Annotated in this window: 170 protein-coding genes (1 of these 170 running past the window's edge); 89 read left to right on the top strand and 81 right to left on the bottom strand. The window is 41.5% G+C overall.

Translation table 11 applies throughout. The annotated features are described in order from the left end of the window. Together ABWV72_RS01885 and ABWV72_RS01880 are read left to right on the top strand one after the other, a co-directional pair. Nucleotides 1–210 (top strand): DUF4282 domain-containing protein (locus tag ABWV72_RS01885; RefSeq protein WP_353368437.1); only part of this gene is annotated, 210 nt, incomplete at its 5' end. Nucleotides 211–447: 237 nt separating this feature from the next. Beyond that, nucleotides 448–1,317, top strand: coding sequence for an alpha/beta hydrolase family protein (locus tag ABWV72_RS01880; protein WP_353368436.1), 870 nt, complete (start codon nucleotides 448–450; stop codon nucleotides 1,315–1,317). A gap of 66 nt (nucleotides 1,318–1,383) precedes the next feature. On the opposite strand, the gene ABWV72_RS01875 is transcribed toward ABWV72_RS01880, so the two are convergent. From ABWV72_RS01875 to ABWV72_RS01865, 3 genes are all read right to left on the bottom strand, one after another. Then, complete coding sequence (locus tag ABWV72_RS01875) at nucleotides 1,384–2,064, bottom strand: transglutaminase-like domain-containing protein (protein ID WP_353368435.1); 681 nt, start codon at nucleotides 2,062–2,064, stop codon at nucleotides 1,384–1,386. Nucleotides 2,065–2,352: 288 nt separating this feature from the next. Further along, nucleotides 2,353–4,614 (bottom strand): ribonuclease R, encoded by a 2,262-nt coding sequence (gene rnr, locus ABWV72_RS01870; protein ID WP_353368434.1) that lies wholly within the window; start codon nucleotides 4,612–4,614, stop codon nucleotides 2,353–2,355. Between the two features lie 244 nt (nucleotides 4,615–4,858). Then, nucleotides 4,859–5,068: a cold-shock protein gene (locus ABWV72_RS01865; protein WP_216048631.1), complete on the bottom strand. Its 210-nt coding sequence runs from the start codon at nucleotides 5,066–5,068 to the stop codon at nucleotides 4,859–4,861. Nucleotides 5,069–5,406: 338 nt separating this feature from the next. On the opposite strand from ABWV72_RS01865, the gene ABWV72_RS01860 reads away from it, so the two are divergent. The 6 genes from ABWV72_RS01860 to ABWV72_RS01835 all read left to right on the top strand — a co-directional run bounded on the left by ABWV72_RS01860 (nucleotide 5,407) and on the right by ABWV72_RS01835 (nucleotide 11,846). Continuing rightward, on the top strand, nucleotides 5,407–5,673 hold the full coding sequence (locus ABWV72_RS01860) for a hypothetical protein (protein ID WP_342805607.1): 267 nt from the start codon (nucleotides 5,407–5,409) through the stop codon (nucleotides 5,671–5,673). A 346-nt stretch (nucleotides 5,674–6,019) separates the two neighbouring features. Next, complete coding sequence (locus tag ABWV72_RS01855; RefSeq protein WP_353368433.1) at nucleotides 6,020–7,360, top strand: hypothetical protein; 1,341 nt, start codon at nucleotides 6,020–6,022, stop codon at nucleotides 7,358–7,360. A 436-nt stretch (nucleotides 7,361–7,796) separates the two neighbouring features. After that, the gene (locus ABWV72_RS01850; protein ID WP_342805603.1) at nucleotides 7,797–9,065 is read left to right on the top strand and encodes an alpha/beta hydrolase; all 1,269 of its coding nucleotides are present in this window, start codon (nucleotides 7,797–7,799) and stop codon (nucleotides 9,063–9,065) included. Nucleotides 9,066–9,197: 132 nt separating this feature from the next. Beyond that, the gene (locus ABWV72_RS01845) at nucleotides 9,198–10,490 is read left to right on the top strand and encodes a Xaa-Pro dipeptidase (RefSeq protein ID WP_353368432.1); all 1,293 of its coding nucleotides are present in this window, start codon (nucleotides 9,198–9,200) and stop codon (nucleotides 10,488–10,490) included. A 596-nt stretch (nucleotides 10,491–11,086) separates the two neighbouring features. Beyond that, entirely contained in the window at nucleotides 11,087–11,338 is a 252-nt protein-coding gene (locus ABWV72_RS01840; RefSeq protein WP_216048637.1) for an HP1242/YdcH family protein, read from the top strand. 40 nt (nucleotides 11,339–11,378) lie between these two features. Continuing rightward, nucleotides 11,379–11,846, top strand: a complete 468-nt coding sequence (locus ABWV72_RS01835) for a hypothetical protein (protein WP_216048638.1) — start codon at nucleotides 11,379–11,381, stop codon at nucleotides 11,844–11,846. A 90-nt stretch (nucleotides 11,847–11,936) separates the two neighbouring features. Here the strand turns inward: ABWV72_RS01835 and ABWV72_RS01830 are convergent, their stop codons facing one another. The 3 genes from ABWV72_RS01830 to ABWV72_RS01820 are packed head-to-tail and all read right to left on the bottom strand — an operon-like array spanning nucleotide 11,937 to nucleotide 14,047. Continuing rightward, on the bottom strand, nucleotides 11,937–12,608 hold the full coding sequence (locus ABWV72_RS01830; protein WP_216048639.1) for an SCO family protein: 672 nt from the start codon (nucleotides 12,606–12,608) through the stop codon (nucleotides 11,937–11,939). After that, complete coding sequence (locus tag ABWV72_RS01825; protein ID WP_342805599.1) at nucleotides 12,556–13,194, bottom strand: toxin-antitoxin system YwqK family antitoxin; 639 nt, start codon at nucleotides 13,192–13,194, stop codon at nucleotides 12,556–12,558. Before ABWV72_RS01825 ends, ABWV72_RS01830 begins: the two co-directional genes overlap by 53 nt. Continuing rightward, nucleotides 13,181–14,047 carry a YHYH protein gene (locus tag ABWV72_RS01820; RefSeq protein ID WP_216048640.1) on the bottom strand — a complete coding sequence of 289 codons (867 nt, stop codon included), beginning with the start codon at nucleotides 14,045–14,047 and terminating at the stop codon, nucleotides 13,181–13,183. The genes ABWV72_RS01825 and ABWV72_RS01820 overlap by 14 nt, the downstream gene beginning before the upstream one ends. A 288-nt stretch (nucleotides 14,048–14,335) precedes the next feature. Here ABWV72_RS01820 and ABWV72_RS01815 point away from each other — a divergent pair, with 288 nt between their 5' ends. From ABWV72_RS01815 to ABWV72_RS01805, 3 genes are all read left to right on the top strand, one after another. Then, nucleotides 14,336–14,938, top strand: coding sequence for a LysE family translocator (locus ABWV72_RS01815; protein WP_342805597.1), 603 nt, complete (start codon nucleotides 14,336–14,338; stop codon nucleotides 14,936–14,938). 251 nt (nucleotides 14,939–15,189) lie between these two features. Further along, on the top strand, nucleotides 15,190–15,777 hold the full coding sequence (gene msrA / locus ABWV72_RS01810) for a peptide-methionine (S)-S-oxide reductase MsrA (RefSeq protein WP_342805595.1): 588 nt from the start codon (nucleotides 15,190–15,192) through the stop codon (nucleotides 15,775–15,777). 200 nt (nucleotides 15,778–15,977) lie between these two features. Continuing rightward, nucleotides 15,978–17,324, top strand: a complete 1,347-nt coding sequence (locus ABWV72_RS01805) for a hypothetical protein (protein ID WP_353368431.1) — start codon at nucleotides 15,978–15,980, stop codon at nucleotides 17,322–17,324. Nucleotides 17,325–17,516: 192 nt separating this feature from the next. Here the strand turns inward: ABWV72_RS01805 and ABWV72_RS01800 are convergent, their stop codons facing one another. After that, nucleotides 17,517–18,110 (bottom strand): glutathione S-transferase family protein, encoded by a 594-nt coding sequence (locus ABWV72_RS01800; RefSeq protein ID WP_342805583.1) that lies wholly within the window; start codon nucleotides 18,108–18,110, stop codon nucleotides 17,517–17,519. Next, nucleotides 18,097–18,543 (bottom strand): VOC family protein, encoded by a 447-nt coding sequence (locus ABWV72_RS01795; RefSeq protein WP_353368430.1) that lies wholly within the window; start codon nucleotides 18,541–18,543, stop codon nucleotides 18,097–18,099. Before ABWV72_RS01795 ends, ABWV72_RS01800 begins: the two co-directional genes overlap by 14 nt. A gap of 103 nt (nucleotides 18,544–18,646) precedes the next feature. On the opposite strand from ABWV72_RS01795, the gene ABWV72_RS01790 reads away from it, so the two are divergent. After that, on the top strand, nucleotides 18,647–19,558 hold the full coding sequence (locus tag ABWV72_RS01790) for a LysR family transcriptional regulator (RefSeq protein WP_353368429.1): 912 nt from the start codon (nucleotides 18,647–18,649) through the stop codon (nucleotides 19,556–19,558). Between the two features lie 67 nt (nucleotides 19,559–19,625). On the opposite strand, the gene ABWV72_RS01785 is transcribed toward ABWV72_RS01790, so the two are convergent. The 3 genes from ABWV72_RS01785 to ABWV72_RS01775 form a co-directional block, all read right to left on the bottom strand. After that, nucleotides 19,626–20,348 carry a tetratricopeptide repeat protein gene (locus ABWV72_RS01785; RefSeq protein WP_353368428.1) on the bottom strand — a complete coding sequence of 241 codons (723 nt, stop codon included), beginning with the start codon at nucleotides 20,346–20,348 and terminating at the stop codon, nucleotides 19,626–19,628. 280 nt (nucleotides 20,349–20,628) lie between these two features. Continuing rightward, nucleotides 20,629–22,719, bottom strand: a complete 2,091-nt coding sequence (locus ABWV72_RS01780; RefSeq protein ID WP_216048655.1) for a TonB-dependent receptor — start codon at nucleotides 22,717–22,719, stop codon at nucleotides 20,629–20,631. 389 nt (nucleotides 22,720–23,108) lie between these two features. Further along, a complete protein-coding gene (locus ABWV72_RS01775; protein WP_216048656.1) occupies nucleotides 23,109–23,282 on the bottom strand; it encodes a hypothetical protein in 174 nt (57 codons plus the stop codon). Between the two features lie 273 nt (nucleotides 23,283–23,555). On the opposite strand from ABWV72_RS01775, the gene ABWV72_RS01770 reads away from it, so the two are divergent. Next, nucleotides 23,556–24,494, top strand: a complete 939-nt coding sequence (locus ABWV72_RS01770; RefSeq protein WP_216048657.1) for a hypothetical protein — start codon at nucleotides 23,556–23,558, stop codon at nucleotides 24,492–24,494. A 78-nt stretch (nucleotides 24,495–24,572) separates the two neighbouring features. On the opposite strand, the gene ABWV72_RS01765 is transcribed toward ABWV72_RS01770, so the two are convergent. Next, on the bottom strand, nucleotides 24,573–26,222 hold the full coding sequence (locus tag ABWV72_RS01765; protein WP_342805575.1) for a methyl-accepting chemotaxis protein: 1,650 nt from the start codon (nucleotides 26,220–26,222) through the stop codon (nucleotides 24,573–24,575). A 27-nt stretch (nucleotides 26,223–26,249) separates the two neighbouring features. After that, nucleotides 26,250–26,474, bottom strand: coding sequence for a nitrate/nitrite transporter NrtS (nrtS, locus tag ABWV72_RS01760; protein WP_216048659.1), 225 nt, complete (start codon nucleotides 26,472–26,474; stop codon nucleotides 26,250–26,252). Nucleotides 26,475–26,920: 446 nt separating this feature from the next. On the opposite strand from nrtS, the gene ABWV72_RS01755 reads away from it, so the two are divergent. Next, a complete protein-coding gene (locus ABWV72_RS01755) occupies nucleotides 26,921–27,409 on the top strand; it encodes a hypothetical protein (protein WP_353368427.1) in 489 nt (162 codons plus the stop codon). A 143-nt stretch (nucleotides 27,410–27,552) separates the two neighbouring features. After that, on the top strand, nucleotides 27,553–27,936 hold the full coding sequence (locus ABWV72_RS01750) for a hypothetical protein (protein WP_353368426.1): 384 nt from the start codon (nucleotides 27,553–27,555) through the stop codon (nucleotides 27,934–27,936). 20 nt (nucleotides 27,937–27,956) lie between these two features. Here ABWV72_RS01750 and ABWV72_RS01745 read toward each other — a convergent pair whose 3' ends face one another. Together ABWV72_RS01745 and ABWV72_RS01740 are read right to left on the bottom strand one after the other, a co-directional pair. Beyond that, entirely contained in the window at nucleotides 27,957–30,008 is a 2,052-nt protein-coding gene (locus tag ABWV72_RS01745; RefSeq protein ID WP_353368425.1) for a GAF domain-containing hybrid sensor histidine kinase/response regulator, read from the bottom strand. Nucleotides 30,009–30,433: 425 nt separating this feature from the next. Then, the gene (locus ABWV72_RS01740) at nucleotides 30,434–30,895 is read right to left on the bottom strand and encodes a hypothetical protein (protein ID WP_216048662.1); all 462 of its coding nucleotides are present in this window, start codon (nucleotides 30,893–30,895) and stop codon (nucleotides 30,434–30,436) included. Between the two features lie 603 nt (nucleotides 30,896–31,498). Here ABWV72_RS01740 and ABWV72_RS01735 point away from each other — a divergent pair. Both ABWV72_RS01735 and ABWV72_RS01730 read left to right on the top strand, forming a co-directional pair. Further along, the gene (locus ABWV72_RS01735; protein WP_353368424.1) at nucleotides 31,499–31,954 is read left to right on the top strand and encodes a DUF3299 domain-containing protein; all 456 of its coding nucleotides are present in this window, start codon (nucleotides 31,499–31,501) and stop codon (nucleotides 31,952–31,954) included. A 78-nt stretch (nucleotides 31,955–32,032) separates the two neighbouring features. Beyond that, the gene (locus ABWV72_RS01730; RefSeq protein ID WP_353368423.1) at nucleotides 32,033–32,707 is read left to right on the top strand and encodes a DUF3299 domain-containing protein; all 675 of its coding nucleotides are present in this window, start codon (nucleotides 32,033–32,035) and stop codon (nucleotides 32,705–32,707) included. 14 nt (nucleotides 32,708–32,721) lie between these two features. Here the strand turns inward: ABWV72_RS01730 and ABWV72_RS01725 are convergent, their stop codons facing one another. From ABWV72_RS01725 to ABWV72_RS01715, 3 genes are all read right to left on the bottom strand, one after another. After that, nucleotides 32,722–33,396: a DUF1826 domain-containing protein gene (locus tag ABWV72_RS01725; RefSeq protein WP_252729195.1), complete on the bottom strand. Its 675-nt coding sequence runs from the start codon at nucleotides 33,394–33,396 to the stop codon at nucleotides 32,722–32,724. Nucleotides 33,397–33,449: 53 nt separating this feature from the next. Further along, entirely contained in the window at nucleotides 33,450–33,863 is a 414-nt protein-coding gene (locus ABWV72_RS01720; protein WP_353368422.1) for a MerC domain-containing protein, read from the bottom strand. A gap of 105 nt (nucleotides 33,864–33,968) precedes the next feature. Further along, nucleotides 33,969–34,469: a ZrgA family zinc uptake protein gene (locus ABWV72_RS01715; RefSeq protein WP_353368421.1), complete on the bottom strand. Its 501-nt coding sequence runs from the start codon at nucleotides 34,467–34,469 to the stop codon at nucleotides 33,969–33,971. A 307-nt stretch (nucleotides 34,470–34,776) separates the two neighbouring features. On the opposite strand from ABWV72_RS01715, the gene ABWV72_RS01710 reads away from it, so the two are divergent. Together ABWV72_RS01710 and ABWV72_RS01705 are read left to right on the top strand one after the other, a co-directional pair. Then, nucleotides 34,777–36,135, top strand: a complete 1,359-nt coding sequence (locus ABWV72_RS01710) for an alkaline phosphatase PhoX (RefSeq protein WP_353368420.1) — start codon at nucleotides 34,777–34,779, stop codon at nucleotides 36,133–36,135. Further along, on the top strand, nucleotides 36,128–37,147 hold the full coding sequence (locus tag ABWV72_RS01705) for a CobW family GTP-binding protein (RefSeq protein WP_353368419.1): 1,020 nt from the start codon (nucleotides 36,128–36,130) through the stop codon (nucleotides 37,145–37,147). Before ABWV72_RS01710 ends, ABWV72_RS01705 begins: the two co-directional genes overlap by 8 nt. Before the next feature lie 38 nt (nucleotides 37,148–37,185). Here ABWV72_RS01705 and ABWV72_RS01700 read toward each other — a convergent pair whose 3' ends face one another. Both ABWV72_RS01700 and ABWV72_RS01695 read right to left on the bottom strand, forming a co-directional pair. Next, complete coding sequence (locus tag ABWV72_RS01700; protein WP_216048668.1) at nucleotides 37,186–37,608, bottom strand: MerC domain-containing protein; 423 nt, start codon at nucleotides 37,606–37,608, stop codon at nucleotides 37,186–37,188. Further along, nucleotides 37,605–38,102, bottom strand: a complete 498-nt coding sequence (locus tag ABWV72_RS01695; protein ID WP_216048669.1) for a Fur family transcriptional regulator — start codon at nucleotides 38,100–38,102, stop codon at nucleotides 37,605–37,607. The genes ABWV72_RS01700 and ABWV72_RS01695 overlap by 4 nt, the downstream gene beginning before the upstream one ends. A gap of 211 nt (nucleotides 38,103–38,313) precedes the next feature. Here ABWV72_RS01695 and ABWV72_RS01690 point away from each other — a divergent pair, with 211 nt between their 5' ends. Beyond that, nucleotides 38,314–40,707, top strand: a complete 2,394-nt coding sequence (locus ABWV72_RS01690; RefSeq protein WP_353368418.1) for a TonB-dependent receptor — start codon at nucleotides 38,314–38,316, stop codon at nucleotides 40,705–40,707. Nucleotides 40,708–40,743: 36 nt separating this feature from the next. Then, on the top strand, nucleotides 40,744–42,123 hold the full coding sequence (locus tag ABWV72_RS01685; RefSeq protein WP_216048671.1) for a 5-methyltetrahydrofolate--homocysteine methyltransferase: 1,380 nt from the start codon (nucleotides 40,744–40,746) through the stop codon (nucleotides 42,121–42,123). Nucleotides 42,124–42,228: 105 nt separating this feature from the next. Here the strand turns inward: ABWV72_RS01685 and ABWV72_RS01680 are convergent, their stop codons facing one another. Continuing rightward, a complete protein-coding gene (locus tag ABWV72_RS01680; protein ID WP_216048672.1) occupies nucleotides 42,229–42,921 on the bottom strand; it encodes a phosphatase PAP2 family protein in 693 nt (230 codons plus the stop codon). Nucleotides 42,922–43,263: 342 nt separating this feature from the next. Between ABWV72_RS01680 and scpC the strand changes: the two genes are divergently transcribed. Then, on the top strand, nucleotides 43,264–44,778 hold the full coding sequence (scpC, locus tag ABWV72_RS01675; protein ID WP_353368417.1) for a succinyl-CoA:acetate CoA-transferase ScpC: 1,515 nt from the start codon (nucleotides 43,264–43,266) through the stop codon (nucleotides 44,776–44,778). 46 nt (nucleotides 44,779–44,824) lie between these two features. Here scpC and ABWV72_RS01670 read toward each other — a convergent pair whose 3' ends face one another. From ABWV72_RS01670 to ABWV72_RS01650, 5 genes are all read right to left on the bottom strand, one after another. Next, nucleotides 44,825–45,718 (bottom strand): CPBP family intramembrane glutamic endopeptidase, encoded by an 894-nt coding sequence (locus ABWV72_RS01670; protein WP_353368416.1) that lies wholly within the window; start codon nucleotides 45,716–45,718, stop codon nucleotides 44,825–44,827. A 144-nt stretch (nucleotides 45,719–45,862) separates the two neighbouring features. Beyond that, the gene (locus ABWV72_RS01665) at nucleotides 45,863–47,326 is read right to left on the bottom strand and encodes a carbon starvation CstA family protein (protein WP_216048675.1); all 1,464 of its coding nucleotides are present in this window, start codon (nucleotides 47,324–47,326) and stop codon (nucleotides 45,863–45,865) included. 209 nt (nucleotides 47,327–47,535) lie between these two features. After that, nucleotides 47,536–49,719: a TonB-dependent receptor family protein gene (locus ABWV72_RS01660; RefSeq protein ID WP_353368415.1), complete on the bottom strand. Its 2,184-nt coding sequence runs from the start codon at nucleotides 49,717–49,719 to the stop codon at nucleotides 47,536–47,538. Nucleotides 49,720–49,977: 258 nt separating this feature from the next. Further along, a complete protein-coding gene (locus ABWV72_RS01655) occupies nucleotides 49,978–50,898 on the bottom strand; it encodes a glutaminase (protein ID WP_216048677.1) in 921 nt (306 codons plus the stop codon). A gap of 41 nt (nucleotides 50,899–50,939) precedes the next feature. Continuing rightward, entirely contained in the window at nucleotides 50,940–51,917 is a 978-nt protein-coding gene (locus ABWV72_RS01650; protein ID WP_353368414.1) for an LLM class flavin-dependent oxidoreductase, read from the bottom strand. A gap of 305 nt (nucleotides 51,918–52,222) precedes the next feature. Here ABWV72_RS01650 and ABWV72_RS01645 point away from each other — a divergent pair, with 305 nt between their 5' ends. Together ABWV72_RS01645 and ABWV72_RS01640 are read left to right on the top strand one after the other, a co-directional pair. Further along, a complete protein-coding gene (locus ABWV72_RS01645) occupies nucleotides 52,223–52,999 on the top strand; it encodes an AsmA family protein (protein ID WP_216048679.1) in 777 nt (258 codons plus the stop codon). Between the two features lie 370 nt (nucleotides 53,000–53,369). Then, nucleotides 53,370–54,305: a 3-hydroxyacyl-CoA dehydrogenase NAD-binding domain-containing protein gene (locus ABWV72_RS01640; RefSeq protein ID WP_353368413.1), complete on the top strand. Its 936-nt coding sequence runs from the start codon at nucleotides 53,370–53,372 to the stop codon at nucleotides 54,303–54,305. 86 nt (nucleotides 54,306–54,391) lie between these two features. Here ABWV72_RS01640 and ABWV72_RS01635 read toward each other — a convergent pair whose 3' ends face one another. The 3 genes from ABWV72_RS01635 to leuC all read right to left on the bottom strand — a co-directional run bounded on the left by ABWV72_RS01635 (nucleotide 54,392) and on the right by leuC (nucleotide 57,207). Further along, nucleotides 54,392–55,051, bottom strand: a complete 660-nt coding sequence (locus ABWV72_RS01635) for a dienelactone hydrolase family protein (protein WP_353368412.1) — start codon at nucleotides 55,049–55,051, stop codon at nucleotides 54,392–54,394. Nucleotides 55,052–55,162: 111 nt separating this feature from the next. Further along, on the bottom strand, nucleotides 55,163–55,771 hold the full coding sequence (gene leuD, locus ABWV72_RS01630) for a 3-isopropylmalate dehydratase small subunit (RefSeq protein WP_353368411.1): 609 nt from the start codon (nucleotides 55,769–55,771) through the stop codon (nucleotides 55,163–55,165). 20 nt (nucleotides 55,772–55,791) lie between these two features. Next, nucleotides 55,792–57,207, bottom strand: coding sequence for a 3-isopropylmalate dehydratase large subunit (gene leuC, locus ABWV72_RS01625; RefSeq protein WP_342805549.1), 1,416 nt, complete (start codon nucleotides 57,205–57,207; stop codon nucleotides 55,792–55,794). A 570-nt stretch (nucleotides 57,208–57,777) separates the two neighbouring features. Here leuC and glpK point away from each other — a divergent pair. Then, nucleotides 57,778–59,262, top strand: coding sequence for a glycerol kinase GlpK (glpK, locus tag ABWV72_RS01620; RefSeq protein ID WP_353368410.1), 1,485 nt, complete (start codon nucleotides 57,778–57,780; stop codon nucleotides 59,260–59,262). 133 nt (nucleotides 59,263–59,395) lie between these two features. On the opposite strand, the gene ABWV72_RS01615 is transcribed toward glpK, so the two are convergent. Further along, nucleotides 59,396–60,175: an immunoglobulin domain-containing protein gene (locus ABWV72_RS01615; RefSeq protein WP_353368409.1), complete on the bottom strand. Its 780-nt coding sequence runs from the start codon at nucleotides 60,173–60,175 to the stop codon at nucleotides 59,396–59,398. A gap of 272 nt (nucleotides 60,176–60,447) precedes the next feature. Between ABWV72_RS01615 and ABWV72_RS01610 the strand changes: the two genes are divergently transcribed. From ABWV72_RS01610 to ABWV72_RS01600, 3 genes are all read left to right on the top strand, one after another. Continuing rightward, nucleotides 60,448–61,191, top strand: a complete 744-nt coding sequence (locus tag ABWV72_RS01610; RefSeq protein WP_216048685.1) for a flagellar basal body L-ring protein FlgH — start codon at nucleotides 60,448–60,450, stop codon at nucleotides 61,189–61,191. A gap of 19 nt (nucleotides 61,192–61,210) precedes the next feature. Next, a complete protein-coding gene (locus ABWV72_RS01605) occupies nucleotides 61,211–62,380 on the top strand; it encodes a flagella assembly protein FlgT middle domain-containing protein (protein ID WP_216048686.1) in 1,170 nt (389 codons plus the stop codon). A gap of 424 nt (nucleotides 62,381–62,804) precedes the next feature. Next, complete coding sequence (locus ABWV72_RS01600) at nucleotides 62,805–64,163, top strand: uracil-xanthine permease family protein (protein ID WP_216048687.1); 1,359 nt, start codon at nucleotides 62,805–62,807, stop codon at nucleotides 64,161–64,163. A gap of 30 nt (nucleotides 64,164–64,193) precedes the next feature. On the opposite strand, the gene ggt is transcribed toward ABWV72_RS01600, so the two are convergent. The 3 genes from ggt to ABWV72_RS01585 form a co-directional block, all read right to left on the bottom strand. Beyond that, nucleotides 64,194–65,867: a gamma-glutamyltransferase gene (gene ggt / locus ABWV72_RS01595; protein WP_353368408.1), complete on the bottom strand. Its 1,674-nt coding sequence runs from the start codon at nucleotides 65,865–65,867 to the stop codon at nucleotides 64,194–64,196. Nucleotides 65,868–65,873: 6 nt separating this feature from the next. Next, nucleotides 65,874–67,250 carry a Na+/H+ antiporter NhaC family protein gene (locus ABWV72_RS01590; RefSeq protein ID WP_353368407.1) on the bottom strand — a complete coding sequence of 459 codons (1,377 nt, stop codon included), beginning with the start codon at nucleotides 67,248–67,250 and terminating at the stop codon, nucleotides 65,874–65,876. Nucleotides 67,251–67,616: 366 nt separating this feature from the next. Continuing rightward, the gene (locus ABWV72_RS01585; protein WP_353368406.1) at nucleotides 67,617–68,126 is read right to left on the bottom strand and encodes an EF-hand domain-containing protein; all 510 of its coding nucleotides are present in this window, start codon (nucleotides 68,124–68,126) and stop codon (nucleotides 67,617–67,619) included. Nucleotides 68,127–68,620: 494 nt separating this feature from the next. Between ABWV72_RS01585 and ABWV72_RS01580 the strand changes: the two genes are divergently transcribed. Further along, nucleotides 68,621–70,954, top strand: coding sequence for a TonB-dependent receptor (locus tag ABWV72_RS01580; protein ID WP_353368405.1), 2,334 nt, complete (start codon nucleotides 68,621–68,623; stop codon nucleotides 70,952–70,954). Nucleotides 70,955–71,147: 193 nt separating this feature from the next. Next, on the top strand, nucleotides 71,148–73,241 hold the full coding sequence (locus ABWV72_RS01575) for a TonB-dependent receptor plug domain-containing protein (RefSeq protein WP_353368404.1): 2,094 nt from the start codon (nucleotides 71,148–71,150) through the stop codon (nucleotides 73,239–73,241). 86 nt (nucleotides 73,242–73,327) lie between these two features. On the opposite strand, the gene ABWV72_RS01570 is transcribed toward ABWV72_RS01575, so the two are convergent. Beyond that, complete coding sequence (locus ABWV72_RS01570) at nucleotides 73,328–73,774, bottom strand: hypothetical protein (protein ID WP_353368403.1); 447 nt, start codon at nucleotides 73,772–73,774, stop codon at nucleotides 73,328–73,330. 10 nt (nucleotides 73,775–73,784) lie between these two features. On the opposite strand from ABWV72_RS01570, the gene ABWV72_RS01565 reads away from it, so the two are divergent. Continuing rightward, nucleotides 73,785–74,135: a hypothetical protein gene (locus tag ABWV72_RS01565; RefSeq protein WP_353368402.1), complete on the top strand. Its 351-nt coding sequence runs from the start codon at nucleotides 73,785–73,787 to the stop codon at nucleotides 74,133–74,135. 93 nt (nucleotides 74,136–74,228) lie between these two features. Here the strand turns inward: ABWV72_RS01565 and ABWV72_RS01560 are convergent, their stop codons facing one another. Both ABWV72_RS01560 and ABWV72_RS01555 read right to left on the bottom strand, forming a co-directional pair. Continuing rightward, nucleotides 74,229–75,521: an NAD(P)/FAD-dependent oxidoreductase gene (locus ABWV72_RS01560; protein WP_342805537.1), complete on the bottom strand. Its 1,293-nt coding sequence runs from the start codon at nucleotides 75,519–75,521 to the stop codon at nucleotides 74,229–74,231. A gap of 156 nt (nucleotides 75,522–75,677) precedes the next feature. Continuing rightward, a complete protein-coding gene (locus ABWV72_RS01555) occupies nucleotides 75,678–77,798 on the bottom strand; it encodes a TonB-dependent receptor (protein WP_216048694.1) in 2,121 nt (706 codons plus the stop codon). Between the two features lie 407 nt (nucleotides 77,799–78,205). Between ABWV72_RS01555 and ABWV72_RS01550 the strand changes: the two genes are divergently transcribed. From ABWV72_RS01550 to ABWV72_RS01520, 7 genes are all read left to right on the top strand, one after another. Beyond that, nucleotides 78,206–79,372 (top strand): porin, encoded by a 1,167-nt coding sequence (locus tag ABWV72_RS01550; RefSeq protein WP_342805535.1) that lies wholly within the window; start codon nucleotides 78,206–78,208, stop codon nucleotides 79,370–79,372. A 153-nt stretch (nucleotides 79,373–79,525) separates the two neighbouring features. Beyond that, nucleotides 79,526–81,043: an acetaldehyde dehydrogenase ExaC gene (gene exaC / locus ABWV72_RS01545; RefSeq protein ID WP_216048696.1), complete on the top strand. Its 1,518-nt coding sequence runs from the start codon at nucleotides 79,526–79,528 to the stop codon at nucleotides 81,041–81,043. Between the two features lie 126 nt (nucleotides 81,044–81,169). After that, a complete protein-coding gene (locus tag ABWV72_RS01540) occupies nucleotides 81,170–82,147 on the top strand; it encodes an ABC transporter substrate-binding protein (protein WP_216048697.1) in 978 nt (325 codons plus the stop codon). After that, nucleotides 82,113–82,928 (top strand): ABC transporter permease, encoded by an 816-nt coding sequence (locus tag ABWV72_RS01535; protein WP_252729210.1) that lies wholly within the window; start codon nucleotides 82,113–82,115, stop codon nucleotides 82,926–82,928. The genes ABWV72_RS01540 and ABWV72_RS01535 overlap by 35 nt, the downstream gene beginning before the upstream one ends. After that, nucleotides 82,922–83,671: an ABC transporter ATP-binding protein gene (locus tag ABWV72_RS01530; RefSeq protein WP_353368401.1), complete on the top strand. Its 750-nt coding sequence runs from the start codon at nucleotides 82,922–82,924 to the stop codon at nucleotides 83,669–83,671. The genes ABWV72_RS01535 and ABWV72_RS01530 overlap by 7 nt, the downstream gene beginning before the upstream one ends. A 68-nt stretch (nucleotides 83,672–83,739) precedes the next feature. Then, nucleotides 83,740–84,951 (top strand): nitric oxide-sensing protein NosP, encoded by a 1,212-nt coding sequence (nosP, locus tag ABWV72_RS01525; protein ID WP_216048699.1) that lies wholly within the window; start codon nucleotides 83,740–83,742, stop codon nucleotides 84,949–84,951. Continuing rightward, nucleotides 84,917–87,601: a NahK/ErcS family hybrid sensor histidine kinase/response regulator gene (locus ABWV72_RS01520; protein WP_216048700.1), complete on the top strand. Its 2,685-nt coding sequence runs from the start codon at nucleotides 84,917–84,919 to the stop codon at nucleotides 87,599–87,601. Before nosP ends, ABWV72_RS01520 begins: the two co-directional genes overlap by 35 nt. Before the next feature lie 66 nt (nucleotides 87,602–87,667). Here ABWV72_RS01520 and ABWV72_RS01515 read toward each other — a convergent pair whose 3' ends face one another. The 5 genes from ABWV72_RS01515 to ABWV72_RS01495 form a co-directional block, all read right to left on the bottom strand. Next, entirely contained in the window at nucleotides 87,668–88,333 is a 666-nt protein-coding gene (locus ABWV72_RS01515; RefSeq protein ID WP_216048701.1) for a response regulator, read from the bottom strand. A 61-nt stretch (nucleotides 88,334–88,394) separates the two neighbouring features. Continuing rightward, on the bottom strand, nucleotides 88,395–89,192 hold the full coding sequence (locus ABWV72_RS01510; RefSeq protein WP_216048702.1) for a lanthanide ABC transporter permease protein PedC: 798 nt from the start codon (nucleotides 89,190–89,192) through the stop codon (nucleotides 88,395–88,397). Further along, nucleotides 89,189–89,953 carry a lanthanide ABC transporter ATP-binding protein PedB/LutE gene (locus tag ABWV72_RS01505; protein WP_342805524.1) on the bottom strand — a complete coding sequence of 255 codons (765 nt, stop codon included), beginning with the start codon at nucleotides 89,951–89,953 and terminating at the stop codon, nucleotides 89,189–89,191. Before ABWV72_RS01505 ends, ABWV72_RS01510 begins: the two co-directional genes overlap by 4 nt. Beyond that, nucleotides 89,950–90,909, bottom strand: coding sequence for a YVTN family beta-propeller repeat protein (locus ABWV72_RS01500; RefSeq protein ID WP_216048703.1), 960 nt, complete (start codon nucleotides 90,907–90,909; stop codon nucleotides 89,950–89,952). The genes ABWV72_RS01505 and ABWV72_RS01500 overlap by 4 nt, the downstream gene beginning before the upstream one ends. 3 nt (nucleotides 90,910–90,912) lie before the next feature. Then, a complete protein-coding gene (locus ABWV72_RS01495; RefSeq protein WP_342805522.1) occupies nucleotides 90,913–92,184 on the bottom strand; it encodes a lanthanide ABC transporter ABC transporter substrate-binding protein PedA1 in 1,272 nt (423 codons plus the stop codon). 247 nt (nucleotides 92,185–92,431) lie between these two features. On the opposite strand from ABWV72_RS01495, the gene pedF reads away from it, so the two are divergent. The 13 genes from pedF (at nucleotide 92,432) to ABWV72_RS01430 (ending at nucleotide 106,973) form a co-directional block, all read left to right on the top strand. After that, nucleotides 92,432–92,878 carry a cytochrome c-550 PedF gene (gene pedF, locus ABWV72_RS01490; protein ID WP_216048705.1) on the top strand — a complete coding sequence of 149 codons (447 nt, stop codon included), beginning with the start codon at nucleotides 92,432–92,434 and terminating at the stop codon, nucleotides 92,876–92,878. A 3-nt stretch (nucleotides 92,879–92,881) separates the two neighbouring features. After that, nucleotides 92,882–93,775 (top strand): transporter substrate-binding domain-containing protein, encoded by an 894-nt coding sequence (locus tag ABWV72_RS01485; RefSeq protein WP_353368400.1) that lies wholly within the window; start codon nucleotides 92,882–92,884, stop codon nucleotides 93,773–93,775. A 427-nt stretch (nucleotides 93,776–94,202) separates the two neighbouring features. Further along, nucleotides 94,203–95,966, top strand: coding sequence for a PQQ-dependent methanol/ethanol family dehydrogenase (locus tag ABWV72_RS01480; RefSeq protein ID WP_353368399.1), 1,764 nt, complete (start codon nucleotides 94,203–94,205; stop codon nucleotides 95,964–95,966). 143 nt (nucleotides 95,967–96,109) lie between these two features. Continuing rightward, nucleotides 96,110–98,200, top strand: coding sequence for a 4Fe-4S binding protein (locus tag ABWV72_RS01475; protein ID WP_353368398.1), 2,091 nt, complete (start codon nucleotides 96,110–96,112; stop codon nucleotides 98,198–98,200). Nucleotides 98,201–98,423: 223 nt separating this feature from the next. After that, complete coding sequence (locus ABWV72_RS01470; protein WP_216048709.1) at nucleotides 98,424–98,906, top strand: copper chaperone PCu(A)C; 483 nt, start codon at nucleotides 98,424–98,426, stop codon at nucleotides 98,904–98,906. Between the two features lie 37 nt (nucleotides 98,907–98,943). Further along, nucleotides 98,944–99,903 (top strand): MbnP family copper-binding protein, encoded by a 960-nt coding sequence (locus tag ABWV72_RS01465; RefSeq protein WP_353368397.1) that lies wholly within the window; start codon nucleotides 98,944–98,946, stop codon nucleotides 99,901–99,903. Nucleotides 99,904–99,974: 71 nt separating this feature from the next. Further along, complete coding sequence (locus tag ABWV72_RS01460; protein WP_342805512.1) at nucleotides 99,975–101,141, top strand: MbnH family di-heme enzyme; 1,167 nt, start codon at nucleotides 99,975–99,977, stop codon at nucleotides 101,139–101,141. Further along, nucleotides 101,141–102,319: a hypothetical protein gene (locus tag ABWV72_RS01455; RefSeq protein ID WP_353368396.1), complete on the top strand. Its 1,179-nt coding sequence runs from the start codon at nucleotides 101,141–101,143 to the stop codon at nucleotides 102,317–102,319. Before ABWV72_RS01460 ends, ABWV72_RS01455 begins: the two co-directional genes overlap by 1 nt. Nucleotides 102,320–102,353: 34 nt before the next feature. Then, entirely contained in the window at nucleotides 102,354–103,598 is a 1,245-nt protein-coding gene (locus ABWV72_RS01450) for an ATP-binding protein (RefSeq protein ID WP_216048713.1), read from the top strand. Beyond that, entirely contained in the window at nucleotides 103,595–104,116 is a 522-nt protein-coding gene (locus tag ABWV72_RS01445; RefSeq protein WP_353368395.1) for a response regulator transcription factor, read from the top strand. Before ABWV72_RS01450 ends, ABWV72_RS01445 begins: the two co-directional genes overlap by 4 nt. Nucleotides 104,117–104,297: 181 nt before the next feature. Next, nucleotides 104,298–105,191 (top strand): glucosamine kinase nucleotide-binding domain-containing protein, encoded by an 894-nt coding sequence (locus ABWV72_RS01440; RefSeq protein WP_353368394.1) that lies wholly within the window; start codon nucleotides 104,298–104,300, stop codon nucleotides 105,189–105,191. A 94-nt stretch (nucleotides 105,192–105,285) separates the two neighbouring features. After that, complete coding sequence (gene nagA / locus ABWV72_RS01435; RefSeq protein ID WP_353368393.1) at nucleotides 105,286–106,422, top strand: N-acetylglucosamine-6-phosphate deacetylase; 1,137 nt, start codon at nucleotides 105,286–105,288, stop codon at nucleotides 106,420–106,422. 5 nt (nucleotides 106,423–106,427) lie between these two features. Continuing rightward, nucleotides 106,428–106,973 carry a hypothetical protein gene (locus ABWV72_RS01430; protein ID WP_353368392.1) on the top strand — a complete coding sequence of 182 codons (546 nt, stop codon included), beginning with the start codon at nucleotides 106,428–106,430 and terminating at the stop codon, nucleotides 106,971–106,973. A 57-nt stretch (nucleotides 106,974–107,030) separates the two neighbouring features. On the opposite strand, the gene ABWV72_RS01425 is transcribed toward ABWV72_RS01430, so the two are convergent. Both ABWV72_RS01425 and ABWV72_RS01420 read right to left on the bottom strand, forming a co-directional pair. Continuing rightward, complete coding sequence (locus tag ABWV72_RS01425) at nucleotides 107,031–108,230, bottom strand: YcbX family protein (protein ID WP_353368391.1); 1,200 nt, start codon at nucleotides 108,228–108,230, stop codon at nucleotides 107,031–107,033. 116 nt (nucleotides 108,231–108,346) lie between these two features. Next, nucleotides 108,347–109,654, bottom strand: coding sequence for an amidohydrolase (locus ABWV72_RS01420; protein ID WP_342805502.1), 1,308 nt, complete (start codon nucleotides 109,652–109,654; stop codon nucleotides 108,347–108,349). Between the two features lie 384 nt (nucleotides 109,655–110,038). Here ABWV72_RS01420 and ABWV72_RS01415 point away from each other — a divergent pair, with 384 nt between their 5' ends. Further along, nucleotides 110,039–110,881, top strand: coding sequence for a sugar phosphate isomerase/epimerase family protein (locus ABWV72_RS01415; RefSeq protein WP_216048719.1), 843 nt, complete (start codon nucleotides 110,039–110,041; stop codon nucleotides 110,879–110,881). A 58-nt stretch (nucleotides 110,882–110,939) separates the two neighbouring features. Here the strand turns inward: ABWV72_RS01415 and ABWV72_RS01410 are convergent, their stop codons facing one another. Next, on the bottom strand, nucleotides 110,940–111,731 hold the full coding sequence (locus ABWV72_RS01410) for an AraC family transcriptional regulator (RefSeq protein WP_342805500.1): 792 nt from the start codon (nucleotides 111,729–111,731) through the stop codon (nucleotides 110,940–110,942). Between the two features lie 151 nt (nucleotides 111,732–111,882). On the opposite strand from ABWV72_RS01410, the gene ABWV72_RS01405 reads away from it, so the two are divergent. From ABWV72_RS01405 to ABWV72_RS01375, 7 genes are all read left to right on the top strand, one after another. Beyond that, nucleotides 111,883–113,064 (top strand): Gfo/Idh/MocA family protein, encoded by a 1,182-nt coding sequence (locus ABWV72_RS01405; RefSeq protein ID WP_353368390.1) that lies wholly within the window; start codon nucleotides 111,883–111,885, stop codon nucleotides 113,062–113,064. Between the two features lie 11 nt (nucleotides 113,065–113,075). Next, nucleotides 113,076–114,128 (top strand): sugar phosphate isomerase/epimerase family protein, encoded by a 1,053-nt coding sequence (locus tag ABWV72_RS01400; RefSeq protein ID WP_353368389.1) that lies wholly within the window; start codon nucleotides 113,076–113,078, stop codon nucleotides 114,126–114,128. A 62-nt stretch (nucleotides 114,129–114,190) separates the two neighbouring features. Continuing rightward, complete coding sequence (locus ABWV72_RS01395) at nucleotides 114,191–115,438, top strand: nucleoside permease (protein ID WP_216048721.1); 1,248 nt, start codon at nucleotides 114,191–114,193, stop codon at nucleotides 115,436–115,438. Beyond that, on the top strand, nucleotides 115,425–116,033 hold the full coding sequence (locus tag ABWV72_RS01390; RefSeq protein WP_353368388.1) for a gluconate 2-dehydrogenase subunit 3 family protein: 609 nt from the start codon (nucleotides 115,425–115,427) through the stop codon (nucleotides 116,031–116,033). The genes ABWV72_RS01395 and ABWV72_RS01390 overlap by 14 nt, the downstream gene beginning before the upstream one ends. 57 nt (nucleotides 116,034–116,090) lie before the next feature. Beyond that, entirely contained in the window at nucleotides 116,091–117,830 is a 1,740-nt protein-coding gene (locus tag ABWV72_RS01385; protein WP_353368387.1) for a GMC oxidoreductase, read from the top strand. Nucleotides 117,831–117,871: 41 nt separating this feature from the next. After that, on the top strand, nucleotides 117,872–118,543 hold the full coding sequence (locus ABWV72_RS01380) for a cation efflux transmembrane domain-containing protein (RefSeq protein ID WP_353368386.1): 672 nt from the start codon (nucleotides 117,872–117,874) through the stop codon (nucleotides 118,541–118,543). A 1,006-nt stretch (nucleotides 118,544–119,549) separates the two neighbouring features. Beyond that, nucleotides 119,550–121,409 (top strand): TonB-dependent receptor plug domain-containing protein, encoded by a 1,860-nt coding sequence (locus ABWV72_RS01375; protein ID WP_216048725.1) that lies wholly within the window; start codon nucleotides 119,550–119,552, stop codon nucleotides 121,407–121,409. 70 nt (nucleotides 121,410–121,479) lie between these two features. Here the strand turns inward: ABWV72_RS01375 and ABWV72_RS01370 are convergent, their stop codons facing one another. The 3 genes from ABWV72_RS01370 to ABWV72_RS01360 are packed head-to-tail and all read right to left on the bottom strand — an operon-like array spanning nucleotide 121,480 to nucleotide 124,908. Next, the gene (locus tag ABWV72_RS01370; protein ID WP_303501825.1) at nucleotides 121,480–122,265 is read right to left on the bottom strand and encodes an RMD1 family protein; all 786 of its coding nucleotides are present in this window, start codon (nucleotides 122,263–122,265) and stop codon (nucleotides 121,480–121,482) included. Nucleotides 122,266–122,274: 9 nt separating this feature from the next. Beyond that, on the bottom strand, nucleotides 122,275–123,438 hold the full coding sequence (locus ABWV72_RS01365) for a peptidase C39 family protein (protein WP_353368385.1): 1,164 nt from the start codon (nucleotides 123,436–123,438) through the stop codon (nucleotides 122,275–122,277). A gap of 9 nt (nucleotides 123,439–123,447) precedes the next feature. Then, nucleotides 123,448–124,908, bottom strand: a complete 1,461-nt coding sequence (locus ABWV72_RS01360; RefSeq protein WP_216048728.1) for a RimK family ATP-grasp domain-containing protein — start codon at nucleotides 124,906–124,908, stop codon at nucleotides 123,448–123,450. A 241-nt stretch (nucleotides 124,909–125,149) separates the two neighbouring features. Between ABWV72_RS01360 and ABWV72_RS01355 the strand changes: the two genes are divergently transcribed. Next, entirely contained in the window at nucleotides 125,150–125,383 is a 234-nt protein-coding gene (locus tag ABWV72_RS01355; protein WP_342805490.1) for a hypothetical protein, read from the top strand. A gap of 490 nt (nucleotides 125,384–125,873) precedes the next feature. Here the strand turns inward: ABWV72_RS01355 and ABWV72_RS01350 are convergent, their stop codons facing one another. The 6 genes from ABWV72_RS01350 to rtcR form a co-directional block, all read right to left on the bottom strand. Next, the gene (locus ABWV72_RS01350; RefSeq protein ID WP_342805488.1) at nucleotides 125,874–126,698 is read right to left on the bottom strand and encodes a LysR family transcriptional regulator; all 825 of its coding nucleotides are present in this window, start codon (nucleotides 126,696–126,698) and stop codon (nucleotides 125,874–125,876) included. A gap of 89 nt (nucleotides 126,699–126,787) precedes the next feature. Then, a complete protein-coding gene (locus tag ABWV72_RS01345) occupies nucleotides 126,788–126,955 on the bottom strand; it encodes a hypothetical protein (RefSeq protein WP_216048731.1) in 168 nt (55 codons plus the stop codon). 491 nt (nucleotides 126,956–127,446) lie between these two features. After that, nucleotides 127,447–127,824, bottom strand: coding sequence for a VOC family protein (locus tag ABWV72_RS01340; RefSeq protein ID WP_342805486.1), 378 nt, complete (start codon nucleotides 127,822–127,824; stop codon nucleotides 127,447–127,449). A gap of 71 nt (nucleotides 127,825–127,895) precedes the next feature. Beyond that, the gene (locus tag ABWV72_RS01335) at nucleotides 127,896–128,681 is read right to left on the bottom strand and encodes an SDR family NAD(P)-dependent oxidoreductase (RefSeq protein WP_353368384.1); all 786 of its coding nucleotides are present in this window, start codon (nucleotides 128,679–128,681) and stop codon (nucleotides 127,896–127,898) included. Nucleotides 128,682–129,028: 347 nt separating this feature from the next. Further along, complete coding sequence (locus ABWV72_RS01330; protein ID WP_353368383.1) at nucleotides 129,029–129,508, bottom strand: thioredoxin family protein; 480 nt, start codon at nucleotides 129,506–129,508, stop codon at nucleotides 129,029–129,031. 64 nt (nucleotides 129,509–129,572) lie between these two features. Then, nucleotides 129,573–131,189, bottom strand: a complete 1,617-nt coding sequence (rtcR, locus tag ABWV72_RS01325) for an RNA repair transcriptional activator RtcR (RefSeq protein ID WP_353368382.1) — start codon at nucleotides 131,187–131,189, stop codon at nucleotides 129,573–129,575. A gap of 569 nt (nucleotides 131,190–131,758) precedes the next feature. Here rtcR and ABWV72_RS01320 point away from each other — a divergent pair. From ABWV72_RS01320 to ABWV72_RS01305, 4 genes are all read left to right on the top strand, one after another. After that, complete coding sequence (locus tag ABWV72_RS01320; protein ID WP_353368381.1) at nucleotides 131,759–132,928, top strand: slipin family protein; 1,170 nt, start codon at nucleotides 131,759–131,761, stop codon at nucleotides 132,926–132,928. Between the two features lie 425 nt (nucleotides 132,929–133,353). Beyond that, a complete protein-coding gene (locus tag ABWV72_RS01315) occupies nucleotides 133,354–133,803 on the top strand; it encodes a DoxX family protein (RefSeq protein ID WP_353368380.1) in 450 nt (149 codons plus the stop codon). A gap of 9 nt (nucleotides 133,804–133,812) precedes the next feature. Continuing rightward, nucleotides 133,813–134,511, top strand: coding sequence for a pirin family protein (locus ABWV72_RS01310; protein ID WP_353368379.1), 699 nt, complete (start codon nucleotides 133,813–133,815; stop codon nucleotides 134,509–134,511). 68 nt (nucleotides 134,512–134,579) lie between these two features. Beyond that, entirely contained in the window at nucleotides 134,580–135,470 is an 891-nt protein-coding gene (locus ABWV72_RS01305; RefSeq protein WP_353368378.1) for a LysR family transcriptional regulator, read from the top strand. 37 nt (nucleotides 135,471–135,507) lie between these two features. Here ABWV72_RS01305 and pdsS read toward each other — a convergent pair whose 3' ends face one another. Together pdsS and pdsR are read right to left on the bottom strand one after the other, a co-directional pair. Continuing rightward, nucleotides 135,508–137,667: a proteobacterial dedicated sortase system histidine kinase gene (gene pdsS / locus ABWV72_RS01300; protein ID WP_303501864.1), complete on the bottom strand. Its 2,160-nt coding sequence runs from the start codon at nucleotides 137,665–137,667 to the stop codon at nucleotides 135,508–135,510. A gap of 3 nt (nucleotides 137,668–137,670) precedes the next feature. Beyond that, nucleotides 137,671–138,363 carry a proteobacterial dedicated sortase system response regulator gene (gene pdsR, locus ABWV72_RS01295; RefSeq protein ID WP_216049178.1) on the bottom strand — a complete coding sequence of 231 codons (693 nt, stop codon included), beginning with the start codon at nucleotides 138,361–138,363 and terminating at the stop codon, nucleotides 137,671–137,673. A gap of 226 nt (nucleotides 138,364–138,589) precedes the next feature. On the opposite strand from pdsR, the gene pdsO reads away from it, so the two are divergent. The 3 genes from pdsO to ABWV72_RS01280 are packed head-to-tail and all read left to right on the top strand — an operon-like array spanning nucleotide 138,590 to nucleotide 142,087. Continuing rightward, nucleotides 138,590–139,360: a sortase-associated OmpA-like protein PdsO gene (pdsO, locus tag ABWV72_RS01290; RefSeq protein ID WP_216049177.1), complete on the top strand. Its 771-nt coding sequence runs from the start codon at nucleotides 138,590–138,592 to the stop codon at nucleotides 139,358–139,360. 10 nt (nucleotides 139,361–139,370) lie between these two features. Beyond that, complete coding sequence (locus tag ABWV72_RS01285) at nucleotides 139,371–141,509, top strand: marine proteobacterial sortase target protein (protein ID WP_353368377.1); 2,139 nt, start codon at nucleotides 139,371–139,373, stop codon at nucleotides 141,507–141,509. Continuing rightward, nucleotides 141,479–142,087, top strand: coding sequence for a class GN sortase (locus tag ABWV72_RS01280; RefSeq protein ID WP_303501868.1), 609 nt, complete (start codon nucleotides 141,479–141,481; stop codon nucleotides 142,085–142,087). Before ABWV72_RS01285 ends, ABWV72_RS01280 begins: the two co-directional genes overlap by 31 nt. 7 nt (nucleotides 142,088–142,094) lie before the next feature. Here the strand turns inward: ABWV72_RS01280 and ABWV72_RS01275 are convergent, their stop codons facing one another. After that, nucleotides 142,095–143,012 (bottom strand): M14 family metallopeptidase, encoded by a 918-nt coding sequence (locus ABWV72_RS01275; RefSeq protein WP_342805454.1) that lies wholly within the window; start codon nucleotides 143,010–143,012, stop codon nucleotides 142,095–142,097. Between the two features lie 282 nt (nucleotides 143,013–143,294). On the opposite strand from ABWV72_RS01275, the gene ABWV72_RS01270 reads away from it, so the two are divergent. From ABWV72_RS01270 to trmB, 3 genes are read left to right on the top strand one after another with little or no spacing between them, the layout of a single operon-like run. After that, nucleotides 143,295–144,227 carry an ABC transporter ATP-binding protein gene (locus tag ABWV72_RS01270; RefSeq protein ID WP_342805452.1) on the top strand — a complete coding sequence of 311 codons (933 nt, stop codon included), beginning with the start codon at nucleotides 143,295–143,297 and terminating at the stop codon, nucleotides 144,225–144,227. After that, entirely contained in the window at nucleotides 144,227–144,997 is a 771-nt protein-coding gene (locus ABWV72_RS01265) for an ABC transporter permease (protein WP_216049172.1), read from the top strand. The genes ABWV72_RS01270 and ABWV72_RS01265 overlap by 1 nt, the downstream gene beginning before the upstream one ends. A gap of 30 nt (nucleotides 144,998–145,027) precedes the next feature. After that, entirely contained in the window at nucleotides 145,028–145,699 is a 672-nt protein-coding gene (gene trmB, locus ABWV72_RS01260; RefSeq protein WP_216049171.1) for a tRNA (guanine(46)-N(7))-methyltransferase TrmB, read from the top strand. A 67-nt stretch (nucleotides 145,700–145,766) separates the two neighbouring features. On the opposite strand, the gene ABWV72_RS01255 is transcribed toward trmB, so the two are convergent. Then, the gene (locus ABWV72_RS01255; RefSeq protein ID WP_216049170.1) at nucleotides 145,767–146,477 is read right to left on the bottom strand and encodes an EAL domain-containing protein; all 711 of its coding nucleotides are present in this window, start codon (nucleotides 146,475–146,477) and stop codon (nucleotides 145,767–145,769) included. A gap of 217 nt (nucleotides 146,478–146,694) precedes the next feature. Here ABWV72_RS01255 and panP point away from each other — a divergent pair, with 217 nt between their 5' ends. Next, complete coding sequence (gene panP, locus ABWV72_RS01250; protein WP_216049169.1) at nucleotides 146,695–148,323, top strand: pyridoxal-dependent aspartate 1-decarboxylase PanP; 1,629 nt, start codon at nucleotides 146,695–146,697, stop codon at nucleotides 148,321–148,323. Between the two features lie 7 nt (nucleotides 148,324–148,330). On the opposite strand, the gene panC is transcribed toward panP, so the two are convergent. From panC to ABWV72_RS01225, 5 genes are all read right to left on the bottom strand, one after another. Further along, the gene (panC, locus tag ABWV72_RS01245; RefSeq protein WP_216049168.1) at nucleotides 148,331–149,182 is read right to left on the bottom strand and encodes a pantoate--beta-alanine ligase; all 852 of its coding nucleotides are present in this window, start codon (nucleotides 149,180–149,182) and stop codon (nucleotides 148,331–148,333) included. 25 nt (nucleotides 149,183–149,207) lie between these two features. Continuing rightward, a complete protein-coding gene (gene panB / locus ABWV72_RS01240; protein ID WP_216049167.1) occupies nucleotides 149,208–150,005 on the bottom strand; it encodes a 3-methyl-2-oxobutanoate hydroxymethyltransferase in 798 nt (265 codons plus the stop codon). A gap of 58 nt (nucleotides 150,006–150,063) precedes the next feature. Next, complete coding sequence (gene folK / locus ABWV72_RS01235) at nucleotides 150,064–150,570, bottom strand: 2-amino-4-hydroxy-6-hydroxymethyldihydropteridine diphosphokinase (RefSeq protein WP_342805444.1); 507 nt, start codon at nucleotides 150,568–150,570, stop codon at nucleotides 150,064–150,066. Further along, nucleotides 150,570–151,883 (bottom strand): polynucleotide adenylyltransferase PcnB, encoded by a 1,314-nt coding sequence (gene pcnB, locus ABWV72_RS01230; protein WP_342808321.1) that lies wholly within the window; start codon nucleotides 151,881–151,883, stop codon nucleotides 150,570–150,572. Before pcnB ends, folK begins: the two co-directional genes overlap by 1 nt. Nucleotides 151,884–152,104: 221 nt before the next feature. Then, a complete protein-coding gene (locus tag ABWV72_RS01225) occupies nucleotides 152,105–153,121 on the bottom strand; it encodes a LacI family DNA-binding transcriptional regulator (RefSeq protein ID WP_216049165.1) in 1,017 nt (338 codons plus the stop codon). 447 nt (nucleotides 153,122–153,568) lie between these two features. On the opposite strand from ABWV72_RS01225, the gene ABWV72_RS01220 reads away from it, so the two are divergent. Beyond that, nucleotides 153,569–154,840 (top strand): MFS transporter, encoded by a 1,272-nt coding sequence (locus ABWV72_RS01220; RefSeq protein WP_342805440.1) that lies wholly within the window; start codon nucleotides 153,569–153,571, stop codon nucleotides 154,838–154,840. After that, complete coding sequence (gene treF / locus ABWV72_RS01215; RefSeq protein ID WP_353368376.1) at nucleotides 154,837–156,417, top strand: alpha,alpha-trehalase TreF; 1,581 nt, start codon at nucleotides 154,837–154,839, stop codon at nucleotides 156,415–156,417. The genes ABWV72_RS01220 and treF overlap by 4 nt, the downstream gene beginning before the upstream one ends. Here the strand turns inward: treF and gluQRS are convergent. From gluQRS to sfsA, 3 genes are all read right to left on the bottom strand, one after another. After that, on the bottom strand, nucleotides 156,371–157,219 hold the full coding sequence (gene gluQRS / locus ABWV72_RS01210; RefSeq protein WP_353368375.1) for a tRNA glutamyl-Q(34) synthetase GluQRS: 849 nt from the start codon (nucleotides 157,217–157,219) through the stop codon (nucleotides 156,371–156,373). The genes treF and gluQRS overlap by 47 nt on opposite strands. Before the next feature lie 80 nt (nucleotides 157,220–157,299). After that, nucleotides 157,300–157,746 carry an RNA polymerase-binding protein DksA gene (dksA, locus tag ABWV72_RS01205; RefSeq protein WP_216049161.1) on the bottom strand — a complete coding sequence of 149 codons (447 nt, stop codon included), beginning with the start codon at nucleotides 157,744–157,746 and terminating at the stop codon, nucleotides 157,300–157,302. A 225-nt stretch (nucleotides 157,747–157,971) separates the two neighbouring features. Continuing rightward, nucleotides 157,972–158,676 (bottom strand): DNA/RNA nuclease SfsA, encoded by a 705-nt coding sequence (gene sfsA / locus ABWV72_RS01200; RefSeq protein ID WP_353368440.1) that lies wholly within the window; start codon nucleotides 158,674–158,676, stop codon nucleotides 157,972–157,974. A gap of 91 nt (nucleotides 158,677–158,767) precedes the next feature. Between sfsA and pepB the strand changes: the two genes are divergently transcribed. Then, nucleotides 158,768–160,060: an aminopeptidase PepB gene (gene pepB / locus ABWV72_RS01195; protein WP_216049160.1), complete on the top strand. Its 1,293-nt coding sequence runs from the start codon at nucleotides 158,768–158,770 to the stop codon at nucleotides 160,058–160,060. Between the two features lie 94 nt (nucleotides 160,061–160,154). Here the strand turns inward: pepB and ABWV72_RS01190 are convergent, their stop codons facing one another. Further along, a complete protein-coding gene (locus tag ABWV72_RS01190; protein ID WP_353368374.1) occupies nucleotides 160,155–160,337 on the bottom strand; it encodes a helix-turn-helix domain-containing protein in 183 nt (60 codons plus the stop codon). Nucleotides 160,338–160,519: 182 nt separating this feature from the next. On the opposite strand from ABWV72_RS01190, the gene ABWV72_RS01185 reads away from it, so the two are divergent. Continuing rightward, entirely contained in the window at nucleotides 160,520–161,119 is a 600-nt protein-coding gene (locus ABWV72_RS01185; RefSeq protein WP_216049158.1) for a YhgN family NAAT transporter, read from the top strand. After that, nucleotides 161,116–161,706 carry a YjaG family protein gene (locus ABWV72_RS01180; protein ID WP_216049157.1) on the top strand — a complete coding sequence of 197 codons (591 nt, stop codon included), beginning with the start codon at nucleotides 161,116–161,118 and terminating at the stop codon, nucleotides 161,704–161,706. The genes ABWV72_RS01185 and ABWV72_RS01180 overlap by 4 nt, the downstream gene beginning before the upstream one ends. On the opposite strand, the gene rsmD is transcribed toward ABWV72_RS01180, so the two are convergent. Further along, a complete protein-coding gene (gene rsmD / locus ABWV72_RS01175) occupies nucleotides 161,693–162,280 on the bottom strand; it encodes a 16S rRNA (guanine(966)-N(2))-methyltransferase RsmD (RefSeq protein ID WP_216049156.1) in 588 nt (195 codons plus the stop codon). The two genes, ABWV72_RS01180 and rsmD, sit on opposite strands and share 14 nt — an antisense overlap. Before the next feature lie 179 nt (nucleotides 162,281–162,459). On the opposite strand from rsmD, the gene ftsY reads away from it, so the two are divergent. Genes ftsY through ftsX form a run of 3 tightly spaced genes read left to right on the top strand, consistent with a single transcriptional unit; the run spans nucleotide 162,460 to nucleotide 165,454 of the window. After that, complete coding sequence (gene ftsY, locus ABWV72_RS01170) at nucleotides 162,460–163,755, top strand: signal recognition particle-docking protein FtsY (RefSeq protein WP_353368373.1); 1,296 nt, start codon at nucleotides 162,460–162,462, stop codon at nucleotides 163,753–163,755. Between the two features lie 14 nt (nucleotides 163,756–163,769). Further along, nucleotides 163,770–164,474, top strand: coding sequence for a cell division ATP-binding protein FtsE (gene ftsE / locus ABWV72_RS01165; protein ID WP_216049155.1), 705 nt, complete (start codon nucleotides 163,770–163,772; stop codon nucleotides 164,472–164,474). Then, complete coding sequence (ftsX, locus tag ABWV72_RS01160) at nucleotides 164,474–165,454, top strand: permease-like cell division protein FtsX (RefSeq protein ID WP_353368372.1); 981 nt, start codon at nucleotides 164,474–164,476, stop codon at nucleotides 165,452–165,454. Before ftsE ends, ftsX begins: the two co-directional genes overlap by 1 nt. A 37-nt stretch (nucleotides 165,455–165,491) precedes the next feature. Here the strand turns inward: ftsX and ABWV72_RS01155 are convergent, their stop codons facing one another. Together ABWV72_RS01155 and ABWV72_RS01150 are read right to left on the bottom strand one after the other, a co-directional pair. Further along, nucleotides 165,492–166,730, bottom strand: coding sequence for an EAL and HDOD domain-containing protein (locus ABWV72_RS01155; protein WP_216049153.1), 1,239 nt, complete (start codon nucleotides 166,728–166,730; stop codon nucleotides 165,492–165,494). Nucleotides 166,731–166,789: 59 nt separating this feature from the next. Then, nucleotides 166,790–168,007, bottom strand: a complete 1,218-nt coding sequence (locus ABWV72_RS01150; protein WP_342805429.1) for an EAL and HDOD domain-containing protein — start codon at nucleotides 168,005–168,007, stop codon at nucleotides 166,790–166,792. A gap of 248 nt (nucleotides 168,008–168,255) precedes the next feature. Here ABWV72_RS01150 and rpoH point away from each other — a divergent pair, with 248 nt between their 5' ends. Then, nucleotides 168,256–169,110, top strand: coding sequence for an RNA polymerase sigma factor RpoH (gene rpoH, locus ABWV72_RS01145; protein WP_216049151.1), 855 nt, complete (start codon nucleotides 168,256–168,258; stop codon nucleotides 169,108–169,110). Between the two features lie 90 nt (nucleotides 169,111–169,200). Here rpoH and ABWV72_RS01140 read toward each other — a convergent pair whose 3' ends face one another. The 3 genes from ABWV72_RS01140 to pip all read right to left on the bottom strand — a co-directional run bounded on the left by ABWV72_RS01140 (nucleotide 169,201) and on the right by pip (nucleotide 171,669). Continuing rightward, on the bottom strand, nucleotides 169,201–170,115 hold the full coding sequence (locus tag ABWV72_RS01140; RefSeq protein ID WP_216049150.1) for a bifunctional GNAT family N-acetyltransferase/hotdog fold thioesterase: 915 nt from the start codon (nucleotides 170,113–170,115) through the stop codon (nucleotides 169,201–169,203). 145 nt (nucleotides 170,116–170,260) lie between these two features. Next, nucleotides 170,261–170,701 (bottom strand): D-aminoacyl-tRNA deacylase, encoded by a 441-nt coding sequence (dtd, locus tag ABWV72_RS01135; protein WP_216049149.1) that lies wholly within the window; start codon nucleotides 170,699–170,701, stop codon nucleotides 170,261–170,263. Further along, complete coding sequence (pip, locus tag ABWV72_RS01130; protein ID WP_216049148.1) at nucleotides 170,698–171,669, bottom strand: prolyl aminopeptidase; 972 nt, start codon at nucleotides 171,667–171,669, stop codon at nucleotides 170,698–170,700. Before pip ends, dtd begins: the two co-directional genes overlap by 4 nt. A 105-nt stretch (nucleotides 171,670–171,774) precedes the next feature. Between pip and ABWV72_RS01125 the strand changes: the two genes are divergently transcribed. Both ABWV72_RS01125 and ABWV72_RS01120 read left to right on the top strand, forming a co-directional pair. Next, nucleotides 171,775–171,996, top strand: a complete 222-nt coding sequence (locus ABWV72_RS01125; protein ID WP_216049147.1) for a hypothetical protein — start codon at nucleotides 171,775–171,777, stop codon at nucleotides 171,994–171,996. Nucleotides 171,997–171,998: 2 nt separating this feature from the next. Beyond that, nucleotides 171,999–172,634, top strand: a complete 636-nt coding sequence (locus tag ABWV72_RS01120) for a DUF2959 domain-containing protein (protein ID WP_216049146.1) — start codon at nucleotides 171,999–172,001, stop codon at nucleotides 172,632–172,634. 52 nt (nucleotides 172,635–172,686) lie between these two features. Here ABWV72_RS01120 and ABWV72_RS01115 read toward each other — a convergent pair whose 3' ends face one another. Continuing rightward, nucleotides 172,687–173,628: a virulence factor BrkB family protein gene (locus ABWV72_RS01115; protein WP_303502274.1), complete on the bottom strand. Its 942-nt coding sequence runs from the start codon at nucleotides 173,626–173,628 to the stop codon at nucleotides 172,687–172,689. 34 nt (nucleotides 173,629–173,662) lie between these two features. After that, nucleotides 173,663–174,553 carry a methylenetetrahydrofolate reductase gene (gene metF / locus ABWV72_RS01110; RefSeq protein ID WP_342805423.1) on the bottom strand — a complete coding sequence of 297 codons (891 nt, stop codon included), beginning with the start codon at nucleotides 174,551–174,553 and terminating at the stop codon, nucleotides 173,663–173,665. A gap of 188 nt (nucleotides 174,554–174,741) precedes the next feature. Here metF and metJ point away from each other — a divergent pair, with 188 nt between their 5' ends. Together metJ and ABWV72_RS01100 are read left to right on the top strand one after the other, a co-directional pair. Then, nucleotides 174,742–175,059 (top strand): met regulon transcriptional regulator MetJ, encoded by a 318-nt coding sequence (metJ, locus tag ABWV72_RS01105; RefSeq protein ID WP_216049143.1) that lies wholly within the window; start codon nucleotides 174,742–174,744, stop codon nucleotides 175,057–175,059. A 239-nt stretch (nucleotides 175,060–175,298) separates the two neighbouring features. Continuing rightward, entirely contained in the window at nucleotides 175,299–176,474 is a 1,176-nt protein-coding gene (locus ABWV72_RS01100; RefSeq protein WP_353368371.1) for a hydroxymethylglutaryl-CoA reductase, read from the top strand. A gap of 53 nt (nucleotides 176,475–176,527) precedes the next feature. Here ABWV72_RS01100 and ABWV72_RS01095 read toward each other — a convergent pair whose 3' ends face one another. Next, nucleotides 176,528–177,016, bottom strand: a complete 489-nt coding sequence (locus tag ABWV72_RS01095) for a GNAT family N-acetyltransferase (protein ID WP_216049141.1) — start codon at nucleotides 177,014–177,016, stop codon at nucleotides 176,528–176,530. Between the two features lie 52 nt (nucleotides 177,017–177,068). Beyond that, nucleotides 177,069–178,316 carry a malic enzyme-like NAD(P)-binding protein gene (locus ABWV72_RS01090; RefSeq protein WP_353368370.1) on the bottom strand — a complete coding sequence of 416 codons (1,248 nt, stop codon included), beginning with the start codon at nucleotides 178,314–178,316 and terminating at the stop codon, nucleotides 177,069–177,071. Between the two features lie 418 nt (nucleotides 178,317–178,734). Between ABWV72_RS01090 and ABWV72_RS01085 the strand changes: the two genes are divergently transcribed. Next, nucleotides 178,735–179,850, top strand: a complete 1,116-nt coding sequence (locus ABWV72_RS01085; protein ID WP_353368369.1) for a hypothetical protein — start codon at nucleotides 178,735–178,737, stop codon at nucleotides 179,848–179,850. A 77-nt stretch (nucleotides 179,851–179,927) separates the two neighbouring features. Here ABWV72_RS01085 and rpmE read toward each other — a convergent pair whose 3' ends face one another. Beyond that, nucleotides 179,928–180,140 carry a 50S ribosomal protein L31 gene (rpmE, locus tag ABWV72_RS01080; protein ID WP_216049138.1) on the bottom strand — a complete coding sequence of 71 codons (213 nt, stop codon included), beginning with the start codon at nucleotides 180,138–180,140 and terminating at the stop codon, nucleotides 179,928–179,930. Nucleotides 180,141–180,343: 203 nt separating this feature from the next. Between rpmE and priA the strand changes: the two genes are divergently transcribed. The 4 genes from priA (at nucleotide 180,344) to hslU (ending at nucleotide 185,741) form a co-directional block, all read left to right on the top strand. Next, nucleotides 180,344–182,518 carry a primosomal protein N' gene (gene priA / locus ABWV72_RS01075; protein ID WP_353368368.1) on the top strand — a complete coding sequence of 725 codons (2,175 nt, stop codon included), beginning with the start codon at nucleotides 180,344–180,346 and terminating at the stop codon, nucleotides 182,516–182,518. Between the two features lie 162 nt (nucleotides 182,519–182,680). Further along, a complete protein-coding gene (locus ABWV72_RS01070) occupies nucleotides 182,681–183,256 on the top strand; it encodes an SPOR domain-containing protein (RefSeq protein WP_353368367.1) in 576 nt (191 codons plus the stop codon). Between the two features lie 579 nt (nucleotides 183,257–183,835). Then, the gene (gene hslV / locus ABWV72_RS01065; RefSeq protein ID WP_216049135.1) at nucleotides 183,836–184,360 is read left to right on the top strand and encodes an ATP-dependent protease subunit HslV; all 525 of its coding nucleotides are present in this window, start codon (nucleotides 183,836–183,838) and stop codon (nucleotides 184,358–184,360) included. A gap of 52 nt (nucleotides 184,361–184,412) precedes the next feature. Further along, nucleotides 184,413–185,741 carry an ATP-dependent protease ATPase subunit HslU gene (gene hslU, locus ABWV72_RS01060; protein ID WP_216049134.1) on the top strand — a complete coding sequence of 443 codons (1,329 nt, stop codon included), beginning with the start codon at nucleotides 184,413–184,415 and terminating at the stop codon, nucleotides 185,739–185,741. 80 nt (nucleotides 185,742–185,821) lie between these two features. On the opposite strand, the gene ABWV72_RS01055 is transcribed toward hslU, so the two are convergent. The 4 genes from ABWV72_RS01055 to ABWV72_RS01040 all read right to left on the bottom strand — a co-directional run. Next, nucleotides 185,822–187,357 (bottom strand): DUF3369 domain-containing protein, encoded by a 1,536-nt coding sequence (locus ABWV72_RS01055; protein WP_353368366.1) that lies wholly within the window; start codon nucleotides 187,355–187,357, stop codon nucleotides 185,822–185,824. 103 nt (nucleotides 187,358–187,460) lie between these two features. Continuing rightward, complete coding sequence (locus tag ABWV72_RS01050) at nucleotides 187,461–190,751, bottom strand: CHAT domain-containing protein (RefSeq protein ID WP_353368365.1); 3,291 nt, start codon at nucleotides 190,749–190,751, stop codon at nucleotides 187,461–187,463. Between the two features lie 86 nt (nucleotides 190,752–190,837). Continuing rightward, a complete protein-coding gene (locus ABWV72_RS01045; RefSeq protein WP_353368364.1) occupies nucleotides 190,838–191,317 on the bottom strand; it encodes a hypothetical protein in 480 nt (159 codons plus the stop codon). 9 nt (nucleotides 191,318–191,326) lie between these two features. Continuing rightward, nucleotides 191,327–191,449 carry the end of a peroxidase family protein gene (locus ABWV72_RS01040; RefSeq protein WP_216049130.1) on the bottom strand. Its footprint extends 1,143 nt past the window's final position, so 123 of the gene's 1,266 nt are visible here — the last part of the coding sequence; its start codon lies off the right edge, out of view; it ends in the stop codon at nucleotides 191,327–191,329.

Below are 191,449 nucleotides of genomic sequence, written 5' to 3'. Positions count from 1 at the left end.
CCTAAAATCATCACTTTCGTGTATTGGTTGATGCTACTAGGTTCTTTAATGTCTGGGATTGGTGCGATGTTCGGTTACGGTGGCAGTATTTTAGTCGGTTTAGGTATTATTGTTGCAGGTGCTATTGGCGCAAGAATATGGTGTGAGTTACTTATTGTTCTATTTAAAATCCACGAAAACTTACAAAAAATCGCTAACAAATCAGAATAAGTTTTTCGTGTCATAAACAACCAATTTTACAGTTGGCTAGGATGTTGATTATGCTAGCCAAACTGTAAATACTGTCTAAAATCATATCTAGATATATATACCTTCCATTCACACGTTCTCTTTTTTAGTGGAACCTAACAAATCACCTTCATTATCTTTCTTATCTTTTCCTAATCCTTGCTCACTCTGGTAAGACCAGATAGTATGTTTGAATTGAATTATCGTAGAAACATTTTTATGAATACAGCAAACTCTCAGCCCGTGACGATTATTTGTAATGACAAGCAGACGATAAATGCTAATGTGTTTGCACCTGCGGGCCCAATAAAATCAGCCGTCATGATTGCTCCTGCCACGGGTATTAAGCAGCAGTTTTACAGAAACTTTGCGAGCTACTTACAAGCTCAAGGCTATGGCGTTATCACCTATGATAATCGCGGTATCGGCGCATCTCTTAATGGCAATATCAAAAAAAATAAGGCGACCTTACAGTGCTGGGGTGAGCAAGATATGCCAGCGGTACTTGAACACTTACAGGCGACTTTTTCGAATACTCGTTATCACTTAGTGGGTCACAGTGCTGGTGGACAATTAATTGGTTTGATGCATAACGCTGAGCAATTAAGTTCTATGTTTAATTTTGCTTGCTCATCGGGAAAGCTCACTAATATGCCGTTGGCCTATCAGTTTAAAGCCCACTTTTTTATGAATTTCTTTATTCCCGCAAGCAACCTGTTATTTGGTCATGCCAAATCTCAATGGGTGGGAATGGGGCAACCTCTACCAAAAGGTGTCGCCAAGCAGTGGCGAGCTTGGTGTAACGGCCAAGGCTATGTAAAAACCGCATTTGGTAAAACGGTGTTTCAACATCAGTATAACGATTTAACATTACCCTCTTTTTGGCTAAATGCCGCTGACGATGATATTGCAAATGACATAAATGTGGCTGATATGATCTCGGTCTTCCCCAAGTTACCAGCACAAACTTTGAATGTTCAACCAAAGGAGTATGGTCTAAAAGAAATCGGTCATATGAAATTCTTTAGTAAACGGTCAGAGATCTTATGGCCGATTGCATTAGAGTGGCTAGATAAACATAGCAACTAATTAACCACCAATACCTTTTCTCATCAGCTTAAAAGTGATATTTGTGTGTAACAGGTTTTTCACACCCTACTCGGTTTCCATTGCTGGTGCTATGTCAGCGCTGAGCTCGGTATTCGACACTTTTCCCATCAAATGCGGATAATGTTTATTAAAATTATCCATAATAAACTCTACAGGTAGTTCAGCGAACGTTCCCCAGTCGGTGATATATTCCATATGTTTATGGCCTTTCTCGGTAAAGGGTTGAAATATAGAGTCATCTTCACCATTGAATTCTAAGGGAAGGCTATGCATTTTTTCGCACAATGAACGATTAAAGGCTGGGGTGGCTTTAACCCACTTTCCCTCAATGAACACTTCAACATATCCATGCATAGAAAAAATATTCGTTCCGAGCATATCTAATAATTTAGGTGTAGCTAGGTGATTCATAACATCAGCTAAACCAAGGCGTGCGGGTATGCCTTCGTTACGACATAAAGCAATCATTAATGCGGCTTTGGGAATACAATATCCTTCGTTCCTTTTACAACAGTAACTGGCTTTAAAGCTATTCTTACCATCCACAAAACAGTAAGGGTTATATAAGTATTTATCTCTAACCAGATAATATATATCAATCGCCTTTGCTTTAGCGCTACCCACTTTTATTTGCTCAGATAGACTTATAATGTGCGGGTCATTGAAGTCAAAATACTCGGTAGCCTGCAGATATTGCTGCATATTTTCATCTGATATTGGGTTCATATACCTTGTCTTTTCAGTTATCTAAGGGCCTGTAATTAAATCATCCTAAAATAATCATCATTACATGTAAATGTTAATAGTTTGTTGTGTTAATCATCTGTCACAAATTTAAAATTTATATGGACAGCCACAAACAAAATTTACATGGAATTTAATATGGACAGCCACAAACTTGATTCTTAAGAAAAGCGAAGCAACTATGTTTGTGTCATCTTTTCAAAGTGTGAATCTGGCCGCTTGAGGCTATCGAGTTCAATCAGGTTTAAACTCATCGTAAATCTTATGCATTTAAACGACTGCAGAGGAATCTAAAGGGAGTTCGAAATTCATTTTACGGTTAAGTGAGTCAACGTCCTTTAACACAACGGTGACTTCATTCCCTATTTCAAATTCATGATGGTTGTTGGTTAATTTTTGCTTATTTGCGTCAAAGTTAAATCCTTGACCGGGCAAACTTGCAATGTGCACTAGGCCTTCGGCACCAGATTGCGCTAACGTAACAAATAAACCTGAGCTGCTCATTCCCGATATACATGCTTCAAAAGAATTGCCGATAAAAGGTTGCATATACTTGCACATCATTGCGTTTTCAACTTCTCGGCTAACGATGTCTGCTAAGCGCGACTGGTTAGAGCAATGCACTGATAAAAGCTCAATCTCTTCGGGGTTATAGGGATATGCCGTTTTAGGCAGTGTCTTATTTTGCAATTTATCCAACTTCAATTGGCGTAATACCCATTGCAACCCCGTTCTTTTTTGTTGTTTTCGAATCTTTGCGCGAATTGCACGGTGAGTTAATAAATCAGGGTAGCGCCTAATTGGCGAAGTGAAATGGGCATAGGCGTCGTAAGCTAAACCAAAGTGTCCTTGATTATTTGGCGAATATTCCGCCTGACTTTGTGAGCGAAGTAACAAGGTTTGAATCACCTTTGCATCCGCTCTTTTACTCACCTTTTTTAATAAATTATTATAGTGATGAGGTGTTGGCTTATCTCCGCCGCCGAGGTTTAAACCTTTGTCTGACAAAAATGCGCGAAGTGCCGTTAACTTTTTCTGTTGCGGACCGGCATGTACTCTAAATAAACTCGGAATTTTGTTACGTTCTAAAAACTGCGCAGTGGCGACATTGGCGCAAAGCATGAATTCTTCTATCATACGGTGTGCGTCGTTGCGCTTCAGCGGTGATATGTTGGCGATGTTTTTATTTTTGTAGAGTTTAAGCGCGAGTTCTTGGGTTTCGAATTCAATTGCACCTCGTTGTTTGCGTTGTTTGCCTAAAACTCTAAACAAAGAGTGTAAGTTTGCAACATGTGGCACTATTTCTGGATTGGAATCGGAAATTGTCTTACCCAGCTTACTACCAGGTTTAGTAACAAGTGCGTTGGCTTGATTGTATGTTAATCGAGCATGAGACTTAATCAAGCCCTCAGAAAACTGAGCGTTGCTAACTAGCCCTTTTTGATTAATTGTCATTTCGCAAACCATCGCTAAGCGATCTTCATCTGGGTTTAGCGAGCAAAGTCCGTTGGACAAGGCTTCAGGTAACATTGGAACAACCTGATCTGGAAGATAAATTGATGTCGCTCGTTGTTGCGCCTCAATATCTAAACCATCGTTTGGCAGAACGTAGTGAGAAACATCCGCTATTGCAACCAATAGACGCCATTCGCCAGTTTCTAACTTTTCACAATAAACCGCATCATCAAAGTCTTTCGCATCGGCACCATCAATGGTCACAAATGGCAGAGAGCGATAATCAACGCGCTGGGTTTTATCTTTTTCAGACACTTGCGTACCCATAGCGCTTGCTGCTTCAAGTAGGGTGTTATCCCATTGAGCTGAAATACCGTGTCGATAAAGGGCAAGTTTGCTGTCTATTCCGGCATCGCTAACGCTACCAAGTACGTCAGTAATTTCAACTTGTGTGTGTTGGCGAAAATTAGGGTAATTTAGGATTTTTGCATTCACATACTGACCAACGCGTGCTTGATTGAGCTTACTCTTATCAACCTGGATAATGTGTGTAGTCTTGCTGTTATCTGACTGCAAGACGTAACCTTGACTCTCTCGTTGGAGCAAACCAACAATGTGAGTGGTGTTGCGTTCGAGCACTTTAATCAGCGTATTAAAAGCACGTTTTGCGTTTTTTGTGGGTTCAATAAGTACCTGAACAATATCACCGTCAAATACGTGATTTAATTGGTTTTTGGGTAGAAATAAGTCTTTTTCAGACTCGCTATAAGTGACGAATCCGAAGCCATCCGGGTGAATATTGATGACGCCACTTACCAGTGATTCTGGATCGATGAGTTGATAGCCCTTGCGCTGAAATGATAGTTGACCATCACGTTCCATGGCGCGCAAACGTCTTCTTAGTGCCTCTTTATCTTGTGAGGAGTGCAATGCCAATGCATCGGCGATTTGTTCGCGGTTTAGGTGTTTTTTGACGTTGCTAAACAGGCTTAATATAAATTCACGACCGGGAATAGGGTTGTCATAGGTTCTAACATTTGCAGGGTGAGTTGCTGAAATTGATGCAGTTTGATTCAAATTAATAAAATTCTCTTTGTGCCGCCTTGCGTTTTACGTATTTTTTCAAAAATGGGGATGTAAATCAGTATGTTGGAAATAGAACTTATGAAAAACAGGGCGGTGTGACTCTGAAAATGAGTCGAAATAATAAAACGAGTAAAAGTATTGATAACTCGTTGGACTTAATTGTATGTCAGTCTTCTGCTCACATTTACATATGAGCAAAATCTGACATTAGCTTTATCTGTTTAGTTAAAGCGGTTTAGATACAAACAATGTTTTCTGCTTGTGGGCCTTTTTGACCTTGAGTAACAGAGAATTGTACGCGCTGTCCTTCAGCTAACGTTTTAAAGCCATCGCTAACGATTGCGCTGAAGTGAGCGAAAACGTCAGGGCCAGATTCTTGTTCGATAAAACCAAAACCTTTACCTTCGTTAAACCATTTTACTGAACCAGTAGTTGTATTAGACATAATAGATATCCTAGAAATAATTAAAATTGTGCCAAAAAATTTGGCAATTGAGCGTGAAAAATGGAGATTGTACTGAGGATAACGCGAAGTATTACAAATAAACTATTATGACTAGATTACTACAAATGGAAAACAACGAGGGATTCACAAAAACAGGCCTTTTCTCAAACCTTGGGACTAAAGTACTCTCAATATGCAGGGTAGTCAAGGTGTATTTTTATACCGAATACCAACGAAAATCCTAAGGTCGAATAAATCTGTTATATTTTGCTCCCGTGGTTATTACCTTTGTATTGGCCTTGTAAATTCCCGAACAAGCGAAAAAAGGAACAAATAAGGTGTTTCACCTTAGAGGCCAATTTGCCGTTTTTATTTCGCTGTTAGTGCTTTTGTTATCTGCTTGTTCTTCGAGTCCCAAATTAATGCCGACACCGAATGGTTTTATCAATACGCCTTTTTTAGAAAGCGATATTCCCGAAGCTCTGCGTGAAACCAGTATGGAACTGATATATGTGACAGACCGAGGTAGCTCTGAGCAAAAAGGGGTTATATACGATGCGAGTCGTTTGCCATCAATTGCTTATGGTTTACTCATTGTCATTTGAAGCGTGATCCGTAAGCGGCTAGACCAATCAGGGATTTTCTGCTATTCCTTAAATACCAATTGAAGTCTTTATTCTTCATGGAGGCTAACCCATGACAAGGTCACAAAAAAGTCTACAAAAGTATGCTCTGGGAAGACATAGCGTTTTCAGGAATCTAAAGTTCATTATGGCCTCGGTCATTTCACTTTTTTTGCTGTCATCTCCTTCATTCGTTGCCGCCCAGAGCAAAGCTATTGAACACATTCTGCTTCAGACTGATAAATTAAAACTTATGCCTTACGATAATGGTTCGTTGTCCGGTTGGTGTAAGTTGGAAAATAAAGGAAGTTTTCCCAAAACGATCCCTTTGCGGGTAGAGCATAAGCTCAGCCCCAAACAACGAGCTCAGTTGTTCAAACCGAATCTCGAACAATTTGTACTTCAACAGGTTATTCCTGCTATCGAAAAAACGTGCTCTGGAGCTGCAGGCTTTCGGACAAACTATAACATTCGTCTGTCTATGCAAGATTGGTCAGATTCTTATGGTTATTACGACTTTGATAACTTTGTATTTCGCTATCGTGATGGCATCGTCACTCGAACTCAGTATAACCCGTCAAGTGCAGCTCGTACCGCGCTCGGGGAGGACGGTATAGACGCATTAACACCCCCAAAACAGCTAGACCGGGTAGATAAAGTCCTTGGCCAAATCGGTCCTTTCTCGCTTTATCCTCGCAATGATCCTTTTTGTTACGGCTCTATAGCTCACGTCGATGCAGAGTTCGATAGCACCATAGATGAGCGTGATGAATGGGTTAAGGCCAATTATAAAGGGAATGATAAAATCGGATTTGAAGGATTTGTTAGTGAAGAGGTGTTGCCAAGAGTGCGGGAGCACTGCAAACGTTTTATGGCTATAGAGCTACATTTTTATGAACGAGGTTCAGTTAACCGGTGGGAGTCCATGAGGTTTAATCTTAGTTATCAAGGTTCAGTATCCATCGCCCAACATAATATGAGCGAGAAAGCCAAGTCATATGCACGTTTGAAGATTAATCAGCGAGTATTTGGCACCTGTGATTCCTCCCCTTATTGTTCAATGCTCGGAGGTGTGTATCTAGATGCTATCTACCGCTATGACATTCAAACGATTGCCAAAATAAACCAGCAACTGGAAGCTGAATATGCCAAGAAAGCGGGAACAGCCGAACTTAAACGGTTTTTTGACCTAGCCGCTGAGGCAGGGCTCAAAGGTGCCAAAAATACTGATGTATCGTTGCAGTTCCCATCGCTTTTGATCAGCAAATACATTTACGACTTCAGTCGCTTCGCGGTAAGTAAGGCAAAACTCACCGGCAATCGTCAGGATGCTTGTTTTCGTGAAGGAACCAAAGTAGTGGATACCCGCACCACCACTCGAGTGATTGACTATCAAGACCAGATGGGCAACTACGCAGGTAGTGCTGGCGGCATACGAATAGGCAAGGTCTATCGTGTAAACCCCGAATTTCAAACCTTATGTGAGAGATTCTGCGGCCCCGCGAGCGGCGAATTTGCTGATTTTTTAGATAGCTTCCTCACACTGGAAAAAAGCGGGCATATCCTTGCTGGTCTTGAGCACGGAATTAGAACCTTGGATTGCCAAAGCCCGGAAGTTCTGCAGTTCGAAAAGAACTTAATAAAGCTGACAAATAGCGTCATTCAGTAATGTATTACTTTATTAATCGGTCAATTCGAGTCCACAGTATAAGAAGGCGGGAAAAGTAAGATAGGCATCTTTATGAGCTCTTTTGCCGACGTTTTTGTCTTTGCTTTTTCCGCAATTCGCGTTTTTTCTGTTGTTTTATTTTGTCTCGCCATACCGAGATAATAATTGCAGCGATTATGCTGATAAATAAAACGGCGATGCCCACGCCTTACAAGAAACATAGCTGTTCATACGCGCAAGGTAAACCAATGCTAATTTCCATATTGTTTACGCTGCCTCTTTATCTTTTAGTGATATATAAGACCTGATTCTCAGGCAAAGCATTTCCGACAAATCTGTTGGGCCACAGATTTGAAATCTGTTATATTTTGCTCCCTTGGTTATTACTTTTTGTATTGGCCTTGTAAATTCCCGAACAAGCGAAAAAGGAATAACTATGTTTCACCACAGAGCTCAACGCTCAGTTTTTATCTCCTTTTTAGTTCTGCTGATATCTGCGTGTGCTTCCGCTCCAAAATTAATGCCGACACCTAATGTATTTATCAATACGCCTTATGCAGAAAGTGAGGTGCCCGAAGCTCTGCGTGAAACCAGTATGGAACTGATATATGTGACAGACCGAGGTAGCTCTGAGCAAAAAGGAGTTATATACGATGCGAGTCGTTCGCCATCAATTGCTTATGGTGTTGCCAAAGTGAATTTTGCAGATAAGTTATTGCCGTGGAATACATTATTAGCGCAAAGTAACCTGCAAAATCGTTCAGCTGATTTAACCTATGTACTAGAAAACGTCGACGAGCAGGGACGCTTTCCTTTATCGCCGTATAAATTTAGACGGGTAGGAGATCGACTTCAAATTGACGAAGAAATTCTCGCGCAAAAGTCTTTTCATGAAAATCAACTCAACAACAATATTAGCCAACGTTTAAAACAAAGTGAAAATAAAGACGTAATTTTATTTGTTCACGGTTTCAATAATACTTTTAATGAATCCGTATTTACTCTTGCTGGTATTTGGCATTTTCTAAAACGCCAAGGTGTGCCTATCGTATATTCTTGGCCTGCGGCGGCAAAAGGCTTGAATGCCTATTTTGCAGATAGAGAGTCGGGACAATTTACGATTTTCCATTTAAAAGAAACCTTACGATTACTGTTTAAAAATCCTGAAATCGAAAACATTCATATTATTGCCCACAGTCGAGGTACTGATGTCGTCACCACAACGCTACGGGAGCTGATCATTGAGAATAGAGCCAGTGGCGGAAACCCAAGGAAAGACTTACGTATCGAAAACCTCATTCTGGCGGCGCCAGATCTCGATTTTGGGATTATTAAACAGCGATTAATGGCCGAACAATTTGGGCCAGCCTTTGGAAAAATTACTATTTATACGTCTCAAGAAGATAGCGCCTTGGGTATCTCCCAATGGTTAACAAACAGCTTGAGTTTTGGTCGATTAAATACCAAAGATGTTAATCTCAATGAGCGCAATATCTTTAATTCAGTAGGAAATGTGAGCTTAATCAAAGTACCAAAGTCGGGCAGTTTTATTGGACATGATTATTTTCATAGTAATCCAGCCGTCAGTTCTGACCTTATCAACCTGATCTTATTCAATGCCGAACCTGGTTCTAAAGAACGGCCATTGAAAAGACTCGAAAATAACTTTTGGTCACTGGATTCTGATTATTTAATTGAGAAATAAGCACTTTGCATTAAAAAGAAAGTAAGCAGAACCTCTCAGGCTATTTGGCGTGTCGTAATTATCCATTAGTATTGTTTTCATAAAAAATTGTATAGTAAAAATACAATCACACTCATAAAAGGTATCTAAGGTATGAAAGGATTTCAGCTCATTCGCAGTATGTTATTTTCTGTTTTTGGCGTATTTGCGGTAAATACTCTGGCCATTGCAGACACTCAGTTTGTTTATGCAGACGCCTTTGTGAATGTTAAAACCGGTAAATTGGTCACGCGTCCGTTATTAGAAATTCAAGACGGTAAAATTGTCAAAATTACCGCCAATAAGCGTGCCCCAATGCCGCAAAACACCGTCGATTTGAGCGGTCATACACTTTTACCCGGTCTGACCGATATGCACGTTCATCTTACTGCCGATTCACAACAACATGGTTATAGTGGCTTAGCTGACTCTTTACCTAGAGTGACATTAACGGGCGCAAAACATGCGAAAGTAACTTTAATGGCTGGCTTTACTACCGTGCGGGATGTAGGCGCTCCAGGTTTTTCCGATGTGGCACTGCGTGATGCGATTAATGATGGCGACATTGAAGGGCCACGGATGTTTGTCGCAGGAAGCTCTTTAGGTGTTACCGGTGGGCACTGTGATAACAATCTGTTGCCTGCTGAATATAAAGTGACAGCCGATGGTGTGGCAGATGGTCCTTGGGGAGTGCGTAAAAAAGTTCGGGAGAATATTAAGTACGGCGCAACTGTGATTAAGTTTTGCGCCACAGGTGGGGTGTTATCTAAAGGCACTAAAGTAGGCGTTCAGCAATATACGCTAGAAGAAATGCAAGCCATTGTTGACGAAGCTCATATGCGAGGATTAATAGTGGCGGCTCACGCACACGGAACCGACGGCATTGTCAGTGCGATAAAGGCGGGTGTAGATTCAATAGAACATGCTTCATTTCTTAATGACGAGGCGATTTCTTTAGCTAAGAAAAACGGAACTTACTTTTCTATGGATATCTACGTTACTGAATTTATTCTAAGTGAAGGCAAAAACGCAGGCATATTAGAGGAGAGTTTAGCGAAGGAACGTACGGTAGGTAAAAAGCAGCGTGAAAACTTCAGAAAAGCAGTAAAGGCGGGCGTCAATATGGTATTTGGCAGCGACGCAGGGGTTTACCCCCATGGTGACAACGCCAAACAGTTTTCGCGAATGGTAGAGTTTGGTATGACACCACTGCAAGCCCTACAAGCAGCTACTATCAACTCGGCGAAGCTTCTCCAGCAAGAACAGCTATTTGACAGCATTGAAGAAGGGAAAATGGCCGACATAGTCGCGATCAAAGGCAACCCATTAGATGACATCAGTTTACTTGAGAACGTTGTTTTTGTGATGAAAGAAGGTACTGTGTATTTACAACCAGCGCTTAAGTAACCTGAAAAACCGCGGCACAAAACTCGTTGATCAGAAAAACGCACTGTTAACTATTGCAACTTGCTTTTTCGTTGCCTTAGCCGCTTTTCGCGCTTTTTCCGCTGTTTTATTTTGTCTCGCCAAACAGAAACAACGATTGCCGCTATTATGCCAACAAATAAGGCAGCGATTCCTACTCCAGACCAAAAACACAATTGCTCATATACGCATGGTATGCCAATTTGAATCTCCGTATTGTTCACAATATTTGGTTACTCCATGCATATAGGACAGTGTCAATTGGTTAGCTATGAGTGAGTTGTCACCCTAATAGCTTTTATACTATCGATATATTAGACCTGTTGTTTGTAGATAAAATTTCCGGCACTGCGCAGTGGCGGTCAAATTCAGTTGTAACCAGCACTATTCTATAATTCGACTACAATTAATTAAATCAAATGCCATTGCCACAAGCAGGTTGCATACTTAGGAAATTAGCAGCGCTATAAGTTCAGCGTTTTATCACCCTAAACCTGACCTAGATCAATATGTAAGACTACCTAAGCAGTACACTGAAGTTATCCAATTAGAGCGATAAACATAAGGTAAATTTCAGCATGCAAATAGAAAAACATACACTAACTAATGACTTTCCAGAACATCATCATACTATTCGTCATCTTAAAATGAACGATAGACATTTTGCTAAACAATTTGATCAGTATCATGATGTAAATAAAGAAATTCATCATATTGAAGAACAGAATGAAGCTGTTTCAGACGATTATTTAGAGTCGTTAAAAAAACAACGTGTGGTACTTAAAGATCAATTATTCGCGCAAATAACCGAGACTGAGAAAGCGCTGTAATTTTTCGCTAACTTTTTGATAATGATAAGGCGGCTATAAGATGAAAATGCACAAAAGTTTATTTGTATTCTCCGTTTCCCTGCTGTTTTTCAGTATTACGTTAATTCAGGGATGCTCAAGTCAGATGGCCGCTAATCTCAGAAAAGTAACCTACCCACCTGATTTCAAATACGTGGAGCCGTCACAGCTACGTTCGGATATGGATCGTCTCGCGCAACAAATGCGGGTATTGGAGTTTGCGTTAAGCCAGCAACATGAGCCGCAAAGTGTCGGTTTTGCTAAGCAACAACAGCAAGTATTATCTACTTTGCAGAATATTGAAAAGATAGCTTCTGGATTGCGCGCAGGAGATGCGGGGGCCAGTCACCCTTTTCTTCAAGACTATATGCGTGACTTTGTTAGTAAAGTAGACAATGCACGCATTGCCGCGTCTTTAGAAAAACCGAGTTATTACTTGGCTGGGAAAGTGTCTGGTGCCTGTACTAACTGTCATAGCGTAAATCGCTAAGCTCGTTCAAAAATAGCTAAAAAACTGCGGGGTCAGATCCCGCAGGTTTCAACGGCTCTGACCCTGCAGTTACCGCAGGTTTTGCTGGTCTTATTGTTTTGCCGTGTTTGTCTTTTTTAAGCTTTCAATGTCGGCTATTAGATAGGCCACAGAGGCTTTGTTAAGACCATTGTATATGCCACGAACGTGTCGGTTTTGATCAATCAATAACAGACTTTCGGTATGTAAAAAATCATCTGTGTTTTGAATGTTACCCAAATCTTCACTGGCAAAATAGGCCGACTTGGCAAGTGAATATATCGCGTCCCTATCTCCGGTGGCTAAATGCCATTTGCCACTAACGATGCCATTGGTATCCGCATAATCTTTCAACAAAGCAACTGAATCAGAGGTTGGTCTAATAGAGTGTTGAAGAATTTTCACCTCAGGATCATCAATGAACCTTTCTTGAACCGCAATCAATTTCGATCTAATCGATGGGCAAATTCCTGGGCAAGTACTAAAGAAGAATCCGGCAACATAGATTTTATTTTCAAAGGTTTTTTCGCTTACTTCTTTGCCATCTTGATCAATAAAACTAAACGGCGGAATTTGATGAAAGTTTTCAAGCTCTTTACTATCTGGCTCTAACCAGATAGGCGTAAATTCTTCACTATTGTAGTAAGGTAAAGTATCGGATGCGTGAGCAAACGCACTTAGTACTAATCCGCTAAAGAGAATTGTTTGCTTGATTTTGGTAGTAATCTGGTGAAACGACTTCATCTTCAACCCCAACACAGTTATTTGCTTTTCTAAGACCATAAATCCGTCCATTCTTGTATTCAAAATTGGAAAATAGTTTTCCGTTTAATCGCCAGGCTTGTTGTAACCCTATGGGTTTGCCCGCGAGATAGTTAAATTTCTTAAACTTGGCACCGTTCCTATACCAGCGCCAAGCGGTGCCTTCTGCTTTGCCATTGACATACACAAAGTGAGACCGTGGATTACCATTGATCCACCATGTTTTGGTGTCACCGTCACGTTTACCTGAAACATAGTGGGACTCATAACCTAAAGTCCCATTTTCAAACCATTTCCTTGCATGGCCCTGACGCCTACCATTCACGAATTGGTCGCTGGTCGCGATACTTCCTGATGGGTGATAACTCACCATGTCACCATTAAAGGGTTCGTCTTGGTATACCCGCTGCCCTTGGCTGTTTATCGAAATTTCTGATTTTTCAATAACAAGCGGCCTAACAGGTGCTAATGTCGTTGCCGCCGTTATGGCAGCCACCATCAGCACTGCCAGTACACATATTGAGCGCAGGCCTAAGCAAAAAAACCTTTGCTTATCAGTTGATATCACTCGGTGTACCCTGAAAGTTACCTGGGAAGATTAAATAGTAGTCACCGTTCAAGTATTGTTCGGTTGAAACATGATAATGATATTCAGCATCTTCTTCTGATCCGCCAGTGTACAGAGTGACCGACGTATGGCCATTGGACTCATCTAGATCCGTTGGGTAGCCGGCTGTCGAATAGCAGCGTCTTCCAAATATAAAAAATCCATCGGCCATAATCCCAACCAGTGAATCATCATCATATGAAACTGCCCTAGGCTCTAAATGATAATGGTAGGTTTCGGGCCCTGTGTGAGCACCATTGCGGTCGAATCCTTGAATAACTCCTAAAGATACGTCACCGTTACCTTCTGAATCATTGAATATGGGAGCGCCGCTTATGGCAATACCAATAGCGCCAAGAGGTGTGGCAGATGAAGTAGCGGCAAGCTCAGGATTTACCGGAACGGTTAAATCATAGTCGTTAATATAATCTTCAATATCACCCGGTGAGCGTTGCTGATCAAATAATTCAGCATCTTCAGGTTCAACATATAAACCACTTTCGTTGCCTGAATCCCAATAGGACGATGTGTGGTCGGGTTTACCTGCTGATTCAAGCGCGACTGTGCAGCCATCTTCAGACAGCACAACGGTAACATTTGGTGCAGCTACGAATTCAAGAAAAGCGCTGGATAGCTCTGTCATCGGAGTGTCGCAGGTGCTGGTATCTGAACCTGTATCTGTTCCTGAACCTGTATCAGTGTCACTATCATCTTGGGCAAGCGCAGTATCTGATGAACTGCCTCCGCAAGCGACCAACAATGACAAAACACTGGCAATGCATAGTTCTCTTATTCGATATTTTTTTTCAAACATAATTCACTCACTTTTCTTCACAAAGCTACTTGTTATTCGCATTCATGCGTTTAATTCGTGTGCAATTTAGCATTAAATAAAACGCGGAAATGTGCATTTTTGGAGGAGATTTAGCGCACAATGCTGCAAACTTTATTCGACTATCCCTATTTTTGACTCATAAGAATTCTGGCTATACCGGTTTACAGGGCGTTGTATGCTGGGTAATCTTGAAAGGGTGAGAAACGAGTTTTTATACATTAGGCAATCAAAGAGCGTACATAGATGATACCCATTGAGACCTTATTCATGTTTTTGGCAGCTTCGGCGGCACTTTCTGTTGCACCTGGACCGGATAATATCTTTGTTTTAACCCAGTCGGCATTGAATGGTCGTAAAGCAGGGATTTTAGTGACACTAGGACTCTGCACTGGGCTCTTAGTGCATACTGCTGCTGTATCACTAGGTGTCGCTGTCATTTTTCAAACCTCCGAACTGGCGTTCAATATTCTTAAAGTCGTGGGCGCAGTGTATTTGCTTTACCTAGCTTTTCAGGCTTTTCGCGCAGGTGCCACTCGATTAGAAGCAGCAGGAAACGCAAAGCTAGCTTGGCAGCAGCTCTATTCACGGGGCATTATTATGAATATTACCAATCCTAAGGTAGCGATATTTTTCCTTGCTTTTCTTCCTCAATTTGCCGATCCCAGTAAAGGCTCAGTTACCCTACAAATGTTAGTTTTTGGCGCTGTTTTTATTATTACCGCGCTTGTTATCTTTAGCTTGATTGCATGGTTTGCGGGCTATCTAGGAGATTGGTTAAAAGGATCGACAAAAGCACAGGTGATTATGAATAGAATTGCCGGAACCGTGTTTACCGCGCTCGCATTGAGACTTGTTTTAAGCGAACGTTGATCAGTTCCATTCGACGACTCATGGGGTAAAGTTACCCCATGCAACCCATAGCAACTGATAATTCCCGCAAACGCAATACCCAAAACATCGTTTAACGATTTTATATAAATAATGGCGTGCAAAATTCTTGTTGGTTTTCCGAAACAAAATATTAGCAGCACACATTAATGAAAGCAGAAAGCGACTTTCCTGTTCTTTATCTTAGAGTGCCACATTTTGGTGGGTCTACGATTGTTGTTTGAAGGATGTTTATGAAAACTATTTTGTCTGCGCTGATATTCAGTGTGTCGATTTTTACGGCGAATGTGCAAGCTGATGAGACTATCCTAGCGGGTGGTTGTTTTTGGTGTATGGAGTCTGATTTTGAGAAATTAAATGGCGTATCTGATGTGGTATCTGGTTTTACCGGTGGTGATACGCCTAATCCCACATACAACGGCAATCATCGTGGACATTATGAAGCGGTTAAAATTACTTATGATGCTAATGTGGTGAGTTATCAGCAAATTTTAGATCACTACTGGGTTAATATTGACCCTTTCGATGCTAAAGGACAATTTTGCGATAAAGGTCACAGCTACTTAAGTGCAATTTTTGTTGCTAATGATGAAGAGCGTGCGATTGCTGAAAAATCAAAAGCTGCTGTACAGACTCAATTTCCCGCACAAAAACTGGTAACTCCTGTATTAGCGGCAAGCCGTTTTTACCCAATTAAAGGCGAAGAGATTGGCCATCAAGATTTTTATAAAAAAAGCCCCGTTCGCTACAAAATATACCGTTGGAACTGTGGTCGTGATCAGCGTTTAGAAGAAATTTGGGGCGAAAAAGCTAGCCATTAAAAAACACAAAAATCGCCACGAAACCGCAAAACTCAGCTATTTATGTGGCAAGGTTTTGCTTTACTCGTTGTTTGTTGTTTAAAATCACCGAGGTTGCGGGCCAGGTTCACTTTCCCTTATCATTCATCAAATGGCACTTGTCGGCATATTAAATCCTTGAAATTTGTGCTGACCCCTTCACTGATATTAAGGAATATAGATTGAAAAAATCACCGATTCTGGTCGTTCTCATCGCCAGTTTATTTGGCTGCAATACCACCACTGAAAGTAACCAAGCCGTCGCCAATCAAGATGTTAAAAGTAAGATTGTGCAACGGGATTTAAATAGTATCGCCACAGACTATGTAAAACTGGTATTACAGGTAGGGCAGTTTGACGGTGATATTGTTGATGCCTATTACGGACCAGAGGAGCTCAAGCCGGATGACTTAGAGCAGGGGGCTGCTTTTCCTGCCGATGAGTTAAGCGCAACTGTCGAAATATTAATTCGTGAGATTAAAGAGCTGGCAGACGATGCTATTCCAACAGACCAGCAAGCCCGGCGAGAAATGCTAGAAAAACAGCTAATTGCGATCAAAACAAAAGTAAATATGTTAGCTGGGAAAGAGTATAGCTTTGACCAAGAAGCGAACTTGTTATATGACGCCGCACCACCCAAATTTGAGCTTGAATACTTTGACGCTCTGCTTGCTCAGCTAAACGGCTTATTGCCAGGAGAAGGGGCTTTATCGCAACGCTATGTTGATTTTACCAGCCAATTTGAAATTCCAAAAGATAAGATAGATATAGTATTTAAAACCGCAATTGCAGAGGCGCGCAAACGCACCTTAGCTAAAATTTCTCTGCCTGAAAACGAAAACTTTGTATTGGAATATGTTACCGATAAGGCGTGGAGCGGATATAACTATTATCAAGGTAACGCGCAAAGTCTTATTCAAATTAATATTGATTTTCCTATTTATATCACCCGCGCAATAGACCTTGCTGCCCACGAAGGATACCCAGGACATCACGTATACAATGCTTTGTTAGAACAGAAATTGGTGAAGGAAAATCAATGGATAGAATTTTCCGTTTATCAATTATTTTCGCCCCAGTCTTTAATTGCTGAAGGCAGTGCTAATTACGGGATCGACGTTGCCTTCCCTGGCGAATCACGACTTAACTATGAAAAAGAAGTATTGTTTCCCTTAGCTGGTTTAGATGTAAGTAAGGCCGATTTGTATTACCAAGTACATGAGCTAATCGGAAAATTAACTTATGCTGGAAATGAAGCTGCAAGACAATATTTGAACGGGATGATCACAAGAGATGAAGCGGCTGAAATAATGCAAAAATACCAGCTGTATAGCCAAGAAAAAGCTTATCAAAGAACACGTTTTATCGATAAATATCGCAGTTATGTTATCAATTACAATCTTGGCAAAGACTTGGTAGCCGAGTATGTAACATCAAATGGAGGCACTGCAAATAACGTCGATACACGTTGGCAAGTATTTGAAGAGTTATTGAGTAACCCCAAAACCGCTAGTATGATTGCTGAATGAGCTGAAAACTCAGCTATTAAACTCTTTAAGCGAGGAATTTTCTATCATCCCTAGAAAGATGGAGTATGGTGTTTAGGCTTCGTAAATAATAACAACCAACAAAGGTAAATGAATATTTACCTTTGTTGTCCTGACTATTCATTGCCACCGCTTTAAATCAGTTTATCGTTACCTTTCTGAGCGATTAGTTGCTTAGTTCCCTGGCATTGAAATGTAACCAGGTAGCTGTTCAATGCGATCCATCCACGCTGTAATATTGGTGTATTTAATCATTGTGATGTTTCCTTCATGAGCAACGGAGATGTAGGGATATATAGCACAATCTGCAATGGTTGGTCGGCCTGCTGCTAACCAATCGTGGTTGAAAAGGTGGTTATTGATTAACTCTAATATTCGCGTTGAACGCTCTAAACATAGGCTCAGATCGCTTTGTATATTGAATTTTTCAATTAGCCTAGCGGTGTTAGGGCCGTGTTGAATTTCATTGGATGCCACAGACAGCCATTGCATCACGTCAGCTTGTAAATGTGGCTCACTTGGCCACCAAGCTTCACCGCCATACTTACTTGCTAGATAGACAAGAATGGCTTGTGCATCTCGCAAAACCACGTCACCGTCTTTTAAAATTGGAATCTCACCCCAAGGATTTAACTGCAATATGTGTTCTTCTTTGTGTTCCCCTTGCATGAAGTCCACTGGGGTAATAGTTAACGGAATTTCTGCAAGTGAGGCGAATAACCTTACTTTGTAACAATTGCCTGATAGTTCTAAATCATATAGCTTCATTGTTTCCTTCCTTAGGTAGTAATTGGTTAAATTCAAGAACATTTCCGTCTGGATCACGGATGAATAATGAGATTCTGCGAGGCCCTAGTTTTTTGGGGCCTTCAGTAATTTTTATGCCTTCTTTCGCTAACCAGTCTAAAAATTCATTCATATCATCAATTATAAATGCAGGATGGGTAATGCCTGGTTTCTTTATTGCTTCATCAAGAAGTACATTTTTTTGATCTTTAGTTTTTGCGCCATTAAAAATAAGGTTAATGCGCACACCTGCTGATGTAACCATTTCATTCGCTTCACCTTCAGGAATTCGATATGTCTCCTTGAAACCAAGACGTTGGTAAAATTGAAGGGAGATTTTTCTATTACTCACTCTGATACCCACATGATCATATGCTTGTGCTACTTGAGGGTTAACAGGTAGTTGATTATTCATAGTGATTTTGATTCCGCTCATTAATCAATACACTATGACATTTTGTGATTTAAAAGATAATACGGTAAATTTGGTAAAGATATTTTCAAAAAGTGAGATAATAATGGATCGATTACAAGCTATGTCTATGCTGATAAAAGTCTTAGAGGCAGGCAGTTTTTCAGTTGCAAGCAAGAAGCTGAAAGTGCCGCTGCCTACGTTGAGCAGGAAAATATCGGAACTTGAGAATCAGCTGGGCGTTCGCTTGATCCACAGAACAACACGAAAATTATCATTTACGGAGTCTGGTCTTGATTACATCAGAGCCTGTAAAAGAATTCTTGAGCAGGTTGAAGAGGCTGAACGCGGGGTTAAAGGAGAATATTCAGAACCGCGAGGAGATTTAGTTGTCACCGCCCCTGTGATGTTTGGTCGGCTATATGTTTTGCCTATTGTTACCGAGTTTTTAGCGCTGTATGCCAACATCAATGTACAACTTCTGTTGTCAGATGGAAATGTGAATCTATTCGAAGACGAGGTAGATATGGCATTTAGAATTGGTAAATTGACCGACAGCTCAATGATTGCAACACAAGTGGGAAACATGCGAATTGTGACCTGTGCCAATCAACAGGTGTTAAGTCAGCACCACAGATTAGCGACCCCAGATGATTTAGTGAATTTTTCATGTGTCACTCTCAATACGGCTATGGCAACACCACATTGGAGTTATAAACGCCCTGACTCCAATATTGCTATTAATGTGAATATTAGATCGCGCTTGACCGTTACCGATAGTGAATCTGCGGTTTTAGCGGCAATTAATGGGGTTGGTATAACCCAACAATTACACTACCAAGTTAAACAAGCGGTAGATGAGGGAACCCTTAAAATTATATTGCCAGAGTTCGAACCCGATGCGGCACCTGTGCATATAATTCATAAAACTAGAAAGTATATGCCGCAAAAAATGCGCAGCTTTCTAGATTTTGCATCACCAAAATTGAAAACTAGAATTCAGGCGCTGTCTGCTTAACTCATGCTTAATCCATTTCTGTCTTGGTCAAGCCAGTTTTGTGAGCAGCATGTCGCTTTGTCGCTGGCTATCTATTTAGTCGGTGTATCCGGTTCAATCTACTGAGGGCAGTTTTCGCCTTGCCGTAACCTTTTTCTGCTGATAGTTGGTACCAGTTTTTTGCTCGATCGAGATCTTTAGTTACGCCTTTGCCCGTCTCATACATCACTCCTAACTGATATTGTGGAATGGCATCTCCTTGTTCAGCTGCCATCAGCCACCACTTTACGGCTAACTCGTCACTTTGCTCTACTCCTGTACCTGATGCGTAGGCATTGCCTAAATTATGTTGGGCAAGAACATTGCCAAGCTTGGCCGCTCGTCGATACCATTCAACTGCCTCTTGAGGATTTTTCTTTTTAGCCAGTCCTTCTGCATATGCGGTTCCCATCAAAAAAGTTGCCTCGGGCACCCGCTGTTCTGCTAGTTTTTCTACATCAGCAATAACGCCTCTAGCAATAGCTTTTGCTTTGTCTTTATCCGCTGGATATCCCATTCTGCCGGTTGAATACACTCTAGCTATCCACATAACCGCTAGTGGATCTTTGGTCAAAGCTGCGGTCTCTAGCAGTGTTTTAGCCTTGCCATCATCCACTTTTCCCGTGGCACCTATGTACCATTTAATTGACTCATCTAAATTAGGGTCAATTTCATATTGCTGTGCAGCATGAGTGCGGAATGAAACAGCAATGAAAAGCACAATGAGTAATGAAAGTGATCGAAGAATAGATAATTGAAAGTAGTTTTTCATTTTACTCCTAAGGCTTATGCTTTAATGATTGAATTGTGATGGTTGAGTTGAAAATTAAACTCTGACGAATTGTGGATTGGCAGATTGTTCAACTTATTTTTAGAGTACAAGTTAATAAAGCGCGGCTCAATATACTTTTTAAAATTGAGACGGTTTGTGACCAGAAAAGAAAGAGTACGAAGGTTAGTGTTAGATAATTACCGCCCTTGTTGCGCTATGTAAACAAAGGCGGCAATGGTAAACCTTTAGCTGATTGGCTCAGCCAAAGGTTGATTCGGATTTAGAATGACGCTTTTACTGCAAGTCTTGCAGTTGCACCATCACCAATAGTAACGTTATTCGTACCGCCACCAGCTAAGTAATCTTTATCCAAAAGGTTTTCAATATTCAAACGAAAATCAACATCTTTACCCATTAGGTTTGCGCGGTATGTAGCACCTACATCGACTCTGGCATATGAATCTTTAGTGACCGTATTCGCATTGTCAGCGAAACGCTCACCTTGATAGAAAATACCCGCATTAAGCGCTAGTTTTTCAGATAATTCGTAACGTGACCATATGGAAGCCGACCATTTAGGGGCATCTGCAGGAGTGTTACCTTGATAGGTTTCATCTACTTCATACTCTGCATGCAAGTACATCGCTGATGTCATTACAAACCACTTGTCGGTAACGGCACCTTGTGCGGATATTTCAAACCCTTTATGGGTTTGTAAACCAGACTGAGTGGTAACAGTCTCATAATCTGGATCGTCATTTAATTGTTCAGAAATGAGTGTTCCCGATTTTTCAATATTGAAAATGGCAGTATTTAATAATAGACGATCTGATACTTCCCATTTAGCACCTATCTCAATTTGTTTAGAGGTAGTTGCATCGATTTCCATACCAAAGTTTCTATCTAATTCATCTTCAATAGTTTCACTTGATTGTGGTTCAAAACCTTCAGAATAGTTCACATAAATAGTGCTGTTTTCTGCAGGGTGATAAAGCACACCTACTTTAGGTAATAATGATTCGTTGTCTGCACCTTCACGATTTTGCTTGTCGTAACGACCACCAATAGCTACTTGCCATTGTTCATTTAAGGTCATTAAGTCTTGGAAATAAACGCCATAATAATCATATTCAGTGGTGCTTAACGTTGTATCTCTGTGATAATCAAGGTCTGGAACCGTTGGTTCAACTTCACCTGGAGTAAAAGTGATTGAATCACCTCTTTCGATTAATTGACCGTAATAATAATCAAGACCGTTAGCACCAAACAATAGGTTATGTTCAATACCACCGAAGGTGAATTCACCATTTAAATCTATAAAGGCGGTTTTAAACTGCCAATCATCAAAACGATCATAAGGATTGGAAGTATAGCTATCACCCTGTTGATAACCAGAAGGTAAGGAAGGTGAAGATTCAAAACGCTGACGTTCAAATGTCTGTTCGTTATAACCAAGTTTCACTTGCCATTCCGGGGTAAAGAAATAAGTTACTTTAGCGCCGATATTTTCTACTGTTATATCAGTAAATGCCCATGAAAAGTCATTAATGGTGTGCTTCTCACTGACGATATCACCATTGCTATCTAGCCAAGCGCCTGTATCTAAACCAGCTTTATCATTAGTGCGGTCATAGTAGGCACTTATCACTAAGTCGTCGCTGAACTTGTGCTCTAGGGCAAGAGAGCCCAAAAAGCGATCACGTTCACGTGTTTCACCGTTTTGATATTCGCGATCAAAATTAACGTCTTGTTTAACCACAACTGCACGGTAAGTTGTGTCAGCCGTGATTTCGCCACCGGCATCAAGCATAAAGCGAGTTGAACCCTGTTGATCGGTATCCGCGCTTATTTCTAACAAGCGTGTATTGGTGGGCTTTTTGGTAACCATGTTAATTAAGCCGCCCGGTGCAGATTGGCCATATAGAATACTTGAAGGCCCTTTGATAACTTCGACACGGGATAAGGTTTCAATGGGTTGTTGGTAATGGGACCAATGCTGATGGCCGTCACGTAAATAACCGGTAGATGAACTTAATTCAAAACCTCTGGAGCTAAAGACTTCACGATTTCGTTGTTTAGTTCCTGGTGACAAACTTGCGTCATTGTGCAGTACTTCACCGAGTGTCGTGGCTAACTGTTCATTGATAATCGTATCAGGAATTACGGTTACTGCTTGGGCTGTTTCTAGTAACGGAATGTTGCTACGCATGGCACCAGATGCATCTTGCACCTGATAATCATTAAAATATGTTCCATTTACACTAATGACCTCAAGGTCTTTTTCACTATCGCTGGAATCTGGTGTTTGAGCGGCACTTGAAAGAGACATTAGTCCTAAACTAACACCAACAAAAATCTGGTTAAACTGCATGGAAAGCCCTGAAATTATTTAAACTAAATTACGTGGAAGAGGATGTTAACACAAACGCGAATGATATCAATTCCTATTTGGGAGTTTTAAATAAATATAAAGGAATGAAAAAATATAAGGAAAATACACAGAAACAGTGGCGTTGGAGACAAAGGATTCAAAAAATCACTATCATTGCGTTGGGTTTGACAAAGTTGGAGTCTTCACACGTTGAATAATCAAACTGCTAATAACGGCTTAATACCTTGAATTTGGAAAAGCACAATAATCATTTATATGTGTAGGGAGATTTAAGTTTGAGCAATTGTGTGATTCATTGCTCAGCGTGAATTTTTATTAACGACAAGGCGGGGCTATTCTCTTTTATGATAGAGATTTAGGCCGATTAACTAGGCGTAATACATTATCAGTTGAATCACTACCATTACCACTAATAAGGGTAATATCCAGCGACTCATTTTAGACATTTGTTCACTAGACAATCTAAAGTTGGAACGTTCAAGTAACGGAATGACAACCAAAAGACTAATAAACAAAACACCCAATATAATTAAAACTGTCAATTTTCACTCCTGTTTGTGCCAACTTAAATTGCAATGCATAAGCAATTTTCAAGCGACTGTTGTTGACGCTAGCTCAAGGCGTCAATTCATACATACAAATATGGGGGGAGCGCGGCTAAATTCAAGCTAAATGAAACCGCAGGCTACAGCTTCTTCAGTCAACCGTCATTGGCAATCCACATTAACAACTTTTGGATTAGCTAATTTACTTTTTTTTCTTTGGGGCATACGACATACTTGCGCCAACTTAATTTTAGGTACAACAACGATGTCATGGTAAAACGAAGTATTTTGACACTGGTTAGCGTCTCGATAGTCATTGCAGCAATATTAATTGGCTCATCTATTCATACTCTTTACAGTAAAAAACACATTAATATTGACCCAAAGTTGCATGAAATTTCAGGGATAGAAATTGATAAAAGAAATCGTTTGTGGGCGATCAATGATAGTGGCGACGATCCTAAGCTCTATCAAATAAACACAGACGGTTCTATTGCCAAAGAAATATTAGTGACTAACGCTAAAAATATAGATTGGGAAGACATGACTCAAAATAGTTTTGGGCATTTTTTTCTTGGTGATTTTGGTAATAACGACAATTCACGCAGATGGCTAACTATCTATAAAATAGAAAATCCCATTGATATTAAAGGCAATACCACTGAAGCGGAAATTATTAAGTTTACCTATCCTGAGTTAGATGAAAATCCTGTCACGCCAGATAAGAGGAACTACGATTTAGAAGCTTTTGTTGAATTTGATAGGCATCTGTATTTGTTCACTAAGAATAGAACCGAACCTTTTGATGGTATTACAAATGTTTACAAGGTCGGTGATCATGCAGCTAACTTTGATGCTGAATTAATTGGTTCATTTAAAACCTGTACCACAATGGGCAAGTTATGTTGGATTACATCTGCCGCGTTAAGCCCTAACCGCAAACAGTTAGCCCTATTAGATTCAACTAGCATTTGGCTATTTGAAAACTTCGAGGGTGATAAGTTTTTTGACGGTGATGTGTCGCGCATCGACTTAGGTATTGTGACCCAAAAAGAAGCTATCACATTCTTGGATGACAATAGCATAGTGTTCACAGATGAATCATTTCGTGGTATCGGCGGAAATGCTTACGTTATTAAATTGGATGAAGTCTCAAAAATATCAATTCGTCACCGCATTAAAAAAGTCGCTAGTGACGTAAACGATTAAATTGCTTAGCAATATAAAACCTAGCCAAGCCAAACTATCAAAGTTGGTTTAGCTAGGCTCGCAATTACTATTTGGTCACTAACTTGTTTTAAAGAAACCGACTTCTTTATTTAGTTTTTCCGCGAGTTTATCTAAAGCAATGGTTGCTGCGTTATTCTGCTCTAACGAATAAACGGTTTTTTTGTTGATTTCATCAATTTGAGCGACAACCTCATTTATTGTGCCAATTATGACAACTTGGTCAGAAGCCGTATCTGCCACTATGGTCGCATTATTAAATGAATTGTTCGCATTTTCTTCAATTTCTTGCAGTAAATCCATGGCATTGTGCGTCTTGGTTTGACCATCTTGTACCTTGGGCAACGTATTTTGCATGACAGTTACTGCTGTGGAAGTTTCTTGTTGCACTTCTTCAATGGTCGATTGAATTTCACTGGTTGCTTCTCCTGTGCGCAAGGCTAACTGTCTTACTTCATCTGCAACCACTGCGAAACCGCGTCCAGATTCACCAGCTCGAGCCGCTTCTATGGCTGCGTTGAGCGCTAAAAGGTTAGTCTGATCTGAAATACTGTTAATCACATTGGTAATGCCACCAATCTGATTGGTTAACGCCTCTAATTTACTAATTTGTTCCACCGCTTGGGCCACTGTGGTTGCGACGTTTTGCATGGCATCGACACTCAATGCCATGGAATCGATTCCATTGCTCGCACGTTCCACCATACGTTTCGCATTAACTTTGTTTTTAGATGCGGTTTCAGACACAAAAACGATATTTTCTTTAATGTCACTCAAACGAGTACGAGTGCTCACGGTGAGTTGATCTTGTTCTTGGGCGAGTAACACTATCTCTTTCGAGCCTTGGGTAACCAATGTGGATTGTTGTTTTAAATCGTGAGATGCCGCCGCAATTTCAAGTACTGTATTGCGCAGTCTTTCCTGCATTTTTGACATCGTTGCCAACATGCTATGGTCATGCTTAGTACTGAATGATTGAGCCAAATTCCCTTGCGCAATTTGAGACAGGGATTCTGCTGCAACCGCAGGTTCTGCGCCAAGTGACGCTTTAAAGCTATTGGCGATAACATAGGCGACTAAAATGGAAAGTATTAACGCACTAAAGGTTAACACCAACATGGTAGTTTTAAAGCTAGCGGCGTTTTCTAAAATCTGATTGGTAGCAGCAACGTTTTTGCTTTCTTGCAAATCGATAAACGAATTAATCGTATCGAGCCATTGAACGAAGAGTTGGCTACCACCATTTCTTAGCAGCGACAAACCATCGTCGCTCGACTGACCTGTTTTGGCCTTTATCACTTGTTGTATCACGCGTTCTGTTTGTTGTTGGAGATTATCGAGTTGTTGCAAAATCGATGTTTCTTGGCTGCTAAAAATAGTTCCCGCTGCTTGCATTGCTTGCATTTTATCACTGGATGAGCGGTAAAATTCGGTTAACCTATTAATATCGTCTATATGAACCTTAACATTCGCAGGGCTTTGAGCTGTGGCTAAATCGCGAATCGCAATGGCACGATCATGGACACTTCCGCGAAAGTTAATTGCGTGCCTTTGTTTTACCACATTAATGTTTGTCATTGTGGTGAGCGTGCTACCGATCATATTGACTCGATAAATGCCTACCATGGTAAGTATCACCATAAGTAAAGTGACAATACTAAAACCAATAAGCAAACGTTTATTTATACTAAAGTTATTCAACATATCCATTATCTTTCCAGTTCAAAGTTGGGCGACTTAGCCATCCAAAGGTTTTGTTTTTTCTATTGGCTTTGTATCTAATCGTGCCACGCTACTTGAGTACATCGATACACAAAATGGCACAATATAAGTAAGGATTACCTTGAACCAAATTATTTCTGCTTCGCCTAAAAACGCCTCTCCTTGATTGATTAACGTTAGTATTGTTCCTACCACTATACTAATAAAAATTGCTGTCTTAAGTTGTTTTGCCGTAAACACCGTTGTCACCTTCTGTAGTAAACTGTGTTGTAGAGTTGCCGCCTTCAATTTCTTGAAAACTCCTATGCAAAGGGTTCTTAAAAACCAAGTGTATAGGGCGATATCGATGATATTGTTAAACAACTTGTTGAATCGCATCTCGTTGTGTTTTATCAATCGCTAGTTTAAGAACAATGTTATCGGCGAAAACTTTCACTTTGTTATGTTTAAAATTTTCCGCAACTCGGGAATTTAAGCCTGACAAATACTCATTGTAGTTTAAATCAGGCGTTATTCTATTAGACTAAAGCAGTGAGTATTGCTCAACACAGTTCGAATTGAACAAGTAAGGATGATTAAAAGCCATAATCATAAGCAATTTAGAAAGTTATATTTGCTTGGAACCTATGGTTGAGGTTTAGGTCTGAATCTGCGGTTATTAAAATCTGTTACTTGGAAATCGTCTTATGTCTTACCGTTTAAGTTTTGTGATTCTACTTTTTTTGTTTGCTTTGTCAGCCTGTGCAGGCAAACCTGAGCGCCACCAAGAAGCAGAAGAAATATTCACTACCAAAATTCACGCTGATGGCTCGAAGCGTTTTGTGCTGGCGATATTGTATGAACAGGGTAAAGGCGAAGGTCGTGGCGGCGAAGGCAAGCCAGAGGGCAAAAGAGGGGGCGGCGAAGGTGGCCGCTCACGGCAAGGTAGAGGTGGCCGAGGTCAATCTGAGTCAACCCAAGATATTTCGCAAGTCAGCTCTATTCAGCGCAGTGAAGGCGGTTCTGATGAAGATAAACGAGAGGCCATCTTGGAATTGTTAGACGAAAAATTAACCGAAACAGGTTATTGTCGACATGGTTTCATTGAACTGGACTTTTCACAAATGCGCAGCAAAACTGAAATAGTCGGTGAGTGTCAGGAAAGTGCCTCACAGGAAGATGAACAACGTTGGTAATAGTGCCCTGATATGCCTGTCATTGGGCATATCAACGTTTATCGATTTGCTTGTATGCTAAGTTAATATGCTTGATAGTATGAAACTTATTATATGCAACCAATTACATACAACCAAGCAGTTGACTAAGCCTAGGAGGCATTATGAAGTATTTGCTCGTGACCCTTATTGTGATGTTTAGTGGTATTGTGAATGCAGAAGATACCAGCATCGACAGTGATAGCATCTTAGTTACGGTGATCTTAAAACATCAACAAGACAAGAGTTTGACTGAACTGCAGGCCATCCAAGATAAAAACGAGTTTTGGCAATCATTTCCGCCCGAAGGTATGCAGATTGAATCTTGGTATGTGGCTATGGGCTTAGGCCAGGTTATTACTTTGCGTGTGTCACCCAAAGATTTGAGAACTTTAAATTTAGCAGTGGAAAAATCTGCATGGGGCTCGTTTACCACCGAGTTTTATCCGACCTACGAGTTTCAAAAGATAGCGAAAAAAATAAAAGCGAGTAAAGCCGAGCCGAAATGATGTATTAACTTTTTACATTGTTAAGCAAACTTTTCTATCATGCTAAACAGCTTTGTTTGCTCTATTGGTTTGGATAAATATTCATTCATTCCAGATGCAAAACACTTTTCACGTTCATCAGACATTGCGTTAGCAGTAAGCGCAATGATTGGAATTGAATTAACCGGTGCTGGTAGTTGTCGAATATGCTGTGTGGCTTGGTAGCCATCCATATTGGGCATCTGACAATCCATTAAAATGATTGAATACTCGTGCCCAAATTTGATGCCATGTTTGAGAATAGCAAGTGCTTCGATACCATCTTTCACAATGTCGAAAACGATGTGTCGTTGTTTTAACATTTCGCCGATCACCACTTGATTAATTTCGTTGTCTTCAACGATGAGTATTCGTAAGTGGCTTAGATCCATTTCTGTGGTCTGAACAGCAGAAGTGGTTGAGGTTAATTCACTGGCTTCAACTATCCCAAGGTTAATGCTTGCTTTGAATTTGCTACCTGCATCAGGGGTGCTTTCTACGCTAACGTCCCCTCCCATTAGTTGACATAATTTTCGGGTAATAGAAAGCCCTAAACCCGTCCCCCCAAACTTACGCGTGGTTGATGCATCCGCTTGATTAAAAGGTGAGAACAATTGCGCTAACTGTTCTTCATTTATACCCACACCTGAGTCTTCCACAAGAATCGTCAACATAGCGCGATTGTTGTCTTTCCGTGTTATTTGGGTCGTTATATCAACCTGCCCTTGATGAGTAAATTTTATAGCATTCGAGAGCAAATTAGAGCAAATTTGACGTAATCGCGTCGGGTCAGATACGGCAAAAAATTTATCGGTTAATTCAAACTTTCTTACTAACTTGATGGATTTGTCTTGCGCCCGTGGATTAAAGATTTCGACGCAATTATTGAGCAATTGATTGAGATCTATTGGCACTTCTTCGAGGGTTAACTTATCTGAGTCAATCTTGGTGAAATCCAAAATATCACTGATAATTCCCAGTAAAGAGGTTGCGCTATCCTTGGCCAATCCTAAAAATCGTTGTTGTTTAGGGTTAAGCGGAGAGCTCTCCAATATTTGTAACATGCCTAGAACACCATTAATCGGTGTGCGAATTTCGTGGCTCATATTGGCTAAAAATAAACTACGAGCTTCAAGTGCTAGTGAGAGTTCTTTATGCCTACTTTCCAATTCAACCCTATTGTTAACTTGCGCAGTAATATCTTGAAAAGCGCCTACTAATCTTACGCATCTCCCATTATCTAACTCTGCTTTACCCTTTACTGCAACCCATTTTTCAGTGCCTCTTTGGGTAATAATCTCAAACTCGCCAGAAAAGTGGCCACCCTTTTCTACGATGCCTTTGAGCAAAGAAGTTATTCGTTGCTGATTTTCACCAGGTTTATAAAAATCTAATCCGGATTCAATAGTTGGTTCAAAACCATCGTCTACTTCATGAATTTTTTTCGTTTCTGTAGACCAAAAAAGTTTTTCGCTTGCTAAATCCAGTTCCCACGCGCCGACATTTGCTACCTGACCCATTTGCTCTAAGATATCTTGTTGACGCGCCATGGCTTTTTGCTGAGCTTGTAACAATTGGATCTTCTCATGGCGAGCAATTTCATTCCCTATCCAATGTGAAAGTAATTCGATAAAGTCATGCTCTTGGTCGCTAAAAGGTTTTGAGCGAGGTGCGCTTGCTGAAAAATTAATGGTACCGAAACGTCTGCCTTCCACTATCAAAGGTGCACCTATATAACTTTCCAAACCAAAATTTGTATAACAAGGGTGCTGAGCAATACGGCTTTTTCCTGCATGATAGAATGACAGTGCTTGATTGGTTGCTAAAGTGTGCAAACAATAAGTTTCAGCTACATTGAAAGTGGTACCAGCTAGGAGTGAGTTATCTGGGGAAATCGCATATCGAACCGTATAAATATCATCGTTTATTTCACTGATAATACCAAGTTCCAACTGAAAATAATCGGCACCCATTTTCAGCAGGGAGACCATTTTTTCAGAATCTGACAGTCTGTTATCTGAGGTGATTTGATACAACTGTTTTAGATTATGCACCGCAATTTGTTTCCTTCTAAATTTAAACCAATAGTAGGCTTAAATTGAGCATTTAGCACTATGGAGTTTAGCTGAATTGAAAATCAATGTTCCTGATTTCCTGCACCCTACCGTTTTGATAAATAAGTTTCAAACTTTAATATACTCTAAACGGATTTTGTCCGGTTTTAGACCACTTTAAGTTTCAATCAGTTTAAAAAAGGGGGAGGAGTCTAGGATTCCAAAACAAGTTATAAAATTGGTTAATATAACAATCGTAAGTGTTGGTGTGCCAATAAATAACGGATGTATTTAAGACCCATCACTTATTGGCATTAAATTGGCACTTTTGCGCTTTCTCACGGGATTGGCGAAATTACGCCAATTAGGCGTGTTGACTATCTTTCTACTTATTTAAATCAGCTATTAATAGCCGTTATTAAACTCTATGTAGACGAAAGATTGAGTCGTTTTTCAACTATGATGGGCATATCTTTGCGCACAGCAGAAATACGAACTCGGACCTTTTGAGTATCATCAGATAGAGCTTGATATTTAAACGATTGATTCCCTTTAATACGGGTCAAATACATCGTTGAGTTATCTAATAATTTAACGCCTTTACTGCTTACCACTTCTGCTTTCACATTGTGGTAATCAGGATGGATATCATAACTAATAGTGAATACTCCGCCTTTAGCTGAGGCTTGGCTATCAGTTGAAAGGGTTACGTTCAGCGGCGCGTTTTGTGGCGGCCTAAAATGCTGCAACATCACAGGGTGCAATTCTGGTGACAAAGGCGGAAATTGGGGGATCTTACTCGTTCCATAATCGTGGTACTGACAGCTAAAGCTATATGCTGAGAATAGTACGCAACAGTACCCAAGAAAAAGCGATAATTTTTTCATCTTTATGCCTATATTGTTAGTTAAGTGAGGTTTTCACAATAATTTGTCTGGCAAAAACGCGATGACTGTCTATTAGTTAGAAAAAACGACAGTGTTTCAACGTTTGTATTGGAAAAAACTGGCTAAATATCAACCCGTACTCCCATGCTGGTTGAATAATAAACTAGCAAGATGTCCGCTTATCGGTCAAGTTATATCGACGAAGTGACCAACAACAGAGACTGTTGGACAAAATATCCCGCCCAATCATTTATCCTCAAGTTGGTAATCTAGTCTTTGATAAAAACCCTAAAACACATCATCGGCTATGTTAGTTATCGTTCTTTTGAGCTAAAGCAACGCTTCCAAATTTACAACTAAGGTGTTGATAGGCACTATCTTAGAAAACTGGTATTACGATATAACAAAATTTATATTTGGGTTGTAAATTCTGCTAACTATAATTTTAGAGTGATAAAAAATTGAACAGAAAAATTGCTTTGGGTCGTTGCTACAGTATTGGATTCCTTTCATTAATATTACTCTTATGCACTTATGCACTTATGCACTTCTGCACAGGCGGAAAGTAATCCGATTTATGATGAAATTGAATGGATAGAGTTAATGCCGCAGAGCGATCTCGACGCATTACTTGATCCACCTGACTTTCTGAACGAAATAAAAGACGGTAGTGAGCTAGACTCTGTTCAAGCTCTATCTGGTATGAGCGAAAAGAGTGAAAATGTAGAACGCTTTCAACAAGCGTTAACGTCAACTCGTATTATTCAGAGTTTCGACAAAAAATCGATAAGAATTCCTGGGTTTATTGTTCCTCTGAGCTCTGATGATCAGAAACGTGTAGTGGAGTTTTTCATCGTTCCGTATTTTGGTGCATGTTTGCATATGCCGCCACCGCCACCAAATCAAATCATTTACGGTAAATTTAGTAAGGGAATTAAGCTTACTCAGTTAGATGTGGCGTTTTGGTTTGAAGGTGTCATTAATATTGAAACCAATAGCAACGAAACAGGGACATCTGCTTATGCAATGACCTTGGATAATATTGAAATATATGACTGATAATTCAATCGCCAAAATAACTCTGGTTGAAAACTAAAGTATCTTGTATGTGATATCGCAGTTAAAACAGTCTTGAAAATGTCAGTATTTGCACATCGTAAATTTGCAATTAGCATATTGTTTTGTGTCGGTTTGGGGCTATTGGTTGGGCGTTTGGGTGCTTATTTTTGGCCATCCGTGAAGAATGTATTTTTTACAACGCCCCAACTGTATTTCACATCTAATAAACTGCTGCAAGAACATTACCAAAAAGCTAAGGTGATGCCCTTAGATTGGGTATCACTTTTGCCTGAAAATGAACTGGATGTGATTGCCCGGTATCAGGCAAATAAACCAGATAAAAATATTGATATGAAGTCGCAAATATTACTTTCAATCGAAGCTGCGACGGATCCTGAATACAAAGCAGCTCTGCAATCGATTAACACGGTAAATACTTTCGAAAATCACATGGTCGCTATATCGGGTTTCATCGTTCCGATCGATTTTCATCCTGACAAAACGGTGAAGAACATGTTTCTAGTTCCATACTTTGGGGCTTGTTTGCATTACCCCGCACCACCACCAAACCAGATTATTTTTGCCCGATTAGATGCAGGCTTTGCGCACTTAGAACTGAATCGAGCTTATACCTTGACGGGGCAAATTAAAATTGGATTATTTGAGGATCCTATGGGAACTTCAGCATACACACTAAATGTCATTTCTATTGTCGCTTTTAACGGTCAACCTGATGATTTTCGTAATCACTAATTTGCTAAGTTGAGTCAAGGTAAAAAATCTAAAGTCATAAGTAAACGTTTTTGGCCTCCGTTATACGGCGGGGAGCGATGGACTATTCCCGCTGACTGATTGCCAATCCATGCTTCACCTTTGAGAAGGGCAACATCACCAGTTTCGATGGTTTGTATATCTGCTTGATGACGGAAAAGACCTGAAACTTCATCCTCTAAGCCTTTACTACCATGGCCTAATTTATCCCTTTCTACCTTGTTATGCTCTAACCATTGAGTGCCCGGCCCTGCAAAGGTGGTTACTAATCTGCAAGGAACGCGATCAACGTGAAAGCGAGGGCACATAGGCGAATCAATTAAACGTAAACGCAAACCTACTTCATCAAGTTCAAATAATGTGCAGAATATATCTACTAATTCAGTTGTACAGTCTAAAAATGCATTGCCAATTTCTGTAGATTTTAATCCGTCACAAATATCGCCTTTAATATCTTTAGCTCGGATGAATGCAGATGTATTTAAGGATGTCGCTGTATCTAATAGATTTTCCACATCTGTGATTACCGCCTCGGATAAGCACCGTTTCCAGATTGCAATGTTGACATCTTGAGCATAAATGTCGGTCAAAGTGTTGATGTCTTGTGAGGACACTGAACGCCGAATTAAGGGATTTATTAGTTCTGGTTCTAAGGCTCTCGCTGTTGACATAGAAAGTTCTACCTTTACTTATTTTAGGATAATCAATCGAGTTGATAATTCATTTAAGAGGTTGCTTGGTAAGGTTGATAATTCGACTTCCTAAGACTTAAATTCTTAATGTGACCAAAACCGATTAACGCAGCGCCAATAACAGAAGCAATCACTTCACCGGTTTCACCGAAAACATCGTGTCCAAGCACAGCTGCAAGGACTAATATGATTATTCCTATTAATGCTGTGACTAGAACAGACAAACTACGTTGGTGCACATAACCAAATGCAATGGCAAATACACTGATGGGAACCACTGCATAAAGTAGCCAAATGTGAAAGTGTTCATCATCAAAAATCGCGAAACTCGTCAAAGTCGGTAGCGCAATTAAAATTATCGGTGACAGTAGGCAATGAACAACACATAAAGTCGATATTGTAATTGCAGAGCGGTCAGCAAAAGTTAATAGTTTTTTTAACATCATATTAGTACCTGATTTTATTTTTAAAGGTGTTTGTTATCGCACTCTAATACTAAGTAAAAATAGATGTATTCGAGTTTAAGCTGGATGGCTTTAAAAGGTTCATGTTTAACGCCATTGCAATTGAGGTGCACTTGCAGTTATCAGCTTCGAACCCTGACCCAATTGCGTGCTCCATTGAACGTGTAAACTTTTTAGATTGTGGTATTGCTGTAGAATCGGAAAAGTCATTTCTGATATGGCTTGCTCGCATTCGAGTAAGTAAATAAATTCCAGATCGTGATGTTGCTTAGTTGGACTCTCATCCTGTCCAGTGGATGCCAAAGCGCTTTGTGAATCGTTACGCTGAACACACGTTGAATCAAACTGAACAAGATTGTTAAAGTCTGTTCGATTTTTCTCAAACTGGTCAACTAAATACTGCTGATGTTTATTTTCAGGGCTATGTTCAAAACCCAATATGTCTGAGGCGGGTAGTAAAAACTGTACTTGCCAGAGCTCATTTTCCTGAACAATAAAAACGTTACCTTGTCCATGGACATGGTGTTGAGATTGCACATTACTAGCCCAGCTAGCTAGTATAAGGACTCCTAAAATGGATAATTTCATCTCTCCCCCCATCTCGATTAAAGGTTGTTAGTTTGGTTATTGTTGAGATAATATAACATTACTTTATTAATTGATATAGTATAACATATCAATATTTTGCTGTGTTTTTTAGTGCTCTTCGGGGCTTTTTGTCAATAAATATTATGACTGATGCTGAGATAACAATCTGTCAGCAAAGTGAAACACACTTTATGCTGCACAATAGCTAGACTTAGCACAATTAAGGTTGTGTACATGTTTATGCAATATTTTGGTGTTTGAATAAACCCAATACAGAATAATACTCACCAATATAATAGGAATTTTTATGCTTACCCGAAGACAGTTTAATCAAGGTTTTGTAGCCATGGCATTTGGTGGTCTTGCTACTCATTTACACGGTGGTGAGCTAACTCGTTATTTAACTGATGTGGCTAGCGGTAGCAATTCTCTAGGCGGTTTGGTTCCAGATCCTAAAGGCATAATTGATTTGCCGCCGGGATTTAGTTATCGAGCGATTTCACAATTGGGCGAGGTTATGAATGACGGCTTAACTGTGCCTGATCGTGCCGATGGCATGGGGTGTTTTATGGTGGATGAGGAACGTGTAGTGCTAGTTCGCAATCATGAACTCTCTCCTTCTAACGGCACAACCGGGCAGGTTCGTACAAGCGTAGATTCGGCAGCCGTTTATGATACCTATTCATCGGGCAATCCGTTGCCAGGTGGTACCAGTAATGTTGTTTACAACCTTAAAACACACCAAGTTGAATACCAGTGTATGTCGTTGCTTGGCACTATCCGAAATTGTTCTGGTGGTATTACTCCTTGGAGAAGCTGGTTAACCTGTGAAGAATCCGTTGCCACTGCATCTGCTAAAATTAACAAAAATCATGGTTACGTGTTTGAAGTGCCGTCTCAAGCAAGACAATTGATTAAACCAGATCCGATAAAAGCCATGGGGAGGTTTAATCATGAAGCAGCATGTGTGGATCCTATAAGTGGAATTGTTTATTTAACAGAAGACCGCCCAGATAGTCTTTTCTATCGATATATACCAAATCAAAAAGGAGATTTAAAAGCGGGAGGTCAATTACAAGCTTTGGTAATTCAAGGAGAGTCTAAATTTGATACCCGTAACTGGCAAGAATCGCGCATGCAGGTTAATCAACCTTATGCTTGTGAATGGATAGATCTGGATAATGTGGATAGCCAAGATGATGATTTACGGATACGCGGGTTTGCAAAAGGCGCTGCTCTATTTGCTCGCGGTGAAGGTATTCATTTTGGAACAGATGAAATGTACTTTTGTTGCACCAGTGGCGGCAAGGCAAAGCTTGGACAAATTATGCGTTATAAACCTTCGCCTAAACAAGACCAGCAAACAGGCACTTTGACATTGTTTGTGGAAAGTTTAGACAAAGTTACTTTTAATTTTGGAGACAATATAACAGTCGCACCTAGCGGCCATTTAATTGTGTGTGAAGATCAATACTCAGACACGGTTAATAATCATCTAAAAGGGGTTACTCCCTCAGGTAAAGTCTACGACGTTGCTAAGGTGCGTTGGCAGACCGAGCCCGCTGGAGCTTGTTTTTCAGATGATGGTTCAGTGTTATTTGTAAATTTATATTCTCCTACTACCACGTTGGCTATAAGTGGTCCTTGGGCGTCACTTAATGCATAAAATCGAATACCTACCCACTAACATAATAACAGGCGCTTTAGGTGTTGGAAAAACCACACTTATTCAGTCTTTACTAAAACAAAAACCTAAAGAGCAACGGTGGGCGGTGTTAGTTAATGAATTTGGTGAAGTGGGTGTCGACGGGGCACTTTTAACCAGTCCTGAAAAAAATGGTGTATTTATCAAAGAAGTACCTGGTGGCTGCATGTGTTGCACGTCAGGAGTGCCGATGAAAATAGCGTTGAATGTATTGCTGGCCAAAGCCAAACCACATCGTTTACTGATTGAGCCTACGGGCCTCGGTCATCCAAAAGAAGTGTTAGCCACGCTTACTTCTGAAGATTATCGAGACGTGCTGGACGTACATGCAACTCTAGGTTTAATCGATGCGCGCCGAATTCTGGATCAGCGCTGGCGTGCACACAAGACGTTCCAAGAGCAACTACAGACTGCTGATTATATAGTGGCAACCAAGTCGGATCTTTATGATCACGAATCTCAATCTTTATTGGCTAGTTATTTATCAGAAATTGGTGTTTCCACCACTCCAATTGTATATTCTGACAATGGCATTATTGACCCTATACTACTGCACAATAGGTCTCGACATGTAGAGAACATCTACGTTCATCAGCATAATCATCCTGCACATTCTATTTTGACTCCCTCGTTTGACACACCTAAAGTAGGCTCAATTAAAGTTGAAAATAGTGGTGAAGGATATTTTTCGTGTGGTTGGATTTGTGCCCCTTCAGTCACCTTCGATTATCAACAAATTATGGATACGTTAAGCGGCTTAGACGTGGAACGTTTAAAAGCCGTTTTTATTACCCAACAAGGTGCTTTGGGGTGTAACTATAGTGACGGTGTTTTACGGATCACCGAAATCGACAGTGCCAAAGATTCGCGCATTGAATTTTTAACCCAAGATAAGCAACTCGCCGAGCAAACTAGCAAAATATTAGAAACCTCGTTAGGTTTAAATTCGGTTTGTTCTAACACTTTTAGTTAATGCTGTATCTTAAGTTTCACTGTTTGATTGCTTTTTAATTAATTCGCCTTGTCTTCCGATGTATGAGGTTCTGGTTGTTTATTCATTCTCTGCAACTGATAGTTTCTTATATGGGCAAAGGCGATAATGCTCGAACCCAATACGGTTAAAGCAACTTCAGCATAGTTACCGAGTAAGTCATGGCCCAGCAGTGCTGTCACAATTAATAGTGTTAGCCCTAATGAAGCGAGCAAAAAGACTCTTCCGCTGCGATGATGGAAATAACCCATAATCAAAGCGATGACACTAATTGGCACTACCGCAAAGAGCAACCAACGGTGGAATAGCGCGTCATTGATGGCAAATAAGCCAGAAAGCGGAGGCATGATAATGAGTAAAATAGGGAAAAAAAGACAGTGAACTACACATAGGAGAGATAACCCCACCGCTACTTTATCGCTTATTTGTTGAATCTTAGTCATATAGATAGACCCCCAGATGAATTCTTTTTGTGCTTCTGTGAAGAGCAATCGTTGCAAATGCTATTTAGTTCAATTTGTGAACCTAAAATCGGAAAGCCAGCACTTTTCGCTTGTTCAGACAATGTTTTAATCAGGTCATTCGCCAATTCGATTTTTTTTATGCTCTGACAAGATTTACAAATCAAAAAAAGTGGAGGTTGGTGCTTCCACGGACCAAAAGTAGGGGCACAAATGATGTATTTGTTAATCGAATTAAGGCGATGAACTAGCTTCGCAGCTTCTAAAAATTCCAATATACGATAAACCGACATTGCGGTAATCGGTGCGCCGATTATAGAGTTATAGTGATCTGTTAATTCGTAAGCTGATACCGGCGTGTTTAGTTGGAATAACACTTCTAATACATGCTGGCGTTTTTCCGTTAGCTTACTACCAGATTCTTCACAAATTAACCTAGCTATTGAAATCAAATTTTTTGTTTCACTAGACTTCATAGTCTTTTTCCCTACCGACTTTTCGCAGTTTGAGACAGTTATTTCTAAATTAGCCATAAGGGCAGGTTTAGTTGAAATACGCTCGTTTGCGCCTGCCTATGCAAATTTCCGCACTAATATTTTTTCCAATTTATAGGATTGCCTTTGCTTTTGATACATTATAACATAACCGAATTGATTGAAACAGTATAACATAACATTGGAGATTGAGATGTATAAAATATCGAGAATTGTGGCACTTGTTAGTGCGCTCATACCTGCGAGCGTCATGGCGCAATCTATCGAAGGGGTGGTTAAAAATAGTGATGGGAAGGCCGTTTCTGGTGCCCTTGTTAAGGTTGAAGGAACAAACGCTAAAACCCATACCGATAGCGACGGATATTTTGTAATTAACGATTTGAGAGCAGGAGTTAATGAATTTCATATCTCAGCTTCCGGTTTTGCTCACCTTCATCAAGACATCGTTTTGAATGCAGATGAAGTTACAGAATTGGCGTTAACTTTAATTCGTTCACCTATTGAGGTTATTGACGTAGTTGCGACTCCCATCCATATGTCGGTGATGGAATCAGCCTCTCCGATAAGCGTGCTTTCAGGTGAAACATTGCGTCGTCAACAAGCTTCCACCTTAGGTGATACCTTAGAGAAACTGCCAGGTGTTCAATCGAACTTTCACGGTAATGTTGCCAGTACCCCGATTATTCGAGGCTTGAGTGGGCCTCGAGTACTAATTGCACAAAATGGTTTAGACGTAAGTGATGTATCCAGAGTGGGTCCTGACCATTCAGTGGCCACTGAAGCTTCTACTTCGCAACAAATTGAAGTCCTGCGTGGACCTGCCACCTTATTTTACGGTAGTGGTGCAATTGGAGGTGTCGTCAATGTGGTTGATGGACGTGTTCCCACTGACAATTCCACGCAAGGTGAATGGTTGCTTGAAAGCAATTCCGCTGATGATAAAAAGCTCGCGAGCTTTAATCTCACCACAGGGTATGAGTCGTTTGGTTTTTACGCCGATGGTTATTGGCATGAATCTAATGATTACGAAGTGCCTGTAGAAGCTGAGATCGAAGAAGATGAACATGATCATGAAGAAGAAGAGGGTGGTGATTATGTTGTGGAAAACAGCGCTGAAAAATCAAATGGTTTCACTCTAGGCGCGAGTTATCTCTTAGATGATGGTTATGTAGGCGTTGCGGTTGAGCAATTTAACCGTGAATACGGTGTGCCCGGCCATTCACATGATGGTGACGTCAGTGTGTTTGCCGATCTAGAACAAACACGGGTGCAATTGCTCGGCGAATTAAATGTGCAATCACAGTGGATCAATAAAGTTAACCTTAGAGGTGCATTTACTGACTACGAGCATGCCGAGATAGAAAATGGCGAGGTGGGTACCTTATTCGAAAATGATACACATGAGCTCAAAGTAGACGTGATGCATAACCCATTCGTTGATTGGAATGGTGGTATCAGCTTTCATTATAAAAATAGCGAAGTTTCAGCTGTCGGTGAAGAGGCTTTCACTCCCCCTTCGAAGTCTGAGACTATTGCATTAGCAGTTATGGAAGAAAAACACTTCGCAGATGTGTTATTACAATTTGGTGCTCGAATAGAGCGTGTCACCATTGATGCCGATAACGTTTTACTTCCTGTTCTTGAAGCTCACGGGCACGACGAAGAAGAAGATGAACATGATCACGATCATGGCGATGAAGAAACCGCCACACGGGTTTTCGATGTTGCTCATAAGTTTACGCCTGTTAGTGTGTCTGCTGGTTTAGTTTGGGACTTCACCCCTGGTTATAATCTTGGCCTTTCTGTTTCACGTTCAGAGCGTGCACCTTCAGCTGCAGAGCTGCTGTCTTTTGGCGCACATATAGGCACCAATAGCTATGAAGTGGGCGCTTTATTTGCGCTAGACGATGAAGAAATTGGGCTCTCTGGTGAAACCATTGACCTTGAAACTGCCAATAACATTGATTTGACACTGCGTAAGACTCAAGGTGATGTGGCATTCGTATTCAATGCTTTTTATAACCAAGTAGACAATTACTATTATCAAACCAATACCGGTCTTTATGTTGAAAGTAGTCATGACCATGATGAAGAAGAACACGATCATGATGCGGAAGAAGAAGAGCATACTGACGAGTTACCAGTGTATATATTTGAAACCGATGACGTAGTCTTAAATGGTTTTGAAGTGCAAATAGCATGGCAGGCAACCGATACGTTTAAAGCCACTGTGTTCTCTGACTTTGTTCGCGCGCGATTAAAAGACGGTGGCAATTTACCCCGTACTTCACCACTTCGTTACGGCACGCAATTCGCCTACGTCGATGACAGCCTAACTGCCCACTTAGATGTGACCCGCTATCAAAGCCAAAACCATGTTTCAACGGATGAAACCACTACCGATGGTTACACCATGGTTGATGCAAGTGTTGCTTACGATATACCTGTGTCGAATCAAGACGTCACTGTGTATCTGAAAGGCACAAATTTGACCGATACCGAAGCGCGAGTACATACCTCATTTATTAAAGATATCGCCCCTCGCCCAGGACGTAGTTTCGCCGTGGGCATAAGAGGCAATTTCTAATTCGATAATCACTTTTCACACAATAAGGAATAAACAATGACAACCACACGCAAACTTTCTTTACTCGCTGCGACAATCAGCGCGCTACTGTTAACCGGCTGCGGTGATGCAGAAACGACCATTATTGAAAAAGAGTCGATTGAAGAAGTTGATGATTCAACGGAAGATGAGCATGATCACAGTGATGACGAATACCTAATTGAATCAATGGGCCGATTGGCAGTGTTATCTTCTGATAGCAATGCTGCCATATACGATTTAGATGATGGGGATGAGTTAGATTCGTTTTCATTAACCTATTCGTCGAGCACTCTAACTTCCTCTGCTGACTATCGTTATGCCGTAATTGCTAGTCGTTCTGATGATTATGTCGGTTTTATCGATAGCGGTATGTGGCGTGAGGATCATGGCGAGCATTTACATGATTACCAACAAGGTCCGGCGATGAGTGACTATCAAATCATTGGCAGTCGACCTACCCATATTATTAATCATGATGGCCAGATGGCAATTTTCTTTGATGGCGATGCAGACTCCAATACACCAGCTTCTATACAGGTTGCAACGGATACCGATATCAGTGGTGAGACAAGCCTACTGCCGACTCTGAGCTATGATATAAACATGCATGGTGCAGTTGAACCTAAAGGAGAGTATTTATTGGCAACTGTGCGTCGTGATGACGCAGAAAGTACCTCGGCGGCTAAAATATTACCTGACCAAGTTGCTTTGTATCATTTGCATGATGATGAATATGAACAAGAGCAGGTGCTTGATGTACTTTGTCCAGATTTGCATGGCAGCGCTATAAATGAAAGCTACGCTGTGTTTGGATGCAGTGACGGTATATTGGCCGCGCACGCACATGATGATGAATACGAAGCTGAAAAAATTGCCAATATTGATGTGTTGGACGGTTTGAGAATCGGCACTATTTATGGTCATGAAGAGAATGATACTTTTATCGGTATCGCTTCAGGCCACGATGCTGGTGAGGCAATTTTAATTAAAATTGCCCCTGCAGACAGTGAAATGGAAGCCCTTGAATGGCAACCAGAAAGCGATGCCAGTCCGGTTGCTTACGGGTTTTCCTATGAAGGGGATATGTTTTTGGTGTTGGACAGCCAAGGTTATTTGAATATCCTTAGTGCTCACGACCATGATGGCGAAACCCATTGGGAGCTTGAGCAAAGCCTTGATATCTCGGATGAAGATATTGCCGATATGCCTGATGGCATCAATTTCAGTATGACAATGGCACAAAATGGAAACTATGTGTATGTATCTGACCCCATTGCTCAACACGTTTTGCAAATTGATTTGGAAACTATCGAAGTTGTGAGTGATATTGAACTAGGCTTTGCCGCTTCCAGTATTGAATGGTTGGGTATCGCCGAAGAAGCGCACGATCACTAGTTATTGATTGTTGTCGACTTAGTTAGCCATGGAGAGGACTTTGATCCTCCCATGGCTATGTTTATTGGCTAAAAATCATTCGTATTATATCCACAGTTCGAGCTATTACTGATTCGATGATAAGTGTCCTTTCATTCTTAAAAAGCGTGTTACCACTAGTGTCAACAGCGCCCAGCCAACCCCCATCAACCAACCCGCGACTACATCAGTAGGCCAATGCACGCCTAGGTAAACTCGGCTCACACCAATTGATAAGGTTAATATAATCGCGATCACATAGAAGTAGGTTTTGACCCGTTTGCGCACCGGCAAATACGACAGCATTCCGGCTAAGGTAAAATAAACTAAGGCTGATAGCATGGCATGCCCGCTAGGAAAACTGCTGGTATACACATAACTGCCATGAGGGACTAAATCTGGGCGAGGGCGAGTAATGCCAAACTTCAATGAAAAGCTAACCAACATTCCTGAAACAATGGTTAACACTAATAGCGCTGCAATTTTGGGTTTATTTTCGATGAGTAAGAAAAGAGTGACAAACAAGGTGAAACTGGTTAGCACTGCTACCCCACCTAAGGCAGTAATGTCCCTCATCATCTCTTCTACCCACTTAGGACCAATGGGGTCTGAAAGGTCATTAGCATCACGAAATGCTAGAATAATATTCTGATCTATCTGCGGTGTACCACCTAACACCGCAAACCCAGCTAATTCGTAAAACGCCCAAATAATCACGGCAAATAAAAAAAGCAACATAAACTGCTTAATATAGGGTTTTTCTACCACTGTTTTTAGCACTAATTGTCTCCCTAAATAGCGTAATTTTATCATTCTATATTAGATGGCAATGAACAAACTCACCAGCCTAATCATCACTACAAACATCGCATTAACTTTTGGTTAACTTTAGTGGTGACAGTATTAACAAATTTATAAAAACGACTTTCGTATATAAATTTCACTAGGCTATTGCTCTGTTCATTTCAAGCATATTAAGCTGTTGTTTTTATTTATCTTTTTTGTCCCGTAAGACTAAAGTCGTAGATCCGTTTTAATCTCGGACGAGTTAATTTGAGGCGTTTTATTGGTATTCTGATATGCACATTAAACGATATAATTTACTGCAAGAGAGAAGCAATAATGTCAGCAACTTCTAGAATTCTTTGTCCGACACTTAAAGAGCGAGTTATGAGTGCAGAACAAGCCGCTGAATTGATACCCGCAGGTGCTAATATCGGCATGAGTGGGTTTACAGGGGCAGGTTATCCAAAAGCAGTACCGAAGGCGTTAGCCGAACGTATCAAACGCTTAAATGCAGAGGGCAATGATCCATTCCGTATTAGCCTTTGGACAGGCGCATCGACAGCTCCTGAGCTTGATGGTGTTTTAGCCGAAGTCGATGGTATCGAAATGAGACTGCCATTCCAAAGTGATCCTATTTGTCGCGATAGAATTAACAACGGCACTATGGACTATGTCGATTTGCATCTTTCAGAAGTGTCACAATATGCTTGGTCTGGCTTTTTAGGCAAAATGAATATTGCCCTTATTGAAGTTGCTGGAATACGCGAAGACGGTAAGCTAATTCCATCCTCGTCCATTGGTAACAATAAAACCTGGATAGAACAGGCCGATAAAATCATTCTGGAAGTGAATAGCAAACAAAATATTAAGCTTGAGGGCATGCATGATATTTATTATGGCACGGCATTACCGCCTAACCGCAAACCTATTATGCTTACCGATCCTGCTGACCGTATTGGCGAGTTCTACTTTGAATGCCCTCCTGAGAAAGTGATTGCGGTAGTTGAAACCCATGCGGAAGATCGAAATTCTCCGTTTAAACAACCTGATGAGGTTTCGCAGAAAATTGCTCAGCATATTCTTGATTTTTTCCAACGGGAAATTGAAGTAGGTCGTTTGCCAAAAGAACTGTTACCTATTCAATCTGGTGTAGGAAACATCCCTAATGCTGTTTTAGAAGGTTTAGATGCGGGTCCGTTTAAAAACCTATCGGCATTCACTGAAGTGATTCAAGATGGTATGTTGAAAATGCTCAAATCCGGCACTTTGAGTGTTGCCTCAGCAACGGCATTCTCGTTGAGTCCAGAGGGCCTTAAAGAGTTTGATGACAATATCGATTTGTACCACGACAAGATTATTCTGCGTCAACAGGATATCAGTAACAATCCAGAATTGGCGCGACGTTTAGGTATAATTGCAATGAACGGCATGATCGAAGCGGATATTTACGGTAACGTGAATTCTACCCACATCATGGGCACTCGAATGATGAACGGTATCGGTGGCTCCGGAGATTTTGCTCGTAACGGTTATCTATCTATTTTCGTGTCTCCATCTATTGCAAAAGATGGCGCTATTTCATCTATCGTGCCTATGGTATCTCATGTGGATCACACTGAACATGATGTGAAAGTAATAGTGACAGAGCACGGTTTAGCAGATTTACGTGGGCTATCGCCGCGTCAACGGGCCAGAGAGATAATCAACAATTGTGCTGATCCTAGTTATCGTCCTGCGCTGCAAGATTATTATGAAAGAGCATTACATTCAGGCAGAGGCATGCATACTCCGCATTTACTAAGCGAAGCCCTTAGCTGGCACGAACGTTTTGAAAATGAAGGTCACATGTAACAACTAGTTTGTGACGTTAACCTAAAAACCTCTTTATTGAGGTTTTTTAGGTTTTAGCTCGGCGTAATCTCAGCCATTGAAAAACACCTATTCCAATGGCTAATATTATAAGGTTAATAATGCCGTTTTCAGGCCCGCCAGCGCCACCATTTAACCACACTTCAGAGGTTGGAATTAAGCGAATAATTAACGCTGCAGTATCCACATCTACGCCTGTAATTGGGATCTCAAAACCACATCCGAAAAACCAATTCCAACCAGCATGCCAACCCATTGCCGACCATATATTGTTTGTATAGAGGACCAATGAGCAGGCAAATACGGAAAACAGGAAGGAGCCCACCGCGACATACCAAGCAACACTTGAATCAAAGTGCAGTAAGGTAAATAGCAATGATGACAATGTGATGCCGATCAGAAGGTTAGACTTGCGAGTAATAGCAGAGAGTAACCAGCCCCTAAATAAAAGCTCTTCAGCACTTGATTGTATACAAAAGCCAATCAGCAATAGGAATATCATCCCTAGTTCGGATGTTGAAGACCACGCCGGGAAAATCGCATCTAACTGATAACCGCCTGCCAGCGCGATTAAAAAAACGATTGTGCCGCTCATGGCAATCCCAAAAAATAGGTATCGAGGGAAGGTAGTGGTTGCCTCTTGGATAGATAAGCCAATACTAACTAGCGGACGTTTCTCAACATAACACGTCCATAGGCTAACAATCGCGATCATAAGGGCGAAGGGTAAAAGTAGAAAAAGTAACAGTCCATATGTGCCAGCGAAGTCACCTTCATCGGTCATAAAGCCCAAGCTGGTAAGAAGTAGGTGGAAAGGCAATACTGAGCCAATCACAAATACTGCACCAATAATTGGACAAAGTGCTGCCCATGGGATCCATCCGTTGGCCTCGACATCAGAATAAAGCTTGTTTGTGTGCAATTTAAATCCCTTCAGAGTATATGGAGCTAGGTTAAGTTGAAACTAACGAATAAAACTCTTTTATCTCTTTTACGGTAACTGTGACGAGTTCCATCTCGTCCTACTTTATTCTAAAATTGCCGGCAATATCGTTTTATTATTTAGTTATCCTTTAACAGCTTTGTATTTATTGTGCATAAACACCAATAGAACAAAGCCAACTAGCACCACTCCAGCGCCTATTGGGCGTCCCAAATCAGCAGACAAATTAAACCCAATTGCAGCTGTCATGATGTAAGAAATAGTGACTCCGGTGGTGATCACAGCAGGAATACTGGCGATCCAATGAAATGTGCCTCTGTCGAACAAATATTTCGTGGCCAGCCACAACACGCTGGTAGACAACAACATATTTGAGAACGCAAAATAACGCCAAATTACGGTGAAATCGAGTTTCGTCATAAAGTAAGCAATAGCCAAAATAGGCACAGCAAGTAACAGACGATTGCGAATGCTCTGAGGAATATTAAACGCATCAACAATGGTTAGGCGCAACGAGCGAAACGCTGTATCACCCGATGTAATCGGGAACACCGCCACTGCAACAATGGCCATAATACCGCCAAATACGCCTAAGTAGCTATTTGCAATGTGGTTAACCACCAATCCTGGACCACCCGCATCCAGCATAGCTTTGAGACCCGCATAGCCTTCCGGGAAAGCGGCAATACCTGCTAACGCCCATACACAAGCAACAATGCCTTCACACATCATAGCGCCGTAATAGACAGGTCTTACGTATTTTTCATTGGTTAAACAGCGGGCCATAATGGGTGCTTGTGTCGAGTGAAAGCCACTGATAGCACCACAAGTTATAGTCACAAACAATAATGGCCAAGTGGGCAAACCTTCGGGGTTAGGGGCTAAAAAGTCGTGAGCATGGTCAGCTTCAAAATAAGCTAAGAAGTCGCCAGCGATAGGTAGATGGGGAGCATCGATTAACAACGCAATGGCAATCATAGACGTCATAACGATCATTAATAATCCAAATATGGGGTAAAACTTGGTAATGATCTTATCAATAGGCAAAAGTGTGGCGAGAAAGTAATAGCCTAGGATTACTAGTACCCAAAAGGTATTATTGGCCAAAAAGGTATCTTGGAAAGCGTCTAGGTTACTCAATAAACCTGCTGGGCTCATGATAAAAACCACGCCAACAAAAAACAGTAACATAGCGGTGAAAATAAGCATTAAACCTTTAAATACTATGTTGAAGTAGTGCCCCGCGATTTCCGGTAAGCTTTTGCCATCTTCCTTTATGCTCATCACTCCAGAGAAATAGTCGTGAACGGCACCACCTAAAACATTACCTAACACAATCCAAACTAGTGCGACTGGACCGTATAGTGCACCTAGGATGGGGCCAAAAATTGGACCTACACCGGCAATATTCAAAAACTGAATTAAAAACGCCCGAACAGGGTGAACAGGAACATAGTCGACCCCTTCGCTAAAACGCGTTTGCGGAGTGGCAATATTGGGATCTATGCCGGCCTGTTTTTCAACAAATGGGCTATAGAATTTGTAGCCGAGGAGCAATATAGAAATACAAATAAAAAAGATGATCATTGCTGTGAATATCTCAGTTTAGGTTTTTTGAAAAAGAGCACAGTGATCGCACTCCGCCTTCATTTTTTAATAATTTATAATAGGTTGAATGTAGTGGGAGATAATAACAAAGTCGAACATAACAGAAAACGGAAAACACGCTTAATAGAATTTAATCAACAAAAAGGGCTAACCATGTTAGCCCTTACAATGCATAACTTACAACGAAATTAGAAGGTATAAGTATAACCAAGGGTTGCTGATTGTGGTTTGCCTGCAAATACAGAGCCATGCACTCGTGTGGTTATGTACGTTTCGTCGAGTAGGTTATCCACGGTTAAGTAAAGTTCAGATGCATCATTAATAAAGTAACGAGCCGATAAATCAATAATAGTTCTAGCGTCAATTAACTCATTTGCAGGAATAGCACCTTGTCCTGCTTTAGTACGCATTTTTGACGTGTAGCGACCCGCTAGTGTTACTTGCCAAGAATCGGCTAGTACACCAACAGAAAGATATAACTGATCATCAGGTAAGTAGGTTAACGAGTCACCCTTTTGAACGTCATCCCAACTTTCAAAGTCTGATGAGAAGTCTGAACCAAACTCTGCACTGGTGTAGGTATAAGCTAGTCTTACCGGGAAGCTTATACTGTTATTTTGGTTAAACTCATAACCTAAACTCAACTCTAAACCACTAACTTCAACTTCCCCGGCATTGTACTGGCTACCTATGTTGTCATCGTCACAACCCTGAGCTGCAGTGCAGTTACCGTGCATGTTGCTGTAATCTCCAATAAATACAATCGCCTCAGAGTTAAATGCATTTTGGTTGTAACGAAAACCCGCTTCGTAGTTCCAACTTTCTTCTTCTTGACCATCGGCATTTCCAGGTGCCGCGGGTGAAAACCCTTTTTGCATGCCCGCCAATGCAATCAGAGAGGGGGTTACTTGATAAGTTGCCGATAAAGAAGGCAATATCGAGCTAAAGCTGTTTTCTATATCTGTATCAGCCATCCCGCTGCGACCCGGATTAGTTTTTCCCCAATCTAAGCGTTTAGTGGTGACATCTTCAAAGCGAAGACCAGCGGTTATTGCAAAATCACCTAAAGTGATACGGTCTTGTATAAATATTGCCCACGCTTCAGCACTGTCAATACGGTTTGAATCTGTTCCTGGGACTCCACTAGAAATACGAGTCATGATTTGGGTTGTATCTAATTGGTATGTGTCAGCCCACTGGTAACGATCCATCTCATCTTCATGGTAGCGCACGCCAAACGCAAGCTCATGATTTTCAGTGTAATAATTGAGTTCAGACTGAATGCCTTGTGATAAATAATCACGATTGTTAGCTTTGACGCCAACTTCAATTGGTGCGGTATTGAGACCCTGATCAAAATCAGCGGCAGCTTGAATGCCACCACTACTTAGACTTTTACCATCAATACTATACGCTTTGTACCAATTACGGTGAAAATCATTGAAGTAAGCGGTTGTACTTAATACTGCATCTGGATTGAATTCAATCATGTGACTCAACTGAATCTGTTTGTGCTCAGTGTTCATCTGATCTTTTTGTGATGCTGAATAACGCACAAATGGTGTAGTTGCATAGTCTTCGTCAGTTAATCCCATGTAGGTTTCATCTGATACTTCATCTGCATATTTCAGTTTTAGCTCAAAAATTTGTTGATACTTAGCCGACTTGTTTGATTTGAAACGAATTTTTGTCATAACATCGTTTTTTACAAAACCGGTGTCGCCGCCAACACCATTGATATCGCGGAAACCGTCCGCTTGGTAACGGTAAACTTCGCCTACTGCATCAACACGTTCACCTTGACCACCTGCATACGCATGTATTTTACCGAAGCCATCTTGACCGGCGGCAATATCAATTTTACCGGCTAAAGCTGCCTCTGGAATTTCACGAGAGAGCATATTGATTACACCACCAGTGGTACGTGGGCCATATTTAACCGTAGAACTACCTTTTAATATTTCAACACTTTGCATACGACCGGAAGTCGGGAAGTAATAAGCCGCCGGAGATGCATAAGGTGCGGGGGCAGCTAATATGCCGTCTTCCATGATAGTGATTTTTTCAGAACGGTTTTGGCCGGTGCCACGCATTCCTAAATTAGGACGTAGGCCATAACCATCTTCTTCTTGAACATACACTCCAGGGACTGTGGCTAAAGACCGCATAATATCTGTGTACTTAAACTTATCGATTTCAATTTGGCTAATTACGTGAGCGCTACCTGGTACCGTGTTGATGGGATTCTTACTACCAAAAATATGCATTTGCTCAATTTCGGTGTCTACAGCGTTATCGTCTGCAACCGAATCAAATGTAATTAATAAAGCACTTGCGATTATGCTTAAGCACAAAGTGTTTGGCTGGTTCATTAAAAGCTCCGATACAATGAATATATTAATGTAAATAGAAATTATTCTTGTTTACATTGTGGTGGCGAGCATTTTACTTAAGCAAATCTCAAAAGCAACATTACGCAAAGAGCTATTTGTAATTTAATATTCTAATGATTGTAATTAATAATAGGATTGAGTGAAAAATAGGACTTGCATCAATTTTAATGATGATTTTTAATGTTTTTTCAACGACTCACGAATAGTGATTCGCAGCATTATTGTTTAGCTCAGTGGTTATTTTCCAAAGACAGACCAGCCGGTTTTATTGGCCAGCAGTTCCAATGCCATGGTACCGAGTTTACTATTACCGATATCATCGAGACCGGGTGACCAAACGGCAATCGAGGCATTTCCAGGGGCAACAGCAAGAATACCGCCGCCTACACCACTCTTGCCTGGTAGTCCGACTCGAAAAGCAAATTCACCTGAGCCATCATAATGGCCGCACATCAGCATCAAAGCGTTGATACGTTTGGCTCGTTGTGCAGAAACCACCGTGTAGCCGGTTATTGGATTAATGCCATTGTTGGCTAAAAATAAGCCGGATTTTGCCAGCTGAGTGGTGTTCATAGCAATTGAACAGTGATGGAAATAGGTGCCTAGCACTTGTTCAACAGGGTTTTCAAAGTGTCCAAATGAAGCCATGAAATAGGCCAGAGATGCATTTCTGGCTCCTGTTTCTAATTCAGATTTTGCCACTTTTTCATCAATAGCGATGCTGTCATCATCTGCAACATAGCGCATAAAATGTAAAATTTCGGCTAACACTTCCTTAGGTTCATGGCCTTGCATAATCAGATCTGCAATAGTGATTGCACCGGCATTGATAAAAGGGTTTCGGGGTTTACCGTGTTCATGTTCAAGTTGTACGATTGAATTAAAGGGATCACCTGAGGGTTCTCTACCCACTCTATGCCAAATATTATCCCCTAACTTACCTAGTGCCAGTGTTAAGGTGAAAACTTTGGATACGCTTTGAATCGAAAATAAAGTATCGGCGCAGCCTGCTCGGTAAATTTCACCGTTGGTTAAGGCCACGCTGATGGCAAATTGATTAGGGTCGACTTTAGCTAATTGAGGAATGTAGCTGGCGACTTTACCTTTATCTTCAATGGCCATCATTTGTTCGGCAATTTCGTCGACAATACTTTGCAAAGATATCTCCAATTATTTGCGGTTGGCGTTTTTTGCTTGCTTTACATACTATCTCGCAATTCTGCCATTAACCTAAGGCTTTTTAACCGAGCGTCGGAATCATGAATCGGAAATGACACTATCAATTCGTCGATGCCTGTTTTTTCAATAAAGTCAGTCAACTTTGCTTTTATCGATTCTTTTGTTCCAACTAATGCGTATTGTAGAACGTGCTCGACATTGTACATGTCAGCAATACTCCAATGAATTTTGTCTACAGGTTTAGGGAACGGAGTGTTGGCACTTGTACGCATCTGCAGAAATTTTTGTTGGACCGAAGTATATAAATAAGTTGCTTCTTCTTCTGTATCCGCCAGCACAGCCATTACCCCTGCCATTGCATAGGGTTTAGGGTTGTCAGTGGTTGCTTTGAAGTTACCTCGGTAGCTCTCTAAAGCTTGAATTAACTGATCAGGAGCAAAATGAGAGGCGAATGCGTAAGGCAATCCAAACTCTGCGGCTAGCTGTGCACTGTATAAGCTGGATCCCAGCAACCATAAAGGAATATTGGTATCTTGGCCTGGTACTGCCAATACAGGTTGAGCTTGCGGACCTAAATAGCTTTGTAACTCACGAATATTTTGTGGGTACTGATCAGCTCCAGAACCACCTTGGCGTCGCAATGCCATAAGGGTTTGCATGTCGGTTCCCGGCGCACGTCCTAAACCTAAATCAATACGATCGCCATAGAGCTCTGCCAAAGTACCAAATTGTTCCGCAATGATTAACGGTGCATGGTTAGGGAGCATAACTCCGCCACTTCCAATTCGAATTGATTTTGTGGCTGCACCAATATTGGCAAGTAATACTGCAGTAGCCGAGCTGGCAACACTTTTCATACCGTGGTGCTCTGCTAACCAATATCGCTTGTAGTTATGCTTTTCAGCTTCTACCGCCGTTGTACGAGCCATATTTAATGCGTCAGAAACGGTTTTGTCTTCGCCGATGGTGGCCAAATCTAATATCGAAATCGGAATCATGTTAATTATCTAGTCATTGAATCGGTACTAGGATTATTGCGGCACAAGAAGACGTTTACAAGGAGGCGAATGGTAATATCAGCGCAGAACTAAGCCGTTGTCTATAATATTCAAAATAAGCAAAATCAATAGAGCTAGATGGAAGCCTGTGGCGTTGATAAAATTAGCAAGTAATCTGTTGGGAGGAATCGCTATCGTTTCGTTGGCTTTCAGTCGTTTTCACAGTTGATCCATATTTGAATGGTGATATTGTGGTTGTTTAGAGGGCGAATAACCCGTAACCAAATATACATGAGAAGAAACTAATGAAAAAAGGACTAATCGTTTTTGCAATTATTATCCTGCTTATAGCAGGCGGCGCTTGGTATTTGTTAAGTGGTGCGGGGGACTTTATACGTGTTCAGATTGAACAGCAAGGCTCCAAATATCTTGGCACACCGGTATCGGTTTTCAAAGTCGATTTAGCCTTGGGCGAAGGTCGTTTGACGATTAGCGATATAGATGTTGAAAATCCAGACGGTTTTAGTGATGAGGATGCGTTTAGTGTTGAGAACATTACTTTAGATTTAGGCGAAGTGCTAAGTGAACCTTATGTCGTTCAAACTGTAAGCATAAACGCACCAGAAGTACTGTACGAAGTAGATGAAAAAGGCCAAGGAAATTTACTGGTCATTAAAAATAATTTGACTGCCAACCTACCTAAATCAGAAGGTCAAGCGTCTACTGAACCAGGTGCCAATCCGTTAATAATTGTGGAAAATGTGACGGTTAGCAATGTGCGTTTAAAACTCGATTTTGAAAAACTCTCCACGGGAGATTTTAAAATTGAGCAAAAAACTTATGAGATTACTTTACCTACCTTTAACGCGGGTCCTATTGGTCAACCCAATGGCATACCTGCCGACCAAGCTGGTGTTGCGATAGTAAATGCAATGCTTGATAACATCATTGCTAAAGCGAAATCTGAAGCAAAGAATAAGTTAGCAGAAGAAGCCAAAAAACTAGCGCAAGAAAAACTTGATGAAGAGAAAGACAAACTTACCGAGAAAGCCAAAGATAAACTTAAAGGTTTGTTTAATTAAGCTTGGTAAAACACTCTTTAAATAGTCTAAAAGGGTCAGATTGAATTTAAATCTGACCCTTTTTTTATCGCTATAAATCGATATTTGATTATGTGACAACCCCTCACTTTTAGCCATTTACTGATGCAGCTAAATACCAATTTTCAGTCTCAAATAACTAGAGGAAGTGAATGCTAACTTCGGTATAAGTCTCAGAAAAAAAAGAAGATTATATAAAACCTAGATGTAAATAGTTGGTGAATGCCTTATAGTGACGCTCGCATTTTCAACGATTCTTAAAATCAGGCATCCAACAAAAATGCATTCGTTGTTAGATTATTAGTGTCAATTTTTGTCACTTACCACAGGCACTCTTTTTATAAGGATCGTTATGAAATTCGCATGTATTGGACTAGGTAATGTTGGTCGTTCATGGGCTGTTACTTTTGCACGGGCAGGTTATCAAGTTCGTTTATGGGATAAAGATCCAGAATCTTTAGCAAAAGCCTATTCGCTTATACGCAAAGCACTAGAAGACTTAACCACAGTGGATCCAGATTTTGATGTGCAAAAGGCTTTTGCTAATGTGCACCTTGCTGAAACTATGGCGTTGGCGGTTGAAGATGCCGATTATGTACAAGAAAGTACGGCTGAAAACGTTAACGTGAAGGTGCAAGTGTTTAATGCGTTGGGGGATTTGGCTCCGGAAAAATGCCTATTAGCTAGCTCCACATCAGCGATTCCGGCCTCTGAATTTTTAGCATCGGTAAGTTATCCGCAACGCTGCCTTATTGTTCATCCTGTTAACCCTCCACATATTATTCCCTTGGTGGAGTTATGCGCATCGCCTTGGACCAGTCCTGAAGTTGTCCAGCAAGCTAAGTCTATGATGGAGCAATTGGGCCAATCGCCGATTGTATTAAACAAAGAAATCGATGGTTTTGTGCTTAATCGACTGCAGTGGGCCTTACTTGGTGAAGCTATGCATTTGGTTGGTGAAGGATACTGTTCAGTTGAAGATATCGATAAAGTGTTAACTAAAGGTCTGGCTTTACGCTGGGCACTTATGGGACCTTTTGAAGTGGGGCATCTTAACGCGACTAAGGGTTTAGAAGGTTACTTTGATGTACTCCAAGACGCGCTAAAACGTGTGCAAGGTAGTCTTAAAACAGATTATCCACCGAATAGTGACTTAGTCTCACAGGCCCATGATGTTATGGCTAAACGAATACCGGTAAACGAAATCGAAAACTATCAATCAGCAAGAGACCAACGTTTATTGAAACTGCGTCAGCATATTGATGGGACGGGTTGCAAAAATACCTAAATGAACCTAACAGCAAGCATTGAATACATGCTCTTCACGACTGTATTCAATGCGACTTATTGAGCTTAATCACTACTTGGGTTTAACTACGCGAGGTTCTTAGACAAAAAGTCGACCGTTCTGGTAAATGCTAACTCCGCACTTTTTTGATGATAACTAGCGCGGTCAACACAGGAAAATCCATGATTGGCTTCGGCATAAACATAAATAGGTTGTTGTGGATTAGCTGCACGAATCAATTCAATATCTTGTTGGCAAACATAAGGGTCAACTTCCCCAAAATGAAACAGCATAGGACAGCTAGGTTGCTTGCTTAAATGATCTGTAATTGCCGTTCCGTAATAACTCACCGCGCAGGTTGGTGATAATTCGTTAGCACTTACGTACGCCAAAGTACCTCCCATGCAATATCCTAGCACCGCAATTTTACCATCTACTTTAACGGCTTCCATCGCAGACTTAATATCAATTAGCATATCTTGTTGTTTGGATTTGCCCATCAGCTCGACACCTTTTTCGACATTAGCATAATCGAGAACAATGCCTGGCTCTAGTCTGTCAAACAATGAAGGCACTATGGTTTTATAGCCCAATTCAGCAAATTCCCGTGCTACCGATTTTAGATGTTCGGTGATGCCGAAAATTTCCTGAATGATTACCAAACCCGCTTTCGGATTTTCAGGCTCGGCAAGATAGGCGGTAAATTCATGGCCATCTTCAGCGGTTAAATTTATATTTTTGTTCACAGCGTTCACCTTTTATAACGTCAGATACTTTTAGCTCAATTTATCCAATGTGCATACTATTAAGCCGCATTGAAAAGCGGCGCAATTAAGGATTTCAGTTAAGCAAAATCCTTAGTTCCATAACCAAGGTTGCGTTTGGCTTTGTTTATTCTCGAATGCGCTTATATCGTCTATGTCCATTGTCAGTTGTCTGGATATTTCATCTAAACCTGAGATCAACATTTGCTTATGTGCAGCTCCGATTTCAAAGGTTATGTTACTCTTCCCCTCAACTTCGATGCTCTGGGTCGCAAGGTCGATAGTGATAGGTTTTGTTTGGGCTGCGTTATCTAACAATATTTTAATCTGTGATTCTGATAACACTATGGGTAATAACATATTGTTAAAACAATTCGAATAAAAAATCTCACCGAAACTTTGTGCGATAACGCACTTTATTCCATAGTCTGTAAGCGCCCAAACAGCGGTTTCTCTGCTTGAGCCACAACCAAAATTATTGCCGGCAATGAGAATCTTTGTTTTAGAAAATTGTTGCTGATTTAATACGAAGTCGGCTTTTGGTTGGCCCTGACTATCAAATCTTCGATCATAAAATAAACATTCATGCATCCCTTGTTTGCTCAGACGAGTTAAGAAGCGTCCAGGGTAAATAACGTCAGTGTCTATGTTGTCTTCAGGCAACGCCGCAGCGATTCCCGATATTTGTTTAAAGCCTGTCATCTTTGAGTTCTACTATGCTATTAAATAAGTTCACGGACGTCTGTTATTTCACCCGTAATTGCCGCGGCTGCTGCCATGGCTGGGCTCATTAAATGGGTACGTCCGCCGACGCCTTGGCGTCCTTCAAAATTTCTATTTGAGGTTGAAGCGCATCGCTCGCCCGGCTTTAGTCGGTCATTGTTCATCGCCACGCACATGGAACAGCCTGCAGCTCTCCATTCAAAACCTGCGCCCATGAAAATTTGGTCGAGGCCTTCAGCTTCCGCGTGAGCTTTTACTTCACCTGAGCCTGGGACTACAATTGCCAACACATTTTCGGCAACGCTTTTTCCGATGATAACCTTGGCCGCTGCGCGCAAGTCTTCAATCCGACTATTAGTACAAGAACCAATAAAGACTTTGTTTATCTTCAATCCTTTAATTTCAGCATTGGCTTTGATATCCATATAATCTAGGGCTTTTCTCCAACTTGCCTCAGTGGAGTCGTCTTTAGCATCAGCAAGTTGTGGAATTTTATGGCTAATTGAGATGGTGTGTTCAGGGCTGGTCCCCCAACTGACATAAGGTTCAAGGTTATCAATGTCGATCTCAATTTCAGCGTCGAATATTGCATCGCTATCACTGGGTAAGGTGCGCCAATAGTTAACTGCTTGATCCCACAAGTCGCCTTTGGGGGCCATAGGACGATTTTGCAAATAGTTAAAAGTCACTTCATCAGGTGCGACCATACCAACACGTGCGCCGGCTTCGATTGTCATATTGCAAAGCGTCATGCGCGCTTCCATGCTCATTTTTCGGATCACATCACCAGCGTATTCAATGGCATAACCTGTTCCACCGGAAACTCCTAACTTAGCGATAGTCGCAAGCGCCATATCCTTAGCGGTAACATGCAATGGTAATTCACCGCTGAAGGTAATACGCATTGTCTTTGCTTTCACTTGGTTTAGGCATTGAGTAGCGAACACTTTTTCACATTCACTTGCGCCTATTCCAAATGCTAGGCTACCAAATGCACCATGAGTTGCGGTATGAGAGTCACCGCATACCAAAGTAGTGCCAGGCAATGTAAAGCCTTGTTCTGGACCCACGATATGCAAAATCCCCTGACGCTTATCGTTTACTGAAATGTAGGGCATTCCTGTATCTTCGACGTTATTTTCCAACGCAATTAACATCGCTTTTGCTTGTGGATCTGCTATGTGCTGTCTGTTGTTGCTGCTGGGTATTGTGGTTGGTAAAACGTGATCTACCATCGCCAATGCTTTTGCTGGTTGGCGTAATTTAGCACCTCGTTGCTTTAATGATGCAAAAGAAACTGGCGTGCTAACTTCTTGAACAAGATGGCGATCGATGTAAATTAGGCAAGTATCATCCTCATTTTGCTTAACGACGTGGCTATCCCAAATTTTGTCATACAGTGTTTTACTACTCACTTTTAATCACCTGTTAAAGAATGTACTGAGGTTAAGGAACTATGCAAACTGGCGACATTCGACTAGAGACCCTGTTTAATTTGCAGAGCGGGTCGTTGAGCTATGTCTATGGTTAATTGCTGACTTTTTATTGCTTCTTTTATCGATTTATCTGGATTGAGTACATCACCGTAACTTGGCAAGATTGCGCTAAATTGGTGTTCATTAGTACGGCTGAAAATAGGCAAATGGAGCTGTAGATGATCGCCCTAGTTATCGGAAACCGTTGTTATGTAAACAATTTTGTGGATGGAGTCTACCTGAAACTTAGCGCTTTAAGTAGCAATGCGTACCATCTGGCTATGTCCATTTCGTATAATATATTTAATTCACGTTAAGCTGAGTAGAGTAGCAGTTACTTTCATTGGCGTGCTGGCATGTATGCCAAATCAACCAATTTGAATTTTGAAATGGCATACAATGAAGTTGCTAAAGCACTTTATAACGCTAAAATTAATGGACTGCACAAATTAGAGGTTTGTCATTCATCGGGTACTTTTTCGATGTCCATTTTTGCCAAGGAGAATCGCGGTGCAAAACTATATTATGGCTATCGATCAGGGAACTACCAGTTCAAGGGCGATTTTATTTTCATTGGATGGCAAACCTTGCTTTATTGCGCAACAGGAGTTTAGTCAATCCTATCCTGATGATGGATGGGTAGAGCATGATCCTGAAGAAATTTGGCAAAGCGTCCTGAAAACCTGTAAAGACGTTATTGTTGAAGCACAGATTGACGTTTCTCAAGTCGTTTCTATTGGTATAACCAATCAACGAGAAACGACAATAGTGTGGGATAAAAAAACCGGAAAAACCCTGTATCCTGCAATAGTGTGGCAAGACCGGCGAACTTCCTCAATCTGCAAGCAGTTCAGTGAAGATTCCCAGCTAGTAGAGCATATCACCGACACTACGGGATTATTATTAGACCCTTATTTCTGCGCAACTAAAATTAAATGGATATTGGACAATGTAGAAGGAGCGCGCGAAAAAGCTGAATCTGGTTTACTTGCTTTTGGCACCGTTGATACATTCTTAATTTGGCGGTTGACCAAAGGACGCTGCCACTACACAGACGCAACCAATGCCTCTCGCACTATGTTGTTCGATATTCATAAGCAACAATGGGATCCACAACTTTTAAAAACATTCGATATCCCGCAATCAATCTTGCCAACAGTATTAGACAGCGCTGACGAGTTTGGTAAAACGAATCCTACATTGCTGGGCAAAGCTATCCCTATTCAAGGAGTTGCAGGGGATCAACAGGCAGCGCTGTTTGGACAAACTTGTTTTAAAAAGGGCATGGCAAAAACAACCTATGGCACTGGTTGTTTCATGGTGTTGAATACCGGTTTAACACCGCTTAAATCTCATAATCGACTATTAACAACGGTCGCTTATCGGTTAAACGGTGAAACAACTTACGCTTTAGAAGGCAGTATCTTCATGGCTGGCGCTACGATTCAGTGGTTGCGCGATGGCTTGCAACTAATCAAAGAGGCGTCTGAAACTGAATCGCTGGCGAAGATGGCCAGTCCGAACAATAGTGTATTTTTGGTGCCGGCGTTTACTGGCTTGGGTGCGCCTTATTGGGACCCTGATGCGCGCGGAGCTATTTTAGGTTTAACCCGTGATACAGGTATTAATGAAATAGTCGCAGCAGGTTTACAGTCAGTGTGTTATCAATCAAAAGATCTGCAAAAAGCCATGGAAAGTGATGGTGCCCGTGCAACCAACCTTCGAGTTGACGGCGGAATGGTTAAGAATGATTGGTTGATGGGTTTTTTAGCTGACATCTTAGGAGCAGAGGTGGATAGACCTGAAATTACTGAAACCACTGCGTTAGGAGCAGCCTATTTGGCCGGATTACAAGCGGGTATCTACAAATCTTTAGATGAACTGAGTGCACAGTGGCGATGCGAACACACATTTACGCCAAGGTTCTCTAAACAAGAAAGGGACCATGCTTATTCTTTATGGCAACAAGCGGTGAATCGAATTCGCTGTGATTGAATGCTAAACCCTTGCACACAGATCCATCTTAATGCTGTTAGACAGGCAATAAATTGCCCATGCTCATCGCTTTTTATCCTTAAGTGGGCGTGATTTTGCCACTTAATTTCATGTGTTTTTGGCCTATTACCTACTAATAGTTTCTAGAAACAAAGCTATACGCTTTATTCGCTTGTTCAATTGTATTGGTCACCTGAGAAACCGTTGATTCTATCGTTTCCTTGTCGGCATCTTCAAACATGTAGTCTGTTACATTGTTATAGATGGATTTGCCGGAGAATGATTCAATCGCCATATCGGCAGCGGCAAACGCCACCCCTATGGGCCCCCCATAAACAAATCCACCCAATAATTCAGATACCGGATCCACACTGGTATGGGATGTATTTTGGTAAATATCAGAGACAATAGGAATGTGATTTAGAATGTTAATAGTATCAAAAAAATCATCCATGCCTAAGCCATCTTCACCTATTACATAATTTGAAATATCTTGAATTGAACCCAACAAGGTAGTGTCAGAATTTAACGCGCTTAAGTCAGTGGTGCTTACTTCCGGCTCGGCAGAAATAGCGGCAGTCGCACTACTGAAAAGGTTGGCACTGAGACTACTCAATAAAGAGGTTTGTAGGTTCGCAATTGAATCTAGTGACGTCAGTTGAGATAAAGAGTCTTCAGTAAATTGATCTAACCCAATAGCTGAAAAAAGACTTTTCTGAATGCTGTCAATTGCTGAATCCATGTTGGCGTTTTCTTCAGTGGAGTTATCACTGTCGTTTTGCTGCATCAGTGACATTAAACCACCAAACACCTGATTGATTCCTTCTGAGCTTGCTGAGGATTCACTTGCAGAAGGTGTTTCAACGGCGGTGCTTAAACCTAAGTTATTTTGCAATGTATCTATGACATTCATGGGTAATGACTACTCTTAATTTACGCATTTTGGATGGAGTTTTGTAGATGCTGATAGGCTAAAATCGTGCCAAAAATTTAGCCAAGTATCATATACTTAAACAACTTGGCTGAAATTCTATTTACATTAAAAGCGCTAGTGTAAAGTTTTAGTAAAGGTACTAAAGTGATTTATTTTTTCGGTAAAATAACCTCAGAATTTGGCATGTGAGAGGCAATTCTAATCATAAATATGTTGTTATCTTTAGATAGCAATTGAGGTTATATTTGAGTATGAAAAAGTATCACTTTATCTCTTTTTTCTGTTTTGTTGTTTGCTCATGTTCACAAACACCTAGCGTAGAAGAAGAAGTTGTCGAAAACCTGCCAACCAATCCAAAAGTTAGTCAAAGAGCCATTAGTCAAAAAGACAAAGAGATCATGCCCAATGATCCCAGTTACAGACCTATCCGCATGGAAGGGGTCGAATCTATAGCAGTCCCCACAGGATCACTTTTTCAACTAGACGATGACGCTAGCCTGTATCAGTTGCACCGCAAATACCAAGTGGGTGACATGATTTTAGTTCGACTAAGTGAGTCAACTACGTCAAAAAAATCCATCGATTTTCAAAGGGATAAAAGTAGTCGATTTGAGTTAGGACCTGTGAATGTTACTGCTGGACCTATCCAGATTGATGAAACAGACTTAAATATAGAACACAATGAAGAAAATGAGTTCGATACATCATCAGAAGCCAATCAATCTAATTCTTTGAAAGGTGATATTACCGTATATGTAAAAGAAGTCTTACCCAATAATAATCTTGTGGTTGCCGGCGAGAAGTGGATTACGCTGAACACTGGGCAAGAATACGTCAGATTTTCCGGTGAAATACGAACCGCCGATATTGATGCTTCAAATACTATTATTTCCTCTAAAGTGGGGAATTCACGCATTGAGTACAGTGGCAAAGGCGAATTGCACTCCAATCAAGAAGAGTCAGTAATCAATAAATTATTTGGCATTTTCAATTAACTGAAAAATGAATGTAACTATGATGAAAATGTTGAATTGCACAACCTTGTTGGTGCTTTTGCTGCTCTGTCCTAGGGCCTTTGCTGTTTGGCAACAAGGTGAGGCGACGGTCAAATTAGACGGTGCTGACGTTAGCGACGTAAGAGTGACAGCTATCAAAAATGCAGTTGCAGACGCATCTTTTAAAAACGGCAGTTTTGTTTCTGCAGAAGATGTGGTGTTAGATGGACTACTAGTGAGCAGTAAATCGGTGATTACCACCCAAGGCCAAATTCAGCGAGTAGAAGTGCTTAGTGAATCTGTGAATGAAGATGTATTTAATGTTATCGTCAGAGTCGAATTCTCACCTATGTTCAATTGTCCCCATGATGGATACAACCGCTCGGTGTTGCTTACCCAGTTTCAAGTGTTAAAACCCCAGCAAGCTAGCCATGGTGGTATTTTTGATATCGGTAAGCAAATAAGCAAACGCATTGAGCAACAATTGCGTGCTGAACAAACCAGTCCTAAGGTACGACTGATTGACAAGGCGTTCACTGGGGTTAACTCCTATGACCAAATCCATCTTAACGAATTAACCAACAAAGCCATTTATATGTCCAAAGAATATGGACGGCAGTTTGTCATGTTTGGGTTTATTCGCGATATCAGTTTATTTGAACAAGTCAAAGAAGAATTGCTTTCAGACGATGTATCTTTAAGACGCAATTTCACGATTCAAGTATATGTACTGGATGTTTATCGGCATACGATTATATTCCAAGAGTCTTACCATAGTGAAGCGGATTGGGAGTACAGTGATGACTACAATGTAGATACCAATAACAGTTTGTTTTGGCGCAGTGACTATGGCCGTACAGTACTTAACACTGTCAATGGCGCGGTGTCGGATGTTGCTAATAAACTTCAGTGTGAGCAGAGCTTTGCGCAAATTGTAGGAACAAATAACCATAAATTGATCATCAATATGGGCTTAGACAATGGACTAAAGTTAGGCGATAAATTCCTACTCTATAAAAAACGCTTACCTGTTAGCGCAAATGGATTGAGTCATGCGGCATTGACTGCGGTTAACCAAGGTGTATATAAAGTCGTGCAATTAGACAGTTTGACCGCTGAATTGAGTAATGATGATCCTGCCCAAGTGATAAACGGCGACTTACTCGATCTGGTCAGCCCAACTCGCTAAGATCAAAGCATAAAGTCACTTAGTGTTGGCGCGGTAATATTCAAAGACGCATATCTATTCTTACCACTGGGCTAGTTGCCCTTAACGAACACAGATACGCCAGTCATAGCTATACCTGAAACTACTCGTTTTGCATTATTAGGAATTGGTTTTGCGGCGAAATTCAACACTTCACCCCGACTATCAAATTAGCAAGTGCATTTTTATTCCAGCTTATAGCGCATCATTTTAGTGCAATCATTTATGCTTGGGATAAGTCCAATTAGCCTAATCTGGCTGCTAGGCCTTTAAAATTAACAATCTTTAAAACTTGACCTTTTGGTCATTTTCTTGCATCGCAACCCCATTCGTTTTGGCTATGACAAATCAAACTCAATGACATCGAGTTCTAACTCTCATTTACGGGCAGACCTAAGGCAAATTAATGAAATCCAATTCTGAACTGCTCTATGGGCTTAACGATATTCCCTCTAAAAAGCAAAGTATCACCGCTGCAACCCAGCATATTCTGGCCTGTTTTGTGGGGATCATCACGCCAACCTTAATAATAGGTGGAACTCTAGGGTTGCAGGCTGAGTTGCCATATTTATTGAGTATGGCGTTATTTGTATCAGGAGTGGCTACCTTTATCCAAGCTAAAACTATAGGCCCTATTGGTAGTGGCTTGATTGCTGTACAAGGTACAAGCTTTTCCTTTGTTAGTGCCATTTTAGTAGCCGGCTTTGCAATCAAAGCCAAAGGGGGAAGCAACGAGGAGGTATTATCGACTATTTTTGGGGTGTGTTTGCTCGGAGCCTTTATCGAAGTTGTTATTAGTCAATTTATTACCAAAGTGAGGCGTATTGTTACCCCTCTCACCACCGGTATTGTGATCACAACCATTGGCTTTAGTTTAATTAAAGTCGGCATGACAGACCTTGCAGGTGGTTTTGGTAGTGACACTTTTGGCGATACGCAAAATTTATATATTGGAATTTTTGTGCTGGTGACTATCATTGTACTCAATGTCTCGTCAAACCCATGGGTTAGGTTATCAGCCATCATGGTTGGTATGGGATTAGGAACATTGCTGGCCTACTGGTTAGGTATCGTTTCGGTGGAACATATTGGTGAACAACCTTTGTTTAGCATACCCGTGCCTTTCAAATACGGTTTAAATTTTGATTGGGAGGTGTTTTTACCCGTTGCGCTGATTTATCTGATGACGGCGCTGGAAAGCTCTGGTGACTTGACGGCTAACAGCTTGTTTTGTGGTTTGCCCATCAAAGGTGAACAATACTTAAAGCGCATTAAAGGCGGTATTCTGGCCGATGGGGTTAATTCTGCATTGGCATCGGTGTTCAATACCTTTCCAAATACCACTTTTGGGCAAAACAATGCGGTAATCCAACTAACCGGAGTGGCGAGTCGACACGTCGGGTTTTATATCGCCGGTATTTTGGTGTTGTTAGGTTTGTTTCCGGTAATTGGAGGTGTATTGCAATCAATTCCTAAACCTGTTTTGGGCGGCGCGACTTTAGTGATGTTTGCCACTATTGCGGTGGCCGGTATTAAAATTCTGGCAAGTGAACCTATCGACAGACGCAAAACACTGATTATGGCCACTTCATTTGGCGCTGGCTTTGGGGTGTTAATGGAGCCAAATGCGCTTCAAGGACTACCTGAAGCGCTGCGAAATATATTTTCTTCTGCGATTACCACAGCCGGCGTTATCGCCATTGTGATGAGTTTATTGATCCCAGATCCTGTTCACGAGGAGGAGAGAGTCTCCTCGCAATCTTAACCGCTCTGTACAAGTGCGGTTCAATACGCATCAGTTTGCAGATACCACTTTGGCTTTTCCTCTGCCACTTTTTTCTGAGGCAGCACTAAGTTCGCCGTCTTTTTGCAAAATCAAATGTACATCGCCAAAGCGACCTTCGCTTATGATGTAACCCATTTCTTGCAGCGAGTTTAACGTAGCATCACTGATACCTGGATGCACTCTGATGGTGTCCTTGGGCCATAATTGGTGATGAAAACGCGGGCTATTTGCAGCTTCTTCGGCGCTCATATTAAATAACAATGTGTTGAGTATTGATTGGGTAACTGAGGATATGATGGTGGTACCGCCAGGTGAGCCTGTTACCAGTTTCACCGTTTCGTCCTCAAGCACAATAGTCGGAGACATTGACGATAACATACGTTTGAAAGGGGCAATTGCATTGGCTTCACCGCCAATTGCGCCAAAGAAGTTTGGAACGCCTGGCTTAGCACTGAAATCATCCATTTCATCATTTAATAAAAAGCCTGCACCTTCCGCTACTACACCCGCCCCAAAACTCAAATTGATAGTGGTTGTATTGGCAACGGCATTACCCCAACCATCAACAATGGAAAAGTGTGTGGTGTCCTCACTCTCATGTAAGCCTGGTTTGATGTCGCTGGTGGCTGAGATAGCGGTTAAGTTAATGTCGTTTGCACGGGATTGAATATATTCAGGGAGCATTAACTCAGTTTGCGGAACATCGATAAAATCTGGATCACCTAAGTATTCGGCGCGATCGGCAAAAACTCGTTTACCTGCCTCTGAGACTAAGTGCAAATAGGCCGTAGAGTTTTGTTTAGGCAATGGATTGGTTTGAATAACAGCATCAATCATGCCTAACCACTGAGCAACGGCAATACCACCTGAACTCGGTGGTGGAGCGGTGATCAAAGTATAACCACGCCATGGAAAGCTTATCGGTGTGCGCCACTTAGCTTGATAAGAAGCTAAGTCTTCCAATGTAATTAAACCGCCATCTTTTTGCATAAAGGAAACAATGTGTTCGGCAGTTTCACCTTTATAAAATCCATCTACACCAAGATCGCGGATACGCTCAAGGGTTGCAGCTAACTCGGGCTGTTTGAACAACATACCTGACTTAGTGGCATCCGCGAAGTAGTCTTCAAAATTACTTTCAATGCCATTTTCCTTTTTACGAGCGATATAACGAGTCACTTTTTCAGCCAATTTCTCAGGCACAATAAAACCGTCTTTGGCTAGGCTAACAGCTGGCTGAACTAAACGAGTCCAAGGTAATTTCCCGTATTTTTCATGGGCGGCCCACATGCCGGCAACGGAACCTGGAATACCTGATGCTTTTGCGCCGAATAACGATTGTGTGGTAATCACATTGCCGTCTTTATCGAGGTACATATCACGTGATGCTGCCGCGGGGGCCATTTCACGATAATCTAAAAAGTCGGTTTGATGATTAAAATAGATGGTCATAAACCCGCCACCGCCAATATTGCCCGCTTCTGGAAAGGTTACCGCTAAAGCAAATTGGGCCGCAATGGCAGCATCTACTGCATTACCACCTTCATCAAGTACTGCAAGGGCAACATCAGCGCCAAATTTATCAGGCATTGCCACAGCATAGTCGCCCTTGGCTTTATCGATACCTGTCTGAGTACAGGCACTAAGTAAAATAACAAAAGATAAAACAAATAATGTACGCATAAGTATCTATCCAACCATAAGTAAACTAGCAATAAAATAAGCAACCAGAGTTAATCCACCGGCAACCAGCGCGTAGGGTAATTGAGTGCGAACGTGCTCGAGCAAATCGCAACCCGAAGCCAAGGAAGACACCGCGGTACTATCTGATATTGGTGAACAGTGATCACCAAATATTCCACCACCCAAAATCGCAGCGATGACTAACGAAGGAGGTAAACCCAGTTGTTGAATCAGTGGCACGCCTATGGGGATCAGAATTGCGAATGTGCCCCACGATGTCCCTGTAGTAAATGACATAATCGCCCCAGCAATAAACAACATTGGTACCACAAATACTAATGGTAAGTACTCACCAACCATGCCTGCCACAAATATACCTGTACCCAATATTTTTAAGCTAGCGCCTAAGGTCAGAGAAAGCAGTACTATGGTTACTAGGGGGAGGAGTTCTCCCATGCCTTTAAAACCAATCTCCACCGCTTGATGGTGATTAAATTGTTTGCCGGTCAATAATAAGAAATAAGCGACAACAGTAGCCAAGACTGTGGCATACAATACGGATTTACTGCCACTGCCGTCAGATAAAACGCCGTTGCCAGTCCAAAACATAAAACCTACCATGCTTAGAACCATGGTTAATATAGGGACTACCATGTAACGGGCTTTGGTGGCTGGCGCGGCAGACAGTTTACTTTTTGTGGCATCGAGTTGCTGCTCAGCCTTTGCCATTGGACCGTGAACTTTATCCGCAAACACAGTGTAAGCAGCAATGACCAAGGTAATAATTGCATAGAAGTTGAATGCAACTGTACCCCACAAGATACTGGCTGAAGACTCTTCTAGTTCATAACCATCGAGTAAACCAAGTACAAAGGCTCCCCAACCATTCAGTAAAATTAAAATACAAACGGGCGCGCTGGTGCTGTCAATAAGGTAGGCAAGACGCGCCCGGCTCATACCAAATTTATCAAACAAGCCGCGAGCAAATATTCCAGCAGTAAGCACACTTAGATTCGATTCAATGAAGATCACTATGCCGGTTAACATCGTCAAGCCGCCTACTTGTCGGCGATTGTTGGCAATACCACGATGGGTTAACCAGTTTACGGTGGCTGTAACGCCGCCTGAATCTCTAATATAGGCTAATAAAGCGCCCACTAGTATACTGAACAATAGAATGCGCGTGTTACCCGCGCTGGTGGCTACCGCAACCACTCGTTCAACCGAAGATATGGGTGCTAAAATCACACTTTCAGAAGCTGAAGTCAGCAAAATAAGTGCTTCTGAGCTCAATACTGCCATCAATAATGCCATGATGACTTCTTTTTTCCAAAACACGATAAATATCGCAATCAATGGCGGTATGATGGAAACCCAATCCATAAATTAGTCCCTACAGTCTTATTTTTATTAATTTGAGTACATGGAAGTATTCGTGATCTGAATGACGTTAAACCAATAGTGTATTCTTTTACTGGTGATAATTACATGCTCTTATTCAGTCGGTCACCTTAAACCAGACAGGTATAAAAGGGAATATGTACAATTAAGCTAATAACATAAAAATATAAAAAACATGACCTTTGTCTAATCCTAAGATGTGACATGGATTCTATTAGCAAACCGATTTTATGTGGCTAAAAAGCTAACTAAAAAAGCATCAAACCTAATTTACTTACTGGGATTTTCCCTATTAGGTTTGATGACTTATGTGGGGAAGGGGTTGTTAACAATCAAAACTTCCCTTAACTAGGCTGTCGTATTTATGGGGGGAGCGACCTTATTCATCAATTCCACCGATTTTTGGACGCCCTCTTTTGAATAACCTTCAGATTCTAATTCGGTTAGAAGATCTTTCAAGCGTGAAGCCGTAGTCTGGTCTTTTGTATCATCAGCAATCGAAGACAACATGCTTTTGAACGAGTCAAAATTTACCGCTTTTTCTGAGTCTTTTTCACCGTACAGACCAATTTCCCCGTCCATTTTGGCCATCATTTGCGTCATTTTTTGTTCACGCTCTTGAACGGCTTTGTCATGTTCTTGTTGGCTCAAATTACCATCGCTATTTGAGTCCATGTTACTGAACATGTCAGCTGATTTGGTGCTCTCTACGCCTTCAGCTGTTAACGCTGCCATAAACTCAGTGGCGCTGACAACTCCGTCTTCATTAGTGTCAGCGATATCAAATTGTTGCTGAGCTTTTTCTTTCTCACGGGCAGCAGGATCTGGGCCTCCTCCACCTATCGACATAATATTCATATTTTGCTCCGGTTGGTTAACTTCACCTAGCTACAAAGCAGATTTGATTCCAATTTGTGTAAAGATTATGTAAAGGTCAAAGGTTCAAGGTAAGTGATTGAATTTTAGTATAATAAAAGTTATTGCTGGTGCTTTTTGAGTCACCTGTTAAGCACTCATTTGTTTAATTTTATAGCTAACACGGCATGATTTTGCCTACTTACCAAATTTGTATAAATACAACAGGAAATGTGCTGCCAGCATTGGAGGTGCTGCAATTGCCGCGATAGTAACTTTAAAACTAAGGGAAATACGAAGATTGAGGGCTAATTAGTTTGTACCTCTCTTGGTGCCACTACTACTAAAGTACCCCTTTGGTTAACCCTTTAGCCAATAGGCGTTTGGCACTCTTCTGAATTAGGATTGTTAACCAAAAGTTAATAACAAATACAAGGTCAATAGACATGAAGCGACGGAGCGTATCATTTTCGATGCTGATAATGAGTTTTTCTACGATGGCTCAGCAGCCCGGACCTGAAATTATTGAAAAGCTAGTTATCACCGGAGTATCCCCTCTTAGTGTGCAAAGTGTTGGGAGTATATATCCTGTCAATCAGGTACTAGACAGTTCTGATTTAGCGCCTCAATATGGTCCGTCTTTGGCTCGTTTACTTGATAGCCAGTTATTTAGTGTGTCGATCAATGATGTGACTAATAATCCATTTCAACCAGATGTACAATATCGTGGTTTTACCGCATCGCCTTTGTTAGGTCTTCCTCAAGGATTATCGGTATATTTAAACGGTACACGCTTCAACGAACCATTTGGTGACACCGTGAATTGGGATTTGTTGCCAACATCGGCATTAGAGCAAGTTTCCCTAGTCGCTGGTGCGAATCCATTGTTTGGTCAAAACACCCTTGGTGGCGCATTGGTTTTGCGTTCTAAAAACGGTTTTAACTTTGAACAGAATAAAATAAGTCTGCAAGCAGGAGATTTTGGTCAGCAAGGAATGAACTTTGAATCCGGTGGTAACAATGAAGAGTGGGCTTACTATGTGAACGTCAACTCTTACCAAGAAGATGGCTGGCGAGACTATTCTGATAGCGAAATAAAACAGCTATTTTCAACAATTAGCTACCAAGGCGATAACCACTTTTCAGAGTTGACCCTAGCTGCGAGCGATAATAGGTTAATTGGTAATGGCGCTATTCCTGTTGAGTTAATTCCATTTGAAGGACGCGACGCAATCTTTACTCGGCCTGATCAAACTGAAACTGCGCTACGCTTTATTAGTTTGAAAAATCAATGGACGCTCTCTGAAGACACCAATTTAGTGGTAAACGCTTATTATCGGAAAAATGAAATTGTCACTTACAACGGTGACGATAGTGATTATGAAGAGTGTGATATTGGTTTTGGTGAAACCCTTTGTGTCGAAGATGAAGATGCCGAAATTGCAGAATTAGATGACGATTTAGAGGGCGATGATGAGGCGGAAGAAGATGACGAATTTGAAGCCGATGATGCTGTACACTTTGTGGATTATGCCGCGCTAACCCCCCTTGAAGATATCTCATCATTTGATGCCGACGACATAGATGGCACAGCCAATACAAGTTTAACGAAAAATCAATCTTCAGGTATCAGCGCAGAGCTAAGCGGCAAGGTCGAAGCCGCCAGCCTAGTGCATCATTGGACTGCAGGACTAGGGATTGATGTGGCTTCAATTGATTTCAGTAGTGATACTGAATTCGCCATACTAAATAACGATAGCGCCGAAGATAGTCGCGATGTGATGGGCATTGGAGTATATGACCTAGATTCTATGGTTAGATTAACAACTGATGTACGCCATCTGCATCTGTTTTTCAGTGATAACATCGTTTTAAACCAACAATGGTCGTTGCAACTATCGGGTCGCTACAATCGCTCAGATATTGACATGGTAGACGGTGTAGAGACTGGTCCAGGCTCGCTAAATGGAGAACATCAATTTAATCATTTCAATCCGTCGTTTGCTGTCCATTATCAGACTGGTGATCTATCGGTTTATAGTAGTTATAGTCAATCCTCTCGAACGCCTAGCCCTGCTGAGTTAAGTTGCGCTGATGAGGATGATCCGTGTAAATTACCCAATGGTTTTGTTGCCGATCCTCCGTTAGAGCAAGTGGTGACTAATACCATTGAATTGGGTGCTCAATGGCAATATCAGAATGGCCAACTTAGCGCTGCTATTTATAGCAGTGACAGTAAGGACGATATTATCTTCCAACAAGCCGGTGATCGTCCCTCAGTTGGCTACTTCGTGAATGTGGATAAAACCCGTCGCCAAGGTATCGAGTTGGGCTTAGCCCATAGTATCGACAAGTTGGATATAGACGCGCAATTTAGTTATCTACAGGCTACTTTTGAATCGTCATTTATGTCGTTTAGCCCGCAAAATCCTTTGGGGCCAAATCGACAAGTTAATCCGGGAGACAAAATTCCTGGTCAGCCAACCACTCAAGCAAGCATATCTTTTGATTACGCGGTTAGCGAAGCGTTCGCTCTTAACGCAGATATTAACTATTCTTCAAGCCAATATTTCCGCGGAGATGAAGCTAATGAGAACCGCCAACTATCTGGTTATACAATTGTAAACCTAGCCGCCAGTTATGGGTTTGAAAATGGTATTAATTTAGCTATCCGCCTAGAAAATGCCTTCGATGAGGAGTTTGAGACCTTTGGAACCTATGGTGAAGCTGACGAAGTATTAGGAGACATATACCCTGATATAGAATCACCTGAATTTATTGGCCCTGGGCAGCCTCGAACATTACGTTTGTATGCCTCTTATGCCTTCTAGATTAGTGTCAAGTCCTCAATAATCTTCAGTTTAGGGGATGCTTAGCTGAACGAACTATGGAATCGAATTCACTTAATCGATTTGCGCACAAAAATCGGTTAAGTGAATGAGATTACGTGTGATATTATTCTTTGTTCGAGCCCCGCATCAGGGACAATTTTCACACACTCTAGTTTAAAGGTATTTAATCACTGTGCGTTGTTATTATTCCACCAGACCCTCTCTTATACTCATCCTTACCCTAAGTTTGCTCGGTTCATTTAAATCACAGGGTAACCCGCTCGAATCTGAAAATGTCTCATCTAAGGTTCAGCAATCTTCGCAACAGGAAACAAATAGACAGTTTGCTGGAAATCAACTTAATGATGCTGACGAGCACGACGAGCATGACGAGCACGACGAGCATGACGAGCATGACGACGAGGTTGAAACTATCACTGTTTCCTCTACGCGGGTTGGTCGCAACGTTACCGATGAACCTGTTCGAATAGAAGTGATTAACCAAGAAGAGCTCGAAGAAAAAGCCATGATGCGCCCGGGTAATATTTCTATGCTAGTGGCCGAAACAGGGGGCGTAAGAGTTCAAACCACATCTCCGGCATTAGGCAGTGCTAATATTCGTTTGCAGGGGCTTTATGGTCGTTATACGCAGTTGCTAAATGATGGTTTAGCCCTTTATGGTGGGCAAGCTGCTTCTATTGGTTTGTTACAAATTCCGCCAACTGATTTAGCCCGTGTTGAAATCATCAAAGGCTCAGCTTCTTCGCTTTATGGTGGTTCAGCAATGGGCGGCGTGATCAATCTCGTCTCTCGCAGACCTTCAGATGAAGCCGAAGGAGAAGTGTTATTTAATTTTACTTCCCGAGATGGACAAGACGTCACCACTTATTTAGCTACTCCGGTAAATGATTCTTTAGGCGTATCTTTGACCGCTGGTGGCCATCATCAAAGCACACAAGATTTTGATGATGACGGTTGGATTGATATGGCTGGCTATGAACGCTATACCGCTCGACCTCGCTTATTTTGGGAAGGAGAAAATGGCGCGACTGTTTATGCTACCGCAGGCTACATGACTGAAAATCGTCAAGGTGGCACCCTCGAAGGTTATACCTTGCCCGATGGAAGTTTTTTCGAACAAACTCAAGACAGTGAGCGAATCGATAGTGGCATCATTGCTACCGGACCTTTAGGGGATGTCTTAACCTGGAATGTGCGCGGTTCTGCGATGCTGCAGAAACACGATAAACAATTTGGTGAAGACCTAGATGAAGATCGCCATGAGAGTTATTTATTGGAAAGTACTCTGTCTGGTTATACCGATAAATCGCAATGGGTAGTTGGCCTAGCCATGCAGTCAGATAGTTTTGAGTCAGAATATTATCCTGAGTTTGATTACACCTTTGATGTCCCAGGATTATTTGCCCAAGCTGATTATGAATTCAGCGAGCAGGTATCAACTTCATTAAGTATGCGTTTAGATGATCACAGCGAGTATGGCAGCCAGTTGAGCCCTCGAGTATCAGTGTTATACCGTCCGCAAGATTGGACCGTTAGAGCATCTTATGGCCGTGGCTATTTTGCACCAACGCCCTTTGTGGAAGAAATCGAAGCTGCTGGCCTATCACGCTTGGCACCGCTTCAAAACATTCAAGAAGAAACGGCGGTTACCTCTTCATTGGATATTGGGCGTCAATTTGATCAGTTAGAAGCAAACGTTACTTTTTTCGCATCAAATGTTGAGCATGTCACAGAATTAGAAGCTTATGCATCTGAAATCGATGGTCCCCTAGACCGCGTGCGTTTAGTAAATGCGCAAGGTGAATCAAGGATTTACGGTTCAGAATTAATGCTGCGTTATAAATGGCAGGATTTTAAAGTCACCGCCAGCTATCTCTTTTTAGATGCCACCGAGGTTGATCAAACAACTAACCAGCGTCAACGTATCAAGCTCACTCCTAAACATTCTGCGGGTTTGGTAGCAATGTGGGAACAGCACGGGAAAGGCCGGATTGGTTTTGAAGCCTATTACACCGGAAAACAGCGATTAAGCGGTAATCCCTATCGTTCTGAAAGTAAACCTTATTGGCATCTTGGTTTGTTGGGCGAAATAACCTTAGGTCAATTTAGTTGGTTTGTGAATGCGGAAAACCTTCTGGGTATCCGCCAGACCAAAGAAGATCCATTGGTATTACTAATCAGAGCGCCTGATGGTCAATGGACTACCGATATATGGTCGCGTAATGACGGTTTCATTGTGAATGCCGGCCTAAGAATGCGTTTTTAATATATGCATTCATATTGCTAATTGTTTTGGCAATTACTTAGTGCTGAGTAGAAATCTGAGGTGCCAAATAGGGATGCTAAATTTAATTAGCATCCTGTGGTAACAGAACCCGCCCGCGCAGTGTTGTCTGTTCTATCAAAAATATGATAGGCGAAGCAATCGTCTGCGACACTCTTCGATTTTGGATAGATGATACTTGCCACACCGGGAGAAAAAGATAAATCTAAAGTCGCTGGGGCTGAACTAGTGTTGAAATACATAAAACAAAAATCCCCACTGTACTCGCAGATTTCAGTATGTTCATTGTAACCTTGGTCAAGTATATCAATGTCCATGAAATTGGTTAGCGCAGTACCAGAGTATATCCATGGAGTACCATAGACGGTAGCGATAAATACACCGTTCACAGTTACACCTGTTTCACCATCTTCAGGATCAGAATCTCTATCTTTGTTGTGTTGCTGCTTAATCACCGACTTTGCGTAGACTAAATCATTAGCTGATTGTAGTTGTCCACCAATATTCTTCAGCACAGATGCTCGATTGGCCACATTAGATGGCTTGGAAGGAACATTGCGCTCAGCGTCTGATTTAGTCCACTTTAAAGCCACAATCGAGAAAAAAACCGATTGCGATACTGACCCTACTATTGAGTTGGGCAGTGAATCTATTACTTTGCGATGTGGTTATGCCTGCCCTCATCCTAGCGGGATTGCCAATGCTGTTGAAATTGATGACAGTTTTACTTGGGTCGGCGGAAATTGCAGCGGCCAGCTAGGTTCTATTGATGTGCAAATTAACGATGCTCCTGACCCTAGTAACTGCAAGATTCGTTATGTGTCAGCACGATCGACTAGGGAGCCTACTTTCACGCAAACAATCACAGGTTGTTAATTTAAACAAACTCATACTTTGTTAGATACGACATTAAGCTGTGCTAGAAAAGCCCGACAAAATCGGGCTTTTTTGTGTCGGCGCAAGTGGCGCTTAGTGAAGTTTCAACTTGGGACCCACAATGTTCCTGACTTTGCGGAAAAACAAAATAAATATCCCTTTAAACCAGCCGTGAATAGCGAATAGGTGCATATTATAAAGGGATACATATACCAATTTGGCTAACCGCCCTTCTATAAACATACTGCTATTTGACAGTGCACCCATCAAATTTCCCACGGTGCTGTATTTGCTCAAATGCACCAATGAGCCATAGTCTTTGTATTGATATTTTTGTGCCGGTTTATGCTTAAATTCATTGATTATATTGGTTGCTGCAGTACTGGCCATTTGGTGAGCTGATTGCGCCCGTGGAGGCACCCAACGGCCATCTTCTTGTTGGAACCCACAGCAATCACCAATGGCATATATATTTTCATCTAAGGTGCTTTTTAAATAAGGCGTAACCAAAATTTGATTCGCGCGATTGGTTTCAAAGATCCCCAGTTGAGTGATAAAGTCAGGTGCTTTTACACCCGCTGACCAGACCATTAAATCGGCTTCAATCAACTCATTATCGCTTGTCATGAACCCCTCTTTTTGCGCCGAAATAACTTTTGTACCTTCTAAAACCTTTATCCCCAGCTTGGTTAAGGCCTGACGAGCTGAGTTAGTGATTTTTTCGGGTAATGCTGGAAGAATACGCTCTCCAGCTTCAATAATAGTTACCGTTAATTTAGCGGCAGACATTTCCGGCATGCCATAGGCTCTGGCGAGATTGGCGACGTGGTGCAGTTGAGCGGCTAATTCCGTACCGGTAGCGCCACCACCTACTATTGCGACATGTAATGGTTTACTTTCTACACCTTTTTGGTTAATCCGCAGAAGTTGATTAAGCAAAGCTTTATGGAAGCTTTCTGCTTGCGCGAGTGAATCGAGGAAATAGCAGTGATCGGCTACTCCTGGTGTACCAAAGTCATTGCAAACACTGCCAATAGCAAGAACTAGGGTGTCATACTGTAAAGTGCGTTTAGGTAAGATTAACTGCGCATTTTCATCATACAAAGGCGCAAGTTCTATTTGTTGATTTTGTTTGTCGATGTGGCACATATTGCCCAGTTGAAATTGATATTTGTTGGCAACTGCATGAATTCGATAGTTGATGCCATCTGAATTTTTATCAATAACACCTGCCGCGACTTCATGTAAAAGCGGTTTCCAGACATGATTCTGGCTTTTATCAACCAAAATGATTTCTGCTTTGTTTTTTTTCCCTAGCTTTTGACTAAGGCGTTTGACTATTTCAAGGCCGCCAGCGCCTCCTCCTACAACTATAATTTTCTTCATATATGTTCTCCAATCATTCCAGATAGGACATTTATGTTGTAAAAGGCTTATCTTGAAAGACTAGTTCAGGTTAAATAAATGCGGCAGTGAAACACTGCCGCAAAAATGATGATATTGAGCATTAACAATTCATTGTCACTGCTCTTATTTCTATGTCTACCATTTGTAATCTAGTGACATCATCAGGTTTCTAGGTCTACCAGGGAAATAACGATCTCCACCAAAACTGGTGTAATCCGCTCTTTCTGCATAACTGGTATCGGTTAAATTGTTGATTCTGGCAAATAACGTGAGCGCGTCAGTAACTTGCATTGAGGCTCTTAAATTTAATACATCATGGCCATCATAACGGTGAAGGTTCTCAGGATCAGTGTAATAGTTGCCCATGTGCTCCCATTCTAATTCGGCTCTGGCTGATGCATTAATATCCCACCCTAGGCGCGTATTAGCGATGGTTTTTGGCGCGGTATCAATGTAGTTGCCATTGATATCAATGTCACTGAGAATTTGGCTATAGGAGTAGGTATGTTTAGCGTAGCTTGCAGCTACCATCAAATCCCAGTTTTCGGCTAATTGATATTGTAACTCTAACTCAATTCCCCGGTGTCTTGATTCACCATCGTTCACATTGTAGTAGTCACTATCCCTAAAGATGAAGTTGTCTTTATTCATGTTATAGATGGATACTACATAACTCAGTCCATCAAATTGTCCTTTTACCCCAACTTCGGCATTTGTCACTGTTTCAGAGTCTAAATCGGCGACTTCTTGTTCCCGTTGCAGGCGATAGAGTTCTGTTGCTTGTGGTGCGCGATAGCCTCGGGATAAGTTGGCGTAAAATTGTGTGTGCTGAGAAAACTGATAACGGATACCGAGCTTTGGGGAAGTATTGCTATAGCTGTTTTCAGAAGAAGGTGGGCGACTGTAGCGGCAACCACCGAAACTACATTCAGTACCATCGTCTTTTGTGCGGCCACTTAACATATTATTGGTGTAGTCGTAATTCATATTTTCGTAGCGTAAACCGAATGACACTAACCAATTATCTTGCTGCCAATCCACTGATATAAAAGGTGCATATAAGGTGGCTTCGACATCATAATCATAATGCATTCCAATGGGTACCGTTGCTGTTAAAAACGCAGAACCTTCGGTTTCAGCATCTTGATATTGGCGCATACTTCCATCGGTTTGTTCTGCATCTAAACCTAGGCTAACGGTGAGGTTGTCAGAAGCGCTGTGTTTCCACATTGACTGCACACCAAAGCCGTCTTGTTCATTTTCTTCCATCGGTGTGCCAGGTAAAAAATGCATTAAGAACGACATGTTTTGGTTACGCATATAAGGTGTTATGGAGAGCACATCTTGGTCGCTTAAATTCCAAAGTGCGTTTGACCATAATCTAAAAGACTTGGCTTTTCTAAAGGCTTCTGGGTTTTCGTTGGCCTGTGCTAAGTCTTCGTCTTTGTAACTTTCGAAACCAGTAATATAGCCGGCGGTTTCTTGGTCTAAATTGGTATAAGTGAGTCCAGTGGTGAGGGTCAAGTTATCAGCTTCAAAACGATGGCGTAGGTTAACTTTTTCTTGGTCGACACTTTCTTCATCTCGATATCCTGAATCGCGGGTGACACTGGCATTGATACCGATCCCCGAGTTACCGAAGTCTGCACCTTGTCGAAACTTGTATCGATTATATCCGTAAGAACCGTAATCTATACCGAATAACCCTGCATCTACTGTGGTGTCTGGTGTGATTACGTTTATGACTCCGTGTACGGCATTTGAACCGTAAAATGCAGAGCCCGGCCCTTTGATAACATCTATGCTTTGAGCCATTTCACTGTGGGCTTCAAAAAGCTCGTTGATATTACAAAATCCCGCGGCCCGCAAAGGTATGCCATCTTCTGCGGTGAGAATGCCACCACAAGCACCTGAACCAGCCATTACTTGCGAACGCAGGGCGGGTAGATATTCTTGGCCATTTCCTCGTTGCACCCCAGCGCCGGCAATGAAGCTAAGGGCTTCTTCGATATGAGTGGGAGCTAGCAACCCTAATGTTTGCTCGTCTACTGTACTTACTACATATGGCAAGTTGGAAGTGTTGGTTGCAACTCTAGTGGCTGTAGTTGTAATTCTTTCTATTCCATCGGGCGATTCCTGCGCGATCCCGGAGAATGGCAATAAACAGGCGACTAAACCTAAGTGTGAAAGTCGAATTGATTCACTTAAGCGAGTAAGTGGTGATACTTGCTGAAGGGTTTTAGTTAGAAAAATCATATGAATACAGCCTTCTTAAACATAATTTGGGAGCGCAGTTTGACACTTACGATGCCACAATTCTAGGGTGACATTAGTTACTGAATCATATGTTTATTTTGTGTTAATTAGTAGTTAACGAGCCTGCACTTTACGCACTGTTTTTCTAATACTTTCCAGCCCTAATCGAACTACTTCCATTGGCTACTACTTTAGAACTAGATCTTTAGTCGCTTTCTTTTTGAGGACTAAAGTGCAACACAAAGAGCCCAATCGACGAGTTTCTAATTTGCCGTTAGCAAACAATACTAAATCAACAAAAAAAGTGCGTCGGCAACGTATCGATGCATAGGGTTGGAGTAACCCGGGATAGATAGTTCATGTTGCTCAACCAATAATACTAACAATCAAACAGGGTACACATGAACATGAATAAATTTACATTTACTAAAGTTAGTTTGGCAGTTTTAGGCTTAGTTAGCGGCGCAGCTTCTGCAGCAATAACAATTTATGACGATCCAGAGGTGGCAAGTGTCACAGTTGATGCGTCTTTCAATACATTTTACGTGTCTAGCAGCACAGACAACGACATATCAGGAATAGATCGCGACCAGTCTAGAGTCAAAATGGGCTTTCTACCTAACTATGTGGGTATGAATTTTAGCAAAGAAATTGACGGCGTTAAGGTTGGTGGGCGCTCTTCTTTTTGGGTCACAATAAATGACAGTAATACAGGCGTAACCTCAACAGGAATCGATGTCCGTCAGTTTTATGCCACTTTGGATTTTGATTGGGGGCAGGTATTAATAGGCAAAGATTTTACCTTATTTAACCGTTCTAATATTTTTCTAGACGAAATATTACAAGGTTACGGCAACGTTAACGACACCCTCGGTTTGATTGATGGGCAAGGAGTCTCGTTTGGAAATATTGGTACAGGTTACACCTATCCAATGCCAACGGCTCAAATTACGTATCGTTCACCTGAATTTGCCGGCGGTTTTAAATTAGCCATTGGCTTGATCGACCCTGCTAATACTTCTACTGACACAGGCCCAGGTCGTTCGAGTGAAGAGAGCACGCCAAGAATTGAGGGAGAATTAACTTACACCAGCAAGTTTGAAGACGGAATGTTCAATGCCTTTGTCGGTTTTCTTTCGCAAAGCACTGAGAGCGACATTCAAGGTGACGTTGATTCCACAGGCTATTCTTATGGTGCAAAACTCAATATGGGTGGCTTCGCGCTAAACGCCTCTGGTTTTACTGGGGAAGCCATCGGTTTGTTGCTCGGTCCCACAGATAACGCTTTAGGTTTACAAAACTTGTTATATGAAGACGGAAATGAAGTGGATAGCAGTGGCTATCTAGTGCAAGGCTCATATAAAACTGGCGCTAATCGATTTGTCTTGTCGTATGGCAATACTGAAGTTGAAACTCAAACCCCTTGGGAAATGGATGGCGCTCAAGTCGCGTGGTTCCATAGTTATAACAGCGCAGTGACCTTTGTTGTCGAATACGACATGAATGAAATATCCATTGGTGATGCGAGCGAAGAGGTTAAGTCCATCGCCCTTGGAGCCATTGTGAACTTTTAACCAATAGCTTTCAATTTTTGCCCCTAGGTAGGGGCAAAAATTATTTTCCGGCAGCCGGTGCCGGTGTGACTGCCAACTCAATTCTGAGTTGAAGGTGCAAAGTCCGGCAAACTGGTAACGCTTTTACTAAATATGAACACCGGAGTTAACAAAATGATATATGCACAACCTGGACAAGAAAATTCACTCGTAACTTTTAAACAACAGTATGGCAACTACATTGGTGGCGAATGGGTCGCACCGGTCAAAGGACAATACTTTGATAACGTATCGCCTGTTAACAATGAGGTCTTTTGTTCAATTCCTCGTTCAACTGAGGAAGACATTAACTTAGCCCTAGATGCAGCACATAGAGCAAAAGATGCTTGGGGCAAAACGTCTGCAACTGACCGCTCTAATACGCTTTTGAAAATTGCTGACCGTATTGAGCAAAATCTTGAAATGCTGGCGGTTGCTGAAACTTGGGATAACGGTAAAGCTGTGCGTGAAACTTTAAACGCAGATATTCCGTTATGTGTCGACCACTTTCGCTATTTTGCAGGATGTTTGCGTGCTCAAGAAGGCAATATGAGTGAAATTGATGAGAACACCATCGCTTATCACTTCCATGAACCGCTAGGCGTTGTTGGCCAAATTATCCCTTGGAACTTCCCACTTCTGATGGCTGCTTGGAAATTGAGCCCAGCATTGGCGGCGGGTAACTGTGTGGTCATGAAACCAGCAGAACAAACTCCAGCGTCGATTCTGGTACTGATGGAACTGATTGGTGATTTATTGCCACCAGGGGTGCTAAATATTGTAAATGGTTTTGGTAAAGAAGCGGGTGAAGCTTTAGCAACCAGCAAACGTATTGCAAAAATTGCATTCACCGGTTCTACACCAATTGGTTCTCATATTCTTAAATGTGCGGCTGAAAACATCATACCTTCTACCGTTGAGTTAGGTGGTAAGTCTCCAAATATCTACTTTGAAGACGTAATGAATCATGAAGATGAATATCTAAGCAAATGTGTTGAAGGAACTGTGTTGGCATTCTTCAACCAAGGTGAAGTATGTACCTGTCCTTCTAGAGCATTGATTCAAGAATCCATTTACGATGATTTCATTTCACTGGTAGTTGCGCGTACGCAGCAAATTAAACGTGGCAACCCATTGGATACAGAAACCCAAGTGGGTGCGCAGGCTTCAGAACAGCAATATGACAAAATTCTAAGTTACCTAGATATTGGTAAAAAAGAGGGTGCTGAAGTACTTATCGGCGGTGGCCCTGCAATGATTGAAGGTTTCAGCAAAGGTTTTTATGTTGAACCTACTTTGCTAAAAGGTCGCAATGATATGCGCGTGTTCCAAGAAGAAATTTTTGGTCCAGTGGTCGGTGTGACTACCTTTAAAGACGAAGCAGAAGCTTTGGCAATTGCTAACCATTCTGAATTTGGTCTAGGCGCAGGTTTATGGACTCGTGACATGAACCGTTCATACAGAATGGGACGCGCAATTCAAGCGGGTCGAGTATGGACTAACTGCTACCACGCTTACCCTGCCCACGCTGCATTTGGTGGCTATAAAAAATCAGGCGTAGGCCGTGAAAATCATAAGATGGCGTTAGGTCATTATCAACAAACCAAGAACTTATTGGTTAGCTATGACATTAACCCATTGGGCTTTTTCTAAAAGCGTTGCCTTGAAAAAGGCGTAAGTGGGGGTTTCCGCACCCAGTGCGGAAACCTTTTTCGCTTAGCGAATAACAACTTAGGTTGATGATTAACACTCATCCCGTTTAAAACAACCGGAGTATATATGCGAGTTCCAACCGCTTTAGTTTTGTTCTTGGTGTTGTTGCTTAGTGCAACGGCTCAGGCTAGTAACACTATCCGTGTTGGGGTTTTAAAATATGGCACCCTTAATTGGGAAATGGATGTTTTAGAAAAATTACAATTAGCAAAACAATATAACCTTGAGGTTGAACGAATTCCGTTAGGTTCACCGCAAGCGCTGTTAGTTGCCTTACAAGGCGGTTCAATCGATGTCATTCTTAATGATTGGTTGTGGGTGGCACGGCAAAAAGAAGCAAACCGCGACTTTTATTTTTACCCCTATTCCACCGCGGCTGGTGCGCTTGTTACTCATCCCCAATCAAATATTCATGAACTTGCTGATTTACGTGGTAAAACCATTGGCATTGCGGGGGGCAATACCAATAAAAATTGGGTGCTGTACCGAGCATTCTTAAAGCAGCAAGCCAATTTAGATCTCGCTCGCGATGTGACGGTAAAGTTCGCCGCCCCGCCGATGCTCAACGCGCTAATCGCGAAAGGCGATTTAGATGCGGTTATTAATTTCTGGCATTACGCTGCGCAATTGAACGCACAGGGGATGCCGTCTTTAGTGACCATGCCCGAAGTATTGAATGCCCTAAACGTCGAAGGTCAAGTGCCTGTTTTAGGTTGGGTATTCAAACAACAATGGGCGGATAAAAATAGTGAAACCATCAATCTTTTTTTGAGCATGTCCGCGCAAGCTCGCCAACTTATGAAACATGACGACGATATTTGGCGGCAAATCCCCACGTTTAGCAAAAAGTACTCCGCGCAAGTGCAACCCTTTTTAATGGATGGATATCGACAAGGTATTCCCGATACATTTGTGCAATCGCAAAAAGTACAAATAGACGCTCTATTTCAACTCATCAAGGCAAATGACAGTCAACATGCTTTGACGGGCAACTTGGGAGGGCTTCCAGATGATATCTTCTGGCGTCACACCAGTGTTAGATAAAGCTACAAAGCCAATTCAAGTTAAATCTAAGGGTTTCCAAGGAAATACGTTTATTCGTATTGCCTCGTTATTACTATTGTTGGGTCTTTGGCAATTAAGTGTATGGTTTTTTGCAGTACAAATGTTGCCGTCGCCAACAGCGGTCTTTAACGCGCTTATTGAACATATTGCATCAAATGAACTGCCCTATCATTTGGGAGTAACTCTACAACGAGTGATGTTCAGTTTCGTCATTGCTATGTTGCTGGGTTCGATTATTGGTCTGCTCATGGGCTATTTCAAAAAGGTTGATATTTGGCTGGATAGCCTACTCACTTTGGCCCTAAATATACCTGCACTGGTCACCATCATTTTGTGCTTTATGTGGTTCGGGCTAAATGAATTTTCTGCAGTGTTAGCAGTTATTTTGAACAAAGCGCCCAATGTTGCTGTCACTTTACGTGAGGGAGCAAAAGCCATCGATAAAAGTCTGATGGAGGTAGCGAAAGTCTATCAATTACCCTGGCAGCGAACGTTAACAAAAGTATATCTACCACAGCTCTATCCATATTTTTTAGCAGCAGCGAGAACGGGGCTAGCGTTAGTTTGGAAAATTGTATTAGTTGTGGAGTTGGTTGGCTGCAGTAACGGTGTTGGTTTTCAACTGGGTAACTTTTTTCAGTTTTTCGATATCACCAGTATTTTGGCATATACCTTTGCTTTTGCTGCAATTATTTACACCGTTGAAGGGCTGATTTTAAGACCCTGGGAACGCAAAGTAACGAGGTGGCGAAAATGTTAACTGTAGATATTCATAACAAAGTTTTTGAAGCTGGTGTCAGCATAATTAAAAACCTGAATTTTTCGGTGGACGAAAACGAAATTGTAGCCTTAATTGGTCCATCGGGTGCGGGTAAAAGTACCTTGCTCAATCTTATTGCTGGTCTTGATGAGCAATTTGAAGGCACTATCACTAGTCCAAATTGTGCAATGCATAATATCGGTTTAATGTTTCAAGAGGCGCGATTGATGCCTTGGTTGACCGTATTGGAAAATGTCGTATTGGTTGCTGAAGGCCGAAAGGATAAACAAAGGGTTGAGCAAGATGCGTTGGAAATCCTTAAACTGGTTGGTATGGAAGGTCATGAGAATGCCTATTCGAAACAATTATCCGGTGGCATGACCAAGCGGGTCGCCTTAGCCAGAGCATTTATGTTTAACCCAGAGGTGTTACTCATGGATGAACCCTTTGCGTCTTTAGATGCACCTTCGGCAGAGCAGTTACGCCAGAAGTTGTTGATTCTTCAACAACAAATGCATTCAAGCATATTATATGTTACCCATGACTTAACTGAAGCCGTCGCTATTGCAGATAGAATCATATTTTTAAGTGAAAAACCGATGACAGTGATCGAAGAAAGAAAAGTGACGCTTCCTCGACCGCGATATTTACATGATCCTGAGGTAGGTGACATTTGCCAATTTTTTTACCGTCAATTTCCAGATTTACTTTGCACACATGAAAATAGTGCTAAATGTATGTGAAACATGATGGCTTTTGTTGTTAAGCAATTGTGAAAGAGATAGTATTCCTCCATACATCAGGAGGAAACATGGGCAATCAAAATCTGCATTTAAATGTGGTGGAAAAATCTATCCCAGGCGTGGCAATGGCTGGTTCGGAGCATACTGACCCTGTGCTTGCAGCCGAAGAAATTTATGCTGCGATTGCGCCTTGTCAGCCAACATGTGTAGTGTTTTATTGTGGGGTTAATTATCCTCAAGCAGAACTATCAAAAGAGTTGACTAAGTATTTTTCAGATACGGTGGTAATAGGTTGTACTTCTGCTGGTGAAATTACCCCGTTGGGCTATCGTAAACACAGCATTAGCGCATTTGCATTAAGTAGCAGTGAATTTGCTGTTGAGTCTATATTAATTGAAGATTTAGCCACCTTTAATGTAGCTGAATCTGATGTTTTAGTCGGTGGAATGATGGATAAATTGCGTGAAAAAGCAGTGTCTCCTCATCCCATTGAAAAGCAGTGTTTTGCTTTGTCGTTATTAGATGGTTTGTCTGTACGTGAAGAGTTGGTGATAAATGCGCTAAGTTTGAGTCTGCAAGATATCCCCATCGTTGGTGGTTCTGCAGGCGATGACCAGAACTTCCTCAACACACAAGTTTATTACGATGGCCAATTTTACACTAATGCTGCGGTTATCATGTTAGTGAATACAATTTGTGAGTTCGAAGTGTTTAGCCAGCATCACTTATCACCAGAAGACGAAAAGCTAGTGGTAACACAGGTAGCACCTAATTCCCGTGTGGTGCATGAATTTAATGCCGAACCTGCGGCGCTTGAGTACTGTAGAATTAATGGTTTGAAGTTAGAGGATTTGAACTCTAAAACTTTTGCAATGTACCCACTGGCGGTACAATTTGGTGAACAATTGTATATTCGCAGTATTCAAAAAGTGAATGACGATCTGAGTTTAACTTTTTTCTGTGCCATCGACTCAGGCGTGGTGTTAACTAAAATGATTTCGCCCGGATTGTTGCCACATACATCGCTTATTTTTAATTTATTGAAAGAATCCGTGGGTGAGATGCAGTTGGTTATTGGATTTGATTGTATTCACCGACGAATAGAAATAGAACACCATGATATTGCCGAAGAAATGTCTGTAATGTATCGAAAGAACAATGTAATCGGCTTTAGTACCTATGGCGAACAAATTAACGGATTGCACCTGAATCATACCTTTACGGGTGTTGCTATTGGATATCCATATGACCCAAACCAACGTTCCCTTACCAGAAAGTAGTGAGCTAACTGTCAAAGTAGATCATGAGAGAACTGAACTAGAACAACTGCGCTATGAAAATCAAAAACTTAGCAAAATAAACAATGTTTTGATGCGTCGCGTTGAAATGGGGTGGGGAAATCACAGTGACGCATATCAATCCTTCGAAGATGCAGCGCTACTGGCTGATAAAGTAAAAGAACGAACTCAAAAACTGCAACAAACCCTTCATCGACTTGAAGAGTCGAACCAAAAATTAGAACAAGCACGTTTGGATGCTGAACGTAACCGGCAGGCATCAGATCAGGCACGACAAAGACTCAATGATGCAATTGAAAGTATCTCTGAATCCTTTGCTTTATTTGATGATGAACGAAAAATGGTGATGGTAAATAGCCGTTGCAGCGAGTTCTGGCGCAAACACAATATTGATTTTGAAATTGGCAAAACAACCTTTCAGGAAATCACTGCCGCGTCTTTACCTTATGTTGATAAGCAGGCAAAAGCACAAAAGACGGTGGGAATGTATCCTGATCCTATCACCCATACTATTTTTAAACTCAAAGATGGCACCTGGATTCAAATGTCCGAAAGAAAGTCCTCTGAAGGGGACTTAGTTGTAGTTTATACCGACATTACTAACATTAAACAAAGTGATGAGCTGCGCTATGAAAAAGCCATGGCTGAACAAGCTCAGGTACTAAAGTCGACCTTAGAAAACATGTCTCAGGGAATTGCCTTAGTGAATGCAAATGGCAATATTGAAACGTGGAATCAACGGTTTTTACAATTAGCAGGTATTCGCAAAAACAAAGTTCATCGTGGTGATAACTATCTTGGACTACTGCGAGGTAGTGAGTTAGATGAGTCACTTACCGAGAACCAATTGTCAGGTATTCTAACTCAAAAGGATGATTTTGAGACTGAAAAAACCTTGCAAAGCGGCAAGGTTATTCTTATCAAACGGCATTCAATAAGTGGCGGTGGATATCTGAATAGTTACACTGATATAACCGAACGCAGCCTAAACCAACAGGCTCTGCAAGAAAGTGAGCAGCGTATTCGATTAATAACCGATGCGATGCCTGCGTTGATTTCATATGTAAACAAAGATATGTGTTATGAATTCGTCAACCGCGAATTCGAAAAATGGTTCCAGCGGTCTCGCTCAGAAATCATTAGCCACCATTTGAATGATGTACTAGGTGAAGAAGAATTCAACAAACTTTATCTGTACATTGAAAGGGCGATGCAAGGGCAATCAGTCAACTTTGAGGTTGAGCACAGGCACGATGGTGGTAATCCGCGTATCTCCAACAAGACTTTCATTCCTCACTTTGACCAAGATCGTAATGTCATTGGATTTTTCACGTTAGAACAAGACGTAACTGAGCAGCGCAGAACGGCCAAAGCGTTACGCCATGCCTATGACTACATGGAGCAGCGAGTTAATCAACGCACCCAAAAAATATCTGAAATTAATCTGCAGTTGCGCCAGGAAATAGAAGATCGCCAATTGGCCGAAAAAAGTTTAATTGATGCGAAAAGCGAGGCAGACCGCGCCAATGAATCTAAAAGTAAGTTCCTAGCGGCGACTAGCCATGATTTATTGCAGCCGATGAATTCTTCGCGGCTATTTGTCGCTGCGCTGAATGAACTTAGTTTGAGTGCCGATGCTGAAAAGCTGTTGAGTTCGTTAAGTTACTCATTGGAAAACCTCGAATCACTAATCAGTGCTTTAGTGGATATTTCAAAACTTGAAGCTGGCTTGATCGAACCCGTATTAGAAGACTTTTCGATTAATGACTTATTGAATAATTTGGCCAGTGAATTTGGTCCGCAAACCGAAGCGAAAAATTTACGTTTTCGATTTAGCGGCTCTACCCGAGTGGTGCATTCTGATGCTTATTTATTGGCTCGTATTTTACGTAACTTACTCAGTAATGCCGTGCGTTACACCAATGAAGGCTCAATACTCTTAGGGGTTCGCAGACGCAAATCGGCACTGGAAATTCAAGTCTGTGATACTGGTATCGGCATTCCAGATGATAAGTTAGTGGAGATATTCCACGAATTTAACCGTATTGATGCGAAAAAGCGACGTCACGATCAGGGGTTGGGTTTAGGTCTGGCTATCGTTGAAAAGCTGGCCAGTGTTATGAATCATCGTATCTCTGTAACTTCGGTAGAAGGCCAAGGTTCTAAGTTTAGTATCTTCATTCCTTATGGCACAAAAAGCAGCCAAGAATTGTCCTTGAACCAAGCAACGGCTCAAGATAGATTCAATAGTCACCTTGAAGATGCGAATATTCTAATCATTGATAATGATATTGAAATTTGTTCCGGGATGGAGACTTTATTGCAAGGCTGGGGATGTCAGGTAACCAGTGTTCAAACTCTAGAACAACTGCAAGACCGCAACTGGTTAAGGTCATTGGCGCCACAATTGATAGTTGCCGATTTCCATCTTGATAACGGAGAAACCGGTTTTGATGCACTGAAAATTACCGAAAGTGTGTTAGGAAAGTCAGTGCCTGTGATTATGATTACGGCCAACTATACCAATGAGCTTCGCCAACAAGTGCGAGAAAAAGGTTATTCTTTACTCAATAAACCGGTGAAGCCCCATAAGATGAAGCTGGCAATTTCCAACTTACTATCTAACAACTAATCCCAATTGGCCTTATTCAGCGCTGACTGATTAAGAGCAGTTGGGATAACCGATTAAACTAAATCTTTAGCGAATTAAGTATTGGTTAAAATCAATATTAGCCGCACACAAAGCTGCTTGAATTCGATTGTGTACATTTAATTTATTTAATATCGCAGAGACATGGGCTTTAACAGTGGTTTCTGCAATATTGAGTTCGTAAGCGATTTGCTTATTCGATTTGCCTTTGGTGATACACTCGAAAACCAGTAACTGTCTCCTTGTTAGCGCACCAATTAATTTCGGATCTATCTGTTGTGCGGCCAAATCTTTTTTCGGTTCACTAACGGAACCCTTACGAATAATATCCGGTGGCAAATAGACTTGCCCAGAAAGCACTTGCTGAATAGCCGCGACAATTTGCTCACAACTCGAAGATTTAGTTATGAAACCAACGGCGCCATAAGTAAATGATTGAAGAACAACACTCTTATCTTCTTCTGCTGAAACGATCACAATCGGCACTTCAGGATATAAATTGCGAAATCGGACTATCCCATTCAAACCATCCATACCGGGCATGTTGAGATCAAGTAAAACTAGGTCGATATTCGGATTCTCTTCTGCTTGAGCAAGAGCTTCTTCCAAATCAGTACAAGTGATCGTTTGCGTGTCAGGGATATTTCGCTCTACAAAATCGGTAATTGCATAGCGGAACAATGGATGATCATCAGCTACTAATATTTCTATCATAATGAACAACCTAATTTGAGTTTAACAATTATTTTACAAGATTTGGGCGTGTACTGTCGAGTCATATCTTGGTTCTCACTTTTTGCATACTACGTTTGGGGTCGTAGCCCCAGATGGCTAAGGCGCTTAGTATTACCGTTGTTACCAAGGTTATTATCATGGCATTAAAATTCGCTGATTCATATAAGGCGAATCGAATAAGTTCTACTCCATGAGTAAAGGGGTTGTATTGAGATATCCAATATAACACTTCGTTTGACTCGCGCATTTTCCAAAGTGGGTAAAGAGCTGAGGATAAGAAAAACATCGGAAATACGACAAAATTCATTACTCCTGCAAAGTTCTCAAGCTGTTTAATTCGAGAGGACAAAAACAATCCTAGCGCTCCTAACATCAGGGCCGTGAGCAGCAGTGCAGGAAAGGCCAGCAAGTAACCCATTAGTGTCATTTTAATCCCCAACAGCCATGCTATCGCAAAAAATACATATACTTGAATAATGGAGATACTGGCACCCGCCAGCAGTTTTGCAATGAGTAAAAATGGCCTAGGCATAGGGCTGGTGAGCAGTACTTTCATACTGCCCATCTCGCGGTCATAAACCATAGATAACGAACTTTGTAAGCCGTTAAATAGCAATATAATGCCTGCCAGTCCCGGCACTATATAGACGTCATAGGTTATGTAGGTTTGATAAGGGGGGATAATCGCAATCCCTAAGGCTGCGCGAAATCCGGCGGCAAATACCACTAACCATAAAAGCGGTCTGACGATAGCGCTTACTAGCCTAGCTTTTTGTTGTAGAAAGCGCAGCATCTCTCGTTTAATAATACCGTTAAAGCAATACCAGTATTGAATCATGAGGCTTCCCCTATAGTCATTTTCTGATACAAAGTTGCCACATCGCTGCAACCCTGGTCAGACAGTGCTTTTTGACAAGGAGCGTCTAGACATACCTTTCCTTGATGTAAAATAAACAGATGATCCTGTAAGGTGATTTCATCAATTTGATGGGTGGAAGACAAAACGGTAATTCCGTCTTTGGCACACAGTTGTCTGATATGTTGATTGATACTTTGTCTGGTTTCTACGTCCAAACCCACGCTTGCTTCATCGAGTAATAGCAATGTCGGTTGGTGCAGCAGAGCCCTGGCTATTTCTACACGACGACGATGACCGCCATTGAGATTTCTGACTTTTTCATGTTGTCTATCTTGTAAATTAAAACGACTTAATTCTGCTTGCATGCGTTGGCTGGCGATACTGCGTTTTATGCCATGCAAACTGGCGTGATACAGCAGATTTTGGGCAATGCTCAAATCTAAATCTAAGGTACTTTGCTGGAACACTATGCCCATAGATTGCATCGCACTGCGCGGCGACTTTTGTATATTTTCACCTTGCACTTTTATCTCACCATGTTCGGTATTCAATAACCGACAAATAAGTGAAAATAATGTGCTTTTACCCGCGCCATTAGGGCCCAGCAAAGCGTAAAACTTGCCCGCTTCGAGAGACAAATTGACCTGTTCTAGTACTTTCTTCTGCTGATAACGATAATTCAGATCTGTTATCTCTAGTACTCTTGATTCGGTGTGACTGATTGCTTGATTTTGCTTCACGGTTTCACCGCTATACCCCAAGGATAACGACCGACTCTAATGGTCTTTATCACTTCTAGATCCTCGACATCAATGATGGATACATCACCACTTACCCCATTGGTCGTTAAAAGTAACGATTGGTCTTTTGCAAAGGCCAGTTGCCACACTCGTCGTCCCACTAATAAGTAATCAAGCACCTCAAAGGTTTTTGCATCAACCACTGCAACGTGGTTTGAGGGTCCTAAAGCCACAAAAGCATATTTGCCATCATCGGTTAGTTTTATTCCGACCGGTTGCACCCGATCTTTGTGTACCCCTTTCACATTAAAGCGAATGGTATGTAGTATTTTTCGCGTATCAACATCAACAATTGTGACTGTGCCACCGATTTCCGATGATGACCACAATTGTTTCCCATCTAAACTAAATTCCACATGACGGGGGCGCTGATCAACCAAGGTGTTATCGACCAATTGAAAATTGCTGGTATCAATCCAATGCAACATATTGGTAGTTTCAGTGGTATTTATTGCCCACTTTCCATCTGGGCTAATCGCCATGCCCTCAGGCTCTACACCGACATCGATTTGGGCGAGGACGGTGCGGGTTTGTGTATCGACTACCGTAACCACAGCGTCGTCCTCATTGGCGATGTATAGATGACGATCATTTTTGTGCAACGCAAATTGTTCGGGATCTTCACCAGATGGTAGGTTGTGAATAATTCTATTGGTCGCCACATCCATTACTTGCACCGCATCAGATTCACTGGCGCAAATATACAAGTAAGCAAAATCTTTACTAAAAATGATGCCCCTAGGGCGCATTCCCACATCAATGGTATCGATCACCTCTAAACTATCTAGGTCAATGATTGAGATGGTGTCATCTTTCTCGTTAGACACATAGGCGGTTTCTGCGTAGGCCAAATTTAAATTTGCGAGTAAGAATGAGATTAACAACAGGTTTTTCATGATTTATACCTTGTCCATATTGCATTTAACTTCAGGTTTGTCGTATCCGAGCGTATCGAGATCAGTCGAAGGATGCAGAAAACCTTGTTGTGGTGATTGACTAACTAACGCATTGGGCTGAACTAACGGAATGGGTTGGCGCAGTTGGCCGTTATAGTCCCGAAAAGTTAGCTTTCTACCTTTAAATGCGGCCAACTCAAATTTATCGCTTAGCAAATACTGATATAACACTTGTACATCATTTGATTTGGTTCGAGTAACTGCTTCAGCTATCGCCCTTACTGCTAACCAAGCGGCATAATCTTCGTTTTGCATATCTCTAGCAGTGAACTGATTAAATCGGTTTTGCAACTGCACCGCTCCCCACTGTTCAATACTATGATGCCAAGCGACCGGAGTGAGGCCATGAGTACCTGCTACCGGCCGGGGGAGCCAAGTGTTATATGGCAGATAAAAACCGTATTGGTTGTGCGCATCGGTGACAATAACCACATCGTAATCTTTCGACTGGGTGAGCGCTGGGACTTCTTGTTGTGCAACCCGTCTTAAGTCAGTAGTGAACGTCCATTTACGTTGACCAATGATTTTACTTCCAAAGCGTTTCGCTGAACGTTGATAGGAGGCCGCAATAGTCTGATCTTGCTGATCAGATGAACTCACGATTAACCACTTTTGCCAGCGTTTAAACACCATGAATTGGGCCAGTGCATCACTTAGCATAGCTTGACTTGGAATGGTGTGCAGTAACCCGCTTTGACATTGATTAGTGCGCCAAGTATCACTTTTATTGCCAGCATTTATGACTAAGCGGCGGGCTGAATTATGGCTTAATAAATTGGCTAAAAGCGCGTCGCTACCTACCGCTATTATTGGTCCTTGGTGATGTTGTTCCCATTTGGAAACTTGTTGCTGTAATGCACTAATATTGGCATCTTGAAAGACTGTTAGTGCGAAATGCTGTTGTAAAAATCGACCAGTCGTATTGCTATCATTAATACCTAGTTGCGCGCCTGAGACGGCCAGATTGTCTGCCCGTAACTTACTCGCAAGGACGCTGTTAGGCTTGGCTGGTTGCTCTACTACTATCGCGATTGGAATCGTTAAGTTTGCTGCACTTTGTTGTGCTTTAACCTTGGTAACCGAGCCTACACACAGCAAAGTCAGTAAACTTAAGCAGATTGTTTGATAATCAATTCGTCGCCATAGTCGCAAACCCAATAAAGTACTTGGCATTTTTGGTTGGGCATCATCGTCCGTACTGTTCAGCATAAACATGAGCGCAATTCCTTCTTTATCACTAAGTCTGACTCATACTAATGGAAGATTTAGGCTTTATGTATGAGCAAAAAGGATGAAAGGTTTACTACCTAAGTACAATTGGAAGCTTTTTTTGAATCACCTAACGTTACCCTATTGGCTGGGATGAGATGCTCAAACGACAAACAACACGACTAAAGTTGTCTGCTTCTAGAGACCAGCTAAGACTTTTAGATGATTTTAAGACAACTTTTGGAGAACGATAATGAATAAATTAGCTACAGCTGTATGTGCAAGTTCGCTGGCGATGATGTCTGTGTTTACTTATCAAGTGTACGCCCATGGTGATGTTACGCCGCAAGCCGTTGATGTAAGTAGTTTGCCTGAATTAGGTGAGGAATGGCGTGAGACAAATCCATTTACTGGCAATGAGCAAGCAATAAAAGTAGGTGACTCCGCCTACAACCAGAACTGCGCTCGTTGTCATGGCCTTGCGGTGATCTCTGGTGGAATAACCCCGGATTTACGTAAACTGAATGATCCTAATGAATTTTTTAGCAGTGAAGAAGCGGATGCTTGGTTCATGAGCCGTATTCGTCATGGCGCAGTAGTGGATGGCCGAGTTTATATGCCTCCGTTTGAAGGTATTTTAAGCCAAGAAGCAATGTGGGCAATTAAAGCATACATTGAAACTCGTGACGTGCCAGAGTAAGCCATGAATAGTCAACTTGGGTGTCGCTACCTGATTGCAGGAATTGTACTCTTTATGAGTATGTTTCCTGCTGCTTCGATGGCGCGTAGTTTTGATGACATCATGGAGTCTGGTTACATCTCGGTGGCTGTCTATAACGACTTTCCACCCTATTCGTTCAAACAAGGGGACGAACCAAAGGGCATTGATGTAGATGTTGCCAAAGAAGTAGCCAAGCAGCTTGAGCTAGATATTCGCTGGATGTGGATTACCGCAGATGAGAACCTCGAAGATGATATGCGCAATGCTATCTGGAAAGGCCACATCATCACTCGGGAAAAAGCCGATTTGATGATGCGAGTGCCATACGATCGAAAGTTCAGCTACGCAATTGACGGCTATGGATTACCTAAAAACGAAATGGTGGTGATGTTTGGTCCCTATCATCGAGAGAGTTGGGCAATCCTCAAAGATACCAAAAAAACCAATAACATCGACACCTTAGCTATCTTTCAGTATGAAAAAATTGCGGTTGAAATCGATTCGTTACCGAGTTTTTTTCTAGGCGCAACAATAGGTGGACGTTTACGCGATAACATTATTCATAGCAAAGATATTTTCGAAGCAATCGACCTGCTGAAAAAACAAGAAGTTGCGGCCGTCTCTGGTATGCGTTCGCAATTAGAGTGGGGAATGCCTGATATTGAACCGCGCTTCACGATAAATGCCGCTGGTTTGGCAGCTATCAGCATTAAATCTTGGGACATTGGAATGGCGGTACAACAAGATTTTCGTCAGCTGGCGTATGCTATTGAAGATCAAATCACCCTGATGGTCGACGACAAGCGAATGCAATCTATCTTTGACAGTTACGGCATCACTTTTGAACCAGCCAGCCTGTATCAACAAAGTAAATAACACCCTTGGTTAGAGCCGCAGTGCTCTAATCAATTTTCAATCTGTAATTTCCCCCTCCTCATTTGTGCAATTAGGTTTTTTCAATTTGCCTAATAATCCGCAAACGCTGTTGAAAGTGAATTAACAAGCAAATAGTGAAAAAAAGTATTTAGGTTGTTTGGGACTTTAGAATGCGTAATTTTTTGCTAAGTACTACTACTAACGGACTAAGAATGATAATCCAAGGTTCAATGGTTGTTAACAAGTTGTTGTTCGATACTAATTCACGACGGCTAAGGTGGTGAAAGCAGTTTAATACGTTTTACCGCAAGAGACGGACAATTACATTAAATCCCGGGGATACCAGTCAGTACGTAGGACCGCCTCGGAAAAACAATAAAGGCGGTGTAACGCCTTAAAGTACCTGTTGAACTACTGGAGAATTCTAATGAAAAGCCGAAAAATTTCAGGCCAATTGCTTAGTACGACACTTGGCCTATCCCTCGCGTTTGGGGTGTTAAGTGCAAGTGCGCATGCCGCAGTCACAGATAAAGATATTATCAACGACCAGCAAACCACAGATGATGTGGTTAGTTATGGTCTTGGTCCTCGTGGTCAGCGATACAGTCCACTTGATACTCTGAATACCAAAAATGTCAAAAAAATGCATCCTGTTTGGGCTTTCTCCTTAGGGGGCGAGAAACAACGTGGTCAAGAATCACAGCCAATAGTGAAAGATGGTGTGATGTACGTGACGGGGTCCTATTCTCGAGTGTATGCAATTGATGTGGACACTGGTGATGAACTTTGGCAGTACGAAGCTCGACTACCTGATGGCATCATGCCTTGTTGTGATGTGATTAACCGTGGTGTGGCAATCTATGATGACTTGGTTATCTTCGGTACGCTAGATGCAATATTGGTCGCCTTGGATCAGAAAACCGGTAAGGTTCGCTGGCGTAAAAAGATGGGTGATTACAAAGCAGGTTACTCATCTACTGCAGCACCTATGATCGTTAAAGGTATGGTCGTGACGGGTATATCTGGTGGTGAGTTTGGGGTAGTGGGTAAAGTTGAAGCCCGAGATGCTAAAACCGGTGAGTTAATTTGGTTGCGTCCCACTGTAGAAGGCCACATGGGATACCTCAATGGTAAAGAGAACGGTATTACTGGCGGCGAAGCAAACAAAACCTGGACCGGCGACCTGTGGAAAACTGGTGGCGCAGCTACTTGGTTAGGTGGCACCTATGATCCAGATACAGATTTGATATTTATGGGTACTGGTAACCCAGCACCATGGAACTCCCACCTACGTCCAGGTGACAACTTATACAGTTCATCCCGTTTAGCCATCGATCCTGATACTGGAAAAATTGTTTGGCATTTTCAAACCACGCCACATGATGGTTGGGATTTTGATGGTGTGAACGAAGTTATTGCGTTTGACTATAAAGATGGCCGCAAAACGGTAAAAGCAGCAGCAACCGCAGATAGAAATGGTTACTTTTATGTTCTTAACCGTGAAGACGGTAAGTTCATTCGCGGATTTCCATTTGTTAACGGGATTACTTGGGCTAAGGGCTTAGATGAAAACGGACGCCCAATTTTTAGTGAAACAGGTCGTCCAGGAAATCCAGCCGACTCTGAGTCAGGTGAGAAGGGTAAATCAATCTTTTCTGTACCTGCATTCTTAGGTGGTAAAAACTGGATGCCTATGGCTTACAGTCAAGATACTGGATTGTTCTATGTACCTTCTAATGAATGGGGCATGGACATTTGGAATGAGCCGGTAAATTACAAAAAAGGTGCGGCTTATTTAGGTTCTGGCTTTACCATTAAACCTATTTTCGACCACATAGGTTCATTAAAAGCGGTTGACCCTAAAACCGGCGAATTGGTCTGGGAATTCAAAAATAAATCGCCTTTATGGGGTGGTGTATTGGCCACTGCTGGTAACTTAGTGTTCACTGGAACACCTGAAGGTTATTTATATGGCTTTAATGCCAAGACTGGTGAAGTCGTTTATAAGTTTAATACTGGATCAGGCATTGTTGGCTCGCCTGTGACTTGGGAAAAAGACGGTGAACAATACCTGAGCGTGTTATCTGGATGGGGGGGCGCTGTTCCATTGTGGGGCGGTGAAGTTGCTAAGACCATCAAAGATATCAACCAAGGAGGAACCGTTTGGACCTTTAAATTGCCACGCAGTTAATGTTGGCGCCGTGACAAGGGGGGGTCCCACCATCTTGTCACGTTTTTTATTTAAGTGGTCTGGCAGCTGTATTTGCCAGACCGTTTTTAATTTGATTACGTCAGTTTGTTTATCAACTGAGGCAAATTAGGAAGCCAATTGCCATGATGCTTGTTCGCAATTGTTTAATCATATTCGCAATCACCTTCTTGCATAGCGCAGCGCAGGCGTCTGCCATACCTGAAGAACAAATCAAACAAATATTTCCTAAAGCCACGTTAATCGGTGAAACCCTAGCGGAGTATCCGGTACAACCGGTATATCAACTTCAAGAATTACTTGGTTACGTATTTCAAACAAATGACTTAGTCGAACTTCCGGGCTTTTCAGGCGACAAAATTAACCTTTTGATTGGACTCGACACTTTAGGCAACATCAAAGGGATTCAAATTTTAGCGCATCATGAGCCAATATTTCTGCATGGTTTAGGTCCTGAGCCATTAAATGCATTCATTGCCCAATACATTGGTAAAAACGTATCCAATCGAATCATAGTAGACAAAGCCGCTAACGATACCAATCCCGATGACAACACTGTACATGTTGATGGCGTTACCAAAGCCACGGTCTCTGTGATTGTGGTCAATGACACTGTTTTGTTGTCTTCTTTGCAAGTGGCTAGAAATATGTTGGAGGGTTTTACAGTTGCGCCTTTAGCTACCCCTAACGACGATTTTCAGCCACTCACATGGCAACAACTTTTAGACAAAAACTATGTGCAAAAATGGACGCTAACCCGAGAACAATTTGAACAACAATTACATGCCGCATTAGAAGACTTTCCAACAGATACATTCACCACCGAACAAGGTGATGAATTTACTATTTACTACGCCTATTTGAATGCTCCTAGTATTGGCATTAATTTGCTTGGTGAGGGTGAGTACCAACGATTAATGGACGGATTAAAGCCTAACGAACAAGCGTTTGCGGTTATGTCAGAAGGTTTTTATCACTATCTGGAAGATGATTTCAAGCCAGGTACAGTGGCAAACCAGATTAGTTTGGAGCAAGGCAGTTTACCGCTGGCGATGCGGGATTTAAATTTTTATAGCTTTACTGAGCCTAGCCTAGCGCAACAAGCGCCAATCGCCGATGATTTACAACTGTTTGTGGTTAATACGCAGTCGGGATTTAATCCTAGTTTACCGATGCAGTTTTCCCTCAATATAACAGTGGCTAAAAACCACCTCGTACAACAACAAGCTAGTTTTCAGAATGAATATAAGTTGCCACTGTCTCTTTTTGATATTGCGGAGGCTGTTGAAGTTGAGGCCGCTACACCGCCATGGGTAAGAATATGGGAATCTCGGATTGCTGTAATAAGCGTTTTAGTTATTAGCTTAATCGCCGTCACTTTTATTTTCGTCTATCAGCATCGGTTGTCTGCTAATCAAAAATTGTTCCGTGTGGTACGTTGGGGGTTCATGTTTTTCACCCTGTTTTTCATCGGTTGGTATGCGCAAGGGCAACTATCGGTAGTTAATATATTTCCAATTATTCAAAGTCTATTCAAAGGCTTTGAAATTCAAATGTATTTAATGGATCCGGTGTTGTTTATTTTGTGGATCTACGTTTTTATCAGCTTGTTTATAGTCGGCCGTGGAATATTTTGTGGGTGGTTATGTCCTTTTGGCGCATTGCAGGAAATGCTTGGTTGGGTGGCTAAAAAGTTACGTATTCGCCAAAAGAAAGTGCCGTATTGGTTACACAGCAAGTTGTGGTGGATTAAATATGCAATATTGATAGGGCTGGTATTTACCTCAATTTATTCGCTGGGCACTGCGGAAGTGTTGTCAGAAGTTGAACCTTTTAAAACGACGATTACCTTGCAGTTTTATCGGTATTGGCCATTTGTTGTGTATTCCTTGGTACTACTTGGCGCGGGTTTATTTATTAATAAGTTCTACTGTCGGTATGTATGCCCATTGGGGGCTGGATTAGCTATTTTAGGCTATTTCCATATGGGGGAATGGCTAACCCGCAGGAAAGACTGTGGCTCTCCGTGCACCTTATGCCACCATAAATGTGATATCAAAGCTATCACCCCAAAAGGTGAGATTAATTACAATGAATGCGTTCAGTGTTTGGAATGTATTGTGTATTACAACAATGATGATTTATGCCCCCCGCTTAAAAAGAATAAGCGCAAAAAAATGGGTAAAGCCATCGACGTTTCTCAGCAAGCAGTTTAAACACTGTACCTTTTATTTGGTGTTTAGTTTCCGTTCCTGAATCTATATAGATTCAGGCTTTCGGGCTTTATCTTCCGCGCTGCATTGACTAAAGATGCACTATGTTTCAATTATTTAACCCACTGAATTGCTAATAGGGTGCGACAATATGTCGCATTGTTGATAGCACTTAAGTTTCTATAATGGTCGCCAATCATCGTTATTGTTTATATTGGAATAGGCCATGCGTATATTGCTCTGGCAACTCACATTTGTATTTTCTTTGTGTTCTTTTAGCGTGCTTGCACACGACTTTAATGCTGGCAAATTACAGATTGAGCATCCATGGGCTCGACCGACTGCGCCTGTTGTAACAACGGGGGCCGTGTACCTAAACATCCACAATCCCAGTGCTGAATCGGAAAAGTTAATTGCCGTGAAAGTACCTGAAAATATTGCTTCATCGGTTCAAATACATCAAACCACCTTCAATCAAGATATGGCCAGAATGCGTGAAGCCCGCGATGGTTTAATTATTCCAGCTAAAGGAGAATTAGCGCTACTCCCCAAAGGCGCGCACATCATGCTGCTTGGCCTTAAAAAGCAATTACAAAAAGGCGATAAATTTATCGCGACTTTGCAATTCGAACACAGTGGAGAACTACCCGTCGAGGTTTGGGTAGAAGATAAACCTAATCAGTCTGCCACTGAAGGCTCGCATCACTAGTAATTCATCATTAACCACTCATTATTAGAGAACTATTATGCAAATGAATGCACGTTTTATATCTACCAGTATCGCCGGATTATTTGGTCTTAGTGTTTTAACGGGGTGCGGTGGAAGCAGTTCCAGCGACGATACTTTAGTGGCTCCTGTAGCCACAGCTTTTAATCTTAACTTTAAAGCTATGAGCGGTTCTGAAGAAATCAATTGTGACACCATGCTAACAGGATACGGCAGTGATCAGAGTTACAGTGTTGGTTTGAGCGATCTGCGTTTTTATGTGAGCAATATTAAATTTTATGACCAGTATGATGTTGAGATTGAGATCACATTAGATGAAAACGAATTCCAGTATCAAAACGCAGAAGGTTTTGTTGGACTCGTAGATATGACCAGCAATTCAAGTGGTTCTTGCCAATCTGATGCAATCGCGTTTAGTGAAGGTACCGCTCGGACAAATACCTCAATAACTGGGACGTTGTTTGATACTGGCGTCACTAAAGTGACCTTTGATGTTGGTGTTCCCCAAGGCGTAATGAAAGATGTAATTGCGACCAACTCAGCTGAAGACGCTCCTTCTCCATTAAATGAAATGTATTGGTCTTGGGCAGGTGGTTATCGCCATTTCGTGATGAACTTTGCCATTGAAGATACCAATGGGATTGCTGGTGAAGGTTACTTACACATAGGTAGTCGCGGATGTGGTGGAGATGGATTGCTTGCACTTGAAGGTAAAGATGAGTGTGACTTTGTAAATACCCCCAAAGTCGAGCTCATTGATTTTGATCCGGCGGTAAATACTGTGGTGATTGATGTGCAAAAGGTGTTGAACGATGTGGCGTTTGCATCAACAAATGGAACCGATGCACCTGCTGTAAGTTGTCACTCCGCGCCTAGTTCTGCACAAGTGGACTGCGGCCCTATATTCGTTAACTTTGGGATTGACGGGGACACTGGAGAAGCGACTGCCAGCAGCAATCTAACCGTGAGTATGGAATGATTTTCAAGGTTGTTGTTGAATCTTCGTTTTGCCTTATTAGATATTTATTTTAGTGCAATTAAAGTGATGATATGAAGTACATTTTTGCAGTCGTGATAGTGGCAATGTTAAGTGCCTGTAATCAATCGTCCACTACGACGGTGGAAGAAAGTGTGCAACAAGAAACCCTAAGGGAATTGTTGGATCTACCTGAGCATATGGCGGTGCCAGCAATTCCTGATTTTAACCCGCTCACTCGGGAAAAAATTGAACTGGGTCGTTTTTTGTTTTACGACAAACGCTTGTCTGCTAATCAAACTCAATCTTGTGAATCATGTCACGACCAACAATTGGCTTTTTCTGATGGCTTAGAAGTGCCAACAGGCTCCACCGGCCATCAATTAACCCGCAACAGTCAAGGTTTGGCAAATGTGGTTTATCATTCGACATTCACTTGGAGCAACGATACGTTTCTGGAACTTGAAGATCAGCTAAATGTGCCCATTCGTGCCGATAATCCTATTGAATTAGGCGTTACTGACTCGGAACTTGAAGAAGTGTTAGCACGCTTTGATGCTGATCCCGCTTATGTTGAAATGTTTGCAAATGCTTTTCCTCAGAGTGATACAGGCGCCACAATCAATAAAATCATTTTTTCTTTAGCCAGCTTTGTGCGCACCATGATAAGTGCCGGTAGCGCTTATGATCAGTACTTACTGGGCGATAAAACCGCACTGACAGAACAGCAAAAATTGGGATTTCAATTATTTAATGGTGAAAGGTTCGAGTGTTTCCATTGCCATACTGGTGCAAACTTTTCTGTTTCCTATCGAGACTCGAATACAAATTCAGGCAACATCCAATTCCCATTTTTCAATAACGGTTTGTACAACGTTGATGGTGAGGGCAGTTACCCCGCAAGCGATCAAGGTTTATACGATTTAACCTTAAATGAAGCTGATAAAGGGTTGTTCAGGCCACAAAGTCTTCGCAATATCGAATTAACTGCGCCTTACATGCACGATGGCAGTATTGCCACATTGCGGGAAGTCATCGAGCACTATGCCCGTGGTGGGCGTTTAATCGAATATGGTGAAAACGCCGGTGACGGTAATTTAAGTCCGTTGAAGTCTGGACTCATCTTGGGATTTGTCGCAAGTGATGAAGAGATAGATGCTGTGATCGCTTTTTTAGAGTCACTTACCGATTACGAATTTATTAATAACCCTAAATTTTCAAACCCTTTTGAAGAGCAATAATGAAACTCAAAGCATGCTTAATTTTTGGATTTTTTGTCCCTTTTACATCGCAAGCTCACGAAGTTGAGGGCATAGCCGCGCGTCCAGACTCAGTTGAAGTGCGAACCGCAATCACTTATCGAAGCGAAGATGCGTTCTCGGATACTGAAATTTGGCAGTTCCCTGGTGTACTACTTGGCGGCGAAGCGCTTCCTGTAGAAAAAGGTATAACTTTGGATGATGTGCAATTGTTGGGGCACTTAAACATTAAAGATGATTACTTCATTAGCACCAAAGTAGGGGCTCACAGTCACAGTGGTGAAAGCGAGTTAGAATTAGAAAACCTTTGGTTTGGGACGCGCTCTTCTATCGCAGAACAGCCATTGTTATTTGAAGTAGGTAAAATGGCAACTGAAGTGACACTGACGGCTAATTTTCACGCATCTGACGATGTATTTAGTGAAGCTCCTTTGCTCGCTGATGTCTTTTTTGGACGGCATTCCAGAGACTTAGGAGCGCGCGCTAGAATCCGTTTGATGGGAATTGATTTTGGTGCTGAGCTTTGGAATGGCGACAATTGGCCAGCGACCTCCGGAGAAGGTGCCGCAGCATTGTTCGCCCATTATCAATATGAACACGACGGGATAAATGCCACTTTAGGTAGTTGGCTAATGCATAGCCGAGCGGAGAATCGAGTTGATGAACGTTATAGCGATGGTCACAGCCATGGCGACCAAGATCTTACCGCATCAGATCTCTCATTCTCTGGTGATACCACTATGGTCGGGGCATTTGCTAATCTTGAATGGCAACTTAACCCTATCACTTTACATGCTGACGTTGAATGGATTCGAGCTGACTTCGATGCTGACCTAGCTGACACAACGCAGACAGCGGTTTTAGACGCCACTCAAGATGGTTACAAGTTTCAAGTTGGCGTGTCACTTGATAATCATACCTTACAAGCTAAGTATGAGCGTTTAGTGGTAGACAATCGATTTACTGAGACATCACAAACCTTTATCCAACAGTCAGGCTTATTTAATAATGACCATGAACCGGCAAAAGCTGCTGTGGCTTGGATTTGGCAGTTTCACCAAGACTTCAGGTTTCGTACTGAATGGTATCAAGATGATACCCAAGAAGAAGGGGTTAGTAGATGGTCTGTGGGTTTAGTTTGGCACTATAAGCTGCTATAAATAATGAAAAATAGACTAAAGTGATTTAATCTCGATGCCACACCTACAAACTAACCGACAACTATTAAAACTCATCAAACTGCGATATGGATTCATATTTGCGCAGTTGTTGGTCGTTTTACTTGCCGAATATTGGTTTGAATACACACTTCCTTATTTAACTTTAAAGTTAATTATTGCACTAGAGTTGGCGATTAATATGTTGCTATTCTATTGTTATCGAGGCAATCGAAACGCCCACTCAGGTGAATATCTGTTCCAAGTTTTGCTCGATATTGTACTTTTGACAGTATTGTTATTCTTTGCCAAAGGTGCAACCAACCCCTTTGTTTCGTTATTGTTGATACCCGTCGCGATTGCCGCAGTTACTCTTTCTCGTCGCTTGTTGCTGTTGGTCAGCTTTGCCGCTTTAGTGGCTTATTCTGTATTATTCTTTAGCATTGACCCTCATCAGATGCATATGGTCGATATGCAGCAACACTTCTTAGGAATGTGGGTGAATTTTGTTGTATCTGCATTGGTGGTGGTGCTGGTGGTGGCATCTTTAGCCCAAGCTATGCGAAACCAAGAGCGTTTTGTAAGCAAGTTGCGGGAAGAACAATTACGGCAAGAACAATTGGTAGCATTAGGCACTACTGCAGCTCAATTTGCTCATCAACTGGCCACCCCCTTGGCGACGGCAAATTTGCTAACCGAAGAGCTTGAGTTTGAATTAAATGATGACAATCCTCTGCTCAAACAATTGAGCGAACAATTAAGTTTATGTAGCCGTCGTTTGGAAGATTTTCGCGAGATGTCGGAAGAGGTAAAGTTAAACACCAAAAGACTGATTCCAATACCTCAATTGTTTGTCAAATTGCAACAAGAGGTACAGCTAAATTTTGCTGATATAGAAGTCCAATACAAAATAGCGAGCTTAGAGAAATTTGCTGTTCGTGCAGATACCACTTTGTTACCCGCGTTATTAAATTTAATTCAAAATGCTGTGCAATCTAGTAAACGTAATAACTGCCAACAGATTCAAATTCAGTGTCAAGTCAATAATCATGCTAAAACAAGTCAACTGGTGCTCAGTATCCGTGATTTTGGTACCGGACTACCCGAACAGAGCTTGCTCGAGTTGGGGTCGACCTTAGTAGAAAGTCAACAAGGATTTGGTATGGGAGTATTACTTAGTCACGCTACATTAGAGCGTTTGGGAGCGCAACTGCGCTTGTACAACCATTCAGAGTCAGGGGCGGTGGCCGAAGTTTTATTAGAATTGGTAACCCTACAATGAAACTTTTGTTAGTGGAAGATGAGCAGAGCTTTGCCGATATTTTATTGCGACGTCTGACACACCAAGGATATCAATGTTTGCACGCAGATACTGTGGAAAAAGGCCTAGAATTGGCACAGCAATCATTACCAACACACCTAATTTTAGATTTAAAAGTGGGCAGCCAAAATAGTTTGTCCATCTTGCCGCAATTAAGGCAGTTATTACCCACTTCTCGAATCATTCTGTTAACTGGATATGCCAGTATTGCGACCGCAGTTGAAGCTATTAAAGCTGGTGCAGATGATTATTTGTCGAAGCCTGTAGACAGTAAAACCTTGTTAGCAATGTTAGCCGGTGACACCCCAAAAGAGGTCACACAGAATACTAATATCATGTCGCCTGCAAGGTTGGAATGGGAACACATTCAGCAAGTTCTGAAAGCTAATCAGGGAAATATTTCAGCAACTGCTCGGCAACTGGGAATGCATCGCAGAACCTTACAACGTAAATTAATCAAAAAACCGAGAAGCGATTAAGTAAAAACTAGTGCTGCTCTATCTCATTTGGCTTACCTCATTTTAAGCGTACCTAAACCCGCAAATATGATTAACTGTTCAGCGCTAAAATAGACAAAATTATATTTACTGCAGAGGTGATTTAATCAAGCTGCAAAAATATCATGTTAGAATGCAATTTGATTGCTATGAGGACATAAAATTGCTTAATCCTTCCTATTTTTTGGGTATTGATGGTGGTGGTAGTAAGTGCAAAGCGCGCTTAGAAGATGCACAAGGAAATCTTTTAGCTGAAAGTGTCGCCGGCCCTGCGAATCCTGCACGGGATCAGCAATTGGCAATGGCATCCATCCAACAGGTCAGTGAACAGGTTGTAAAGCTTGCGGGTTTACCTAATTCCGCCTTGGCAAAAACCTACACAGCTATGGGGCTTGCTGGCTTGAATTTACCTTTTTATAAAGCGCAAATGCAAGCGTGGCAACATCCATACGCTCAGTTGACCCTGAGTACTGATTTATACATTGCGTGCTTAGGTGCTCATAATAGTGATTCAGGCGCAATTGTTATAGTTGGAACCGGTAGTTCTGCGCTTGCCTGTAATCAGGGGCTGCAGTTTGAGTACGGAGGCCATGGATTTTTGTTAGGCGATAAAGGCAGCGGTGCTTGGATGGGACTGCAAACTGTGCGTTGGGCATTAGAAAGTTTCGATGGCATTGCACCATCAAGTCCATTTGTTGAGGCGGTTTTTCAGTTTTTTAATTGTTCAGATCCCGCCCAAATAGTCGAAAAATATTTAACCTCCAGTTCCGCAGATTTTGCTAAATTAGCGCCATTAGTTTTCGAATATGCAGATCAAAACGATTTTGTTGCAACAGGAATTGTCAAACAAGGAGCAACTTATTTGAGCTCTTTGGCGAGAAAATTACAGACTCATGGGCCTCAACGTACCGCCTTTATAGGTGGGTTAGCCTCACGCATCCAACCTTGGTTGGATGAAGATATTCAAGGCTCTATTCAGCCACCAATTGCCGCACCAGAGTATGGCGCAATTATGTTGGCGAAAAGAGAATTTGACCTATTACATAACAGCAAGTAGTGCTCGCTGTTGTGTTTTAGCGAGAATGTAACGACCCTTTTAATCCAAGTTAACTCCAATTGAGATAATTAGGCTAATCACACAGGAATCAAATATGACTTTTTACCACGCCAGTCGATTGTTCGATGGGCAATGTATTCGAGATAATGTCAGGTTGAGTGTTGAAAACGGGGTTATACGCGGATTAGATACGAATCCCCAATCCACAGATTTACCTTTAAAGGGGTTGGTGACAGCTGGTTTTATTGATACTCAAGTGAATGGTGGTGGCGGGCTCATGTTTAATCAACAACCGAGCCTGACTACGATCAGAAAAATCAGACAAGCACACAGTTTGTTTGGCACAACAGCAATGTTACCAACACTGATTACCGACAATTTGGCCATTATGCAGCAAGCGGCAGACGCTATTGCAGAAGCGATTGTGTTAAAAGAACCGGGAATTTTGGGCATACACTTTGAAGGGCCTCATCTGAGTATTCCTAAGCGCGGAATTCACTCAAGTCATGAAATAAGACCGCTAAGCGAAGAGGAAATGGCGATTTTTTGTCGTCAAGATTTGGGTAAAGTTGTGGTCACTGTGGCCCCCGAAAATGTCTCAGCTGCACAGATATCGGAATTGGTAAGCTGCGGTGTGATTGTTTCTTTGGGTCACTCAAATGCTGACATTGATACTGTTCTGCAAGCCATCGATGCTGGCGCTAGTGGGTTTACGCATTTATTCAATGCCATGTCAGGCTTGGCGGCGCGAAATCCAGGAATGGTGGCTGCAGCATTGCACGATCCCCGAGTTACTTGTGGACTGATAGCCGATGAATTACATGTCCACCCTTACAATTGCCGTTTAGCGTTCCAGTGCAAAGGCTGGCAGAATTTAATGTTGGTGACGGATGCCATGGCACATGTTGGGGCTGATGTTGAATCCTTACCTTGGCTGGATACGCATATTATACGTACCGGTAACAAACTCACCTTACCCGATGGCACCTTAGCTGGTTCCGCTCTGGATATGGCATCAGCAGTGAGTAATATTCATCAAAATATGGGAATAGCCTTAGAGTCAGCGCTAAATATGGCAAGTTTAACTCCCGCTCGTTTTTTATATTGCTCAGATAGAGGTAAAATAAGTGTGGGGATGCAAGCGGATTTTGTGCTGCTAGATGATCAACTGCAATCTTTAGGGTGCTGGATAGCAGGGGTTCAGGTCGCAGCATTACCTGCAAAAGTATAAACGTTATGCAATGCCAACGATTATGTTTTCGGTGTGAAGGTGGCTTGCAGGAAATTACGCCAGCAAATGTAACCGATATACAATTTTTCTGCTGTTTGTCTTGTGGTTGTGAATATACGCTTAAAACTGGTGGCGAATTACACGACCGATGGTTAATGCCGTTAACAATTGTTTTGTACAATGTGATTTATGCTCAAGATCCTTTGGCTAAAATTGACGTTACCATGGATCAGTTGCAGACTAAAAAACCTGAATTTATCAACGCGCTTGCTAAACATATCGAAGACGAGCTTGACGCTCCAAAACAAAAACTCTGTGATATTCATGATTTTGTTTATCCAAACGAACAAAAATTGCGGGATTTTTTGCGTGAAGTTTTACACCGTTTAGCACAACTAAAGCATGCTCAAAGTGGCGCCGAAACAGTCTCATCAAGCCTATCAAATACAGATACCCGTCTACTTAAAAACACAAAATCGCGGTTATCTAAATTGTTTAACTATTTTGTAATTATGATAGCTGTCACTATCTTGATTACATATTTTTATTAGCCAATTTTATACCGACTTCGTTTACTTTCGAGCTGCATTCAAGGTGATTGAAAGCTCTTAACCCTTGGTTATTTCAATGTCGGTTCGGGGAACACAACTGCAAGCCAGTATGTAGCCCTGTTTTTGCTCTTCTGCCGTGATGCCATTAGGTTCATTAATATATGTTACCTCGCCGCTATTGAGTTTGACTTTGCATCTGCCGCAAATTCCTGCTCTGCAAGCGAATGGTAAGTTCAAGCCAGCCGTTTCGCCTTGTATTAAAATTGATTCTTGATTGTTACCTTGGTAATTGAGATTCCAACTGGAAAAATCAATCTTTAATGGTTTTTCTGTGGCCTGTTCAATTACTTGTGCTTGACTAGTCAATGTTTTATTTTGCTGCTTTATATTCTTAGTCTTAGGTATCTCGTTAGCGTTTGCTGCAATGGGCGCTTGGTCAAAATAAATGCTTCGAGCTTGTTGTTCAATCACGCTAACGTCATCCTCTAGTTTGATGTGACCTGCATTAAGCGCGATTAGGTTTTGCCCAAAAAGAACATCCCCTTTTTTATCTTTGCGGTACTTTTGTAGCGTTGAAAGGGGTTCTAATTGAGGGTTTTTTTCGCCAGTAATTGGATCAACTGTTGTGAAAATACATCGCGAACATGACTTCATGATCTCAAATTCAACTTCACCTATGCGAATTTTTTTCCAATTATCTTCCTCAAATGGCGCACAATTATCGATGACTAAATTAGGCCGAAATTGACTCATTGTCACTGGTGTAGCTAAACGTGAATTTAGATCATTTAAACTTTGCTGTGAAATTACTAAAAATGGATAGCCATCAGCAAAAGATACCTCACTGTCACTGTTTTTAACCCGACGCTTTGATTGTTCGCCAAAGAACACCAATTTACATGGTTTGCCAAGAAACTGACTAAACCAGTGATCATAAATAGGATCGCAATATTGTCCATTTATGTCATCTTCCCAAACTTTCACCGTCTGATATTTTTCAGAAAACTCTGCATATTTGATAATTAATTCTGGCATTCCTGGCGCATTTAATCGCAAACCTGTTGCCGTGACCTCCGTTTGAACAAGGCACAAGGTGCTGTCGGTTCTCGCCGTGATAAAGGTGCCATTGGTTTGGGTTAATACAAATCTGCGATCAAATTCCAAACCCATTTGCTCTACTTTGCTACTGGATAAGGAAATACCTGCACAGGATTTAATAGGATAAATATTGATTTGACTAAGAGTTAATTGGGGCACAGTAGTTGTCTTATTAGGTTATGTGTTAAACATTTCGCATGTTGCATGTACTTTGAAAAATGTATTAGCACCGCTATTTGAATAACGGTGCTTAATTGTCTGTGGTTTGGTGAATATTATTCGGATGCACTATTTAAATAGTCTACAGCCAAGGATGACATCACTTTTACACCGGTCTTTAAGGCCTTTTCATTGACGTAAAAATCAGGGCTGTGATTGGTCTTCATGTCTTCTTCTGGCACACCATCAGCCCCAATACCCAACATAAAATATAAGCCTGGTATTTTGTCTTGGAAATATGAAAAGTCTTCCCCAGCCATAATCACAGCATTTTGGCGCACATGTTCCTCACCAACCACTTTTTTAATTGTAGGTAGCATTTGTGCGGTCAATGCTTCGTCGTTGTAGGTGACTAACGTTGCTGAAATGACTTTAAAATCGGCTTTAGCACCAGTCAAAGAAGCTGCGGTTTCAACCGTAGATTTTAAGCGTTTTAGTAACTCTTCACGAACACCTTTATCAAAGGTACGAATAGTACCGCTCATGGAAACTTTTTCAGAGATTATATTATGTCTCAAACCACCTTCAATAGTGCCCACTGTGATCACCGAAGGTGCCGCAGTGATGTCAAGTTGTCTGCTTGGAATAGTTTGTATTGCGGTCACAATTTGGCTGGCAGCTAAAATGGGATCTACACCTAACCAAGGCGATGAACCATGGGTTTGCTTGCCGGTTACTTCGATGAAAAAGGTGTCCACTGCTGCCATGGCTCCTTTAGGACGATATAGAATATCACCGGATTTATATGGCCATACATGCAAACCAAATATTGCTTCGGGTGCATATTTACCCTCTAACACACCTTCTTTAATCATCATTGCTGCACCACCGTCTTCATCTAGTGGCGCTCCCTCTTCAGCGGGCTGGAATATAAATTTAACAGTGCCTGGAATCTGTTCTTTTATGCTCGCCAGTACTTTGGCAGTACCCAACATAATCGCCATATGAGCGTCGTGTCCACAAGCGTGCATCACGCCAACCTCTTTACCATTGTATTGAGTTCGTTGTTTTGAAGCGAATGGTAAACCAGTTTGTTCAGTAACAGGTAACGCATCCATATCCGCTCTTAGAGCTAGTACTTTACCCGGCTTGCCACCTTTGAGAACACCTACAACGCCGGTAAAGGCAACCCCAGTTTCTACTTCCATACCAAGAGCTTGTAAATAGGCAGCAACTGTTTTTGCGGTTTCAAATTCGCGATTAGACAGCTCCGGATTTTCATGGAAATGACGTCTTAACTTAATCACTTCAGCCTCAATCTCGTCACTTTTTTGGGCAATCAGAGTTTCTAAATCAGCGCTGAAAGCCTTGCTAGAAATCACTAAACTTAATAATAAAGTTATTAAATATGTTGAAAGTTTCACCCTTGTTGATCCTCTAAGTCCAATCTGTAATTCATGAGTCTACTAAATTTGGAGCGCATAATCTTGATGTTATCCAGGATTTAGTTAATAAGGGGAAACAAAACAAATTCCCAGTATTTGAGTTATCTGTGCAAGCACATGATGGGCGCGAGTATGCCTATTCAAAAAATCTTTGCTTGCTTAACGGGTCTGTAAAAACTATGAATTTTTCAGTTTGCGACGAACTAGGGGGTTTGCTGAGACAAAGTGGATAGAAGACGTTAATAAATTGTTATTCGCTGAAATTGTTATAGCTTCAACCGATTTTCTTATACGGCTAATAGCACACATGCTTATATGATTTCGGCTATTCTAAAATTAACCAATCGACAACGGAAGTAACTCATGAAAACGATGAAACGACTTGTAAGTGGCGCAGCAATGAGTATTTGTTTGCTTACTAGTGCCCAATTGGCTGCCCATGAATTGGGACTGCAATTATTTAGTTTACGTCATCAGTTTGCTGAAGACCCAGCCAAAACCCTTGACCAAATCCAGCAGTGGGGTTTACATGCAGTGGAAGGTAGCCGTGATCTATATGGTTACACCGTTGAAGAGTTTCGAGCAGAATTGGATAAACGCGGTATTGATGTGGTGAGCTCAGATACCAGTTTTGAGGAACTTCGAGATAATCCTATGGCGGCGGTATATCGAGCCAAATTCTATGGTGCAAGCTATACCACTTTCTATTGGGTTCCTCATGGTGAAAATTTCCTATTTGAAGATGCGCAAAAAACCGTAGATGTAATGAACCAAGCCGGTGCGTTGCTCAAGAAGCATGGTGTGACCTTGCAATATCATGCGCATGGATACGAATATTTACCTTATAAAAATGAAACCCTGTTCGATTACATTATCCAAAATGTCGACCAAGCTAAATTTCAAATGGATGTATTCTGGACGAAACACGGTGGCATGGATCCTACCGCGTTACTTAAAAAATACCCTGGAAAATTCACTTCATTGCATTTAAAAGATCGTAAAAAAGGTACTGAAAATTCATCTAAAGGATCTGCTGACGGTGATACTAATGTCGTGTTAGGGCAGGGAGACGTGGGCATAGCTGCAGTTGTGGCGGAAGCTAAAAAGCAAGGTATCCGATACTTCTTTTTAGAAGATGAGTCGTCTCGGGTGGTTCAACAAATACCAGCGAGTTTGTCTTATTTGCAGTCTTTAGAAAAGTATTAGTAACTCGTCAGTAAACTCAAAGGCGAGTTTTGAGCGTCTCAAAACTCGTTAGTTGTATCTACTCCAGCGAATCAGCATCGTCTAACATGGTCGCTTTAATCGCCGCGTTTTGTATTTTCTCTGCCTGCATTTGTTCGCGCATTTGGGAGGGATGAAATCCAAAAAATTGTTTAAATTGCTTCGTGAAATAGCTGTGATCACTAAAGCCACATTTGAACGCGATTTCAGAAATCGGAGTATCTGTTTCCACCAACATTAATCTCGCATTTTCCAGACGTACTTCGCTAATAATTCGAGTGGGTGTCTTGGATAATTGCTTTTTGAAACGTCTTTCAAGGGCGCTGACAGACAAATGGGATAACTCCGCTAACTCCTTTAATGAAATGGCCCGGTGATAATTCTTGCGAATGAAATCTAAGGGGATACGAATGCTTTCAAAATTTGCTAGTGCTTGAGAGGATTTATGAAAGTGCCGAGTGATGCCGTAAGAACCGATGATATTGTCATTTTTATCGCGCAGTGGCCGCTTTGATGTTGAAAACCAACCTAATTCTCCATCTTTAGATATATTCATTTCCAAGCGAGACGTAATTAATTCTCCTTCTAGTAGTTTTCGATCGTCCGTTATGTATTGCAGTGCCAGATGGGGATCGAAAAGCTCGGTATCGCTTTTTCCGTAAACTTGGCTTCTATGCTGAAATCCAGAGTGTTCAAGATAAGCATTGTTGGCATAAACAACACGACTTTCCCGATCTTTAATCCAAAACAGAATATCTGGAGTAAGTTCAAACACATCGACTAATTGTTTGATTTCCAGCTCTCCCATAGATTCAATCCAGAATTGTGACATAAATCCCTCAGGTGACGTCGTTAGATAAGTTCATATTATAGTATGCGCCGAAATAATTGCACTAATGACCGAATAAATTATATCGAGAAGCTTGCCTGATTGCCTATACTTGATAACGAAATGTTAATGCTTATGCGAGGGTGAGGAATTCATGGAGAACACAAGGTCATCGAGTAAAATTCGAATGGGTATGGTTGGCGGAGGTAAGGGCGCATTTATTGGTGCTATCCACCGTGCTGCCGCAAATCTAGACGGAGAGATCGAGTTGGTCTGTGGGGCGTTTAGTTCCGATTATCAAAATGCTTTAGATACTGCTGAAATGTTGAATATTCCTGCCACTCGTTGTTATGCGGATTTTAACACTATGTTTACAGAGGAGGCGAGACTGCCAGAACCCCAGAGGATGCAGTTTGTTTCTATAGTTACGCCGAATCACTTGCATTTTCCAGTAGCTAAAGCTGCATTTGAGGCAGGTTTTCACGTACTCAGTGATAAACCCGCAACCTTCACCCTGAATGAAGCAATTGAATTGAAAGGCATTATTGAAAAGTCAGGTTGTCTGTATGGATTGACCCACACCTACACCGGTTATCCAATGGTTAAAGAAGCAACTGCACGGGTAGCTAATGGCGAGCTTGGCGACATTACTAAAATAGTGGTTGAGTACACTCAGGGTTGGTTAGCCAACAAAGATGATGAAGATAGCAAACAAGCCTGTTGGCGTTTAGATCCTAAGCGCGCTGGGGTGAGTTGTTGTATGGGCGACATCGGTGTACACGCGGCAAATTTAGCAGAAACTATTAGCGGTTTAGAAATTGTCAAATTATGTGCGGATTTGGAGCCTGTTGTCGACGGCAGACAACTCGATGATGACGGTACCGTGTTATTGCGTTTCAACAATGGCGCAAAGGGAGTTTTACTATCAAGCCAAATATCAGTAGGTGAAGAAAATAATTTGAATATTCGTATCTACGGAACAAAAGCTAGCCTGCAGTGGCAACAGATGGAACCCAATACCCTTTGGATGAAGTTTAACGATAAACCTAGCCAGATGATTCGTGCCGGAGTTGGGGAGTGTGCTCCTGCAACTGCGCAAAGTCTGCGTACTCCTGCGGGGCACCCTGAGGGGTATATTGAAGCTTTCGCTAATCTATATGGTCAATTTGCACAACAGATTCGCGACTTTGATGTATCAAAGCAGACGGATATTTCGGTTCAAGCGCCAGGCATAAATGAAGCAATTCGAGGAATGGCATTTATTGAAAATACCGTTGCAGCCAGCAAGTCTTCGCAAAAGTGGCATCCCTTTTTACTTGCCGATATCCAACTTTAAGGAAACAGACAATGAAACAGATTAAAGGCCCCGGTATTTTTTTAGCGCAGTTTGCCGCCGATGAGTCGCCGTTTAATAATTTAGATGATATTTGTCAATGGGCATCATCGTTAGGTTTTAAAGCGATTCAGATACCCACTTGGGATGGGCGCATTTTTGATTTACAGCAAGCAGCGATGAATCAGACTTACTGTGCAGATATTGAAGCGACCGTTGCCAAACATGGCATGGTAATTAGTGAGTTATCAACTCATTTACAAGGTCAGTTGGTTGCCGTTAATCCTGCTTACGATGAAATGTTTGATGGCTTTGCCCCGGATGAGGTGAAAAACAATCCAGCCGCACGTCAAAAGTGGGCGGTACAGCAGATGCTGTGGGCAGCGAAGGCGAGTGCTAACTTAGGGTTGACGTCTCACGCTAGTTTTTCCGGTGCTTTATTATGGCACACCATGTATCCATGGCCGCAACGACCTGCAGGATTAGTCGAACGTGGATTTGCAGAGTTGGCGAGTCGATGGTTGCCGATTCTGGATGCCTTTGATGAGGCCGGCGTGGATCTGTGTTACGAGTTGCATCCTGGTGAAGATCTGCATGATGGCGCTTCTTTCGAAATGTTTTTAGAGGCCACTAATCATCATCCTCGGGCTAATATCTTATACGATCCAAGCCACTTTATTCTGCAACAACTAGATTATTTAGCATTTATCGATTTGTATCACAAGCGAATCAAAGCATTTCATGTCAAAGACGCAGAGTTTAGACCATCTGGCCGCTCTGGCGTGTATGGCGGCTATCAAGGCTGGCTGGATAGACCCGGGCGATTTCGTTCATTGGGCGATGGTCAAATTGATTTTAAAGCAATATTTAGCAAATTGACGCAATACGGTTTTGATGGTTGGGCAGTCATGGAATGGGAATGTTGTATTAAGCATCCAGAAGACGGTGCAGCAGAAGGTGCAAAATTTATTGCTGAACATCTTATTCGTCCCACTGAAAAAGCATTTGATGACTTTGCGGGTAGCGGCAAAGACGATGAATTGAATCGCCGTATTTTGGGGCTCTAAAGTAAAATTGAAATAGTGGTCAACGAATCGTTGTTGGTTTGATCATAGGAGTAATAAGAAAAATGAATAATGTAACTCTGCGCCTAAGTTTAATGATGTTTTTACAGTTTTTCATCTGGGGAGGCTGGTTTGTCACTTTAGGGACGTTTTTGGCCAATAACTTGTCTGCCTCGGGTAGTGAGATTGGTATGGCCTTTTCGACGCAATCATGGGGAGCTATTATCGCCCCATTTATCATAGGTCTGATTGCTGATCGTTATTTCAATGCCGAAAGAATTCTAGGGGTGCTGCATTTAATCGGTGCTGTGCTGATGTATTGCCTTTATCAAGCCCCTGATTTTGCAGCTTTTTATCCATTTGTTTTAGGTTACATGATTGTTTATATGCCGACCTTAGCCTTAGTTAATTCGGTGGCGTTTTCGCAAATGCGTGACCCGTCAAAACAGTTTGGCAAAATTAGGGTGTGGGGCACTATAGGGTGGATTGTGGCTGGTTTATCGATTAGTTATTTATTTGCTTGGGATGGAAAAGAAGCAATTCAACAAGGAATGCTCGGCAATACATTTTTATTGTGCGCAGCGGCATCTCTAGTTTTGGGGCTGTTTAGTTTCATGCTACCGAAAACGCCACCGAAAAGTGCTGGTGAACGAATGGGATTGAAAGAGATCTTGGGACTTGATGCCCTCGCATTATTGAAAGATAAAAACTTTTTAGTGTTCTTTATATCTTCTATTTTAATTTGCATACCTTTGGCTTTTTATTATCAAAATGCCAACCCATTTTTGACTGAAATTGGGGTCGCGAATGCGACCGGGAAAATGACGCTAGGACAGGTTTCCGAAGTCGTATTTATGCTAATACTACCGGTCTTTTTAAACCGCTTCGGTATTAAAATTACTTTATTGATCGGTATGCTGGCATGGGTTTTACGCTATGTGTTATTTGCCTATGGAGATGCCGACAGTGGAATTGCCTTACTCTTAGTCGGTATTGCGTTACACGGTGTTTGTTATGATTTTTTCTTTGTTTCTGGACAAATATACACAGACTCCAAAGCCGGAGCTAAAGTGAAAAATGCGGCACAAGGTCTAATTACCTTAGCAACCTATGGGATTGGTATGTTAGTTGGCTTCTGGATAGCTGGCAAAATAGCCGATTCGTATGCTACTGACATTGGCCACGACTGGTTCAATATTTGGTTATTCCCAGCGGTATTCGCATTAGCGGTATTTTTACTATTTATGCTGGCATTCAAAAACGAAAAAATCGCAATCAATAACGAAGCGGGAGCCTCCGATGAAACCAACTAAACTAAGCCAACCACAAAGACGCAAGTTTGTGCAGCACCTTGTCCGTGCAATGGGACTGACCACGGCCACTGCTCTGGTATATGGCTCGAATCTTAACGTGGCAATGGGATTTCAGATTAGAACTGGGGATTTAGACGCTGCAGGAGTGTTGTTTGATAAACCCACCATGCTGACATTAAAGCATATCGTTAACACGATTTTACCGCGAACTGACACTCCTAGCGGTGCAGATTTAGATTGCCACGGATTTGTCGACCACCAACTATTTCGCTGTCACAGTGAAAAAGAGCAGCAAGTGTGCTTGGATATTATTACCCAAATAGACCAATATTCAATGGCAAATTTTAAGCAATCATTCAGTCAAATTGATGCTCAAAAGCAAGCTGAATTATTACAAGCTATTGAAGCCATGCAAGGCTTTTCCCTACCACAAAAAAATCAGTTTAAGTTTCTTAAGTCACTGATTATATTTGGCTATTTCACATCAGAAGAAGGTGCAAGCAAAATTCTTCGATACGACCCTGTGCCAGGCGGTTTTAGTGTTATTCCTTTAAAAGAGGATGACAAATCGTGGGGCAGTTTTGCTTATTATTGAGCTAGTTTGATACTGACATAGTTTTTTGTTCGAACAAAAAAATCGCTAGGAAATGACGTGAATAAAGATATTTATATAAAACAACAAAATGAAAAATTTGATGTATTGGTTGTGGGTTCTGGGATTACCGGTGGTTGGGCAGCGAAAGAGTTTTGTGAACGGGGTTTCAAAACTCTGATGATCGAACGTGGCCGAGTGGTTGAACACCGCAAAGATTATGTCGCTGAAGGTAAGCCGGTTTGGGATTATGAAAATCGTAGCAAAGTAGATAATCTGCTAATTGAACAACAATACAAAATTCAAAAAGATTGTTATGCATTTCACGATGGTACTAAACAATTTTTTGGCAATGACCGCGATCTCCCCTATGAAACAGCTGATGGTACTGATTTTCGCTGGATACGGGCAAATCAATTAGGCGGTAAATCTTTGTTGTGGCATCGGCAAAGTTATCGCATGTGCGAAGACGATTTTTTAGCTAACAAACGTGATGGGGTTGGTAATGATTGGCCGATTCGATATCAAGATATTGCAGATTGGTATTCTTATGTTGAAACCTTTGCTGGCATCAGTGGTAGCAAAGAGAATTTGTCTAACCTACCCGATGGTGAATTTTTACCGCCCTTTGCTATGACGGGCCCAGAAAAAGCGTTGAAAGCAGCAATAGAGAAGGCCTTTCCCGGACGTAATTTAATAATGGGACGAACGGCTCACCTGACCAAACCCACTACTTTGCATCTATCTCAGGGGCGAGTGCAATGTCAGACCCGTAATGAATGCCAAAAAGGCTGTTCGTTTGGGGCCTATTTCTCGACACAAAGCTCAACTTTGCCAGCAGCAGCAAAAACCAATAATTTGAGTATTGCCGCAAATAGTGTTGTACATAGCTTAATATATGATGAAAAACGCAATCGTGTTGTTGGGGTTAGAGTGATCGACAACGATGATCTGTCTACCCGTGAGTACTTCGCCGATGTGGTGTTTTTGTGTGCAAGTACCATTGGTAGTACCCAAATTATGCTCAATTCTACTTCTAAGAAATTTCCTAATGGTATTGCTAATTCGTCAGGTGTGTTAGGCCACTACTTAATGGATCATAACTATAATGCCCGCGCCACTGGGGATATTGAAGGTTTTGAGGACGAGTATTATAAAGGCCGACGGCCTTCATCTTGTTATATGCCAAATTTCCAAACCAGACCTGAGTTATACCGTAAGGGCTATTTGCGCGGGTTCGCCTATGGCATTAATACCTATCGCGCTGATTGGCGTGGCAAAAGCCAACAAGATGGCATCGGCAGTGAGTTTAAAGATCAGTTAACTCAACCGGGTAAATGGGGCGTTGATTTTTCTGCGCAAGGGGAAATGTTGCCACATTTTGATAATCAAATGTCATTACACCCAAGTAAAAAAGATAAGTGGGGGATGCCACTAATTAACTTTAACGTGCAATATCGAGAAAATGAAAAAGCTATGATGGATGACGCCGCCGAAATGGGCGCTGAAATGTTACGGGTTGGTGGATGTACTAATGTCAAAAGCGGCACTAGCTATGATTTACCCCACCGTGCTCCAGGTATTGCTATTCATGAAGTTGGCACCGCGAGAATGGGACGAGATCCGAAAACCTCTGTATTAAATCAATATTGCCAAAGTCATGATATTCCTAATTTATTTGTCACCGATGGTTCGGCATATTGCTCTTCAGGTGTGGTTAATCCATCACTCACCTTTATGGCGTTAACTGCTAGGGCTGTGGATTATTGTGCTAAGGAAATTAAAGCACAGCGTTTGTAGTTTAAGACGCTAACGACTATTTGGGGTTGCTTGATAGCGCCATGTCCCTCAAAATAGCCGACTTAGCATCTAATAAACTGACAGGGGATAAAATGGCCAATTGCTGCAGTGAAAAATCCTGTGAAATAGAAGCGCTCAGGGATAAACAAGGTAAGACGTTAAAGATAGTTCTGGCTATCAATGCGATCATGTTTGTTGTGGAATTGACTGCTGGGTTGATGGCAAATTCAGTGTCGTTAATTGCAGATTCTTTAGATATGCTGGGCGATGCAATGGTTTACATTTTTAGCATTTATGTGATTGCTCGTGGGGCAAAAATGAAAGCTATATCCGCCATGTTTAAAGGCTCGATTATGGCTGTATTTGGTTTATTTGTTTTAGCCCAAGCAATTTACAGTATCATAGTTCCTCATTCACCCACATATGAAACAATCAGCCTGTTTGGTTTCATCGCCTTATTAGCCAATGGTGTATGTTTGGCATTGCTTTGGAAACACCGCGCGGAAGACATTAATATGAGTTCGGTATGGTTATGTTCACGCAATGACATTATCGCCAATATTTCAGTTATTTTTGCTGGTGTTGGGGTTTGGTTAACTAGCTCCGGTTGGCCAGATATCGTGATCGGTCTAGCTTTAGCCTGCTTATTCTTACAATCCGCTGCACAAGTCTTAAAAGAATCAATTAGCGAGTATCGCACCGCCCAATCCTGAATATTGTGCCGACGTCTGTGTAGCATGGCCTTTAGGCCATGGAATATCTCAAACATATTGCGAAGCTAAAGCCGCCACCTACAATACAAAACCCTGTAGCATGGCCTTTAGGCCATGGAATATCTCAAACGCATTGCGGGACTAAAGCCGCCACCTACAATACAAAACCCTGTAGCATGGCCTTTAGGCCATGGAATATCTCAAACATATTGCGGAGCTAAAGCCGCCACCTACAATACAAAACCCTGTAGCATGGCCTTTAGGCCATGGAATATCTCAAACACATTGCGGGACTAAAGCCGCCGCCTACAATACAAAACCCTGTAGCATGGGCTTCAGCCCATGGAATATCTTAAACACATTGCGGGGCTAAAGCCGCCACCTACAATGCAAAACCCTGTAGCATGGCCTTTAGGCCATGGAATATCTCAGACACATTGCGGAGCTAAAGCCGCCACCTACAATACAAAACCCCGTAGCATGGCCTTTAGGCCATGGAATATCTCAAACGCATTGCGGGGCTAAAGCCGCCACCTACAATACAAAACCCTGTAGCATGGCCTTTAGGCCATGGAATATCTTAAACACATTGCGGAGCTAAAGCCGCCACCTACAATACAAAACCCTGTAGCATGGGCTTCAGCCCATGGAATATCTTAAACACATTGCGGGGCTAAAGCCGCCACCTACAATACAAAACCCTGTAGCATGGCCTTTAGGCCATGGAATATCTCAGACACATTGCGGAGCTAAAGCCGCCACCTACAATACAAAACCCTGTAGCATGGCCTTTAGGCCATGGAATATCTCAAACGCATTGCGGGGCTAAAGCCGCCACCTACAATGCAAAACCCTGTAGCATGGCCTTTAGGCCATGGAATGAAGGTATATTCGGGCCGATGAACAACGCAATAAAAACGATAAATAAAGGTGATTGCGTCAGTAAAAGCATTTAGAATCGCCTCCCTTAAATTAATTTCTTCTATCAATATCAAGGATAATTCAAGTGAATCTGAAGTACGGATTTTGTTGCATTGCGGCGCTGTTTTCCCTGTCAGTGTCTTCAATATCGGTTTTGGCCCAACAAAATGTGGAAACACTGCAGGTTACGGGTACGCGACTAGCTGATAATACAGCGGGCAGTTTTTCCAGCTTATCTAGAGAGCAAATTGATGCTATCAACCCTGCATCCACACTCGACCTTCTGAATCGCATTCCCAATATCGTTATTGCTGAGAACGGTGTTGCTGGTGGTGTTTCCTTTGTATCTGTGCGTGGAGGTGAATCTAATTTCACTTTGGTTCTAATTGATGGTGTTGCGGTTAATGACTCAACAAATAGTCGTGGAGGCGGTTTCGATTTTAGTCAAATAAACCCGCAAAGTATCGAGCGAGTTGAGGTTTATCACGGTGGCATCAGTGCCATCTACGGTGGTGAGGCCATCAGCGGAGTGATTCATATTATTACTCGAGAGCAAGCTGCGCCAGCGATTAATTTGGAAGTTGGCAGCGATAAACAGGTTAACGGGAGTTTAAATCTTTCCCATGCTTACGCGAATGGTGTTTCGGTGTTGGCGAGTCTATCTTCTAGGCAAAGGGAAGCTTCTGATTTTGCCACGGCTAACAGTCAGCAAGGTCTGTTTAAAGTCGCTTTTGCCAACACTAAACAAAATCACCGACTGTTAGTCACTTACAGTGACAATGAAAACCTGAGTTTTGCTGAAGATTCCGGTGGAGAGCTTTATGCAATGCCTCAGGTAGCCGAACAACGCAACAGCGAGCAGTGGCTGGTGGGCTTAAACAATACGCTTCAGTTAGAACCATCGTTGGCTGTTAATCTTAACCTGTCTTGGTTGGATCGTCAGGAGTCATCAGATCACCCAGGTATCGCCGAAGGAGTGCAATCAGGTGTGCCTGCTAGTGTTATTGATTCACAGTTCACTCGTTCTGAAATTGAATTGTTTGTGAATCATCAGCTAAATCAACAAACTACCATTGTGGTTGGGGTTAGTGCACGCGATGCTGAAGGCAGCAATACTGGCTTTCTTGATTATGGATTTCAACTACCTGTAGATTTTGTATTAGAACAGAATTCGCAAAGTGCCTTTATTGAAGGGAAATATGCGCAAAATAACTATGCTATAGATTTAGGATTGCGATATGACGATGCTGACAACTTCGATAGTGAAACATCGGTTCGATTCGCTGGACATTATGATCTTTCTGATGATGTAAATGTGTTTGCGGTGTACAACGAAGGTTATAAATTGCCGAGCTTTTTTGCCTTGGCACATCCGCTGGTGGGCAATCCGGAGTTGCAACCAGAGCGCAGTGTCAATAAAGAACTCGGCGTGGAATGGGTCTTTGAACTGGGGCAAATTACATTGGTGTTATTTGAAAATGATTTCACTGATTTGGTAGATTTTGACGCTGAACTATTTACCTCAGTCAATCGAAGTAGTGTGGAAACTTCAGGGGTAGAGCTAAACAGTAATATTGAATTAACAAAGTGGCTGCAACTGTCAATTGACGTAAGTTATGTAGATATCACGGTTGACGGCCAGCAAAGCCAGTTGCGCAGACGCCCTGAATGGTCTGGCGGTGCAAGTTTAGATGCCCAGTGGCACGACGTGACTATCTCAATTTTTGCAGATGTGAGGGATGCGTATTTAGATAGTTCAATTCCCACAGGATTAGTTGAATTGGGTGGATATGCTAAATACGGTGTATCAGCAAATTGGCAGTTATCTGATAATTTGCAGACTCACTTAAATATCGATAACGCCCTTGCTCATGACATTCAAGATTCCGTTGGGTTTGAGAATAATGATGCCAATTTTCGGGTTGGTATGACCTATCAATTTTAAACTAAAAATATCTTTAAACGGCCAAATACAGTTAGGTATTTGGCCTTTATGATTAACCGCTAACCTGCGGTTAATGAACGAAAAAAAGCACAATTTCCACCGCAATCAAGATGATGATTATCCATTCCAAAAATGAAGAATGTTTATGGTTTTGCTCCGCCGCCAGCATTTCAAAGAGTTCATGAATAGTTTCTAGCTTGAGGTTGAGCAATTCAATTCTTTGAGTCAGTTCAAGATATTTGGTTGCGGCCAAATAATCTTCTTGGGTCGCAGGGTAATCCCAAAAATATTCTGGTACATCCAATAAACTAAAACGCAACATAATGTCGTTTTTAGTTTGAAATAGCGCTCCTCGTCGCATCGCCAGCTTTTTTCGGCTTAATTTGATATTACCTGTGGTAGCAAGTTCTTTTGCCAGATGTCGATTATGGGTAATCGTACTTTCCGCTTGAGATTCAAATACTTCCAATTTACGTGACTGCGCAAAAGCATGGCTTATGGCCAATAAAGTGTGCGTTTTCGCCGCGCCTAAAGTAAAGATGTCATTGCAAATGGATAGCTTGGCATCATCGACCAAATTAAACTGGTAAACTTCCCAGTGCTCAGTTGGACCTGTGGTATTAAACGCCTTCAAGTCTTCCATTAAATCAGTCTTTTTAGCGGCACTGATTCCCCAAGTCACAACCACCCCATAGTCAAATATAAATACATGACCTTTAGGAAGATCTATATGTAACGCATCTCTGTAACGATTAACCACAAAGTGTTTAGCAAACTGACTTTGAATCGCCTTGAGTTCAAGGGTGTCTGCGATGCAGATAACTTCAATCAGTTGAGATGAAAAATTGCTTGTCATGTTTTTTCCTTATTTATTTACACGACTAATAACAACGGCTGTACGTAATTTGGACTTACCAAATACCGACAAATTATTAAAGTCTTCTTTCGCCAACGGAATATGTTGGCAATCTGCCATTTGCTGATTATCAACTTCCTCTGTGGTGTCATCTGGATCAGGGTCATGGAAATATAAGCAGTCATCATCCACATGGGTAATAGTGACCCAATGCGGTGACTTTTTACCGTCTAGTTGATAGGTACTTATCAGGCTCAGCACTACCGAACCTGCTGCTAATTCTGATTGGATCATTGCTACACTGGGTGCGCTATATTGAATCGGTAATCCAATTTCCTTTGCTCGTTGTTTAAAGCGTTTTTCAACAGCATGCATGATGTTTTTTTTATGCTCACTGCGCACGCCATCAAGAAACAAAGTGTCTTTTGTATTTACATATACCTTGGCATCAAAATCCCGTTCCATCGCTGCTATGCCTAAACCAATAGGATGACAACCACCGTGACCAGATGTCATGAAAATGGTGGTAGCTTGTCGCCAAATATCTAACTCTAAAGATTGGTTCATGTTCATCTCAGAATCGAGATTATTCATCGCCATCATCAAAGCTGCAGGTCCACAAGTAAACTCCGTGGTTTGTCGATACCATGGGTAACTTGCCCAGCGTTGTTGAGTTAAACGCTGGTGAATCGGCTTTTGCATACGCAAAGCGTCTACACTGTTATGATAATAGTTGCGATAAACACCAAAAGATCGGTAACCGAAAGATTTATAAAGGTTTATCGCCGTTTCATTGTCACAGGCTACTTCTAAACGCATAAACAATTTTCCGCGCTCAACAGATTCTTTTTCCAATTCACTCAATATACGTTTGCCCAAACCGCTTCCTTTGGCTTGTTTCGATACGGCAATCGAATATAGCCTGCACAAGCGAGTACCTTTGCGCATCAACACAAGTCCATAACCCAATATCGCTGCTTGAGATTTTTCCGACGCGTTTTCTTGTACCGCCACAATAAATACACATGTAGGAGATTTCAGCCAATGCCTGAAACTCCGGCGGCTTAAACGATCAGAATCGAAACTCTGTTTTTCCAATTCGAGCAGTTGCTGCAAATCTTCATTTGCTGCTGCTCTTATTAAAATTGGCATCGTTTGTTGTTTAGATACCATAATGTTCACTTAGCGACCTCTCGCTTCAAGACGATTCGCAAATTCTTGCATAATGATCATGTACAGCTCTTTACCTAAATAAAGGTCTTCCACTTTCGACTCCAAACTGGGGTTGTCATTCACTTCAATCACATATACCTGGTTATTAACCTGTTTGATGTCTACTCCGTATAAACCTTTACCAACGATAGCACTGGCTTTCACCGCCGCATCTAACACGGGCTTGGGTACTTCGAAAGTTGGCAAAGTCTCAAAATCACCAGAGAAATGTGCTTTGGAACCGTGGTTGTATATTTGCCAGTGATTGCGAGCCATAAAATAACGGCAAGCATAAATAGCACGGCCATTAAGCACACCAATACGCCAATCGAAATCGGTATAAACGTACTCTTGGACTAAAACCAACGCTGATTTAGTCAACATTTCGGTTAATTTCAATTTTAGCTCGGCAAAGTTCTCAACTTTAAACACACCCATTGAAAACGAACTTTCGGGTAACTTAAGTACGATTGGATAGCCAAATTCTGCGGCTAGCTTTTCGCAGGTTTCATCAAGTGCGTTTGAAACAAAACTGCTTTTTGGAGCTGGTACTTTGTTATAGCTAAATGCATCGTGTAAAAACACTTTATTGCAACAGCGCAGAATCGACTGCGCATCATCAATGACTACCAGACCATCTTGTTCAGCTTTGCGCGCTAAACGATAGGTGTGGTGATCGATCGCAGTGGTTTCTCTGATAAATAGAGCATCATACTGACCAATATTGGTTGCTTGTTTTGCGTTAATTAGCTCCGCGTGAATACCCACTTGTTCAGCAGCCTTTATAAAGCTTTTCAACGCCTTACTGTCACTTGGAGGTGTTTTTTCCTGTTCATTAACTAAAATCGCCATGTCCCAACGGAATTTTTTCTTGTTGTAATGATTGCGCCAAGTTGATTGGGTGTAATGTTCCAAACGCTGAATAAACACCGGCCAAGTTTTCGCATCCAACTCGTTACAGCCCATAACCGATACCTGCACCCAAATAGAGTTATCAGATGGCTTTATTTTTAGGCGTAATATTGGCGCTGGATAACGTTCAAACACATGTTTTGATAACTTTTTGAAACTTTCATTTTCGGTCCAACCAAAAAATACCAAGATTTCCACTTCTTCCTTATCAAATTGCATAGGAAGGAAAGACTTAGCTAGTGTTAGTCCAGATTTTTCTACTGATTCGTGCCGATTTAATGCGGTTAAATCGTTAATACAGTTAACGCTGGGTAACACCTTATGTTGACGGGCTTCAGCCAGTAACGAACAGTAGTAACCCTCGCTCAAATAAAGCGATGTATTACATAAGTTGATTACTCTGGTTTTGGGTTCACCAGCTTTAGGATAATCCGCCAAATACTGAGCAAAATCGATTATATTTGCATCAATTTGTGGTAACCCATCTAACGTGTCAACGACGACTAACGATTTATACATTTGTTAATTTCAGCCTTAAATGTGAATTTTTTAAACGCTGAAAAAGTCATTTTAACAGCCTTAAAAAAGTGAGCGAAATATAGACGTTCCATAGCCAAATACAACAATAAAAGCCTAGTACATTGACGAAAAATTATTGTCTTCACGAGCAAATTAATTTGCTGGCAAAGATCAATGAATGGGATAAAAATTCAGCCACTTTTTAGACTGATTAAATTCCCTAATTGAATTGGAGAAAACAATGAATAAATGGCTATTAGGCGTAGCAGTAACTGCAATTTTTGCTAGTGTTTCTTATGCGCAAGAAGCAGCAGATCCAGACACCGTTGCTGATATGCTGCAATACTGTCTTGAAGTCGCCGCGGAAGATGGTACTGGCGATTTGAGCAAGCAAGAGTTTGTTTTAAATTGTGTTAACGACGAGCTTGAATCTGAAGGTTTCACAAAAATAACGGCATTACCTAAAAAAGTATAATCACACCCGCCTACACATTCAAACCCGTAGCATGGCCTTTAGGCCATGTGGGCTTGTTTTTTTCGCGGCGCTAAAGCCGCCGCCTACACATTCAAATCCGTAGCATGGCCTTTAGGCCGTGTGGGCTTGTTTTTTCGCGGCGCTAAAGCACCCGCCTACAAAAAAATACCGTAGCATGGCCTTTAGGCCATGTGGGCTTGTTTTTTTCGCGGCGCTAAAGCACCCGCCTACACATTCAAATCCGTAGCATGGCCTTTAGGCCATGTGGGCTTGTTTTTTTCGCGGCGCTAAAGCCGCCGCCTACACATTCAAATCCGTAGCATGGCCTTTAGGCCATGGGAGGCTTGTATTTTTCGCGGGGCTAAAGCCGCCGCCTACAATAGAAACCCTGTAGCATGGCCTTTAGGCCATGGAATATCTCAAACACATTGCGAGGCTAAAGCACCCGCCTACAGAGAGGGGATTTCATCCAGCCCATCGGGCGCGGCCTTTAGGAGCTTATTGCAGAAACTGAGTTTGTGATAAATTTAACTACTGCAATGAGTTCTTCAATATTGTTATTTTCAATCACATTCAAATAAATACGCACGTTAAAATCACAAGGAATATCCAATTTTACCAATCCGGGATAGCTTCCTGTTTCAGGTAATAATGTACAGCCTTTTTCACTACTATTTAATTGCCCAAGTCCTATTTGATAAGAGCTGGTTTTTAAACGTGCATTTCGGCATTGGGGGAATTGTTGATAAACATTGTCTGTGACTTTATGGCTCCACTCAATGTGAACATATTCTTCCAAATCTTGGCTATTGGGTTTGGCAAAAAAACGCAGAGGGATTTCTGCTATTTGACTGGTTTCAACGTTATCCAGTTTAAGCGGTTCTGTGGTGAAGGCCATGTCTATGGTGCGTTCATGTAGTTGCCTAGACAACAATTCAGTGTTTCCTAAATCTGTTCGAAGCGATATCTCAGGAAATTGATGAGCGACCTCGCAGAGGATCTTATCAAGACTTAAATAGAATGCATTCGGAGTGGTTGCCACACTCAAAAATCTGACGCTTTTATGATTTAATGCTTGTTTTGCCTCTAGCAGTTTTGCCGACAGTTGTTTCGCGTAAGGAATGAGCTGTTCACCAGCTGGAGTAAGTTGAATACTATTTCGATTACGAATAAACAAGGCTGTATTAAAATACTCTTCGAGCAATTTAATCCTGGCACTAACGGCAGATTGAGTGAGGTATAAGTTGTCAGCTGCTTTACCAAAATGGCGTGTATTAGCAACTTCCAAAAAAGTACTAAGGAAACGGATATCCACAACAAATTCACGAATTTGACTAGGTTACCCGTTTAATACTTTAAATATGCCGATTAAGCAAGCCCTATGGCCTGCTTAATCTTTCTAGCTTAATGATATTGAGATTGTCTATCTCGCTCTCGACTCAACTTTTTACTGTCTCGTTTACGCCTTTCAATATCATTCATACGCTTACTTTTGTGCGGCGCGTCAGAATTACTATACATCCAGTCTGAATTATCAAAGTCTTCTTTTTCGCGTCTGTAATCTTTGCTCATTTTAGCTCACCAGTTAAATATTCATTACTCATTGCATGACAGAATAGAACTCGCTCCATCCTGACTCTGTTTGAGTGGAGTTATCATTGCAACTTCCTAACGGGCTGTGAAACAAAAAAAATTTATCTTTAAGATAAATATATTTTTTGCTGAATTGGTATTAGTTTTGATGAGTGGGTTTTCTGCCCATGGGTTTTACAATGTTATGGGCAGAGCGAAAGCTCCGCCTACGGGGAGGGCGTTCATCCAGCTTTTGTAGCATGGGTTTTAGCCCATGGGAGGCTTGTCTTCTTTCGCGGGGCTAAAGCAGCCGCCTACAATAAAAATACCGTAGCATGGCCTTTAGGCCATGGAATCTTGTATGTTATCGCGGGGCTAAAGCCGCCGCCTACAATAGAAATATCGTAGCATGGCCTTTAGGCCATGGAATCTTGTATGTTCTCGCGGGGCTAAAGCAGCCGCCTACAGGGAGAGTTCATGTGGCATGGGTTTTAGCTCATGGAATGCAACCCGAACATATTGCCTTCCGTATCTATCGCAAGCACTATAAATCCGTAATCACCGATCGACATTTTTTGCCGTTGAACCTGTCCTCCGGCACTCTCAACTTTAGCTCCTTCTATTGCGCAGTCATCACAGGAAAAATAGACTAAGGTACTATTTCCGCCAGCAGGAAAATCTGACATCTTCACGAGTGCGCCTGATGCGCCATATTTTTCCATGTCAGATGGGAAAGCGAGCATCTCTACACTGCCATCACTAGGATCGCTTAACGCCTCCAACTCTACATCAAATACTTTTTCATAAAATGCCTTAGCACGCTTAATGTCGTCGACATAAATTTCAAACCAACCAACTGGATTTTGCATAACTTTCTCCTATCAAAATACTTCACTAAAACTTCGAGAAGTATAGGTCAAATTTTTAGTACCCTTTAAATTTAAAGGGTAAATCTACGAAATAAGCCATTGATACGCCGTACCATCCAGCGTGGATAATGGGTGGCATACTGGACTAACATTTTATTGGCCAATTTATCTAGAAATACCACGTCACCTTTTATCATAGCTTTATAGGCGTCGTTGGTGAGGGAATCTGGTTGTGCTTTTAGAAAACTTGGGATGTACTGTTCAACGCCATGGGCGCCACTCAACATCTTAGTTTCAGTAATCCCCGGACACACGCAAGTCACAGTTACGCCGGTACCTTTAAGATCTTCTGAAATCCCTTCACTGAACGACAAAACAAATGCTTTACTTGCACCATATGCACTAAAACTTGGGGTCGGCATAAAGCTGGCGATAGAGCCTACATTGACTATTCGGCCTTCGCCCTTCGCAATCATAGGGCCAACAAATACGCGGGTCATATTGACTAGGCTTTGAATGTTCAGTTGAATTAAGTTGTTGAGCGTTTCTACATCCGCTTGTTGAATGGGGTCTATTTGCATCATGCCTGCGTTATTGACCAAAATGTCGACTTCTATTTTATCGGTCATTAACTGTTCATATAACTTTTGTGCGCTATGTTTAAGGCTTAAGTCGGTGGGATATACATGACAAGTCACAGCATATTTTGCATTTAAATAAATCGATAATTCATTTAACTTTTGCTGATTACGAGCCACTAAAACCAGATCGTGTCCGTGTTTGGCAAAGGTTTCGGCGAAACTCCTGCCAATCCCTTCTGATGCTCCCGTTATCAATACTGTGTTTAATTTGGTCATAAAAAATCCTGTTTTATTCGCGCGCGTATTTTAAAAGTCATCAATTGAACTGAAAATTGTAGTCCAGATTGAACATAGCAGCTTTTTTGTTTGAGACCCAAGGGTATTCTTGTTGACTGTTTTTTGCACTATCGATTGGTTTGGCAGATGCTTAAATGGCAGTGCTTCGGAGTAACAAAAGGAATTCAGCGATACAAGCTAGTAGCGACTAGGCGGGACTAAAGACGATTGATTTGAACCCCAAGTTAGTGATGAATTTAAATTCGTGGACCCTTCTGTTCAATCAAGCCGTTGTGGCACGGGATTTATCCCGTGAAGATATGTTTGAGGTTTCTTATGTGACTTTATTATTGAACGCTCAATACTTTGTTCAAATTGCCAATAAATTCCATTGAATCGAATGTGAGTGGCAAACGAGTAAGTTTTTCGCCCGTAGAGTCGAGAATTAACAATACCGGATACCCAGTTACGCGGTAACGTTCAGCGAATTGTTGCCCTTGTTCTGTATCATAGTCGACCCGGGCAAACACGAAGTTTTCATCAATTACGTCCTTGACTCTGTCATTGGTAAAAATTGTGCTGTCTAATTTACGACAAGTGGGGCACCAAATCGCAGACATGTCAGCCAACACCAATTTATTATGGGCTTGGGCTTTCGCCAGCGCCACATCAAAGTCAAGCATCTGGATTTGAATTTTGTCTTTCGCTTGCTGACCTAAATGACTTTGATACCATTGATAAGCTAAGTAAATAAAGGTAGCGACGATAATAAACAGAACTATATTGACCAATTTATTATTCGATTTTGATGTATTTTCAGATGACATTGTCTTTTTAATTACCTCTTGATTGTTGCGCCTTTTAAACTAGACCTGTGCTTTTTGCGTTTTATTACACACTCGTTTGCAAATTATCGTTGAGTTGCGTAAAGCTTAATCCAAATTTTTGTAAGTAAACCCGTAATCTATGGGAGTCGTTGCTGCTTATTTTGTTTTGTCTGCTAACGTTAAACAATTTACGACCTGCATCGGCTAAATTTTCTGATGATAAACAAACGTGTATAACATTTTGTAATTGCATCTGGTCGAATATATCCATCGCAGCAAGTTGATGTTCGTCAAGATAGCGACTTAACTCTACCTGTTTTGTGATCGCTCCACTATGCCATCGTTGATTTAAACGAATAATCTCCGCATCTACAGTCGCTGAATCAATTCGCCCTCCTTTGCTTAACGTCGCCATGCGTTTTACGCTGGCGTTGAGATCACGAAAGTTGGCGGTCCATAGGGCCTTTTCACTGCGGGCAAACTGTAAATAACGTTTTTTTGCTTCACTTCCAAAACGAATATGCACATCATTAAGCCGCGCATACTGACGTAATTCAAAATCTAAATTTGGCTCAAAATCTTCGATACGTTGTTTAAGTGCGGGTAAACGCCAGTTCCAAATGTCAATTCTGGCAAGCAAGTCTTCCCGAAACCGACCTTGCGCCACAGCACTACGCAAATCTAAGTTGGTACCTGCAATTAATTGAAAATCGCTGTATACCGCTTTATCACTGCCTACTGGATAAAATTGTTTTTCTTCAATGGCATGCAGCAACATGGCTTGTTCATCAATCCCTAATTCGCCAATCTCATCTAAAAATAAAATACCCTGGTCGGCATTTTTCAGATAACCATCACGGGCACTTTGCGCGCCAGTGTATGCACCTTTGATATGCCCAAATAAAGCAGACATGGCCCCATCACCAACTAGGGTGGCACAATTGACAGCCACTAAACTGCCAATAACACCGCCTCGAGAAACCTTTAATTCGTATATACGTCTAGCCAACTGGGTTTTGCCCGCGCCTGTGGGGCCTTCTAGTAACATTGGGTCTTTAGCGTTGATTGCTACCTGCTCAATTTCTTCAATCAATTGGTTAAACGCAATGTTGCGGGTTTGAATGCCTGCTTTTAGAAAATCTCTTGCGGATGCGGCTTGTTCAGAAAAGCGGGCCGCTAAGGCTGCATATTTAGACAGGTCCAAATCGACAATACTGATCACACCTTTAGCCCGATTTTCTGCTTCAGGGTCTGGCGAAACCTGAACCAACTTAGACGCAGGATATATTTGCGCTTCGCTTAACATGAACATACAGATTTGGTTGACGTGGGTACCTGTGGTGATATTCAAGTAATAGTCTTCTTTGTCGGTATCAAAATCATAGTGACTGGCATGTTGATATAACCAATTGTATACATCGGCAAAATCCCAAGGATCATTCCAAGCCGTTTCTACTAATACCACCTCGGTAGCAGGAGATACCTCTACAACGTCGGCGCTGATTCGCCGCGCTAAATTGAGGTGCGAGGGTTCGTATAATAATTCTAATCTATCGACCTGAAAATTATCTTGCATCACTGCACTGATGGTGGGGCGCCACGTTTGCCAACGTTTGGCACCACGGCCCTTATGGTCCTTTACCACTCCCAAAATGGTAAACATCACATTTTTGCGACTCATGATTTTCAGCCTATCTAAAAAAATATAACTTTATCTAATTAGATATATTTTGTGAAGTTGTCTTTTGAGGTGTTGTGTTGTGGAGTGGTAATAAATTTATATTTATCAATGATATAAATTTTATTTCTAAGTTTTTATTTTTGTGGCACAGCACTTGTAATACATCAATTGTTTTTAACGAAGCGGAGTTGTTTCAAACGGCAACCTGATACACGTGGCAATGCCAAAAGTGTATATCTCGGCAAGAACACCACTTAAATTGGTGTGAAAGCACCTCAAACGACATAGTTTGATTGATGATTAAACGAAGAGAGGTAAAGGCGAAAGCCCTGTGGGTTCGAGTCCCATAACCATTGTAATAGCCCGACATAAGGCTAGTGAATGACCACTGTGGTGAACTCACACAAGCAACATTGATTTAGTAGGCACTGTATGGATGCAGTGCAAGGATGTTCAGAAAACGACGCCTGCTAAATCAACCTTGTTTGTTGTCAATTCACGCAAGTTACTTACCCCTTATGTCACACACCTTAGGGTGTGTTGAGGCACTAAAAAAAGGAGAAGCTCTAATGACTAAACAAGGGAAATTTATAAAAGTATTTATTGTTGCAGAAAACACAATCGCGTTTCTGTATAGAAACCAACAATTCATGCAGGTATTGCCTGCTGGGGAGCATCGTTTGTGGGATTTTAGCAATACCCTGACGATGAAACAGTTTGCAGCAAATAGCATGTACTACTCAGATGCTGATTCGTTTTATTTAATTAAAACATACCCAGAGGTGGCAGAGTTAGTTCATGTTTGGCGCTTAGGTAACGACGAGCTGGGATTGTTATATATCGATGGCCAGCTTTGTGGTGTTGTCGCTCCAGGTGAGATCCTACATCTGTGGAAATCTGCGGGCGAATTCCGTTTAGACAAAGTTGCTCTAACCGGTGATCTTGAAGTGGCTAGATCTGTGTTGGAGGAAATTAAGCATCGAGGTAAAAATGATAGTACCAAGTTGATTGCCACCAAAAGCTCCGTTAAGCGGGCACCAGTCGCTATGGTTGAAGTCAAACCGCAGCATGCCAGCTTGCTGTATGTGGACGGCAAATTCATGCGTACTTTGGGTGCGGGAACTTATGGCTTTTGGCAGCTAAGCAACACGGTTACGGTAAAAAATTTCGATTTGCGTTCACGCAATCAAGAGGTTTCTGGGCAGGATATCTTGACCAAAGATCGGGTTACAGTGCGGGTGAATTTAAGCGCCACGGTGAAAACCCTAGACCCAGTTATTGCTGCAGAGCAAGTAGAGAATTTGGATGAATACATCTACAAATCATTGCAGTTAGCCTTGCGTGAAGTGGTTGGAACTAAAACCTTGGACGCACTGCTTGAAGACAAGCTTTACGTTAACCAAACCGTCAAAGCGTTGGTTGAACAGGAGTTACATTCGGTTGGTGTAAGACTTGAAAGAGTCGGCGTGAAAGATATTATTCTGCCCGGGGAAATCAAGGCAATCTTGAACCAAGTAGTGGAAGCACAAAAAGCCGCTGAGGCCAATGTGATCAAGCGTCGGGAAGAAACCGCTGCGACCAGAAGCTTGCAGAATACCGCAAAAATGATGGAAAACAACCCAACGTTGTTGCGCTTGAAAGAGCTAGAGTCACTGGAAAAGGTGTCAGAAAAAGTAAGCAACTTGAACGTTTATGGTGGTGTTGATCAGTTGTTGCGGGAAACCGTTAAATTGACTTAAAGGTTATGGACGGAGCAAGGAAGCTTCAGCCCAAGGACGGGCTTCTGCCCGTAGCATGACCTTTAGGCCATGGGAGGTTGTTATTTCGCGGCGCTAAAGCATCCGCCTACACATTCAAACCCCTAGGCATGGCGTTCAGGCCATGGGAGGTTGTTTTTTCGCGGCGCTAAAGCATCCGCCTACACATTCAAACCCGTAGCATGGCGTTCAGGCCATGGGAGGTTGTTTTTTCGCAGGACTAAAGCACCCGTCTTCAGGGTGATATTGATAACCTGAATTATCCCTTATCGTTAATTCAAATTATTTGAACTAAATCATCAAAATGTTCCGGTTTTAATTTCTTTTTCCGTCTATATACTCTTTATTAACAATTTTGAAGAGGCTTCTTCAAATATTTTAATTTCAAATAAATTGAGGGTGTTGTTATGAGTGGAACATTTTTAGCGAAAGTTTTTAATTCAGATCAAGGGTTTTCACCATTGGCATTAAGAATTCCAGTAGGAATAATTTTTATTGCCCACGGTAGCCAGAAGTTGTTTGGTCTGTTCGGTGGCTACGGTTTAGAAGGTACCGCTCAGTTTATGTCGTCACTGGGGTTAGAGCCTGGTTATTTGATGGCGTTGTTGGCTGGAGCAGGAGAATTCTTTGGTGGATTGTTTATTCTAATGGGTTTGTTAACTCGTCCAGCAGCAATAGTAACGGCAATTACGATGCTAGTGGCTATATTTACAGTACATATTGATAATGGTCTGTTTATGTCCAACGGTGGATATGAGTTTGGTTTAGCTTTGTTGGCAGCGTCTGTTTCCTTAGCCATTTCCGGTTCAGGAAAATTGGGTTTGGATGTTTTAATTGCTAACAAGTTATCTTTGTAGGAGTACGCCATGTTGACGCTACGTAAAGCTGCCGATAGAGGCAAAGCTAACTTTGGTTGGCTTGATAGCAAACATACATTTTCGTTTGGTTCCTATCATGATCCGAAACACATGGGGTTCTCAAAATTACGAGTGATTAACGATGACAAGGTTTCGCCTGACGCTGGATTTGGCACTCACGGTCACCGCAATATGGAAATTATTAGTTTCGTTACCCACGGAGTGATTGAGCACAAAGATAGTATGGGGAATGTACAATCTTTACCCAAAGGTGAATTTCAGTTGATGTCAGCTGGAAAAGGAGTTCAGCATAGTGAATATAACGCTTCGCCTACTGAACCCTTGACCTTTTTACAGATATGGATTGAACCCAACGAGTTTGACGGCAAGCCTAGTTATCAGCAAAAAGACTTTGGTTCGAAATTAGGCATTACACCCATTATTACGCCAACAGGTGAGAATGGCACATTATCGATTAAACAAGATGCGTCGTTAAGCCAATTAATTCTAGCGCCAGGGCAAATTATCGAACTGGATATTGATGAAGATCGTAAGTATTACATTCATCAGGTAGAAGGCAGTTTAACGGTTAATTCAGACGTACTTGATGTTGGAGACGGTTTGAAAATCGAAGATGAATTAAGCTTGAAGTTAGAAAATTCAACTGAACAGCAGCTTGTGGCTTTGTTATTCGATTTGCCGAGCTAGAGTGATCAATTACATCAGAGCTTGAGGTAATACCTCAGGCTCTTTTTTGCGTTTAAGGAACCTACACTATGCATCACGCAATTTCATTGGAATCGCTAAGAGTGTTGCACGCAATTGAGCGTAAAGGCAGTTTTTCTGAAGCGGCCAAAGCATTATTCAAAGTGCCGTCTGCACTCACTTACACAATGCAAAAGTTGGAGTCAGAACTGGGGGTGGAACTCTTTGATCGCAGTGGCAAACGCGCGACTTTAACTCAGGCTGGCCTGATATTGCTGAATGAAGGTCAAGGGATTCTTGATGCGGCCGCACGACTCGAAGAAAAAGTGAAACAAGTGGAGTCTGGCTGGGAAACCCAACTGACGATTGCCAAAGATACAGTTATGCCGAATAAACCCGTAATTGAGCTGATTAAAGGGTTTTGTTGTTTAGATAAACAAGTTGAAATTACGCTAATTGAAGAAGCGTTAGCTGGTGGGTGGGATGCGCTATATTCAAACCGTTGTGACTTGGCAATTGGAGTCACCGGGGAACTACCCAAAGGGCCCTATGCTGTGCATCAAATAGGCGAAATTGAATTTGTGTTTGTTGTGGCTAAAGAGCATCCGTTGGCGGATTTTATCGGAATATTAGAAGGCCAGAATATTAAACAATATCCCGCAATTGTTGTAGCCGACAGTTCGCGCAATTTGCCAGAACGTTCAAGTGGATTATTTGAAAGTAAACAAGTGATCAGGGTTCAGAATATGATGGCTAAGCGCGATGCACAAGTGCAAGGTTTAGGTATTGGATTTTTACCTCTTCATCTAATTAAATCACAATTGGATAGCGGAGACTTGGTGGCGAAAGCCACATCTTTGCACCGTCCTGCGGTACCTGTGTATATGGCATGGGAAAAGCATAAATCAGCTAAAGCCTTGGCGTGGTTTATTGAGCAAGGCAAGAATCATAAGTGGTTTTAGGTTAAGCGATAATATCCTTTGAGGCTAAAACCAGTTGTTACAGGCGGATAACCACTTCCACACCTTTTTCGTCTTCACGGTTTTGAATATTGATTTTTGCTTTGTGATATTCAGCGATGATTTTGGCAATATAAAGGCCTAAGCCTAAGTGTGTTTCGTGATTAACTTGGTGATCTCTTACCGAAACCATGGAGTTGAGTAACTGTTCATGCATATTCTCTGGCAATTTGGGCCCAGTATTGGCGATGGTCAGCTCCATATAGCCATTTTTTTCCATCAACGATAACATTATTGTGTTGTGTACAGGGCTAAATTCCACGGCATTAGCTATTATTTTATCTAGCATTTGTGCAAACAATTCAGGCGAGCCATTTAAATTTTTAATCAAATTGTGGGTATTTAAAGCAAATTTATTTTGTGGATAAGCAATTCGATAACCTTCTGTGCAACCCATGAGTAATTCGGATAACTCAAAATTTTCTCTTTCACTGTATTGAATCGCTTGTTCCAGACGAGTGGCTTCACTCATGTTGCTGAGAATTTTACTGAGGCGATGAATGCCTGATTGTGCACGTTCAATATATTGCTGTTTTTCCTGTTCGTCATTGCCGTTATTTTGTTCCATGGATAAGTTCTCTAATGACGATTTAACAATGGCCACAGGGGTGCGTAGTTCATGGGATAAGCGGGAACTCATATTTTCCAAATAATGATTATATTGTTGTAATTTGTCTAAAACGCTGTGAAAGGTTCGAGATAAATCACCGATTTCATCTTGGGTATTGGAACGGGGAATATTCCCCAAGATTTTACCGTTTTCGTCAATTGCAGATTCAGTCTCGTTGCGCAGCTTACTGATCCGAAACGAGATCCGAGATGCAAATAAAAACAGCGCTGCGGTGCCTAAAAATACCACGGCAATTATCACGTGGAATAGCTGTTCTAGTGCACGGTTTCTTAGGGTGCGGATACCGTGGGTAGTCTGCTCAACTACCACAGCTCCCATCACTTGTTCATCGATAAATATTGGGTGGGCTGCAGATAACACTACGGCTTTGTTGTCCGGTGATAAGCGCCACTGAGAGCTAGCCGTACCCGTTAATGCTTTGGCTAAATCTTGGCCTTTCAGTGCATAGGCATTTTCCAATTCATCAACGAACCCTGCTGGCGGTTTTGTGAGTATTTGATAATACAGCGGGAATAACCAATCTTGTTCAATTCGATGCCAGAGTGTATCGCGCTTTCGCGGTTTGGGAGCAATTCGCACGCCAGTTGCATCTTGAATCGAACCCGAGCGGGCGAGCACACGCATGTGTTTATCCACTACCCAAACTCTAGCATTAGAGTATTTTAAACCTTTTAAAATCTTCTCAATTTCAGGGGAGGGAACTAGTACAGTGCCTAAAGAATCGGATTGGTTAGGATTGGCAGTGCCAATAATATATTTACGTTCTCGGCTTTGTAAATCGTCCACATCTGCTATAGCAAAGGCAATTTTGCTGGACATAATTTCTAATGGAAAACGCAGTTCTATGTTGTAACCATTTTCAGTTTCCTGCCAGTTACCTTGGATAGCGGTTTCCAATGATAGAGGACGCAAAGATTCAGGGTTTTCATCAAGTAAATAGGCGTTTACCCAACCAGACTGCTGGGGCGCGACAATATATCGTCTGAATTCTCCTTGGGGATCGGTTACCGCTATTAATAAATAGTCATTTCTATCGACTCTAAGACTATTTTTGGGGCGATAAACCAAGTGATCATCCACCACCTCAAACATGGCATACAGATACTTATTATATTGCCCGACCATGTGCTCAAAATAGAAACTCTCGGGATCATAAAATACATTTTGTTCGATTAACTGCATTTCTGCGTAGTGCAAAGATAAGTGGCGATAATCAACCCAATCATCTAGCTGGCCGTCTAATTGTATTGGATCAACAATTTTATGGGCGTAAAGATCCGTTCCGGGTTTTACATCTTGCAAATAAGATGACTGGCTATCAAATAATGTTGGTCGTTCATGTAGCGCTGTAGCAACTGCTCGGGCGGTGCCTTCCATTGTCTGTTCCTGACCGGTGCGCAGGTAGCTTTCCAATTCCCACACGTACTGATACCCCAACCATGGAATGGTAAATAGAAATAACGACAGTAATAAAAGTTTTAAGCGGATGCCAAAGCGAAGACGGTTCATAAACTAACTAGATTTCCAGCGATAGCCCATGCCGTAGACGGTTTCAATGCGATCGAATTCGGCATCTAATTGCATAAACTTCTTACGTATACGCTTAATATGCGAAGTAATAGTAGTGTCATCAACGACCATTTTTGATTCATCCATAAGTTGTTGGCGACTTTTCACATGGCCAGCATATTTGGCAATGGCATGTAACATCCAAAACTCAGTCACGGTTAGTTCTATGGATTGACCGTGCCAGCTAACGGTCATTCTATTGCTGTCCATTAGTAAGGCACCAGACTCGATCAAATCAGTAGCAACTTGCGGTTGATTGAGTAGTTCGGTGCGTCTGAACAAGGCGGCGATGCGAGCCAGTAAATGAGGCAAACTAATGTCTTTGGTTAGATAGTCGTCGGCACCCATGCGTAAACCACAAATTGTGTCGTAATCATTGTCTCTAGCGGTAAAAAAGATGATTGGTAGGGTTTTCGATAATGAACGAAGTTGCTGACATAACATAAAGCCGCCGTCTATTTCTTCATTTAAGCCAATATCGACTACAGCTAAGTCAGGTAATCGCTGCATAAAGGCCTGCTCTGCATCAATACGACTAGCATAAGTAAATACTTCGTAGCCCTGTTTTTGCAACGCCGATGCATAATTATCTCTAATCGCTGGGTCATCTTCGACTATGGCAATACGTTTTGACATCAATTTACCGCTTTTTCTAACTGTTTCTGTTTAGTGATAACAACTATATCGCAAAAATTTGTTCAGCCCATGGCCTTTTAGCTGAATAAATGCAATTTCCATTTTTTCGCCACATTTGCTCACCACATTGCCATTTTTGCCTGCATTTGATGACAGAAAGTCCCGCTTAAATAGACTCCATCGAAACAACACAAACTAAAACAACTTACTCTTTTGGAGAACAACTATGAAAAAACGTATTTTATTTCCACTTACCGCAATCGCTTTAAGTCTTTCGACAAATGTTTTGGCTGCAGACGGGGTTTCCAAATCAAGAACAACAGAAGAGCAAACTAATGGAGCCATTGGTTTTGGGTCTGGTGCGGTGGCAGGTGCATTGGTTGCGGGGCCGGTTGGTGCAATAGTTGGTGGTCTTTTTGGGGTGATGATTGCCGAAGATGTAAACAGTGACAATGCGCTGGAGGCAAGTGAAAGCGAATTGACGAAAAGCTATGCCCAACTATCGCAACAACAAGAACAACTTGCTCGTCAAGAAGCTCAGTTAATCGCGTTACAACAGCAATATGAACAGGCGCAACAAGAAAACCAAGTGCAATTGGTTGCCATGGATAATGAGATTGAGCGAGTGATGCAAGAAATGGAATCAAATATTCAATTCCGAACGGCGTCCTATGTACTCGAGTCGCACTTTAAACCGCAGTTAGATTTAGTTGCACAAGGATTAAAAAATAACCCTAATTTAGTGGTCAGCTTGTCGGGCTTTTCTGACAGCCGTGGTGATGACTCTTTCAATCAAGCATTGTCTGAACAGCGCGTAGTGAGTGTTAAAGACTATCTTTTATCTCAGGGGGTTGATGATAAGCAAGTACTTACTTTGTCTTTCGGTGAAACGCAGCCAGTCTCGGCCGAAGCTAACAACGAAGACTTCTTCTTTGATCGTCGAGTGCTAATTCGAGTTGCTGAAGGTCAACAATCGATGACTGCATCAAACCTATAGGAGAGCGACAGTGATTAAGCGTCTGAGATTTGTCATCGTCCTTTCGCTACTTTTTATCTTAGGTGCGGTGCAATATGCAACGCCCTTTTTCAAGGATGAAAGTACCGATGAGCCATCCACTAGCCAATCTAGGTTCAAAATAGATGTGTCCTATGAATCTGTAGATGGTGCTAACTCATCTGTGTATGTAGATGATTATCAACAAGTTGAACAGGGAAGTTTGTTTTTACAAAAACAGGGAGAGCAAGGGTATTTGTTGTCACCGCTTTTAGATACGCGGGTAGACATGAATATTACCGGCTTAATTGCTCGGGCTAAAGTGACACAGACGTTTACTAATATCAGTGATGAATGGGTGAATGGTATTTATGTGTTCCCGCTACCCGAGAACGCCGCAGTGGACCATTTGGAAATGCGAATTGGCGAGCGGCGGATTGTGGGGCAGATTCATCCTAAACAGAAAGCCAAAGCCATATACGAACAAGCGAAACGAGAAGGAAAAAAAGCCAGTTTGTTGGTGCAGCAGCGACCTAATTTATTTAAGAATTCAGTGGCAAATATAGGCCCTGGTGAGTCGATTAAAGTGACTATTGAATACCAACAAGCGGTAGCTTATGAAAACAATACCTTTAGTTTGCGATTTCCAACAACGGTAACACCAAGGTACTTACCTAAATTGAATCTAGATGCAGGGACTCAAGCGGTTGCTGATAGCGGTTGGGGCATGACACCGCCAGTCTACAAGGAAAACCCTCCTTCGAATAACCAGGCACAAGAGCCTGAGCTGATGCATAAAGTGGCTATCAATATCGCCCTAAATACAGGCTTTGCGTTGCAAAATATTGAAAGCAAATTCCACCCCATTCATCAATTAGAGAAAAAAGCCGGAGTTTACGAAATATCCTTACAGCAAAACATGATAGCCAATCAAGACTTTGTACTGAGTTGGCAGCCAGAAGCTAATCAAAGTCCTAAGGCTGCACACTTTGTGCAGCGTACCGAAGAGGGCATTTACGGCATGGTGATGTTGATGCCACCTGATGGGGATACTGAAACCTTGAATTTGCCTAGGGAAGTTATCTTTGTGATTGATACATCTGGCTCAATGTCAGGAGACTCAATGCCGCAAGCGAAACAAGCGCTCATATATGCCATTCAACAATTGCCAGAAAGTGACACTTTTAATTTAGTTGAGTTTGATTCAACGGCGAGGAAAATGTGGGCCACTCCCAAAGTTGCTAACACTAACAGTAAATCGGCAGCCGTGGAATATGTCGCGAATTTGAGCGCCGATGGTGGCACCGAAATGTTGTCAGCGCTGCAATTGGCGTTAGGTCAGCAGAGTCCAAGCGCTGCTTTTAAAGAAACTGAAAGTCGCATCCGCCAAGTTATTTTTATCACCGACGGCTCGGTGGGTAACGAGGCTAGCTTGTTTGAATACATTCAAGATAATTTGCAACAAAGCAGGTTGTTCACGGTTGGGATTGGTTCAGCTCCGAATAGCTTTTTTATGACTGAAGCGGCGCGGATGGGAAAAGGTACCTTTACCTATATTGGCTCTACTGATTCAGTGCAACAACAGATGCAGAACTTATTTACGAAATTGACCCATCCATTGTTAACTGATTTGATGATGAGCTTTTCGCAAAATGTTGAGGTCTATCCCCGTAACTTACCCGATTTATATAAAGGTGAGCCGCTTATGGTGAGTTATCGTGGGGCTGAAGCTGTGGATAACTTAATTGTCACTGGATCCTTGAAAAATCAACATTGGCAGACGGCTTTGTCTTTACAAAATGGCGGCAGCGAAACCGGTTTAAATGTGCTTTGGGCGAGGCGCAAGATTGCCCAATTAGGCCGAGATAAAATGTTGGGACAAGATTACGATGAAATGAACAAACAAATTGAACAAGTGGCGATGGCACATCATTTGGTCAGCGAAATGACCAGTTTGGTTGCCGTGGATGTAACTCCTACTGCGCAAAATACAAGTAAGGATGCACAGCTTAAATCGCATTTACCCAAAGGACTTAAAAGGACGTTGGGTACCTTACCGCAAACCGCAACAGCGGCCCAATTACAATGGATGTTAGCGTTACTACTTATGGGGGTTGGATTATGTATGGTCATTTTCACAAGGCACCGTTAAGACGAAAAGTGCTGAATATCGTTTGGCGTTATAAATGGGCGAGTCTGTGTTTTGTAATGAGTGCATACTTGTTTGCATCCAGCGGCTATATCCATGCCAAAGCACAGTTAGCACAATATTTAATTGAAGATGCTTGGGTTGAGTCGTTACACAGCGGTGAAAAAATAGCCCCTTGGGCATGGGCTGATACCTGGCCTGTTGCCAAGCTCAATATTGCTGACCAAAGTTTGTATGTTTTAGCGGGGGCAACAGGCAGGGTGATGGCATTTGGCCCTGGTCATATGAGCAGTACGCCTTTTCCTGGGGAGCCGGGTAATGCGGTCATTACGGGGCACCGTGATACCCACTTCGCGTTGTTACAAGAGATTAAAATTGGCGATGTAATAACCACAGAAACGGTAAATAACGTTAGTCAGTATGAAGTATTGGAAGTGCGGATTGCTCATCAAAATCAGATTAATTTAACCGAGTCTGGTATCGATGATGAACTAACTTTGATTACCTGTTATCCGTTCAACAGCGCCGCACCTAATCCTGAACTGCGATACGTGGTGCGGGCTTTGAAAATTGATGCCTAGAACTAGATTACATTTGCTTGATTAAGTAGTCTAGACCACCGGTGATTGCGGCTACTTGGGCGAGAATACAGTTTTCGTCGTCGACTTTCGGGCTGTCCGGGTAAACCTCTGTAGTGGTGACATACTTAGCGCCCGAAAAGCCACCACATAAGAATAGTTTACGTTTGTCATAATTAATTACTCCCCGTTGTTCCATTGGCGTTCCAATGAGTTTTCCATCGGCATCAGCGGGCGCAATGTGAGTGACTTTTTCTACCGAATCTATCACCGCTTTTTGAAATTCAGGAGCCGGATTGTTGCTGTCTCCAACCCCATAAAATCCATCAGGAATATCCCACACATCCTGATGAATACCATCTCTTGCACTCAGTGCCGGACGAAATTCAGAGTTGTCTGTGTCAGTGGTTTCGTGCAGATCAAAATGGGCTAACAGGTCTAGTTGCAAGCCTTGCACATAATCCATGGCTAGCGCTGCTTCAGGGGCAGGTGAATTAGGATAAAACGAACGGTTTGGATCAATCGCTTTTGGGTCCCAGCGATTAATGGTTTCATAACCCCAAGGGCTTAAGCAAGGTAAAACCACAAAATTAAAGTGCTCTTCATAGGCTTTTGCTTTGCTTTTAACAAACCGAATCGCTCCTTGTACACCGCTAGTTTCGTAACCATGTACACCACCGGTAATTAAAATGCTTGGTTTGTCGTCGTTCCACGCTTTAGTTTTGATCGCAAACAGAGGGTAACGCTCTTGGTCATAGGGCAGCGCGCCATATTGAAGTACTTTAAAGGACCCTTTTAAGTCTTCTAGTTTTGCCAATACCTCAACCTTGTATTCCCGTTTGACTTGTTGGTTATTCAACCATTGCGCTTTTTCAGCATCGCCCCAAGGTTGACCAGGCACGCCAATTGCGTATTCTTCGTAACTCATGTTGTTCCTATTCATACGTTAATATTGCAGATTTTGGTAAGGTAACACCTGTAGTTTCAGGCTGTAAACCTTTGCATCAAAGTGACGATAAAGCGTCATTAAAAAACGCTTTAATTGTTTATTCACACTTGAAATATGGCAAAATGACAGCATATTCGAAGTTGACCTGACTCTCTCTCCTTCAGGTTATATCAAATTCGATCGATTGAACCTCCGTTAAGTTTGCGATTAGCAGGCGTTTAGGTTCACCAAAATAAAATAAAAAGTTAAATGGGAAGCGCTATGAAAGCCTTAGACATTTCTGGTCTGACAAAAACCTACAAGGGTGGTACACAGGCTTTAAAGGGTATCAATTTACAAGTCTCCGAGGGAGATTTTTTTGCTTTACTAGGCCCAAATGGCGCAGGTAAATCTACCACCATTGGTGTGATCAGTTCGTTAGTCAATAAGTCTACTGGAACGGTAAACGTATTTGGTCATTCTGTCGATACTGAGTTGGTTGAAGCCAAATCCTGTATAGGTCTAGTGCCGCAAGAGTTTAACTTCAATCAATTTGAAACCCTTTACCAAATTGTGGTCAATCAGGCCGGATATTATGGTGTCCCTCGTAGTATTGCCAAACAACGGGCCGAAAAATACCTTAAGCAATTGGATTTATGGGAAAAGCGCAATGAGCCGGCAAGAGAGCTTTCTGGCGGTATGAAACGTCGTTTAATGATTGCGCGGGCATTGATGCACGAACCCAAAATGTTGATTCTTGATGAACCCACAGCCGGCGTTGATATTGAGATTCGCCGTTCAATGTGGACCTTTCTAAAAGAAATTAACGAGCAAGGTATCACCATCATTTTAACCACTCATTATTTAGAAGAAGCGGAGATGCTGTGTCGCAATATTGCCATCATTGATAAAGGCATTATTGTTGAAAATACCAGTATGAAGGCTCTTTTATCTAAATTGAGTATGGAAACCTTTGTACTGGATTTACCTGTTCAATCAAAACCACCCACTTTACAAGGTTTTGCGTTTCGCAATATTGACGACCATACACTTGAAGTGGATGTAGACAAAGACGTTGGTTTGAACGATGTATTCCGTCAGTTGACTGACCAAGGAGTAACAGTTTTGAGTATGCGCAACAAAGCCAACCGATTAGAAGAGTTATTCGTCAGAATGGTCGAAAAAGGCAGAAAAGAACAGGCAGGAGCAGCATAATGGCAAATCGCAATTTCACAGCCTTACGCACTATCTGGATTAAAGAATGTACTCGCTTTTTGCGGATCTGGATTCAAACCCTAGTACCGCCAGCGATTACCATGTCTTTGTACTTCGTTATCTTTGGAAGCTTGATTGGCTCGCGTATTGGCCAAATGGGTGGTTTTTCGTATATGGAGTTTATTGTACCGGGTCTAATTATGATGTCGGTGATCACCAACTCTTATGCGAATGTGAGTTCCTCGTTTTTTAGTGCCAAATTTCAACGTAATATTGAAGAGTTACTGGTAGCGCCGGTGCCTAGTTGGATTATTGTTCTAGGGTTTGTTGGTGGCGGTGTGGCGCGGGCAATACTGATTGGTATTATTGTCACTACGGTCTCGATGTTCTTTGTGGATATTCAAATCCACAATTTAGCGATAATCATCGTTACTCTTATTCTGACATCCTCTTTGTTTGCCACTGCAGGCTTAATTAATGCTGTTTACGCTAAAACATTCGACGATATCAGTATGGTACCAACCTTTGTTCTTACCCCATTAACTTACTTAGGTGGTGTTTTTTATTCGCTAACCTTGCTACCAGAATTTTGGCAGTGGGTGAGTAAAGCCAACCCAATCGTGTATATGGTTAATGGATTTAGGTACGGTTTTCTCGGCGTTTCAGATGTCGACTATATGTTATCGTTAGGCTTGTTAGTCGGTTTTAACTTGTTGTTATTCACCATTGCATATCAACTAATTAATCGCGGTGTCGGCATTCGAAGTTAAATCTAAAGCAAGGTTAAAGATACAGTTATTATGCATACAGGTAATTCGCGAAGTATTACTAGCAACCAGCTTGGACCCCATGAAAAAGTGTCTGAGTTGGTGCGTCGACATCTAGCCAACACTAGTCAAAAACCCTTTAATCAGCATACTTTGGATGCGTTCGAAGATGTGAAAAAGTGGCGTTTGCAAGTGGACCCTGAATTGCGAAAGCCTTTGATTTTTGATTCTTGTTGCGGTGTTGGTGAAAGCACATCGCACATTGCCGCGCAGTTTCCGGATGCGTTAGTGGTGGGAATTGATAAGTCTGAATTGCGTACCAATAAACATGTTCATTACAGCGATAAAGCGCCTAATTATTTAGTAGTACGTGCGGATGTGAATGACTTTTGGCGCTTGGCTAATTCTGCCCAATGGCAATTGAGCCATCATTTTTTACTGTATCCCAACCCCTACCCCAAATCATCTCAGGTGCAGCGAAGGTGGCATGCCTGCGCTGCATTTAAAGACATAGTTGGACTGGGTGGAATATTAGAGGTGAGAAGTAATTGGCAAATTTACATCCAAGAGTTTGCGGTTGCGTTAAATACTGCGGGTAAGTCGGCCGCTGTGAGTCCTTATCATAGCGCTGAGCCACAAACCCCGTTTGAGCGAAAATATTGGGCCAGTGGGCAACAAAGTTGGCAGGTTGTTAGTCACCTGTAATTGATTAGGCTGCCGCGTTATTTAGTTCGCGGCGCTGTTTGTTGATTTTAAGCGGATAAACCTCAGTCTAACAATTCGGTTTTGGAACGCTAAAATAGTAGCCTTGGGCATATCGAATGCCTAATTCTTTTAATTTTTCTAAGGTTGCCCAAGTTTCCACATGCACTGCTACAACACTTATTTCTTTCTCTTTTGCCAGACCCGTAAAGTGTTCTACAAATTCATAGGTTTGTTGATTTTCCATTAACTGAGAAATCAGTCCGCCAGCTATCTTTATACCGTTAACCGGCAGATTTAAGATGCTGTTGATATTGCCTGGTGTAGCACCAAAATGATCGATGTATATGGCGATATCTAACCTGCGACACTGGGCAGCGAAAGACTGGAAATCATCTATATTTTCAAGCACTACAGCAGCCGTTAACTCCAAGCCAACCCGTTTAGGATTAGGGTAGTCGTGAAGCGCTTCTGATAGTGTATTGAATAAATCTGGATTGAGCATATCTTGTTTGTTGATATTGATGTTCCATGCCGCGTTCAGATCTCTAAAATAGTTTGCACTACGATTCAAAATCGTTTCAGTCAATTGTACAACGGACTCTTGTTGTTCAATAACATGTAAGAACTCACTTGGCAGAAAGGTTTGTTCACTTGGAGTGACTAATCTGGCTAGGCATTCAAAACGCCAAACCGTTTCTTGAGATATGTCCATTATAGGTTGGAAAAAAGGAACTATTCTATCCAGACTAAAATTATCCGTGACTTCTTGTATGTGCATAATTGTCCTCGTTACAGCATTATGACTTCTGAGCGTCGGTTTATTTTAATCAATAAATAAGGCTTGCTCGGAATTACAACAATAGCACCACTTTTTCCGTTCAGAAAATGAAACTTCCTGAGATTTGTTAAAAAACTGTACTTTTTATTAACTTAGGATGCTTTATATTTGGCGAAGTGGCAGATTTGCGCTAAAGTCCGCGTCTGAAAGTTTTCATATGAGGTTACAACGAGTGGGTAAAGCGACTGCCAGTTTGGAGCATATGTTCCGTGTATTTACCAAGCCTGAAGGTAAAGATTCCAAACTCGCGCAAATAGAAGAGCATTTGTCAGATAATCTGTCGGATTTTCTTTCCCAACATGTTGTAACTACCGCGAAATCTCTTGAAGATATTGAGCAAAATTTTCAGGAATACAAAGTGCCTGAATCCCCTGAATTTGTCTCTAAACATGCAGAGGTGCTGTTAGAAAAAGTTGTCGCCAATTCAGTGAATACTTATGCTCCAACGTTCATTGGGCATATGACGTCTGCTTTGCCGTACTTCCACTTACCTTTAGCAAAGCTGCTGGTGGGGTTGAATCAAAACTTAGTAAAAATTGAAACTTCCAAAGCGTTTACGCCTTTGGAGCGTCAAGTTGTCGGCATGTTGCATGAATTGGTTTATAACGAGTCAGAATCTTTTTATAAAACCCATTTGCACAGTGCAAAACATTCTCTTGGCGCATTTTGCTCAGGTGGAACCATTGCCAATATTACCGCGCTCTGGGTCGCTCGTAACAAAGCGTTAGCTGCCGACGGAAATTTTCGAGGCGTTGCAAAACAAGGCTTAGCCGCGGGTTTAAAACATTATGGCTATGCCAATATGGGGATTCTCTCTTCCAAGCGAGGACACTACTCACTTTCTAAAGCCGTAGATATTCTAGGTTTAGGACGTGAGCAAATGCTGACCGTCGATAGCCAAAGTCAACGTTTATCCCCTGAAGACGCATTGAAAGTAGGACGACAGTTTGAACAGCGTGGAAACAAATTATTAGCCATTGTTGGGATTGCGGGCACCACAGAAACAGGCCACGTTGATCCCCTAGATGAATTGGCCGATGTCGCCAAAGAATTAAACTGTCACTTCCATGTGGATGCCGCCTGGGGAGGAGCAACCTTATTCTCCAACCGCAATAAAATGAAACTCAAAGGTATACACAAAGCAGACTCAGTCACCCTTGATGCTCACAAACAAATGTATGTTCCTATGGGGGCAGGTGTTGTGGTGTTTAAAAATCCTGAAGACAGTAATGCGGTGCGACATCACGCACAATATATTTTACGAGCCGGCTCTAAAGATTTAGGTGCGACCACATTAGAAGGTTCGCGTAACGGCATGGCAATGATGGTTTACTCGGCGTTTAATATATTCGGTCGTGAGGGATATGAGTTACTCATTGACCAAAGTATCGAAAAAGCCCAACGTTTTGCCTCTCTGATTGACCAACATGATAATTTTGAGTTGATTACTGCACCTACTCTGTCACTTTTAACTTATCGGGTAAAACCAGCCATGGTGAACGCTCATGGTGATATCGAAAGTGAAATGTTGGACAGATTAAATGTCACAGTTCAAAAGCAACAGCGTGAAGCGGGTAAATCCTTTGTTTCTCGAACACGCTTAACGGTTGAAAATTACGGTACCAAGCTTCTCACCGTATTTCGCGTAGTATTAGCTAACCCGTTAACCACTGACCAAGATCTGGTAAATATATTAGAAGAACAGTTGGATATTGCGAAGCGTACAGAAACTTGGAAAGAGCTTGAGAATCAAGCTCTTTTACAGTCAAAAAGATCTGTTGGTTAGTTCTATTTTACTCAAGTGTCACTTGAATATTATCGATCAGGCGGGTTTTTCCTAAAAATGCGGCTGCCAAAATAACCAACTCGGTCTCTTCATGACCGGGACTCAATAATGATTCCACGGAACGAATATCAATATAATCTACTTTCAATCCTGCATTGTTAAGTTCTTCAGTGTACTGCTGAATCAAATTACTGAAATCTCGTCGCCCGAGTTGAATGTTTTCACTCAATTTCTGTAAGCAACTATATAGTGCTGGGGCTTTTGCTCGTTCAGACTCAGTTAGATAGTTGTTGCGTGACGACATTGCTAAGCCATCATCCTCTCTAACCGTTGGTACACCGTAGATTTGTAGGTTCATTGATAAGTCAGTGACCATGGCTTTAATCACCTGTAATTGCTGAAAGTCTTTCTCACCAAAAAACGCCATGTTTGGTTGTACCATATTAAACAATTTACACACTATGGTGGCCACACCACGAAAATGGCCGGGACGACTCGCTCCACAAATCATATAGGACAAGCCGGGCACTTCTACAAAAGTCTGCTTTTCCAAACCTCGAGAGTAAATATCTTCTGCTTTTGGGGTGAAAAGGACATCTACCCCTAAGGCTTCTAATGCGGCCATATCTTGTTGCATAGTGCGTGGGTATGCGGCCAAGTCTTCATCAGGTCCAAATTGTAATGGATTGACAAAAATAGACACTACCACTATGTCTGCATGCTTTTTGGCTTGCTCGACAAGGTGTAAGTGCCCTTTATGTAAATTTCCCATGGTGGGGACAAACGCAATGGTTTTACCATCGTTTTGCCATTTTCTGCGTATTTCTCTAAGCGGTGTTATATCACTAATTTGCTGCATAATGTGTCCTATATATTCTTAGCTATTAGTTAAAGCTATGTTCTGCGCTTGGAAAAACGCCATTTTGCACTTCTTCAATATAGGCCTTAACTGCTTCGCGCATATCCCCGGTGATTTCTAAATAGTTTTTAGAAAACTTGGGCATGTAATTGGCACTAATGCCAAACATGTCGTGCATTACTAAGATTTGACCATCGGTATGCGCGCCGGCGCCTATACCAATTACAGGAATATTAATTGCCTTGCTAATTTTCTCAGCTAAAGGAGCTGGGACACACTCTAAAACCAACATCTGAACACCGGCTTGTGCCAATGCTTCAGCTTGTTCGAACAATCGTTCTGCTTGCAAGTCGCCACGACCTTGGACTTTAAATCCACCAAAAACGTGCACTGACTGTGGAGTAAGGCCTAAATGGCCACACACAGGCACGCCACGCAAGTTTAGCCCCTTAATGGTATCAATCAGCCAGTCTCCGCCTTCTACTTTAACCATGCTAGCGCCAGCGGCCATTAGAGTGGCAGCATTGGCATAGGTTTGTTCTGGCGTTGCATATGTCATGAATGGCATGTCGGCCACCACAAAAGCACGACTTGTTCCTTTACGAACGGATCTCGTGTGGTAAGCGATATCATCTATGGTAACAGATAGGGTATCGTCGCAGCCTTGCAGCACCATGCCCAGTGAATCACCGATCAAAATCACATCAACACCTTGCTCGTCAAATAGCTTGGCGAAGCTGGCATCATAAGCGGTTAGCGCTGTGATTTTTTGTTTCTCTTGTTTCATTTTAAACAAGCTTGACGTAGTTACTTTCTTAGTCATAATAATCACCTCTGCTAACTGAAAAGTGCAACAAAATTAGATGGTTGCTCACTTTTGATTATTTCCATGTCACATTTGTTCTGATTACTTCGAGCCCATTTTCAGGTACGCTTTTTAGTATAGAAACTAAAGAGTCACCACATGGTAACACGAGTTCAGGAGCTATCTCACGTAACGGGTATAGTACAAATTCCCGTGTTTTCATACCGTAATGGGGCACGACTAAATCATCGCTTCGAATTTGTTCATTGCCATACAAAATAATATCTAAATCTAGGGTTCTAGGTCCCCAGCGTTCGGATTTCCGCTGTCTGCCATGGGTCAGTTCAATTGTTTGTAAGCTGGAGAGTAATTCCGAAGGCGCTAATCGTGTTGCTATTGATACCACAGCATTCACATAATCAGGTTGATCTTGCGGGCCCATAGGTTTGCTAGCATAAAAACTTGAGCATTGTTTTATGTGCGTGTCTTTGAGACCGTCAATTGCACGCAACGCCTGTTGCAGTTGCTGATCAGGCTCGGCTAAATTGCTACCCAAACCTATGTAACTAATTACGGGTTGCATTAGGAGGCGCTGGGTTTCTTACTTTTGGGACGGCGGCGAGTGCGACGAGCGGGCCCGCCTTCAGCTTCTCGGAGTTTAACTAACATTTGTTTGCGTTTATCTGGGCTAACCTCTTGAAACTCAGTCCACCAATCAGCTAACTCAAGCAGTTTACCCCCTTCAATTTGTCCACGAATCAGCAAAAAGTCATAGGCTGCACGGAAACGGGCATGTTCTAACATTTGATAGGCTCTGCGGCCGAAACGCTTTGGTAAACGCAATTGTAAAAGCCAAATTTCTCGCATCATGCTGGAAAAACGTTTGGGGATCATAATGCGTTGTATTTGTCGGTGAAGCACATCGTTGACCGCGATATTGAATGCATCGAAATGATTCAAACCTGCTTCGTCCATGAGCTTTTGACAGTGTTCTTCAATTGGATACCATAAAAATGCGGCATACATGAATGCGGGGGTTACTCTTTGACCGGTATTAATCCGGTTATCAGTATTCATCAGCATTTTTCTAATAAACTGATTTTCACGACTGTCGCTGCCTTTTAGCAAGGGCGCTAATTGTGGAAATAACGGTTGGATAAGATCATATTCCTGCATTAATTCAAAGGTTCTTAAACCTTGTCCGGAAATAAACAGTTTAATGACTTCTTCAAACAGGCGAGCAGGCGGAATGTTGTTTAATAAACTGCCTAATTGATGAATTGCAGCGGCAGATTCTTGGCTGATTTGCATATTCAGTTTGGCTGCAAATCGCACTGCCCTTAACATTCTAACCGGATCTTCACGATAACGAGTTTCAGGGTCACCAATCAGCTCTAAACGTTTGTCTTTGATTGCTTGCATGCCATTGGCAAAGTCGGTCACCGTAAAGTCGGTGACGCGGTAATACATCGCGTTTACTGTGAAATCGCGACGTTCTGCATCTTCTTCAATACTGCCAAAAACGTTGTCTCTGAGAATTTGACCTTCTTGACTTTGTTTGCCTAGCACCTCTGCAGGTTTTTTGCCTTTTTCGTCATCCGAGTTTTGGTGATGGCCTCTAAATGTGGCTACTTCAATAATTTCACGACCAAAAACGACATGGGCTAAACGAAATCGGCGGCCAATTAAACGACAGTTTCTAAATAGCGCTTTGACTTCATCAGGAGTGGCATTGGTAACGACATCAAAATCTTTTGGCTGCAGTCCCATAATAAGATCACGTACACAGCCGCCTACTAAGTATGCGTCGAATCCAGCGCCATTTAGGCGGTACAATACTTTCAGGGCATTATCACTGATACCTTTTCTAGAAATGCCATGCTCACCGCGAGTGATAACCTTCGGATTGAGTAAATCCGAATGGTATTCGTCAGCGTTTTTTGTCAAAGCATTTTTGACCTTTTTGATCACTCGAGAAATGATGCGTTGGCTCCTGATAACACAAATAATTTTAATGGCGCGCAATGATATACTGGATGAAGAGTATTTTCTATCTGTTGATATAGCTAGTTGCCAGTAAATTGGCTGTGAATACAACTAATACATCTAAATTATGTCTAGTTTAATTTACGACAACTAGAATCTCTTATCATTAATTGGGTATCTAGCACCACAGAGTCAACAGGCTTTTTGTTGAGTAAATCCAGTAAAGCAGAGACCAAAGCTTCCCCACCTTTTTGGGTGTCTTGATGAATCGAACTTAGTGAAGGTTGTGTGAATGCACACACTGAAATGTCATCATATCCCACTATTGCCACTTGCTCGGGGACACTAACTCCTTGTTCGTTCAATGCTCGCATCATACCTAAGGCTATTGAATCACTGGCCGCGACTATACCGTCGTAATTAAACTGATTATTTTTCAATAAGGCTAAGGTTACTTTGTAGGCATCTTCAAAGGTAAAGTGGATGTCTAACGGATTGGGTTGTTGCAATTGTGCATTTTTCAAAACCTGTTGATAACCTGCAAAACGCAAACCTGTTTCAAAGGAACGCATGCCACAAAAGACAATATTCTGACATCCTTGTTTGACTAAATGTTGAGTAGCCAGTTCCCCACCCATGAAATTGTCAGTACCAACAGTCACATAGTCGCTGTTCTTTGATTGACCACCCCAAACCACTATCGGCTTTTGATGATTTATTAGTTTATCAAATGCATCCATATCGTCACCCTGACCAAACACAATCAGTCCGTCAGCGCGGTTCATCGTAAAATAATCATCTAGAGAACTGGTTTGAGCAATATTGTGGGACACCAATAACAGATCGTATTTATGACGACTTAGCTCATCGGCAATTATGCCAACGATATTCAATACAAAGGGGTCAGTAAAAGATTGATCATGTTCGGAGCTTTTAATAATCACAACGGCAATGGTGTTAGAGGTTTTCAATCGGAAGTTTCGGGCCGCGGTATTAATCTTAAAATCGTGAGCTGCCGCGAGCTTTTGTATTTTCTCGCGGGTTTTTGCACTAATTAACTTATTGTTATTCAGCGCCCTAGAAGCAGTTGAACCTGAAACCCCAGCGAGTTTTGCTAAATCGGAAAGCGAACGAACTTTTTTTGTCATGACTATCTCCAAATACTGCAGTTCATGGCAATTCCATCGAAATAGATATTTCAGTAGAGAGGAAAACTCTTAATGCTTTGATACTATTCACTATTGTACACCCTATTGATGTTAGCTTGCAGGTTAAATGATGCAAAATATCATTACCTGAATTCATCCAACATTCCGAATCGACTTAACATCGGCTACGCACCATTTTATTTTTATCTAGGCTGATTATAGACCCGAATAAAAAATAATTGCAATCGATTGCATTTTTACATATGTTTAACAAAGATTAGCGTCACTTATTGAGTTAATGACACTTCATCGAGCATGTTAGAAGATGACTAATGAGGTTATTTAGGTGTAATCGAGTATCGCTAATATCCGTTATTTCACAACAGTGCTCGAAGTTAATCAATTGCTTAACTTGGAGCAAAATTATAGCCATTAATGGTGATTTCAATGCCCAGATTTATGACCATATTTGCCATTGCGGCTTGTTATTTTATTTTTGCTATCTTGCTCAATAGTGTAGGGACGGTCATTCTACAATCGATTAATAGTTTCGATATCAGCAAGCCCATCGCCAGTTCTTTAGAAGGATTCAAGGATCTTTCTATTGCCTTTGTGTCTTTTGCCATTGCAGCGTTTGTGCCTAGAGTGGGTTACAAACTGGCGATGATGGCAGCCTTAATATTGGTTGCTGCGGTCTGTGCGCTCACTCCGTTGTTTGCCGACTTTATGATGATCCAAATTTTATTTGCCTGTATCGGAACGGCTTTCGCGCTAATTAAAGTTTCGGTTTATAGCATCGTCGGTCAGTTGTCAGATGATACTAAAAGCCATGCATCACTGCTGAATACCATTGAAGGTATTTTTATGTTGGGGGTGTTGTCAGGTTACTGGTTATTTAGCGGATTTATCGATGCAGAAGCTCCCCATTCTTTACGTTGGATGGAAGTGTATTATTGGCTTGCTGGATTCACTGTTTTAACCGCATTAGCCGTGCTTTTTTCACCGATAAAAAAAGCGCCAAAAGCTGAACTTACTAGACCCCTGATCGACGATTTTATGGAGATGATTAAGCTCACCTACCGACCTCTGGTTTTGGTATTTGTGTTATCCATTTTCTTTTACGTTTTAATTGAACAGGGGATAGGTACTTGGTTACCTACATTTAACAACGAAATATTGCACTTACCTTTAGATGTCAGTATTCAGATTACCAGTATTTTTGCCGCTGCTATCGCCATAGGACGTTTATTGGCAGGACAAGTTTTGCGTTTCATGAATTGGTACAAGTTTTTGAATATCTGTTTAATTTTTATGGCCATATTGATGTTGTTGTGTCTGCCGATGGCCAATACAGTTCAAAATGCTGGCCAAATCAGCACTATCTCCAGCGTCTTTGATGCACCACTCGCTGCCTACTTATTACCTCTTGTGGGGTTACTGATGGCACCTATTTATCCGGTTATCAATTCAGTGATGTTAAGTTCGCTAGAAAAAGCACTGCATGCGCCCATGACCGGATTAATCGTGGTCTTTTCCGCCCTTGGGGGAACAACAGGGTCGATAATTACCGGCATTGTATTTGAGTCTTTTGGTGGTCAACGGGCGTTTTATTTATCTTTGATACCGATGGCGCTGATTGCAATCACGCTATTTTTATTCAAACGCTCAACTGGTCGAATTTCACCTTTCTCAAGCCGCGACATAGAAGAGGCCGCATGAGCACTTTAATAGGACGTCAAACCGCTGGTAATTTTGAGCAAAGCTTGGCTTTTTTCAGCAGCGCATTATTTGATCAGGTCCAAACATCGGGTCTGTTTACCGACAGTAAACACTTTGCAGATGCCACGCCTAAAACCGATTGGGATGAAATTTACCAACAATATGAACAGCAATCAGCATCTGGTCATTTCAAATTGGCAGAGTTTGTTGAGCAATATTTTAGCTTTCCCGAACCGATAAAGCTGGCCGAAAATGTTCGTTATCAAACCGTTGCTGAACACATTGAAGCTTTATGGTCACTTTTACAAAAGCAGCCAGATGCCGACAGCAAAGATTCTCTTTTGCCACTGCGATTTCCTTACTTGGTGCCGGGCGGTCGATTTAGGGAAATATATTATTGGGATAGTTATTTCACTTCTTTAGGTTTGCTCAATTCTGGACGCAAAGAATTAGTCAAATCGATGGTGTTAAATTTTATTCAATTGCAGAAAGATATTGGCTGTATTCCCAATGGTAATCGCAGTTATTATTTTAGTCGCTCCCAACCGCCAGTATTGGGCTTAATGGTAGACATGCTGTTCAGGTCTGAGGGCAACTATAAGGATCTAGACTTTCTCAAGGAATGCGTAGAAGCCATGGATTCTGAATATGCGTTTTGGATGGCGGGTGCTGAACAGTTGAGTGAACCTTTTCAAACTCATAGTCGTTCAGTCAGAATGCCAAATGGCGGGATTTTGAATCGCTATTGGGATGAGCAAGCTTGTCCTCGACCTGAATCTTATGCTGAGGATATAGATTCTGCTGAGCATAAAAAAGACCATGAAAAATCCACTTTCTATCGGCATATTCGTGCTGCATGTGAATCAGGTTGGGATTTCAGTTCGCGCTGGTTGGCGGATCCAGAAGATCTGCAAAGTATCCAAACTACCGATATTATCCCTGTTGATCTCAATTGTTTGCTGTATCAGCTTGAAGTGTTATTGAGTCAGTATTGGGACTTGTTAGGGCAAAAAAATAAAAGTCAGCTTTACCAGCAAAAATCGGAAACTCGTAAAGTAACCATACAATCTTACTTTTGGGATTCTACAGATAACTTCTATCGGGATTTTAATCTGAAAACAACCAGTCAATCTGCGGTGATGTCTCTTGCCGGTGTGTTGCCTCTATTCGTTAACCTTGCCAATCATGAACAGGCCGAAGCCGTAGCCAGTCGATTGGAAAACGAATTTCTATGTGCTGGAGGTTTGCTTACCACTTTGTGTCAAAGTAGCCAGCAATGGGACGCACCAAACGGTTGGGCGCCATTACATTGGTTTGCTGTTAAAGGGTTACAGCAATACCAACAGAATGAATTGGCGACACGGATCATGCAAAACTGGCTCGCTAACGTAGAACATTATTTTCAGGCCCATGGAAGTTTAATGGAAAAATATAACGTCAAAGAAATTGACCATGTTGCGCAAGGTGGTGAGTACGAGGTACAGCATGGATTCGGTTGGACTAACGGGGTGACTAGCGCCTTCTATCAACTTATGGAGTCGAGTCAGCCCAAGCTTGAATTGCCCAATCTAAAATAGCCTGAGTCTGTTGTGGTATATGTTTAGGGACAGGTAAATTAAGATGATCCAGGGCGACGATGAGGTTTTCTTCTGTTTTATTAAGGTTCAATGCCGGCGCATGATTTTGTTTACTGAATTTGCGCCCGTCAGCTGACCTGACCAATGGTAAATGCAAACATTGAGGCAGAGCCTTGCCCAAGGTCTTAAATAACGCCCACTGGCATGCTGTGGCCGTTATTAAATCTTCTCCCCTAACTATTTCGGTAATGCCTAATTTTATATCATCAGCCACAGATGCTAGGTGGTAGGCGTACAATCCATCTTTGCGCCTAACAATAAAATCTTCTTGGGTTGCGTTACTATTTACTTCGAGTTGACCTAATCGAACATCGTTTATCTGCGATATGTTAAATTGGTTTTTTATCCGAAGGGAGTATGGGGCTTGTATCTGTTTTTTATCTCGACAAGTGCCGCTATAGAATTCGCCAATAGCCTTAATTTGCGCTCGTGTGCATTCACAAGGATAAAGTAAATTTTGGCGATTGAGTTGCGATAAAATATGTTCGTAATATTGGCTGTTTTGACTTTGCAAAATGACATCGTCATCCCAAATCAAACCATGGGCCTTTAACGTCAACTGAATACTTTCTATTGCGCCAGCCATGATTCTTGGCGGATCAATATCGTCAATGCGTAGTAGCCACTTGCCGTTATTCACTTTGGCTTGCAAGAAACTTCCCAGAGCGGTCACTAATGAGCCCATATGCAGTGGCCCAGATGGACTTGGTGCAAATCGACCGATATAACTTGTTTGGTTCATAAATAATCACCAACGTAAAGTTAACGCTCTAGAAACAACAAAAGCCGCAGGTTAGCGGCTTTGGAATCGACTTAAAAAAATTAACCTTGTAGCTGTTTTTCTTTAATTTCAGCTAGGGTTTTACAATCGATACATAAATCAGCGGTAGGTCGAGCTTCTAATCGCCTTACACCAATCTCAATGCCACATGCATCGCAAAAACCAAAGTCGTCTTCTTCAATTCGTTTTAACGTTTTTTCAATTTTCTTGATTAACTTACGTTCACGGTCGCGGGTACGAAGTTCTAAGCTGAATTCTTCTTCTTGAGCCGCTCGATCTACTGGATCTGGGAAATTGGCCGCTTCATCCTGCATATGGTGAACAGTACGATCTACTTCTTCGCGAAGTTGAGAGCGCCATGCTGACAATATTTTACGGAAATGCTCGAGTTGAGCATCGTTCATATACTCTTCGCCGTCTTTCTCCTGATAAGGAGTTAGACCAGCTAGTGCTATTAATCCTAAACTTTTTTCTTTTCCAGTTGGCATGTGCCAATTCTCCTACACTACGACACAAACGTTGTTTAGCGAATGAGGATATATAGCAGATTGCTATTATCCTAGCAAATTAGGCTTGGTCGAATATATGTAACTGTTACGCTTATCAGCGGTAAAATTGGCCTAGTAAATACCAATTTTTTTGAATAAAAAACGGTGAGCTGTTTTTTACGACTCGCAAACATAGACTCCTTAGATAAAAAATCAACCTTTTTTTTACAGATCGAAACTTAGTTGCTGATTTAATTGTAGTTTTTCTTCAGAGATTTTGCAGCCGTAGGCGATAATTTGTACGCCCGCAGCCATTGCTGCTTGTAAAGTCGCCGAATATTCCGGATCTACGTCGGTAGCAACTCGGATATTTTTGATGCCAGTATGCTGACTACAAAACAACAATACAGCGCGTTTCCCAGCTTGAGCAATGACAATTAGTTCACGTAAGTGTTTACTGCCCCGTTGGGTTTTTGCATCAGGGAAATAACCAATCCCGTCCCTCAGTAATGTAACTGATTTTACTTCAACATAACAATCGGGTAGATTGTCAGAGGTTAACATAAAATCTATTCTGCTATTTTCTTCTCCGTACTTTACCTCTGGTTTAATCCCTTGGTATTCAGCTAATTCTTTGATTTTTGATTGGGCAAAAGCTTCGGCAACTAATTTATTCGCATTGTGGGTATTGACCCCTATCCAGTCGCCTTGGTGATTTTTACTTAGCTCCCAAGTGTATGCGAGTTTCCGTTTAGGGTTATTCGATGGACTTAACCACACTTCAAAGCCGGGGTCGCCGCAACCCGTCATGGCACCTGTATTTGGGCAATGAGCGGTGACGATTGAACCATCAGAAAGTTCCACGTCAGCTAAGAATCGTTTATAGCGTTTTATTAACTTACCCTTGATAAGTGGAGTGGGGAACAGCATATTACCTCTCATATCATGCGCTTTAGACTGCGCACACTGTTCCATGATTTAGTCTAATTAATCATGGATGCCAAAGAAAAAGGAAACCAGTATGTCACATCTTTTAGTCGAACTCAGTTATCAACCCGCTTCAGCCCATTGGGGAGATAATGCATTAGTTAGTTTTGCTGCAGAAACCGCCACCATTCACTTAAACCCTGAAGATGCTACGGATACTCAATTGTCCAAAATTGCGGTGGTTGCCCGTAAACTGGATGGAATGAATCTGTCTGGCGTCACTTTATCTGGAGATTGGAGTGAAGAACAACAATGGGCATTGGCATTTAGTTATCGTCGAGCACGCAATGCTGCTGAGATTAAATGGTTAGAAAATAGTGACAAAGAAAGCTTAGAAAAACGTTACGCTGCGCTGTGTTTTACCCGCGATTTAGTCAATGAAACGCCTGAACAACTTTCACCGGAAGAATTGGCTAAACGCAGTGTAGACTGGCTAACAGAGCTATCTGGTGACAAAGTGTCTGTAAAATACTGTGTCGGTGAAGAGTTGGCAAAAGCTGGCTGGGTGGGCATATATAACGTTGGCCGAGGCAGTGAACGACCCCCGGTTCTATTAGAAGTTGATTACAACCCCAGCGGTGATGAAAACGCAGCTGTTGCTGCGGCTTTAGTGGGTAAGGGAATTACTTTTGATAGTGGCGGGTACAGCATGAAAAGTAGTGAAGGCATGTTGAGCATGAAGTGCGACATGGGCGGGGCGGCAACGGTAGTTGGTGCACTTGGACTGGCCATCATGCAAGGATTGAACAAGCGGGTTAAATTATTCTTATGTTGTGCTGAGAACCTAGTCAGTGGGCATGCTTATAAATTGGGTGATATTTTAACCTATAAAAACGGTGTGACAGTGGAAATTGTTAATACTGATGCTGAAGGACGTTTAGTGTTGGCGGATGGTTTAATGGCAGCCAGTGAAACCAATGCACCTTTAATTATTGACGCAGCTACTCTCACTGGTGCAGCTGTTGCTGCTACCGGTGGAGATTACAATGCAGTTTTTTCACTTGATAAACCTGCACTACAACAATTTATTATTCAATCAGAAAAACAAAATGAGCCAGTGTGGCCGCTTCCCTTAGAGTTATGGCACCAAGATAAATGTCCATCACCTTTTGCTGATACTGCAAACAGTCGTGCACAAAAAGGTGGCGGTGCCGGTGGCGCATCTAACGCCGCTGGATTCTTGTCACGTTTTGTTGGTAATCAAGGTAAAGGTTGGATTCATGTTGACTTAGCAGCGGCTTATAATGGCAGTGGTACTAGTCATATGCCTGCTGGTGGCAGTGGAATCGGAATAAGAGGAATTGCACAGGCGTTATTAGACGCTTAGAAGTGACTTTTTCAACTAGACTTAGGGTTCACTAATTTATTGGTGAACCGTTTAGCAACTGCTGGTTAAATCATTTGTAGATACCAGCTAGCTTTTAAATACCACCTACACGCTCAGCAAACTCTTTATATTTTTCCACTTCGTTTCTATCAAACAAGGGTTTACCTTGACTATCTTTCGCCTTAGAAGCTAACAGACTTTCTCTTTCTAAACGCTCAACTCTTTGATTTTTTACTCCTAAAAAATTAGCTACCTCGGTTACGCTGATTAAAGTCATTGGAGCCTCCACTATTGTGCATTTTTACTTAATCAAAGCGTAAAGTTGTCATATTGCTAGTTTATCGCTTGTTTAGATCTCCAAGCTTGGTTGCCTATGAAATTACGATAGTTTTGGATTCGATTATGGATATACCCTAAATAGGTTTACAATGCCGCGAAATTCGAATTGATGGAGGTATAATGGATATTTGGTCTGCAGCGGTAATGTTATTTCTAATAATGGATCCTTTAGGAAACTTACCAATATTTATGTCCATTTTGAAATCAATTGAGCCTAAACGTCGTCGTAAGGTGTTAGCGCGAGAGTTGGTTTTATCATTATTGATCATGTTCATCTTTTTATTCAGTGGGCAAGCCGTGTTGGACTTCCTAAATGTGAAACAACAAGCGGTTAGCATTGCTGGTGGTATTATCTTATTTTTGATTGCAATTCGCATGATCTTCCCTAATAAAGGGAGCCATGACGACGATGTAACTGAGCAGGAACCTTTTATTGTTCCCTTAGCTATTCCAATGATTGCCGGTCCCTCGTTATTGGCTGCTCTGATATTGCTTGCTAACCAAGATCCTCTAAGGATGTTCGATTGGTCGTTAGCACTTTTTTCAGCTTGGGCTGTTTCCGCGAGCATTCTCATGTTTTCTGGTGTATTTTTTAAGATTCTTGGAGAGCGTGGCTTAATCGCGATTGAGCGTTTAATGGGCATGATTTTGATTATGTTGTCGATACAAATGTTTCTCGACGGCGTAGGTAATTACTTTTCACTGGGAGTGACCAATTGACCTCTAAATTAAATACATTTCAAAAAGTTCGTGAGTTAACTGGCTGGCATGCCGTTGCATACGCTGCCACTTTAACTGAACGTATGAAGCCTAATTTCCAGCTATTCTGCGAAACAGCTGAATTCGATGATGAAGGTCAATTCCACAAGTCTTTGGAATCGATTTGGCAGTGGTTGTCTCGTACGGGCTCGAAAATTAATTTCGCTTTACAGTTGGAAAAAATTGAAGATGTGACTCCCGATGCTGCTGAACATGATAGCTTCGGTGTATATCCAGCAATTGATGCGGCAATTTCTTTGGCTGCAATAATGTCGCTGATAACCAATGATGAACCTCAAGGTGCGGTGATAGTTTCCAAATTATCACAAGGGAGTGTCGAAGCATTTGTTGAACTGGTATCTGATCAGTCGTTGAGTGCTCAAGAAATAAAAGAGCACCCATTAATGCAGTGGGAAGTGGCGTTTCAAAATGAATTGGTGCAACAAATAGTCGCAATGCCTGAAGGGGCAAAAAGTGTGAAAGTGCTACGCGAAATGGCGACCAGTGAAGGCGTATCGAATATCGGAATTGAGATTAATTCACAATAAATAATTTACTAGATACACTCTGAGTCGATTTTTCTTTGATACAGCGCCAATTATCTGGAACTTGGTAGTGCTGGTTTTGCGTTTCACATTCGATGTAAATAACACTTTCGGTAACGGTTAAGTGATTTGCTTGGATTACATCGATTGCTTTGGGCACTAAACCGGCATTAAACGGCGGATCAATAAAAATTAAATCAAAGGTATCTTTTAGTCTATCGCAAACCTCAAGACTATTCCCATTTATGACTTTAGTTTGTTGCTCGGATACTTGCAGTTTTTCAAGATTGCTACTGATTAACTGCGCAGCGACCTTATCTAACTCAATAAAAGTTGCACTAGTAGCATGTCTTGAAAGTGCCTCAAAGCCAAGGCTGCCGCTGCCAGCAAACATATCTAAACAACGACTTTCATTTACATAAGGCATTAACCAATTGAACAAGGTTTCTTTGGTCCGATCGGTTGTCGGACGTAAACCTTGTGCCGCTAAAACTGGTAGCTTTCTGCCACGCCACTTGCCACTTATCACCCGGATTGAGCCGGTGATGGCATTTTGCTTTTTTACGCCTCGCTTCATGAATCCAAGAAATGCTATGATTGTCAAAATTGGACGATAGTGTATACCTTTAGTCGCTTTTCTGCATGCACACTTTTTGAAAAGTCAGGTTGCTATCAAGAAACTTTATATCAGTCGATTTTTGTTTATTAATAAAGACAAAACTCCAGACTCACATTATCAAGAGAATTAACTAAAGCATGTCTAAATTTTTCCGCTGGTTCAATAAAGATAAAGATGAAAAATCAAATCAATCTGTCGAGCAAGATGAGACGTTACAGAATGTCAGTGAAGAAGATACCGGAAAGCAAGAATCTCCTGCATCCGAATCCTCGGACGAGCAGCCTAAAGCGTTAGAATCGAATGCTGCTGCAACGGTGAGTGTCGAACAGAATATTGATTCCCCGGTTACTATTTCTGAACAGCCCCAAGTTGTTGACGAAATAGCTGCAACCCAACAAAATCCTGTTGAGCCAGAGCCAGAGCCAGAGCCAGAGCCAGAGCCAGAGCCAGAGCCAGAGCCAGAGCCAGAGCCAGAGCCAGAGCCAGAGCCAGAGCCAGAGCCAGAGCCAGAAGGGTTTTTCAGCAAACTTAAACGCGGGTTGTCGCGAACCAAACAAAATTTAGGTAGTGGTTTTGTTAGTTTATTTAAAGGTAAAAGCATCGATGACGAGTTATTCGAGGAACTCGAAACCCAATTGCTAGTTGCCGACTTGGGTATGGATACCACGAGTAAAATTATTAAGGAGTTAACCGAAAGTGCCAATCGTTCGCAGTTGAAAGATGGCGACGCGTTATATCAACTTCTCAAACAGCAAATGTCGGATATTTTAGGTCAATCTAGTGAACCTCTTAAGATCGACTCAGCTGACGGGCCATTTGTGATTCTGATGGTTGGAGTCAATGGCGTTGGTAAAACCACTACCATCGGGAAATTAGCCAAACAATTTCAACAGCAAGGTAAAAAAGTCATGTTAGCGGCAGGAGATACATTTCGTGCCGCAGCTGTTGAACAGTTGCAAGTTTGGGGAGAAAGGAACAATATTCCTGTGGTTGCCCAGCAAACAGGCTCAGACAGTGCATCGGTTGTTTTTGATGCTTTCCAGTCAGCTAAAGCGAAAAACATGGATATTCTCATCGCAGATACGGCAGGCCGTCTGCAAAATAAAGATCATTTGATGGAAGAGCTCAAAAAGGTCGTTCGGGTCATGAAAAAAATCAACCCGCAAGCCCCCCATGAAATCATGCTTACTATTGATGCTGGTACAGGACAAAATGCAATTAGTCAGACTAAACTGTTTGATGAAGCTGTGGGTTTAACCGGTATCACCCTGACCAAATTAGATGGCACCGCAAAAGGGGGCGTCATATTCGCAATCGCAGACAAGTTTGATATTCCCATACGCTATATTGGTGTGGGTGAAGGGATTGATGATCTTCGTCCATTCGACAATCAGCAGTTTGTAGAAGCACTGTTTCAAGACAATGATAGTTAGACGCAGGTAGCAACGTGATTAAGTTTGAACAGGTAAGTAAAACCTATCCAGGCGGGCAACAAGCCTTACGCAAAGTAAGTTTTCATATTGAGCCCGGTGAAATGGCGTTTTTAACCGGCCATTCTGGCGCGGGTAAAAGTACCCTGTTGAAACTCATTAGTATTATGGAGCGTCCTACTGTAGGACGCGTGCTGATCAATGGCCATGACCTAAATACCATACATCGTCGACAAATCGCGTTTATTCGACGAGATATTGGAATGATTTTCCAAAGCCATCAATTATTAATGGATAAAAGCGTGTTTGATAACGTTGCACTGCCATTGGTTATTGAAGGTTACTCCCATAAAGAAACCACTAAACGAGTGCATGCAGCGCTTGAAATGGTTGGTTTACGAGACAAAATAAAAAGCTTTCCAATGATGCTTTCAGGGGGGGAGCAACAACGCGTGGGTATTGCCAGAGCAGTTGTTAATAAACCTCCTTTGTTGTTGGCAGATGAACCGACAGGAAACTTAGATCCTAAATTGTCGATGGAAATCATTCGTTTGTTTGAAGACTTTAATCAAGCTGGCGTATCTGTTTTTATTGCGACCCATGATTTAGGATTAATTGCCCGAATGAAGTACCGATCATTGACCTTAAAACAAGGACAAATGATCACCGATGGTTTGAGTGAAGAGTGGGATAGTGAAGAGCCTAAGGAGTATGATTTTTAATGAGTATTCTGTTTAAAGGCCGGCCTCAAGGTGCTTACTCTTCTAAAATTGGCATGTTCCAGCGCATAACCATGTTTTTTGTCAGTCATGTAAGACAAGCATTAGGGAGCTTAGGTGAACTATGGCGAGCGCCGTTAGCGTCATTGATGACCGTTGGCGTACTTGGGTTGAGTATCACATTACCCAGCACCTTCTATATTTTAGTTAAAAATGCCGAATCGATTGCGGAAAACTGGCAGCAGGCCTCTGAAATAACCTTATTCCTACGTAAAGGGACACAATCCAAAGACGCTAATCAATTAGTGACTAGACTTGGGCTTTGGCCTGAAATCGATTCTGTGACCTATATTCCTGCCGATCAAGGATTGCTTGAATTTCAGCAACAAAGTGGTTTGGGAGAAGCATTAAGTTACTTAGATGAAAACCCGTTACCGGATGTGATTTTAGTCAATCCCACCTCCCAAAATACATCGCCCTCTGCTGCTAAACAGCTATTAGATAAACTTAATCGTGAACGTCATGTGGAAGTGGGGAAACTCGACATTAAGTGGCTAGAGCGCTTACACGGCTTTTTATCTATCGCCAAAGAATTAATCTATGCCGTCGCTCTTTTGTTATTTCTAGCTGTGGTGTTAATTATTGGCAACACCATTCGCTTAAATATTCTAAGTCGACGGGATGAAATTTTGGTGATGAAATTGGTTGGTGCTACAGATGCATTTATACATCGACCATTTATGTACACCGGTATGTGGTATGGCTTGTTAGGCGGTTTGATGGCTTGGTTTGCGGTTATGTTATTGCTTTGGTGGATGGGCGGTAGTATTGATGCTTTAACCGCGCAATACGCAAAAGACTTCGACTTAACAGGTCTAGATCTTACTTCGCTGCTAGTTATGTTGGGAGTCTCAATCTTTTTAGGATTAGCCGGCTCAATGATATCTGTACATAAGCATGTAAGAAGCATTGAACCGAAATAACTCGAGCTCTAAATCATATTGAGATGAATTATATTATCTAGGCTATCGCTTTAGGATAGTGTGGAGAGATTGATTGGCGAATTGTATTACCCCATAGCACCGCTTGATTGAACATATGGTGTAAGTGTTTTTGCTCTATTTCCAGTACTTCTGAGATTTTTCTAACTTTCATCCAGGTTGCGCTTTCAAAGGCTCTTGCCAGCAAAATGTAGAGATAAAAATCGTTCTTACCACCACACAATGCATATTTTACCTCGTCTACAATTGGCATTTTATTCACCAATTCCTGCATATCTTGATCTAATAATGCATCTAACAAAGAAAATAAACCGGCCATAAACCCGGTTGGCGGGTTATCGCCAATCTTTCTGTGTTTTGCAATCAAATCACAGAATTTGGCTCGCACTAGAGACATATGCAACAGTTCCATAGGCTTATCATCTGCTAGATTCGCCAGTGCAAGTAGGGCGATGAACTTCTTAATTTCAACTTCACCCATGTAATTTAATGCATGTTTTAACGACGTAATTTTAAAACGTTTATTAATCATTGGGTTATTAATAAACCTCAACAACATATACGACAGGCCAACATCTCGTTCAATAATTTCATTTATACGATCAATACCAAAACTTTCATTCGCTGTTTCGCCTATCAACTCAACCAGCGATAACTTGTTGACCGGCAATGGAGCTTGGTTGAAGTTAACTGGTTTTGAAAAGAAATAACCTTGGAAGTAATCAAAGCCTAAGTCATTAAAGGATATGAAATTTTGTAGCGTATCAACATTATCGGCAACCATTTTGACCTTGGCATTGGAAAACCGTGGCATCTGCTTTGCGATATTAGGAAAAGCATGTTGGAAAGTGTCAATTTTGACGATATTGACGAGGCTGAGTAACTCGCTGCTAGTGGTCAATTTAGGTTCGTTTAAGGCTATCTGAAATCCCATGTCACGGATATTCTGACAGGCTTCAATGATCGATTCTTCGCCCTCAACGTTCTCAGATACTTCGACCACAACAGTATTGGGGTCTAGGCTATTTGGAAGGCCCTTGAGTATGGTCTCATTGGTGAAATTAATAAAAGACGTTTTTTGGCAAGAAATATCGTCTAACGCCAACTTCAAATTTGATTGATTCTGTGGTTGAGGTTGAGATGCATCAACTAATTTGTCAGGAAAACAGTTATTTTTACCGTCTCTAAAAAATAGCTCATACGCAAATACTTCTTTTTCCTTGTCTAAAATTGGTTGCCTAGCCACAAAAGCGAACATCAAAAGCCCCTATTATTCCATTTTATACAAATTTTAATTTGTCGTTTCTGATTTATTAATTAACGAATTGAACGGGTCATAGCTGACGCCCATTTAATCGATTCATTGTAAAAACTATGCAACATGTCTTGATCAAGTTCAAGTTTAGTTGAATGGTGTGTCACACCGTTCCAGTCGCCGTATTCAAACGCTCGAGCAACCACTAAATAATCTCTAAGTTGGCCTTCAATGCCACATAACGCATTCTTTAAGTCGTCGTTTAATGGTAATTTTTTTATTAACTTTGACATATTCTGATCTAACAATGCATCTAAAAGTGAAAATAAACCAACTAAAAATCCTTTAGGTGGGTTATCAGCATCATTCTTAGCCATAGAAATGAGTTCACAAAATTTAGCGCGAACCAAAGACAGATGAATTAACTCAGGTGGTTTTTCATCTCCTAAATTAGCGATGGCCACCAACGCGATAAACTTTTTGATCTCTATTTCGCCCATATAATTCAATGCATGATTTAATGAATTGATTTTATTGCGTTTATTCATAATTGGATTGTTGATAAAACGCATCAACATATACGAGAGGGAGACATCTTTTTCGACGATCTGACAAATTTTGTCGAATTCAAATTGGCTATTTGCACTCTCGCGCATTAACTTCAACAAATTGAGTTTAGAACTCGGAATGTTTTTATGTTTCTTGATTTCGGGTTTAGCGAAAAAGTAGCCTTGGAAAAAATCAAATCCAACAGCTGAGTAACGCAAAAACACGTCATGATTTTCAACTTTTGTCGCCACTAATTTGATGCGAGCTTGTTTAATGCGAGATAGGTTTTGTTCTATAAGCTTAAAGTCAGTGGTGGTAACGTCTACCTTAATTATGTTGATAACTGAAAATAGGCGATCCCATTTGGGATCAAAATCATAATCGTCTATGGCTATTTTATAGCCGAGCCCACTGATGTGTTTGCACGCTGCAATAAGCTTTTCAGATACTTTCACACTTTTTATTAACTCAATAACAACCGTTTGCGGATCGAATAGAGTGGGAAATCGATAGAGTAGGGTGTCTGTCTGAAAGTTGATGAAGGCCGTTTTTCCATCTGAAATTTCTTCAACGCCTATTGAAAAGTGGCTGTTTGTAATAATTTTTGATGTCGCTTGATTCGGCTCAATGTCTGGAAAACAGTTACCCTCACCATCTCGAAAAAGTAGTTCGTAAGCAAATACCTGCATCTGTTGGTCAAAGATAGCTTGTCGTGCGATGTAAGAAAACATTTAACCTTGCCTAATACCTGTTCAACTTGATTGAATATTAGTCGAGTATAGTGTTCTATTTTAATTTAAAATTAAACCTTTAAATATAAATATGCGCCCCCATATACCTTGAATGTCTTTTTTGAGACAATTAATTTCAGTTTGAGTGAATTATTTATGACCTTTTGCGGTCTATATACGTAATAGATAATTGGCTTTGCCCATTTGTATTGATAGAATACTGGGCTGTAACGAATAATGAGGTATACATGAGCACAAATATGCAAGCTATGGTATTAAGCGTTCCTCACAGTGGCAGCATTGAAACTTATATTCAAGCTGTTAGCAGCATCAACATGCTGACTGTGGAAGAAGAACGTCAGCTAGCAGAACGTTTGCAGCGAGATGAAGACATTGAAGCGGCACGAAAGCTAGTTATGTCCCATTTACGTTTTGTTGTACATATTGCTAAATCATACTCAGGTTATGGATTACCCCAAGCTGATCTCATTCAGGAAGGCAATATTGGCCTAATGAAAGCAGTGAAGCGATTTGATCCAACCGTCGGTGTGAGACTAGTGTCTTTTGCTGTGCATTGGATAAAAGCAGAGATTCATGAATTTGTGCTTAAAAACTGGCGTATTGTGAAAGTGGCAACCACTAAAGCACAGCGTAAGTTGTTTTTTAACCTGCGTAAAAACAAAAAGCGTCTAGGCTGGTTTACTCACGATGAAGTGCAAAAAGTAGCACAAGAGTTAGGTGTGAGTACCAAAGAAGTACTGCAAATGGAAGCTAGAATGAGCAGCCAAGATCAAGCATTTGATTTGTCTGCTGATGATGACGAAAGTGGAAGTTTTGCACCGGTACAGTTTCTAGAAGACAAAACAACTGATGTGGAAAGCGAAGTAATTAATTCTGATTGGGATAGCAACGCTTCTAAACGTCTGCACTCGGCGATCAAAACCTTAGACGAGCGCAGTCAACATATTATCCAGACTCGTTGGTTGTCGGATGACAAGTTGACGTTGCAAGATTTGGCTGACAAATATGAAGTGTCTGCTGAACGTGTACGTCAGATTGAAAAGAATGCAATGAAGAAATTGCAGTCAGCGATGGTTGCATAATCAGCTAGTTCAAACACCTATAATGACTTCATAAAAAAGCGCGAATTATTCATCGCGCTTTTTTTATGCTTATTACTTTTACAGAACAACCTAATCCGGTTCTGCAATTTTACTCGGTAATACCCAGAACACACCTTTGAATTCAGCAACTGGTGACTCACCATCTAGAATATCTACTTGTAGTTTGATCGCCACTTTCTTATTTCTTTCTAACAACTCAAGCTTACCTTCCAGGGATTCAATGTTACATAAGGCTCTGGGTTGCATGGTAATAGGTTTATGGTAGTGAATATCACCATCTCCCAATACAATCTCTCCCTCTAATCCTTTTTCTTTCAGTTTTAAATGGATCATGCCCCAGCCAGTTAATGTCGCCAACGAAAAAATACTGCCTGCGAACATAGTGCCATGTAAATTAATATTCTTGTTTAACGAAGCTCTAACTTCTAGTGTCTTGCCACTGTATTGATAGAGTTGAATCCCCATTTGTTCACTAATCGGGATGGTTTCATGCCAGGTATTTTGTAGATCTTGGCACCATTTAGGGTGCAGCATTACTTGGTTCACATCTGACAGTTTTTTAATCATTTGTGAACGTTTCAGTTTACCCATTTCAGTTGGCGCTTCTTTTTCTACTACAAATCCACAAGCTTCAAAAAACTCGATGGATATACGACGACTGTTGGTAACCAATCGTTTCGCACCTTGCTGTCTAGCAACTTCTTCTAATGCCGAATATATTAACTTGCCTATTCCCTTACCTTGGCATTCTTTAGCAACCGCTATATGTCTAATTTGGGCTTCTTCTGACATATTTAAATGTACACGCCCTACAGCAACGACTTTACCGTTGCCATCAACAACCATTCGATGCTCACCAACTTGTTCGTATTCATCTTTCTCAGAGCCTAACGGATGGTTCCATGGCTCCCTCAACATTTCCCAACGGAAATGGAAATACTCTTCAAGTTGTTGCTCCGTTTTTGGCGTTTCTATTCTATACATAAAATAAGTCGTCTCTTTTATTACAGGTCAATTCAAGAAGGATGTTTTTTCAATAATTAACCTAAAACCTATCTTGATATCCACGTTTGCCCGCGAAAAATGTTCATCATTAAAGCGCAATCGCAGACCACGCACAATAGACAGGTTAATTTATTTGAAGATGAAATGTAACGGGGCCGTCGTTTACAAGGGATACCTGCATGTCTGCACCGAATTCGCCGGTTTGACATTCAATACCCTGCTGCTGACAGTAGTTAACGAATTGCTGATAAAGCTCTTTACCTAGCTCAGGAGGCGCTGCATCTGAAAATCCGGGTCTATTTCCCTTACGAGTATCGGCAACTAGGGTAAATTGGGAAACAATTAACATAGCACCGCCAAACTGTTGGATATTGAGGTTCATTTTTCCATCAGCATCACTAAACATTCTTAATTTGATTAGTTTGTTGGCAAGTTTTTTAACGGTTTCTAGGGTATCTGTTTTTTCGACACCTAAGAGTAACATCATGCCCTTATCAATTTTTCCAACAATATCATTGTCAATTTCTACATGGGCTCGGGTAACGCGTTGAATCAGTGCAATCAAGATTGTTTCTCTTTTAGAAATTTAGCCATTCTATCGGTTGCGTGACAAATTGCATCGCTTATTCTTGGATCTGATGCGCTATGACCGGCTTCTGGTACTATTAATAATTGTCCCGCACGCCATACTTTACTTAAAGTGTAAGCATTTTCCATTTTACAGACAATATCGAATCGACCGTGGATTATCGTGCCTGGAATGGAGTCTATTTTATGAATATTCTTTAAAATTTGGTTTTCTGCAATGAAGCAGCGATTTTTAATATAATGGCATTCCAACAAAGCCAAGCTGGCTGCACGGCTTAAATTTTGATGGAAATCATGTTCCTTAACCGAGCTATTCAAAACGGAAATGCGTTCTTCCCACATGCACCAAGACTTCGCTGCATGCACTCTGGTGAGTTCATCTCCATTTAAAAATATCTGATAAAAACGGTCGGTTACCGAAACGTTTTTAGCGCCTTCTTTAACAATTTCCACAAATTCTTCATAGTACTCAGGAAAGAGTTGTGCAGCGCCTCCGCTGCGCTCAATAAACCATTCAAAATCTTCTTTTCGACCCAAAAACACACCGCGTAAAATAATTGCAGTCACTGTTTCAGGCTTATCAATGGCGTTGAGTAAGGCTAAAGTCGTTCCCCAAGAGCCTCCACAAAGCATCCATTTCTTTATTCCTAGATGCTTTCGAATCATTTCAATATCGCTGAGTATGTGGGCTGTTGTATTCTGTTCTAGCTTAGCAAACGGAAGCGATTTCCCACATCCTCGTTGGTCAAATCCGATTATTCGGTATATGTCAGGATTAAAAAAACTTCGGTACATCGGCGATAATCCTGCACCTGGCCCGCCATGAAGATATAAAACGGGTATGCCTTTTGGGTTACCTGATTGCTCAAGGTAAATTTGGTGCCCGTCACCTACATCTAAAATTTCGCTATCATAGGTTTTAATCGGTGGATATATATGGCTCATAAATTCCGCTTTTGTTTGTTTATTGAATCTATTTGCTTTAATTTAGCACTTAATTCGTAAAATTTACGACTTCTATTCAATAATAACTCGATTTCGGAGGCAAAAATGGCCGGGCAAGGATCTGGCGGCAATGTGATTGCTGCAATTTGTAATATCTTTTTTCCAGGGTTAGGGCAGTTGGTACAGGGCAGAATCTTGGCTGCTCTCATTTTCGCAATCATCTTTTTTGGTGGTGCAGCTCTGTGGTTTTTAATTGTTCCTGGTGTTATTGCTGGGATAGCCTATATTTGGGCAATAATTGATGCTGCTAAATACAAAGGCCCATAGATATGAAAAAAATAATAGTCGTAATCTTTAGTCTTATGATGTTCGGTTGCCAAAGTGCATATTATGCAGCTTGGGAAAAGCTCGGTGTCGAAAAGCGCGATATCTTGGTTGATCGTGTCGAAGAAGCGAAAGATTCTCAAGAAGATGCCCAACAGCAATTTGCCTCTGCGTTAGATGAATTCAGTCAATTAATTAACTTTGACGGTGGCGATTTACAGGATGTGTACGAAGATCTAAGCAGTCAATATGAAGCAAGCAAAGATGCCGCGGACAACGTTAGTAATCGCATTGATAAAGTGGAAAGTGTTGCTGAAGCATTATTTGACGAGTGGACTGAAGAGCTTGAAAAGTATTCAAATGCTAAGTTAAAACGTGATAGTGAAAAACAACTCAGAGAAACACAGAGACGCTATAATTCGTTGATTTCAGCTATGCGTAAAGCTGAGTCAAAAATGCCTCCAGTGCTATCAGCTTTGCAAGACAATGTTCTTTATTTAAAACATAACCTAAATGCCAACGCAGTAGGTGCATTGCAAGGTGAATTCAACCTAATCAAGAAAGATATTGATGTTCTGATCAAAGAAATGAATTCAGCTATTTCGCAAAGTAATGCGTTTATATCGAGTATTCAATCTTAAATTAAGGGGCAAACTGCCCCTTTAAACTCTTTACGGTTAAATATCTAAAACCTTATTTGTGTGGCTCTTCGGGCAAATCATCGGGTTTTACATGATTTTCTTCATCGCCATCATCATCAGGTATCAGATTGCGCTCTTCACCAGTGTCTTCCTCTGGCATTATACGTTCCAACGCTCGGGTGAATTCAGCGCCCACCAAAACCAATATCCAACTTAAATATACCCACACAAACAAAATGGGAACAACCGCAATTGCCCCATATATCACTTGATAAGAAGGGAAGTTTTCCACATACATGGAAAACATTTTTTTGGATAATTCGAATAGACCGGCAGCCAAGATTGCGCCTGATAGAGCATGTTTATAGCTGATCTGTTTGTTCGGTACGACCATGTATAAAATGAAGAAGGCAATCACTGAGGTGATAAATGGCACTACTTTGAGCAATACAGTGCTAAAGCCTGGCGTATATTCGTCAGCGTAGTTAGCCAAACCGACCAAGTAAGAGCTGACCAAGACACTGACTCCAATTAAAAGGGGAGCTAAAGTAAGTACCATCCAGTAAATGGCAAAGGTGTATATGCGGGGGCGTTCGCTTTTAGCTTGCCATATTCTGTTAAGGGTTTTATCAACATTAGAAATAAGGGTTAATGCAACCACCACCAGAAACGCAATACTTAAGGCTCCCATTTTGGAGGCATTATTGACGAATTCTGTCATATGTTTTTGCAACACATCCCCAGAGGTGGGAATGAAGTTATTAAATACAAACTGCTCTAAGTGCTGCCTTACTTCTGAAAACGCTGGAAACGCCGACAGAATGCTGAAAAACACAACAATAAAGGGTACTAACGACAGCAGAGAAACATAAGCGAGATGGCCAGCAGAAACACTAATGTTATCTTTTTGACAGTGGTGGACAACATTCCGCAACACAATATATACGTGCCCTAAAAAGCGTTTACTCTGTGCGAACCAGTTCTGCTGTGTCATACCACTCTCAAAATTAATTTATAGCAACAGCAGTTTATCCGTTTTGTGCACGAACGCCTAATAAATGACAAATTGCGTAGCTTAATTCACTTCTGTTTAGAGTATAAAAATGGAAGTCTCGTATTCCTTCTTTGGCTAATACTTTGACTGTATCCATTGCGATGCTTGCACCCATTAGATTTCGAGTTGTCTGATCGTCTTGAGCTAAGCCATCGTACATTTTGTGTAACCAGTTAGGTACGTGCACGTTGGTAAATCCGGCAAAGCGTTTAAGAGTTTGATAATTTGTCACAGGTAATATGCCCGGTACAATATCTAAATCTATACCCGCCGCCGCAGCACGGTCTCGAAAGCGTAAAAATACCTCTGCATCAAAGAAAAATTGACTAATTGCTTGGGTGGCTCCTGCTTCCGCTTTACGTTTCAGGTTAAGCAAATCGAACTGCGCATTGGGCGCTTCAGGGTGTTTCTCAGGATAAGCTGCAACAGAAATATCAAAATCGGCTACGTCTTTTAGCAAAGCGACTAAGTCTGATGCGTACATTTCGGTTTTTTCAGTACCTGCTGGTAGATCGCCTCTTAGTGCAACGATTCGTCTAATACCTGACTGCCAATAATCTTTGGCTATCTGGATTAGTTCTTCTCTACCTGCGTCTACGCATGTTAAATGGGGGACAGCTGGCACACCAGTTTCACTTTGAATCCGTTTAACCACGTCATGAGTCCGGTCTCTTTCACCACTGTTGGCACCATAAGTTACCGACATATAGGCTGGCTTCAATGGCGCTAGACGCTCAACTGATTTCCAAAGTGTTTGTTCCATTTGTTCCGTTTTAGGCGGGAAAAATTCAAAAGAAACATTGATATCGCTTAACTCAGACAGCGATTGATTTAGCGACTCAATACCTTGTGCGTAAGAGACCATGCTGTACTCCAATATGTAAAATAATAATAATACCAATCTATTTTCTGTTAGTACTTTTACGTACAATTTGGTATTAGCCGTTTAGACGTCTAAACTAAACTGAGAATGATAAGCCGTCAAGATGTTTAGACATCTAATAGACTTGAGGTTAGACTTTCATCTTATAAGAAAGATAAAAGAGCAACAGTATGGCAAAGTGGAACGGAAAATACATACATCCCTACGCTGAACACGGTAAAAAAAGTGAACTCGTAAAAAAAGTAACAGTTTCAATCCCGTTAAAGGTTTTGAAGGTCCTTACGGATGAGCGAACTCGTCGACAGGTAAATAATTTAAGGCATGCAACAAATTCAGAGCTGTTGTGTGAGGCTTTCTTGCACGCTTTTACTGGACAGCCACTCCCTGACGATGACGATCTTCGCAAAGACAATCCCAATCGAATTCCTAAAGAGGCTCGAGAGTTAATGGAAGCAATGGGTCTAGAAGTGAAGGAAATTGACGACTGATTTAAATTAGCCGTTACACTAACTATGTTATGCTTTCAATTGCATCAATCCACAATTGTAAAATCCCATTATTGGTGCAAAAATAGTCAATATTCGAGTGAGTTTCATGATTTATTCATCTTTGTGCATTAGTCTCGCTTTGGCAGGTAGATTGCATTGAGAACATTAGTTGTTTAATTAAAAAATTAACTAAATGAATAAATAGTCATATAGATATCGCTAATTGAGGACAAGTTAACATGGTAAAAACACCGCGTATCCCGCGCAATACAATGAATGACCATAGTCACGAGTGGGCTCAGAAGCGTCGGGAATACCTTACCGAACAAACAGGCACGGAACTGCCACATACTGGACATTTTTCTATCGACCCAGAAGCGCTCCCTGGAAATATTGAAAATTTCATAGGCGTCGTGCAGATGCCGGTGGGAATTGCCGGTCCTGTCCAGGTGAATGGTGAATATGCGAATGGCTTATTTCATGTCCCCTTAGCGACAACTGAAGGTACTTTAGTTGCAAGTTACAGCCGAGGCATGCGAGTTATAAATGAGTGTGGTGGCGTCAATACGACAGTTGTTGAACAGTTTATGCAACGAGCCCCCGCGTTTATTTTTGCCAACGCTAGAGAAGCTCGTGAATTCGGCAAGTGGATAGATGAACACTTCTTAGAAATTAAAGCGGCAGCTGAAACAACGACTAGTATTGGTAAGCTAGAACACATCATGCAGTGGTCTGTTTCAAAAACACGTTATTTACGTTTTAACTACACCACTGGCGATGCCGCTGGACAAAATATGGTGGGTAAAGCAACCCTTGCTGCTTGCGAATGGATAGTGGCGAATTATCCTGAAAAGTGTGAATACCTATTATCGGGTAATATGGATACTGATAAAAAGCATTCCCACCTGAACATGTTGCACTCTCGTGGTAAACGAGTAATCGCTGAAATCGTTCTTAAAAAAGACGTGCTTAAAAAGATCATGAAAGTCGATACCAAAATGTTGGCTCGGGCTACTGTGTTGGCTAATACCGGCGCGTTGATGGCTGGGGCTGCATACAACGGTCCACATTCGGCGAATGGAATTGCATCGATATTTATTGCCACAGGGCAAGATGAAGCCAATGTGGTGGAGTCTCATGCAGGTTTACTTTCCCATGAACTTTTGGATAACGGCGATTTTTACCTTTCTGTTACCTTGCCGTCGTTAATTGTTGCAACTTATGGTGGCGGAACGGGCTTACCGACTCAAAAAGAGTGTCTTGAACTGATGGATTGTTATGGCACAGGTAAAGCCAACAAGTTCGCAGAGATCGTTGCCGCAACGGTATTAGCTGGAGATATTTCTTTGGCTTGTGCGGTTATTGGCGGGCATTGGGTCAGTAGTCACGATAAATTTGGTCGCAACAGAGACTAGGTTATATTCAAGTATTCAGATCACCTCGCGATGGGGTGGTCATGAATTTTCTGCTATTGACTTTTAATTCTAGCCATTAAATACACATCCGTTAATTCTCCGTTTCTAAATGCGTAATTTTGCGCAGTCCCTTCAATTTTAAAGCCAAATTTTTTATAAAGCGCAATGGCACTATCATTATCTGTATACACTTCTAGTTCGATACGGGTGACGGCCAACCAATTTTCAAGTAAATCAATTGCAGCTTTAAGTAATTGACTACCGTAACCTTGATTACTTTTGCTAGGTACCACCGCCATGCCGATATTTGCTGCGTGTTTACGTCTATTATTAGTACATACTTCTATGCCTATCTGAGCAACGATTTGCGCATGCTCTGTGACAACTAAACTATAGAAATTATCTGGCTTGTCGCCTAAAAATGCCTCCCAGCTATCCAACGAAGGGTAGGGTAACTGAAGCGTGTTGGCGTAGTTTATAGTTTGTTCATAGATTTGTTTAATTTGTGGAATGTCGGCTTTATCACTGTGTCGAATTTGCATCTAAATTCCTTTTTAGTCGGGACTGCAGAAAGAAGGCGCTAAGCGCCTCACTTTATTCAGCCAAATAGTTTTTTGGCAGTTCTGTAATGGCTGCGACTCCTGAATCGATAGCTGCCTGGGCAACGGCAGTAGCCACTCGCTTACACAACCGAGGATCCATAGGTTTGGGAATTATGTATTGACGCCCAAACTCTAACTTATCAATGTCACTGGCATCTAATACTTGCTGAGGAACTGCTTCTTTAGCAATACTACGAATGGCATTGACGGCTGCAATTTTCATTTCGTCATTTATTTTAGAAGCTCTAACATCAAGTGCACCCCTAAAGATAAATGGGAAACACAGTACATTGTTTACCTGATTTGGATAATCAGAGCGACCCGTTGCCATAATCAGGTCATCACGAACACTATGAGCTAATTCCGGTTTAATTTCTGGATCTGGGTTTGAACAAGCAAAAATAACCGGGTTCGCAGCCATCAGTTTCAATGCTGATGCTGGCAATACATCGGGGCCTGAAACACCTACAAAAACATCTGCGCCATCCATTACATCTTCAAGTGTGCGCTTGTCAGTATTGTTAGCAAACATTTGTTTATGAGGGGTTAGGTCGTCACGACGAGTATGAATGACGCCTTTTCTATCAAGCATATAAATTCGTTCACGCTGGGCACCACATTTAATCAATAGTTCCATGCATGCGACAGCTGCAGCTCCCGCACCCATACATACCACATTGACGTCAGCGACATTTTTACCCTGAATTTCCAACGCATTGAGCATACCTGCAGCAGTTACGATTGCTGTACCGTGCTGATCATCGTGAAATACGGGTACTGAACAACGTTTAATCAACTCTTGTTCAATTTCAAAACATTCGGGGGCTTTAATATCTTCTAAGTTAATACCGCCAAAGGTATCGGCGATACTTGCCACTGTATTGATGAACTCTTCAGTTGTACGATGAGTCACTTCAATATCAATTGAGTCTAAGCCGGCAAAGCGTTTAAACAACAATGCTTTACCTTCCATTACCGGCTTTGATGCAAGCGGGCCTAAATTGCCTAACCCTAATATCGCCGTTCCGTTGGTAATGACTGCCACCATGTTACCTTTACCAGTATATAAATATGCGGCATTAGGGTCTGCTGCAATCTCTCTAACTGGTTCGGCAACGCCGGGGCTATATGCTAATGCTAAATCTGTAACACTTTCTGCCGGTTTTGTTAGCTCAACGCTAATCTTTCCCGGTACAGGTTTGGAATGATAATCCAATGCTTTTTGTCGAAAATCAGACATAACTGTCCTGTTCCTTACTTTGTAGGGTAAACACATCAATTAACTGAAAACTATCAGCTTGTAACAGAGTGTTCGGTTAAGGGTTATTTAATTAATATCAGCTTATTATTTTAATTCTCGCGCTTTAAAACACCTTCAGATGTATACAAAAGCGGCTGCTACCAATTGGTCGAATGTAACATAGCTTAAACAAAACCACATATCAGATGAGGCTATGAATACTATTCACGAATATGATATGAGTTAGCAATTAAGGATGTACGCCTTATTATTCTATCCTGTAAAGCCTTGAAAGTTTTCACTCTTTATATAACTTTTCATCTGAACTCATATAAAACTTTTCACTTGTGTTAGAACCAATATCATTTTATAACGGGGTATCTCCTTAATATAATGGTAATTCTCTTCTTCTTAGCTTATGACTGATAATCGACCGTTAATCAAGCACATAAAAAATCATGATGCATTGTTTTCTGATTTAGCCCTGATTCGAAACGCCCATGCGGCGCAACTTGGTTTTGTCCAATATGGTTATCATAAAACGCCAAAATTCATTAGCGCTGATGGGCAAAGGCATTGTATTGAACCTGAGCGTAGTGTTGTTTTGCCGAATCTTACTGCGCTCAAGGGCGTAAAAACGATTTTGAGTAAGGTGCTGCCGGGTCTTTCTTTAGTAACTAAAAGTGAGTTAGGTTTTCGCTATCCAACCGCAGCACTTGCAGGTCTAGATGCGCCCTTTATTAAGCGTTTTCGCTCGGAATACTTCCATCGAGTAGGGGAGGATCGCAATATATGTCGGCCAACAAATCTGTCCTATGGGATCAAAAGTCGTGGTAAAGGTGATAATCGACAGGAATATGAAATATGGGTTCCAGATGATCAACTGCAACAAGATCCTCTTCCCTTGTTTATTGATAAGTATGGTGAAGATTTACCTAACGATGTTCGCGATTTTGCAACTCAAACTCCTATAGTGCATGGTTGGATGGGGGTAAAAAGAGCTGCGTTTGAAGCACTGTTTCACGATCCTGAAATTACCGGAGACTTGGTGATTTGTTTAGGCTTCTCTGTTGATGTGTATAACATTGGTGCGCGACCCGATTTATCTTTTTCAGAAGAGTTAAAAAGTTCAGTAGCGGTAAGTAATGTCGAGTTGGAATGGGAGATTATGGGGTATTATGCACCGAATAACTACCAATTCGAGCATGACATAGTATGGCAGGCCATTAACAATACATTGGCGGCAATTGGTGAGCCAATTAGCGATGTATATGGCAAGCAAATTATTCCAATTCAGGAAAGTAAGACTGAACGTATCTTATCTACAATTCAAGCGCAAGGTATTAGCTCTGAGCATATTGCTAATATGGATTTAAAACCATGGGAGTTTTTACAGACAGCAAGTTCTCATCGACGAAAGCCAAAAGATCCCAGTCGTTCGATTAATTTACTTGGGCGATTAAACCGCCTATTTTATCAAGCTCAAAGAAAGCTGCCGTCACTTAAACATATTCATGATTTAATTGCCGAATAAAGTCGTCCATTACGCCCAAAAAAACAGGCACAAAAAAAGGCGCACTAAGCGCCTTTTTCAATTCGTAGCAGTTAGGCTTATTTTTTGCCCAATGCACCGAAACGTTTCTTGAACTTGTCAACACGACCACCAGTATCAACATTACGTTGCTTACCAGTGTAGAATGGGTGACATGCTGAACATACGTCAAGGTTCATGTCTCTACCAAGGGTTGAACGAACAACAATTTTGTTGCCACAAGAGCAAGTAGCTGTCATTTCAGTGTATTCTGGATGAATATCTTGTTTCATATGGATTACCTCATTTCTGGGCCGTATCGCTATACAACCCGAAGTTGCACACCATACGCAAATTAAATTAAATAGCGGCTTGCCGCAAAGAGGCGCGCATATTAATGTAAAGGACTGTATTGATCAAGTTGTTTTTCGACTGTTTGTTAACCAAATCGTGTCTTTAATAGCACTAAATCGTCTAGGATTATCGAATTTAGCCCATGCCCATTTATCAAATTGCACTGCCGTTACCCAAACGACAATTGTTCGATTATCTTCATGCAGATGGCGACCTGCTGCCTGGTTGTCGTGTTCGGGTGCCATTTGGGCCCAGAGAGCTTATAGGTATTGTGTTTTCAACCACCGAGGACTCTCCTTTTTTAAGTAAATTAAAACCGATCAATCAGGTTATCGACGAGCAGCCTGTAATCGATAAAACGCTACTGTCCCTGTGTAATTGGTTGGCGAGCTATTACCATCACCCAATTGGTGAAGTGATGCACACCGTATTGCCAGTGGCATTGCGTAAGGGCGAATCTGACAAGCCTAAACCAATTCAAATGCTGTGTTTAACGGATGCGAATCAAGACGAGATCCCTGAGCAACTCAATCGAGCTAAAAAGCAACGCGAACTTTATATCGAACTTTTGCAGCGGCCGATATCACTGAGTACACTAAAACAGACCTATACCGACGGTGTTATCAAAGCTTTAGTGGAAAAAAAGATTGCTAAAGTGGAATCAGTTTTTGAACAAAACGAAAGGTCTCAATTTACTATTGACGGATCCATTGAAAAGCCCCAACCCAATGTTGAACAAGCCCTAGCAATAACTGCAATCAGTCAATCGTTAACCCAATACACAAGCTTTTTATTGGAAGGGATTACCGGTAGTGGTAAAACCGAAGTGTATTTACAAAGCATTGAAGAGGTTCTAAAAAGCCACAAACAAGTATTAATCCTGGTACCAGAGATTGGTTTAACACCGCAAACTGTAAAACGCTTTGAAAAACGCTTTGGGATTGAAGTGGGGATTTTGCATTCTAATCTAACCGATAACGAGCGCTTGGCAGTGTGGCAAAAAAGTCGTTCCGGCAAGCTGGGGATCATTATTGGAACACGTTCGTCAATTTTCACCCCTATGGCGCGTCCTGGAATGATAATTGTTGATGAAGAGCATGATGCTTCGTATAAACAGCAAGATGGTCTTAAATACAGTGCCCGTGATTTAGCCGTAATACGTGCAAAAGAACATAAGATTCCACTTATATTGGGTTCAGCAACACCTAGTTTAGAGTCGCTGAACAACGCGTTATCTGGCCGCTATCGGCTATTGCAGCTTAATCAACGTGCGGGTAACGCCTTGCAGGCTAAACAAAGTGTTTTAGATATTACTAACCAGCCATTAACTGCTGGTTTAGCGAGCGGCATGCTTACCCGCATTGAACAGCACTTGAAAGCGGGTAATCAAGTGATGTTATTTGTTAATCGTCGAGGATATGCACCTGCTTTACTTTGCCACAGTTGTGGGCATGTGGAAGAGTGTAAACGTTGCAATAAACCGTACACAGTGCACAAGTCGTTACACAAAATGCAATGTCATCACTGTGGTGCGGCTAAGGCATTACCTAAACAATGTAAAGAATGTGGTCATCATGAGTTGCTCACTCAAGGAGTCGGTACTGAACAATTAACCATGTATTTGGAACAACAATTTCCTCAATACAGTGCGGTGAGAATCGACAGTGATAGTGTGCGAGGTAAAGCAAAGTTAGACAATTTATTAACAGAAATTAATGCTGGAGCCCATCAGATTTTAATTGGCACCCAAATTTTATCTAAAGGTCATCATTTTCCAAATGTCACTCTGGTGGTGATTTTAGATGCTGACGGTGCACTGTTCAGTGCAGACTTTAGAGCTTCAGAGCATCTCGCTCAACTAATCACTCAGCTTTCTGGCAGAGCGGGTAGAGCCCAAAAACCGGGCGAAATGTGGTTGCAAACCCATCAACCTGGACACCCATTGTTGCAAGACTTGATTCATAACGGCTATGGTCATTTTGCACGCTTTGCACTTTCGGAAAGAAAGTTAGCCAATTTACCGCCTTTTAGTTTTCACGCACTGTTTAGAACGGAATCATTGAAGGCTCAAGATGGCTTTGAGTTTTTGTCTCAGGTAGCGCAAATGACGCAACATCCGCAGATTCGTGTTGTTGGGCCTATTCCTGCCATTATGGAAAAACGGCAAGGGAAATATCGCATGCAACTGTTAATGCAAAGTCAAAGTCGCGCTTTGCTAAATCACGTTATTGGCCATTTCGCAACTGAAATTGAGGCATTACCCAGCGCAAGAAAAGTCCGATGGTCAATTGATATCGATCCGCAAGATTTCATCTAAATCTTGGTTTTATTGTTGGTTTTATGTGGCTGTTCACGATACTATTTGCCCTGAACTCAGGAATAAGATGCATCGTCTGAGTAATCACTAATCATATATTTCAAATGCATTGCCGTTAGTTCATTATCCTAGAAATCACTCTCACTTATTAAAATAATAAATATGGCACACAAAGATTTTGTAAAGCGCGGTCAGGCACCTAAAAAGAAACCAGTCAAAAAAGTGGAAAAGCCGAAGCGTCCTTGGTTTCCATTTCTTATTACCTTAATACTCGTCAGCGGTTTTGCTTATTTTTTATGGGCCATAAGCCACCCATCTAGTTCAGACGAGGTTCCACAAGAACAGCCGCAAGTGGAACCAAAACCACAAAAGCAAAAGGTACAAGGGAAGACCAATGAGCAGGAATCATTACCTGAAATGCCAGAAGAAGAATATATCTATCCTGAAGAACTTGAGCACGGTAGCGTAGAGATAGATCGTAAAGAACAAGAAAAGTCGGCGCGACCTTATTTGATGCAATGCGGTTCATTTAGGCAAAAACAGCAAGCCGAAAAAATGCGCGCCCAATTGGCCCTGCAAGGATTAGAATCGTTAGTGAAGGCCAGTGAAGGTAAAAATGGTCTTTGGTATCGTGTCATTTTAGGTCCATACGATTATAAAAGAGATGCTGAGACAGACCGACATGTTATCCAGCGTATTGGTATTGGTTCCTGCCAAATTTGGTACTGGGACCTTTAAGCCTTGTAGCATGGCCTTTAGGCCATGGATTTAAAATCTCTCACGGGGCTAAAGCGCCCGCCTACAGATTGTTTTGCATTTGTAGCATGGCCTTTAGGCCATGGATTTAAAATCTCTCACGGGGCTAAAGCGCCCGCCTACAGATTGTTTTGCATTTGTAGCTTGGCTTTCAGGCCATGGATTTAAAATCTCCCACGGGGCTAAAGCGCCCGCCTACAGATTGTTTTGCATTTGTAGCATGGCCTTTAGGCCATAGATTTAAAATCTCCCACGGGGCTAAAGCGCCCGCCTACAGATTGTTTTGCTTTTGTAGCATGGCCTTTAGGCCATGGATTTAAGGCCATGGATTTAAAATCTCCCACGGGGCTAAAGCGCCCGCCTACAGATTGTTTTGCATTTGTAGCATGGCCTTGAGCCCAAAACGTGAAATTTGGGGCTGATCCACCTATATCGTCTTCATTTTTTAAGATACTTAAACCTTAATGCTTGAAAATTCCTTCCCGCTCCCCACATATACTCCATGAATCGTAACTCGCATTTAACGTGGGTTGATAAAGTTGATCTAAACAAGGAGCAGACGTGACTACCATTGTATCCGTACGCCGCAATAATCAAGTCGTCATCGCAGGTGACGGGCAGGTTTCGTTAGGAAACACTGTTATGAAAGGCAATGCACGAAAAGTGCGTAGACTCTACAACGACAAAGTAATCGCCGGATTTGCTGGTGGCACTGCCGATGCTTTTACTCTTTTTGAGCGTTTCGAAAGTAAATTGGAAATGCATCAAGGGCATTTAACTAAAGCTGCAGTAGAACTGGCAAAGGATTGGCGAACCGATAGGATGTTACGTAAGTTAGAAGCGTTATTGGCCGTGGCTGATCATACCGCTTCTTTTATCATTACCGGTAATGGTGATGTGGTGCAGCCAGAGCAAGATCTCATCGCTATTGGTTCAGGTGGTCCCTATGCCCAAGCGGCAGCTACCGCGTTACTGGCAAATACAGAGTTGAGCGCACAAGAAATCGCAGAAAAGAGTCTGACGATTGCTGGTGACATATGTGTGTTTACCAACCACAGCCAAACAATAGAAACGTTGAATTACTAATTTTAATAGCACTGATTTAATCGCTCAGTGCGACACTATTTAAAGGTTTTTTATGTCTGAGATGACCCCAAGAGAAATTGTCCACGAGTTGGACAGGCACATTATTGGTCAGCAAGATGCAAAGCGAGCAGTGTCTATTGCACTTCGTAATCGCTGGCGTCGTATGCAATTAGAACCTGAATTACGTCAGGAAGTAACCCCAAAGAATATCTTGATGATTGGTCCTACTGGTGTTGGTAAAACCGAAATCGCCCGTCGCCTAGCTAAATTGGCCAATGCTCCTTTTATTAAAGTAGAAGCAACCAAGTTCACAGAAGTGGGCTATGTTGGTAAAGAAGTAGAAAGCATCATTCGAGATCTTGCAGACATCTCTATTAAGATGACCAAAGAGCAAGAAACTGAAAAAGTGAAGTATCGAGCTGAAGAAGCTGCTGAAGACCGTATTCTTGATACACTTTTACCACCACCAGAAAATGCGTGGGGTGAAAAAGAGAAAGTTGAAGATAAAGGTACTCGTCAAACTTTCCGTAAAAAATTAAGAGAAGGTCAATTAGACGATAAAGAAATTGAAATTGATGTTGCTTTGCCTCAAGTAGGGGTAGAGATCATGGCGCCTCCTGGAATGGAAGAAATGACCAATCAACTTCAGGGCATGTTTCAGAATTTATCTGGTTCTCAAAAGAAGAAAAAGAAACTAAAAATTAAAGAAGCATTTAAACTTTTAGTTGAAGAAGAAGCTGCGCGATTAGTTAATCAGGAAGAATTGAAAGATAAAGCACTGTTTAACGTTGAGCAAAACGGTATCGTTTTTATTGATGAAATCGATAAAATCTGTAAACGAGAAGGCACTGGCAGCGCCGATGTTTCTCGCGAAGGTGTGCAACGGGATCTATTGCCTTTAGTTGAAGGATCGACGGTATCGACTAAACATGGAATGGTTAAGACGGATCATATCTTGTTTGTCGCCTCAGGTGCTTTCCAGATGAGTAAACCCTCTGACTTAATACCTGAATTGCAAGGACGTTTACCAATTCGAGTGGAACTTTCAGCGTTAAGTGTGGAAGACTTCGTTCGCATACTAACAGAGCCAAATGCTTCGCTCACTGAGCAGTACATTGCACTAATGGGTACTGAAGGAGTTGCAGTTAGCTTCACTGAAGACGGTATAAGACGTATCGCTGAAGCTGCTTGGCAAGTGAATGAGCGGACTGAAAATATTGGTGCTCGACGTCTGCATACTGTGATGGAGCGGTTAATGGAAGATATTTCTTTTGATGCATCTGAAATGGAAAACGAATCCGTACTGGTAGACGCTAAATACGTCAATGAACATCTAGATAAGTTTGTTGATAATGAAGATTTGAGTCGCTTTATCTTGTAGCTTCATTTTAATAATCAAGAGCCATTAAACGCATTTTAAAATTGACTTTGAAATGCGTTTTTTTATGTGGGTAATATGGCTTAAAATTTGTCGGGGTATTGCTCTCTAACTTGATTAAACTGACTAATATTGGTCAATAATAAATCGACTAGTTTAGGTTCAAATGCTTTACCTCTTTGCTCGTTTAGGAAATCGATAATTTCCTGATTAGCCCATGGTTTTTTATAACAACGCTTGCTTCCTAAAGCATCAAATACATCCATAAGTGCAGTTATGCGCCCAGCAATAGCAATCTCTTCACCTTGAAGACCTTGCGGGTAGCCTGTGCCGTCCCACTTTTCATGATGCTGTCTTGCTATGGTAGCCCCTAATTGCAAAATCGGGTTATCAGTTCTAGCCAACATTTCAAACCCGATTTGAGCATGGGTTTGCATCACTTCCCATTCAAGGCTATCTAATTTGTCAGGCTTGTTTAGCACATAATCAGGAATCCCTACTTTCCCCACATCATGAAGTGGGGAGGCAAGTTTAATCATCTCTGAGTCGAAATCATCTAGACCATATAGCTTTGCTAGCATGTAGCTGGTTTGCGCTACCCGTTTAACGTGACTACCGGTTTCTTTGCTGCGCATTTCAACCGCTTCGCCAATAATATAAGACAATTCTTTTTGAGAGTCCTTAATGACATCGCGTAGCTTCAGATTTTCATGAGCTACGGCAATATTGTGGGCGAAAAACTCCAATAAACGATGTTGCATGGGTTCTAATTGCTTATTTTGAGCTACGTAAAGTACATTTTCTGTGTTGCGCTTAGTGGTAAAGTAACCAATAAAATAATCTTCTTCGTAAATCGAATGTTTGAGTGCCAATGCCCGTTTGATTCGCGCATTAACCTCGCTACTCAATGACAACGAGGTCTCTATCTCAACCGGTTGCGGTTGGTTCAACGCAAGTATATGAACATTACTCAAATTATTATTTGCGTCTTTGGCAACCGCGCAACAAATTACCGCCTCTTCCTCGATACCTAAGACTACTGCTACTTGCTTTAATATTGCCGAACCAAACTGAGGAAGTGTGTCACATTCAATAAACTCGGAAGAAGCAGCAATGATTTTTTCCAGACCGATACGGTGTTTTTCTATGGTTAAGATATCTCTATAACCACGTAGTGCAGAATAAACAGAGGTTTTTAATCTCAACGCGGTTAATTCGGTCTTATTTTTGTAATCATTGATATCGTATTCCCGAATAACACTTTCTTCTGGGGCTTCACCAGGCTGTCCTGTACGCAGGAATAGCCGAATCTTATGGTTATTTAAATCTTCTCTAACCCATTTGACAAAGTCTAAACCGGCATGAACTGTTTCCATCACAACATCCACTATCGCTACGGCAAAGTCGTGTTGGCTATTTGAAATTATATTTTTAGCTTCGGTTGCAGTATAGGCACTATGTAACGCTAGTCGTCCATCATCAAAGACTAGATCATTGAGTACGATTTTGGTTATGTTGTGAATTTCAGGCTCGTCATCAATAACTAAAACATTCCATTTATAATCAAAGGAATCCACTTCTTCCGGCATATCATCAGCGAATAAAAATGTATCGTTCATACTTTTGCCCCTGCTGCCCCGTGTACTTTTCACGTTATGTTTGTGTATAGATTAGTCGCAACACGAAGATTTTGTGATTTTTAAGGGTGTAATTTTACACGTTTTACTGAGGAAATAAATTATTCGCTAATTCTGGCCCGAAAATCTGACTGTCGCCTTGATTTGAAGAGGTGAGTACAAATCCTGCCCAGTATTTTGGATGACGATATTTGCCCGAAGAGTGAAATCTAAATTGGGTTAACTGTAGCGCTTTGGGGGCGTCCCCTTCGGATTCCACTAAGTTTGCGTAAAACTGTTTCACGAATTCTGAAGTCGGTCGATCTTGAATAGCCCAAATAGTACCCACCACCGTCTTAGCACCTTGGGCTAAAAATCCTCGCGTAATACTACGCATCCCTGAGCCTTTATAATTTTTCCCAACCATAGTTTCGCAGCCGCTAATAAACACTAAATCAGCAGATACAGGTTTACTTAGCAATTGATTTAAGCTTAAAAATCCAGGGGTTAAATTACCTTTAATATTCTCTCCAGCGGTTAATACGCCAACAATATCCGGTAATTTTTTATCGAAATAGCCGTGTGTTCCAATATGCAGAATGTTTGAATTACGAACTTTTTTAGACATTAAAAATTGACTAGTCGCATTTTCGGCAAAGCCTTTATTTATTTGGTGACCAGCAAATAAATTAGCTACGTACTTTGCTTCTTTAAGCGTGCCTGGTAAAGCCGCTAATGTTAAACGTTCAGATATGGATCCAGGTGTAATGTCATTCACCTGTGCAGTGAAATCAGGGTTTGCAAAAATGGAAATTTCAAAGTTCTCAGCGTCAGTTGAAAATGTCTGCTCAAAATATGAAGTGGCAGATGTAATAAAAACCGATTGTGAGGTTTCAACTAATGGTTTGTAGCTTTCTGCTGTTGTGGCAGTATTCCACATAGAGAACGGCATCTTATGTAAACTTTCATCGGGAATAATCAAAATTTTAGTTATTTTTTGCTGTTCAATGACATCAACTGGCAGTAAAGAAATATCCCGAAACTGTGTGTTCAACCATGGTTTGCTAGAAGCATATGTGCCGTGAACGTAGTTTTTTACCATCTCCGCAATCTCTGCCACTTTTGCTATTTTTTGAACCGATATATCGTTGTGTGTGACGTTAAGTGAAAACATGGTGTGTCCATCAGAAAAATATCTAACCAACATTTGATCTGATGGCAACGATTGTTGAAATGCATCTAAGGATATATTAGCAATTTTCGAATCGTGATTTTGTTCGTTCAATACTCTAGCTAGATAATCATCTCTTGCTTCAACTAATCGCAGTTTTTCGCTTGATGAGTCGCTTAACAACATCTGTTTTTCTTCTGCTAACCAAATATTGTACAAAAGTTGAATTTGCGCCTCATTTTCACTCGCAACTTCATCGATAGAAAACAGGTTTCTCTCTTGTTTTGGGTCAACTGAATAGTACTTTTCCAAAACTTCGAAAAGTCTAGCGTAGTGATGACGAGGTTGATTTTTAATGCGCTCATTATCTAATAACGAGGTAATATAGGTATTAATAAAACTAAATCTAGCCGCATTCCAAGCTTGCGGATTGGCTACGGTTAATCGACTCTTTTCTATTAATGACATCGCCTTCTCAGCAAAAATATCAACCCACTTAAAAGATTTTTCTTGCTGACTTATTTGAACTAATAACGTAAATACTTCGATCTGTTTAATGGGGTAGGTTTTGTTTTCAATATCAATAATATCTTCGTTATAAAAACTGTCGTAATCTAATAGTGCTGCTAACTCTTGAAGCTCATCTTTATCAATCGGCTTAGCTAAATACACATTGTCTATTTTGAATTTCAGGATTTTTGCATCAATTTGAGTGGTGTGAAGTGTTCTTGGATCGTTAAATACATTGTTTAAGTGTGTTTGGGCTTTAGTGAATTCTTTTTGTTTAATTGCCGTTTTTGCGAGTTCGACTTGTAATACAATTTGATAATAATCCTGTTGGTTCTTCAATAAATGCTCGGCGCACTCTAACCATTGATTAGCCCCATCAAAATCACCTTCCTCTCGACTTGTCGCCCCTATCATAACGGCGGCTCTTGCAATCATTAAATCTTGCTGACCTAAATTCAAACAACGTGCAAGTTCCCATTGCTGATTGGGCAAGGTGTTTTGTACCTGATTTATGGTATTGGAAAAGTAACGTGAACCTGTGTCATATTCACCTGTTTGGAAAAGCAGAAAACCTTTACTAAATAACAAGGGGGCAATACCTGGGCTGTTAGAATCACTGATAATATTTAACCCTTTATTTAAATAATTATGAGCTTGAGCAAACGCGCCTTCTCGGTAGGAAGATAAAAAAGCATTACTATAGAGTTCGGCCATTAAAAATCGATATTCAGGGGCATTTTCTGCTTTAGAAATCGCATTTTTAACGGTTTCTAATGCCAAGTTATGTTTGTCTTCAAAATTGTAATAGAACCAAAGGTGATGAAGTATGTCTGCCGTCAGCCAATTAGGAGATTTAGATAGTGCTTCGAGTACTTGTTGATATAAATTTTTAGCGTATACATCCAGATCCAAACCTGCTTGTTGGGAATGGGCGATATCAGCAAACATGCTTCCACAATGTTGAATAAATTTTGATTGGTTTAGAAGCGCGGTTTGATCATTACTAAGTTGGCCATGATGTTTAGAATAAACATACAGAGTTGCAGCTAATTGTGCGGCAACTTGAGTTTTGACTGGGTCATCTATTTGGCTCCCAGGCTCAAAAGATGAAGTCCAAACTGCGCATTGAGCAATAATGTCTTGGGCGCTGAATTTATTTAAATTAAAGCTAGTAATAAAGCCAAGAGAGCCATTTTTAACTTGCTTTGCATTTTCCATTAGTCGGCGAAGCGTCCATCTGGAGAAGTCGCTATTTAGGTCACTATTGGTTATTTGCGAAACAATTGAATAGGGCTGATTAGTTTGCGTTTGTGCAGGAGTAGCCAAAATATCGATAACGTTTTGGTACGCAGAATAATCTGTATTGTCTAATTCTATCAAACTGATTTTAGGAGAAATTTTAGTATAATTTACCAGCACCCTAATTTTATTGGTTTCAGTATCGGTTTGTGGGAACTGAAATAGGCTAAAATACTCGGTATCTTTGCTGTCTATATCTTTTTTTTCAACCAATTGATTATTAACGAAAATTTCAATTTCTAAAGGCTGGTCGGCATGACTCAACTTCAATAGTGCTGCATGGCCAACTTGATTGACTGTTAATGCGGTAGATTCCATTGCACTACAGGTAAAACTGGCACACAACAAGATAAGACTGTAGGACAAAAAACGGAACATATTTAGCAAAACACGTCTTTGGTTAACAATGGATGGCACATTGTAACCTATAAATTTTGTTTGGGATAAGAAACTTGGAGCTAGTGCCACCTTGAGGAAGTGGCACTTTTAGTCAGCGATGCGGGTTAATCGAGAAGGTAAACTATCCAACTGTGTTTTGATTTAGCTATGTTTCCGTATTTATCTTGCCAAATCACATGGGCAATAATATCGCTATCTGGATTGTCATCCGCCGGTAGAAAGTTGGTCCATTCTTTGATGTGCCACCCTTCTAAATCATCAAACATAATGGTTGAGATGCCATCGTTTATATTGACCAGTTGCGTTTTATCTTCATTTAATACAAATACGGTGTTGTCTGATGCTAATCTGAATAACTCAGGCCATTCGTTAGCACTTGAACCGTCTTGATTGACAGCCGTTTCTTGTACATATAGTAGATCAGCAATTTTTTTCTTACTGATCTCAATAAAGTACCTTTTTTGTGGAACAAAAAACCAAGGACTAATTTGTGAAACTATTTCTTCCTGCGTTTTAGTTCCGCCAGTTTGTTCGACCGCTTCTATGCCTAAAGCTGTAATTTCTCTTATTATTTGGTCGGGCATACAGTTTCCTTAGTTCACATTGAAAAGTTTATGCAAGTCTACATTGTTGTTCTCGTCGAGTAACTTATCTTTCACTTCGTCTAATACCATCAATGCATGACGTTTATCATAAGTACCGTTTTTGAAAATTGA

Source organism: Aliiglaciecola sp. NS0011-25 (assembly GCF_040370605.1).
In the GTDB taxonomy this organism is placed as follows: Bacteria; Pseudomonadota; Gammaproteobacteria; order Enterobacterales; family Alteromonadaceae; genus Aliiglaciecola; species Aliiglaciecola lipolytica_A.
The sequence above is the reverse complement of the archived record's forward strand: the minus strand, read 5'-3'. Positions and strand labels throughout refer to the sequence as shown.

Excerpts from the sequence above, each read along its gene's own strand:
- ABWV72_RS01450 (WP_216048713.1), top strand. The coding sequence starts at position 102,354 with ATGCCACACCTACAAACTAACCGACAACTATTAAAACTCATCAAACTG.
- ABWV72_RS01410 (WP_342805500.1), bottom strand. The coding sequence starts at position 111,731 with ATGTCACAATTCTGGATTGAATCTATGGGAGAGCTGGAAATCAAACAA.
- ABWV72_RS01535 (WP_252729210.1), top strand. The coding sequence starts at position 82,113 with ATGATATCTTCTGGCGTCACACCAGTGTTAGATAAAGCTACAAAGCCA.
- ABWV72_RS01305 (WP_353368378.1), top strand. The coding sequence starts at position 134,580 with ATGCATCACGCAATTTCATTGGAATCGCTAAGAGTGTTGCACGCAATT.
- ABWV72_RS01665 (WP_216048675.1), bottom strand. The coding sequence starts at position 47,326 with ATGATCATCTTTTTTATTTGTATTTCTATATTGCTCCTCGGCTACAAA.
- ABWV72_RS01495 (WP_342805522.1), bottom strand. The coding sequence starts at position 92,184 with ATGTTTATGCTGAACAGTACGGACGATGATGCCCAACCAAAAATGCCA.
- ABWV72_RS01275 (WP_342805454.1), bottom strand. The coding sequence starts at position 143,012 with ATGAGTTACGAAGAATACGCAATTGGCGTGCCTGGTCAACCTTGGGGC.
- ABWV72_RS01045 (WP_353368364.1), bottom strand. The coding sequence starts at position 191,317 with ATGCCCGACCAAATAATAAGAGAAATTACAGCTTTAGGCATAGAAGCG.
- ABWV72_RS01850 (WP_342805603.1), top strand. The coding sequence starts at position 7,797 with ATGTTTCACCACAGAGCTCAACGCTCAGTTTTTATCTCCTTTTTAGTT.
- ABWV72_RS01540 (WP_216048697.1), top strand. The coding sequence starts at position 81,170 with ATGCGAGTTCCAACCGCTTTAGTTTTGTTCTTGGTGTTGTTGCTTAGT.
- ABWV72_RS01480 (WP_353368399.1), top strand. The coding sequence starts at position 94,203 with ATGAAAAGCCGAAAAATTTCAGGCCAATTGCTTAGTACGACACTTGGC.
- ABWV72_RS01255 (WP_216049170.1), bottom strand. The coding sequence starts at position 146,477 with ATGCACATACAAGAAGTCACGGATAATTTTAGTCTGGATAGAATAGTT.
- ABWV72_RS01485 (WP_353368400.1), top strand. The coding sequence starts at position 92,882 with ATGAATAGTCAACTTGGGTGTCGCTACCTGATTGCAGGAATTGTACTC.
- ABWV72_RS01430 (WP_353368392.1), top strand. The coding sequence starts at position 106,428 with ATGCAATGCCAACGATTATGTTTTCGGTGTGAAGGTGGCTTGCAGGAA.
- ABWV72_RS01520 (WP_216048700.1), top strand. The coding sequence starts at position 84,917 with ATGACCCAAACCAACGTTCCCTTACCAGAAAGTAGTGAGCTAACTGTC.
- ABWV72_RS01695 (WP_216048669.1), bottom strand. The coding sequence starts at position 38,102 with ATGAAGTCTAGTGAAACAAAAAATTTGATTTCAATAGCTAGGTTAATT.
- ftsY (WP_353368373.1), top strand. The coding sequence starts at position 162,460 with ATGTCTAAATTTTTCCGCTGGTTCAATAAAGATAAAGATGAAAAATCA.
- ABWV72_RS01500 (WP_216048703.1), bottom strand. The coding sequence starts at position 90,909 with ATGAAAAACCTGTTGTTAATCTCATTCTTACTCGCAAATTTAAATTTG.
- ABWV72_RS01590 (WP_353368407.1), bottom strand. The coding sequence starts at position 67,250 with ATGGATTGGGTTTCCATCATACCGCCATTGATTGCGATATTTATCGTG.
- pdsR (WP_216049178.1), bottom strand. The coding sequence starts at position 138,363 with ATGTCAAAACGTATTGCCATAGTCGAAGATGACCCAGCGATTAGAGAT.
- sfsA (WP_353368440.1), bottom strand. The coding sequence starts at position 158,676 with ATGCTGTTCCCCACTCCACTTATCAAGGGTAAGTTAATAAAACGCTAT.
- ABWV72_RS01515 (WP_216048701.1), bottom strand. The coding sequence starts at position 88,333 with ATGATAGAAATATTAGTAGCTGATGATCATCCATTGTTCCGCTATGCA.
- panC (WP_216049168.1), bottom strand. The coding sequence starts at position 149,182 with ATGCAGCAAATTAGTGATATAACACCGCTTAGAGAAATACGCAGAAAA.
- ABWV72_RS01090 (WP_353368370.1), bottom strand. The coding sequence starts at position 178,316 with ATGTCTGATTTTCGACAAAAAGCATTGGATTATCATTCCAAACCTGTA.
- rpmE (WP_216049138.1), bottom strand. The coding sequence starts at position 180,140 with ATGAAACAAGATATTCATCCAGAATACACTGAAATGACAGCTACTTGC.
- metF (WP_342805423.1), bottom strand. The coding sequence starts at position 174,553 with ATGGTCTCTTACGCACAAGGTATTGAGTCGCTAAATCAATCGCTGTCT.
- ABWV72_RS01880 (WP_353368436.1), top strand. The coding sequence starts at position 448 with ATGAATACAGCAAACTCTCAGCCCGTGACGATTATTTGTAATGACAAG.
- ABWV72_RS01340 (WP_342805486.1), bottom strand. The coding sequence starts at position 127,824 with ATGCAAAATCCAGTTGGTTGGTTTGAAATTTATGTCGACGACATTAAG.
- ABWV72_RS01830 (WP_216048639.1), bottom strand. The coding sequence starts at position 12,608 with ATGAAGTCGTTTCACCAGATTACTACCAAAATCAAGCAAACAATTCTC.
- panP (WP_216049169.1), top strand. The coding sequence starts at position 146,695 with ATGAGGTTACAACGAGTGGGTAAAGCGACTGCCAGTTTGGAGCATATG.
- ABWV72_RS01550 (WP_342805535.1), top strand. The coding sequence starts at position 78,206 with ATGAATAAATTTACATTTACTAAAGTTAGTTTGGCAGTTTTAGGCTTA.
- ABWV72_RS01360 (WP_216048728.1), bottom strand. The coding sequence starts at position 124,908 with ATGTATAAATCGTTAGTCGTCGTTGACACGTTAGATGGGTTACCACAA.
- ABWV72_RS01735 (WP_353368424.1), top strand. The coding sequence starts at position 31,499 with ATGCCGCAGAGCGATCTCGACGCATTACTTGATCCACCTGACTTTCTG.
- ABWV72_RS01750 (WP_353368426.1), top strand. The coding sequence starts at position 27,553 with ATGAAGTATTTGCTCGTGACCCTTATTGTGATGTTTAGTGGTATTGTG.
- exaC (WP_216048696.1), top strand. The coding sequence starts at position 79,526 with ATGATATATGCACAACCTGGACAAGAAAATTCACTCGTAACTTTTAAA.
- ABWV72_RS01800 (WP_342805583.1), bottom strand. The coding sequence starts at position 18,110 with ATGAAGCTATATGATTTAGAACTATCAGGCAATTGTTACAAAGTAAGG.
- ABWV72_RS01795 (WP_353368430.1), bottom strand. The coding sequence starts at position 18,543 with ATGAATAATCAACTACCTGTTAACCCTCAAGTAGCACAAGCATATGAT.
- ABWV72_RS01705 (WP_353368419.1), top strand. The coding sequence starts at position 36,128 with ATGCATAAAATCGAATACCTACCCACTAACATAATAACAGGCGCTTTA.
- panB (WP_216049167.1), bottom strand. The coding sequence starts at position 150,005 with ATGACTAAGAAAGTAACTACGTCAAGCTTGTTTAAAATGAAACAAGAG.
- ABWV72_RS01055 (WP_353368366.1), bottom strand. The coding sequence starts at position 187,357 with ATGAACGATACATTTTTATTCGCTGATGATATGCCGGAAGAAGTGGAT.
- ABWV72_RS01605 (WP_216048686.1), top strand. The coding sequence starts at position 61,211 with ATGATGAAAATGTTGAATTGCACAACCTTGTTGGTGCTTTTGCTGCTC.
- pip (WP_216049148.1), bottom strand. The coding sequence starts at position 171,669 with ATGAGCCATATATATCCACCGATTAAAACCTATGATAGCGAAATTTTA.
- ABWV72_RS01310 (WP_353368379.1), top strand. The coding sequence starts at position 133,813 with ATGTTGACGCTACGTAAAGCTGCCGATAGAGGCAAAGCTAACTTTGGT.
- folK (WP_342805444.1), bottom strand. The coding sequence starts at position 150,570 with ATGCAACCCGTAATTAGTTACATAGGTTTGGGTAGCAATTTAGCCGAG.
- ABWV72_RS01690 (WP_353368418.1), top strand. The coding sequence starts at position 38,314 with ATGTATAAAATATCGAGAATTGTGGCACTTGTTAGTGCGCTCATACCT.
- ABWV72_RS01585 (WP_353368406.1), bottom strand. The coding sequence starts at position 68,126 with ATGAATATTATGTCGATAGGTGGAGGAGGCCCAGATCCTGCTGCCCGT.
- ABWV72_RS01475 (WP_353368398.1), top strand. The coding sequence starts at position 96,110 with ATGATGCTTGTTCGCAATTGTTTAATCATATTCGCAATCACCTTCTTG.
- ABWV72_RS01840 (WP_216048637.1), top strand. The coding sequence starts at position 11,087 with ATGCAAATAGAAAAACATACACTAACTAATGACTTTCCAGAACATCAT.
- hslU (WP_216049134.1), top strand. The coding sequence starts at position 184,413 with ATGTCTGAGATGACCCCAAGAGAAATTGTCCACGAGTTGGACAGGCAC.
- ABWV72_RS01155 (WP_216049153.1), bottom strand. The coding sequence starts at position 166,730 with ATGTTCGCTTTTGTGGCTAGGCAACCAATTTTAGACAAGGAAAAAGAA.
- ggt (WP_353368408.1), bottom strand. The coding sequence starts at position 65,867 with ATGCGTACATTATTTGTTTTATCTTTTGTTATTTTACTTAGTGCCTGT.
- rsmD (WP_216049156.1), bottom strand. The coding sequence starts at position 162,280 with ATGAAGCGAGGCGTAAAAAAGCAAAATGCCATCACCGGCTCAATCCGG.
- ABWV72_RS01835 (WP_216048638.1), top strand. The coding sequence starts at position 11,379 with ATGAAAATGCACAAAAGTTTATTTGTATTCTCCGTTTCCCTGCTGTTT.
- ABWV72_RS01150 (WP_342805429.1), bottom strand. The coding sequence starts at position 168,007 with ATGTTTTCTTACATCGCACGACAAGCTATCTTTGACCAACAGATGCAG.
- ftsX (WP_353368372.1), top strand. The coding sequence starts at position 164,474 with ATGAGTATTCTGTTTAAAGGCCGGCCTCAAGGTGCTTACTCTTCTAAA.
- ABWV72_RS01645 (WP_216048679.1), top strand. The coding sequence starts at position 52,223 with ATGAAAAAAGGACTAATCGTTTTTGCAATTATTATCCTGCTTATAGCA.
- ABWV72_RS01740 (WP_216048662.1), bottom strand. The coding sequence starts at position 30,895 with ATGAAAAAATTATCGCTTTTTCTTGGGTACTGTTGCGTACTATTCTCA.
- ABWV72_RS01875 (WP_353368435.1), bottom strand. The coding sequence starts at position 2,064 with ATGAACCCAATATCAGATGAAAATATGCAGCAATATCTGCAGGCTACC.
- ABWV72_RS01115 (WP_303502274.1), bottom strand. The coding sequence starts at position 173,628 with ATGACACAGCAGAACTGGTTCGCACAGAGTAAACGCTTTTTAGGGCAC.
- ABWV72_RS01845 (WP_353368432.1), top strand. The coding sequence starts at position 9,198 with ATGAAAGGATTTCAGCTCATTCGCAGTATGTTATTTTCTGTTTTTGGC.
- ABWV72_RS01455 (WP_353368396.1), top strand. The coding sequence starts at position 101,141 with ATGAAACTCAAAGCATGCTTAATTTTTGGATTTTTTGTCCCTTTTACA.
- ABWV72_RS01780 (WP_216048655.1), bottom strand. The coding sequence starts at position 22,719 with ATGCAGTTTAACCAGATTTTTGTTGGTGTTAGTTTAGGACTAATGTCT.
- ABWV72_RS01320 (WP_353368381.1), top strand. The coding sequence starts at position 131,759 with ATGACTAAACAAGGGAAATTTATAAAAGTATTTATTGTTGCAGAAAAC.
- pdsS (WP_303501864.1), bottom strand. The coding sequence starts at position 137,667 with ATGAACCGTCTTCGCTTTGGCATCCGCTTAAAACTTTTATTACTGTCG.
- ABWV72_RS01685 (WP_216048671.1), top strand. The coding sequence starts at position 40,744 with ATGACAACCACACGCAAACTTTCTTTACTCGCTGCGACAATCAGCGCG.
- ABWV72_RS01530 (WP_353368401.1), top strand. The coding sequence starts at position 82,922 with ATGTTAACTGTAGATATTCATAACAAAGTTTTTGAAGCTGGTGTCAGC.
- ABWV72_RS01820 (WP_216048640.1), bottom strand. The coding sequence starts at position 14,047 with ATGTTTGAAAAAAAATATCGAATAAGAGAACTATGCATTGCCAGTGTT.
- ABWV72_RS01555 (WP_216048694.1), bottom strand. The coding sequence starts at position 77,798 with ATGATTTTTCTAACTAAAACCCTTCAGCAAGTATCACCACTTACTCGC.
- ABWV72_RS01725 (WP_252729195.1), bottom strand. The coding sequence starts at position 33,396 with ATGTCAACAGCGAGAGCCTTAGAACCAGAACTAATAAATCCCTTAATT.
- ABWV72_RS01815 (WP_342805597.1), top strand. The coding sequence starts at position 14,336 with ATGTTTTTGGCAGCTTCGGCGGCACTTTCTGTTGCACCTGGACCGGAT.
- ABWV72_RS01710 (WP_353368420.1), top strand. The coding sequence starts at position 34,777 with ATGCTTACCCGAAGACAGTTTAATCAAGGTTTTGTAGCCATGGCATTT.
- ABWV72_RS01715 (WP_353368421.1), bottom strand. The coding sequence starts at position 34,469 with ATGAAATTATCCATTTTAGGAGTCCTTATACTAGCTAGCTGGGCTAGT.
- ABWV72_RS01610 (WP_216048685.1), top strand. The coding sequence starts at position 60,448 with ATGAAAAAGTATCACTTTATCTCTTTTTTCTGTTTTGTTGTTTGCTCA.
- ABWV72_RS01650 (WP_353368414.1), bottom strand. The coding sequence starts at position 51,917 with ATGATTCCGATTTCGATATTAGATTTGGCCACCATCGGCGAAGACAAA.
- ABWV72_RS01100 (WP_353368371.1), top strand. The coding sequence starts at position 175,299 with ATGGTAAAAACACCGCGTATCCCGCGCAATACAATGAATGACCATAGT.
- ABWV72_RS01465 (WP_353368397.1), top strand. The coding sequence starts at position 98,944 with ATGCAAATGAATGCACGTTTTATATCTACCAGTATCGCCGGATTATTT.
- ABWV72_RS01460 (WP_342805512.1), top strand. The coding sequence starts at position 99,975 with ATGAAGTACATTTTTGCAGTCGTGATAGTGGCAATGTTAAGTGCCTGT.
- pedF (WP_216048705.1), top strand. The coding sequence starts at position 92,432 with ATGAATAAATTAGCTACAGCTGTATGTGCAAGTTCGCTGGCGATGATG.
- priA (WP_353368368.1), top strand. The coding sequence starts at position 180,344 with ATGCCCATTTATCAAATTGCACTGCCGTTACCCAAACGACAATTGTTC.
- ABWV72_RS01400 (WP_353368389.1), top strand. The coding sequence starts at position 113,076 with ATGAAACAGATTAAAGGCCCCGGTATTTTTTTAGCGCAGTTTGCCGCC.
- ABWV72_RS01660 (WP_353368415.1), bottom strand. The coding sequence starts at position 49,719 with ATGAACCAGCCAAACACTTTGTGCTTAAGCATAATCGCAAGTGCTTTA.
- ABWV72_RS01355 (WP_342805490.1), top strand. The coding sequence starts at position 125,150 with ATGAATAAATGGCTATTAGGCGTAGCAGTAACTGCAATTTTTGCTAGT.
- pdsO (WP_216049177.1), top strand. The coding sequence starts at position 138,590 with ATGAAAAAACGTATTTTATTTCCACTTACCGCAATCGCTTTAAGTCTT.
- ABWV72_RS01580 (WP_353368405.1), top strand. The coding sequence starts at position 68,621 with ATGGCTCAGCAGCCCGGACCTGAAATTATTGAAAAGCTAGTTATCACC.
- leuD (WP_353368411.1), bottom strand. The coding sequence starts at position 55,771 with ATGACAGGCTTTAAACAAATATCGGGAATCGCTGCGGCGTTGCCTGAA.
- pepB (WP_216049160.1), top strand. The coding sequence starts at position 158,768 with ATGTCACATCTTTTAGTCGAACTCAGTTATCAACCCGCTTCAGCCCAT.
- ABWV72_RS01600 (WP_216048687.1), top strand. The coding sequence starts at position 62,805 with ATGAAATCCAATTCTGAACTGCTCTATGGGCTTAACGATATTCCCTCT.
- ABWV72_RS01220 (WP_342805440.1), top strand. The coding sequence starts at position 153,569 with ATGCCCAGATTTATGACCATATTTGCCATTGCGGCTTGTTATTTTATT.
- ABWV72_RS01770 (WP_216048657.1), top strand. The coding sequence starts at position 23,556 with ATGGTAAAACGAAGTATTTTGACACTGGTTAGCGTCTCGATAGTCATT.
- ABWV72_RS01270 (WP_342805452.1), top strand. The coding sequence starts at position 143,295 with ATGAAAGCCTTAGACATTTCTGGTCTGACAAAAACCTACAAGGGTGGT.
- ABWV72_RS01730 (WP_353368423.1), top strand. The coding sequence starts at position 32,033 with ATGTCAGTATTTGCACATCGTAAATTTGCAATTAGCATATTGTTTTGT.
- ABWV72_RS01185 (WP_216049158.1), top strand. The coding sequence starts at position 160,520 with ATGGATATTTGGTCTGCAGCGGTAATGTTATTTCTAATAATGGATCCT.
- metJ (WP_216049143.1), top strand. The coding sequence starts at position 174,742 with ATGGCAAAGTGGAACGGAAAATACATACATCCCTACGCTGAACACGGT.
- ABWV72_RS01280 (WP_303501868.1), top strand. The coding sequence starts at position 141,479 with ATGTATGGTCATTTTCACAAGGCACCGTTAAGACGAAAAGTGCTGAAT.
- ABWV72_RS01640 (WP_353368413.1), top strand. The coding sequence starts at position 53,370 with ATGAAATTCGCATGTATTGGACTAGGTAATGTTGGTCGTTCATGGGCT.
- scpC (WP_353368417.1), top strand. The coding sequence starts at position 43,264 with ATGTCAGCAACTTCTAGAATTCTTTGTCCGACACTTAAAGAGCGAGTT.
- ABWV72_RS01125 (WP_216049147.1), top strand. The coding sequence starts at position 171,775 with ATGGCCGGGCAAGGATCTGGCGGCAATGTGATTGCTGCAATTTGTAAT.
- trmB (WP_216049171.1), top strand. The coding sequence starts at position 145,028 with ATGCATACAGGTAATTCGCGAAGTATTACTAGCAACCAGCTTGGACCC.
- ABWV72_RS01615 (WP_353368409.1), bottom strand. The coding sequence starts at position 60,175 with ATGAATGTCATAGATACATTGCAAAATAACTTAGGTTTAAGCACCGCC.
- ABWV72_RS01470 (WP_216048709.1), top strand. The coding sequence starts at position 98,424 with ATGCGTATATTGCTCTGGCAACTCACATTTGTATTTTCTTTGTGTTCT.
- ABWV72_RS01335 (WP_353368384.1), bottom strand. The coding sequence starts at position 128,681 with ATGACCAAATTAAACACAGTATTGATAACGGGAGCATCAGAAGGGATT.
- ABWV72_RS01380 (WP_353368386.1), top strand. The coding sequence starts at position 117,872 with ATGTCCCTCAAAATAGCCGACTTAGCATCTAATAAACTGACAGGGGAT.
- dksA (WP_216049161.1), bottom strand. The coding sequence starts at position 157,746 with ATGCCAACTGGAAAAGAAAAAAGTTTAGGATTAATAGCACTAGCTGGT.
- ABWV72_RS01345 (WP_216048731.1), bottom strand. The coding sequence starts at position 126,955 with ATGAGCAAAGATTACAGACGCGAAAAAGAAGACTTTGATAATTCAGAC.
- ABWV72_RS01560 (WP_342805537.1), bottom strand. The coding sequence starts at position 75,521 with ATGAAGAAAATTATAGTTGTAGGAGGAGGCGCTGGCGGCCTTGAAATA.
- gluQRS (WP_353368375.1), bottom strand. The coding sequence starts at position 157,219 with ATGAACCAAACAAGTTATATCGGTCGATTTGCACCAAGTCCATCTGGG.
- ABWV72_RS01365 (WP_353368385.1), bottom strand. The coding sequence starts at position 123,438 with ATGGTATCTAAACAACAAACGATGCCAATTTTAATAAGAGCAGCAGCA.
- ABWV72_RS01265 (WP_216049172.1), top strand. The coding sequence starts at position 144,227 with ATGGCAAATCGCAATTTCACAGCCTTACGCACTATCTGGATTAAAGAA.
- ABWV72_RS01865 (WP_216048631.1), bottom strand. The coding sequence starts at position 5,068 with ATGTCTAATACAACTACTGGTTCAGTAAAATGGTTTAACGAAGGTAAA.
- ABWV72_RS01120 (WP_216049146.1), top strand. The coding sequence starts at position 171,999 with ATGAAAAAAATAATAGTCGTAATCTTTAGTCTTATGATGTTCGGTTGC.
- ABWV72_RS01395 (WP_216048721.1), top strand. The coding sequence starts at position 114,191 with ATGAATAATGTAACTCTGCGCCTAAGTTTAATGATGTTTTTACAGTTT.
- rtcR (WP_353368382.1), bottom strand. The coding sequence starts at position 131,189 with ATGAGTCGCAAAAATGTGATGTTTACCATTTTGGGAGTGGTAAAGGAC.
- ABWV72_RS01225 (WP_216049165.1), bottom strand. The coding sequence starts at position 153,121 with ATGACAAAAAAAGTTCGTTCGCTTTCCGATTTAGCAAAACTCGCTGGG.
- ABWV72_RS01315 (WP_353368380.1), top strand. The coding sequence starts at position 133,354 with ATGAGTGGAACATTTTTAGCGAAAGTTTTTAATTCAGATCAAGGGTTT.
- ABWV72_RS01370 (WP_303501825.1), bottom strand. The coding sequence starts at position 122,265 with ATGACAAGCAATTTTTCATCTCAACTGATTGAAGTTATCTGCATCGCA.
- ABWV72_RS01405 (WP_353368390.1), top strand. The coding sequence starts at position 111,883 with ATGGAGAACACAAGGTCATCGAGTAAAATTCGAATGGGTATGGTTGGC.
- ABWV72_RS01140 (WP_216049150.1), bottom strand. The coding sequence starts at position 170,115 with ATGTATAGAATAGAAACGCCAAAAACGGAGCAACAACTTGAAGAGTAT.
- ABWV72_RS01330 (WP_353368383.1), bottom strand. The coding sequence starts at position 129,508 with ATGTCATCTGAAAATACATCAAAATCGAATAATAAATTGGTCAATATA.
- ABWV72_RS01095 (WP_216049141.1), bottom strand. The coding sequence starts at position 177,016 with ATGCAAATTCGACACAGTGATAAAGCCGACATTCCACAAATTAAACAA.
- msrA (WP_342805595.1), top strand. The coding sequence starts at position 15,190 with ATGAAAACTATTTTGTCTGCGCTGATATTCAGTGTGTCGATTTTTACG.
- nosP (WP_216048699.1), top strand. The coding sequence starts at position 83,740 with ATGGGCAATCAAAATCTGCATTTAAATGTGGTGGAAAAATCTATCCCA.
- ABWV72_RS01720 (WP_353368422.1), bottom strand. The coding sequence starts at position 33,863 with ATGATGTTAAAAAAACTATTAACTTTTGCTGACCGCTCTGCAATTACA.
- ABWV72_RS01445 (WP_353368395.1), top strand. The coding sequence starts at position 103,595 with ATGAAACTTTTGTTAGTGGAAGATGAGCAGAGCTTTGCCGATATTTTA.
- ABWV72_RS01415 (WP_216048719.1), top strand. The coding sequence starts at position 110,039 with ATGAAAACGATGAAACGACTTGTAAGTGGCGCAGCAATGAGTATTTGT.
- ABWV72_RS01755 (WP_353368427.1), top strand. The coding sequence starts at position 26,921 with ATGTCTTACCGTTTAAGTTTTGTGATTCTACTTTTTTTGTTTGCTTTG.
- treF (WP_353368376.1), top strand. The coding sequence starts at position 154,837 with ATGAGCACTTTAATAGGACGTCAAACCGCTGGTAATTTTGAGCAAAGC.
- ABWV72_RS01070 (WP_353368367.1), top strand. The coding sequence starts at position 182,681 with ATGGCACACAAAGATTTTGTAAAGCGCGGTCAGGCACCTAAAAAGAAA.
- ABWV72_RS01790 (WP_353368429.1), top strand. The coding sequence starts at position 18,647 with ATGGATCGATTACAAGCTATGTCTATGCTGATAAAAGTCTTAGAGGCA.
- ABWV72_RS01765 (WP_342805575.1), bottom strand. The coding sequence starts at position 26,222 with ATGGATATGTTGAATAACTTTAGTATAAATAAACGTTTGCTTATTGGT.
- ABWV72_RS01700 (WP_216048668.1), bottom strand. The coding sequence starts at position 37,608 with ATGACTAAGATTCAACAAATAAGCGATAAAGTAGCGGTGGGGTTATCT.
- ABWV72_RS01785 (WP_353368428.1), bottom strand. The coding sequence starts at position 20,348 with ATGAAAAACTACTTTCAATTATCTATTCTTCGATCACTTTCATTACTC.
- ABWV72_RS01085 (WP_353368369.1), top strand. The coding sequence starts at position 178,735 with ATGACTGATAATCGACCGTTAATCAAGCACATAAAAAATCATGATGCA.
- ABWV72_RS01190 (WP_353368374.1), bottom strand. The coding sequence starts at position 160,337 with ATGACTTTAATCAGCGTAACCGAGGTAGCTAATTTTTTAGGAGTAAAA.
- nagA (WP_353368393.1), top strand. The coding sequence starts at position 105,286 with ATGACTTTTTACCACGCCAGTCGATTGTTCGATGGGCAATGTATTCGA.
- rpoH (WP_216049151.1), top strand. The coding sequence starts at position 168,256 with ATGAGCACAAATATGCAAGCTATGGTATTAAGCGTTCCTCACAGTGGC.
- ABWV72_RS01510 (WP_216048702.1), bottom strand. The coding sequence starts at position 89,192 with ATGATTCAATACTGGTATTGCTTTAACGGTATTATTAAACGAGAGATG.
- ABWV72_RS01390 (WP_353368388.1), top strand. The coding sequence starts at position 115,425 with ATGAAACCAACTAAACTAAGCCAACCACAAAGACGCAAGTTTGTGCAG.